At 61.4% G+C, this 230,686-nt stretch carries 194 protein-coding genes, 1 tRNA gene and 2 riboswitches (1 of these 197 cut by a window edge); of the genes, 97 read left to right on the top strand and 98 right to left on the bottom strand.

All coding sequences use genetic code 11. The features are described from left to right. Nucleotides 1–5: 5 nt before the first annotated feature. Nucleotides 6–1,424 carry a serine hydrolase domain-containing protein gene (locus tag BUS06_RS29610; RefSeq protein ID WP_074267913.1) on the bottom strand — a complete coding sequence of 473 codons (1,419 nt, stop codon included), beginning with the start codon at nt 1,422–1,424 and terminating at the stop codon, nt 6–8. A 279-nt stretch (nt 1,425–1,703) separates the two neighbouring features. After that, a complete protein-coding gene (locus BUS06_RS29605) occupies nt 1,704–2,234 on the bottom strand; it encodes a GNAT family N-acetyltransferase (protein ID WP_074267912.1) in 531 nt (176 codons plus the stop codon). A 377-nt stretch (nt 2,235–2,611) separates the two neighbouring features. Between BUS06_RS29605 and BUS06_RS29600 the strand changes: the two genes are divergently transcribed. The 3 genes from BUS06_RS29600 to BUS06_RS29590 are packed head-to-tail and all read left to right on the top strand — an operon-like array spanning nt 2,612 to nt 6,705. Then, complete coding sequence (locus BUS06_RS29600; RefSeq protein ID WP_167379445.1) at nt 2,612–4,315, top strand: OmpA family protein; 1,704 nt, start codon at nt 2,612–2,614, stop codon at nt 4,313–4,315. Between the two features lie 19 nt (nt 4,316–4,334). After that, the gene (locus BUS06_RS29595) at nt 4,335–5,846 is read left to right on the top strand and encodes a hypothetical protein (RefSeq protein WP_074267910.1); all 1,512 of its coding nucleotides are present in this window, start codon (nt 4,335–4,337) and stop codon (nt 5,844–5,846) included. Nucleotides 5,847–5,856: 10 nt separating this feature from the next. Next, complete coding sequence (locus BUS06_RS29590) at nt 5,857–6,705, top strand: hypothetical protein (RefSeq protein WP_074267909.1); 849 nt, start codon at nt 5,857–5,859, stop codon at nt 6,703–6,705. 670 nt (nt 6,706–7,375) lie between these two features. On the opposite strand, the gene BUS06_RS29580 is transcribed toward BUS06_RS29590, so the two are convergent. The 8 genes from BUS06_RS29580 to BUS06_RS29545 all read right to left on the bottom strand — a co-directional run bounded on the left by BUS06_RS29580 (nt 7,376) and on the right by BUS06_RS29545 (nt 17,131). Beyond that, on the bottom strand, nt 7,376–8,737 hold the full coding sequence (locus BUS06_RS29580; protein ID WP_074267907.1) for an MFS transporter: 1,362 nt from the start codon (nt 8,735–8,737) through the stop codon (nt 7,376–7,378). 481 nt (nt 8,738–9,218) lie between these two features. After that, a complete protein-coding gene (locus tag BUS06_RS29575; RefSeq protein WP_254368992.1) occupies nt 9,219–10,058 on the bottom strand; it encodes a bestrophin-like domain in 840 nt (279 codons plus the stop codon). A gap of 244 nt (nt 10,059–10,302) precedes the next feature. Further along, on the bottom strand, nt 10,303–10,944 hold the full coding sequence (locus tag BUS06_RS29570; RefSeq protein WP_074267906.1) for a DsbA family oxidoreductase: 642 nt from the start codon (nt 10,942–10,944) through the stop codon (nt 10,303–10,305). A 213-nt stretch (nt 10,945–11,157) separates the two neighbouring features. Further along, nucleotides 11,158–12,420 carry an MFS transporter gene (locus BUS06_RS29565; RefSeq protein ID WP_217272839.1) on the bottom strand — a complete coding sequence of 421 codons (1,263 nt, stop codon included), beginning with the start codon at nt 12,418–12,420 and terminating at the stop codon, nt 11,158–11,160. 20 nt (nt 12,421–12,440) lie between these two features. Continuing rightward, a complete protein-coding gene (locus BUS06_RS29560) occupies nt 12,441–13,955 on the bottom strand; it encodes an ATP-binding cassette domain-containing protein (RefSeq protein ID WP_074267905.1) in 1,515 nt (504 codons plus the stop codon). Next, nucleotides 13,952–14,878 (bottom strand): branched-chain amino acid ABC transporter permease, encoded by a 927-nt coding sequence (locus tag BUS06_RS29555; RefSeq protein ID WP_083611665.1) that lies wholly within the window; start codon nt 14,876–14,878, stop codon nt 13,952–13,954. The genes BUS06_RS29560 and BUS06_RS29555 overlap by 4 nt, the downstream gene beginning before the upstream one ends. Nucleotides 14,879–14,891: 13 nt before the next feature. Further along, complete coding sequence (locus BUS06_RS29550; protein ID WP_074267903.1) at nt 14,892–15,767, bottom strand: branched-chain amino acid ABC transporter permease; 876 nt, start codon at nt 15,765–15,767, stop codon at nt 14,892–14,894. Between the two features lie 98 nt (nt 15,768–15,865). Further along, nucleotides 15,866–17,131 carry an ABC transporter substrate-binding protein gene (locus tag BUS06_RS29545; protein ID WP_074267902.1) on the bottom strand — a complete coding sequence of 422 codons (1,266 nt, stop codon included), beginning with the start codon at nt 17,129–17,131 and terminating at the stop codon, nt 15,866–15,868. 328 nt (nt 17,132–17,459) lie between these two features. On the opposite strand from BUS06_RS29545, the gene BUS06_RS29540 reads away from it, so the two are divergent. Next, a complete protein-coding gene (locus tag BUS06_RS29540; RefSeq protein WP_217272838.1) occupies nt 17,460–18,128 on the top strand; it encodes a glutathione S-transferase family protein in 669 nt (222 codons plus the stop codon). 27 nt (nt 18,129–18,155) lie between these two features. Here BUS06_RS29540 and BUS06_RS29535 read toward each other — a convergent pair whose 3' ends face one another. Beyond that, the gene (locus tag BUS06_RS29535; RefSeq protein ID WP_074267901.1) at nt 18,156–19,076 is read right to left on the bottom strand and encodes a LysR family transcriptional regulator; all 921 of its coding nucleotides are present in this window, start codon (nt 19,074–19,076) and stop codon (nt 18,156–18,158) included. Nucleotides 19,077–19,219: 143 nt separating this feature from the next. Between BUS06_RS29535 and BUS06_RS29530 the strand changes: the two genes are divergently transcribed. From BUS06_RS29530 to BUS06_RS29515, 4 genes are all read left to right on the top strand, one after another. Continuing rightward, on the top strand, nt 19,220–20,599 hold the full coding sequence (locus BUS06_RS29530) for an MFS transporter (protein ID WP_074267900.1): 1,380 nt from the start codon (nt 19,220–19,222) through the stop codon (nt 20,597–20,599). 54 nt (nt 20,600–20,653) lie between these two features. Further along, the gene (locus BUS06_RS29525) at nt 20,654–22,033 is read left to right on the top strand and encodes an MEDS domain-containing protein (protein WP_074267899.1); all 1,380 of its coding nucleotides are present in this window, start codon (nt 20,654–20,656) and stop codon (nt 22,031–22,033) included. A 122-nt stretch (nt 22,034–22,155) separates the two neighbouring features. Further along, entirely contained in the window at nt 22,156–22,923 is a 768-nt protein-coding gene (locus BUS06_RS29520) for a class II aldolase/adducin family protein (RefSeq protein ID WP_074267898.1), read from the top strand. 370 nt (nt 22,924–23,293) lie between these two features. Continuing rightward, nucleotides 23,294–23,770: a DUF2844 domain-containing protein gene (locus BUS06_RS29515; RefSeq protein ID WP_074267897.1), complete on the top strand. Its 477-nt coding sequence runs from the start codon at nt 23,294–23,296 to the stop codon at nt 23,768–23,770. On the opposite strand, the gene BUS06_RS38400 is transcribed toward BUS06_RS29515, so the two are convergent. Further along, complete coding sequence (locus tag BUS06_RS38400) at nt 23,728–24,105, bottom strand: hypothetical protein (RefSeq protein ID WP_254369112.1); 378 nt, start codon at nt 24,103–24,105, stop codon at nt 23,728–23,730. The two genes, BUS06_RS29515 and BUS06_RS38400, sit on opposite strands and share 43 nt — an antisense overlap. Here BUS06_RS38400 and BUS06_RS29510 point away from each other — a divergent pair. Further along, entirely contained in the window at nt 24,005–25,099 is a 1,095-nt protein-coding gene (locus BUS06_RS29510) for a DUF3443 family protein (RefSeq protein WP_254369088.1), read from the top strand. The genes BUS06_RS38400 and BUS06_RS29510 overlap by 101 nt on opposite strands. Nucleotides 25,100–25,156: 57 nt before the next feature. On the opposite strand, the gene BUS06_RS29505 is transcribed toward BUS06_RS29510, so the two are convergent. The 9 genes from BUS06_RS29505 to BUS06_RS29465 all read right to left on the bottom strand — a co-directional run bounded on the left by BUS06_RS29505 (nt 25,157) and on the right by BUS06_RS29465 (nt 39,690). Continuing rightward, complete coding sequence (locus tag BUS06_RS29505; protein WP_074267895.1) at nt 25,157–26,383, bottom strand: HlyD/EmrA/EmrK family protein; 1,227 nt, start codon at nt 26,381–26,383, stop codon at nt 25,157–25,159. Between the two features lie 5 nt (nt 26,384–26,388). Next, a complete protein-coding gene (locus tag BUS06_RS29500) occupies nt 26,389–27,984 on the bottom strand; it encodes an efflux transporter outer membrane subunit (RefSeq protein WP_074267894.1) in 1,596 nt (531 codons plus the stop codon). Between the two features lie 3 nt (nt 27,985–27,987). Next, complete coding sequence (locus BUS06_RS29495) at nt 27,988–28,968, bottom strand: glycosyltransferase family 2 protein (RefSeq protein WP_074267893.1); 981 nt, start codon at nt 28,966–28,968, stop codon at nt 27,988–27,990. Nucleotides 28,969–28,990: 22 nt separating this feature from the next. Continuing rightward, nucleotides 28,991–30,559, bottom strand: coding sequence for a DHA2 family efflux MFS transporter permease subunit (locus BUS06_RS29490; protein ID WP_074267892.1), 1,569 nt, complete (start codon nt 30,557–30,559; stop codon nt 28,991–28,993). Continuing rightward, nucleotides 30,556–31,860 (bottom strand): glycosyltransferase, encoded by a 1,305-nt coding sequence (locus tag BUS06_RS29485; protein WP_074267891.1) that lies wholly within the window; start codon nt 31,858–31,860, stop codon nt 30,556–30,558. Before BUS06_RS29485 ends, BUS06_RS29490 begins: the two co-directional genes overlap by 4 nt. A 14-nt stretch (nt 31,861–31,874) precedes the next feature. Then, nucleotides 31,875–32,444 (bottom strand): methyltransferase family protein, encoded by a 570-nt coding sequence (locus tag BUS06_RS29480; protein WP_074267890.1) that lies wholly within the window; start codon nt 32,442–32,444, stop codon nt 31,875–31,877. Between the two features lie 2 nt (nt 32,445–32,446). After that, a complete protein-coding gene (locus tag BUS06_RS29475) occupies nt 32,447–33,367 on the bottom strand; it encodes an alpha/beta fold hydrolase (protein WP_074267889.1) in 921 nt (306 codons plus the stop codon). A gap of 493 nt (nt 33,368–33,860) precedes the next feature. Then, nucleotides 33,861–36,533, bottom strand: a complete 2,673-nt coding sequence (locus BUS06_RS29470; RefSeq protein ID WP_083611664.1) for a sensor domain-containing protein — start codon at nt 36,531–36,533, stop codon at nt 33,861–33,863. Between the two features lie 49 nt (nt 36,534–36,582). After that, nucleotides 36,583–39,690 carry a ligand-binding sensor domain-containing diguanylate cyclase gene (locus BUS06_RS29465; RefSeq protein WP_074267888.1) on the bottom strand — a complete coding sequence of 1,036 codons (3,108 nt, stop codon included), beginning with the start codon at nt 39,688–39,690 and terminating at the stop codon, nt 36,583–36,585. A 417-nt stretch (nt 39,691–40,107) separates the two neighbouring features. Here BUS06_RS29465 and BUS06_RS29460 point away from each other — a divergent pair, with 417 nt between their 5' ends. Next, a complete protein-coding gene (locus BUS06_RS29460) occupies nt 40,108–40,953 on the top strand; it encodes a TraB/GumN family protein (protein ID WP_074267887.1) in 846 nt (281 codons plus the stop codon). On the opposite strand, the gene BUS06_RS29455 is transcribed toward BUS06_RS29460, so the two are convergent. Further along, the gene (locus tag BUS06_RS29455; RefSeq protein WP_074267886.1) at nt 40,950–46,400 is read right to left on the bottom strand and encodes an AAA family ATPase; all 5,451 of its coding nucleotides are present in this window, start codon (nt 46,398–46,400) and stop codon (nt 40,950–40,952) included. The genes BUS06_RS29460 and BUS06_RS29455 overlap by 4 nt on opposite strands. A gap of 415 nt (nt 46,401–46,815) precedes the next feature. On the opposite strand from BUS06_RS29455, the gene BUS06_RS29450 reads away from it, so the two are divergent. Next, entirely contained in the window at nt 46,816–47,640 is an 825-nt protein-coding gene (locus BUS06_RS29450) for an isocitrate lyase/PEP mutase family protein (protein ID WP_074267885.1), read from the top strand. 83 nt (nt 47,641–47,723) lie between these two features. Here the strand turns inward: BUS06_RS29450 and BUS06_RS29445 are convergent, their stop codons facing one another. Further along, nucleotides 47,724–48,653, bottom strand: coding sequence for a LysR family transcriptional regulator (locus tag BUS06_RS29445; RefSeq protein ID WP_074267884.1), 930 nt, complete (start codon nt 48,651–48,653; stop codon nt 47,724–47,726). Nucleotides 48,654–48,825: 172 nt separating this feature from the next. Here BUS06_RS29445 and BUS06_RS29440 point away from each other — a divergent pair, with 172 nt between their 5' ends. Further along, nucleotides 48,826–49,533, top strand: a complete 708-nt coding sequence (locus BUS06_RS29440) for an SDR family NAD(P)-dependent oxidoreductase (RefSeq protein WP_074267883.1) — start codon at nt 48,826–48,828, stop codon at nt 49,531–49,533. 28 nt (nt 49,534–49,561) lie between these two features. Here BUS06_RS29440 and BUS06_RS29435 read toward each other — a convergent pair whose 3' ends face one another. Genes BUS06_RS29435 through BUS06_RS29425 form a run of 3 tightly spaced genes read right to left on the bottom strand, consistent with a single transcriptional unit; the run spans nt 49,562 to nt 51,993 of the window. Continuing rightward, entirely contained in the window at nt 49,562–50,242 is a 681-nt protein-coding gene (locus BUS06_RS29435) for a DUF1028 domain-containing protein (protein ID WP_074267882.1), read from the bottom strand. Nucleotides 50,243–50,254: 12 nt separating this feature from the next. Then, complete coding sequence (locus BUS06_RS29430) at nt 50,255–50,692, bottom strand: RidA family protein (RefSeq protein WP_074267881.1); 438 nt, start codon at nt 50,690–50,692, stop codon at nt 50,255–50,257. Then, nucleotides 50,692–51,993: a flavin-containing monooxygenase gene (locus BUS06_RS29425; protein WP_074267880.1), complete on the bottom strand. Its 1,302-nt coding sequence runs from the start codon at nt 51,991–51,993 to the stop codon at nt 50,692–50,694. Before BUS06_RS29425 ends, BUS06_RS29430 begins: the two co-directional genes overlap by 1 nt. A 208-nt stretch (nt 51,994–52,201) precedes the next feature. Here BUS06_RS29425 and BUS06_RS29420 point away from each other — a divergent pair, with 208 nt between their 5' ends. From BUS06_RS29420 to BUS06_RS29395, 6 genes are all read left to right on the top strand, one after another. Continuing rightward, nucleotides 52,202–53,128: a LysR family transcriptional regulator gene (locus BUS06_RS29420; protein ID WP_074267879.1), complete on the top strand. Its 927-nt coding sequence runs from the start codon at nt 52,202–52,204 to the stop codon at nt 53,126–53,128. A gap of 123 nt (nt 53,129–53,251) precedes the next feature. Continuing rightward, nucleotides 53,252–54,403 (top strand): aromatic ring-hydroxylating oxygenase subunit alpha, encoded by a 1,152-nt coding sequence (locus BUS06_RS29415; protein WP_074267878.1) that lies wholly within the window; start codon nt 53,252–53,254, stop codon nt 54,401–54,403. A gap of 35 nt (nt 54,404–54,438) precedes the next feature. Beyond that, nucleotides 54,439–55,638, top strand: coding sequence for an ABC transporter ATP-binding protein (locus tag BUS06_RS29410; protein ID WP_074269353.1), 1,200 nt, complete (start codon nt 54,439–54,441; stop codon nt 55,636–55,638). Nucleotides 55,639–55,714: 76 nt separating this feature from the next. Further along, complete coding sequence (locus BUS06_RS29405; RefSeq protein ID WP_143787747.1) at nt 55,715–56,701, top strand: ABC transporter substrate-binding protein; 987 nt, start codon at nt 55,715–55,717, stop codon at nt 56,699–56,701. A 17-nt stretch (nt 56,702–56,718) separates the two neighbouring features. Beyond that, nucleotides 56,719–57,975 carry an ABC transporter permease gene (locus BUS06_RS29400; protein ID WP_074267876.1) on the top strand — a complete coding sequence of 419 codons (1,257 nt, stop codon included), beginning with the start codon at nt 56,719–56,721 and terminating at the stop codon, nt 57,973–57,975. 13 nt (nt 57,976–57,988) lie between these two features. Next, on the top strand, nt 57,989–58,810 hold the full coding sequence (locus tag BUS06_RS29395; RefSeq protein ID WP_074267875.1) for an ABC transporter permease: 822 nt from the start codon (nt 57,989–57,991) through the stop codon (nt 58,808–58,810). 24 nt (nt 58,811–58,834) lie between these two features. On the opposite strand, the gene BUS06_RS29390 is transcribed toward BUS06_RS29395, so the two are convergent. Continuing rightward, nucleotides 58,835–59,962, bottom strand: coding sequence for a PDDEXK nuclease domain-containing protein (locus tag BUS06_RS29390; RefSeq protein WP_074267874.1), 1,128 nt, complete (start codon nt 59,960–59,962; stop codon nt 58,835–58,837). Nucleotides 59,963–60,404: 442 nt separating this feature from the next. Here BUS06_RS29390 and BUS06_RS29385 point away from each other — a divergent pair, with 442 nt between their 5' ends. The 6 genes from BUS06_RS29385 (at nt 60,405) to BUS06_RS29360 (ending at nt 67,674) form a co-directional block, all read left to right on the top strand. Then, the gene (locus BUS06_RS29385) at nt 60,405–61,454 is read left to right on the top strand and encodes a BMP family protein (protein WP_074267873.1); all 1,050 of its coding nucleotides are present in this window, start codon (nt 60,405–60,407) and stop codon (nt 61,452–61,454) included. A gap of 88 nt (nt 61,455–61,542) precedes the next feature. Then, on the top strand, nt 61,543–63,087 hold the full coding sequence (locus tag BUS06_RS29380; RefSeq protein WP_074267872.1) for an ABC transporter ATP-binding protein: 1,545 nt from the start codon (nt 61,543–61,545) through the stop codon (nt 63,085–63,087). Then, on the top strand, nt 63,084–64,172 hold the full coding sequence (locus BUS06_RS29375) for an ABC transporter permease (protein WP_083611660.1): 1,089 nt from the start codon (nt 63,084–63,086) through the stop codon (nt 64,170–64,172). The genes BUS06_RS29380 and BUS06_RS29375 overlap by 4 nt, the downstream gene beginning before the upstream one ends. Then, the gene (locus BUS06_RS29370; protein ID WP_074267871.1) at nt 64,169–65,104 is read left to right on the top strand and encodes an ABC transporter permease; all 936 of its coding nucleotides are present in this window, start codon (nt 64,169–64,171) and stop codon (nt 65,102–65,104) included. The genes BUS06_RS29375 and BUS06_RS29370 overlap by 4 nt, the downstream gene beginning before the upstream one ends. A 51-nt stretch (nt 65,105–65,155) precedes the next feature. Then, nucleotides 65,156–66,247 carry a cyanuric acid amidohydrolase gene (locus BUS06_RS29365; RefSeq protein WP_074267870.1) on the top strand — a complete coding sequence of 364 codons (1,092 nt, stop codon included), beginning with the start codon at nt 65,156–65,158 and terminating at the stop codon, nt 66,245–66,247. Nucleotides 66,248–66,264: 17 nt separating this feature from the next. Continuing rightward, nucleotides 66,265–67,674, top strand: coding sequence for an amidase (locus BUS06_RS29360; protein WP_074269351.1), 1,410 nt, complete (start codon nt 66,265–66,267; stop codon nt 67,672–67,674). Between the two features lie 53 nt (nt 67,675–67,727). Here the strand turns inward: BUS06_RS29360 and BUS06_RS29355 are convergent, their stop codons facing one another. After that, nucleotides 67,728–68,606, bottom strand: a complete 879-nt coding sequence (locus BUS06_RS29355) for an IclR family transcriptional regulator (RefSeq protein WP_074267869.1) — start codon at nt 68,604–68,606, stop codon at nt 67,728–67,730. A 421-nt stretch (nt 68,607–69,027) separates the two neighbouring features. On the opposite strand from BUS06_RS29355, the gene BUS06_RS29350 reads away from it, so the two are divergent. After that, complete coding sequence (locus BUS06_RS29350; protein WP_074267868.1) at nt 69,028–70,338, top strand: hypothetical protein; 1,311 nt, start codon at nt 69,028–69,030, stop codon at nt 70,336–70,338. A gap of 52 nt (nt 70,339–70,390) precedes the next feature. Here the strand turns inward: BUS06_RS29350 and BUS06_RS29345 are convergent, their stop codons facing one another. Then, the gene (locus tag BUS06_RS29345; protein WP_074267867.1) at nt 70,391–71,467 is read right to left on the bottom strand and encodes a LacI family DNA-binding transcriptional regulator; all 1,077 of its coding nucleotides are present in this window, start codon (nt 71,465–71,467) and stop codon (nt 70,391–70,393) included. Between the two features lie 125 nt (nt 71,468–71,592). Here BUS06_RS29345 and BUS06_RS29340 point away from each other — a divergent pair, with 125 nt between their 5' ends. Both BUS06_RS29340 and BUS06_RS29335 read left to right on the top strand, forming a co-directional pair. Continuing rightward, nucleotides 71,593–72,786: a phytanoyl-CoA dioxygenase family protein gene (locus BUS06_RS29340; RefSeq protein ID WP_074267866.1), complete on the top strand. Its 1,194-nt coding sequence runs from the start codon at nt 71,593–71,595 to the stop codon at nt 72,784–72,786. 221 nt (nt 72,787–73,007) lie between these two features. Continuing rightward, nucleotides 73,008–73,310, top strand: coding sequence for a DUF4148 domain-containing protein (locus tag BUS06_RS29335; RefSeq protein ID WP_074267865.1), 303 nt, complete (start codon nt 73,008–73,010; stop codon nt 73,308–73,310). A gap of 141 nt (nt 73,311–73,451) precedes the next feature. Here BUS06_RS29335 and BUS06_RS29330 read toward each other — a convergent pair whose 3' ends face one another. From BUS06_RS29330 to BUS06_RS29320, 3 genes are read right to left on the bottom strand one after another with little or no spacing between them, the layout of a single operon-like run. Further along, nucleotides 73,452–74,657, bottom strand: coding sequence for a porin (locus BUS06_RS29330; RefSeq protein ID WP_074267864.1), 1,206 nt, complete (start codon nt 74,655–74,657; stop codon nt 73,452–73,454). Nucleotides 74,658–74,699: 42 nt separating this feature from the next. Then, nucleotides 74,700–76,193: a sodium:solute symporter family protein gene (locus BUS06_RS29325; RefSeq protein WP_074267863.1), complete on the bottom strand. Its 1,494-nt coding sequence runs from the start codon at nt 76,191–76,193 to the stop codon at nt 74,700–74,702. Next, complete coding sequence (locus BUS06_RS29320; RefSeq protein WP_074267862.1) at nt 76,190–76,468, bottom strand: DUF3311 domain-containing protein; 279 nt, start codon at nt 76,466–76,468, stop codon at nt 76,190–76,192. Before BUS06_RS29320 ends, BUS06_RS29325 begins: the two co-directional genes overlap by 4 nt. Before the next feature lie 257 nt (nt 76,469–76,725). Here BUS06_RS29320 and BUS06_RS29315 point away from each other — a divergent pair, with 257 nt between their 5' ends. The 4 genes from BUS06_RS29315 to BUS06_RS29300 all read left to right on the top strand — a co-directional run bounded on the left by BUS06_RS29315 (nt 76,726) and on the right by BUS06_RS29300 (nt 79,979). Next, nucleotides 76,726–77,262, top strand: coding sequence for a cupin domain-containing protein (locus BUS06_RS29315; protein WP_074267861.1), 537 nt, complete (start codon nt 76,726–76,728; stop codon nt 77,260–77,262). 3 nt (nt 77,263–77,265) lie between these two features. Continuing rightward, nucleotides 77,266–77,643: a TIGR04076 family protein gene (locus tag BUS06_RS29310; protein WP_074267860.1), complete on the top strand. Its 378-nt coding sequence runs from the start codon at nt 77,266–77,268 to the stop codon at nt 77,641–77,643. Beyond that, entirely contained in the window at nt 77,640–78,695 is a 1,056-nt protein-coding gene (locus BUS06_RS29305) for an aldo/keto reductase (RefSeq protein ID WP_217272837.1), read from the top strand. The genes BUS06_RS29310 and BUS06_RS29305 overlap by 4 nt, the downstream gene beginning before the upstream one ends. Nucleotides 78,696–78,860: 165 nt before the next feature. Next, nucleotides 78,861–79,979: an FUSC family protein gene (locus BUS06_RS29300; RefSeq protein WP_074267859.1), complete on the top strand. Its 1,119-nt coding sequence runs from the start codon at nt 78,861–78,863 to the stop codon at nt 79,977–79,979. A gap of 77 nt (nt 79,980–80,056) precedes the next feature. Here the strand turns inward: BUS06_RS29300 and BUS06_RS29295 are convergent, their stop codons facing one another. Then, on the bottom strand, nt 80,057–80,566 hold the full coding sequence (locus BUS06_RS29295; RefSeq protein ID WP_074267858.1) for a cytochrome P460 family protein: 510 nt from the start codon (nt 80,564–80,566) through the stop codon (nt 80,057–80,059). A gap of 109 nt (nt 80,567–80,675) precedes the next feature. Further along, a complete protein-coding gene (locus BUS06_RS29290; RefSeq protein ID WP_074267857.1) occupies nt 80,676–80,993 on the bottom strand; it encodes a DUF4148 domain-containing protein in 318 nt (105 codons plus the stop codon). A 995-nt stretch (nt 80,994–81,988) separates the two neighbouring features. On the opposite strand from BUS06_RS29290, the gene BUS06_RS29285 reads away from it, so the two are divergent. Further along, complete coding sequence (locus BUS06_RS29285; protein ID WP_143787676.1) at nt 81,989–82,573, top strand: hypothetical protein; 585 nt, start codon at nt 81,989–81,991, stop codon at nt 82,571–82,573. 92 nt (nt 82,574–82,665) lie between these two features. Here BUS06_RS29285 and BUS06_RS29280 read toward each other — a convergent pair whose 3' ends face one another. The 6 genes from BUS06_RS29280 to BUS06_RS29255 all read right to left on the bottom strand — a co-directional run bounded on the left by BUS06_RS29280 (nt 82,666) and on the right by BUS06_RS29255 (nt 89,937). Beyond that, entirely contained in the window at nt 82,666–84,366 is a 1,701-nt protein-coding gene (locus BUS06_RS29280) for a PQQ-dependent sugar dehydrogenase (RefSeq protein WP_302050891.1), read from the bottom strand. Nucleotides 84,367–84,634: 268 nt separating this feature from the next. After that, nucleotides 84,635–85,177 carry a glycoside hydrolase family 19 protein gene (locus tag BUS06_RS29275; RefSeq protein ID WP_074267854.1) on the bottom strand — a complete coding sequence of 181 codons (543 nt, stop codon included), beginning with the start codon at nt 85,175–85,177 and terminating at the stop codon, nt 84,635–84,637. 38 nt (nt 85,178–85,215) lie between these two features. Continuing rightward, nucleotides 85,216–86,019: a bestrophin-like domain gene (locus tag BUS06_RS29270; protein ID WP_074267853.1), complete on the bottom strand. Its 804-nt coding sequence runs from the start codon at nt 86,017–86,019 to the stop codon at nt 85,216–85,218. Between the two features lie 4 nt (nt 86,020–86,023). Continuing rightward, a complete protein-coding gene (locus BUS06_RS29265) occupies nt 86,024–87,121 on the bottom strand; it encodes a hypothetical protein (protein WP_074267852.1) in 1,098 nt (365 codons plus the stop codon). Between the two features lie 97 nt (nt 87,122–87,218). Continuing rightward, entirely contained in the window at nt 87,219–88,856 is a 1,638-nt protein-coding gene (locus tag BUS06_RS29260; protein WP_074267851.1) for a S8 family peptidase, read from the bottom strand. A gap of 190 nt (nt 88,857–89,046) precedes the next feature. Then, entirely contained in the window at nt 89,047–89,937 is an 891-nt protein-coding gene (locus tag BUS06_RS29255; protein ID WP_074267850.1) for a hypothetical protein, read from the bottom strand. A 620-nt stretch (nt 89,938–90,557) separates the two neighbouring features. On the opposite strand from BUS06_RS29255, the gene BUS06_RS29250 reads away from it, so the two are divergent. From BUS06_RS29250 to BUS06_RS29220, 7 genes are all read left to right on the top strand, one after another. Further along, nucleotides 90,558–90,764, top strand: coding sequence for a response regulator transcription factor (locus BUS06_RS29250; protein WP_074267849.1), 207 nt, complete (start codon nt 90,558–90,560; stop codon nt 90,762–90,764). Further along, nucleotides 90,764–90,991, top strand: coding sequence for a response regulator transcription factor (locus BUS06_RS38730; RefSeq protein WP_083611656.1), 228 nt, complete (start codon nt 90,764–90,766; stop codon nt 90,989–90,991). Before BUS06_RS29250 ends, BUS06_RS38730 begins: the two co-directional genes overlap by 1 nt. 181 nt (nt 90,992–91,172) lie before the next feature. Beyond that, entirely contained in the window at nt 91,173–91,451 is a 279-nt protein-coding gene (locus BUS06_RS29240; protein WP_074267847.1) for a hypothetical protein, read from the top strand. 48 nt (nt 91,452–91,499) lie between these two features. Beyond that, entirely contained in the window at nt 91,500–92,561 is a 1,062-nt protein-coding gene (locus tag BUS06_RS29235) for an extracellular catalytic domain type 2 short-chain-length polyhydroxyalkanoate depolymerase (RefSeq protein WP_074267846.1), read from the top strand. A 26-nt stretch (nt 92,562–92,587) separates the two neighbouring features. After that, entirely contained in the window at nt 92,588–93,163 is a 576-nt protein-coding gene (locus BUS06_RS29230) for a hypothetical protein (RefSeq protein ID WP_074267845.1), read from the top strand. Between the two features lie 54 nt (nt 93,164–93,217). Beyond that, entirely contained in the window at nt 93,218–93,595 is a 378-nt protein-coding gene (locus tag BUS06_RS29225) for a hypothetical protein (protein ID WP_143787674.1), read from the top strand. Between the two features lie 233 nt (nt 93,596–93,828). After that, a complete protein-coding gene (locus BUS06_RS29220; protein WP_254368989.1) occupies nt 93,829–94,899 on the top strand; it encodes an Ldh family oxidoreductase in 1,071 nt (356 codons plus the stop codon). 100 nt (nt 94,900–94,999) lie between these two features. Here BUS06_RS29220 and BUS06_RS29215 read toward each other — a convergent pair whose 3' ends face one another. Together BUS06_RS29215 and acnA are read right to left on the bottom strand one after the other, a co-directional pair. Beyond that, nucleotides 95,000–95,896 carry a GntR family transcriptional regulator gene (locus BUS06_RS29215; RefSeq protein ID WP_074267843.1) on the bottom strand — a complete coding sequence of 299 codons (897 nt, stop codon included), beginning with the start codon at nt 95,894–95,896 and terminating at the stop codon, nt 95,000–95,002. Between the two features lie 42 nt (nt 95,897–95,938). Further along, on the bottom strand, nt 95,939–98,563 hold the full coding sequence (gene acnA / locus BUS06_RS29210; protein WP_074267842.1) for an aconitate hydratase AcnA: 2,625 nt from the start codon (nt 98,561–98,563) through the stop codon (nt 95,939–95,941). Between the two features lie 387 nt (nt 98,564–98,950). On the opposite strand from acnA, the gene BUS06_RS29205 reads away from it, so the two are divergent. The 7 genes from BUS06_RS29205 to BUS06_RS29175 all read left to right on the top strand — a co-directional run bounded on the left by BUS06_RS29205 (nt 98,951) and on the right by BUS06_RS29175 (nt 106,495). Further along, nucleotides 98,951–100,147 carry a GGDEF domain-containing protein gene (locus BUS06_RS29205; RefSeq protein ID WP_074267841.1) on the top strand — a complete coding sequence of 399 codons (1,197 nt, stop codon included), beginning with the start codon at nt 98,951–98,953 and terminating at the stop codon, nt 100,145–100,147. Nucleotides 100,148–100,484: 337 nt separating this feature from the next. Next, nucleotides 100,485–101,273: an enoyl-CoA hydratase/isomerase family protein gene (locus BUS06_RS29200; RefSeq protein ID WP_074267840.1), complete on the top strand. Its 789-nt coding sequence runs from the start codon at nt 100,485–100,487 to the stop codon at nt 101,271–101,273. Between the two features lie 34 nt (nt 101,274–101,307). After that, nucleotides 101,308–102,969, top strand: coding sequence for an AMP-binding protein (locus BUS06_RS29195; RefSeq protein ID WP_074267839.1), 1,662 nt, complete (start codon nt 101,308–101,310; stop codon nt 102,967–102,969). A 58-nt stretch (nt 102,970–103,027) separates the two neighbouring features. Next, entirely contained in the window at nt 103,028–103,393 is a 366-nt protein-coding gene (locus BUS06_RS29190; protein ID WP_074267838.1) for a VOC family protein, read from the top strand. A 39-nt stretch (nt 103,394–103,432) separates the two neighbouring features. Next, a complete protein-coding gene (locus tag BUS06_RS29185) occupies nt 103,433–104,455 on the top strand; it encodes an LLM class flavin-dependent oxidoreductase (RefSeq protein WP_074267837.1) in 1,023 nt (340 codons plus the stop codon). Then, on the top strand, nt 104,452–105,561 hold the full coding sequence (locus BUS06_RS29180; protein WP_083611655.1) for a flavin reductase: 1,110 nt from the start codon (nt 104,452–104,454) through the stop codon (nt 105,559–105,561). The genes BUS06_RS29185 and BUS06_RS29180 overlap by 4 nt, the downstream gene beginning before the upstream one ends. A 52-nt stretch (nt 105,562–105,613) precedes the next feature. Then, nucleotides 105,614–106,495: an alpha/beta fold hydrolase gene (locus tag BUS06_RS29175; RefSeq protein ID WP_083611654.1), complete on the top strand. Its 882-nt coding sequence runs from the start codon at nt 105,614–105,616 to the stop codon at nt 106,493–106,495. Nucleotides 106,496–106,506: 11 nt separating this feature from the next. Here BUS06_RS29175 and BUS06_RS29170 read toward each other — a convergent pair whose 3' ends face one another. Next, the gene (locus BUS06_RS29170; RefSeq protein WP_074267834.1) at nt 106,507–107,283 is read right to left on the bottom strand and encodes an IclR family transcriptional regulator; all 777 of its coding nucleotides are present in this window, start codon (nt 107,281–107,283) and stop codon (nt 106,507–106,509) included. A gap of 285 nt (nt 107,284–107,568) precedes the next feature. Between BUS06_RS29170 and BUS06_RS29165 the strand changes: the two genes are divergently transcribed. Next, nucleotides 107,569–108,660, top strand: a complete 1,092-nt coding sequence (locus BUS06_RS29165; protein WP_074267833.1) for a porin — start codon at nt 107,569–107,571, stop codon at nt 108,658–108,660. Between the two features lie 68 nt (nt 108,661–108,728). Here the strand turns inward: BUS06_RS29165 and BUS06_RS29160 are convergent, their stop codons facing one another. Beyond that, nucleotides 108,729–109,655: a LysR family transcriptional regulator gene (locus BUS06_RS29160; RefSeq protein WP_074267832.1), complete on the bottom strand. Its 927-nt coding sequence runs from the start codon at nt 109,653–109,655 to the stop codon at nt 108,729–108,731. 186 nt (nt 109,656–109,841) lie between these two features. Here BUS06_RS29160 and BUS06_RS29155 point away from each other — a divergent pair, with 186 nt between their 5' ends. From BUS06_RS29155 to BUS06_RS29130, 6 genes are all read left to right on the top strand, one after another. Next, on the top strand, nt 109,842–111,194 hold the full coding sequence (locus BUS06_RS29155) for an amidohydrolase family protein (protein WP_074267831.1): 1,353 nt from the start codon (nt 109,842–109,844) through the stop codon (nt 111,192–111,194). Between the two features lie 61 nt (nt 111,195–111,255). Further along, complete coding sequence (locus tag BUS06_RS29150) at nt 111,256–112,455, top strand: arabinose transporter (RefSeq protein ID WP_074267830.1); 1,200 nt, start codon at nt 111,256–111,258, stop codon at nt 112,453–112,455. A gap of 66 nt (nt 112,456–112,521) precedes the next feature. Beyond that, the gene (locus BUS06_RS29145; protein ID WP_074267829.1) at nt 112,522–113,292 is read left to right on the top strand and encodes an SDR family NAD(P)-dependent oxidoreductase; all 771 of its coding nucleotides are present in this window, start codon (nt 112,522–112,524) and stop codon (nt 113,290–113,292) included. A 237-nt stretch (nt 113,293–113,529) separates the two neighbouring features. Further along, nucleotides 113,530–113,976 (top strand): Ohr family peroxiredoxin, encoded by a 447-nt coding sequence (locus tag BUS06_RS29140; RefSeq protein ID WP_074267828.1) that lies wholly within the window; start codon nt 113,530–113,532, stop codon nt 113,974–113,976. Nucleotides 113,977–114,086: 110 nt separating this feature from the next. Continuing rightward, nucleotides 114,087–114,533: an OsmC family protein gene (locus BUS06_RS29135; protein ID WP_074267827.1), complete on the top strand. Its 447-nt coding sequence runs from the start codon at nt 114,087–114,089 to the stop codon at nt 114,531–114,533. 137 nt (nt 114,534–114,670) lie between these two features. After that, entirely contained in the window at nt 114,671–115,129 is a 459-nt protein-coding gene (locus tag BUS06_RS29130) for a MarR family winged helix-turn-helix transcriptional regulator (RefSeq protein WP_074267826.1), read from the top strand. 168 nt (nt 115,130–115,297) lie between these two features. Here the strand turns inward: BUS06_RS29130 and BUS06_RS29125 are convergent, their stop codons facing one another. Continuing rightward, entirely contained in the window at nt 115,298–115,690 is a 393-nt protein-coding gene (locus tag BUS06_RS29125) for a tautomerase family protein (protein ID WP_074267825.1), read from the bottom strand. Between the two features lie 146 nt (nt 115,691–115,836). Here BUS06_RS29125 and BUS06_RS29120 point away from each other — a divergent pair, with 146 nt between their 5' ends. Further along, nucleotides 115,837–116,742 carry a LysR family transcriptional regulator gene (locus BUS06_RS29120; RefSeq protein WP_083611653.1) on the top strand — a complete coding sequence of 302 codons (906 nt, stop codon included), beginning with the start codon at nt 115,837–115,839 and terminating at the stop codon, nt 116,740–116,742. 75 nt (nt 116,743–116,817) lie between these two features. Here BUS06_RS29120 and BUS06_RS29115 read toward each other — a convergent pair whose 3' ends face one another. Together BUS06_RS29115 and BUS06_RS29110 are read right to left on the bottom strand one after the other, a co-directional pair. After that, entirely contained in the window at nt 116,818–117,957 is a 1,140-nt protein-coding gene (locus BUS06_RS29115) for a Gfo/Idh/MocA family protein (RefSeq protein WP_074267823.1), read from the bottom strand. A 5-nt stretch (nt 117,958–117,962) separates the two neighbouring features. Then, a complete protein-coding gene (locus BUS06_RS29110; RefSeq protein ID WP_074267822.1) occupies nt 117,963–118,724 on the bottom strand; it encodes a sugar phosphate isomerase/epimerase family protein in 762 nt (253 codons plus the stop codon). A 274-nt stretch (nt 118,725–118,998) separates the two neighbouring features. Here BUS06_RS29110 and BUS06_RS29105 point away from each other — a divergent pair, with 274 nt between their 5' ends. After that, nucleotides 118,999–120,057, top strand: coding sequence for a LacI family DNA-binding transcriptional regulator (locus BUS06_RS29105; RefSeq protein WP_074267821.1), 1,059 nt, complete (start codon nt 118,999–119,001; stop codon nt 120,055–120,057). A 193-nt stretch (nt 120,058–120,250) separates the two neighbouring features. On the opposite strand, the gene BUS06_RS29100 is transcribed toward BUS06_RS29105, so the two are convergent. Together BUS06_RS29100 and BUS06_RS29095 are read right to left on the bottom strand one after the other, a co-directional pair. After that, nucleotides 120,251–122,344 (bottom strand): phosphocholine-specific phospholipase C, encoded by a 2,094-nt coding sequence (locus tag BUS06_RS29100; RefSeq protein WP_074267820.1) that lies wholly within the window; start codon nt 122,342–122,344, stop codon nt 120,251–120,253. A gap of 278 nt (nt 122,345–122,622) precedes the next feature. Further along, a complete protein-coding gene (locus tag BUS06_RS29095; RefSeq protein WP_074267819.1) occupies nt 122,623–122,877 on the bottom strand; it encodes a hypothetical protein in 255 nt (84 codons plus the stop codon). A gap of 941 nt (nt 122,878–123,818) precedes the next feature. On the opposite strand from BUS06_RS29095, the gene bamA reads away from it, so the two are divergent. After that, nucleotides 123,819–126,134: an outer membrane protein assembly factor BamA gene (gene bamA / locus BUS06_RS29090; protein WP_083611651.1), complete on the top strand. Its 2,316-nt coding sequence runs from the start codon at nt 123,819–123,821 to the stop codon at nt 126,132–126,134. 327 nt (nt 126,135–126,461) lie between these two features. Here the strand turns inward: bamA and BUS06_RS29085 are convergent, their stop codons facing one another. Next, entirely contained in the window at nt 126,462–128,123 is a 1,662-nt protein-coding gene (locus BUS06_RS29085; RefSeq protein WP_074267818.1) for a tannase/feruloyl esterase family alpha/beta hydrolase, read from the bottom strand. 393 nt (nt 128,124–128,516) lie between these two features. Between BUS06_RS29085 and cobU the strand changes: the two genes are divergently transcribed. From cobU to BUS06_RS29070, 3 genes are read left to right on the top strand one after another with little or no spacing between them, the layout of a single operon-like run. Beyond that, a complete protein-coding gene (gene cobU, locus BUS06_RS29080) occupies nt 128,517–129,065 on the top strand; it encodes a bifunctional adenosylcobinamide kinase/adenosylcobinamide-phosphate guanylyltransferase (RefSeq protein WP_074269347.1) in 549 nt (182 codons plus the stop codon). A 2-nt stretch (nt 129,066–129,067) separates the two neighbouring features. After that, nucleotides 129,068–130,003 carry an adenosylcobinamide-phosphate synthase CbiB gene (gene cbiB / locus BUS06_RS29075; RefSeq protein ID WP_074267817.1) on the top strand — a complete coding sequence of 312 codons (936 nt, stop codon included), beginning with the start codon at nt 129,068–129,070 and terminating at the stop codon, nt 130,001–130,003. Next, a complete protein-coding gene (locus BUS06_RS29070) occupies nt 129,996–130,919 on the top strand; it encodes a cobalamin-binding protein (protein WP_074267816.1) in 924 nt (307 codons plus the stop codon). The genes cbiB and BUS06_RS29070 overlap by 8 nt, the downstream gene beginning before the upstream one ends. A 57-nt stretch (nt 130,920–130,976) precedes the next feature. Here BUS06_RS29070 and cobC read toward each other — a convergent pair whose 3' ends face one another. Genes cobC through cobT form a run of 3 tightly spaced genes read right to left on the bottom strand, consistent with a single transcriptional unit; the run spans nt 130,977 to nt 133,399 of the window. Then, the gene (gene cobC, locus BUS06_RS29065) at nt 130,977–131,567 is read right to left on the bottom strand and encodes an alpha-ribazole phosphatase (protein ID WP_074267815.1); all 591 of its coding nucleotides are present in this window, start codon (nt 131,565–131,567) and stop codon (nt 130,977–130,979) included. After that, on the bottom strand, nt 131,552–132,322 hold the full coding sequence (locus BUS06_RS29060) for an adenosylcobinamide-GDP ribazoletransferase (protein WP_074267814.1): 771 nt from the start codon (nt 132,320–132,322) through the stop codon (nt 131,552–131,554). Before BUS06_RS29060 ends, cobC begins: the two co-directional genes overlap by 16 nt. Nucleotides 132,323–132,346: 24 nt before the next feature. After that, complete coding sequence (gene cobT, locus BUS06_RS29055; protein WP_074267813.1) at nt 132,347–133,399, bottom strand: nicotinate-nucleotide--dimethylbenzimidazole phosphoribosyltransferase; 1,053 nt, start codon at nt 133,397–133,399, stop codon at nt 132,347–132,349. A gap of 256 nt (nt 133,400–133,655) precedes the next feature. Between cobT and bluB the strand changes: the two genes are divergently transcribed. Then, nucleotides 133,656–134,390, top strand: coding sequence for a 5,6-dimethylbenzimidazole synthase (gene bluB / locus BUS06_RS29050; RefSeq protein ID WP_074267812.1), 735 nt, complete (start codon nt 133,656–133,658; stop codon nt 134,388–134,390). On the opposite strand, the gene cobM is transcribed toward bluB, so the two are convergent. Genes cobM through BUS06_RS29030 form a run of 4 tightly spaced genes read right to left on the bottom strand, consistent with a single transcriptional unit; the run spans nt 134,318 to nt 138,173 of the window. After that, entirely contained in the window at nt 134,318–135,061 is a 744-nt protein-coding gene (gene cobM / locus BUS06_RS29045; protein WP_074267811.1) for a precorrin-4 C(11)-methyltransferase, read from the bottom strand. The genes bluB and cobM overlap by 73 nt on opposite strands. 40 nt (nt 135,062–135,101) lie before the next feature. Further along, nucleotides 135,102–135,839, bottom strand: a complete 738-nt coding sequence (locus BUS06_RS29040) for a cobalt-precorrin-6A reductase (RefSeq protein WP_074267810.1) — start codon at nt 135,837–135,839, stop codon at nt 135,102–135,104. Next, the gene (locus BUS06_RS29035; RefSeq protein ID WP_074267809.1) at nt 135,836–136,936 is read right to left on the bottom strand and encodes a cobalt-precorrin-5B (C(1))-methyltransferase; all 1,101 of its coding nucleotides are present in this window, start codon (nt 136,934–136,936) and stop codon (nt 135,836–135,838) included. The genes BUS06_RS29040 and BUS06_RS29035 overlap by 4 nt, the downstream gene beginning before the upstream one ends. After that, on the bottom strand, nt 136,929–138,173 hold the full coding sequence (locus BUS06_RS29030; protein WP_074267808.1) for a bifunctional cobalt-precorrin-7 (C(5))-methyltransferase/cobalt-precorrin-6B (C(15))-methyltransferase: 1,245 nt from the start codon (nt 138,171–138,173) through the stop codon (nt 136,929–136,931). The genes BUS06_RS29035 and BUS06_RS29030 overlap by 8 nt, the downstream gene beginning before the upstream one ends. Before the next feature lie 182 nt (nt 138,174–138,355). On the opposite strand from BUS06_RS29030, the gene cobG reads away from it, so the two are divergent. Genes cobG through cobJ form a run of 4 tightly spaced genes read left to right on the top strand, consistent with a single transcriptional unit; the run spans nt 138,356 to nt 142,900 of the window. Continuing rightward, nucleotides 138,356–139,807, top strand: coding sequence for a precorrin-3B synthase (gene cobG / locus BUS06_RS29025; RefSeq protein WP_254368987.1), 1,452 nt, complete (start codon nt 138,356–138,358; stop codon nt 139,805–139,807). Next, nucleotides 139,800–140,426 (top strand): precorrin-8X methylmutase, encoded by a 627-nt coding sequence (locus tag BUS06_RS29020; RefSeq protein WP_074267806.1) that lies wholly within the window; start codon nt 139,800–139,802, stop codon nt 140,424–140,426. Before cobG ends, BUS06_RS29020 begins: the two co-directional genes overlap by 8 nt. After that, nucleotides 140,427–141,158: a precorrin-2 C(20)-methyltransferase gene (locus tag BUS06_RS29015; protein ID WP_074267805.1), complete on the top strand. Its 732-nt coding sequence runs from the start codon at nt 140,427–140,429 to the stop codon at nt 141,156–141,158. Beyond that, complete coding sequence (cobJ, locus tag BUS06_RS29010) at nt 141,146–142,900, top strand: precorrin-3B C(17)-methyltransferase (protein ID WP_074267804.1); 1,755 nt, start codon at nt 141,146–141,148, stop codon at nt 142,898–142,900. The genes BUS06_RS29015 and cobJ overlap by 13 nt, the downstream gene beginning before the upstream one ends. A gap of 30 nt (nt 142,901–142,930) precedes the next feature. On the opposite strand, the gene BUS06_RS29005 is transcribed toward cobJ, so the two are convergent. From BUS06_RS29005 to cobW, 4 genes are all read right to left on the bottom strand, one after another. Then, nucleotides 142,931–143,521 carry a vWA domain-containing protein gene (locus BUS06_RS29005; protein ID WP_074267803.1) on the bottom strand — a complete coding sequence of 197 codons (591 nt, stop codon included), beginning with the start codon at nt 143,519–143,521 and terminating at the stop codon, nt 142,931–142,933. Nucleotides 143,522–143,601: 80 nt separating this feature from the next. Continuing rightward, on the bottom strand, nt 143,602–144,723 hold the full coding sequence (locus tag BUS06_RS29000) for a magnesium chelatase ATPase subunit I (protein WP_074267802.1): 1,122 nt from the start codon (nt 144,721–144,723) through the stop codon (nt 143,602–143,604). Next, a complete protein-coding gene (gene cobN, locus BUS06_RS28995) occupies nt 144,720–148,541 on the bottom strand; it encodes a cobaltochelatase subunit CobN (RefSeq protein ID WP_074267801.1) in 3,822 nt (1,273 codons plus the stop codon). The genes BUS06_RS29000 and cobN overlap by 4 nt, the downstream gene beginning before the upstream one ends. Nucleotides 148,542–148,547: 6 nt before the next feature. Beyond that, the gene (cobW, locus tag BUS06_RS28990) at nt 148,548–149,627 is read right to left on the bottom strand and encodes a cobalamin biosynthesis protein CobW (protein ID WP_074269346.1); all 1,080 of its coding nucleotides are present in this window, start codon (nt 149,625–149,627) and stop codon (nt 148,548–148,550) included. 177 nt (nt 149,628–149,804) lie between these two features. Further along, a riboswitch (cobalamin riboswitch) is annotated at nt 149,805–150,067 on the bottom strand. A 130-nt stretch (nt 150,068–150,197) separates the two neighbouring features. Here cobW and BUS06_RS28985 point away from each other — a divergent pair. The 4 genes from BUS06_RS28985 (at nt 150,198) to BUS06_RS28970 (ending at nt 153,987) form a co-directional block, all read left to right on the top strand. Then, nucleotides 150,198–150,650, top strand: a complete 453-nt coding sequence (locus BUS06_RS28985; RefSeq protein WP_074267800.1) for a cobalamin biosynthesis protein — start codon at nt 150,198–150,200, stop codon at nt 150,648–150,650. A gap of 4 nt (nt 150,651–150,654) precedes the next feature. After that, nucleotides 150,655–151,257 (top strand): cob(I)yrinic acid a,c-diamide adenosyltransferase, encoded by a 603-nt coding sequence (gene cobO / locus BUS06_RS28980; protein ID WP_074267799.1) that lies wholly within the window; start codon nt 150,655–150,657, stop codon nt 151,255–151,257. A 3-nt stretch (nt 151,258–151,260) separates the two neighbouring features. Further along, nucleotides 151,261–152,559: a cobyrinic acid a,c-diamide synthase CobB gene (locus BUS06_RS28975; RefSeq protein WP_074267798.1), complete on the top strand. Its 1,299-nt coding sequence runs from the start codon at nt 151,261–151,263 to the stop codon at nt 152,557–152,559. A gap of 80 nt (nt 152,560–152,639) precedes the next feature. Continuing rightward, nucleotides 152,640–152,834, top strand: a riboswitch (cobalamin riboswitch). Nucleotides 152,835–152,928: 94 nt separating this feature from the next. Then, nucleotides 152,929–153,987, top strand: a complete 1,059-nt coding sequence (locus BUS06_RS28970; protein WP_074267797.1) for a HoxN/HupN/NixA family nickel/cobalt transporter — start codon at nt 152,929–152,931, stop codon at nt 153,985–153,987. Between the two features lie 28 nt (nt 153,988–154,015). Here the strand turns inward: BUS06_RS28970 and BUS06_RS28965 are convergent, their stop codons facing one another. Beyond that, entirely contained in the window at nt 154,016–155,554 is a 1,539-nt protein-coding gene (locus tag BUS06_RS28965; RefSeq protein ID WP_074267796.1) for a cobyric acid synthase, read from the bottom strand. A 134-nt stretch (nt 155,555–155,688) separates the two neighbouring features. On the opposite strand from BUS06_RS28965, the gene cobD reads away from it, so the two are divergent. From cobD to BUS06_RS28950, 3 genes are all read left to right on the top strand, one after another. After that, nucleotides 155,689–156,777, top strand: a complete 1,089-nt coding sequence (gene cobD, locus BUS06_RS28960) for a threonine-phosphate decarboxylase CobD (protein ID WP_074267795.1) — start codon at nt 155,689–155,691, stop codon at nt 156,775–156,777. Continuing rightward, complete coding sequence (locus tag BUS06_RS37610) at nt 156,753–156,944, top strand: BON domain-containing protein (RefSeq protein WP_254368986.1); 192 nt, start codon at nt 156,753–156,755, stop codon at nt 156,942–156,944. Before cobD ends, BUS06_RS37610 begins: the two co-directional genes overlap by 25 nt. 202 nt (nt 156,945–157,146) lie before the next feature. Further along, complete coding sequence (locus tag BUS06_RS28950; RefSeq protein WP_074267793.1) at nt 157,147–158,058, top strand: LysR family transcriptional regulator; 912 nt, start codon at nt 157,147–157,149, stop codon at nt 158,056–158,058. A gap of 39 nt (nt 158,059–158,097) precedes the next feature. Here the strand turns inward: BUS06_RS28950 and BUS06_RS28945 are convergent, their stop codons facing one another. The 9 genes from BUS06_RS28945 to BUS06_RS28905 form a co-directional block, all read right to left on the bottom strand. Continuing rightward, on the bottom strand, nt 158,098–159,489 hold the full coding sequence (locus tag BUS06_RS28945) for an MFS transporter (protein WP_074267792.1): 1,392 nt from the start codon (nt 159,487–159,489) through the stop codon (nt 158,098–158,100). A 93-nt stretch (nt 159,490–159,582) separates the two neighbouring features. Beyond that, entirely contained in the window at nt 159,583–161,316 is a 1,734-nt protein-coding gene (locus BUS06_RS28940) for a GMC family oxidoreductase (RefSeq protein WP_074267791.1), read from the bottom strand. A gap of 39 nt (nt 161,317–161,355) precedes the next feature. Continuing rightward, complete coding sequence (locus BUS06_RS28935; RefSeq protein ID WP_074267790.1) at nt 161,356–162,162, bottom strand: enoyl-CoA hydratase/isomerase family protein; 807 nt, start codon at nt 162,160–162,162, stop codon at nt 161,356–161,358. Beyond that, the gene (locus BUS06_RS28930; RefSeq protein WP_074267789.1) at nt 162,159–163,733 is read right to left on the bottom strand and encodes an AMP-binding protein; all 1,575 of its coding nucleotides are present in this window, start codon (nt 163,731–163,733) and stop codon (nt 162,159–162,161) included. The genes BUS06_RS28935 and BUS06_RS28930 overlap by 4 nt, the downstream gene beginning before the upstream one ends. Continuing rightward, on the bottom strand, nt 163,726–164,262 hold the full coding sequence (locus tag BUS06_RS28925; protein ID WP_074267788.1) for a (2Fe-2S)-binding protein: 537 nt from the start codon (nt 164,260–164,262) through the stop codon (nt 163,726–163,728). Before BUS06_RS28925 ends, BUS06_RS28930 begins: the two co-directional genes overlap by 8 nt. Then, a complete protein-coding gene (locus BUS06_RS28920) occupies nt 164,259–165,080 on the bottom strand; it encodes an FAD binding domain-containing protein (protein ID WP_074267787.1) in 822 nt (273 codons plus the stop codon). The genes BUS06_RS28925 and BUS06_RS28920 overlap by 4 nt, the downstream gene beginning before the upstream one ends. After that, a complete protein-coding gene (locus tag BUS06_RS28915) occupies nt 165,077–168,124 on the bottom strand; it encodes a xanthine dehydrogenase family protein molybdopterin-binding subunit (RefSeq protein WP_074267786.1) in 3,048 nt (1,015 codons plus the stop codon). The genes BUS06_RS28920 and BUS06_RS28915 overlap by 4 nt, the downstream gene beginning before the upstream one ends. Further along, a complete protein-coding gene (locus BUS06_RS28910) occupies nt 168,121–168,741 on the bottom strand; it encodes a UbiX family flavin prenyltransferase (RefSeq protein ID WP_074267785.1) in 621 nt (206 codons plus the stop codon). Before BUS06_RS28910 ends, BUS06_RS28915 begins: the two co-directional genes overlap by 4 nt. Then, nucleotides 168,734–170,230, bottom strand: coding sequence for a UbiD family decarboxylase (locus tag BUS06_RS28905; RefSeq protein WP_074267784.1), 1,497 nt, complete (start codon nt 170,228–170,230; stop codon nt 168,734–168,736). The genes BUS06_RS28910 and BUS06_RS28905 overlap by 8 nt, the downstream gene beginning before the upstream one ends. A gap of 326 nt (nt 170,231–170,556) precedes the next feature. On the opposite strand from BUS06_RS28905, the gene BUS06_RS28900 reads away from it, so the two are divergent. Next, entirely contained in the window at nt 170,557–171,483 is a 927-nt protein-coding gene (locus BUS06_RS28900; protein ID WP_074267783.1) for a LysR family transcriptional regulator, read from the top strand. 35 nt (nt 171,484–171,518) lie between these two features. On the opposite strand, the gene BUS06_RS28895 is transcribed toward BUS06_RS28900, so the two are convergent. Together BUS06_RS28895 and BUS06_RS28890 are read right to left on the bottom strand one after the other, a co-directional pair. Then, entirely contained in the window at nt 171,519–171,896 is a 378-nt protein-coding gene (locus tag BUS06_RS28895; protein ID WP_367946981.1) for an EAL domain-containing protein, read from the bottom strand. 239 nt (nt 171,897–172,135) lie between these two features. Continuing rightward, nucleotides 172,136–173,107, bottom strand: a complete 972-nt coding sequence (locus BUS06_RS28890) for a LysR family transcriptional regulator (protein WP_074267782.1) — start codon at nt 173,105–173,107, stop codon at nt 172,136–172,138. A 169-nt stretch (nt 173,108–173,276) separates the two neighbouring features. Between BUS06_RS28890 and BUS06_RS28885 the strand changes: the two genes are divergently transcribed. From BUS06_RS28885 to BUS06_RS28865, 5 genes are all read left to right on the top strand, one after another. Beyond that, complete coding sequence (locus BUS06_RS28885; protein WP_074267781.1) at nt 173,277–174,260, top strand: aldo/keto reductase; 984 nt, start codon at nt 173,277–173,279, stop codon at nt 174,258–174,260. A gap of 352 nt (nt 174,261–174,612) precedes the next feature. Beyond that, a complete protein-coding gene (locus tag BUS06_RS28880) occupies nt 174,613–175,287 on the top strand; it encodes a peroxiredoxin-like family protein (RefSeq protein WP_074267780.1) in 675 nt (224 codons plus the stop codon). A 79-nt stretch (nt 175,288–175,366) separates the two neighbouring features. Continuing rightward, nucleotides 175,367–176,089: an SDR family oxidoreductase gene (locus BUS06_RS28875; protein WP_074267779.1), complete on the top strand. Its 723-nt coding sequence runs from the start codon at nt 175,367–175,369 to the stop codon at nt 176,087–176,089. Between the two features lie 219 nt (nt 176,090–176,308). Next, entirely contained in the window at nt 176,309–177,412 is a 1,104-nt protein-coding gene (locus BUS06_RS28870; RefSeq protein WP_074267778.1) for an alkene reductase, read from the top strand. A 170-nt stretch (nt 177,413–177,582) separates the two neighbouring features. After that, entirely contained in the window at nt 177,583–178,416 is an 834-nt protein-coding gene (locus BUS06_RS28865; protein WP_074267777.1) for an NHL repeat-containing protein, read from the top strand. A 343-nt stretch (nt 178,417–178,759) separates the two neighbouring features. Here BUS06_RS28865 and BUS06_RS28860 read toward each other — a convergent pair whose 3' ends face one another. Next, nucleotides 178,760–179,299 carry a cytochrome b gene (locus BUS06_RS28860; RefSeq protein WP_074267776.1) on the bottom strand — a complete coding sequence of 180 codons (540 nt, stop codon included), beginning with the start codon at nt 179,297–179,299 and terminating at the stop codon, nt 178,760–178,762. Nucleotides 179,300–179,941: 642 nt separating this feature from the next. On the opposite strand from BUS06_RS28860, the gene BUS06_RS28855 reads away from it, so the two are divergent. Genes BUS06_RS28855 through chrA form a run of 3 tightly spaced genes read left to right on the top strand, consistent with a single transcriptional unit; the run spans nt 179,942 to nt 183,279 of the window. Then, a complete protein-coding gene (locus BUS06_RS28855; RefSeq protein WP_074267775.1) occupies nt 179,942–180,601 on the top strand; it encodes a response regulator transcription factor in 660 nt (219 codons plus the stop codon). Then, nucleotides 180,598–182,016, top strand: coding sequence for an ATP-binding protein (locus BUS06_RS28850; protein WP_074267774.1), 1,419 nt, complete (start codon nt 180,598–180,600; stop codon nt 182,014–182,016). The genes BUS06_RS28855 and BUS06_RS28850 overlap by 4 nt, the downstream gene beginning before the upstream one ends. Nucleotides 182,017–182,043: 27 nt before the next feature. Then, nucleotides 182,044–183,279, top strand: a complete 1,236-nt coding sequence (chrA, locus tag BUS06_RS28845; protein WP_074267773.1) for a chromate efflux transporter — start codon at nt 182,044–182,046, stop codon at nt 183,277–183,279. Nucleotides 183,280–183,416: 137 nt separating this feature from the next. On the opposite strand, the gene BUS06_RS28840 is transcribed toward chrA, so the two are convergent. Next, nucleotides 183,417–184,151: an SDR family NAD(P)-dependent oxidoreductase gene (locus BUS06_RS28840; RefSeq protein ID WP_074269345.1), complete on the bottom strand. Its 735-nt coding sequence runs from the start codon at nt 184,149–184,151 to the stop codon at nt 183,417–183,419. 109 nt (nt 184,152–184,260) lie between these two features. Between BUS06_RS28840 and BUS06_RS28835 the strand changes: the two genes are divergently transcribed. The 3 genes from BUS06_RS28835 (at nt 184,261) to BUS06_RS28825 (ending at nt 187,879) form a co-directional block, all read left to right on the top strand. Beyond that, nucleotides 184,261–184,629 carry a winged helix-turn-helix transcriptional regulator gene (locus BUS06_RS28835; RefSeq protein ID WP_074267772.1) on the top strand — a complete coding sequence of 123 codons (369 nt, stop codon included), beginning with the start codon at nt 184,261–184,263 and terminating at the stop codon, nt 184,627–184,629. Between the two features lie 507 nt (nt 184,630–185,136). Further along, on the top strand, nt 185,137–186,003 hold the full coding sequence (locus BUS06_RS28830; protein WP_074269344.1) for a glucose 1-dehydrogenase: 867 nt from the start codon (nt 185,137–185,139) through the stop codon (nt 186,001–186,003). Between the two features lie 79 nt (nt 186,004–186,082). Beyond that, a complete protein-coding gene (locus BUS06_RS28825) occupies nt 186,083–187,879 on the top strand; it encodes a thiamine pyrophosphate-requiring protein (RefSeq protein WP_074267771.1) in 1,797 nt (598 codons plus the stop codon). 748 nt (nt 187,880–188,627) lie between these two features. On the opposite strand, the gene BUS06_RS28820 is transcribed toward BUS06_RS28825, so the two are convergent. From BUS06_RS28820 to BUS06_RS28810, 3 genes are read right to left on the bottom strand one after another with little or no spacing between them, the layout of a single operon-like run. Continuing rightward, on the bottom strand, nt 188,628–190,862 hold the full coding sequence (locus BUS06_RS28820) for a xanthine dehydrogenase family protein molybdopterin-binding subunit (protein WP_074267770.1): 2,235 nt from the start codon (nt 190,860–190,862) through the stop codon (nt 188,628–188,630). 30 nt (nt 190,863–190,892) lie between these two features. Continuing rightward, the gene (locus BUS06_RS28815; protein ID WP_074267769.1) at nt 190,893–191,897 is read right to left on the bottom strand and encodes an FAD binding domain-containing protein; all 1,005 of its coding nucleotides are present in this window, start codon (nt 191,895–191,897) and stop codon (nt 190,893–190,895) included. Nucleotides 191,898–191,907: 10 nt separating this feature from the next. After that, the gene (locus BUS06_RS28810; RefSeq protein ID WP_074267768.1) at nt 191,908–192,471 is read right to left on the bottom strand and encodes a (2Fe-2S)-binding protein; all 564 of its coding nucleotides are present in this window, start codon (nt 192,469–192,471) and stop codon (nt 191,908–191,910) included. A 903-nt stretch (nt 192,472–193,374) separates the two neighbouring features. Here BUS06_RS28810 and BUS06_RS28805 point away from each other — a divergent pair. The 3 genes from BUS06_RS28805 (at nt 193,375) to BUS06_RS28795 (ending at nt 195,246) form a co-directional block, all read left to right on the top strand. Next, complete coding sequence (locus tag BUS06_RS28805; protein ID WP_074269343.1) at nt 193,375–193,626, top strand: pentapeptide MXKDX repeat protein; 252 nt, start codon at nt 193,375–193,377, stop codon at nt 193,624–193,626. A 201-nt stretch (nt 193,627–193,827) separates the two neighbouring features. Then, on the top strand, nt 193,828–194,454 hold the full coding sequence (locus BUS06_RS28800; protein ID WP_074267767.1) for a cytochrome b/b6 domain-containing protein: 627 nt from the start codon (nt 193,828–193,830) through the stop codon (nt 194,452–194,454). A 15-nt stretch (nt 194,455–194,469) separates the two neighbouring features. Then, nucleotides 194,470–195,246, top strand: coding sequence for a molybdopterin-dependent oxidoreductase (locus tag BUS06_RS28795; RefSeq protein ID WP_074267766.1), 777 nt, complete (start codon nt 194,470–194,472; stop codon nt 195,244–195,246). A 165-nt stretch (nt 195,247–195,411) separates the two neighbouring features. Here BUS06_RS28795 and BUS06_RS28790 read toward each other — a convergent pair whose 3' ends face one another. Beyond that, nucleotides 195,412–196,140, bottom strand: coding sequence for a cytochrome c biogenesis CcdA family protein (locus BUS06_RS28790; protein WP_074267765.1), 729 nt, complete (start codon nt 196,138–196,140; stop codon nt 195,412–195,414). Next, entirely contained in the window at nt 196,140–196,529 is a 390-nt protein-coding gene (locus tag BUS06_RS28785) for a thioredoxin family protein (protein ID WP_074269342.1), read from the bottom strand. Before BUS06_RS28785 ends, BUS06_RS28790 begins: the two co-directional genes overlap by 1 nt. A gap of 288 nt (nt 196,530–196,817) precedes the next feature. On the opposite strand from BUS06_RS28785, the gene BUS06_RS28780 reads away from it, so the two are divergent. From BUS06_RS28780 to BUS06_RS28770, 4 genes are all read left to right on the top strand, one after another. Next, entirely contained in the window at nt 196,818–197,588 is a 771-nt protein-coding gene (locus BUS06_RS28780; RefSeq protein WP_074267764.1) for a YkgJ family cysteine cluster protein, read from the top strand. A 373-nt stretch (nt 197,589–197,961) separates the two neighbouring features. Next, nucleotides 197,962–198,264 carry a putative quinol monooxygenase gene (locus BUS06_RS28775; RefSeq protein WP_074267763.1) on the top strand — a complete coding sequence of 101 codons (303 nt, stop codon included), beginning with the start codon at nt 197,962–197,964 and terminating at the stop codon, nt 198,262–198,264. A gap of 208 nt (nt 198,265–198,472) precedes the next feature. After that, nucleotides 198,473–198,679 carry an NrsF family protein gene (locus BUS06_RS37965; RefSeq protein WP_167379444.1) on the top strand — a complete coding sequence of 69 codons (207 nt, stop codon included), beginning with the start codon at nt 198,473–198,475 and terminating at the stop codon, nt 198,677–198,679. Between the two features lie 132 nt (nt 198,680–198,811). Then, nucleotides 198,812–199,243, top strand: coding sequence for a MarR family winged helix-turn-helix transcriptional regulator (locus tag BUS06_RS28770; protein ID WP_074267762.1), 432 nt, complete (start codon nt 198,812–198,814; stop codon nt 199,241–199,243). 36 nt (nt 199,244–199,279) lie between these two features. Here the strand turns inward: BUS06_RS28770 and BUS06_RS28765 are convergent, their stop codons facing one another. Next, a complete protein-coding gene (locus BUS06_RS28765) occupies nt 199,280–199,495 on the bottom strand; it encodes a hypothetical protein (protein WP_074267761.1) in 216 nt (71 codons plus the stop codon). Nucleotides 199,496–200,066: 571 nt separating this feature from the next. Here BUS06_RS28765 and BUS06_RS28760 point away from each other — a divergent pair. Together BUS06_RS28760 and BUS06_RS28755 are read left to right on the top strand one after the other, a co-directional pair. Beyond that, nucleotides 200,067–200,252: a hypothetical protein gene (locus tag BUS06_RS28760; protein WP_074267760.1), complete on the top strand. Its 186-nt coding sequence runs from the start codon at nt 200,067–200,069 to the stop codon at nt 200,250–200,252. A gap of 112 nt (nt 200,253–200,364) precedes the next feature. After that, nucleotides 200,365–200,799 (top strand): universal stress protein, encoded by a 435-nt coding sequence (locus tag BUS06_RS28755; protein WP_074267759.1) that lies wholly within the window; start codon nt 200,365–200,367, stop codon nt 200,797–200,799. A 167-nt stretch (nt 200,800–200,966) separates the two neighbouring features. On the opposite strand, the gene BUS06_RS28750 is transcribed toward BUS06_RS28755, so the two are convergent. The 3 genes from BUS06_RS28750 to BUS06_RS28740 form a co-directional block, all read right to left on the bottom strand. Then, on the bottom strand, nt 200,967–202,124 hold the full coding sequence (locus BUS06_RS28750) for a sensor histidine kinase (RefSeq protein WP_074267758.1): 1,158 nt from the start codon (nt 202,122–202,124) through the stop codon (nt 200,967–200,969). Nucleotides 202,125–202,576: 452 nt separating this feature from the next. After that, nucleotides 202,577–203,080: a peptidoglycan-associated lipoprotein Pal gene (pal, locus tag BUS06_RS28745; protein ID WP_074267757.1), complete on the bottom strand. Its 504-nt coding sequence runs from the start codon at nt 203,078–203,080 to the stop codon at nt 202,577–202,579. 197 nt (nt 203,081–203,277) lie between these two features. Next, nucleotides 203,278–204,687: a chloride channel protein gene (locus BUS06_RS28740; RefSeq protein ID WP_083611649.1), complete on the bottom strand. Its 1,410-nt coding sequence runs from the start codon at nt 204,685–204,687 to the stop codon at nt 203,278–203,280. Between the two features lie 341 nt (nt 204,688–205,028). Between BUS06_RS28740 and BUS06_RS28735 the strand changes: the two genes are divergently transcribed. Beyond that, on the top strand, nt 205,029–205,685 hold the full coding sequence (locus BUS06_RS28735) for a TetR family transcriptional regulator (RefSeq protein WP_074267756.1): 657 nt from the start codon (nt 205,029–205,031) through the stop codon (nt 205,683–205,685). A gap of 119 nt (nt 205,686–205,804) precedes the next feature. On the opposite strand, the gene BUS06_RS28730 is transcribed toward BUS06_RS28735, so the two are convergent. From BUS06_RS28730 to BUS06_RS28720, 3 genes are read right to left on the bottom strand one after another with little or no spacing between them, the layout of a single operon-like run. Further along, nucleotides 205,805–207,223 carry an efflux transporter outer membrane subunit gene (locus BUS06_RS28730; RefSeq protein WP_143787672.1) on the bottom strand — a complete coding sequence of 473 codons (1,419 nt, stop codon included), beginning with the start codon at nt 207,221–207,223 and terminating at the stop codon, nt 205,805–205,807. Next, entirely contained in the window at nt 207,220–210,426 is a 3,207-nt protein-coding gene (locus BUS06_RS28725) for an efflux RND transporter permease subunit (protein WP_074267755.1), read from the bottom strand. The genes BUS06_RS28730 and BUS06_RS28725 overlap by 4 nt, the downstream gene beginning before the upstream one ends. Nucleotides 210,427–210,438: 12 nt before the next feature. Beyond that, nucleotides 210,439–211,689, bottom strand: coding sequence for an efflux RND transporter periplasmic adaptor subunit (locus BUS06_RS28720; protein ID WP_074267754.1), 1,251 nt, complete (start codon nt 211,687–211,689; stop codon nt 210,439–210,441). Nucleotides 211,690–212,158: 469 nt separating this feature from the next. Between BUS06_RS28720 and BUS06_RS28710 the strand changes: the two genes are divergently transcribed. Both BUS06_RS28710 and BUS06_RS28705 read left to right on the top strand, forming a co-directional pair. Next, a complete protein-coding gene (locus tag BUS06_RS28710; RefSeq protein ID WP_074267752.1) occupies nt 212,159–212,893 on the top strand; it encodes a response regulator in 735 nt (244 codons plus the stop codon). After that, nucleotides 212,877–214,151, top strand: coding sequence for an ATP-binding protein (locus BUS06_RS28705; protein ID WP_074267751.1), 1,275 nt, complete (start codon nt 212,877–212,879; stop codon nt 214,149–214,151). Before BUS06_RS28710 ends, BUS06_RS28705 begins: the two co-directional genes overlap by 17 nt. A 515-nt stretch (nt 214,152–214,666) precedes the next feature. Here BUS06_RS28705 and BUS06_RS28700 read toward each other — a convergent pair. From BUS06_RS28700 to fdnG, 7 genes are all read right to left on the bottom strand, one after another. Continuing rightward, nucleotides 214,667–214,759, bottom strand: a tRNA-Sec gene (locus tag BUS06_RS28700). A gap of 47 nt (nt 214,760–214,806) precedes the next feature. Next, nucleotides 214,807–216,729, bottom strand: a complete 1,923-nt coding sequence (gene selB, locus BUS06_RS28695; RefSeq protein WP_074267750.1) for a selenocysteine-specific translation elongation factor — start codon at nt 216,727–216,729, stop codon at nt 214,807–214,809. Beyond that, nucleotides 216,726–218,243 (bottom strand): L-seryl-tRNA(Sec) selenium transferase, encoded by a 1,518-nt coding sequence (gene selA / locus BUS06_RS28690; RefSeq protein ID WP_074267749.1) that lies wholly within the window; start codon nt 218,241–218,243, stop codon nt 216,726–216,728. The genes selB and selA overlap by 4 nt, the downstream gene beginning before the upstream one ends. 16 nt (nt 218,244–218,259) lie before the next feature. Further along, nucleotides 218,260–219,192 carry a formate dehydrogenase accessory protein FdhE gene (gene fdhE / locus BUS06_RS28685; RefSeq protein WP_074267748.1) on the bottom strand — a complete coding sequence of 311 codons (933 nt, stop codon included), beginning with the start codon at nt 219,190–219,192 and terminating at the stop codon, nt 218,260–218,262. A gap of 76 nt (nt 219,193–219,268) precedes the next feature. Beyond that, on the bottom strand, nt 219,269–219,895 hold the full coding sequence (locus tag BUS06_RS28680; RefSeq protein ID WP_074267747.1) for a formate dehydrogenase subunit gamma: 627 nt from the start codon (nt 219,893–219,895) through the stop codon (nt 219,269–219,271). After that, entirely contained in the window at nt 219,882–220,817 is a 936-nt protein-coding gene (gene fdxH / locus BUS06_RS28675; protein ID WP_074267746.1) for a formate dehydrogenase subunit beta, read from the bottom strand. Before fdxH ends, BUS06_RS28680 begins: the two co-directional genes overlap by 14 nt. A 15-nt stretch (nt 220,818–220,832) precedes the next feature. Next, nucleotides 220,833–223,904, bottom strand: coding sequence for a formate dehydrogenase-N subunit alpha (gene fdnG / locus BUS06_RS28670; protein ID WP_143787671.1), 3,072 nt, complete (start codon nt 223,902–223,904; stop codon nt 220,833–220,835). A gap of 220 nt (nt 223,905–224,124) precedes the next feature. Here fdnG and BUS06_RS28660 point away from each other — a divergent pair, with 220 nt between their 5' ends. Beyond that, a complete protein-coding gene (locus tag BUS06_RS28660; RefSeq protein ID WP_074267743.1) occupies nt 224,125–225,498 on the top strand; it encodes a YhjD/YihY/BrkB family envelope integrity protein in 1,374 nt (457 codons plus the stop codon). 383 nt (nt 225,499–225,881) lie between these two features. Then, nucleotides 225,882–227,027, top strand: coding sequence for a porin (locus BUS06_RS28655; protein ID WP_074267742.1), 1,146 nt, complete (start codon nt 225,882–225,884; stop codon nt 227,025–227,027). A 138-nt stretch (nt 227,028–227,165) separates the two neighbouring features. Here BUS06_RS28655 and BUS06_RS28650 read toward each other — a convergent pair whose 3' ends face one another. The 4 genes from BUS06_RS28650 to BUS06_RS28635 all read right to left on the bottom strand — a co-directional run. Next, complete coding sequence (locus BUS06_RS28650) at nt 227,166–228,044, bottom strand: proteasome-type protease (RefSeq protein ID WP_074267741.1); 879 nt, start codon at nt 228,042–228,044, stop codon at nt 227,166–227,168. Between the two features lie 73 nt (nt 228,045–228,117). Then, entirely contained in the window at nt 228,118–228,915 is a 798-nt protein-coding gene (locus tag BUS06_RS28645; protein ID WP_074267740.1) for a transglutaminase family protein, read from the bottom strand. A gap of 13 nt (nt 228,916–228,928) precedes the next feature. Beyond that, nucleotides 228,929–229,879, bottom strand: coding sequence for an alpha-E domain-containing protein (locus BUS06_RS28640; protein ID WP_074267739.1), 951 nt, complete (start codon nt 229,877–229,879; stop codon nt 228,929–228,931). Between the two features lie 163 nt (nt 229,880–230,042). After that, nucleotides 230,043–230,686: the end of a circularly permuted type 2 ATP-grasp protein gene (locus BUS06_RS28635; RefSeq protein ID WP_074269340.1), read on the bottom strand. It continues 766 nt past the right edge of the window; the window shows 644 of its 1,410 coding nt (coding positions 767–1,410); its start codon lies beyond the right edge, outside the window; the stop codon is at nt 230,043–230,045.

The following is a 230,686-nucleotide window of genomic DNA, read 5'->3' as shown; positions in this document are numbered from 1 at the left end:
GCGGTTCACTGCTGTATCTGATCAACAGCGTGCTCGATACAACGGGCAAGCCCGAACGTACCCATGTCGTAGTTGGACAGGACAATCACTACGTATCCAGTGCCCAGGGCTACCCTGAAACTCGCGCTGATTCCAGGGAACCCGCCGCCGTGACCGATCATCGTGCCCGATGCCGTCTTTTCGACATTGAAACCGTAGCCATAGCCCACGCCAGCGTAATCGGTCCAGAGAGCTTGACGCATTTCTGGGCCCACGAGGGCGCCCGAAATAAGCGAGTTGGCGAACCGGTGTAGATCGCGCACGGTCGAGTAGCCACCGCCGGCTGGCCCACCTTTGGCGACATGCTCGAAAATATTCTCGCGCCAACCAGATGCGCTCCGACGATCCGGCGGATCGACAAGCGGGATGTAGCCCATCGCGAGATTCGGAACCGGGGCGTCGATGTCGTAGCAATCCGTGTCGAGCATACCGCTGGGTGCGTAGATCGCTTCGCGAACATAGTCGTAGTAGCTCATGCCCGTCACCCGCTCGATGATCACTCCGGCTAGCAGCATTCCACTATTGCTGTATTCGAATCGTTCACCCGGCGTAAAGGCGGGAAGGTCATCGCGCACGAGTGGCTTGAAGTCGTCGATGGCACGAAACCGGGCACGTGAGCCGCTGAAGAATGTCTCGTTGAAATAGTTACCCAACCCCGAGGTATGCGAGAGCAAATGATGAATCGTGATGCGGCCGGTCACCGATGCCGGTAGCCAAGTGTCGTCAATGTACTGGTCGACGGTATCCGTGAAGCTAAGAAGGCCGCGTTCCACCAGTTGGGCCACCGCCACTGCAGTAAACATTTTGTTAGCCGAACCAAGGTTGAATTTAGTGTCCGGATTGTTGGGCACGTCATACCGCTTGTTTGCGGCTCCGCATGCATATTCAAACAGCACTTCAGATCCGCGTGCGATAAGCACGGTTCCCGAGAACACTCCTGCGCGAGCGCCTCGATCGCATAGATCCTGGACTTGTCCCAAACAATCGGCCTGCGACCTGGCGATGCACTGCATCTCACTCGGGCCGACCTCAATCTCCAGAATCTTGCCGTCCTCAAACGGCTCAAAGCGCAAATGGAATTCATGTGTAGCGGAGTAAATGCGGTCCTCTACAACTACCGTCTGAGTGAAATCGCTCGTCTCTACCGGCTTGATCTCACGCAGCACGATGCCTTGCGATAAACGAGAGAAAGAGACAAACCAGTCAGCATATTCGTCCATAGTCGTCGGACTGGAGGACGGCAGAGCCACATGGACGCGCAAAAAATCCATCAAGGACTGACGACTGTTGGAGTTGATCGCCACCAACAGCCCCTCAATGCGTGCGTCGCCATCTAGCTGCGGTGCGGTACCACGGTTATGCATCGGGGAGCCGGTATTGGGCATAACAATCCTGTGCGTTGTTCGAACCGCGACGAATGGTTGCGTCGGCGCGTCAATGAGCCTCGCCTCAGCGTCAGAGGCGATACTCCCATACTGTACTGGCTATCCATCGAGGCGGAAAGCATGCGGCGGCGCGCGATGCTGACCGAATTGCAATGGAGGGCGTTGTAACCAAGGTCCGAAATTGGCCGAGCACTGCTTAACGCAGTACGCCTACGCGGCGGTGGGTCGAAACGCAGCGGGTAACAGCACGCGACCGTGTGAGAACCCTGACGACATTTCTCAGGGGACCAAACTCGCAACGTCGTCCCACGCAAATACGACGTTTTTTGATCTCCAGACTGGTCCCGGATCTATGTACTCGCCTGCCTGCCGACCATTTAGCGCCTCGTAAAAGGCGATCGCGAGGTCGTTTCCCTTGACAACGCTTAAAGCGGCCCCCTGATAGTTCATTTCCCTCAAATGGCTCGCGAGTCGTGCAAGCAACTGACGGCCGATGCCCCGGCGCTTGAAGTCGGGATCAACATAAAGGAATTTAATCTCGCCGCGATCGCCGAATATCGACTCTGAGGGTCCACCGGCGGCTCCGATCCCAACCATTCTACGGCCAATCTCAGCAATGAGCACAATCTGACTGGCGTCGTTCGAAGACAGCTTTTCCTTCCATTTTTCGCCACGATATTTCTCGTTGAGGACGGCGAATGCTTCCGCAGGCGCGAGATCCTGGTAAGTGTGCCGCCAGACCCTCACATGAAAATCAGCGATCTTTTGCGCATCGTCAATATTTGCGGACCTGATGGATATTCCAGTCATTTAAGGCTCGTTCGAATACAGAATTGCGCCGCCAGGCGCGGGTGTGCACAAGGGATTGCTAACGATCTGAGCAGCGATGTCGACTGACCGGTTGAATCCGCCGCCGGCTGTTGCCAGATGGCGATCAACGGCACTCAATCCACACTCGACATTTATCACATCGTAAATCCATTGTCGGAAACTAGGGTTATCTACAATGCTGCCGCCCAAGTCGCCCTTGAACCGTGACCGAGGTCAACTAGTCGGAAATATTCCTAAAGTTCGCCAAGCCTCTGCCGTTATCGTTATTGAGCGCATGTTTCGGTTGCGTCTCGATAGCGTTTTGTCGGTGCACGCGTTAGCGCAGCTAAAAAATATATCTTCCGAGGGGTTTCTCAGTGAGAGAAATAGCAAAAGCGAGGCCGCTTTGGCTCGCCACGATCACCGTTTTCGCATTGTCCGGGTGTGCCAGTCCTGGCGAGTTCCAGCAGACAAGCGGTGCGCCTACGGATCCGGACAAAGCCGCGGACTTGAATGTGTTCGAGAGCACATTCGCAAACCCCGACCCATGCGCGAATAGCAACCGGAACATTGGTATCGCAGTCGGCGTGGGGCTTGGCGTTGTTCTAGGCGCAGTGATCGCCAACAAGAACAAGGTTGCAGCGGCGGCGATTGGCGGCGCGGCAGGCGGTCTGGCCGGAGGCCTTATTGGACATGCGGTCGATAGTCGGCGCTGCGCATTGTCGAAAATCGCCGCCAGGCACGACCTCACCTACTCGGCGATCGCGCTCGAAGAGCGTGCTCCCGACACAGGCAAAGCCGAGCAAGTCGGTAGTTCTTTCACGATCGTCGACACTGCGCGACACACCCAATTCGAAACAGGGTCGGCCGAGTTGACGCCGGAGGCGGCGACCTACTTCGCCGAGATTGCCGAACAATATCGCACTTCCACTCGCGTGGCTGAGGCGTCGAGCGCGGCCGACAAAGCAGCTGCAGCTCAAACAAAAATTCTTCTGATCGGCCATACGGACGACACCGGCAGTTCGGAACTTAACGCAGACCTGTCGGAGCGACGCGCTCGAGCCGTAGCACGCCTATTCGCGAGCCACGGTATTGCGCCGGAGAATGTGTTCTACCAAGGCGCGGGCGAGACATTGCCGATTGCCGATAATCACACGGCGGAGGGGCGCGCCGCTAACCGTCGGGTCGAGATCGTCGATCTCAGCGGTGCTAGGCCTGACATTTTGCAAAGCTACGCAAGCAGCCGTCTACCTAAATACCAGTACTACCGGGCAGTAACCGATCAGTCCGATCAGACGGCTGCGGCGGCTGTACCTGCAGCATCTGGTAGTCCGACGACCAAAGCGGCGCATCGCGCGGGTAGCAAGAATCGCGCGGCGACGGATACCGCGGCAGCCGGAGCCCCGGCCGCGCACGCTGCGTCAGAATCTGGATCGACGAACAAGGGAGCCGCATCGAACGCGTTGCCCGCTACGCCTATTACGTCCGCTCGCGCCGCGCCGTCCGACGACATCGATTTCGGCTGGCATGAGGCACTCCCCGCAACCCTTGGCCTTCAGTTCTCAGCTTTGCCGGCGTCGACTTCGACGGTCTCACTCCTCTCATCGGCGGTAGCCGATGAGGCGCCGGTGGCGAAGAGCTGTGTGAACGACCGGCCGCGCGTTTCGCGAGCGATGAAGTCCGTTTCCGATGACCGGGCAGTGCCCGTGCGCGACCATTTGCCGAATCTATATGGGAGCAGTTGGGGCGCTGCGCTGAACGGACAGTATCTCGCGCTCAAGGATGTCTCGGTTCTTCGCAACGGCGACACTGCGGGTGCAAAGCCGACGCTGCTCGTGTGGAAAGACTACGACCGCAACGCCGGGCTGAACGGCTCGCCACAAGTGACGTTGTCTCCCGACGTGGATGCCTACGCGGTGAAGGGCGGTGTCTTGTATAGAGTCTTCGTGAATAACAGCGGCGTGTTCGACTGCGCTGACATCATCTTCTCCAACGGCAAGGCGACATCCGGCGAACTCGTTCGGCGCAGGAGCAGTCAGTATTTCACGGTGAACTACGTGCCAGTCATTGCACGCACCTAACAAGAGGGTAATAACAATCATGATGGATTTTATTCAGGCCAATCTGGGCCCCGCAGTCTGGTGCGTTGTCGTGATACTACTTGCGATTGGTGCATTTTCTTTCCGCTCGACGCTCGAGTTCTGGCTGAATCATTGGAAGTACACGTTCCCCGTTCTCGGGAAAACGGCGCGCTTGTCGCGCCACGGCGTTCACGGCAAGGATGGTTGGACCGATTCCGAACGCACGCTGTGCGGCGACTACAACAAGTTCATCTCATATCTGACGAAGGCTGAGTTCAGCAAACGCAATGAATATCTCGCGAAGTCAGACGATAGCGGACGCTCGCCGACGCCGTTGTGGCTTCTCACGCTGCTGACCATCCTGGTGATCGCAGAGGGTCTCGGGTTTTCTTATTTGCTCGGAAGCTGGATGGCTCGCGATGGGAGCGCGAATACGCACACCTTGTTGATGGTCGCCATCGTGTTCGTACTGTGCGTGATCATGGTTTTTCTGACACACGTCGCGGGGCATCAGCTCTATCGTTCGAATCTTGTTGCACGATGCCGGAAGCAATGGAAGCAGGACAAGTCACAAGAGCGATTTTCGAGCCGCAAGGTCAAACTCGATGACGATCAGTCTGTCGATGACGGAGAACCCGACTACGCGCAGGTCGCAAATCGCGTTGGCACGAGCCACAGCTATTTCATGGTGGGGTTGACGATCGCGGTCATTATTGTGATCGCGGGTACATCGACGTGGATGCGCTGGAGCAACCTCAACGCGGAGCAGACGCGTGAAGCGATGGGCATGAGCCAAGGCGCCGACGCGGGCAATCCGTTCGCGGCGGCCAATGCGATGCCGGCGGAATTGGTCGCCAGCCAGAAAGCTGCAGACGACCGCGCTAAAGCGGAAGAGTCGTCGTCGACCCGAAGCGAAGGCGCTGCAGCCTTTATCACGCTGGCCGTGATTTTTGTGGTCACGCAGATAGTTGGTATTTTTGGCGGCTTCGCGTGGGGTTTCGGCGGCCGGGAAAGTCTCGCGGCGTGGAAGACGACGAAGGGTTTCAATACGTTCGAGGACTACAACAACTACTACGCGCCGTTTCGGGCCATCGCGCAGTCGCAGCTCGAGAACCTTCAGAAGCGGATGGCCGAGGACGCGGATATCTCGGGCAAGACTTTTTCGAAGACCTTCAGGGACTACGTGCTCGAGCATCGAAATTTCACGGACCTGGAAAGCGGGCTGGTTCGCTCGACTGCCGGAGCGACGGCTCAGCAACCCACACCTGGACACGTCGCGTCCGATAAGCCCGCGAAAGTTATCGCGGCGCCGGTAGCAGCCTCTGAGGAAGTGTCGACGACAGCGACCATCGACGCGCTCGTCGCTAAGGTCGAGGCTGAGTCTGACGTGGCGCGCAAGAAGGAACTGATTTATGGCTTCGATGAAGCCGTTCGGGTTGACGTGGTCAATGCGATCAAACTTCGGAAAGAGCGTGCAGAGAAAGCAAAGCTTGCGCTCGACTCTGAGCTCGACGACCTTTTCAAAGCCTGATTCGACGTAAATGAATAAACATCTCACCCACATGGTCGCGGCAACATGTCTAACCGTGAGTGCCTTGCCGATACAAGCCGGCGTCACTAACGATATTCCGAGCTGCTACGCAGCCAACCACATAAACCAGGTTGCTGGCGGCGCCGATCATGAGCTTTTCATCGCTATTGACCAGACGACTGTCTTCGATGAGAAGTTGCAGGCACAAATTGCCGAGATGGCCGGGAAGGCCATAAGACCCGCAGGCGCTTATACGTTGTTCGACTTTTCGGCTTTCTCGCAAGGGCATTACACGGAGGTCGTGACGCGGGGTGTCATCGAGTCACCGATCCCTGAGAAGTTACGGGACGATATCAGTGAACGCGCGTTGCGTAACTTCGACGCGTGTATGACCGGGCAGTCCGCTTACGCGAAGAAGGCGTTGCTTACGTCGATCGCGCGTGTCGAATCGGTGGCCACGAATGATCTCGCAAAGTCGGACATTATGGCGGCGTTGAAGGATATTAGCGACAAGGTCCGGGCTTCGCCTTCGTCCGATAGGGTCGTGTTAATCGCGTCGGACATGCTTGAGAATAGTTCGGTATCGAGCTTCTATTCCCACAATGCCGTTCGTCGTATTGATCCTCGGACGGAGATAAAGAAGGCGACAGCTGCGGGCTTGATTGGCGATTTCGGCGGAGCGCGCGTTTATGTAATTGGTGCAGGCTTGCTGGCTGAGGACGCGAAGTTTAAGAATGCTTATCGTGATCCGCAGACGATGAGCGCATTAAAGGAGTTCTGGACCCTTTACTTCCAGAAATCGAACGCGTCGATCGGCGAATTTGGCGAGCCAGCGTTGTTGGGGGCGATGGTGTATTGAGAGAGAGCGGACGCGGGTGTGGCGCTTCTATTTGTCAGGCACTTGCGCCTTTGGACTGTGTCGACCGGATTCAGTCATCCATGGTCACGCATAACAGACGTTCAAACACGCAATTCTGCCGTGGATGCAGTTGCATGTGATGTGACCCAGTCTGCGCGATTTGCACGACACGCGGCACAAAAGCTCGCGATTGACGTACGAAGCTTTTTGCCGCAAGCAGTGCATGGGGGACCATATAGCTTGATTCGGTGATGCATCAATGCGTTTGCATGACTCTCGCGGAATCCCGTAATGCGTTCGTAGGCCACTAGAGCGGGAAGGTCCGTATTGTTCCGATTGGCTTCCGCTAAAGATGCCCCTGTCTCTTTTCGATATTGCTTTATCTGTTCGAGCAAAGTTTCGGGATTGACTAATTGCCACTCGTCTTCGGTAAGCATCGGGACATCTATCTTGCAGCGCCAACAGTAGATCGTTTGTGGCATCTTTTTCGTCGCTCCTTGGACCGTCGCTGTTTGCCCGCGCGATCAAAACCTGCCGGACATTGTCGCCGATTTGGCCTAACGTGTCGAAGGGCCGATATTAGCCAGATACTGCATATGGTCAATGGCATTCTTCAGTGCTCCGCTCATCGCACCGTGAATCATCACGTCCGCGCTGCGGCAGCTGGCGCTCAGTGTCCGAGCGACTCACCCTTCAATGGTTTCGATGTCCCGTGACCCGGATGAGCCGCCTGCTTGACCAGCAACGCGACGCACGAAATCAGAGCGGCCACCGCGACAACCGCGAAGATGCCTTCGAACGAGAAGTGTTCACGCGTCAGTTCCGCGACCAGAAAAGAGCCGGCAATGCCGCCGAACCGGCCAATGCCGAGCATCCATGCAACACCCGTTCCGCGACCTTGCGTCGGATAGAACGCAGCCGCGAGCGCCGGCAGCGACGACTGCGCCGTATTCATCAACACTCCGGCGACGAACACCACCAGCACGAGCAACCCGACATTGCCCACCGCCTGACCGATGCAGTACACGCTGATCGCCGTCAGTGCATAGCAGACCGCGATCACACGATTCGCGTTGAAGCGGTCCATCAGGACACCGCACAGCACGGCACCCACGCCACCAAGCGGGAACAGCGCCGAGATCAGGGTGGCGCGTTGCGGCGGGAGTCCCGCCTCTTTCAGCAGAACCGGCATCCAGTTGATGGACGCATAGAAAATCACCAGACCCATGAAATAGGCAAGCCACAGCATGACGGAGCCGATTATGTACTGACGCGACAGCACCACCCGCAGGCCCTGCTTACCCGCCACTGCTGGCGCCAACTCCGTCATCACGAACGAACCGGCCTCGTGGGCCGCGCTGGAGATCCGGCCCAGCGTCGCACGGATCCGTTCGACCGCGTGTTGCTTCGCCACCAGATAGCGCACCGACTCGGGCATCGCGATCAGCAGCAACACAGCCAACAGCAGCGGCGTGGTGCCGCCGAGCAGCAGCACGCTGCGCCAGCCGAAGTGCGGAATCAGCCAGGCCGCAAGAAAGCCGCCAAACGCCGCGCCAAGAGGGAAACCGCAGAACATCAGATTGATGAGTGTCGCCCGGCGGCGGTCGGGACAGAATTCACTCATCAGCGTGACCGCATTCGGCATGGCGGCGCCAAGTCCGATACCGGTGACAAAGCGCAGGACGGTCAAATGCCCGATGTCGCCGGAAAACGCCGAGGCGAAACACGCCACGCCGAACAGCGTGACGGAGCCAAGCAGTAATACACGTCGTCCGATCCGGTCGGAAAGCGGACCCGATACCAGCGCACCACAAGCGAGGCCGAACAGCGCCGCGCTCAAAACGGGCGCGAGATCCGGCTTGCTGATGCCCCACTCGGTCACCAGCGACGGCGCAATGAAGCCAATCGCCGCAGTATCGAAGCCGTCGAGCAGGACGATAACGAAACACATCGCGAAGACGAGCCACTGGAACCCCGAAAACGGGTGTTCATTGATAAATGTCTGTACGTTGACGGCCTCACTCTGACGCACGCTTTGTCTCCTTGTGATGAGCTTGTGCACTCCGCGCGGCCCATGGGCTACCGGGTCCGGTCAGAACCTGTGAACGATCCCAACACCCGAAGCGCCGACCACGCGAGGACGACGGCGCAGTCTGGAATCCGGTCGCCGATAGCAGGTGTCGCGTTGAAGATGTTGCCCGATCCGCATTCGAGCAGGTGCAACGAGCGCCTCGGGTGAGATCGATTCGCCGGTCTGGGATCGGCGTGCACCGTACACAGCGGCGCCTATGGTTTCTCACTCGAAGAGTTCGATTGACGAACATCCATTCTTGAAACGAACAGCCTGTGAACTGTAATGAATTTGCACAATGGGGATCTATGGGGACTAACCCGGCTGGGCGTAACGTGACGCTCAACGGCGCGGCAGGCACAGCGCCGATACGCTCAACGGACTTCCGATCGTCGACAACGTGGGCGACTGAGTTAAGCGGCCGTTTCTGGGCCGACAACGATCATTGACTCTCAGGCATCACCTGCAACAACGGCTCCGGCGTCAGCGCGATTTCTCCTGTAAAGGGCCGATCGTGGGAGAGGATGAGTAAAAAGGTTGTGGCGAGTGCTACGGAAAACAGTCCGATTGCCACGGCAGATGTCAGCCGGTTGTCGCAATGAACGAATGCGATGGCGAACAGCAGGCACACCGCCAGAATCGCCAGACATAACCATTTGACACCATTCACTTCGCTGCGACTGATCAGGATACGCTCGCGACGCACTTCAAGAGCCTGCTGCAGGGACGCCGCGACCTCGCGCTGCGCCGTCTGCTGTCCGGGCGTAACGACTGGCAGGGATAGCGTGAACTTCAGTGCGTTGTTCAGCGTGGGGGGACTAACGATAAGTGTAACGGCTCCCTTCGCCAGGAGCGGCCATTCAGTTGTCGCGGTGTACTGAATGTAGTCTCGGACCATCCTTCGCAGTTCGGTCTGGGCTTCGTTTGGCAAAACGGCAGACATGACAACAACCGATCGCAGCGCACTCGCTTCAGTGGCTACCGCGACGTTGGCGCGCGCTGTATCGTTCCAGACTTGCGAGGCCGTGAAGGCGATAAACAAGCCGAATATGATGCCAAGTGGAGAAAGCAGACCGGGCGAAATCGCCTTGAACGATCGCGCATATCGACCGGCAGCAAGCCATCCGGTGACGAAATGGACGACCGCGCCCGCAAGAAATATCGCACCGAAAGTGACAAATGCCATCAACCATAACGGCAGTTCATGTACCCATGTACTCATCATTGTGGTTGCGCGGTGCGCGGTCTGAACCGGATATTGGCGGTGGGTCGAGGAGTCCAAACCCCTCAACCAGAACACGAAGCTCCATTAGCAGTCTGTACGCTCGACCACGTTGCGCGGTGATGACCGAACAGCAAATCCGTCGGCATTGGATAGTCGTCAGCGCGCGATTTGGCGCATCTGAAATCTAAACCCATATATCAGTCGCTCTCGATCAACCGGGGAGCCTCGATGATATACGAGACAAACGATGCCGCTCACCTCCGATCGCCCCCTTCAATCAAGATTTCGGTTCAACCAGACACTACCCCTCGGCCAGAACCTGCTGAATGGTTTTCTCGAACACGTCAGCGGGTTGTGCGCCCGTCAGCAGGTATCGATTGTTGAAAATGATCGACGGCACAGAATGAATGCCCATTGCCTGGTACTGCTCTTCTTCTACACGAACCTCATTGGCATAGTCGCCGCCATCCAGAACAGCACGCGCCTCGGCGCCATCAAGTCCCACGGATTCCGCCGCCTCCACCAGAACGTCATGGTCACTCGTGGGCCTGCCCTCGCCGTGATAAGCCTGCAGTAGCGCCTGTTTAAGCTGTACCTGTTTGCCTTTGATGCCGGCCCAATGGATCAGACGGTGTGCATCGAAGGTGTTGTAGATGCGCGTACGCGTTCCGAAGGTAAAGCCGACATCCGCGCCACGCTGGCGAAGCGCGGCCTGCGCCTCGCTCACCTGTTGCGGAGTGCGCCCATATTTCTTTGCGATATGTTCGACGAGGTCTTCACCCTCCTCGACCATCTGCGGATTCAGCTCGAAGGGGTGCATGACTATTTCGGCGTCGACCGTATCACCAAGTCGCGACAACGCGAGTTGCAGCGAGGATAAACCGACGGCACACCAGGGGCACGCTACGTCGGAGACAAAATCGATTCTGATTGGCTGTTTCATTGCTTTCGCACCCAGAAGTTTCGGTCGTGATCGAGATAACCCCTATTCTGGACGAGTTTCGACACGAAATCATCATGGTCCGCGGTAATTCAGTTATTACCTGAAGTAACGTCGAACCGTGCAAACGCTGCCTGTTCATGGCAATCGATCTGCCAACGTCAATTGGCCGCCGTCGTCACATGGACTTCGCGCAGGCCATGATTGGACCGCGGTTCAATACTGAAGCGATACGGAACTGCCCGGCTTGCGGTGCGTAACAATCCAACCGGACGCCAACAGCGCAATACCGCCGAAAATCACGATGCCGCCGAGCACAGTGAAGCCCAGCATATAGCTGCCGCTCGCGCGATACAGCAGCCCGACCATGAAACCGGCTATCGTACCGCCGCCCCCCGCCCCGACGCCGTTCATGATTCCGGATGCCGAGCCGATCGCCGACGGCCGCGCGGTCAGTTGCAAGATCGACCAGATATTGGGTGTATAGCTACTGGCGTATAGCCCGAGTGCAAGCGTGATAAGGCCAAGCTTCGCATAGCCGCTATGCAATTCGGGTAGCAGCAGCAACATCGCACCCGGGATCATTAGCCCAAGTCCGGCGATCAACACGCGCTTGTTGGTGCGGTCGCTGATCATCGACATCGGAATGGCAAACAGGATGGCGGCCACGAACGGGACAGAACTGGCCAGCGCTTGAGCGACGCCGCTAAAACCGATCGACTTGACCGCCATCGGCACCCACAACGTGATACCCCAGAACAGCATGCCCTGAGTGATATAGCTGATAACGAGCAACACGAATGCCCAACCGCCAACCGCATTGAACGTCAGTGGCACGACGGCGGCGACGTTTTCCGGCTCGGCAAATGGCGCTTCGCTTCGAGGCCGCAGACATTTTGCATACATCGGCACGATCAACACCAGACCGATAGCGCCGGTCAGGAAGAACAGCGTACGCCAGCCGAACGCATCGTAAATCGGCGTAAGCAACAGAAATCCCGTCGCGAGCGCAAGGTATTGACCGTAGTACTGAATGATCGAATTTGCCTTGCTGAGTTCGTCAGGCGCGAACCAGTCACGCACGAAACGCGACATCTGTGGCCAATAGACGCCTTCAGCGATCCCCAGGATCAGGCGGCATATCAACATCACCGCAACGCCATTCGCAAAGCCGGCGAACAAAGTCGCCGTGGACCATATCGCAAAGCTGGCCATCACCACTGTCTTCGGTTCGAGCTTGCGCGTGGCCACACCTCCGACGACGTTGGCCAATGCATAGCCGATCAAAAAGATGGTCAACACCCAGCTGGACATCAACGGAAACCGTGCGCCAGAAAAACCAAGGTCCTGTGCGACCGATGGCAAAGCGACCGACAGATTCGTGCGATCCAGATAGGCGACAAACAAACCAGTCAGCAATGCCCCGCCAATACGCCACCACCGCGAACCCGTCGCCTGCCTCATCGCTGCCTGCTGCATGTGCGCCTATCCTCCCGCATCTACGCCTGCGCCGGAAACCCCGGAGGATCGCCCACCGGCACAATTTCCAGGTACCCCCGCCCCATCTCGCGCTCGAAGCTGGACGGATCACCTTCCCACACAATCCGGCCATGCTCCAGAACATACACCCGATCGGCATGCGGCAACGCGAAGGTGACATTCTGCTCGCCCAGCAACACCGTAATCGGCGTGGTCCGCTGCAGTAACTCCAGCGCCTTCGACAATTGCTCGAGAATCACCGGTGCGAGCCCCAGGGTCGGCTCATCGAGAATCAACAGTTTCGGTTGCATCATCAGCGCGCGGGCAATGGCCAGCATCTGCTGTTCACCACCCGACAACGTGCGCGCCGTCTGACGTTGCCGCGACTTCAGGATCGGGAACAGTTCGAAGAGCCACGCCAACTGCTCAGAGCGCGCAGTTTCGGCAAGATGGTATCCACCGAGGTCCAGGTTCTCACGCACAGTCATGTCGCTAAAGAGTTCACGAGTCTCCGGACATTGCACCACGCCCGCCCGCGCGATCGCTGCACCGCTCATGCCGCGCAAATCCTGTCCGCCGAAACGGATCGTGCCCTGGTACGGCACAAAACCCGAAATGGCGTTGAACAGCGTCGTCTTGCCGGCGCCATTCAGTCCTACCACCGAGACGAATTCCCCTTCGCGCACATGAAGACTCGCGCCATCGAGCGCCCTCGCCTTGCCGTACAGTACGCCAAGATCTTCCACGTCGAGCAGCGTCGGCTTGCTGACCACCTCGTCGCGCGTCCGCTCTCTCGTCTCGATCTTGCCGCCCAGATACACGCGCCGCACGGTCTCGTTCTGCATCACCTGTTCGGCCGTGCCTTCCGCGATCTGCTCGCCCAGATACATCGCAAGTGCGCGGTCGACCAGCGCAGCGAGACTCTTGACGTTGTGGTCCACCAGCAGCACAGCGCGACCCTCGGCGCGAAAACTGCGAATCAGCGCCGCGAACGACTCCGATTCCGCCATCGTCAGTCCTGCGAACGGTTCATCGACCAATACGACCTTCGGATCGCGCGCAATCGCCTTCGCCATCTCCATGCGGCGCAGATCGGCGAACGGCAAGGTCGCGGGATGCCGGTGCATCACGGCACCGAGCTCGACACGCTCGGCGATTTCGCGGGCACGGCGGTTGACATGCGGATCGGCGACGAGCTTGATCAACGAGTCAGGCAAGAGCGCCAGCTTGATGTGCTCGAGCACCGTCTGCCGATGCAGCGGCCGCGAGTGCTGAAAGACGATGCCCACGCCGGCGCGGGCAATGCGGTGCGGCGCCCAGCCCGCCATCTCCGTGCCGTCCATCTTGACCGACCCGGCATTGGGCCGCTCGATGCCCATGATCAGCTTCATCACGGTCGACTTGCCGGATCCATTCGGACCGATAAGCCCGAGGATCTCGCCAGCCTCGATGTCAAAGCCGATGTCCTTCACCGCGACCAGGCCGCCGAAGCGCTTGGTCAGGCCACGTACCGAGAGGCGAGAGGCTTCGCTCATTCTCGCTCTCTCACGCGCAGCAGGTTGCCGAGCAGGCCGTCCGGAAAGAACAGGATGACCGCGAGCGCCAGCGCTGCGACTACGAAGGTATTGATCTGGCCCAACGGCCTGAGAAACTCACCAGCCACGATCAGGAACACCGCGCCGAGTACCGCGCCCAGGATAGTTCGGCGCCCGCCCAGCACAGCGGCAATGATGATCTGCACGCCCACCCCCAGATCCACTACCGTGCTGACGGAAGCGGTGCCCTGGTAGAACACGAGCATCGCACCAGCCACGCCGGAGAACACCGCGCTGATGCAAAAGGCCGCGAGCTTGTGCTTGGTTACGTTGAAGCCGAGCGCCTGCGCGCCGATGGCGTCCTGACCGCTCGCCTGCAGGATGAGGCCCATCGCTGAGCGCGACAGGCCGAACAGGATGATCGCGCACACCACGAGAAACGCGAGCGCATACCAGTAGTTTTGCTCCGCACTGACGGACATGACATCGGGCACGGTCATGCCGATCTCGCCGCCGGTGATACCCGCGAAGATCACGATCGAGTTTTGCAGCAATAGCACGGCAACCAGCGTGATCAGACCGAAATACGGGCCGCGCAAACGCAACGCAGGCACCGCCAATAACAGCCCGCCAATCAGCGCGACAAGACCGCCTGCAACGATGCACACGGGAATCGGCAGCCCCCACCGCGCATCGAGTATCGCGGCCGAGTAGGCGCCGAGACCAATCAAAAACGTGGGACCGAAGTTGACCTCGCCGGCGAAGCCGAACAGCAGGTCCCAGGCCATCGAAAACACACTGAAATAATAGGCGACGGTGAGGATGCCGAGAATATAGCCGGACACCCACCAGGGCAGCGTGCCCGCCGCGACCGCCAGCACGACGGCGGACCACAGCATCCGCGAGCGAACAAGATTGGTCACGTACCCTCCTTGGCTAGCGCCGCCCCAGAAAACCCTGCGGCCGCAGGTACACCACCAGCACCAGCAGCACGAGCGCGGGCATGGGGCGCAGCGTCGGTGCGATCAGGTAGGCGGTGATGGTCTCGAGATAGCCGACCACATACGCGGCCATCAGCGAACCCGACACGCTGCCAAGACCGCCTAGCACCACGATCGAAAAAGCGCTGGCCGTCAGTTGACCCGTGTTGTTGGAACTGACACCAAGGAACGACGCCAGCAGCACGCCTGCAACGCCGGCGAGCACGCCGTAAAGGGTCCACGCGAGCAGATAAACACGGGACAGTTCGAAGCCGAGCAACGTCAGCCCACGCGGGTTCATCGAGGCTGCGAGCAGCGCTTTGCCGGCCCGCGTGCGATTGACAAAGAACCACAGCAGCCCGATGACGACCCAGCAAACGACCGCGATCATCACCTCGTTGATCGGCGTGCGCACGCCCGCGATGACCACGACGCCGGGAAACAGCGGGCGCATCGTCACCGGGTTGTCAGTGAACAGATAGGCCATGCCCTGCTGGATCATGATGCCCCACAGCAAGGTGCCGGTCAGCACGAAAATCTCTTTCTCCTCGTGCGGAATCGCGGCGGAGCGTTGAATCGGCCGCACCACCATCAGATAGGTGATGTACGCCGCAACGAGGCCGGAGAGCACGCCGAGCAGCGTGCCAAGCCAGGTGCCGAGGCCGGCCTCGCCGGCCAGCATCCAGCCCATCAACGCGGCAACCAGCATCACGCCGCCATGAGCGAGATTGAGAACGCCGGACACGCCGAAAATCAGCGTAAAGCCGATCGCGCCCAATGCGTAAAGCGAACTGATAGCAAAACCGTCGATGAGAATTTGCAGCCAGACCATACGCTACCCTCTGGTTCGGCCAACGGCGGAATCCGTCGCCTGCGATGACGCCGGATTGCCGGATAACCCCGGCGCCCGGCCACCTCCGCGTTGCGCGACTAGTTGGCGTTTGCCTGCTGCAGCTTGATGAAGGACGGGAACTTCACGGTTCCATTGGCGAGCGCTTTCGGCCAGATCGCGACCTGCTTGCCGTCCTGCCATTGCAGGTTGATACCCGTGATGTAACCCGGACCGTATTTCAGCGCATGGGTGAACTGGTCGTTGCGGCCATAGAACTGCCAGCGGCCGATCGTCCCGACGTAGTCCGTCTTCTCGAGCGCATCGACCATCTTGTCGGGATCTGTTGCGCCGTTATTGCGCTTGATCGCGTCCGCGAGGATATAAACGAGGTCGTAGCTCGTGAAGCCGCAATAGGCTGGCGATACGCCAAACTGTTTGGTGTACGCATCGACGAAGGGCACGGTCTTTGGCGTGATCGCCACGCCTGGCGCGGCGGCAGACGCCGTGATGACGCCTTCGGTCGCGCCGTTGGTGTCCTTCCAGAAGCTGGTGGTCGTAGCCTGCGAACTCTGCCCGGTCAGCGGAATGGGCACCTGCTGGTCATGCCACTGCACCGTGGGTTGCACCCCAACATGGCTGATGCCAGTGGTGATCGTATCGGGATGCTTGCTTTCGATCTGGTTGTAGATCGGCGTGAAGTCCGTCGTATCCGGATTGAAGCGGATGTGATCGAGCACCTTGAGCCCGGCCTTCGGCAGACACTCGAGATAACGTTCGTCCAGCGGCTTGGTCCAGGCGGCATCCTCGCTCATCACGACCGTCGTCTTCATCTTGAACTGGCCGACCAGGATGTCATGCGAGAAGTCGCAGATCGACTGGGCAATGAAGGCCGAGGTCATCCAGCCGTGGAAGGTGTATTTGTAGTGATCGTAGTCGTCGTGGACCTGCTTCGAGATGTCGTTGCTCGCCGCGCCTGGCGTGATAAACGGCATCTTGAGGCGTGCTGACCAGGGCTCCATCGCAAGCGCCACCTCGCTGATATAGCTGCCGATCACGGCCACGACCTTGTCCTGGCTGGCGGCGCGCTGGAATGCGCGCACGCCTTCGGAGGCCGACGAGTGGTCGTCGTAAGCAATGATCTGGATCTGCCGGCCGTCGACGCCACCGTGCGCGTTGATCTCGTCCGCTGCGAGCTGGGCGGCCTTTGTGATAGACGCGCCGGCTACCGCCGACTCCTCGCCGATCACCCCGATCTTGATGGGGTCGCCCGCCGCGTAGGCTGAAACTGCGAGCCCGAGCGCCGCGATTGTCATACCGGTGCGGATGACGCGGTACAGGCTCCGCCGCGTATTGCTGTTGGACATTGTCTGTTCTCCGATGCGTGGTGCGATCGTGGAGCAACATTTGCCAGCTACAGTGCATCTATTAAGAATGCGCAGGGAACAATAGCATCCGTTCGGGGCGACCTATATCGGTAGTAACGATGACGAGACCGTTGGTATCCTGCATCGCTATTGGATTCGCCGGCGGGCAGACATGAAGCCCACCCGTGGCCGTTTTTGTGCGGCGCGAAAATACCAGGAGGAGTTTGCGGATGCGATGTCGATTTAGCCCTATCTCCAACGTCTAGCAGGTAAGCACCCGGATTGCGTGTCGCCCACTCAACGAGACATCCAGCAAAGGAGAAACACCATGCCCCCTTCACTGCCCCCCGTTATCACGTGTTTTGAACAATCACCCGATCGCGGCAGGGGACTGGCGCGTGACATGCGTGTTCGCTGGGCGTTTGAAGAAGTAGGCCAACCCTACGAGGTTCGTCTTGTCTCGTTCGGTGCAATGAAGGAACCGGCGCATCGGGCGCTGCATCCTTTTGGTCAGATTCCGACCTATGAGGAAGGCCCTCTTGCCCTGTTCGAGTCAGGCGCAATTGTGTTCCATCTCGCACAGCACCATGCAGGCCTGCTACCTGAGGATCCGGATGCGCGGGCTCGTGCGATCACATGGATGTTCGCCGCACTCAACACGGTTGAGCCGCCGATCCTCGATCTTCAGACCATCAGGTTTCAGGAGCGCGACAAGTCCTGGTACGAGGAACGCCTGCCTCTCGTCGAGGATCGCATCCGTGACCGGCTGGGCGACCTTTCCGATCGCCTTGGCAACGCCGAATGGCTCGACGGTGCGTTCAGCGCGGGCGACCTTATGATGGTGGCGGTGCTACTCAGGTTGAGAGCATCGGGTCTGCTGGACGAATATCCGAACCTTGCCGCCTATGTCGCCCGCGGCGAAGCGCGGCCCGCATACCAGCGGGCCTTCGCCGCTCAATTGGCGGTCTTCGTCGCTAGCCAGGCAACGGCCAGCTGATGACGGTCGGCTCCGGGTTCCACGCCGTCAACCCTGTGAATCGGAGCCGGCCCCAAACCGCTCCACCACAAACTCGACGAAACTACGAAGCTTCGGCGACATCTGCCGGTCGCGCAAATAGAGCAGGTTGATCTGCCGCATGGGCGCGGCATAGTCAGGCAACACTTCGATCAACCTGCCCGCCTCGATATCCGCGTCGACCAGAATGCCCGGCAACATCGCGATCCCCATGCCGGCCAGCAAGGCTCTGCGGAGCGCTTCTGAATTGTCGATTCTCAAGCGGCCTCTGACCGGAACGCTCACCGTTCCATTCGTGCCGGACAGCGTCCACTCCGGTTGCGCCGCGTGCATTTCGGAGCGCAGCGGATAGGCGTAGGTCAGACATTGGTGCGCACGAAGATCCTCCGGCGTCGCCGGTACGCCGCTCGCATCCAGATACGCGGATGACGCACAGAGCACGAGGCGATACGCCCGCAACGGACGCGCAACGAGGTCAGGGTTGCCCGGCGTACCGATACGAATAGCCGCTTCGAAACCGTCCTCAATCAGATCCGACAAGCCATCGGTGGCGACGACATCCAACTGCACCTCGGGGTAGCGCTGGCAATAATCCGCGATGGCTGGAACCAGGCACTCGTTGCTGAAAATCACGGGGGCGGTAATCCGCAGGCGTCCACGCGGCGTCCCGAGATGATCGAGCGCCAATCGCTCGGTATCGCTGACGAGACCGAGAATCTCGACGCAGCGCTCGTAATAGGCCTGCCCGAACGCGCTGATCTGCTGCTTGCGCGTGGTGCGGTGGATAACCCGCGTGCCGAGTCTGTCCTCCAGCGCCTGGAGGTGATTGCCGACCATGGTGGGCGACAGATCGCAGGCGAAACCGGCCGCCGTCAAGCTGCCGGTCTCGACTACGCGCACAAACACCGTCATCGCTTTGAGAAGATCCATTCCCCAATATTAGTGGGTTCTGTGCCAATTTGCAGGCGGTTTATCAAGCCTGACTGGGGGATTAGAGTGGGGCATGGATATCGGTCAGGCGAACCCGCCTGATCCGCTTGAGTCCCTAACCGCGCTCTACCCGACCGACCATCATGCACAGACAATCGACCCGATCTCCGCGTCTCGCCCTGCTCGCCGCCAGTCTTGGCTTCGTCATCATCTGCCTCGACGTGACGGTCGTGAACGTCGCACTCGGGCGGATTCAGGAAACGTTATCCGTCAGCTCCACGGAGCTCGAATGGGTGCTCAACGCCTATACGCTCGCCTTCGCCGCCCTGCTGCTCAGCGCCGGCGCACTCGGCGACCGGTTGGGCGCGCGGCGCGTTTTCGTCGGCGGCTTTGCGATCTTCACATTGGCGTCGGTAGCATGCGGCTTCGCATCCGGAGCGCTCACGCTTGTCGCGGCGCGTACGGTACAAGGCGTCGGGGCGGCGCTGTGTGTGCCGTCGTCGCTATCGCTGCTGAGCGCGGCCTTTCCCGACCCGCGGGCGCGCGCCAAAGCCGTGAGTATCTGGGCCGGAACCGCCGCGCTAGCGCTGGGTGCAGGCCCGCTCGTGGGCGGCTTGCTGATCGACCGTTTCGGTTGGCCAAGCATCTTTCTGATCAACGTGCCGTTCGGCGTTGCCGGCATCTGGCTCACGCTCGCCCATGCGCCCGATACCCTCCGTCACGCGGCACGCCGAATCGATCTGGCCGGCCAGATGCTAGCGGTGGTTGCGCTGGTGGCGTTGATGTTCGCTGTCGTCGAAAGTGGCAGGTTGGGCTGGGGTAGCCCGGCTGTGATGACGGGTATCGTTTGTTTCGTCGTGTTCGGCGCGTTGTTCGTGCTGGCGGAAGCGCGGCAAAAGGAACCGATGCTGCCGCTGTCGCTGTTCCATATACCCGCGGTCAGCGTAAGTTCGTTGATCGGACTGTCGCTCAACTTTGGCTATTACGGGCTGATGTTCGCCATGAGCCTCTTCTTCCAGCATGTCCGGCACTACACGCCGCTCGAGACTGGTCTGGCTTTCCTGCCGATGACCGCCGTTGTCACCGTAGCGAACCTCGCATCCGGCGCGCTCACCTCACGATTCGGCTACCGTCTTCCGATGGTCGTCGGGCAGGCCGTGGCGGGGCTCGGTTTTCTGTCGCTGGCGCTGCTCGAGGTCAACAGCAGTGACCTGATAATCACCGCTCCGTTGCTGGCAATCGGCGTTGGCGTCGCGCTGGCCGTACCGTCGATCAACACCGCCCTCCTCGCGCATGTGGAGCCCCGTTCCGTCGGTATCGCTTCAGGTTTGCTGAACACGGCGCGTCAAATTGGAGGCGCACTCGGCGCGGGTATCTTCGGTTCGCTCATCGCCAGAACGGCAGGCAATCCCGTCACCGGACTGCACACCGCCGTGGTACTGGCAGGTGTATTGATGATGGCAGGCGCGGTGATCGCGATTGCGGGGTTGAAGACATCCGGCGGGGTGCCAGCCGCAGCATAGCGGCATTAGCGGACGCATCATTCCAAATGAATGCGCATCTGCTAAATTACACGGATGCAAGAAGATTCCGCGGACTACCACGCGCCATCCGGCATCGCGGCGCTGCCTTCCCTCGCCTGGGGAAGCCATATCGGTCAACTTTACGGTTCGGCCGCAAATTTGCGCGACCTTATTATTCCCTTCTTTCGGGCGGGTCTTGAGAACAACGAGCGTTGCCTGTGGGTAACCGGTACACCGCTCGACGCAGACGAGGCGCGCTCCGCACTGCGCGCGGTCGTCCCCGACCTCGACGCACGCGAGCAAAGCGGTCAGATCGAGATCCAGGACACGAGTGCCTTCTACAAGCAGGGCGAACCGCTGCGGCCACAGGCGCTCGTTGCAGGTCTCGTGCAACGCGAGCAGGAGGCACTTGCCGCCGGCTACCGCGGTCTGCGCACCAACGGCAATTGCGCGTGGGTCGACAAAGCGAACTGGAGTGGCTTTCTCGATTATGAATCCGGCGTTGACGAGGCGGTCCATGGGCGGCGTCTCATCTGCATGTGCAGTTACCAGCATGACCGCATCGAAGCGGGGCAAGTCAGAGACGTCCTCGAAAGACACGGCCTCGTGCTGCATAGCCCGCGCCCGAACAGCACGGAACCGGGCCAACTCGATGGCGGTGCGGCGTGCACATTGCCAGGCACGGCCGCCATGCACGACGCCCCGCACGATGCCGAGGAAGCTGGCATGCGGCTCGCGGAAACCGAAGCACGACTTTCCGACGCCCTTGCGCTGAACGCGCTGCACCATCAGTCGATCGCGGTGCTTGGTCACGATCTTCGCAATCCGCTCGTCGCCATCAGCGCGGGTGCAACATTCTTGCTCCGCAGCAAGCTGGACGACAAGGCACGCGCAATTTCGGAAGCCATCGCCAGAAGCGCGGATCATATGGCCGCCCTGATTGACGATCTCTCGGACATGTCGCGCGGCCGGCTCGGCAACGGCATCTCCCTGCGCCTTAGCCGCGAAGGGCTGGAGCCCGCCTTGCGTCACGCCGTCGAAGAGTTGCGCCTCGCTCATCCGGGGCGCCAGATCGAAGTCACCCTGTCACTGCGGCACCCGGTCGAAACGGACCCGGTCTACATGGCGCGGCTCCTGTCCAATCTCCTCAAGAATGCGCTGATTTACGGTTCGCAAACAGATCCGGTCGAGGTCAACGTATCCGCGGATACCGACTTCATCCTCTCGGTCAGCAACAAGGGGCCGCAAATTCCGCACGAAAGCCAAAAACTGCTGTTCGCGCCGTTCACGCGCGGCGCGCTCGCCGCCGATCAGCAAGGACTGGGACTCGGGCTCTACATCGTCGCCGAGATCGCGCGCGCCCACGGCGGCACGATCGAAGTCGCTTCGACGGAAGACGAAACGCGCTTCAGCTTTCGCATGCCGATCAGATAAAAAGAAGGCTCGGACAAACACGTCCAGGGGCCGCCGGCGCCGACACGTCTCGTCAAAAAGTGCTACGTTGCAAGGGTTCCCGCCGCTCAAGCGGCCAACGTTAAACCTGCAACGGAGAAACGATGAACAACCCTTCCCGACGTGTACAAGATATTGTTTCTGAAGCCGAGTGGAATACGCGCATCAACCTTGCTGCGTCGTACCGGCTCATTGCCCATTTCGGCATGTCAGATCTCATCTATAACCACATCACCGCGAGAGTGCCGGGCAGCCATACAGAATTCCTCATCAACCCTTACGGGATGATGTACGAAGAAATTACGGCGTCGAGCCTCGTCAAAGTCGATCTCGACGGCAATGTCCTCTTCAATGTCGACGACAACTTCAGCGTCAATCGCGCCGGCTACGTGATCCATAGCGCGATACACGCCGCTCGCCACGACGTGGAATGTGTCATTCACACGCATACACGCGCGGGCATGGCCGTCTCCGTGCTGGAGTGCGGTCTCCTGCCGCTTACCCAGATGGCGATGCGCTTCGATTCCATTGCCTATCACGAGTACGAAGGTGTCGCGGTGGATCTGGACGAGCAGAGCCGGCTGGTAAACGACCTCGGCGAGCGCGACGTGATGATCTTGCGCAACCACGGACTATTGTCGGTAGGGAAAAGTATCGCCGAGGCCTTTAACGCGATGTATTGGCTCGAGATGGCGTGTCGCGCTCAGGTCGACGCAATGGCATGCAATACGCCGCTGCATGTGCCGCCGCAAGCGGTGGTTGAAAAAACGAACCATCTATATCGACCGCAGGTTCGGCGGCCGTTTGGCGTGATGGAATGGCCGGCGATGTTGCGTCTTCTTGATCGGCGCGACGAGTCTTACAAGAGCTGACAAATCCGCTAGCCACATTCAAGTATCCGCACAACCTCCCGGGGCCGGCGCTCGCCGTTCCCGTCGACGGCGTCACGAAATAGCCAATGATCTATCGGCGAGCATTGGCACGCCATTTTCGATTCAGGCTTGTCTGAATGGCGCGTAGGGAAATACCGAACAACGCGTTTAAAACCCTGAATTATTTATCCGAATTTATCTTTCGTAAGAAAGTATAAAGTTATCGGATTATTTTCCGATATTCAGTCAGCTTCGACTCGATATGAGCGCGACGCGGGATTCGTCGTGTGTCTTCGTCTTTCACCTTCTACTCGCTGTGCATAAACCCAATAAGGACGCCCGGGCCGTCCTCAAAAAACAAAGGAAACCAATGCGTACCAGTCAGCTCTGCGTCGCAATAGCTATTGCAATGGCGACGTTTGAAACCGCGACACCCGCATACGCGGAACTCGGGGGGCCGCCGACCTGGTCGTCGAGCGGCACCAACAACGTGACGATCCTCGCGCAACGCCAGAGCACCGCCTCGGTCACGTACAGCGTGAACCAAACCACCCTTACGTCCGGCACGGTCGTCAGTGAGTACGTGGCGCAAAGCGGCACCGTCTTTGCCATCACATGGCACGGTCCAAAGATCGCGCCGCTCAATACCTTGCTAGGCACTTACTTCTCCGCTTATCTGCAGGGCTTGTCCACCGCACGCGCGACGATGGGTGGAGGCTCCGGCCCGCTGTCGGTTCAGCAGTCCGGGCTCGTGGTCCAGACGGGTGGCCACATGGGGGCCTACACCGGTCGTGCGTACCTGCCTCAGGCATTCCCGCAAGGGTTCAGTGCCGACGACATCCAATAAACGGGAAACAGAACAATGCGAGCAATTTTCGGGGTTATGGTCGCGGCATTGACGATTGGCCTCGCCGCATGCGGCGGCGGAGGCAGTTCGAATTCAACGACCTCCAGCACAACGAGTTCCGGTACTTCCAGTAGTACGAGCAGCAGCACCACCAGTTCGTCGACAAGCACGTCGACGCTCGCCACCGATGCGTCGGCCACGCCGACGTCCAGCAGCGCGACCAACACGGTTCCCATCACGATTTCGTCTGCACCGTACGGCAACAAAAACCGCCCGATGGTAAGCGTGACGGTCTGTACGCCGGGAAGCAATGCTGCGTCGAACTGTTCGACCATCGACAACGTCCTTCTCGATACCGGTTCGTACGGACTGCGTTTGTATGCGTCCGTCGTACCTAGCACGACGCTCTCGACGCTGACGACGCAAACGCAATCCTCAACCAGCGACACGATCGCCGAATGCGCGATCTTTGGTAGCGGCTACACGTGGGGCACAGTTCGCAGCGCAGACATCAAGATGTCCAGCGAGATTGCGGAAAACGTGCCGATCCACATCATGACCGACTCGACGCTCGCAGAGTCGGCGCCGTCGGATTGCCAGGTCAGTACTGCGCTCAGCACGCCGGCGCTGCTCGGCGCGAACGGTATCCTCGGCGTAGGCGTGCGGCCCCAGGACTGTGGCTCGAGTTGCGTGAGCGGCTCACAAAGCGCCGCCTACTATGCTTGCGGCAGCTCGACGTGCACGGCCACCACAGAGGCTCTCGCATCGCAGGTGGGCAACCCGGTCCAGTATTTCACGACCGACAACAACGGCGTGATCGTCGAGATCTCACAGGTCTCCGATAGCGGAGGCAGCACGGCGTCCGGAACACTGGTGTTCGGCATCGATACCGAGACCAACAATGTGCTATCCGGCACGAGCGCGACCGTCTTCACCACAGACGAGTATGGCGACGTAACGGCAACGTTTAACGGCACCACCTATACGGACAACGCGTTCTTCGACACAGGCTCAAACGGTCTGTTCTTCGCGGACTCGAGTATTTCCCAGAGCAGCAGCACGTGGTACACACCGTCGAGCACGTTGGGTCTGTCGGCTACGGTCACGGGTTCCAATTCATCGAGCGCGAGCATTGGTTTCAACATTGCCAACGCAACTACGCTGTTTGCGACGGGCAACTACGCATTCAACGATCTCGGTGCGTATCTGTCCGGCAGCTTTGACTTCGGGTTGCCGTTCTTCTACGGGCGGCATGTGTACTTCGGCATTACCGGTACATCGTCGGCCGGCGGCGGAAGCGGGCCATACGTGTCGTACGTATCGAGCTGATCGTCGGTTGTGACACTAAAGGCCGGCGCCTTCAAGGCGTGGGCCGTTTGCATGAAATTAACGGCTGGCGCCTCCGGGGCGCTGGCCGTTTGCATCATGGGAACCGGAAACATCGTTTTCCTCAATAAGTTTCCGCGCCAGGGCGTCGGCCTGTTCTGTCTCATCGTTGGCGACAGGCGCAATGCTTGCCCCTGCGGGATCGGTGGCACTGGCCAACGCTCCGTCACGTTGATGCGTGTCGACCGACACGACCATCGACAACCCAACCCGCAGCGGATGCGCAACCAGTTCCGCCGGGTCGAGAGAAACGATCACCGGTACGCGCTGCACGACCTTGATCCAGTTGCCGGCCGCGTTTTGCGGCGGCAACATCGAAAACGCACTGCCCGTTCCGGGCGACAGTCCACCGATGCGGCCATGGAATACCATCCCCGAACCATACAGGTCGGAGACTGCGGAAACCGGCTGGCCGATGCGCAGGTTGCGGACTTGCCCTTCCTTGAAGTTCGCCTCGATCCAGAGTTGCCTGACCGGCACCACCGTCATCAGCTGGGCGCCGGGCGCAACGGGTTGACCAATCTGCACGGCGCGCTGAGCCACGGCGCCTTCGACGGGCGCCACGAGCGTCGTGCGCGCGAGCCTGACATACGCAAGCTCCAGTTGCTGCACCGCCAGCGACACGGCTGGATCGTCCTCCACGTTCCCCGAACCACTCGCCGCGAGTCCGCTGGCAAGCTGGCTGCGCGCCGCGGCCAGATTGGCCTGCGCAACGGCAACGGCCTCTCGCGCGCGCTCGTACTCGTCGCCGGACACCACCTGCACGGTGGCACCCGAGCGCGCCTTCAGCGCCTGCTCGGCCTGTGCGAGTTCCGCCGCACGAGCGTCGACCGCAGCGCGGTACATTGCATTGGCGAACTGGGCGCTGCGCGTCTGCCGCACTGCGCGTATGAGATCCCCCTCGGCCTGCCCAAGCGCAATACGCGCTTCTGTATCGTCGAGCCGCACCAGCGGCTGTCCGGCCTTGACGTACTGCGTATTGCCCACCAGCACCTCCCGCGCGGTGCCCGCCACCTGCGCGGCGATCGGCACCACGTTGCCGGCGACATATGCGTTATCCGTTTCCTCGAAGAAACGGCCGGAGACAAACCAGTTCACACCTACCGCGGCGGCCGCAACCGCCGCTACGCCGAACAGCAGCATAAACAGGCGGTTTCGGCGCGAAATCTTCCTTGGATCGCGATGCGCAAATGCCATGCGTTCGCCGGGCAGGTTTTCTGTACTCATGCGATTCAGCTAGAGGAAGGATTGTTGGATGAGCGATTATCACTCTGGCTTGCGGGCGAGTCCTGCATCGCGGGCTGGCGGGTCGCGGCGGGTGAAGCCGCGGCGGTACCCGTCCGGCTTGCCTCGTCGAAACCGCCGCCCAGCGCGCGGATCAACGCAATGTCCGCATCGCGCCGTTGTGCCTCGAGTTCGAGAAGCCGCTGTTGCTCGTCGAGTTTCATATCGTGTTGCGCGAGAACATCCGCCTGTGGAATCAGACCGCGGCGCTGCCGTTCAGTCGCGACCGCGATCATCTGTTCACGCGCGGCGAGGACGCGCTGCTGCTCGTCGATGAGTGTCGTAAGGCTGCGCATCGTCGCAATCGATCTGGACACCTCGGCAAGGGCCTCATCGAGTGTCTTGTTGTACAGCGCGATCGTCTCGTCAGCTTGTGCAAAGTCGCCATGCAGTTGCGAGCGCAACTGGCCGCGTTCGAAAATCGGCAGGGACACGGCAGGACCGATGGCAAAGAATGCCGACGCGCTCGAGAACAGCGAGCCGAGACTCAACGACGACAGGCCACCCCCAGCAGACAGATTGATGTTCGGGTAGAACTCCGCGCGGGTAGCATCGATCTTTGCGGTTGCGGCCTGCACACGCAGCCTGGCCGCGACAATATCGGGGCGCCGGCCGAGCAGTTCGAGCGGCAGGTTCGCGGGCACGGACAAGGCGTCGCTATCGGTGAGCGTCGGCCGTTGCAACGAGAGCCCGCGTTCCGGTCCCGCGCCGGTCAGCGCTCCAATCTGCAACTGCGTCTGCGTGATCGAATCGTCGATCGTCTGCAACTGCATGCGAAGCGCCGCCTGCTCGATCTGTTCCTGCTGCGCGCTGTAAGTGTTGTCGATGCCCCTCGCCTCGCGCGTGCGCCGGATCGCATCGAGTTGCTCGGCGTCATGGCGGCGCGCCTCCATCAGGTCGCGCCTCGCATACGCGTAGGCCAGTTGGCCGTAGAGGGTGACAAGCGAAGTGGTGAGGGTCAGGCGAGCCTGCTGCGCATCGACTCGCGCAGCATCGCGTGCCGACACCAGCGCCTGGGTGAGCGCGCGGTTCTTGCCCCACAGATCCAGTTCGTAGTTGGCGCCGACGATCACGCTCCCCGGCGACACCCACGGGTCGCTAAAGAGATCGATCGGTACCGTGGTGCCATCGAAATTCACGCTCGCCGCCCCGTCGACGGCAGGAAAGCGCGCCTTGTAGGCTGCCGCCGTCGCCGTCCCCGTCAGACCCGTGCCCGAGGCGAACCGTTCGAGTTGCGACTGCGCCTCGGCGATCCGCGCGCCGGCAATCTGAATGTCCGGATTGCCAGCAAGCGCTTCTGCGACCAGCGCGTCGAGTTGCCGGTCATGAAACGATGCGAACCATTGCGCCTCCGGCCACGCGCCGCCTGCATCTTTCGTGGTCTGCGCCAGTTCCTGCGGACCCGGCGAGCGCATGGCAAGCGGTTGATAGGGGGTGTGGTCCGCGCAACCGCTCAGTACACACAAGCCGCTCAGCAAGGTAGCCGATGTTAAAGCCCATAAGCGCTTTAACGCGTGCTGGACATGGCAGAGTTCGATCGCCATCGCTCAGCCGCGCGCCAGACGGGCGGCGAGCCGCGGGCGCGCGGTTTCGAGCGGACCCAGCCTGCCAAACATGCCGTCGACAATCCCGCAGGCGATGCCGGAAAGCTTCGCCAGCTTGCCGGACTCGAAGAGCAATACCTGCCACACCTGCATGAGTGTGATGAAGTTAGGGATAAGCGCGACCGGAAGCGATAGCGTGTATTGCAGACACAGATGCATGCCGTTGCGTGCCATGTAATAGCGGCGAAACGCCGGATGGTTCATCGAAGTGAGGCGTATCGGACCGAACCGGTGCTGCCGTTTTTCGCCGATGCGATGTGACAGGATGAGCCGTGGTTCCACATAAAAAGGTACGCCACGCTGCAACGCGCGCAATGAATATTCCGTGTCGACGTGGTCGATAAACAACGGTTCATCGAACGCACCCAGCCGCTCATAAGCGAGGCGCGAAATGACGCATCCGGAAGACAGGAGAAAGGAGCACGGCTGCAACGATGCTCCCGCTTCGAAAGCCAGCGTGCGGATCGAAAAGCCGTTGCTGTACATCTGCGGAAGGAAGCGGCCGATGTTCTCGTCATAGATACGCGGCCCGATAGCGAAGGCTCGTGCGCCGAGCGCCGCGCAGGACTCGCGCATCACGCGAAAGTAGTCGGCACTCGCCAGCGAATCCTGATCGAACAGCGCCACCGCACCGATACCGCGTTCGAACAGGTGCGCAAGGCCCCGGTTGTAGGCGCCGGCAATCCCGCCACGATTAGCATTACGAAGATATGCGATGCCGTGCGCGGCCAGTCCATCGGCAATCGAGGTGGCAGGCACCGGCGAATTGTCGACGACCAGCACCGGCACGCTAGGTTCGCACAGTTCGAGAAGATGCGTAAGCTGCTCGGGCGTCGGCCGATACAACACCACCAGCGCGCCGAGCAACGGCGCGGCGCTCTCGGTGGCGCCCGCGCTGCCCGAAGAGGTGATCGTTTCGCTCATGATCGTTATCTCCCCATACGCGTCAATGTCCGGCGCGCGCCGCGGAGATGCCGCGCCACGGCCTGGTGGCCCACATCAGCAAGGCAAGCGCGAGGCACACGAGGCTCGCCATATAGAACAGGTCGTTGGTCGCCATCATGTAGGCTTGTTGCTCGACCACACTGCGCACGGCGGCCAGCTGATTGGGGCCTAGTCCAAGCGTTTGCAGCGATCGCATGAACAGGCTCGTGCCGGTGGACGCATGCGTCACCGACTGCGCGAGATTGCCATAGTGATGCGCGGCGCGGTTGTCCCACCAGGTAACACTGAGCGCGGTGCCGAAAGCGGCCGAAAGCGTGCGCAAAAAATTCGACAGACCCGAGGCCGCCGCCAGTTTTTCGTTGGGGATACGCGACAGGATGGCCGCGCTCAACGGGATAAAAAAGCACGGCAGGCCGATGCCTTGAATGAAGGTCGGCGTGACGATCTGCCAGAACGACATCGTCAGGGTGAAGTGCGCGTCCCACGACAGCACGGCAAAAAACACCAGAAAACCAAACGACGTGACGACGCGCGCATCGAAGCGGTCCAGAAACATGCCGACCAGCATGGAAAAAACCAGCGCAAGGATGCCGAGCGGCGCAACCGTCAATCCCGCCTGGAATGCGGTGTACCCCATCACGGTTTGCAGCCAGAGCGGAAAGATGACACCGATCACCGAGAAGCTCACCATTCCGAGCGAAATGATCGTCACGCCGAACGAAAACGTGCGGTCGCGAAACAGGCTGAGGTCGATCACCGGATAGGGCTCGGCCGATTCCCAGATCAGCAGCGAGACCAAGGCGAGCGCGGCGATCAGCGAAAGCCCGACGATCAGGGACGAGTCGAACCAGCCGTGATCGCGCCCGAGGTCGAGCACGCCCTGCAGCGCCCCCACACCGACTACGAGCAGCACGATACCCATCACGTCCATCGGCGGCTGATGCGGATCGGGTGGCTCGCGCCGCAGCAGCGCGGCGCATGCCGCGAAGGCAAACAAACCGATTGGCAGATTGATAAAGAAAATCCACGGCCAGGAAAACTGGTCGATGATCCAGCCACCCAGCACCGGCCCGAAGATCGGCGCGAGCAGAACCGTCATGGCCCACAACGCCAGCGCCAGCACACGCCTTTCCGGTGGAAACGCGCGCAGCAGGATGGCCTGTGAAAGCGGCACCATTGGGCCTGAACAGAGCCCCTGCATCGCACGGCATACCACCAGCAGTTCCAGGTTGCCAGCCATCCCGCATAGCAGCGAAGTCAGCGTGAATAGCAGCACGGACCAGACGAACAGGCGCGCCTCGCCGATCCGTTGCGACAGCCAGCCGGTCAGCGGCACGGCAATCGCCGCCGCCACCGAATACGAACTGATGACCCAGGTCGCCTGTGAATTCGACACAGCGAGACTGCCCGCGATGGACGGCACGGCGACGTTCGTCACGGTCGAATCGAGCAACTCGATGAAGGTGGCGAGTGAAAGCGCAAACGTCAGCAAGGCGAGCATCGCGCCGCGCAAAGGCGGCGCCTCGCGAGCGCTGAGATCCGGTATGACTACGTCGCTTGAAGTACTCATATGGACCGTGCTGTTCCCAGGGTCTTGCGGTCTGCGGGACGCGTGCCGGCAGCGGCACGTCGCTCGGCCAGACGCTCAATGTATTGCGCGGCGGCTTCGCAGGCGTCGGGGGCGGTGCCAATCCGTTGTCTGGCGATCGTGCAGCGCGCCGCGACCCATGGGTCCGTGGCGATGCGCGAGAGTGCGGACGCCAGCGCCTTACCGCTCGCCGGGCTGTCGATCCGGATGCCGCAACCGCTCTGCGCGACGCGCTGCGCGTTGTCGAACTGATCGTGCGCAAACGGCGTGACCACCTGCGCAACGCCTGCTTCGAATGCCAATGCAGCCGTGCCGATCCCGCCGTGATGAACCAGCGCCGCGCAGTGAGGCAGAAGCTTGCGCATCGGCACAAAGTCGCGCACCAGCACGTCGGCGCGCGCATGCCACCGGTCTCCCACGTTGCGGGCGAGGACGATAGCGCGTGCGCCGGTACGGCGCAGCGCTTCGTCGACGGCGCCGAAATACGCCCGCTCGTCGATCAGCGTGGAGCCCGGTGTGAAGACCACCGGCCGTTTGCCCGACGAAAGGAAAGCACTCAGCTCATCGTCGAACGCGCCGGGCGACACATCGTTGAAAAGCGGGAAACCCGCCATGAAATGGTTGCGCGGCCAGTCTGGCTGCGCGGCCGCAAACCAGTCCGGAAACAGACACAACACGCCGTCTGGCGAGTGCAGCCAGCGGCCGAGGATGCGGCTCGCCGGTGGCAGGCCCAGGCCCTGCCGGACGTCGTTCAGCGCGGGGCCGCAAGCCCTGTCGATAATGCCTGTCTCGATCATCTCCATGCACTTTGCCCTGAGCGGAAGCGGCAGCCACATGGGCACGGTCATACGCTTGTGGGTCGGCGGCGCGCTGGCGGACAGCAGCGTCGAAGGCGACACCTGAACAGATAGGTATGGCGTGCCGTGAACTTCCTGCATCAGGCGGGCGGCGAACGCCCACAGCGAGCCGACCAGTACCGTGTCGGAGGTCGTGAGCGCGGCAAGCTCATCGAAGTGCGGCCGGATCGACGGCGCGACGATGCTCCACAGCGTGCGAAACGACGTCCGCGGGTTCCAGAGCGCGGGGCAGGCCATCGCCCGCGCATACTCGTCCCACGTGCCGATCGGCACGAACGCAAAACCGTGCCGCTCGGCCAGCGGCGCGAATTGCGGATGCGTGCAAAGCACGATCCGGTGCCGCCGTTGCGCCAAAGCCCGGCCAATCCCGATGAATGGATGAACGTCGCCGGCCGAACCGATCGCGGTAATTACGATGTGAGCCATGGGTCGTGCGCCGCTCAATAGACCCAGGGCACAAGCGCCCTCACTTCGCGGCGATAGGTGCGGTAGGGGTCGCCGAAATGCTCCGACAACCACTGCTCCTCGACGCGAACCTTATAGGCCAGCGAAGCAAAGATCAGCGCGAAGCCGGCCACTCCGCGCCACTCCTCCGTAACCAGAGCGGCGCCGGCGATGGCGAACAGACAGCCGGTGTAGATCGGATGACGCACGAGCGCATAAGGTCCGCTGCGGACCAGCTCGTGATCCGCCTTCAAGGTGACCGATACGCTCCAGTTCGAGCCGAGATGGCGCCGCCCCCAGACCGAGAAACTCAGCCCGGCCACGATAATCGCCACCCCGATCCATTGTTGCGAATCGAAGTGCGCGTCCGCAAGACTCCAGGCGCCGGCCAGCCGGTCCGGTAATACCACCAGCGCACAGCCCACGATCAACGGAATCGACTGGATCGTGCGCGACAAACGATCCTCGCGCCTGACGGTTTTCTTCGCCCACGAGGAGGCCTTCATCCAGTAGGCGAGCCACACGGCCCACGGGCCGAGAACGGCAATCGAGTGATAGATCGTCATTTTCAACCTCCGAAATCCACGTTCATTCCGGGGGTCGCAAACGTTTGCGCGACGGACAGAGAAGACGGCACCTCAGGTCGTGAACGACCGAACTCTTGAGCTACACCGAAGAAACCGAGGATTTCCTCACGGATGGCGGCCGCCTGGGTTCGCCCTTCCAGTTCGAGGAAATGCCCCGTGTTCGGCACCGCAGCGAACTGCGCGTGCATGACGTAGCGGGCGAGGACACGAATGTCCTCCGCGGTGGTGTATTCGTCGAGCTCGCCGTTGAGGAACTTGAGCCGGCAGCGAATCTCGGCCAGCTTGCCGAGGTAGCTTTCCGGCTTCAGCGCCAGAATCTGTTCGGCATGGAACGAGACGCGGCGCTGATCTTCCTTCGGCAGGCCGGTGAGATAACGGTAGTTCAGCAGCTTCAGGATACGCGGCAGGTGCTTGCCTACGGTGTCGTTCAATAGCTGGGCGGCCTGCAGGTGCTCGCCGGCCTCGAGCATGTCCCGCGCCTGACTGACATAGGCGATCATCGCATCGTTGAGAAACGGCGAGAACGAGCCGATTACCGCGCCTTCGATACTGGCGGGCCGCCGCGCCAGGGCCAGCAGCGCCGCAAGGCCGCCCCAGGACACGGAATACAGGTAGCTCGGCTCGAAGTGATTGATCAGATGCAGCAGAATCTCCGCCTCGTCGTCCTTGGTCAGCAGGAACTCGCTGCGGTTGTGCTGCCGGGATTCGCCGGCATAAGGCAGGTCGAAACAGATAACGTTATATCGTTCGCCAAGGTATTTGATTGTTTGCCCAAATGAAGCTGATGTTGCGAGGGCCCCATTCACGAGAATTACGCTTTTCCGGTCAGCCTCGAAGATATGCCGCTCAGCCTGTACGCAAAGAGAATTGGGTAGACGAACGATTGTTTTTTCAACCGGCATAGAACCCCCTTCATTCTTAATTGAATGAAAAATTGATTTGCACTTTATCGAATGCAGTGCAACAGGCAGCGCATTGACATACAGCCACATCCATATAGGACAATGGCTTCCAGGATTTTGCGATGCAGTGATACTGCGAACAAATATTGTCTGAACAATTGTGAAAAATCAAGCACGTCTATATTTTATTTTTGGAATGAAAATTACTTATGTAAGGTTGGATAATATGCTTATTGAATTGCATATTAGAGAAATAATTCCCGAATGATATTTGTGTTGATTTTATGTCGGTAAATTATTCATCACCCGATTTATATTGTTATAACTCACGCAAAACCGGACAGCCGCATATCACGCTTCGTCCGAAGCCCCGCTCTCCCCCCACGGGGATATGAAGTTGTACCGACGTGCCGTGGCCACGCTTGCTGAAAACGACCGGTTGCGCCAACGGGCAGCGCCCGTTCCCGGATGCCCAGCAAGCCTGCTGACGGGTTCAAGGCTCCGTGGCCGCGTCCAGTTCAAGCAGCCGTGGCAGCGTGGCCATATCGGACTTCGCCAGCGGCTTGCTATACCGAAACCCCTGCGCGACCTGACACCCGTTCGCCAGCAGGAAGTCTGCCTGTTCCGCCGTTTCGACGCCTTCCGCAACGACTTGCTGGCCGAGACACCGTGCGATAGACAGGATCGCCTTGACGAGCTCCGCGTGGCGCCGGTCCGTGGTCACCTTCTGGACAAACGACCGGTCGATCTTCAGCGTATCGATCGGAAACCGTGCGAGATAGCTCAACGCCGAATAGCCGGTGCCGAAATCGTCGATGGCGATCGAGAGCCCCATGGCCTTGAGCGCCGAAAGCGTATCCAGGATCGTGTCGTCTTCCTCGAGCAGCAGACTCTCCGTAATCTCGAGCTCCAGCCATTCAGGACGACAGCCGGTCTCTTCGAGCAACTCGCCGACCATCGGGACGAGATCGCGAAACTGAAACTGCCTCGCCGACAGATTGACCGCGACCGTGTGGCACGCCGTGCAACCGGCGTTCCATTCCGCTGCGGCGAGGCAAGCCTCGCGCAGGACCCACTTACCCAGATCGGCGATCAGGCCCGTCTCCTCGGCAAGGGGAATGAACTGGTTGGGAGGGACGAGCCCGACGCCCGGGCGCCGCCACCGCAGCAAGGCTTCTGAACCGATCACCTGATTGCCGTCGAGCAGTACCTTCGGCTGATAGTGCAACTCCAGTTCGTCACGCTCGACGGCGCGGCGCAGCTCCGATTCCAGTAGCAGGTACGCGGTCGCATCGACCGTCAGTTCTTTCGAGTAGAAGCGAAAGCTCCGGCCGCCGGCACGCTTGGCCGCGTACATGGCCAGATCCGCGTATTTCACGAGGTCGTCCGCTACGACGCTATCGGGCGGATACAGGGCAAGTCCAACGCTGCAGGAAACGTACACCTCTCTCCCGTTCAGGTAGAAAGGCTCGCCGAACTTGCCGAGAATCATCGCCGAGATGTCCTCCAGAACGGCACGATCGCAAATGTCCGGAAGAAGAATCGCAAATTCATCGCCCCCGAAGCGGGCCACGGTATCGCAAGGACGCACGCAGAGGTTCAGACGCGCAGCCGCGTCGCGCAGCAACTGGTCGCCCACGGCATGCCCCATGGTGTCGTTGATACCCTTGAAGCGATCCATGTCGATCATCATCACGCTGGCAAACTTGCGCTGCCCGCCAGCCTCGCTGGTAATCCGCACCAAACGCTCATTGAACTCGGTACGGTTCGGCAATCCGGTGAGCGGATCGTAGAAGGCCATCTGGTGAATTTTCTGGCGTGAAACCTGCAATTCGGAAATGTCGCGGCCCACGGTCAGGACATGTTCAACCGTACCGTGCACGCCGAATTCCGGAGCCAGCTTGATCAGATGGCAACACTGCGCGCCATCCTTTTCTGTCCAGCTCAACTCGAATTCGGCGGCTTTGCCGCTAACGAATACTTCCGTCAGCTTCTCCTCGTAAATCAGGGCATTGGGGCCACCGGGACATTCGGACGGTTTCTTGCCCATCAGCGCGGCTAAACCGCCCTCGACGAGCGCGGCGGAAATCGGATTGACATAGACACGTCTAAGCTCTTTGTCATAGCGCACGATCGTGTCTGGCGAGTTTTCCACCAGCGTCCGGAATTCCCGCTCGCGGCCGGCGAGCACCTCTTCGATACGTTTGCGCTCCGTAACATCGCGGGACAAGATGAGGAACGTGTCGGTCGCGGGCGTTTCGCCCAGCTTCTTCGCCAGCGAATACTCGAACCACCGGCGGCTGCCATCCGGCAGGTCGATCATAAGCGTCTCGCCAACGGTCACCCCTTGCCTGTCGGCCATCCCGATGGAGCGCATCGCGGCGCTCGCCTGCTGCGCGGGCAACACTTCGTCGAGCGTTTTGCCGAGCAGCTCTTCCTTGGGCATGGCGAGCAATTCCGGATTCTTGGTCCAGACGTTCAGATACCTGCCATCACGGTCCAGTTCGAACAGAATATCGGGGATCGCGGCGATGACCCCTTCGGCGAAATCGAGCGCATGCTTGAGATCCTGCTCTGCCCGGCGCCGCTCGGTAATGTCGCCTCCAATAACCAGTACGGAGACGATGACGTCCGTTTCATCGCGTTCCGGGACCAACTGGACGTGGTGGATGCGGGGCTCTCCCTCCTGCGTCGTGAAGCGCAATTCCAGTTGCCCTTCTTCTCCTGTGCGGGCTGCCTCAAGAATGGCGCTTTCGTAACCTTCGAACCGCCCGTCGGGAAAAAGCTGGCTTGGCGCCTTCCCGACAACCTCGTCGATCCCGAGACCGAAGATGGCTTCGAGCCGCGGATTCAGATAGACGATCTCAGCGCCGGTGGCATGACGCGCAAGGTAGTTCGGCAGATTTTCGGCCAGGGTCCGGAACTGACGCTCGCTGGCTGCAAGCGTCTCGCGCATCCGGCTGTGCCCGTCGTTCTGGACAGCGATGTCTGCGGCAAGCTGCGCGCCCAGTGCCCGCAGACACTGCGAAAGTGTCTGCAGGCGCCTTGCCATGCGGCGGTTGCGAACCTCGCCCTCCCCGGGCGTCCGGAGCTCCATCACAACCGCGTCGATACCTCTGACGATGTTCAGAAACTGTTCAGTCCGCTGCGTGACGTCGAATCTCACCGAAGCCTCCAGAAGTCAGCTCTCACCGGGCAAGAGGACAGGTTGATTGTCATTGTGGGGTTGCCTCGTCTGTGTGCGATGTCTCGGCCCAGCGCAAGGCGCCGCGGCCGGCTTCTTTTGCCGCGTAGAGCGCCATGTCGGCGGACTTGTAGAGCGTCTGGGCATCGAGTGCGTCCTGCGGACACCGCGCGACACCGATGCTCGCGCCGACCGCTAACGAAAGGTGGTGGTACGGAACTGGCTGGGCGAACGTGGCCATGATGCGTTCGCACACGGCGGCCACGGCCTCGCGCTCGCCTGGCTGCCTGAGCAGCACGGCGAACTCGTCGCCGCCAAGGCGCGCGACGAGATCGACCTCGCGCGTCGCCTGGCGCAGGCGCGCGCCAACGGCCTTCAACACCTCGTCGCCAGCATCGTGGCCGTAAGTGTCGTTGATCGGCTTGAAGCGGTCGAGATCGACCAGCACCAGCGCGAATTCGGCGCCCCGGCGTGCCTGCCCCACGAGGAGATGCAGGTCGTCGTTGAAATGCCGCCGGTTCGCAAGGCCGGTCAAACCGTCGAAGTAGGCCAGCTGTTCGAGCCGCTGTTCACTGGCCTGCAATTCCGCCGTACGGCGCACGAGTTCGTCGGAGCGTTGCTGGAGCTCATTGGTGCGTTGCTGAAGTTCCTGCGTGCGTTGCGCGACCAGCGCCTCCAGCGCCCCAGCACGCCGGCGTAGCAGGCGCGTGCGTACCTGTATCAGTACACCGAAGAGCACCAGCAAGAACAGCACCGCGAACAGACGAAAGGAAATCGTCTCGTACCACGCTGGCACAACGCGCACCGGCAAGCTCGCCCACTCCGTCCACTCGCCGCCGGCACGATTCGACGCGCGCACTTGCAGCACGTAGTTTCCAGGCGGCACGTTCGTATAGTGAGCGATCCGAAGGTTGGCAGGCGAGTCGGTCCATGCGTCCTCGAGACCCGCCAGGCGGTAGGCGTATCGCGTGCGCTCGGGGGCCGAGTAATCGAGCAGCGCGAAGGTGATCTGTATTGCGCGTTGCGAAGGGCCGAGCGTGATTCCGGACGACGGTATCGATCGGCCATCGGCATCCGTGAGCCTGATAGGAGCCTTGAAACGCGAGGGTTGAAACTCGCCGGGATGCACGATCGTCAAGCCATTGCCGCCGAACAGCAGATCTCCCTGCAGCGTGGTACCGGCCGAAGAGGCCCAATAGGGCAGCAGGCCAACCCCGTCGGCCTGTTGCAGCCGTGTCGTGGCCAGCGTGTCGTGGTCGATGTGCACGATGCCGCTATCGGTGCTCACCCAGACATTGTCCTTCGCATCGAGCAGCAGCGCGTTCGCGGCGTTGTTCTCCACACCATCCTCGTGACCGATACGGTGCACGTGCAAGACCGCACCTCGCGGACCGGGCTCAAGCGCACGCACGCCGCCGCCGTAGAACGCGATCCATAGCCAGCCGCGCCTGTCGCGCACGATGGAAGTCACGCAGCTACTGGGCAAACCGATCCGCTCCGGCGTCTCCGGCCAGGGCCGGTCAGTGTGGCCGGTTGCCGGCCAGTAGCGCGCGAGTCCCGTCTGCGTACCGACCCACAGCGCCTCGTTGTCTCGGCAGTTAAGGCTCGTAATGTCTGCGCCCCGCAGACTCGGGACGCTTTGCGCCGCCGCACCCTGGACCGACAGGTCGACCTGCGCCAGTCCACTCGGGCCGCCGATCCAGAGCCTGTTGCCGTCGACGCACAGCGCCCTGACCAGTGCCGTGGGCGGCAAACCTGGGAACGCGGCCCGCTCGACGCTGCGGCCGCCATCGCGGGTGCGGTACAGCCCCTTGGCGGTACCGATGTAGACGCTGCCGTCCGGCGCATCGACCATCGAAAGTGCGGAGCTCCTCGGGAGCGCGGTGTCCGGTCGACCGTCCTCGGGCGCGAGGCGCCGGCTGTGTCCGTGTTCCGCTGAGACGATGTCGATGCCGCCGTTGTCGCTGCCGAGCCAGACGCTGCCGTCGGGCCGTGCGAACACCGAGGTGACCTGCGCGTGCTTGCCGCCGAGCAGGTGGCCATCGCTGCCATACCACGTTGTAATCGCCCGCTGCGCCGGATCGATCGAATCGAACAGACTCGGCCCACCGGCCCAGATAAGTCCGCTGTGATCGCGCAGCAGCGCGACCACGTCATCCTCGGCGAGGCTGCCGGGCAGCCCTGCATCGTGGCGCAGGCGCCGGGTCGTCCAGTTCCGCGTGTCGACCTGGACGATGCCCTGAGACCATGTACCGAGCCACACCCGGCCGTCGCCGACATCGACGATCGCGACAACCCAGTCCGTCTCGACACCCTTTCCGCCACCGCGTTCACTATCGTGCAACTGCCGGGCCATCGTGGCGCCAGGTTCGATTACGAAGGCGCCGTCCGCACGCGTGCCGACCCAGACACGTCCGTCCTTGTCCTCCGCCAGTTGCCAGACCTCGATAGCAGCGCGGGTCATGCTTTCGGTCGGCACCGGCACGAAAGCCGGGGTGCCCGCGCGCAGGACGAACAGGCCGTCGTGCGTGCCGGCCCACAGGTTGCCGCTGCGATCAGCGAGCAAAGCGCTGATCCGGCGAGCCGGCAGGCCGGGCGGGTTGCCTCCCTCGGCCGCCCGCCGCACCTTGCCGGTGCTCAGATCCAGCCGGTCCAGTCCGGCTTCCGTACCCACCCACAACCCATCCGGGCCGTCAGCGGCAAGCGCGAAGACGCGTGCGCTGCTCAGGCCCTGGGGGCCCGCACCCAGCGTCCAGAAGGTACCGGTCGAGTTGTCGAAACGTGCAAGCCCGCCGCTATCCGTGCCTACCCAGAGGCGCCCCTGGCGGTCCTCATGCAGGGCATTGATGTAAGAGGAAGGCAAGCTGCCGGGCTTGCCGGCATCGCCAATGTAAACGCGAAAGCGGTACCCGTCCCAGCTGGCAAGGCCTGTCTGCGAAGCGATCCAGATCAGACCGTCCCGGTCCTGCAGCATCGCGGTGGGCGTGATGCTGCTAGGTGCTTCGACATGGCGAAAAACCGGCGTCGAGCCGTCGTACCAGGCACCCGCCGCGGCGGCGGGTGAAACAGTCGCAAGCACCATCAAAGGTGCGAAAAAGCAGCACAGCATCTGCGACCAAAGAAACTTCCATTTCTGCATCGAACTCTGGTCCCCGGTAAGTCGTTCGGCGCGATCGCCAGTCCGATGCACAGAAGGGCTGCATACAGTCATCCGAACGGGTCACGCCAACGCGATGGATCGGCCACTTCTAAGGCGGCCACGTCACCCGCCGCGGATCCGCCCAAAAGGCACCCACGTCTCTTTAAGTTACGGCAGACGGGCGCGACTTCTGAAGCAGTTCCTCAGTAGGGATTGGCTGAATTTTTTGTAGGTCTCGCGAACCGGAAACCTGAGAAAATACGCTGCGCCGGGTATTCGCCAGGCGCCGTCGAGTGTCCCGCAGCGGCCAGTTACGAGCGGCGGCCAGGCGACTTGTTTCGCATTAGAATCTGAGCATCAGAATGAGAATCGCCGGGTTTCATGGAAGCCCGGCCGCCCGCCGTAAGGGATATCGCAATGCTATGGAAGATTGAAGGCTCCGAGACTCATATTCTGGGTTCGGTTCACGTCACCAACCTCGAGCCGTTTCGCTTGCCGCGCCATGTTCTGGAGGTGTTTAGCACCGCCAGTCACCTCGTGCTGGAAGCAGACCTGTCGGAACCGCCCGACTCGGCGCCCCTATTGCTGCCGCCCGGCACCACGCTCAAGGATTGCGTGACACCGCTTACGTATGCGAAAGCGCATTCGCACTGGTTGCGGCTCGGACTTCCCGGGCAGAATCTGCCGCGCTTCAAACCCGGCGCCGCGGCGCTGATCCTTCACCTGAACGAGGCGGCCAGGAGCGGCTATGTGATGGAGCGCGGCGTCGACCGGCTTCTCTGGGATCGCGCCGTCCACGATGCAAAACACCGTGGGGCGCTCGAAACGGTCGAGGCCCAAACCATCGCCCTGACGTCGGCGCCGATTGCCGAGCAGACCTCCATGCTGGAATATTTCGTGAACGGCGATCTCGGTGTTGCAGAGCTGTCCACGATGGTGCGCGCCTGGACTCACGGAAATACCATCCGTTTCGATGCTGCGCTCACGGAACGCCGCCGGCGCTGGCCGGCCATGTTCGATATCCTGATCAATCAACGCAACAGGAACTGGGTGCCCTCGATTGTCCGGATGGCGGCGGATCGCAGGTCGCGACTGATCGTCGTGGGCGCCATGCATACGGTCGGCCCGGCGGGACTTCCGCGTCTGCTGTCGATGCACGGGCTGCGTTTGCGCAGCCAAAGCTGGTGCCTGCCGGCCACTCCTTTGACGCGATACCGGCATCACGCACGCCGTGAAGCGCACGGCCGGGTCCAGCCCGACTAGTCCGGCGCCGCCTGACGATCAGGAAGACGAACCTTGATCGCAGTGCCGGCGCCCGGCGCACTGAGCACTTCGATCTCCCCGCCCAGCATCAGGACACGCTCTTCCATCCCGGCCAGACCGAACGAAGTTTTTCTGATCGCCTGCGCATCGAACCCTTGGCCGTCGTCGCGAACTTCGAGCACGTAGGCGCCAGGCGTTCGTTCGAGCGTGATGATCACTTCGGTGGCCGCTGAATGCCGGGCGACATTCGTCAACGCCTCCTGGACAAGGCGAAACAGCACCACGGCGTGGTCTTCGCTCATGACGATGTTCTCGTCCTGCACGCGAAGCTGACATACCGTGCGGCCATTGCGGTCGAACTCGGCAGCCAGCCACTCGAGCGCCGCCACGATACCGGCATCGAGAGCCGGCGGACGCAGCGACGTGATGACGCCCCGCACCACCTCCATGGTGTTGTCCACCAGCGCAATCAGTGCCCGGGTTTCGTCGAACAGCTCCGGGTGGTCATTGCCGAACTGCATGCGCAACGTCGACGCGCGCATGCGCAGCGCGGTGAGATATTGCCCGAGCTCGTCGTGCATTTCCCGTGCGATATGTTTGCGCTCTTCTTCACGTGCCGTTTCACGGCGCGAGGTGAGTTCGCGCAACATCTCGTAAGACTCCCGCAAGCGGTGCTCTGCTTCCTTGCGCTCGGTCAGATCGACCACGAAGGCGACACCTTCCTTCCCACTAGCTTCGAAAGCGACCCTGCCGATCATGACGGGCACACGGCTGCCGTCCTTCCTGAGGTACTCCTTCTCCGTTGGCTGTGAGCGCCCCACTGTCCTTAGCTCTTCCAAAGCCAGTGCGGCGCTTTCGCGCCATTCCGGCGGCGTCAGGTCCGTCCAGCGCACGCGCCCCGAGACGAGGTCGTCGCGCTCGTATCCCACCATGCGCAGAAACGCGTCGTTCGCCTCGAGGATGTCACCATCCTCTCTCCAGACGATGATGCCGATGATGTTGGCATCGACGAGCCGCCGAATCCTCGATTCGCGCTCCGCAAGGTCACGGTACAGGCGGGTATTTTCGAGCGACGTCGCGGCCTGCGAGGCAAGCAGCCTCAGCGCGGCAATCCGTGCAGGCGCGAATACGCGGGTAAGCAGATCGTTTTCGAGGTACAGCGCGCCGATGAGTTTGGCCCGGTTCATCAAGGGCATGCAGAGCATCGAACGGGTGCGGTGCTGAACAATGTACGGGTCCGTGGCAAATGTGGGATCGCTCGCGGCATTGTCGAGAATCACGCTCTCGCGCGTACGCAGGACGTGGTACAGAACCGACTCGGGCAGCATCGCCGCGCTCACCGGCACATCGCGCAGCTCGACAAGCGGCATATCGCCGTCGGTCGTGACCTCTGCGGCGATCCGTTGCTCATTGCCGTCCGGAAGAATCAGCAAGCCGCGTCCGGCGCCGGCCTGTTCGATCGCCGTACGCATCACCGTATCGATCAGCTTGTCGAGAACGATCTCTCCCGAGACCGCTTGCGACACCTTGATCACCGTCGCGAGATCGAGGTGTTCGACCGGCGCCCCGATCGTGCTGGTGGGTCTGAGCGCCTGGTCACCTTCTCTGAGGTATGGGTGCATTTCGTCGAGCTGCCGCACCTTGCCATCTGCGCCCCAGCGCCGATACCCTTGCCGGGCGTCCTGCAGATACATGCGGGCTATCTTGTCGAATCCGCGCGCCGCATAGAAGCGCGACGCGAGTTCGCCGGCAAGCGCTTCGTTTTGCACGAAGCCGTTTGCGCGTGCCGAGCGGATCGCCGTTTCGTAGAGGCGCATCGCCTCGGCGTCGCGCCCTTCCAGGCGAGCGATCTCGGCGCCGACCAGCGCCGCGCGATCCTCGAAGTTTTCGGGGCAACTCTGCGCCCGCAATTGCAATTGCCTTTCGTGAATAGCTATCGCTTCGAGAGACTCCCGCGCTTCAGGGCCGGGGCTGGCAACAGGACCGCAGCAGGCAGCCAGCGAGAGCGCGCTGTAGAAATGATATTCCGCCTCTTCCAGGTACGATGCCGCGGTCCACAAAAGACGTTGCGCCCGCATCGAAGCATCTGCCGCCGCCGCGTAGTCGCCGGCAAAAAAGCGCGCCTGCAACTTGCGGATCCAGTACCAGCTGTGCGCAATCACGAGGTCCGGATTTTCGAGGAAGTGACGCTCGATCCGCATCTCGTCGAACTGCCCATCGTTGAAAGAGCCAAAGGCCAGCGTCAGGCCTCGCAGCGTTCGTACCAGTCCAAGCTGCGTCGCGCTAACGTCGGTGGCGAAACCGAAATGCGCTTTTTGCGCGAACATCAGGCTCGCTTCAGCTTCGCGCTGCACGTCGGCGAGTGGATCTCCCGCGATGAGCAGATTGGTGATCATATGGGTGTAGCAATACCCTTCGCAAACGAGGTCACCCGTATTCCTTGCAGCCTCGAACGCGCGGTTCATCAGTTCGCGGCCAGCCCGCAAATGTTTGGCCATCGGCAGGATGACGTTGCCGAAATGCATGTAGGTTCTTGCACGGAAACGCATCAGGCGGCGCCGTTCGACAAGGTCGTAACCCAGCTGACCGAATTGAAATCCGACCTCGTAGTGGCCAAAACGCGCTCCGGCCATCATGCCGAGCCGGACATAGGCGGAGCTGGATCCGTCGCAATTGCCGCGCTCAAGGCTCAGATTGACGGCCCTGGAGACGACCAGCGACCATAGATTCGTATCGGTAAACAGTGCGGCGGGCATGACCTTGACGAGGACGTCCATGGTCGCGAGCGATTCCGGGTCGGTCATCAGCCGCAGATCGATGAGCTCCTCGATCTTGCGGTCTCCAAGCTGGGACCAGATTCGTTCGTATTCCTCACGCGCTTTCTCTTCCGCGGTATGCGGCGACCAGTCGATGCCCAGATGTTCCAGGTAGTCCAGAGCAACCGCAACGGCGCGGCTCGCCTGATCGAGCGTCATGTACAGATCGACGCGCAAACATGTCACGTTGGCACGCTCGGGCACAGTCGCGGCACGCTGAATAAGCACACTCAAACGCTCTTCCGCGGCCGACAGGCGGCCCGTCAAAAACTCGCATTCGGCCCGCTCCAGCTCCAGCGCGAAGATCAGGTCGTGCCGGCGCACCCAGCAATCGTCCCTCAGGAATTCGGCGCCGGCGCTCAGGTAGGTGAGCGCCGACTCATAGGCTGACGACGCCTTCGCACGCTGGCCGGCAATCAGGTTGAGCCCGGCCAGTTGCTCGCGCTCTTCCTGCAGCGTGACGAGGGCTGCACCACGGTTGAGCTGGTTGACGATTTCGAAGACCGCCTCTTGCCGTTTCTCCGGTAGCGTCTGCGCAGCAAGCAAACGTCCGACGCGCAAATGGGCCTGCGCACGCAACGCCTCGGGGATCATCGAGTAGGCCGCCTCCTGCACCCGGTCGTGGACAAACCGGCAGGATTCCTCAAGTTGCTCGATGAGCTCCTGTTCGACCGCCGGCAGCAGCAGTGCCCGGATCTCGTCCCTCGAACGCTCAAGAACGTTCGCGAGCATCGCCGTCGTGGCGGTGTTGCCGAGACAGGCAAACTGTTGCAGCGCCTGCTGCGTTTCGACGGGCAAGCGGGCCAGCTTCGCGACCATCAGGTCGGCGACATTGTCGGTATAGCCCTTGCCATGAATGTTCGGCAGATCCCAGTGCCAGCAGGCTGCGTCGTGATCGAAACCGAGCAGGCCCTCGTCGACGAGTGCGTGCAGAAACTGGATGACAAAGAACGGATTGCCGGCGGTCCTTTCGTGGACGAGCTGCGCGAGCGGTGCCGCGTGTTCCGGCACGTCGCGAAGCGCCTCTGCGATCAACTGTTCGACGTGCCCGCGCGCAAGCGGCACCAACGCCACTTCATCGAACGTTGCGCCCGCGTTGCGCACGGCCTGCAGCTTGCGCATCAGCGGATGCGAGGCGTCCACCTCATTGTTGCGATACGCGCCGATCAACATCAGATGGCGCAGATCCGGACCGGTAAGCAGGTCTTCCAGCAGATCGAGCGTCGCGGCGTCGAGCCATTGCAGATCGTCGAGAAACAGCGCCAGCGGATGTTCCTGCGTGGCGAACACGCCGATGAAGCGCCGGAAAACGAGCTGAAAGCGGCGTTGCGCCTGATGTGGATCGAGCTCAGGAACCGGCGGCGGATCGCCGATGATCAGCGTCAGTTCGGGGATCAGCTCGGTCATGAGCCGGGCGTTCGGCCCAAGGGCTTCGATCAATGCGTCACGCCAGCTTGCGAGTTCCGCCTCGCGTTTGCCGAGCAGCGGTCGCACGAGGCCCCTGAAGGCTTGCACCAGGGTCGAATAGGGTATGTCGCGCTTGTACTGGTCGAACTTGCCCGAGGCAAAGAGCCCGCGCGGGGGCACCAGCACCTTGTGCAACTCGTTGACGACCGCGGATTTGCCGATGCCCGAGTAGCCGGAAACCAGCACCAGTTCCGGCGCGCCGCTGCTGATGACGCGGTAGAAGGCGGCCACCAGCGTGCCGACCTCGCGCTCCCGCCCGTAGAGTTTCTCGGGGATCAGCAGCCGGTCGGGCGTGTCGTGCGCGCCCAGCCGGAAGACATCGACGCGACGCTGGCGCGTCCATTCGGCCAGACAGTACCGCAAATCCCACTCGACGCCGGCCGCGGTCTGATAACGCTCTTCGGGTGTCTTCGCGAGCAGCTTCATCACGACCGCCGAGACGCCAGGCGGAACCGCCCCCACCCGCGCGCTGGGCGGCAGCGGCTTGCGGGCGACGTGACAGTGCACCCATTCCATCGGATCGAGAGCCGTGAACGGCAATGTGCCCGTGAGCATCTGGTAGATCGCGACGCCGAATGCGTAGAGGTCGCTGCGCGAGTCGATCGAACGGTTCATCCGTCCGGTCTGCTCGGGTGCCATGTAGGCGAGCGTGCCGGCAATGGTCTCCGGCGGCTCGGGACGTTGCCGCTCACGCGGCAGCCGCGAGGCAATGCCGAATCCGGTGAGCCGCACGTGCCCGTCCACACAGTTCACGAGGATATGGGCTGGCTTGAGATCCTTGTGGACGAGGCCGCACTGGTGGAGCTTACCCAGCGCCACCGCGACTCCCGTAGCGAGGCGCAGGACACTTTCCATTTCCATGGGTGCGCCGGTCAACCGCTCGAGCGGCTCGCCGCCTGGATCCTCGAGCACCAGCACGGCGCGGCCTTCTGCCTGCAGCAGTTCCCTGGGTCGCACTGCCCATGCGCTGCCGAGTTGACCCCGCAGCGCAAATTCATGAGCAATACGCGCGAGGCTGGCCGGCGATGGATGCTCGCTGGCCGTGCGCGCCACCAGCACGCTCTCGCTACCGTCCTGAGACCGCTCCCGGCAGAACACGCGCTCGCCATCCTCCCAGAGAAGCTGGGGGCTGCTGCCCGCATCGAATCCGTGTGTGGCGTCCATCTGCACTGGCTGGCTGGTGTGCGGGCTTTGCCCGTCGTGTCTCTAGAGGGCGCACGCCCTGTTTATCTGTTTCATCGGCGTCCTGTGCATGTGAATGCATGACACAAAGCGGCGTATTGTGACCGGCAATTCTTACGCCTTACGATCAGGAACGTTTACAAATGACCGCATCACGCCACGATACACCTTGACGACCGCCGCAACATATTCGCGTCGACCCTTGACGTGCCTGGACGATGGCTTCGCTTGCACCACGCCGGGCGCGAGCCACCCGCCTATTGTCTGATGAAAAGATTGGAATCACGCACGGCGGGACGTCTAATAAGAAGAGTAAGGTTGCAGGCTTCTCAAGATTAAAAAGCGTCTGGTGGTATCCGTGGTTGCGCTGCCACATCCCACACAAAGGAGAATGATCATGACCCGCACCATTTCCGAAAAACGCCAGGCATTCCGCGCGTTGCACGAAGACGGATGTTTCGTGTTGCCGAATCCGTGGGACGTAGGCAGCGCCCGTTACCTGGCATCCATGGGCTTCAAGGCACTCGCGACCACCAGTTCGGGCTTCGCGTGGTCGATCGGCCGGCCCGACAACGGAGTCTCGCGCGACGCGGTCATCGCTCACCTGCGCGAGATGGTCCAAGCGACGGATCTGCCGGTGAACGCCGACTTCGAAAGCGGCTTTGGCAGCGATCCCGCCGAAGTGGCGCAAAGCGTCCGGATGGCGGTGGACGCAGGCGTCGCCGGCCTGTCTGTCGAGGACTCGACGGGCGATGCGAAGTCGCCGTTACTTCCGGTCAACGTGGCCGTGGAACGGCTCGCTGCGGCACGACGCGCGATCGACGAAACAGGCGGCGATACGCTGCTCGTCGGACGTGCGGAGAATTTCGTTGCCGGCGTGCCCGATCTCGAAGACGCGATTACGCGTTTGCGCGCGTATGCGCAAGCCGGAGCCGATTGTCTGTACGCACCCGGCATCCAGACGCGCGAGCAGATCGAAGCGGTGGTCGCCGCGGTCAGGCCGAAGCCGGTCAATCTGCTGATCGGCGGACCCTCTGCGTTCACGCTCGACGAACTGGCGAAGCTCGGCGTACGGCGTGTGAGTGTGGGGGGTGCACTGGCCCGTGCGGCGTGGGGCGGCCTCGTGGCCAGCGTTCAGTCGCTTGCGGAGGGTCGCTTCGACGGCTTGTCGAAGGAGCCCTCAGGTGGATGGTTGAACAGTGTGTTTAAGGATCCGGCATAGCGTCCTGATCGATCGTCAAGCACCTTTTGCACTGAGCGACCCACGCAATGAATGGAGCCTCGCGTCCGCGCGAGGCTCCCGTTTCACTGACCCAGCCGTTCCCGACACACCGTTAGCGTCAGTTGACGGAGCCAGCGGTGAACAGGATCCACCTCCAGGCGCGGATGCCACATCTGCGACACGGTAATCTCGCCGGTTGTCACGGGAAGCTCAAAGGCGTGAGTGCCGGCGGATGCGGGCAATTCCTGCTGTGCGGACTGATTGTCCAGAACGGAAGCAGGCACCAGCGCGACCAGGTCGGAGGCTCGCGCCACCGCGAGCGCGGCGGGAAAACTCGGAACGACGGCGACAATCGTTCGTTCCAGTCCTAAAGCGGCCAGCGCCTCATCAACCGGTCCGATGGTGCGGCCGTGACGGGAGGCGACGACATGGCCGAAGGCGGTGTACCGTTGCGTCGTCACCTCAGGCTCCATCGCGAGCGGATGGCCTTGCCTGACAACGCCTATAAAGCGGTCGCGGAACAATGCCTGCACGCGGACTTCCGGTCCCATTTCGCTCAACACACCGATCTCGAGATCTGCCGAACCGTCTCGCAAGTACGCTGCCGTCTTCTCAAGCTTGGGTGCAAAACGCAAACACACACGCGGCGCAACCGCTGTCGCCGCGGCGATCAGCGAAGCACCAAAGGCTTCGACGAAACCATCGTTGGAACGAATGGTAAAGGTGCGCTGCAACGTCGAGAAATCAAGCTCCGTCGTTGCGGGACCCAGTACAGCACGTGCCTCGTGAACCGCATTCTGTGTGCGTTGACGCAGTGCCTCTGCATGGGGTGTCAAAACCATCTGGCGCCCGGCCCGAACCAGCAGCGGGTCACCGGTCGCCTCTCGAAGCCGGGTCAGGGTTCGGCTCATTGCCGAAGCGCTCAATCCCAGCCGACGCGCAGCACCGGCCACGCTGCCATCGGCAAGCAATGCGTCGAGCGCAATGAGCAAATTCAGGTCGGCTTCTGGCATGCCTGATCCTAGCACGCGCCGTTCAGACATGGCGTTTGATGCAGGTTATAAGTGCAACGGCTGCGCCTTCCGCCATGTCTCGTGGATCGATATATTCGTTGTACCGACTTATGACCCAAACACGTGGCACCTCAAAGCATGTTGTATCGGGTCTCGCTCATAGGAGTTACCAATGCAAGACACCTCTGCGCAGAAAACCGTCCTTCTCATCGGTGCATCCCGCGGCCTCGGATTCGCAATGGTCGAGGAATATCTCAAGCGTGGCTGGCAAGTGATTGCCACCGGGAGGGAGGGCTCAATACAACACCTGCACCGACTCGCGCAAAGCACTCAGGGTGCGCTGCTCGAAGTTGAAGCCGTCGATATCACGATCCCCGATCAGGTCGCCGCGTTACACGATCGCCTCAAGAATCGACGGCTGGATGTACTTTTCGTGAACGCTGGCGTCAAAAACGACGATCGCGAAACGATCGCCGACGTCTCGACCGAGGAATTCGTGCGCGTCATGGTGACGAACTCGTTGAGTCCGATGAGGGTAATCGAGGCGTTTCAGGATCTTGTGCGGCCGGCTGGAACGATCGGTGTCATGTCGTCCGGGCAAGGCAGCCTCACCAACAACACGAACGGCAATTACGAGGTCTACCGTGGCAGCAAGGCTGCCCTCAACATGTTCATGCGCAGCTTTGCCGCGCGTCACCAGAACGACCCGAAAACCTTGCTATTGATGGCGCCTGGATGGGTAAAGACGGACATGGGCGGCCCCGACGCGCGTCTGACTATCGAAGAAAGCATCCCGAACCTGGTGAACACGATCGAGGCTTACGAAGGGCGCTCCGGTTTGCATTATCTGGACTACCAGGGAAAAGTCGTTCCCTGGTGAGCGGCGACGAAAGCTTCAAGCAAACATTTCACTCGTCGCCCGGCACGCCGTAGCTCGGCGCTGCGGTCGGGTTCAACGCGCGCGTCAGATAGTCCTGCATTTGCGGTCGATAGGCGTGCCATAGCGCGTCCAGTTGTCCGATCGGATCGACCTCCGCCCAGTCGACCCGCAGATCGACGATCGGCCAGATCACGTCGCCCATCACCTTGAGCGCCGCCGAATGCACGGGCCCCGCTTCACCACCCGCCGCTATCGCGGCACGCATCGACGACAGCAAGCGCTCGGCCAACAGGCCGGGCGTTGTCTCGAACGCCTGAACCATCGCCTCGATGACCTGCACGTCCGCCAGCATGTTGCCGGCGGCGACGCATTGCTCACCCGCCACGGCGTGGTGCAGGCCCAGCGCTTCCTTGCCTGTGAAAAACGCCGTACGGCCCTGGCCGTCGATCACCGTCACCTGTCGATACTGGCTCCATCCGTCGCCGGCGAGCGCACGGTCGAGCGCTGCGGAAGGGTCGAGATGCCCTGCGTCTTCGAGGAGATCCAGAATCCGCGGCCCGAGGGCTGGCAGCGTAACATTCTGGGTCGCTACCGCGCCCACGCCCGCGCGCACCCACGGGCATCGGGCTCCCACCGAAATGCTGGACGAACTGATGGCGATCCCAAGCTGGCCCGTTTTCGCACAACGCCCAACGATGGAGAATGTCATGTGCCGCTCCTTTTAATCCTGATTCGGCTTCCAGTTATCGGGAATCACCGCGATCACGTCGATCTCCATCAGCCATTGAGGCTGACCCAGGGCGCTGACCACGAGGCCGGTGGAAATCGGATAGACCCCCTTCAACCATTTACCGACTTCCTGATACACCGGCTCGCGATAACGCGGGTCGATCAGGTACGTGGTGGTCTTGACGATATGCGACAGGTCGCTGCCCGCTTCCTCGAGCAGCTGCTTGACGTTCTTCATCGCCTGCTCGGCCTGAGCCTGCGGATCGCCGAGCCCGATCAGATTGCCATCGAAATCCGTGCCCACCTGCCCGCGCACATAAACGGTGTTGCCAGCCCGCACGGCCTGGCAGAGGTCGTTATCCAGCGCCTGGTTGGGGTAAGTATCCTTCGTGTTGAACATGCGGATGCGGGTGTGCGTAGGTTGGTTCATCATGCGCCTTCAGCGTAGTGAAAAAAATCCTGTGTTTGACGTTGCGACGCATCGCGATACGAGAGATACCCGCGCTGCGTGGCGATATGGTCGGCAATGTGCATGGCGTCGTGCCACACACCCCAGATGAAACTGGAGCCACGCCGCGACAACCACGGTAGGCCCAGAAAATAAACGCCGGGCTCGGACGACACGCCTCGTTGATGTTGCGGCTTTCCGTTCGCGGCGAAGGCGCTGACATGCAGCCAGCTGTAGTCGGCCGTATAGCCAGTCGCCCAGACAATGGAAGTCACGCCAGCCTCCGCGAGATCGAGCTCGAGAAGCGGATGGGTCACGCATTCGGGATCGGCCAGCATTTTGCGCGCCTCCGGTTCTTCCGGAAGGTCCAGGCCATTTCGAGCGATATACGCGTCCGCCGTGTCGAGCAGCGCCAGATAGTTTTCGTCACCGCGGGTGAGGTTGGCTGCAAGATCCGGCTGGAAGGCGACGACGCCGCGCTCGAACGATTTCGTCAGACCGGCGAGTACGATGCCTTGCTGGGCAAGCGCCCGGAAGTCGACGGTATGGCCGCCACGGGCACCGCTCACCGCAATGGTGACGTGCTCCCTGCCCGGTGTCGCGACCTCCTTGTCCCACTCGCCCAGCACGCCTAACCACCAGCAGTAATCGCGGTTGCGATAGGCGCGCGGCGGACGATCATGCGGCCCCACCGAGAGATATACCTGCCTGCCCGAGCGCTGCAGTTCATCGGCAATCTGCACCCCTGACGACCCGGCTCCCACTACCAGAACGGCGCCCAGGGGCAACTGGCCTGGATTGCGGTAGTCGGCGGAATGAATCTGCGTGAGCCGCTCGTCGTGCGGCGCAACAGGCGGAATCAGGGGACGCTGGAACGCGCCGGTCGCGACCACCACACGATTGGCCTCGACAATGCCCTCCGACGTCTCAATCGTGAAACCAGGCCGGCCCGCGCTACGCTCCACTTTCGTCACCTCGACGCCGGTGCGGATAGGCGCATTGAACTGCCTCGCATACGCTTCGAAATAATCCGCCACCCGGTCTTTGGACGGAAAGGCGTCGGGATCGAGATCGTCGAATTCCAGACCCGGAAACCGGTCATGCCATGCCGGGCCGTTGGCCACCAGAGAGTCCCAACGTCCCGTGCGCCAGCGCTCGGCAATGCGGCTGCGTTCCAGCACGAGATGCGGCACCCCTTGCCTGCTCAGATGTTCGCTCATGGCCACCCCGGCCTGACCGGCGCCCACCACAAGCGTATCGATTGACGTTTTTTCAGCTGTCATGGCTGTTCCCTTCCGAAAGGCAGCTTGAGTGCGGACATGGTCCGTGGCAGCGCTGCAGGCACGCCGCGCCGGATTCGATGAATGCAATCTACGCCCGCCTCAAGCATCCGAAAAACATATTTCAAAAATGCAATACATCGCTTTTCCCTATGCAAACGGATTTCTTTCGACGCACAATCGCGACAGATAAAACGTCGAGGAGCAGGCGATGGAAGTGGGTCAATTGCACTATTCGCTGCGGCAGTTGCGGTATTTCGTGGTCACCGCGGAAGCGCTGTCATTCACCGCGGCGGCGAAGAAACTGCATATCTCGCAGCCGTCGATCTCGACGGCGCTTGCCGACCTGGAAGCGTCGTTCGGCGTGCAGCTGTTCATCCGCCATCATGCGAGCGGCCTGTCGCTGACGCAGGCCGGGCGCGACATGCTCGGACAGGCGCGCAATCTTCTGAAGAACGCGGAGGAGCTGCAGTCCGCTGCACGCGAGATGGACGGCGGCATGTCAGGCGTAATCGCACTCGGCTGCATGGTCTCGCTCGCGCCGCCGGTCATGCCGGCGCTCATCAGCCGCTTCATTGCTAGCCACTCGGGCGTCACCTTCCGCACCGAGGAAGCCCATCAGGACGACCTGCTGCACGGCCTGCGCGACGGCACGCTCGATCTCGCGCTCACCTACAGCCTCGACCTCACCGACGAGGTCGCCTTCACGCCCCTCGTTTCGCTGCCGCCCTACGTGATTCTGCCCAAGCTGCACCGGCTCGCCCGCGCACGCGCCGTCTCGCTTACGGATCTGCTCAACGTGCCGTATGTGATGCTCGACCTGCCGCACAGCCGCGAATACTTCGCAGGACTGTTCGAAGCGGTCGGCACGCGGCCTGTGCCTGCGTTCCGTTCGTCGCAGCCGGAAGTGGTGCGCGGGATGGTCGCAAACGGCCTCGGCTACAGCCTCCTTAACTTCCCGCTGAAGTCGCTGAGAACCGTGGACGGCGCGGACTTCGTCATCAAGCAGTTCAAGGACGACGTGACGGCGACCACGCTTGGCATCGCACAATCGCGCGAACTGAAACCACGCCAGTTAGTGAAGCGATTCGCGGACTTCTGCGAGACGCACATCCGCGAACTGCATCGCAGTGACTGAGCCGGCCGGCCCGATGCCTGCATAGGAAAAAACTGGCTTTTACATCCGAAAACAATATTTTGGCTGGCAATTTGACTTGGTAGATTGGTGTCCATCGCAACGCAATGCCGAACCGGAGGCCATATGGCTGCCCTTGCAACGTCGCCGGATGCCGGACCCGAGATCGCCCGCGAATTGCTGGCGAACTGCGAGCGCCCGTTCGACGATGCGCGCGCCATGCCGCCACGAGTCTATACGTCTGACGCATTTCTCGCGCTCGAACAACGCGAGATCTTTCACAAGCAATGGCTTTGCGTAGGGCGCGCCAGCACGCTCAGCAATCCTGGTGATTACCTGAGCGCGCAGATCGACGGCCAGCCCATCGTGGTACTGCGTAACGAACAGGGCGAGCTGCGCGGCCTGTCGAACGTGTGCCTGCATCGCATGTCGGTGCTGCTCGAAGGACGCGGCAACGTCAGACGTATCGTGTGCCCGTATCACGCATGGAACTACACGCTCGATGGCGCCCTTGCCGGCGCACCGATGATGGAGCGGCAGGCAAGCTTCTGCAAGGAAAGCTACCGGCTGCCGTCGATCCGCTGCGAAACCTGGCAAGGCTGGATCTACGTCACGCTTGATCCTGACCTGCCGTCCGTCGCAACCCAGCTCGAAGAACTCACGCAACTGATCGAGCCGTACGGCATGTCCGACTACGTCGAGACGTTCTACGAAGAACACGTGTGGGACACTAACTGGAAGATCCTCGCGGAAAACTTCATGGAGAGCTACCACCTGCCCATGCTGCATCGTGCCACGGTGGGCCCGCATTCACGGCTCGAAGAGATGGAGTGCCCGCCCGGACGCGCGGCCTTCAACTATCATTGGATTACGAAGGAAGCGTCGCTGCCGATCGGCAATGCGCACCCCGGCAATACGCGTCTGCAGGGACACTGGCGCCGCACGACCGCGCTCCTCGCGATCTACCCGACGCATCTCGTCACGCTCACGCCGGGGTACTTCTGGTACCTCGTGCTGCAGCCGCGCGGTGTGGGCAAGGTGCACATCCAGTTTGGCGGCGGACTCTCGCCCGAGTTTATCGACGATCCCAAAGCGGCCGACTACATGGCCACGCTGAAGACCCTGCTCGACGAGGTCAATGCGGAAGACCGGCGCGGTGTCGAAGCCGTGTTTCGCGGCGTGCATGCCCCGCTCGCGAGGCCAGGCAACCTGAGCCACCTCGAGCGGCCGAACTACGACTTCGCGCGCTATCTCGCGCAGCGAACCGCTTCGTCATGACGCGCGTGAGCCGCGCACCGGATGATCACACGACCATGTCCAGCCAATCGTTCATTTCATTCGCAGGGGTCAGCAAATCGTACGACGGCGTGCATAGCGTCGTCGAAGGTCTCGATCTCGATGTCGCGCGCGGCGAATTCGTCTCACTGCTCGGCCCGTCCGGTTCAGGCAAGACCACGACACTCATGATGCTGGCAGGATTCGAGTCGCCGACGCACGGCGAGATTCGCCTGAACGGCAAGCGGCTCGACGACAAGCCGGCGCACCAGCGCGATATCGGCATGGTGTTCCAGAACTACGCACTGTTCCCGCACATGACGATCGCGCAGAACGTCGCGTTTCCGCTGTCGGTCCGCAAGATTGGTCGTAACGAACAGAAGGCGCGCGTGGCGCGCGCGCTTGAGATGGTCGAGCTGCCCCACCTCGCGGCACGCCGGCCGGCGCAGCTTTCCGGCGGCCAGCAGCAGCGCGTCGCGCTGGCACGCGCATTGGTATTCGAGCCGAGCGTGGTGCTGATGGACGAGCCGCTTGGTGCGCTCGACAAACGCCTGCGCGAAAGCATGCAATACGAAATCATGCGCCTGCATCGCGAGTTGTCGCTGACCGTCGTCTACGTGACGCACGACCAGAACGAAGCGCTGACGATGTCGGACCGCGTCGCCGTGTTTTCCGACGGCCGTATCCAGCAGGCCGCGACACCGACCGAACTCTATGAAAATGCGGCGAATGCGTTTGTGGCGAACTTCGTCGGCGAGAACAACGGCTTGACTGGCCGCGTCGTCGCGAGCGAGGGCGAGTGGGCCACGCTGCAGCTCGCCGACGGCACCACCATCAGCGGCCGCGCCGGAGCCGAACTGCGCACCGGCGGCGAAGCAATGCTGGCCTTGCGGCCCGAGCGCGCGCACATCGCGGCAGCGGCGGCTGCGACGGCCGATGCCGCGCGCGGCGAAGGCGATTCGAATGTCGTGCATGCGCTCGTGCAGGAACTCGTCTATTGCGGCGACCATCACCGCGTGCATCTGAAACTGGCACACGGCGAGAGCGTCGTCGTGAAAGTGCCCAACACACAGCATCGCGATCTGCCTGCACTTGGCCATACCGTGGCCGTGACGTGGCGACGCGACGACTGCAAGGTACTGGCCGCCGTTTCGCCGCGCGTCGCGGTTACCGCCGACGGCCCCACCCAGGTTTCGCCCTCATCGTCCGCATCGCCACTCATCGCAGGAGTTAACTAAAATGCACGCTACTCGCTCTCCCATCCGGCACGGCGCTATTTTTACCGCCGTCACGGTCCTCTCTGTCCTGTCTTCGATGGCGCACGCCGCCGACACGTTGTCCGTCGTCACGTTCGGCGGCGCTTACGAATCGGCAGCAAAACAGGCCTGGTTCGAGCCGTTCACCGCAAAGACCGGGATCGGCTTTTCGACGGAATCGTACGACGGCGGCCTCGCGAAACTGTCCGCGATGGAACAGGCGAAGAACCCCACGTGGGATCTGATCGACCTCGAAACCAACGACGCCATCACGGCATGCGACGAAGGTCTGCTGCAGAAGTTCGACCGCAAGCAGCTCGGCAATACCGCTGACTTTCTGCCTGGCTCGATCAGCGATTGCGCCGTCTCGGCGATGGTGTGGTCGACCGTGTATGCGTACGACACGACAAAGCTGAAGACGCCGCCCACCTCCATCAACGATTTCTTCGATCTGAAGAAATATCCGGGTAAGCGCGGCATGCGCAAATCGCCGAAGGTGGCGATGGAATGGGCGCTGATCGCCGATGGCGTTGCGCCGAAGGACGTCTATAAGGTGCTCGGCACGCCCGCAGGCGTCGACCGCGCATTCAAGAAGCTCGACACGATCAAGTCGAGCATCGTCTGGTGGGACGCGGGTGCGCAGGCACCGCAGCTGCTCGCGGACGGCGCGGTCGTGATGACGCAGGCTTATAACGGCCGCATCGACGATGCCACGCACAAGGATGGCAAGCCCTTCAAGGTCGTCTGGGATGCGCAGGTCTACGACTACGAATGGTGGGGCATTCCGATGGGCGCCAAGCACGCGGCCGACGCGGAGAAGTTCATCGTCTCGGCATCGACTCCGCAGGCCTATGCGGACCTCTCGAAGTACATCGCGTATGCGCCGCCGCGCAAGGAAGCGATTCCGCTGATCGACAAGGCACGCCTCGCCGATCTGCCGACTGCGCCGGCCAACTTCAAGCGTCCGCTGCAGATCGATGCGACGTTCTGGGCCGACAACGCGGATGCGATCAGCAAGCGCTTCCAGGTGTGGCTCACGCAGTAACGAGAACGGGCGAGACGATGAACACGCCAATGCAGCCCACATCAACGATCGGCGCCGGCAACCCCGGCGGCGTTCGTCACGCCTGGCAGCGCGCCCGTCGCAAGGCCGCCCTGCAGGCGTTACTGCTGGCGTTACCGTTGCTCGTGTTCCTGCTCGCCACCTTCATCGCGCCCATCGCCAGTCTGCTGGCGCGCAGTGTGCAGAATCCCGAAGTGCGCGGCAGCATGCCGCAACTGACGGTGGCGCTACGGGCGTGGGATGGCAACGGCGTGCCTGGCGAACCGGTTTTTGCCGCACTCGGGCAAGACTTGCGGCAATCGGCCGAAGCCGGCGAACTCGGTAACATCGCACGCCGAATGAATTTCTATCAGCCGGAGTTCCGCAGCCTGCTGATGAAGACGGCACGCGAAACGCGCTCGCAGACACCCGACGCGTGGAAGCCTGCGCTGATCCAGATGGACCCGCGCTGGGGCGAGAACGAAACATGGCGGCTGCTAAAACGCGCCGCCACGTCGCCGACGCCGGACTACCTTCTCAACGCGATCGATGCACAGATCGCGCCGGACGGTTCCGTGACACCGGTGCCCGCGGACAGCGCCGTCTATCGCGCCGCCTTCGTGCGCACCATCCAGATCAGCGCGACCGTCACGCTCTTGTGTCTGCTGCTCGGCTACCCCGTTGCCTATCTGCTCGCGACGCTACCGCCAAAACAGGGCAACCGGCTCATGCTGTTCGTCATCGTGCCGTTCTGGACATCGCTGCTGGTGCGCACGACCGCGTGGTACGTCCTGCTACAGCCGAGCGGCGTCATCAACACAGCCTTGATGCGCTTCGGCATCGTCCATCATCCCGTGCCGCTGGTCTTCAATCGCACCGGTGTGCTGATCGGCATGACGCACATTCTGCTGCCGTACATGATCCTCGCGATCTATTCGGTGATGAAGGGCGTTTCGCCGGTGTACGTACGGGCCGCGCAATCGCTGGGGGCGCATCCGGTCACGGCATTCATCCGCGTCTATATTCCGCAGACGCTGCCAGGCGTCGGCGCCGGCTGCTTTCTCGTCTTCGTGCTTGCGCTCGGCTACTACATCACGCCTGCGTTACTGGGCGGCGCGGGGGACGAGATGATCAGCCAGCTGATCGCATCGCAGACCAACGAGCAGCTCAACTGGGGACTCGCGGGCGCCCTGTCGTGCTATCTGGTGGTCTTCACGGCCCTCTTCTATTTCGTCTTCAACCGGCTTGTCGGTATCGACCGGCTGCGCTTCGGCTAGCGGAGAGACCAGCATGCAACCCCAACGTCACCAAACGCTGTCCGAACGTATCGCCGGCGCCGGGCTGCGCGTGCATTGCGCGTTGATCTTCCTGTTTCTCGTCGCGCCGATTCTCGCGATCGTGCCGTTGTCGTTCAACGCAGGCTCGTTCTTCTCCTATCCGATGGAAGGCATTTCGCTGCGCTGGTACGCGCAAGCGTTCGGCTCGCACGACTGGCAGCTCGCGTTCGCGAATAGCATCGGCATCGGCGAGGTCGCGACATTGATCGCAACCTGCCTTGGGACACTCGCCGCGCTCGGGCTGAGCCGTCCGGTGTTCCCATTTCGCACGATCATCATGCCGCTGCTGATTTCGCCGATGATCATCCCAATCGTGGTGGTCGCCGCCGGCTTTTACCTGATCTTCGCGCCGCTCGGACTCGTGAACTCGTACATGGGCGTAGTGCTCGCGCATGCGGCGCTTGGCACGCCGTTCGTCGTGATCACGGTGACCGCCTCGCTGCTGTCGTTCGACCAGAGCCTGCTGCGCGCCGCCTCCGGTCTCGGCGCGCGGCCGTGGACCACCTTCCGCCGCGTCACGCTGCCGCTGATCGCACCGGCTGTGGCGACGGGCAGCGTGTTCGCGTTCGCCACGTCGTTCGACGAGGTGATCGTTATTCTCTTCATTGGCGGTCCTGAGCAGCGCACCGTGCCGCGTCAGATGTGGAGCGGCATCCGCGACCAGATCGATCCTTCGATTCTTGCGGTGGCGACGGTGTTGATTGTGTTTGCAACGTTGTTGTTCACTGCGATGAACTGGTTGCGTGGGCGGGCGGCGGCTGCGTCATCGGTTTGATGGGGTGACGGATCGTATAGCCAGTCAAGACTCTCTCTCTGCGCCGCCTCGTAGACGTCGCCGATCCTCAAGTTCTTGCCGCGAACGCTGCAGCGCATCGGCGATCAGTTGTTCGTCGGGCAACACCGTTTGGTACTCCGCCGCCAAAACTTTATTTGGCAGATTGTCGAGGGCGTAGTGTGCCTCGGCCGCACCCTTCTCGGCGCAGAGGATCAGACCCACAGGTGGATTCTCGCCCGGCATCGTCCAATGCTCCTTGGCGTAATTGAGGTAGAGATGCATTTGCCCGGCATCGGCGTAACTGAAGCGCCCAGCCTTCAGATCGATAATGATTAAGCAACGAAGACGGCGATGGAAGAAGACGAGGTCCACACGAAACCATGTGTCATCGATACGCAATCGCCGCTGACGACCAATGAACGCAAACTCGTCACCCAGTTCCAGAAGAAAGTCTGCCAGGCGCTGGATCAGCGCGTCTTCCAGGTCGCTCTCGGAGTATTCGTCTTTGAGTGCTAGAAACTCGAGAACGAAGGGATCTTTGATCGCCGCCTCCGGCGTCGCCAGGTCAGAAGCTTCCGCTGACTCTGCCGTCTTTAGCATTGCCGCCTTGTTCTTTGACACAGCAATCCGCTCGTAGAACTGGCTTTCGACCTGGCGGTCGAGTTGTCGCACGGACCAGCCACACCGCAAAGCTTCGGTCTGGTAGAAGGCTCGGGCGCCCGGATTCCTCACAGATAACAGCCGCACATAAGCTGACCACGGAAGTGGAAAGCATACGGCGAGCTTCGCGAGGTCCAAGGTTTGAACGTGACCCGTCTGCATCGGTGATTTTTCAGACGGCGTCTGAAAAATCACCTCAGGAGGCCATGTGAGATAAAAGCGCCGCATCTGACTGAGATTGACCGCCCCAAAACCTCTACCAAACCGTCGGCTCAGATCGACGGCCAAGCGCTTGATCAGCGCTTCTCCATACTCAGCCCGCCCCTCGCCAGCCTGTTCAAACTCGACGATACGTCGGCCCACAAGCCAGTATGCAGCGGTCATAACGGCGTTGACGTGGCGCGCGGCGGCTTGGCGTGCAGATTCAACAACACCAACAATATCGGCTTGAATCCCGGCATAGGTCGCTGGCGCGATGTCGGAGTTCTTCATGGAATGCTCACCTCTTCATCTTCATTAACTGCTTGCCGGCGGTGTGTCCCACCAGCGCAACTCCGGTCTGCGGCGCCTCGCCCATATTGCCTGCGGAAATTCTGCGAGCCGGAGCCAGCATCGGCCCGTCTTCGCTCTCTTCCTGGCAGCTTGAGCCTACGCATAATCCTATCCATGTTATGAAAATGCAAGGCCCGTTGCGAGAGCAGCCCGAGCCTCCCTTTCCCCAAGCCGTCTCAGTGCCCTCGTTTCACTCGAATATCCCATTAACACTTTGTTTTTAAAGTGAAATGCCCCGTTTTTTCCAACATGCGGAATGATCGGACGGGGCTATTTTTCGCGAGCTATCTTTACCCTTGACACAAGTATCGGACGAGCGCGAATCGTACAGATCGCGGCGCGGCCGGATTTCCATTCATCGAATTTCTTACGGTAGATCGTCATGTTCAAAGCGCTGAAGAGTGGCCGACGCGGGTGGGCTGTGCGTGGCCGTACCGGGCAAGTCATGTTGTTGCTGGCGACAGCAGCGATGGTTGCAACCTCGTCATATGCAATCGCGGCTGAAAAGGCTGCCGTGCTCTTGCCAGGCAGCATCAACGACCAGAGCTGGAACGCCCAGGGCTACGAAGGGGTCAAGCGTCTGAAGGCCATGGGCTGGGATGTCGCCTACTCCGAGAACGTCCAGCCCGCCGATATGGCGCAGGCGATGCGCGACTACGCGCAACGCGGCTATAGCGTGGTGATCGGTCATACAGGCCGTTTCCAGTCCGCGGCCGAGGCTGTCGCCCCGCGCTTTCCCAAAACGATCTTCGTGGTGGGTTCCGGGGCGTCGGGAGAAGGCAAGAACGTCACGTCGGTCGATTTCGACAACACCCAGTTCGGCTTTCTCGAAGGCGTGCTGGCGGCGCGCATGAGCAAGACCGGCAAGATCGGCTCGGTCAACGGACTCGAGGGCCTGCCCAACGTCGTAGCCCAGGTGGGCGCGTTCCGCAAGGGAGCGCTGAGCGTTAGACCTGACATCCAGGTCAAGGTCATTTACGTGCAGGACATGGAGGACGCGGCGGGCGCCAAGGAAGCGGCGCTGTCACTGGCCGCGTGGGGCGCGGATTTCATCACCGGCAAGCTCAATGCAGGGCAATCCGGAATCATCGAGGCAGCCAAGGAGAAAAATATCTACGCGACAGGCCGCTCGGTCGGCGACACGGCGATCGCGCCGAACAACGTCTTGACCAATATCGTCGAACAATGGGGCGACATGTATGCGGCGATTGCGGCTGCGGCCGCCAAGGGCTCGGGCGGCGGCCAATATCAGCTGTACGGCTTGAATAGCAAGGGCAGCACCGGTGCCCAACTGCAATACCTGCAGGGCCAGCCGTTCAATCCCGCGGTGCCTGCGGCGGTGGTCCAGGAACTCAATGCGGATGAGCAGAAATTCGCCTCGGGCACCCTGAAAGTATCCGTCACGGCGAAGGACGCGCGAGGCGGACTCTGACGCCTGCCCGCTAACGAGATGAACAGGCGCCGTAACACGGTTGCGCCGCAACACCGCAGCAATGGCACCAGGCACCACAGGACATTCGATGACAGCAATGCTCGAGATGCGCGCGATCAGCAAGCGCTTCGGCAACGTACAAGCCAATCACGCAGTCGATCTTACGGTGCAGACCGGGCGTATCGTCGCGTTGCTGGGCGAGAACGGCTCGGGCAAAAGCACGTTGATGAAGTTGCTGTTCGGCATCGTGAAGCCCGATAGCGGCACGATCGTTTTCAAGGGACAAGAACTGGCAGCGCAAAGTCCCAAGGAAGCGATTGCGGCAGGTATCGGCATGATCCATCAGCACTTCATGTTGGTGGAGTCGATGTCGGTGGTCGACAACGTGATGCTCGGCTGGCCGGCGGCCGGCCGCTGGCTGCGCCGCGCAGAAATGGCTGAAAAGATTCGCGAGGCCAGCACGCGCTATGGACTGGAACTCGAACCTCAGCAACTGATACGGGATCTGCCATTCGGCGCACGCCAGCGCGTCGAGATCATCAAGGCGATCATGCGCGGTGCAGATCTGCTGATTCTCGATGAGCCCACCTCCAATCTGAGCGCCCCTGAGGTTGCGAGCCTGATGGCAGTGATGCGCCGTCTCAAGGATGAGGGTCGCTCGGTCATCTTCATCTCGCACAAGCTCGGTGAAGTGATGGAAGTCTGTGACGAGGGTATCGTGCTGCGCAACGGCCGGGTTGTCAGCACGTTCGAAGTGGGCTCCGTCACGCGTGCGCAGCTTGCACGCATGATGGTGGACCGCGATCTGGAGAGCGCCGCAGCACGCGACGAACGTCCGGCGGGGAGCCACGTGCTGAAGGTTGAGCACCTGAGTCTGTCCGACGGGCGGGGCCGTGCGTTGCTGAACGACGTTTGTTTCAGCTTGCGCGAAGGAGAGATCCTCGCGCTGGCCGGCGTGGACGGCAACGGCCAGACCGAACTGGTCGAGACCCTGGCTGGCCTGCGCGAGTGCTCGAGCGGCACGATCGAGCTGGCGGGTGTCGACATCACCGCGGCCAACACCAAGGCGCGGCTCGCCGCGGGGCTCGCCTACATCCCGGTGGACCGTGCCAGTACCAGTATCGTGCCGGCCATGACGATCGAGGATAACCTCGCGATGCGCGACTACACGTCAAGACCGTGGCGTCGCGGCATGCTGCTTGACCGCCGTGCGTTCCGCCAACAGGCGCTCACCCATATCGCCGGATTCGGCATTGCATGCGCCGGGCCGGCCACTACAGCGGACGCGCTATCGGGAGGCAACCAGCAGAAGATCGTGCTGGCGCGCGAACTGGGCAGGCGTCCGCGCGTGTTGCTCGCTGCGCAGCCCACCTGGGGTCTCGACCCAGGTGCCACTCGCTTCGTGATCGACCAGATCCTCGCCTTGCGCAACAGCGGCGCGGCAGTGCTGTATATCTCGGCGGAACTCGAAGAAGTCCTGATGATTGGCGACCGCATCGGCGTGCTGAGCGCGGGCCGTCTCCAGGGCGTCGTGCCGCGTAGTGAAGTGGACCTCACGGCGATCGGCATGATGATGGCCGGCGCGGTACGCGAGCGCATGCCGGTAAGCGATCAACAGGATGCGGTGCGATGACGGGGCTAGAAAAACAGATGCAGGCACACGACACACTGCCTTGGGCCGACCGCTGGGTGCGCGCCGCTGGCGCCGGCCGCAGGCTGCAATATTCACTGCTCGCGGTGCTGCTCGCCTTCGGCGTGGCGGCGTTTTTCATCATGCTGTCCGGCAAGAATCCGTTGCTTGCGTATCGGGTCATGGCGCGCGGCGCATTCGGCTCGGTCGACGCGATCTCATTTGCCTTGAACAAAAGCGCGCCGTACATCCTCGCAGGCGTCGGCGTGGCGTTGTGCTTCCGGGCCCGCATTATCAACATCGGCGGAGAAGGACAGATTGCCGTCGGCGGCATCTGTACGACATGGGCAGCCTTGCATTGCGGCGCCGCGCCAGGACCGCTGCCGATCATCATCTCGCTCGCAGCTGGCGCCCTCGGCGGTGCCCTGTGGAGTGGCATCGCTGCCCTGCTACGCATCTGGCGCGGCGTCAACGAGGTGATCGCCACGCTGATGCTGAACTTCGTCGGTCTGCTGATGGTCGGCGAGGTCCTCAATGGACCGATGGGCGAAGTCGGCGCGGGATTTCCGCAATCGCCCGTGGTGCCGGATAGCGCCTTTTTGCCGATCATCTGGCCTGGCAGCGATCTGCACATGGGCATTCTGCTAGCGCTCTTTCTGTGCGCCGTCTGCGCCGTGCTGCTGTGGCGCACGCCGTTCGGCTTCGGCTTGCGACTGATCGGCGCCAGTCAGCCGGCAGCGCGTTACGCGGGTGTCTCGTTCGCGCGCAGCATGCTGCTCGTGATGCTGCTCGCCGGTGCGTTGGCCGGCAGCGCAGGCGGCGTCGAGGTGCTGGGCGTCCAGTACCGCCTGATCGATGGATTCTCGGTTGGCTTTGGCTTCAAGGCGGTCGCAGTGGCACTGCTTGGCCGGCTTGATCCGCTTGCGGTGGTGCCAGCGGGACTTTTCTTCGGCTTCGTCGAAGCCGGAGCGCTGGCGATGCAGCGTGAGATCGGCGTCCCGTCATCGCTTGTCGACGTGATTCAGGGGCTGGCGATGGTGTTTGTACTGTGTTCGATCGGACTCGACAAAAGGCGGCAACGCGTATGAGTTTCACATTGAATTCGGCTGAAGTGGGCGGCTTGCTCGCCTCCACGGTCAGGGTCGCCTCCCCGCTGCTGTTTGCCGCGCTGGGTGGCGTGCTGTGCGAAAGCGCCGGCACCTTTGCAGTTTGTATCGAAGGCATGATGCTGATGGGCGCGTTCGCGGGGGCCGTGGTGGCGTACCTGACCGGCAGCGTGGCGTTCGGGCTGGCGGCCAGTGCGTTGGGCGGCGCGTGCGTCGGCCTGCTGGTCGCCGTGTGCACTGGACGCTTTCGCACCGATCACATGGTGACGGGGCTGGCCATCAACATCCTCGTGCTGGGCTTGACCAGTTTCCTGTTGCGCGGGCTATTCGGTGGACGGGCGCCGAACATCCAGATGCAGACGCTCGCACCATTTACCGTGCCGTTGTTGTCGCGCATCCCGCTGATCGGACCCGCGCTGTTCCAGCAACCGTTGTTGACCTACGCCGCGTTCCTGACGGTGCTGCCATTGCAGCTGCTGCTCAAGCGCACTCAACCTGGTCTGATGCTGCGCTCGGCCGGTGAGAACCCCGCCGCGGTGTTTGCGACCGGCGCCAACCCGGCCGCCATCCGCGCGTGGGCGGTGATTGCCGGCGGCGTGTTTGCGGGTCTCGGCGGCGCCGTCCTGTCCTTGCAGGAACTGGGGACATTCACCGACGGCATGACCAACGGCCGCGGCTTTATCTCGCTCGCTGCGGTGCTGATTGGCCGCTGGTTGCCGGTGCGCACGATGCTGGCTTGCCTGTTGTTCGGCGCGACCAATGCGATCGGGCTGAACATGCAAGGCTGGAACCTGCCCGTGAGCTCCTATGTGATTCAGATGATGCCTTACCTGATCGCGCTAGGCGTGTTGTGCTGTTTCGGACGCTCGACTCGCATGCCCGCGGCGCTCGGCGCCCCGGTTTCTACCCATTGATGCCGGTCTTTGCGCCGCCAGAGAACACTTCCGATAGTCCTGGAGAACCAAATGAAAGTAGGTGTGCACAAGATTGCAATGGCGTCACCCGCCGATACGTCCCAACTGGCTGCGTTGATCGATGCAGGCACGCTCGATCCGCGCGAGATTGTTGCCGTGATCGGCAAGACTGAAGGCAATGGAGGCGCAAACGATTTCACGCGCGGCTTCGCGACGCAATCGTTTCAACTGTTGCTGGCGGAGCGGCTCGGTGTCCCATTGGCGGAGATCGCGCAACGCGTGTGCTTCGTCTGGTCCGGCGGCACCGAAGGCGTGTTGTCGCCGCATGCAACAGTGTTCACACGCGAGGAGACGCAGCCCGCGGCTTCCAGTAGCGAACCTCGTCTCGCGCTGGGTGTGACGACCACGCGCGACCTGCTGCCGGAAGAAGTCGGCACGGCTACCCAGGTTGAACTGGTGGCAGCGGCAGTTCGCGAAGCGATGGCGCAGGCCGGGATCACGAAAGCGGGCGATGTTCACTACGTCCAGGTCAAAGGCCCGCTGTTGACTCCGGCCTTGATTGCCGACGCGGACAAGCGTGGCAAGACACTCGTCACTCGCGATGCGAACGGCTCCAAACCTTACGCACGCGGTGCTACCGCCCTCGGCGTGGCGGTAGCGCTTGACGAAGTCAGCAATGACCAGATCGACGATGCGGTTATCGCACGGCGCATGGATCTGTTCTCGTCGGTGGCGTCGACATCGGCGGGTGGGGAGCTCAAAAATTGCGAGGTGCTGTTGTTCGGCAACTCGCCGGCGGCCACCAGCGATTTCACGATCCGTCACGGCATCCTGCATGACGTGGTGGATGCGGATGCGATCCGCGCATTGCTCGGCGATACGGCAACGGCTGCGGGGTCGTCCGGCAGCGAAGCGGTGGCGGCCGTGTTCGCCAAGGCCGACGCGAGCCCCAACGGCCGCATTCGCGGCTGGCGTACCACGATGTTGTCGGACGCGGATATCAATTACGAGCGCCACGCCCGCGCGGCGCTGGGAGCGGTGATTACGTCGATAGTCGGGAATCCTGCCATTTTTGTTTCGGGTGGAACCGAGCACCAATGCGCGCCGGGAGAAATGCCGATCGCCGCGATCATGCATGTTTGACGAACGGGGCGCAAACCTTGACGAATCAAAATGGACTGTGGGCCTGCTCGGCCGCCGATCTTTCAGAAGCGTATGCCGCCGGCACCTGCTCGCCGGTCGATGTATTCAATAGCGTGGTGGCCCGAACCGAGGCGGTCAATGCGCAAATCAACGCCGTCGTGACACTTGACCCCGCCGGCGCACTGCAGGCCGCACACGAGAGCGAAGCGCGCTGGCGTGCGGGCACGCCGCTCAGTCAGCTCGACGGCGTGCCGATCACGGTCAAGGACAACATGGTGGTGCGCGGCATGCGCTCGACATGGGGGAGTGCCCTGTACTCGGAATTCATGCCTGACGCCGATGAACTGCCAGTGGCACGTCTGAGGGCCGCGGGCGCGGTGATCTTCGGCAAGACCAACTGCCCCGAGTTCACGGTGCAAGGCTATACGGACAACCTCCTGTTCGGGCCAACGCGCAATCCGTGGAACCTCGCCCTGACGCCAGGTGGCTCCAGCGGCGGCGCGGTCGCGGCGGTCAGCGCGGGCCTGTGCCCGATCGCGCTGGCTACCGATGGCGGCGGCTCCATCAGGCGCCCAGCGTCTTACACCGGCCTCGTTGGCCTCAAGCCGTCACGTGGACGCGTAGCACGCGCCGAAGGCTTCGCGACCGTGCTGCACGATTGCGAGGTGGTTGGTCCGATCGCCCGCACGATCGAAGACGTGCGGCTCGTGATGCGGATCATCGGGCTGCCCGATAGCCGGGACCCGCTGTCGACACAGTTGCAGGAAGATGCGTTCGAAGCTCAGACGCCTCCGCCCTGCCGCATTCTCTATGTGCCGAGCTTCGGCGGATCGCCAGTCGACCCTGCGATTGCTCACAGCGTCGCGCAGGCGGCTCGGGCGCTCGAGTCGCTTGGCCATGAGATCCACGTCGGCAGCGAGCCGTTCGATATCGACGCGCTGGGGCAATCGTGGTCCGTCGTGAGCCAGACGGGCTTGTCATGGCTAATGGGCTATCACGATGGATGGGAGGCGCAGGTCGGCGAGGAGATTCGCAAGCTCATCACAAGCGGGTCCGCCTTGTCCGCTTCGCAGTACTACGAAGCGCTCGTTCAGTTTGCCAAACTGAAACGCGAGCTGGAGCAGGTGTTCGACAGCTACGACATGATCATGACGCCGTCCGCCGCGGCGATGCCGTGGCCAGCGGCCGAGGCGTTTCCCAACATCATCGACAACCGCACGGTCGGACCGCGCGGCCACGCCGTCTTCACCGCGTTCGTCAATATGGCCGGCAGTGCCGCGCTTAATCTGCCGGCCGCGCCTGCGCCGGACGGCATGCCGATCGGTTTCCAGCTGGTCGGGCCAATCTGCAGCGATGCGCTGCTCTGCAATGTCGGCGCGCAGTACCAGCGGGAGTACGTCGCAGACATGCCGTGGCCGGCGCTCTGAGCGAGACCCGGTAGTGGGGTCGTCCGGCGGCGCTTCGTCGCCGGACGTGTCGCTCAGTGGGGCTGGGATGCCCTGATGCGCAGTATCTCTTCCATTTCCTTCGGCACGCGGCCGCCCATGGCCGAAGTGATTTCGCGGGCCGCCAGCATGACATGCCAGCTCAGGTTGTCGAGCCGTTCATGGGTGATGCGCAGCGTCGGGCCGACCACCGAGATCGCCGCGAAGGCAACGCCAAATTCGTTGAATACCGCAGCCGCGACGCAGCGCAAGCCGACCGCCGTCTCTTCGTTGTCGATCGCATAGCCGGCGCGGCGGATCTCCGTCAGCGCGTCGTGTAGCGCTGTACCTCTCACGATCGACTGCGGCGTGCGCCGCTGCAAACCGCCATTCTGGATGATCTGCGTGGCCCGCGCGGGCGGCAGCCACGCCAGGATGGTCTTGCCCATTGCTGTATTCGCGAGCGGCGAGCGACTGCCCGGGCGCGAGATCGCCCGCATCATCTGCTTGCTTTCAACCTGGTGGATCAACAGGATTTCATCCTGGTCGAGCCCGCCAATGTTGACGGTCTCGCCTGCCAGATCGCGCAGCCTGCGCACGATTGGCGTGGCCAGTTCCACCATGTTGCGGCGTGGACCGAAGGCCGAACCGACCGAGAAGCATTGCGCACCGATTCGCCAAAGGTTCTTGTCGGCTTCGAACGAAACAAAGCGACGCTGCTGCATGGTGGTCAACAGGCGGTGGATGGTGGGCGCGGGCAAGCCGCTGCGCTCCGCGAGATCGACCAGCCTGTAGCCATCGTCGTCTTCCGCGAGGATCTCCAGCAACGAAAGCGCTCGCGACAATGCCTGCACCGAAGTCCGGTCTTCGCGAATGATGGGTTGAACATTGCCACGCGTTCTGGCGCGGGCCGTCTTGAGGGATTCGCTTGTCATGGCTGCTGGCACCTTGTCGTTTCGCGACAGCGTTACTGTCGAACTGTACTTTTAATTTCTGACACAGTTAAGCAAGTCCCATGCCGTTCCTGGACTCGTATTTCTTCGCGTTTGCACCATAGAAGCGATACGCGCTCAACGTAATTGTGCATGCAGCCGCAACCATGCACCACTAGGGTTCAACGGCGGCGCTGCGCGCGCCTTGCGGCGAACCACTGGCTGCCCGTACGCTTCCCCTCCGCTTCATTCAAAAGAAAAAGTCGCCAAGCATTTGAAAATAAAGCTCTTTTCTTCACGCTTTCATCCTGCGAAATCGTCGCTCAAGGGGGATTCTGGCTCGTTACTTTGCCGACAGTTCCCATGACTGCCATGCAGGCTGTTCACGGGCCACTCATCCTTCAATCGCTGTGCGGATAAAAACATGAAAATCAGACCCAGGCCTCTGGCACTTCGCGTGCTGAGCCACGAAATGCTCAAGCTGCTTATGTTAGTTATGCCAATTTACGCGTCGGCGCAGACGGTAGATGCAACACAGCCGCCCGTGGTGAACGACCTTGTCGACATGTTCACGCAAGGGCAATTCTCCGGCGATTTCAGGACGTTTTACTTTGCCGCTCATAACGCGTTCTTCAACAAAGGTCTTAACCAGAACACCATCAACTATGGCGGTGGGCTCGCCTACCAGACCGCAACGCTCTACGGATTTTCTCTCGGCGTGAGCGGGTATATCTCGCGCCCGCTGTTTCACCCCTCCGACCCGTCGCGGATCGACGGCAGCCTGGGTCCGACGTTCACCGAGCTCGGCGAAGCTTATGTGAAGTATCAGCACCAGCTCTTTAGCGTGACGGCAGGCAACCAGGAATTCGATGTTCCGTTCATTTCGCCGTACGACTACCGGATCGCGCCGCAACTGTTCCAGGGCGTGTCGACTACCTACGGTACGAAAGACAACTATATTCAGGCCTTCCGCATGTTCCGCTGGGAGTCGTGGATCAGTGGCTCTTTCACCAACCAGACGACCTACAACGCAAGCTTCGATTCCGCATCGAAAATCGGCAACGAGAGCACGAGCGGGTTCTATGGTGTGGGCGGCGCTGGCACCCTGAATGTCGGCCAGCTTAACCTCAAGGGACAGGCGTGGTACGTCAACTATATGGACTACACGCAAATGGGCTATGCGGATGGCCGGATCAGCGCAAACGAGGGCAGCTTCAGGCCGTACGTGGGCGCACAGGTTGCGATCGAGGGTGGTTCCGCAGGCTTGCTCGGGGACGTGCATAGCCAGGTGTACGGGCTGCAGCTCGGCGTAAAGCACAACTCCATCGATGCCAACCTCGACTACGACTACACCCGGCCCGACTCGCACTCCTACCTGAACGGTGCGCTGGTGACACCTTACGCGCACAACATCGCTTCAGGTCCGCTGTTCGCCCAGCCGTTCATCACGAGCACGCAGGATCTGGGATCGGGTGCCGCTTATGGCGTCGAGGTCAGTGGAAATCCGACCCAGGGCCTCACGCTGGGCGCTGGTTATTCGTTCATGCACCTGATTAGCACGCCAGGCACGCCGTATCTCGACCAGTCGGAATACCTCGTGTACGCCATGTACAACTTCTCAGGACGCCTGAAGGGATGGAACGTGACAGACTTCTTTGCATACCAGACGTCGCCGGCCAAATCGTCGCAGTTCTTCCAGAACCGGCTGCAGATCCAGTACGCGTGGGGCCAGTAGTCCCGTGTCGCAGTGCTCCGCACGAGCGCTGCGAGGCATCGTCCCGAGCCGGTCATCTCCAGTGGTCATTAGCGGATTCCAGCGGCGCACTGCCGAAACGGCGACTAATGTACTGTGGGATGTTTGCCGGAGTCACCACGACCACGGACGATGAATCGCCAATAGCCGACGCCGGCAGCAGCTTGTGGAAATGCATGATCTGGTGGCACGCGTTGCGCAGATCCAGACGCAGGTCATGATGCAAAACCGCGCTAATGCTTCCATCGCGCAACAGTCGAATGTTGTCCCTGTCGAGATCATGCGCAATGAAGCACTGTGGCGCTTTTCCCATGCCATGCAGGGCGCGGAGTATCGCGACATTGCCACCGCCCATCGAGTACACCGCTGCGATGGCCTTTTTTCTGCCGACGGCTTTTCGCACGCGCTCCTCGGTCAGGGCGTCGAGCCCATGGCCGCCACTGGCGTCTACCAGGGCCAGTTTCGGATAGCGCGCGCGCAGTTCATCGCGAAAGCTGAGCTTACGATCTTCCTCGCCCCGGAAGCTGTCGTCGCTCATCGCCACAAGGACGTTTCCGTGTGACTGCGCAAGCCACTGACCGATCAGAAAGGCGGCGGTCGCACCCGCCATCCGGTTATCCAGACCCGCGTATGCAATCCGAGCCGATCGCGGTATATCGGTGAAAATCGTCACGACCGGAATGCCGCGTTGACGCAGTGCGGCAATTGCGTCCGTCACCTCAGGGACGTCACGCGCCTTGAGCAGCACACCATGTGTGCCTCTGCGGCCCATCGCCTCCAGTGCGTCCACCACCTGCGCGGTCGTCATGGTGTCCTGCATCGTGAAGCGTGGCCTGAATACGGCTGGGCGTAGAGTGGGAAGCTCCGATTCGAATGCTTCGCGTATTTCGTCGCAGAACCGGCTCGGCGCTTCCACCAGGACGTCGACGACAAGTTTTCTCCCGGTGACTGCCAATTGAAACTGCTGCCGCTCCAGTTCCTTGATCGCGTGTTGAACCCGCTGACGGCTGCGCTCGTGCACGTTTGGGCGGCCATTCAGCACGCGGTCGACCGTGGCGAGGCCAACGCCAGCCTGCAGCGCAATTTCCTTCATCAGAAAGCGACGGGCCATGGATTCCACTTGAGGTGTTTTTGATGTGTTTATGGTACCGCAGACCCGTACAACGGCAGTATCGTTAGGGAAACCAATTAGCAACCCTCACATGAGAGTGCACTTTCATGGGATCGGAGACAGACATGGACACGCAACGCTCACGCCCGGATGCCGGGCGCCGGAATCCGTACCGCGAACAGGATTGTTCGCTTCGCGACTTTCTTACCGTATCGCACGATGGTCGCGATGCCGTTCGAGCCGAATACGCAGACGAAACGCGTGAGAACGTGCCGTTCTACGATTGCAACCGGTTAAGCGGGATGCTTGAGGATGCGACACGGCGCACGGAGCTGCAACTCGAGTGGGCGGACGTTCTGGAACATGGCGCAGGCGTGCTTGTATTGAAGCGCGCGTTTCCCGACACGACGCCGATCGACGATGCAACGGCAGTCTTCGATGCGATCATCCGGGACGAGCGGGAAGCAGGCAGCGCGGCAGCCGATCATTTTGCCAAGGCGGGAGCCAACGACAGAATATGGAACGCTCAGCAAAAGCTTTGCATGCGCGCCCCGTCCGCGTTTGCCCGTTACTACGCTAACCCCGTGCTGGTTGCCGCGGCGCAAGCATGGCTGGGCCCCTGCTTTCAGGTGACGTCGCAGGTGAACGTCGTGCGTCCCGGCGGCGACGCGCAACAGGCGCATCGTGACTACCACCTCGGGTTCCAGACCGTAGCGGAGGCCGAGCGCTATCCGGCACATGTGCATACGATGTCGCCCTTCCTGACACTGCAAGGTGCGGTCGCACACAGCGACATGCCGGTGGAAAGCGGACCCACCAAGCTGCTGCCGTTCTCGCAGCGCTACGCGCCAGGCTATCTTGCGTGGCGGCGTCCGGACTTTCGTGAGTACTTCGAGGCGAACTACGTCCAGTTGCCTCTCGAGAAAGGCGATGTGATCTTCTTTAGTCCTGCGCTTTTTCACGCAGCGGGGGCGAACCGCACGGCAAGCGTTCAACGTATGGCGAATCTTTTGCAGATTTCCTCGGCTTATGGGCGTGCAATGGAATCGCTGGATCGCACGAGAATGTGTGAGGTGCTGTATCCCGTTCTGCTCGATCAAGTCATGACCCACAGGTTGAGCGCAGCTGAAGCCGAGGCGGTCATTGCGTCAAGTGCTGAGGGGTATCCATTTCCTACCAATCTGGATAGTGATCCACCGATAGGCGGTCTCGCGCCGGAGAGCCAGCAAATGTTGTTCGCGCGGGCACTAAGGGAGTCATGGAAGGTTGATGCGTTCGTTGCGGCGCTACGTCGGCAAGCGGGGCAACGGGAGGCGTAAAGCGGTGCCGCAGCTGATGCGTTGGGGCCACAAAGTCAGCTCCTCGCGATCCCACGACTGTTGTAAAGGCAAGAAAACAGTTTTGCGCTCAGCGGAGTGGTAGTGCGTGCTGACTGGTGGTCTACTAAATACACGCTATAGAAATAGAAACCCCTACGAAGCATGCCGGCTTGCGCTATCCGCGCAAATGCTGGGATACATAAAAGTGGAGACGCTTCATCATGATCCATCCTTTCAGATTAGCAATTCCGATTACGCTAATGGCCGCCAGCGCATGTGCCATGGCGGGCACCCAGCTTACGCCGGAACAATGCAGCAGCTATCCTTTCGCACCGACGCATGGACAGGTGACCAGGGCCGACCTGTCGCGTGAACTGGCTGAGCTCGAGTCAGTAGGGTATTGGCCTGGGACAGGCAACTACTCCCCGGGCATTCCTGTGATGCGAGCTCGCCTGAATGAGAAATACGCCCGGGACTGCGGGTCGCAGCACACTTCGACTGACGTTCAAACGCCGGGTGGCTGAGCGGGCTCAGGCAGGTGAACGGCGGGAAATATGTCGCAGTACGGAATGATCGTCTGGACACGACTGACGAGACAACCGGAGCTGAAATCCACCAGGGAGTGAATGCTTGATACCCCCTGATGGGTTTGCTGCTTGCATAGCTTAAAACGCGTGGTACATCCCCACCGACATCAGCAGTTGCCTGGAGGTGCTGGAGTCATAACCGGCGCCAGGAATTTCAGCAATTGCTGTACGCCCTACTACTGCACCATCGGCATCGAACACAGGAGCTATGCCATCGCCGCCTGCCTTCTGAACAATCGCAATGGCATAGAGGCTGGTGCGCTTCGAAAGCGCGTACGTCACACCAAGGTTCACCTGCTGGAAGTCCGGCTTAAGGTTCTGGTAGTCGGCCTTCCCCGCGTTATAGATGTAGGCCGCGCCTAACAGCAATGCAGGCGTGACTCTGTAGGTCGCGCTGGCTTCGTAGGCATCCATCTTGAAGTCGTTGCCGCCTCCCGCACCCGCAAATCCGTTGATGACGAAGTACTGGCTGTTTTCCAGGTCGGTGTGCGAGTAGTTCAATGCCAGCGTTGCCTGGCCGATCGAGTACGAACCGCCAATCGTGAGCACCTTCATCGAACTGGCGTCCTGCAATCCGACGTAATCGTTCAATGAGCCCACATAGTTGCCATTGGATGCGTACACGCCGCCGGTACCGCCCGCGTTCGTCGCAGGATTCTGAATGTCCAGATAGCCCGCGGCAACCGCGAACGGTCCGCGGTTATACGCGGCGGCCAACGACCAGACGCGATTCGTCGAGAAATTACCTGCTACGCCGCCCAGGCTGAACATTCCTTCCACATGCAAGCCACCCCATGTCGGGCTCACGTACTTGACGGCGTTGTTGAAGCGGATCGACTGGTTCAGGTTGTCGAGATCGCCGAAGTGCGACCCGTAGCCGGTGGCGAAATTATTGCTGGACGGAAAGTAGCCGACCGTCAACGACGGCGGATCGTACTGACGCCCAAGCGTCACCGTGCCCCATTGATCGTTGGCGAGCCCCACGAATGCCTGCCGCCCGAATTCCGTGCCGCCCTGTCCGAGTTTGCCGTTCTGGATGTTAAAGCCGTTCTCGAGCGTGAAGATCGCAGATGTGCCGCCGCCCAGGTCTTCCTTGCCCTTCAGCCCCCAGAGGTTGCAACTCGGCGGACCGCAGGTGTCCGCCTCGACGACGTGCCCCTTGCCGGTATTGTTGACGAACGTCAGGCCCGAATCGACCAGCCCGTACAGCGTCACGCTGCTCTGGGCCGAGGCCAGCGCCGGTAGCGCCATCAGCACGGCAAGACAGATACTGCTCTTTTTCATCAGGATCTCCAGGTAAAGGGGCTGTCGTTCGAAGAGGCTTATTCAGACGGTCGATTGCTCGCTCGCGGCACGCTCAAGCGCAACGCCGAGCGACACCGCATGCCGCCCAGGCAACGGCGTGGCCAGACTGACGAGCACAACCGTCGCTGCATTGATCGCCATCGCGATCAGACCAGGTTCGCATTCGGGGGCGACGGCATCCCAGTAGTGCGCCGCAAACGGTGCAAGCAGCGCAATAAAGCCGGCCACGAGACCCGCAAGTACACCTGTCGCAGTGGTCCTCTTCCAAATGAAACCAAGGAAGACACCGGGCGCAAGCATCCCGATTGCCGAATACGCGTCGAGCAGAATCTTGACGAGCGAGCCTTTCTGGCTGATCGACAACCACACGGCGATCGCAGCAAATACCGTGAGCGCACCGCGGGAAATCACCAGGAACGTGGCGTCCTTAAGACCCGGCAGGATCGGCGCGACCACGTTGCGGCTGAAGATCGATCCCGCGGTTAGCAGAAGCAGCGCGCCAGGCGCGAGTGCCAGCAGGAATCCGGTGCCGGCCACGAGGCCCACGATGGGCGCGGAATAGCGCTGCGAGATGAACTGCAGCAAGGCCGCGTTAAGGTTGTTGCCAGGCGGATGCGTGCCGGCCAGCAACGCAGCGAAGCCAAGCAGAATAATGAAGAAGTAGGCGAGCGAATAAAGCGGTTGCCAGATCGCGTTGCGGCGGATGGCGGTAGCGCTTTGCGCTGTGTACGACATCTGGAACAGATGAGGAAAGACCCAGTTGCCGAGCGCGATGTTGATCGACGATGTCATCAACCAGATCGCCGTAGTGGGTGACGTAGGATCCAGACCGGGGAATCTGCCAATACCTGGATGCTGAACCTCAGCCATCCGAAAGATATCCAGCATCGATGCGGCACCGACCTTACCCGCTACCGTCGCGCTCAACAGCACGACCACCACGATCATCAACACATCCTTGACGCCGGCCGCGAATGCTGCGGAGCGTATCCCCGCGACGAACACGAACGTGATCATCAACAGCCCGGCAATCAGCGTGGCCGTCTGGGTGGAGATCAGGTCATCCAGCGTCAACTGGACGATCAGTCCCAGGCTGACCAGCTGGATTTGCACATAGACGATCAGCGAAGCGATGCCGATCACGCCCGTCAGGACGCCGAGCCACGTAGCGTCGTAGCGGGCAGCGAAGAAGTCGGCCTGGGTAACGAGTTGCCGGGTGCGTCCGGCGCGCCAGATCTTCGGCATCAGCCAGTAGCCAATGGCATAGCTCATCGACACCGAACAGAAGGCAAGATACGCAGGCGCGCCTAGCGCCCATGCATAGCCGGAGATGCCGAGCACAGCAAATGTCGTGTACACCTCCCCTGCGTTCATGAACCAGAAGATGATCGCGCCCAGACTGCGGCCGCCCACCGCCCAGTCCGACAACGTATGCCCTTTCCGGGTGCGACGGCCATAGCCCACCGCACCAGTCAGCGTGGCAAGCAGAATCGCCACAACGATGGCGAGCTTCATCGTGGATCTCCCGCTGAACCCGACGTCGCCGCAATCAACGCCGCTTCCTCAAGTTCGACGCCATGGGCGCGATCGAGCCGGAACACAATCGCGATCAGCACGCTCGTCAGCACGATTCCCGCCAGTTGCCACAGCATGGGAAAGGGCAGCCCGAATGGCGCCCACATCACCCCGTTGACGACAGGCGCAAGTCCTGCCTGCCATACGAAAGGAACCGCCAATAACCATCGATACGTATGACGGGGCGAGCCGCCCGTCCCGGGACCTTGTGCCATGACCGATGCTCCACGTAAAGTTACACTGCACTACCGCAGGCGAAGTGTGCATCCACAGTGCACAACATTTCAAGTGAGTCAAAAACAATTTCTCGTCTAAACAGATCAGGTAAGCCCTTGGTTAAACGCAAATTTCTACGGAATTCAGATTTTTTTGGGGGCGGTCGCAAACGGCGTCGAGGAAATTGACGATCCAATTTTGTGCACCTATACTCCACACTAATGTACGACTCAGTTGCACGACGTGAGGCCTCAAATTGATTGGTGAACGGCTCAAGGAATTGCGGACCGCGCGCGGCATGTCGCTGCGTCAGCTGGCGAGTCTCGCGGATGTCTCACCCACCCTGCTCAGCCAGATCGAGCGGTCGGTGACTGATCCAAGCCTCGAAACGATGCGACGTCTGGCCGGGGTATTTGGAGAATCGGTCGCCTCGCTGTTCGCTCAAACAGTTGCCCCCGCTGTGTGGATCAGCCGCCCGGGTAACCGCTCGAGGCTGATTGCCCCCAAGGGTCGGGTCGGCTACGAACGCCTGACTGCCGGCAACGGACAGCTCGAAGTGCTGCGCGCCGTGCTGCAACCAGGCGAAATCTCCGCGGATGAGCCGCGCGGCCATCCGTCCTCGGAATGCGTCTACGTCATCGCGGGCGAGCTCATCGCGCAGATCGACGGCATCGAGTACCAGGTGGCGGCCGGCGAAAGCATTTCGTTCGACTCACGGCTGCCGCACCGGTATCGCAACGGATCCACTACTCCCACCGAAATCATTCTCTCGGTCACACCACCGAACCCTTGAGCCATGACCTCTCACACTCCTGACGAGCGCGCGGGTCTGCCCTCGTTCGAACTCTACGATCTGCGTGTTGAAGTCGTTGCCCCCGAAGGGGCAAAACTCTACTGCGGCGCGCGCGTCGGCGACTACTTTGAACTGCATGGGGAAATGCTGCACCTGCCGCCGGGGCAAGCATTTTCCATTTATTCGCTTGCGGCACTGCTGCCGCTGCTGCCGGCCAAGCAACGCGCCACCGACCCGCATGACTGGATGTCGACCGATGCCGAAGTAGCCTGTCCCGATCCCAATTGCCCGTCGCGCTTTCGCATTTCGCGGCTCGGCAAACGCACGTTCCGTCACGTGGATACGACAGCGGTCAAACTGATTGATAAGGACTCTGAATGACACAGATGCAGCGCATCGAGCTGGCGCCAGGCTACTCGATCCCACGTATTCTCAAAGGAGGTTGGCAACTCGCCGGTGACCATGGCAGCGTGGACCGCGCCGCCGCGATTGCCGACATGGGCGCCTATTACGACGCAGGCATTACCGCATTCGACTGTGCAGACATCTACACCGGCGTCGAAGAAATGATTGGCGAGTTCCGCGACGACTACCGGCAACGGCGTGGCGCCGACAGCCTCGACCAGTTGAAGATCCATACGAAGTTCGTACCCGATCTGTCTCTGCTGCAGACGATCGACCGCAGGCTCGTCGAGCAAACTATCGACCGGTCTCTATCGCGCTTGCGCGTCGAACGGCTCGATCTGGTCCAGTTTCACTGGTGGGACTATTCCATGGCGCGTTACCTCGAAGTCGCGCACTGGCTGCGTGAACTGCAGCAAGCCGGCAAGATCGACCGGCTAAGCGGGACGAACTTCGATACCCAACGCACCATGGAGCTGGTGGAGTCGGGCATCGAACTGACGAGCATGCAGGTGCAGTACTCCCTGCTGGACCGGCGTCCGGCGCGCCAGCTGGGCGCTTACGCTCGCGAGCATGGCATTCACCTGTTCTGCTATGGCACGGTGGCGGGCGGCTTCCTTTCCGGACGGTGGCTCGGTGCTACGGAACCGGGACAAGACATCGCAAACCGCTCGCTCATCAAATACAAACTGATCATTGACGATTTCGGCGGGTGGGATATTTTCCAGGCGCTGCTGCAAGCGCTGGACCGTATCGCGGCTAAACACAACGTCTCGATTGCGACCATCGCGACGCGCTGGGTACTCGATCAGGAGCAGGTGGCGGGCGCGATCGTGGGCGTGCGCCGCGGCGATCATCTGCCGGAGCATCTGAAGGTCATGTCGGTCACGCTGGATGCCGAGGACCGTTCAGCAATCGAGCAGGTGCTCGCCCAGAGTGCGACGATCGAGGGAGACGTATATAGCGTCGAACGCGACATTCATGGACGGCACGGCAACATCATGAAGTATGAGTTGAACAGCGCTTCGTGACAGTGGACGGACCGATCGTTAATACGCGTTGTTAGCCTTTATATTTATCGGTTGACCTGAGTTGCCTGGATTATCCTAGTCATATCCCGCGTCCCGCAGACTTTGCGCCGAGCCTCAAACAGATCAGCGGGCTGATGTTCCCCGGAGGAGACGACGGATAACCCCATGGACGACAACCCGCAGCGCTCGCCCGATCAAGGCGCACAACCCCGGCAGGCCGCGCAGCGTCCCGTAGCGGCACTTGGTCAATGGCTGGACCGGATCGATCCCGGCACGCACCGCCGCATCAAAGGCTTGCGGCTCGTGACGGCGTACGGCATCGCGGCGGCGCTCGGAACGTTGCAGGATATCGCCCATAGTGTGCCGAGCACCGTCTCGCTGGGTTACCTTGCCGGGAGCTTCGCTCTGTGGGCGAGCGTGTCCGAGGGCAAAGCGACGCGGGCCGAATCGAGCCGCGACCTCGTCCTGTTGAGTTTTGCCGCCGCGCTGGGCGCAGTCCTGTTCGTGGTGTTATCCAGGCCATTGCAACTCGCGGGTCGGGCGGGACCGGAACTGGTTCTCGTGACTGGCGCGTTTCTGGTCGGATATCTGAAACGATTCGGTGTACTGGGGGCGGGCATCGGTTCGCAAATCTACATTGGAGAATTGCTCGCGTACGGCACCCATCTGACGATTGCCGATCTGTGGGCGGTTGGAATTGCGGCGCTGATTGCCGCCCTGGCGTCGGTCGTGCCGCGCATGCTCAGTGGACCCGCGGAGCGGCCGGTCACGCCTGCGGTGCTCGCAGCCGGGCCGCAACCGTTGCCCGGGAGATGCTCGCCGGAATTCCTCATGGGATTGCAGGCGGCCATCGCCGCGTTGATTATCTGCCTGCTCAACGGCCTGATTAGCCTCGAGGAGTCCGCCTGGGCGATCACTGCGTCCACGTACGTCGTCGCGGGTTCGGCAAGCGGCACGATACAGCGGGTGCGGCGACGGATCATCGGCACACTGATTGGCGTTCCGATAGGCCTCGCCTGTCTGCCGGTCGCAGAGCACGCGCCGTTGCTGATCTGGGCCGCAGCCGCCATCGCGATGATCATCTATGCGATGGCCTTGCCGGAACGCTACGACGTCGCCTGCGGTGCGTTCGCTTTCACGTTGATCGTCACGCTCGCGGCAAGTGGGGTGCACTCGATCCCCTTGCTCGCCGCTCGCGCCTGGGAGACGCTCCTTGGTGGAGCACTCGGCCTCGCTGCCGCGATATTCATCTTTCCACTTCGGTCTTCGAATCCCGAGCGGTGACCAGCACTCGGACCGCATCCCGGCTCGAAAACGCGCGTTAGTCGTGCTCATACGCGGCAGGCATTGTCATCGCAGCGTTACGGCGCAAAACGCGTGAAGACGTAATCGCGGTCCTTCACGCGAGCTGCGTGACAGGCAAAACACGTCTGGTGTTGCGCTGCGTCGACCGGTTGCCCGTTGATGAAGCGACCGAAACCCCATCCACCCGTCGACGCATATCGGCGTGAATCCTTGACCATCACCTGAACCGTCGTAGGTGTACCGGGGATCGTTGCCGATCCAATGTCAGGAGACTGCTTTCGCTTGTACGCGAGCTTCACGAGGATGGTTCCGTCGGGATAAGGCAGCGTCGAACTCTCGATGGCCTTGATAGCGGCGGGGTTACCAAGTACCAGACGCAATTCGTCGAGCGGTGCCGCTTCTTCGGCCGGGGCAATCGCTTGCCACTGGCGGTAACCGTCGGGAATCGTGACACCATAAATCGGTGACGGGGCCGATTTCGCGGGCTCCGCCACGGCGTCGTGCGCCACTGCGGCTAGTAGCAACACCGCACCAAGGGCGAGACCTGCAGTCGGGATTCTTCGCATTTTCCTGGTTCTCGTTGGCCCGGCTAGAAATGGGCTATATCGATGACGGCGTCGGTAAGTGCCTTCTGTGCTTCCTCAGGCAATTGACGTCCGATGCCGCCGTCCAGGCTCACGGCTTGGTATAGAGCGAACCGAGGCCGATCACATCCGCGGTAACGGCGTGTGAACCCGAAGCCGACGTGCCGGCCGCCGACGAACCATATGACGATGCCGCAACGCCGTTTTGCGCGCTCAGGCGTGCCTCGGCTGCCTGAATGTTCTGCGGGTATTGCGTTTGATCGGTGGCCGGGTTGTAGCCGACCTTTTGCAGTTCGACGAGTTGCGCACGCACTTCGGCGCGGGTGAGCGGCTGATTCGACGATTGGGCGAACGACAGCGCAGGCAGAGCGACAACAGCAGCGACCAGAAGAGATTGGATGACTTTCATGATTTGCACCTGGAGATTGGGTTGTTCGCGCAGACACCCGTCGGGGGCGTCTGCTTTGCGAAGCCAGAACGTCTGGCGTGGAAGTATTAGAAGCCCCGGACGTATCTGGCTTGTGTCCGCGAGAGGCGCCAGTGCAAGGTTTTGTATTTATCGTGGGCGCAGATACATTGCGATACAAAGGCGATGACCCGCGACTCGTGCTACTCCATTCCACTAACCGAAAAAAGTATGAAAACGCGCCACGCTGGATCGTCTATCGGTTGTAACCATGGTGATTGCGTGAGCCAGGGGAAGGAGTAAGACCGTGCGGCGCTTTGCTCTTGTCTTTCTGTCATGCATGACGCTAGCGATCACGTGTGCCGCCCAGAAGCCTCCAAGGTGCGACAGTGACGCAGAGATTGCGCGTTCAGACGGTGCCTGCAAATCAACGGCCGCTGGTCAGGGCAGCAAAGCCGGGGCGCTGTCAGCCTCCCGTTCAGGCATGTCCCCAGGCGAAGCGGCTTCGGCGACCGGCGCGTTTGCGACCATCCGCGGCCTGAACAAAGGCGCGACCGTTCCCCATTACCCGGCGACGAATGTGCCCACGTCTGACGAGTCGTCGCCCTCTGATGCGCCGAGCGACGTCAGTCCAACGAAAAAACCGCCGTCGTCGGTGAAGAAGCCATCTGCGCGCCGGCCCGATCCGATGGAACCCATACCGGACAACAATAGATTGCGACCGGTAACGCCCCCTCGGAAGCCTATATGGCCCATCGTCGTAAGAATCCTTGCTGCCCTCCTTTCACTGGCTGTTCTCGCCCATGTCATCCGAAAGTGGCTGCGACGCCCGATGTCCACCAGGTGTTACGTCCGCATGCGCAGCGACCCCGGTAACCAGTCGTGCCGGCTGCCGAGCCACCACATGGTGTATCCCTCAGTCGAAGTGAGACTCGGGTCGACGTCGTGGGAAGCGCACATAGGTACGATGTCCGGCAGAGTCATCTCGTAGGAAAATCATGTCCGATATACCCGTTACGCTAGGTACGCTTTTGTGGAGCGACTCGCCCAGGACGTGCGCTAGCGCGTTGATCGACGCAGTCAAGCGCAACGCGCCGCATAACGTCGCGAAGCTGCCGCTCATGCAATGGAAGGAAATTGCGCAAGCGACGGAAGATCAGGTGTCGGCAGGCTTCGACACCAGCCTCGGCTCAATTCTGGTGCGTTCGTGGTGCGATCTGAAAGAGGTCCGCGAGGCGGCGGACCCTACACACACCCCTCCAGGAACAACCCGTTGTGTGCAGCTCGTCGATCATTCGATCGAGTCCGTGCATCATCCAAAACTGGAAATCACGATCGAAGGACTCGCCAGCTTCGAGATCCTGTTTGAGCTGAAACTCGCACTCGACATTCGCGGCGCAATACTCAGCATCCGCGACGCTCGGCTTCGAGAGATTTCGCTCGTCGAATGCCGCGGCGACGCCACCTTGTCATCGTACGGACAAACGCTGCAGCACTATGAATTGGGAACGGTCAGGTTTCCTGCGCAGATCCGCTTCGCCGGCGAAGGCGTGCCGCTCACATCTCCGCTAACGTCTCATTAGCAAGCCCACTCGTTTGCAACGTGGCAAGTCATGCCATCGGCCCCTCGCCGATATTCAGGTCTTAAAGCAGATGAGGCGCTTTCAGCTCCGCATCACGGCGCGCCCGCATACGAGACGCGCCATACGGTGCCGTTGCCGTCTTCGGTCACGAGCAGAGCGCCGTCGTGGGCAACCGCCACACCTACAGGTCTGCCCCATACGCTGCGGTTGTTCACCACGAATCCGGTGAGAAAGTCCTCGTACGTACCGGTCGGAACGCCGTGCTCGAGACGCACCCGCATCACCTTATAGCCGGTGCGCGAACTGCGATTCCACGAACCGTGAGAGGCCACGAAAACATCGCCGCGATACTCGGCGGGGAACGCTGCCGCGCCCGTTTTCGCCGTATAGAAGCACATCTCCAACGGAGCCGAATGCGACTGCAGCAGGACGTCGGGGGTGATCGTCTTGCCGGCGAGATCGGGGCGCTCACCAGCGTGGCGAGGATCTTCGTGGTTACCCATGTAGTACCACGGCCAACCGTAGAATCCACCCGCCTTCACCCGGGTGACGTAGTCGGGCACGAGATCGTCGCCAAGGCCATCGCGCTCGTTCGTCGCAGTCCACAACTCGCCCGTATCCGGATCCACCGCGATCCCCACGCCGTTGCGAATGCCCGTCGCGAAGGTGTGGAGCGCTTCATGACCTTCGGGATCGGTGACGAGAATATCGGCACGATTGGTTTCAGCATCCCACCCAGCGCCCTGCCCGTGTTGCGAGTCCCAACGAGCGATTTCCTCAGGACTCTTCTTGCTCATACCCTCAGCAACGTTCGACCCGGACCCGACCGTGATGAACATGCGCTTGCCATCCAGCGAAAAAGCCACATCGCGCGTGCTATGACCGCCGTGACTCTCCGTCAGACGTGGCACGATCACCTGCGCCGCACCGCTCACCTTGAGATCGCCGCTACGATAGGGGAAACGGACAACCGAGTTGTTGTTCGCCACGTAGATCCATTGCGGATGATTCCCCGGTGGATAAAATGCGATCCCGAAGGGCTGGTCCAGGCCATCCGCAAAGATCTGATTGTCGGACGGCGCCTGGGCTCCGTCGGCGGCGCGCAATACCCTGATGCGATTCTCGGCGGTCTCCGCCACAAAAATATCCCCATTGGGTGCGACGCGCACGATGCGGGGATCGGACAGGCCTGTCGCAAACAACTGAACCTTGAATCCCGCTGGCACGGACAACGAGGCATTGGCGGGTTGCGCTACCACTCGCGGACTGTTGCCGGACGAAGTCGTCTTGTAGGGTGCCGGCAAATCCGCCACCGTGAAGTGATGCTCGACACCTGGAGCGGCGTGACGCCAGTCGCCTGGGTCGGTTTCAGGCGAAGCGCCTGATCCGGTGTTCGCGGTCGACGAAACCTGGGCCGGCTGCTTCAAGGTGGAGAGGTAGGCGATCACGTTGCTGCGATCGCTGGAATCGTCGACCGATATAGGCATGGTGGTGCCAGGGACTGCCGCCGCTGGATTGAGCAGGAAGTGCTCCAGGGTCGCTGAATCCCATGTGAGACCTGACCCGCTCAAGGCATTGGTGAAGCTGAAGTTTGGGACAGAGCCCGCGCGCCGGCCGAAAACGCCTACGAGGCTTGGGCCTTGCCCCATGATGGGTAAATTGCCAGGCCCAAGGGTGTCGGCGTGGCACATGGCGCAATTTTGCTGAAAGAAGACTTTACCTTGTGAGGCATTACCTGCAGGCGGGACCTGCGCTGCGGCTTCTCCAGCAACACCAAGACCGGCAAAGACCATGCTCACAAGGAGCGCCCGGGGGAGTGGCCGCATGGACAGCATCCCATGCCCGGCTGTGTTCGACCTGCGATGCGGCATAGATAACATGACCCACCTTCCGCGGATTGAGTTATCAATACTCTACGGTGGAATCGAGGCGATGTAGACCCTGCTGAAGCAATGAATGCCTTTTCTGGCAGAGATGCCATCCCCCCGCCACTCAATTGTCATTCTGCGGGGCGATGTTGTGCCGTGATGTATTGCAGCGACCGACGCTCTACCGCCCCACTTAAACTGCCAAAGCGGCCTTCGCTATTTCCCAGCGCCGGATCCGGTCGTCGAGTCCGTTGGTGCCACCGTTGATCCGCCGCGTAAGCGCCACGAAGTCTCCGCTATCGGCGAGCGCGTTGCAGCCGTGCTCCTTCCACCACCATGCGGCGGAACGTGCCGCCCAATCGTCGTGCTCCAGTAATTCCGGCGTGGCCGTCAGATCCACGCCGAGCGCCACGCCACATGACGCGTAGTTCGCGCGGCCCGTTATCTGGATCAGGCCGCGTCCGCGGTAACGATATCCGTCTCCTGCCCGAAGATTTCCCAGACTACGAGCTTTCTCTGAGGGCGGTTCATACAGTTTTTGCGCCGGTGTTGGCCCCCACAGTTCGTGTGTCAACTGGAAGCCAAGCGTTTCGTGCCCGGTTTGCGCGATGAAGGCAACGAGACGAACCCGGCTCGTGATGTCGAATCCGTCGAGCGCGGCGCTTACACAGGTATGCCAACGAGTCGCCAGCGCTGCCGGAAGGTCGGCGGCTTTTTGAAATTCTTCGAGTGTCATTTCACTATCCCCACGCCAGGATCAGGCGTCGCATCCAGTTAGTGGATCGGAGCGGCTGGCCACGTGCCGCGCGCTATCAACGCGTCGATGGTCTGCCGGAAAGGGGCCGAACTCACGCTGACGTCGCCGGCAAATGGGCGATCGACTGCCAGCACGAAGAAAAATGCGAGTCCAAGCGTGACAGCCCATGCCGATGTGAGTGCGACGTGGAAGCGCGTCGCAGGCAGCGCATACAGCAACAGGAAGGACAACAGACTAACCACGATCATCACGGCCCACAGCGTGACAGGCATCGCCACATCGAGTGTAGCGATGCGTTGCTCGCGGTACTTCACCATCTCGTTGGCGCGAGCCAGCACTTCAGCGAGCAAGGTGGTCTGCCGCGGACCGGTGGGTTGGATAAGGTTGGCCGAGTCGAACATCGCATCGAAGCGGGCCTCCGCCTCCGGGTCGAATCTCGCCTGTTGCTGCATCAGCGGCCACTCATTTTCTACGACGCGCTCCAGATAGCCGCGCAGCGCCCGTCCGGTCGCATCCGCGTTTGGACTGCTAAACGCTGCCAGATCACGCGCGAGTTCGCCGGCACAGGCGGCTTCGGCCGCCACCGTGCGATTCGCGTCGTTGTACGCATCCCATACGCTAATTGCTGCGAATGCCACCAGCAGCGAGTTGATCGTCGTGATGACGGAGACCATCGAGATGGTCATCGCCCGCTGTTCCGCATCGAGCTCAATTGGCGCGCAGCGCCGGAATATGACGTACCCCAGCAGCGCAGCCGCAAGTGTGGCGCCTACGACGAGCGCGGCCATGCAGAAGGTGGGCAGGTTGTAGAGAAGCAGCATGGTCCTACTCCTGCCCGGTGGATGCGGCACCATCGACCGCGGTGCTGGCGGAGGGCGCCGATTCGGGCGATAGCATCGCCCGCGTGAAATCGCCGAGTCGTTGCCTGATTTCCACGGGCGTGGTGCCCGCATCAAGTGCCTGCTGAAGCTCCAGCAAGCGCGCAGCGAGATCGCTTTGCGACTGAATCCGTTCGGTGGCGGCGTGGGCGCGCTGCGCATCGAGCGTCGCGTTCACCTGGGTGGACCCGTCGCCGCGCACGAGCGTCTCCACGGTGTCGACGAGACGTTGCAGAAGCCGGTGCACCGCAGTCGCGGAGAAGCCACCGAGCATCGCGAGCGACGGTTTTCCGAAGCTGTTCATCGGGCCCGATCTGAACAGATCCGCGGGCAGCATCTCCACCAGGATTAGCCCTGCAATCACGCCAAGGATCAGGCGCGCACCGTAGGAGGCGTCGAATTTCGGATCGTAGGTCGAGTTCGCCACGTAGCGGTGGGCGTGAAAGAGCGTCGCGAACGATGCACCCAGCCCCGCGCAAAAGAGCAGAAACAGCGTATTCCACAGCAGTGTCGAGCCCGATGACGCGAGGAAGCCGCGTTGCATGTTCGCAGACGACACTTCCGCCGGCAGTCCGGTAACGACCACCGCCAGCAGAAACAACACCGATGCCACGGTCAGCACGCGGATCAATGGAACAGGGCCCAACCATGCGAAGCGCTGGCCGCGGCGCCGTTCCGTGTCCAGCAACGTGATGCCCTGAGGCGTCGCGGGCGCTACGGCGTGAGCCAGTTTGCGATGCATTGCCGCAAGCTCGCGGGCACGGGCGCCAGGGGTCTCCGGCGAGCGGCGTGGAGCCGCGGCCATGGTGGCATCCACATCTGCTCCATCGGCCGAATCGATGAGCGCGGAAAGCTGCGCAATCAGTTCTGCCGGCACGGCGAGGCCGTGCTGCAATGCGTGGCGTGCCATTGCTTCGCACTCCAGCTGAAGCTGGCCCACCAGCGATTTGGCGCGCTCCCCGGTCACGGCCGGCGCCAAGGTGGCACTCGACCGCCCGCTTAACGCGCGGGGTAAAGGCGTCGGCCCCAGTTCCAACGTACGCATATGCCCTCTCCTTTTATCTTGTGTGCCTGCCGTCCGGGAGGGAGAACCGTGTCATGACGCCTCTCCCTCCCGGCTGCAAAAATGCGGTTCCCTCGAACTACATGCCGCGAGTGAACAGACGGGTCAGGTTCTGCAACCGGGGTAATCCGGCGCCAAAACGGTTCTCAGGATCTCTCGCCAGGATCGGCGAGCTGATCATGCGGATCAGCCGGAACAGGCACGCCACCCGGTTCAGTCCGCGCGGCCCCAGATACTGCGAAAGCTGCGGATCGGCTAGCAGCATTGCGGCGAGCCCGGCGATATGCGGCGCCGCCATCGACGTGCCCGAATCGGGCATGAAGGTCGCGCCGGGGACTGTCGATACGATGCCGACTCCAGGTCCGCATACGGCCACTTGCGGGCCGAAACACGAGAACGTCGGCGCAAACAGCCCTTCGCGCGTGAGCGCCTGTTTGAGGATCTGCGTCTGCTCCCACACCGTAGGGGGCAATTCGCTTTGCAGTCCCAGGGCAGATACGGCAAGCACATAAGGCGAGGCCGCCGGGTATTGCACCGGGCCGCCGGAGTTGCCCGCAGCGACGATGCAGGCGACGCCACTCTGGGCCGCCTCGATCAGCTTGTGTTCGACGACCTCGGAGGTCTGCGGTGCGCCGAGGCTGAGATTCACGACATCGATGTCATGGTCGATGCAGTAGTCCAGTGCCTTGAGCAGGGTGCTGAACTGGCCGCCCGGGAAAATCTTCAGGGCGTGAATCTCGGCGTCGGGTACAAAGCCACGCATCGATAGCCGTTGTTTGTCTGCCTCCGCACTGGCCTTCGCGCCGATCACACCCGCGCAATGCGAACCGTGACCGATCGTGTCGCGCTTCCACGTCTGGACGTCGTCGCTATTGGTGAAATCCACGCCTTCGCGGATGTGGCTGAGCAACGGATGGCTGGCATCCGCGCCGGAGTCGACGATCGCCACGCGAACGCCAAGTCCACGCGGCTCGCGGCCGTTGTCTTCGAGTCCCATCAACCGTTGTCCCCATCCGAGGGACGCAGCCGGCGGCACCTGGGGATTCGGCTGTGATAACGGTACGACCTGGACCACGTTGACCTGCTCCGACGACAAGGTCGGCGTCAGCATGTATTTGTTCCAGTAGCGGTTCAACGGCCGCACAAACAGCGAGCGCGCCGGTCCCGGCTGCGACTGGACAAGTGCCAACGCGACTTCTCCGCTCGCGTCGGTCGTGCCGCTCGCCGGATTTCCGTCACCCGTCAGCGCAATGGCCACGCCTGCAACGGGCTGCCCCTCTTCCCCGATCACGCGGATCACCACCTGGCGCGTCAAGGGACCGTCGAAGGCGGATTGCGGATGCAGCAACTCAGTGCTTTCGCTCTCCGGCTTTCTCCCGTATCCCAGCGGGTGATCTTCCTCGACGATCATGTGCGGCGGCGCAACGTTCTGCAGCGCCTGCGCGTGATTCGCGTCGAGTTTGACCACGTAGGTGTGCGTAGCTTCGTCGGCGCGGACCGAATTCTGGTGCGAATTCTTATGACCGGTGACCACATGCACGATCTCCACGCCTGGCAGATTCGTCACCGCACTGTGCAATTCCGTGGCCGACATCGGCTGGACTGACGCTTGCTGCGCAAGCACGCCACGGCGCGATCCAATCAGGTATTGACGTTTGTTGTTTTCCACCGTGACTGGCTCTGCGCTGGGCGCACCAGAGTGTTTGTCCTGTTCCATGGGTGTCTCTCCATTCAGGCGCCGCGCCGAAGGCGACACCTCAGAATAATTTGCATGACTAAGTTAATAGAGGAATGATCCCGGTAATCGAATCGCCCTTTGAAAACAAGAGCCGCTACCGGCCTCTTGTCCCGTCTCTAACCGGACCCGGTGGCCTTTAACGGCGCGCACCGGATCCGGGACGCCGCGATCAGTGGTAAATGACCATCGGTTGCGCCGAGAACGGCAACAGACTGCCGATATGTCCCGCGACCGTGCCGATCTGCTGACCGGCGTTCGGATGACCGACGAGGCCACCCACGACGTTCCCGACCGTGGGCGCCAATGCGCCGATCAGGTCACCGAATACGCCTTGCGGAGCGAGCGTCACTTGCGGCTGGGCAGAGAACGGCAGCAGGCTGGCCACATGCCCCGCGACCGTGCCGATCTGCTGACCGGCGTTCGGATGACCGACGAGGCCACCCACCACCTGACCGACCGTCGGCGCAAGCGTACCGATCAGACTGCCGAGAATCCCTTGCGGAGCGAGCGTCACCTGCGGTTGGGCAGAGAACGGCAACAGACTGGCCACATTCCCCGCGACCGAGCCGATCTGCTGACCCGCATTGGGGTGACCGACGAGTCCACCCACCAGATGGCCAACCGTCGGTGCAAGCGTGCCGATCAGACTTCCAAGAATGCCTTGCGGCGCCAGCACGATTTGCGGTTGCGCTGAGAAAGGCGAATACCGCGCAGCCTCACTGACGATGTTGCCGAGATGCTGACCCGCGTTCGGATAGCCCACTGCAGCGCCGATCGTCGAGAAAACGGGAGGCGCCACGGTATGAACGACCGCGCCGATCGGGCCCGGATGTGCAGGCGGCTGCGGAAACGGAATGTGACGTACTGCGCCGGCAAGCGCATGCCCCGCCACGAGTCCCGTGGTGGGATAGCCGAAGTGAGTGCCGACAGCGTGCAGGGCGTCAGGCGCTGCCGCCGCCAACGCGTCGGGCAGTCCGCTTTGCGGATGCAGAAGCCATTGCGGATGCACTGAAAGCGGCAGCACATTTCCATAAGCGTGAAACGCAGGTTGATAGCTCATTTCATATCCTTGGTTATCCATATTCCCAATGCGCGGCGGAGCCGATGCATGTCTCCTTCAGCGCTCTCATACCGGGCCTTTTTAAATCGGCCCGCGTCTCGAGGATCGAATTCGCGAAGCCTTGCGTGCACCGGTCAGGCCATTCTGCGATGGCACTTCTGACACAACCATTCGGCAAATGCGGTATGGGATGGATAAGGCAGAAAACGGAGTGTCTGGCGAATTCACTGTCTTTTTTACTTAAATTTCATTTTCATTACTTTAATTTTTCGTTTTGTAATTTTGCAAAACTGCATGGAATTGAACCGTCAAAAAAGGCAATGGACGTTCACGTATTCGTCATATCATATGAATATAGATCTATACGCAGAGCGCCAGCCTCCGGCGCCTGTACTGGGATTCCCCGTTCGCCTACGTCCGACCGTCAACGAACGGCTGCAGCCTCGAATAGCAAAGCAATCGAATTTACACGCTGTGATCTGAAAAGCCTTACCCGGCATATCCAGTTTCCGCTTGTGGGTCCGATAAAACGCGTTGTTACGGGGGCATTCCCGACGCGGTAAACATGCGGCTGCCACTCCTGCACCGGAACTGAAATTCCGGGTCGCCAGGAGACCTCCATGGGACTTACCCTTCGGGAAAAGGACGTGCTCGCGCTTATTGCACAGGGATTCACTGATCGGCAGATTGCTATGCAATTAGCATTCGCCGTTTCTACCGCACGCAAACATCGCGAAAATCTGCTTCTGAAATTTTCAGTAACCAAATCTGTTCATCTGGTCGCGCAATATTTATCAGATCAACCTGATTTGCTTAAAAAAACTTAATAATCCCTATTCCCTCCCCCTGCTCACCGCGTGAACGGGACGTTTTGCAGCAACTGGCCAGGGGCTTAAGCGACAAAGAGGTCGCAAGGTCTCTCGACATTAGCGATCAAACCGCCCGCAAACACCGCACCAATCTGCTCCGGAAGACCGGTACGCACAACGTCTGCGCGCTTGTCTTCAAGGCAGCCACATCGCACTGGATCGATCTTGCGGGACCGCTGGAATGAAATCCCGAACCGCGACATCAGCGCTCTCAAACATGAACGACTACCGCATTTGCCGTATGGCGCCGGTTAGGTTCAGTTGCGCAGAATGATTCACAACCGGTTGGGCCTTCGCAGTCGGGAGGTCCGCTCCGGTCAATCGACGTTTCGAGCGCGGCAACCACTCAACGCGACGGGGGGCGGGATGACTTGCTATCTGGTGCAGACGATGTCGAGCGGAGACCTGAGCCGCATCACCTATTTCAGGCGGCATCCGGAAAGCCATCCCTATCCGGATGAGAAGCACCGCTTCACGGAAGACGCAACGCTGGACTACGCCAGACTGCGCGGCATTGCGCCGTCGGAGGTGGTGGCGGGCAAATTGATCCTGCAGCAAAACGCACTACGGGGCGTATCTGCCCGAGAGCTCGACGTCACGCACGGCATACCGCTCGAGTGTGACGGCCACATCCAACCGGCTTGAAACGCCGTACTGACAAGCCACCACTACCAGAAACTACAAGGAGTAGCGATGAAACGCCTATTACCACGATCCGCCTCGCGTCTGGCGTGGCTAAGTGCCGTCCTCATACCGCTAGCGTCAATTGGGTATGCCGCGGATTCGACTGCGCCGCTGCCCAGCTACGGAGCGGATCTTACCCAGACCTCGGTGTCCGGACTTTCATCGGGCGCATTCATGGCCGTCCAGTTCGACGTGGCATTTTCGAACGAAATCGTCGGTGCAGGCATCGTTGCAGGAGGCCCGTACTATTGTGCGGGGCTCTTTGCGCCGACCTCCCCCTTTCTCGCGGCACAGACGCAATGTATGGAGCCGCTTGGCGATTCCGGTCCGCAGGCGAGCGACGCGTTGCAAGCCGCGCGAACGTTTGCCCGCGATGGCCTCATCGACGATCCGCACGGGCTCGCGCGTCAGCGCATCTACGTCTTTAGCGGATCCATGGACAAGACCGTGGATCGCCGCGTCGTCGATCAAACCGCGGCGTTCTTCGCGCTGGCGCAGGTTCCGCCAGAAAATATCCAGTATCAGCATGACATTCCCGCCGGGCACGCGTTCATTACAGACAGGAGCACGGACGCGAATTGCGGCGTCTCTGCCGGTCCGTACATCAACAATTGCGGTTTCGAACAATCGCATCAGATCCTGCGCTGGATCTACGGGAACCTGAATCCGCCATCCGCAGGGGCCACCGGCCGTCTGCTTCCGTTCGATCAGGCGGATTTCGATCCTGGCCACCGTGCAACGCTTAGCCAGACTGGCTACGTGTACATACCTTCAGCTTGCGATACGGACACATGCCGGGTCCATGTCGTCTTCCACGGCTGCCTGCAGGACGCGCAAGCCATTGGTGACCGGTACGTGCGTGGCACGGGCTACAACGAGATGGCGGATACGAACCACATCATCGTGCTGTATCCGCAAGTCGATACGTCTTCGCGCAATCCACAGGGGTGCTGGGACTTCTGGGGATACACCGGCGAAAGCACGCGTAAGCCCGACTTCTATTCACGCGAGGCACCACAGATCGCGGCCGTCATGCGGATGGTTCAACACCTCGGCGCGCCGCGTCAATAACACTTACCGAAAACAAAGGAGCCCTTATGTATTCCGCCCTGTTTGCACCTTGGAGCAACACGAACCGCATGCAATTAGACCTGCTGGCCCAAACCTACGCGCTCTTTGCCGAAGCGTCCAGGTCCTGGCCTACGAGCAGTGACCCCGCACAGTGGCGAACGCTTGCCAGTCATTCGCTGAAGACGTTCTCGCAACTCTCGGATGAACGCGATGCAAAGGCCGAAGATCTCTGGCATGGGCTGCGCGACAAGCTCGATCTCGCGCGCACAGCACAGTCGTTGCGCAGTCTGCATGGAATCGACGCCGATATCGTGGGGCGTACAGGACAGGCCAATAGCCGGTGCATCGCGGCCTTTATCGAAAGCATGGCCTCATACATGCAGGCCGCGAGCTCGGCACGCGACGCGAACGATATCAGTCTTGCCACGGTGGAAATGGGCAGTGCTCTGCAGAACGCGCTGAAAGACTACGTTACCGATCTCGCGAGAACCGGTAGCGGAGTACTCCCGGCGTGGGTTCAGTGGTTGCGCACGAGTGTGGGCGATGCCCCCGGCGGCTCGGCGCAACCGGAAGCCAAGGCGCCGCGCGGCAAGACGCCGTGAATGGCACTACGGCTTGTATCACTCCCCCCGTATCAACCAACCAGTGAGGATTTTATGGAACACAAACTTTTGATGGCAGTGCCTCAGTCACAACCGGAACTTCGGCATATGGTGGCCGAGGCAAAGAGGATCGCTGATCTGCATGGAGGTGCACCGGCGAATTTTGTAATCGATCTTGCCTCGATCAACACAAGATTGACTACGGCGAAAATCGACCTGGGCGTTTTAGGGGCACGCCAACAGCAACGGAGTGCAATCGTTTCCCTACTGGAACGGCTGATGATCGAAGCTGCAACTTTGGACTACGACGTATCGAATGACGACGTCTTTCGGGCCCTCTATGCGGTTGCCTGCAGCGAGCACAGTGCCGATTATGTGCCCATGCGTGTACTGGGAAATACCGCTGAGGCCATGGTGCCGAAGAAGAAATGATTGGGACTTCGGCAGGATGGACGTGTGAACCATGTACGAGAAGCCGAAGCTGTGCGCGAGCGGGCACAGCTTCGGCTTCTGCATTGAGGGCAAGGATGTTGGTCCCCCGATGGAGATAAAATTTCACGAGCTACCAACTAATTGCCAGGTTGCCGAGACGAAAGTTTGCGCCAAGACTTGCCTGGTCGGCCACCCACCCGCGCCATGAAGTTTGACCAAAGGAGATTTGTCAAGTGAGCATCACCGACACCCACGAGTTCCAGCGCGTCGATCCCGATACATTGCGGGACTTCGTCTGCGCCGTCTACGAAACCACCGGCGCCACCGACGAAGACGCCTACGTCGCCGCCGATGCGATGGTCCAGGCCGACCTCTGGGGCCACCAGTCGCATGGCGTGCTGCGTCTCGGCTGGTACTACGCACGCCTGCGCTCGGGCGCGATGCGCTCGCAGACCAACCTGAGCTTCCCGGTAGACGCCGGTGCGATCGCCGTGATGGATGGCGGCGACAGCATCGGACCGGTGGTCGCGAAACACGCGGCGCTAGACGCAATCAGGCGTGCCAAAGCGCACGGTATTGGCGCGGTGTCGGTGCGCAACTCGAACCACTTCGGTACCTGCATGTACTTCACTCGCATGGCCGCCGAACAGGGTTGCATCATGCTCGCCACGACCAACGGCGGCCCGAACATGGCGCCCTGGGGTGGCCTGAAAAAGATGATCGGCACCAACCCGTGGTCGGTGGCCGTGCCGGCCGGCCGTCACGCGCCGCTGATCATGGATGTCGCCAACTCGGGCGTCGCGCGCGGCAAGATCTTTCTCGCGCAAACCCGTCACGAAGAGATTCCGCTCGGCTGGGCTATCGACTCCAGGGGCCGTCCGACCACGGATCCGGAAGAGGCGCTCAAGGGCTTTATCCTGCCGATGGCGGGCCATAAGGGCTATGCGATCGGCACCATCGTCGATGTGCTGTCGGGTGTGCTGTCGGGCAGCGGCTTCCTGGACGAAGTGCACGGCCCCTACGATCCGGTCAATCGCAGCCGCGCCGGGCATCTGATGATCGCGCTCAATGTGGCTGCGTTCCAGCCGCTCGAGGAATTCAATGCGCGCATGGAGCGCTACATTGAAATGCTGAAATCGGTGCCGCTTGCCGAAGGTGTCGATGAGGTGTTCTATCCCGGCGAGAAGGAGGCACGCGCTCACGAACAGCAGAGCAAGGAAGGCATCGTGTTGCCTGCGGATACCGTCGCGGGACTCGACAAGGTGGCGGCCGAAGCCGGCGTACCGCTGATCGCGCGCGGGTGAGGTCTAGCTAAGGCCGGTCCGCGATGTCCGGGGCGGCTTTACAAGGTGGGGACCAGGAAAGGCACGATCAATTGATAGATGTGTACACCGAACGTCTCGCTTATGGCTCAAGAACGCTGCTGATTCTGGACAACGCCTCGAGCGTATGACGAAGATGCTCCCGCAATGCCTCCGACGCCTCGTCGTTTCGCTCCTGCTCCAGCAACGCGAGGATGTGAAGATGCTGCTTGCAATGCTCGACATATCGGGCGCGGTTCTGCGTCGAGCGGTAAGAGAGAAGACGGCGCACACGATTGACGCGCCTGATCGTGTCGATGAAGAACGAGTTGCCTGACGCTTCCACGAGCGACTCGTGGAAGCGCACGCCACGATCGTGAATCTGGTCGGCGGTGTCGGTCTCGATTCCGCCAGCCAACAAATGGTGTTCCGCAACGCGGCAGCGTTCGATGATTTTCGGATCCAGCCAGTAGCCTGGTTCGAGCAACGCGGCAGGCTCCAGTGCGATGCGCAAGCGATAAGATTGCAGCAGGCTGTCCGGCGTGGTCAGCATGCTCGAAAATTGCCAGCCGTAGCCGGGTTTGCGTTCGGCCCACCCTTCCCGTGCGATCCGGCCCAGCACCGCGTTGAGTCGTGCGTTGGTCAGCTCGTAACGGTTCTTGATCAACAGTTCCGTGAAGTCATCGGGTAGCAAACCTTTGAGGCGGTCATCGGCGATACGGAAGTACGTGCTCGTCACCACATCGGACTCGGACAATCCCAACTGGCCAACAACGTCCGCGAGCGACCCGGTAACCGCTTGCGCGACGAAAAACCCGCGATTGCGCTCGCGTCTGACGATCCCTTTCTCATGCAGCAGCGCCAAGGCCTCGTTCACTGGCGAACGTGACACACGCAGGCGGTCGGCGAGCATCTGCGCAGGCAAATGGCTGCCTGTTTCGAGGCCTTCCGTCTGGATCAGCTCGACTATCTGACTTGCAATGGACCTGTCGGTGTTCATGAGCGTTCTGATTTCCGTTGCCGCCAACATCCCGCGTATGTGTCAGGCGCTTTGCGACGAAATGACCTTCTTCAGGATTAAGGGAATCACGCCACCGGAACGCAACAACTCAATTTCCAGCTTTGTTTCGACGGCGGCGGTCGCAAAGATGGTCTCGCTGCTGTCGTCGAAACGAACGATACGGACCGTCACGGGACCTCGCGGAGCCAGCAGTTCGGCGGCAGCGTCGACCTCGATTCTATCGCCGGGCTGTATCTCCAGCGTCACCGGATTCGTTCCGGCCGGCAGGCGTAGCGGCAGAATGCCCATGCCAATGAGATTGGAACGATGGATCCGCTCGAAGCTTACCGCCAGTACCGCGCGGATTCCCAGCAGCCGTTGACCTTTGGCGGCCCAGTCACGCGAAGACCCCGTTCCGTATCGCTCTCCAGCAATCAGGACTACTGAGTCGCCAGCGTCGCGATATCGTTGAGCGGCTTCGAAGATCGGCACGACCTCTTGTGTCGGCACGTGCAGCGTGTGGGCGACAGGGGCACCCGGCTTCAGCAGGTTGACAAGCGTCCGGTTAAAAAACGCCGCACGCACCATGACTTCCCAGTTGCCGCGCCGGGACGCGAAGACGTTCAGATCGTTGCGGTCGTCGCCACGTTCGACCAGGTAGTCCGCCACGAAGCTATCCGGCGGGATGGCACTCGCCGGAGAGATATGGTCCGTCGTCACATCGTCGCCGAGCACGAGCAGCGGATACGCCTGGTAGCGTCCGAGCTGGCTGCCTTCGCTGGTCGAGGCGAACGGCGGCCGGCGCAGCGCCGTCGATTTCGGGTCCCATGGATAACGGGCCGAGGCCGGCGATTGCAACGCATGCCATTGCGGATTGGCGCTTGCCGCAGAAAACGCCTCCGGATAGTCCGTGGATTCAGATGCGGCGGCTACGTGCGCCGCGATTTCCTCGCGCGTTGGCCATAGATCCGCGAGAAAGATCGGCGCACCCTGCGCCGTCACGTGCAACGGTTCACGGCTCAGGTCCCGCTCGGCATCGCCAGCCAGCGCGAAGCCGATCACGAGCAGCGGCGACATGATGAACGCGAGGTCAAGTTCGGCGTGAATCCGGCCCGGAAAATTGCGGTTACCCGAAAGCATCGCGACCGGGTAGATGGCCTTGCTCGCCATGCCGTCGCGAATGGGCTTGGTTAGCGGTCCAGAGTTTCCGATGCACGTGGTACAGCCATAGCCGACGATATCGAACCCCAGCGCGGAAAGATCGTCCAGCACGCCGGCCCGCTGCAGATAGGAAGCCGCAGCAGGCGAGCCCGGCCCCAACGATGTCTTGACCCAGGCTGGAACCGTCAGCCCGAACGCGCGCGCCTTGCGTGCAACGAGGCCTGCCGCGATCAGCAACGCCGGATCAGAGGTGTTGGTACAACTCGTGATCGCGGCAATCGCGACTGGATGCTTCGGCAACGGCGGATTCGCCGTAGCGGGCTCGAAGCCCAGCTTCGCGAGTACGGCGGGCATTTGCGAATAATCGAGCAGGTCTTGCGGGCGACGCGGACCGGCAATGTGCATGCCGATCGAACCGAGATCGATTTCGATGGTGCGTGTGTACTTTGGTTCGGCCGACGGGTCGAACCACAGCCCCACACGTTTCGTGAATGCTTCGACAAGTTCGACCGCTGCCGGCGAACGATGTGTGGTGCGCAGGTAATCGAGGGTCGCTGCGTCGACCGGGAAAAAGCCTGTCGATGCGCCATACTCCGGCGCCATGTTGGCGACGAGCGAGCGTTCGCCCGCGCTGAGCGTCGCGACGCCCGCGCCGAAAAACTCGACGAACTCGCCCGATACGCCAATCTGCCGCAGCCGCTGCGTCACGGTCAGCGCCAGATCCGTCGCAAATATGCCCGGCCTTAACGCGCCCGTGAGCCGAACGCCAATCACATCTGGAATGCGCTGCATAACCGGCATGCCGAACATCACGGTCTGTGCCTCGAGTCCTCCCACTCCCCACCCAAGCACGCCGATGCCGTTGATCATCGGCGTATGGCTGTCGGTTCCGATGAGCGTGTCGGGCACCGCCCATTGCTCGCCATCGCGCTCCTGCACCGTTACCACTGTCGCCAGTTGTTCCAGGTTGATCGTGTGCATGATGCCCGTGCCGGGCGGGTGAATCGTTACGCCGCGCAGCGCCCTTGAGGCCCAGCGGAGGAATCCGTACCGCTCCCGGTTACGGCGAAGTTCAAGCTTCAGGTTCTGTCCGGCCGCATCGGGAACGGCGAAAAATTCGACCGCGAGCGAGTGGTCGACCGATGAATCGACCGGCAGGACCGGGTTCAATGCCGTCGGGTCCGCTCCAGCTTCTGCCACGGCATCGCGCATGGCGGCAATGTCCACGAGCGCCGGCGTGCTGGTGGTGTCGTGCATCAGTACCCGGTTCGGCTGAAAAGCGATTTCCACCTCACTCGTGCCGCGCGCGAGCCACGCAAGAATGCCTTCGACCGCCGCGCGACGCTCCTCGCCGACGGCGTTGCGCACCACATTTTCGAGGAGTACGCGCAGCACGACTGGCAGGCGCCAGAGGGTATCGCCGAATAGTCCGTGAAGATCGACGAAACGAAAGGAGGACTGCGAGGTGAGCAACCTGGCTGTGGTGGGGGCGTGGGGGGTTTCCATGACAGCATTTTTGCACTTTTTCTCGTATAAATGCAATAACGCAAAATTCCTCCCGCTTGTATATGCCTTGCCGCGTGCGATCGGTCTGTGGATGTCAGCGGGTCGGCACCCGCAAGTGTTCGCGGTATGTGGAGAACTGCGGGATTCAGGGAAGTTTACGGCCGGCTTCGTCAGCGGTCTTAGGACGCTCTGATAGACTGCCTTGTGGAACGACACGACCCAAGGCCTTTCCTGTCAGCACATGACCAGGCGCCCGGATAAAGATGAGCCAGCGCGTTCGGGGAAACATCGTCTTTAACCAATGCGTCTGGTTACCGGCACCTATAGCCCCTTGAGATCGTCATCCGCAAACGGGGGCGGGCATTGGCCCGCATAAAGGTGCTGCCAATGAAAAACACTCAACAAATCTATTCATTGCCGCGCGGTCGGCTGGCAAAGTGGCTCGTAGCGCCCGGTCAGGACACACCACACGAGATACGCGTCGCACTGGTCGGCACGCTGTTCGGAACACTCCCCATCTTCTTCGGCGGCGTTTCCAACACGATCGCGGTCGCATGGGCTCTTGCCTATCGACACCCAACGTTGCCCTTCCAGTTGTGGCTCGCGGCGGAAATACTGGTCTGCGCAACCCGCCTGTGTGTACTTTTCTTTTCGCGGCGGCGGGCCGCGCAGGCCAAGGAAACGCCCACCGACCTCTACATCCTGCTGGCGCCGCTGTGGGGCGCCACGGTCGGCTATGGCGCGTTTGTCAGCGCGATCAGCGGCGACTGGGTTGCCGCGACGCTGTCATTCCTTTCCGCAGCTGCGATGGTCGGCGGGATCTGTTTCCGTAATTTCGCCGCACCGCGGCTCGTTGCGGTGATGATCTTCTGTTCGCTCGGACCGTGCTGCATCGGCGCGCTACTCGCTCGCGAACCGGTCCTTCTTCTGACGCTGCTGCAGATCCCCTTCTACATGTTTGCGATGAGTGTTGCCGCGCAGCGGCTGAACGGCATGCTCATTTCGACGATGAAAGCCGAACGCGAGAACAGTCACCGTGCGCGTCACGATGGACTCACCGGACTACTGAACCGCGAAGGTCTCTTCAAGGCTGTCGGGCCGCGTGGCACACCGCCCGTCACGGCCGGCATGACGCTCCTTTATCTCGACCTCGATGGCTTCAAGCCGGTCAACGATGCCTACGGCCACGAGGCTGGCGACATGCTGCTGATTCAGGTTGCGACGCGCCTGCGCGCACTCGGAAGTCCGCATGCGCTGGTTGCGCGTATGGGCGGCGACGAATTTGTCATCGTTGACAGGATCGTGGACGGCCATGCATCGCAAGAAATGGCAGCAGCTGTTGCACGCGCAATCGAGCAGCCGTTCGAGATCGCGCCGGGTCTCGCGATTACCGTAGGGGCAAGCGTTGGCATGGCGACTGTAACGACAGAGGACACCGATATCGACGCAGTACTCCGTCTGGCGGATAACGCGATGTACGACGCCAAGCGTAGAAAGAAAGGTGGGCTGGGGCTTGAACACCAGGCCCCGGAAGCCGCGGGTATTGCGGTCGAAGCGTTCGTTGTCGAAGGCCCGACTGATTGAACATCGCGCGTCGCACCTGAGCGGTACCACGGCCAGGTGCTCAATCGAGGTCTGACGAAAGCTCTCAACGTCTTTCCCGCCAGCCTCATCTCCTGTTCTCCATTTCGTCCAGTTTGCAGCGCTCAAGCAAATATCGCTGCATGACTGGCTTCTGCACGCCTCAGCGGTACTCCACCCCCACGTAAACCATCCTCGGCAAATGGGTTGACACGCCTCCGCCATCGACCTACTATACAACAATGATGCATGCGTTCACTATTGTTGAATACATGCACCTGATCTAGCAGGAGACATCAAGGCTTTCACGATCGCCATCATTTATTAAGGATTCCTTTCAATGAAAAGCATCTACTTTGAACGTCGTCAGAACGTAGGCCATATCGTATTGGCCAACCCTCCCTCGAATCTCATCGCGGCTGATTTCGCAGACTCCCTCGAAACCTCCGTGCGCGAAGCCAGCAAGGCCGATATCCGTGCGCTCCTGATCCGTGCAGATGGCCCAGATTTCAGCAAGGGTGGCGACGTCCTCGATTTCATCGACAAAGGTTTCGATGACTGGCGGACCTTCATAGCGCAGATTCACCATACGTATCGATCCATTGAAGGCCTCCAGATTCCGACGATTGCCGCCGTGCGCGGCGCGGCATTCGGTGGCGCATTCGAACTGGCGCTTGCTTGCGACTTCATCGTCGCCGCGGGGAACGCCACCTTCCGCTGCATTGAAGCATCGGTGGGCTCGGCCCCTGTCGCGGGCGGCGTACAGCGTCTGGCGGAAAGAGTGGGCCGCGCGTATGCAGCGCGCTACGCGATGCTGAGCGAATCCATGTCCGGTACGACCGCCGGTCAGCTCGGTGTTGCCGCTTTCGTGGTCGACGAAGATCAGGTCGAGCGTGTTGCCGGGGATCTCGCCACCCGGCTTGCCAACGGGCCCACGCGCTCGTACGGCGCCATTCGCGCCCTCCTCAAGGCATGGTCGGGCGGCGGCGTGCCTGGTGCCGACGTGCTGACCCTCGACCTCACCATGGGGCTGCACACAACGGAAGACGCCAGGAAAGGGCGTACCGCCCGTGCGGAAGCCGTCGCTCGTGGCGAGGAACCGGCTCCGGTCGTGTTTCTCGGCAAATGAGCCATCAGGCAAGCCCATTGCACGGAAGACACCGATGAACACGCTTTCACATGAGCGCGGAACACGTTTCCCTGAACTGATCGACAAGACCATTGGCGATGCATTCGACGAGGTCGCCGGCAATATGGGCGACCGCATTGCGGTAGTCAGCCGGCATGAAGGAGTCCGACTCACCTACGGCGAGCTTCGTGAAAGATCGGACCGGCTTGCGGCCGCACTTCTCGATTCAGGGCTCGTGCCCGGCGACCGGATCGGAATCTGGTCTCACACGAATGTCGCGTGGCTGCTGTTGCAGTTAGCCACCGCCAAGGCCGGACTGATACTCGTCAACATCAACCCGGCCTATCGGACTTCGGAGCTGGAGCATGCACTCAACCTGGTGGGATGCAAGGCCATCGTGACGATGGTCCGCTACCGGTCGAGCGAGTATCTGAACATGCTGCGGGAACTGGGAAAAACGCGGCTGCCGACCCTCGAGACGATATGGTGGATAGACGACGCCGACTGCCCCGACGAAGCCGGCGCACAACGCTTCTCCGAGCTGCTCAGCTGCGCCCCTGCAGACAGCGCATCGCTTCGCGACGCACGCCGTGAAGTGCGCCCGGACGATGCCGTCAACATCCAGTTCACGAGCGGAACGACGGGCCTTCCCAAAGCCGCCACGCTGAGTCATCGCAACATCCTGAACAACGGTTTCTTCGTAGGCGAGTGCATGAAGCTCAGCCACGAGGATCGCGTATGCGTTCCGGTTCCGATGTACCACTGCTTCGGTATGGTCATGGGCAACCTCGCGTGCCTGACCCATGGCTCGACGATCGTCTACCCCGCCGAGCGCTTCGACGCAGAAGCCGTTCTGGAGACCGTCCAGGCAGAAAAATGCACTGCCCTGTACGGGGTGCCGACCATGTTCATCGCTGCGCTCAATCATCCGCGCTTTGCGCAGTTCGATATGAGCAGCTTGCGTACCGGCATCATGGCCGGTTCGCCTTGCCCGATCGAAATCATGAGGCGGGTTGTCGGCGACATGCATCTGTCTGAGATCACCATCGCTTACGGCATGACGGAAACGAGTCCGGTGAGTTGCCAAAGCACGACGGATACCCCGGTGGAGAAACGGGTGTCCACGGTCGGCCAGGTGTTGCCTCACCTCGAAGTAAAGATTGTCGATCCGCTGACCGGCCAGACCGTGGAGCGCGGTCAGCCCGGTGAGCTCTGCACACGTGGTTACTCCGTCATGCTCGGTTACTGGAACCAGCCCGAGCGCACGCGCGAGGCCATCGACGCGGACGGCTTTATGCACACGGGCGATCTCGCCACGATAGATGCGCACGGCTACGTAAATATCGTCGGGCGCATCAAGGACATGGTCATTCGCGGCGGCGAAAACCTTTATCCCCGGGAAATTGAAGAGTTTCTGTACACGTGCCCAAACGTTCTCGACGTGCAGGTGGTCGGCGTACCGGACAAACAATTCGGCGAAGAACTATGCGCGTGGATCGTCGTCCGACCGGGCGCGGCTCTCGACGACGACGCTGTCCGCGCCTTTTGTCAGGGCCGGATAGCGCACTACAAGGTTCCCAAATACATCCGCTTTGTCGACTCGTTTCCGACCACCGTGACGGGAAAAATTCAGAAGTACCTGATCCGGCAAATCATGAGCAAAGAGCTTGGCCTGCATGAGCAACACACCGCGTGACGCTCCCCGGTCAGGAGCCCACATCAATTCCGTTACCACCATTTGCCGGAGTGCTGCCATGGCAGAAGTTGATATACAAACCGTCTATTTCATCGCGAAGGATATGGACCAGCTGGAAGATTTCTACGTATCGGCGCTGGGGATGCCTGTCCAGTTCCGCGACGAGAACAAATGGACTCAATTCCGCCTGCAACGCGGTGCATTTGCCCTGAGTTCGCCAGAGGAAGCAGCTGAAGGAACCGTCGGAGCCGTCCCCGTCTTTCAGATCGCCAGCGCGGACCAAGACGAAGTCAGGCAGAAAATCGTGTCTGCGGGTGGCCAGCTACTCGCGCAGCGCGACATGGGCACGCACGGCGTCGTTACCACCTACAAGGATCCGGAAGAGAATATCTTCCAGGTATTCAGCAAGTCTTCGACCCGCTAAGTCAGAAGATCACTCATTTCTCACCTTACTGGAAAATCGATGAAATTCGGCATCTTTGATCAAAATGATCGCAATGGTCTGCCAATTCATAAGCAGTACGAAGATAGAATGCAGATTATCGAGCTTTATGACAGGCTTGGCTTCCATTGCTATCACATGTCGGAACACCATGCGACCACGCTGAGTGCCTGCCCGTCGCAAAGCGTGTTTCTCGCCGCTGCCGCGCAGCGCACGGAAAGACTGCGCCTGTCTCCGCTGGTCTACATTCTTCCGATCCATCACCCCGTGCGTCTCGCGGAAGAAATCTGCATGCTCGACAATCTGAGCGGCGGCCGCCTGGAGTATGGCGTAGGCCGAGGCGCCTCGCCCCACGAGATCGAGGCGCTCGGGATCGATCCAGCCACAGCGCAAGCCAGATACGTCGAGTCGTATGAAATCATCAAGCGCTATCTCAGCTCGGACACCCTCAACTACGAAGGGACGTTCTGGCAATTCAACGACATGCCGGTCGAACTCAAGCCGCTGCAGACGCCCCCTCCGACCTGGTACGCGCTGGCATCGCCGGAATCGACGGTATGGCCGGCCCAGGAGAAGATGAACATCGTATGCGGCGGTCCGATCCAGCGGGTCCGAGCCATCACCGACCGATATCACGAAGAATTTGCAAAACGGCACCCGTCTGTCGCTGAGCCGCTCATCGGCGTGAATCGCTATATCGTCGTCGCGGAAACGGATCAGGAGGCTATGGAAATTGCCTCGCGGGCATGGTCGGTGTTCTATCCGAACTTTTTCAAACTCTGGAAGAAGCACGGGACGGAACCGGTCAACCAGAAGCTTCCGCCGACAATAGAGCCGCTCGTGGAATCGGGCCTCGCCGTCGTGGGCCGGCCGGAAGCCGTCCGTGAAAAACTGCTGGCGCAGGCGCACGACGGGGGGTTCAACTACCTCATCGGCACATTCATGTTCGGGGACATGTCGGTATCCGAAGCAAAGACGTCTATCGGCCTGTTCCACGAGTCTGTCATGCCGGCGTTCGGCGAGTCGCAAAAGGTTCTGTCATGACTGGAGGTACTTCGTCAGACAAGGAACGTCCTGCAGTCAGGACGTTCGACAAACGTCAGTTGAGAGACGTACTGGGCTCTTTCGTAACCGGTGTCACGGTGGTCACCACCGTCGACGCCGAGGGACGCATGCACGGCCTCACTGCCAATTCGTTTTCCTCGGTATCGCTGGATCCGCCTCTCGTTTTATGGAGTCAGGCGACATCTGCGGGAAGCCATTCGGCGTTCAAAGATGCCCAGAGATTCACCATCAACATCCTGGCTGAGCACCAATACGACCTTGCCAATCACTTTGCGACCCGGTCACCGGACAAATTCTCCGGCATCGACCATGACCTTGGCGTCGACGGGCTGCCGCTGCTGCGTGATTGCAGCGCATGGCTGGAGTGCGAGGTGGTCTCCCGCTATCCCGGCGGAGATCATGTGATTTATGTGGGCTCGGTGGATAGCATCCGCCAGAGTACGAGACGGCCACTGGTATTCGGTGGCGGGCAGTATCTGGTCGCCGACCCGCACGACCTTGGCGTGGCGCCAGTCGGCACGAAAGGCGCGATGAAATCGCAGCCCCATGCTGTCCGGCTGGCGAGCCGCGCCATGTTGCGGCTCGCGCAGACACTCGACAAGACCCTTGCGCTGGTAGCGTGGGGCAATCACGGTCCCACGGTGATCGCGTGGCAGGCCGCCACCACGCCCGTGGCCGCCGATCTGCCGCTGGGACTTGTGCTACCGGTGACATCCTCCGCTTCGGGGTTGGCTCTCGCGGCCTTCCTTCCGCCCGAGGCGGTCGATCGATTCGTGACCGCAGAACTGCGTGATAACGCGCGACAAGCCTCTGGCGAACCGCCCCTCACCGCGGAGTCACTTGCACGCGAACTGGAATCCGTCAGGGCCTCACATGTTGCGACGAGGCGCCCCGCGCCGTTTTATGACGACCGGACACTCGCTAACGCCATCAGCGTGCCGATTCTTTCTCCAGGCGGACTGGCCGTGCTGGCACTGACGGCGATCGGCCCAGCCGAGCAGTTCGATGCTGCGGCCGACAGTCCTTGTGCAGAAGCCCTCGGGGCCGCCGCGCGCGAGATCTCCGCTGCGTTGAAAGAGGCGTGAACCGGCTTTTGCCCTGATTAAAGCGACTGATATATCGGCTGGACTCCTAATCATGACTGAAACAGACACCCATCTTCTTGAATCCCCGCTGCCCGCCATCGAGGAAGCCACATTGAACCTCCCAACACTCGGGGACAAACGAGTGATCACATATCGGGCTACCGGCGACGCGAACGCGCCCGCCATCATGCTGCTGCATGGCATTGGTTCGAGCTCGGCGGGATATCGCGCGCAGCTCGCGGCACTGAGCAAGAACTATCGGGTGATTGCCTGGGATGCCCCCGGCTACGGGCAAAGCAGTCCCTTCGCGGTCAGCACGCCGGCCGCAACAGACTATGCGGATGCGCTCGCGGGCATGTTGTCCGCGCTAGGCGTCACGCGTGCAACCGTCGTAGGCAGTTCATGGGGGAGCGTCATCGCCGCGACGTTTGCGGCGCGTTACCCGGCGGCTACGCATGCCGTCGTCCTGAGCGCTCCCAATGTCGCACGAGGACACCTGTCCGGTGCCGAGCGCGACGCGGCGCGAGAAGCTCTGATGCGAAGTGCAACGGCACAATCGCCCGAAGCGCGCGCCGCTGTAGTCGACGCTCTGCTCGCGCCAAACGCCGCCCCCCTGGTTCGCGCGGTCGTATCCCGGCTGCGAGACGCGGTGACCCCTACAGGTTGGGCGCAAGCCGTGGATATGCTCTTCTCGACGTATACGCCATCCGTAATCCGTTCGATCCAGGCGCCGATCTCCGTCGTGGTCGGCAACCTGGACCGCCTCGCTCCGGTTGAAGCGCATGCCCGGCCGATTCATGAGGCCGCTCGCCATTCGACACTCCATGTGCTCGATGCGATCGGCCACATGCCGAAACTCGAAGCGCCAGAGGCGTTCAATGCCATCGTGCTGGCAGCGGCGGGCGCTGGGACAGACGGCGCGCACCGGCTTTGAGCGCCCAGCTTCTACCCGATCTTGCGGGGGACCTTTCCGCCGAGCGCAACCGTAGCTCGAACCGCGCTATCGAGCAGCGCCTTGATCTCTTTACCTTCAATTTCCGTGTTCAGTGTTGCAGGCGATCCGATGAGACTGATGGCGAATCGGAGATCACCGTCCCTGTCCCAGATAGGGGCCGCGACAGACACGTAACCCATGTCCCCGCGATGAACCGCTGTGAAGCCGCAAGTGCGCAATTCAGTGATCGCTTCGTCACGGAAGGAAGCGGGGCTCCATTCCTGTCCCGCGGACAGTTCGCGGCTGATGAGATCGTCGGTGCGCTCGGGTTGGAGACAGGCGACGAACAGCTTTCCCGCGGCAGTCGTGACGAGCGGAATCAGGCCCGTTCTCAGCTCAAGAATGCTGCGGGTCTGCCCCTCCTGCTTGAAGAGACTAACTGGTCCATCTTCGGTCCACGCGGTCACGGCCGCACCACTCAGGGTGGCTTCCCGCAGGGCGATCACCTCCCGGCGCACGATATCGAATCCGTCCAGCTGGTTGATCGCGCTCATACCCAGTGCGAGCGACGCTGGCCCGAGCTTGTAGCAGCCCGGTTTTTCGTCCGCCGATACAAGCCCGGTTCGCACCAGACTGATCATGTAGTTGCTTGTCGCGCTCGGCGACAGTTCGGACAACGCAGCAATTTCCCTGAGAGGGAGTGCTCGCACACTCGTCTGCAACGCCGACAGGATCCGGAACGCAATCTCGACAGACTGAATGCCGCGTCTCGCAGTCACATTGGTCATTTTTCAGCCGCAGTAGAAGTCATAAGAAAACGCCGCCCGGGTTTCCACGGACGTTCATCGTGTTGACACGTCCCGGGGCGGCCCCTATATTGTTCAACATACATTGTGTCATTCATTACTGTTGAATGCAACACCGGCGAGCTGAGGCGATTACGCACGAGCGAGCAGCTGGGACAAACGATTGAATTTTTATCCGCTCATTTCATTAGTAGTACAAATATTTTTTGGATTTCCCTTAAATCAATAACTTGTTCGGAAGAGCAACAACCGGATTGGAGACAGGGCATGGCAATCTTTGGACGTACTGTGGCAGGCGCGATCGTGGCACTTTCCGTGACCAGTTCCGCCAACGCGCAATCCAGCGTGACCTTATATGGCATTGCGGACACCGCAGTCCAGTACATCAGCAATGTCGGAGGACATGCCCTGTTTCAGGAGGAAAACACGCACTCCCCCGACATTTTCGGCATCAAGGGAGTTGAAGACCTAGGCGGCGGGCTACGCACCGTCTTCGATCTGCAGAACGAGTACACGCTGAACAATGGCGAGGCGCTGGTTCCCGGCACGCTATTCAACAGAAAGGCATACGTCGGACTGCAGTCGGACACCTATGGAACGTTGACGCTCGGTCACCAACCCAGCTTCATGTATGACGTTCTGTCCAGCTATCAAACGCCCTTTATACTGGGGAACATTCTCTCGCTTCACCAAGGCAACCTCGATGAGATTGCCAACTTCTTCCAGTTCAACAATGCGGTGAAGTATGTGAGCCCGACCATCGGCGGGTTCTCCTCGGGCGCCGAATTTGCATTCGGAAATGTGGCCGGCAATTTCAGCGAGAGCAGGGACTACTCGTTCTTTGTCCAGTACAAGGGCGGACCTCTGAGTCTGGCCGCCACGTACGCGAACGAGAACAATCGCTTTCTGGAGCTCTCCAGCGCTATTGGGCTTCCTTCGCTGTTTGGCACCTCGCTTCCTCAGGCCGAGGGCGTTGTTGCCAACAAGCTTGTCAATTGGGGACTCGGAGCGTCGTATCAGTTTAAGAATGTGCTTCTGCACACCACGTTTACGCAGTCGCGCATCACCTTGGCAACGGGCCAGGGTAACGCCAACACCGTGGACGCTGGTGTGAACTGGACGATCGTACCCGACGATGTCATCGCGATTGGCGGATGGGTGGAAAATCTCGACGGCGGTGACTGGAAGACCATTACCCTTTCAAACTCGTACCTGTTCTCGAAGCGAACGACGGTCTACCAGCAAGTGACCTATCAGCATGCCTCGGGCACCAACGGCATCGCTTCGCTCACGGGAGCTGGCGTGGCATCCGGCCGGTCAGTGACCGCCATCTCGGTTGGTATTCAGCATTTCTTTTAGGAGTGCAATATTTATGTTTCGCACATTCCCCCGCGCAACGCGCTCCGCTGGGCAGCCGTCGATCATACTCAGGAGGACACCGGCGCCGTGCGCGGCCCATGGCAGAGCTCCCAGCAAAACTCGAGAAATGCCTCGACCGCTGCGGGAGGTAAACGCCGCGATGGCCGGATAGCATAAAGCGGAAAGGTCTCGCCCGGCCAATCCGGGAACAGTTCAACCAAGGCGCCGCTTGCAAGAAGATGCTGCACGCCAAGGGCCAGGACCTGCGCCACCCCTGCGCCGGCCACACATGCTCCGACCATCGTATCGACGTCCGTTAGCGTCAGCCTGCCTGTCGTCTCGACAGGCAGGATCTCCTTGCCACGGTGAAATTCCCAGTGAAACGGTTTGCCGTGCTGTGGATCGATGTACTGGATACAGTCGTGCCCGACGAGTTTCCCAGGCGTCGCGGGGCGCCCATATTTCTTGATATACGACGGCGACGCCACCGTCAGCACACGGGTTTCGAGCAACAGCCGGGAGGACATGCTCGACGCCGGCTGCGGCCCGAACCGCACCGCGGCGTCGATGCCTTCCGTCACCAGATCGCCCGCATCCGGTAGCTGCACCACCGTCAGGGCGAGGTCAGGATAGCGCTCGGTGAATTCCGGCAATCTCGGCGCCAGAACGTTGCGGGCAAACACGGGATTCAGGCTGACCCTTAGTGTCCCGCGAACCGTCACCGCCGCGCCTGACACCACATTCGCGGCGTCCTCGATGCCGGAAAGATGGGGCGCCGCCAGTTCGTAGAGCCGGGCGCCCTCGCCGGTCAGGTGCAGCGCCCGCGTCGTACGGTCCAGCAACCGTACCCCCATGCGCGCTTCGAGCCGCGAAATCGACCGGCTCACGCCTGAAGCCGACAGCCCAAGCACCTCGCCCGCCCGCGTAAAGCTACCGGTCTCGACGACGGCCGCCAGCACGCTCATCCCTGCAAGCAATCTTCCGTCAAAGCTCATTTGCGTCTCGCCTTTGATTCATCTTTGACTTTTAGCATAAATCATTTGAACGACCCTATCTTAATCAAAAGTCGCGGGGCGCCTATCTTCCCATCACCGACGCGTCACAGTGGCCGCCGCCACCCGGAAGTACGGCTCCGCACCGCCCTTCCGCCGTCGTCGATAACCCACCTGGAGGAGTTCACCATGTCTGGCACTGCACGCACCATCCTTTTTAAGGGCGGCACCATCGTCACGATGGACCGCAATGTTCCCAATCTCGCCACCGGCGACGTCCTGGTCGAGGGCGACCGCATCGTGGCCGTCGGTCCCAGTCTGAAGGCCGATGACGCCGAAGTCATCGATGCCGCCGGCAGCATCGTCCTGCCCGGCCTGATCGATGCGCACCACCATGCATGGCTCGGCGTCATGCGCCGGATGATGCCCGACGTCGACGATCTATTCGCCTACATCGATGTCGTCGCCGAGACACTGGGCTCGCAATATCGTCCGCTCGACATGTATCTGAGTACGCGCCTCACGGCGGTCGCGTCGCTCGACGCCGGCATTACGACCATCATCGACGCCTGCCACAGCTCGCGCAGCCCCGAGCACACCGATGCAGCGCTCGAAGCACTCGACTCGGCCGGCATCCGGGCGCTGCATATGGTCGGTGCGGCAATGGACAAGAAAGCGTCCAATGCCCATCTGCCGCAAGATCTCGAACGCCTCGCACTTAACTGGAACGCTGGGGCGGGCCGGGTGCGGGTTGGCCTCTTCGGTCAGCTCAATCTCGACTGGTGGAAAGTCGCACGCCGGCTCGACATGCAGATCCTGACCGAGTTCATCGGCGATCTCGCCAAACTCGGCCCTGAATTCGCCGAGCCTGGGGTGCTGGGCGCGCACAACATCTTCAATCACTGCACACGTGTCCCGCAAGAAACGTGGAAGCTGTTCGCGGATGCGGGCGTGAACGTCACCGTCAATCCCCGTTCGGATGCGCTATTCGGTTTCGACGACGATAGCTTCGCGTATCAACAGGCGATCGATCACGGCCTCACGCCGGCGCTCGGCATCGACCTCGACACCGCCTTCGGCAGCGATCTGTTTGGTGAGATGCACGCCCTGTTCGGGCAGCAGCGCGCAGCCATGCGGTATCGCCGATTCCGTGGCGAGGCCGACGCTCCCGCGCCGATCTCGGTAGAGGCGGTGCTGCAAGCCGCGACGATCAATGGCGCCCGCGCCGCCGGCCTGGAACGTTCGATCGGCTCGCTGACTCCGGGCAAGCAGGCCGACATCATCATGGTGCGCACCAACGGCGCGAGCGTCTTCCCGGTGAACAACGCCATCGGCACAGTCGTCCAGGCTGTCGAGCGGTCAGATGTCGACACCGTGATGGTTGCCGGCCAGTTGCGCAAGCAAGGCGGCAAGCTGATCGACGTCGATCTGGCAAAACTGTCGGCCGAGGTGACCGCGTCGCGTGACTACCTGCTCGACGCGAGCGGCTACCGGACCGAACTCTTCGGGACGTCCGCTTCCTCTTCTGGCACTACTGCCTGAGCGTGTTCGGCCGCTCTTCGCGGAGCGGCCTTCTCCCACGATTGCCAATCTGGAGTTAATCATGCCATCGCTTACCGTGAAGACGATAGGCCAGGCCGACGCCCCACCGGCTCATCTGGCTCGTCCCTCCCTCGCCGTCATCGCAATGCTGTTCTGCGGTTACCTCGCAGTCGGTTTGCCGCTTCCCGTCATTCCGCTCTTCGTCCATGACAAGCTGGGTTTTAGCAACCTCGTCGTCGGACTCGTGATCGGGATTCAGTTCCTTGCCACCGTACTGACCCGTGGCTACGCCGGTCACGTGACCGACCATCACGGCGGCAAGCGGTCGGCGTTGCAGGGCGCTGCCTTCTGCGCCCTGGGTGGCCTGCTCTATCTGGTCTCGGCCACCAAAGGTCTCTCGCCGGCGGTCAGCCTTGCCATCGTGATTGCAGGGCGTCTGGTGGCCGGGCTCGGAGAAAGCCAGTTCGTCACCGGCTGCGTGTCCTGGTCGATCGCCTCGGTAGGCCCGCAACGCGCGGGAATGTCGATGTCCTGGACTGGCATCGCGATGTTCGCAGCACTGGCGATCGGTGCGCCCGTCGGCATGAGCCTCTATCAGCAATTAGGCCTTCAGGCCGCGATGGCGGCCTGCATCGCCGCACCGCTGCTCGCTGCCTGTATCGCCTTCGGTGCAACCTCGTACGTTTCGCCGGCCGGCCAGCGACTGCCGTTCTATCGCGTGATCAGCCAGATCTGGCGAGAAGGCTTGGGCTTGATGCTGCAAGGCGTGGGGCTGTCCGGGCTGACGGCATTTGCTTCGCTCTACTTCGCGATGCGTGGCTGGGGCCATGCCGGGCTCGTCATGACTGCGTTCGGCGTTGGCTTTATCCTGATGCGGATGGTGTTCGGCCATCTGCCCGATCGCATCGGCGGCTACCGTGTGGCTCTCTGGTCACTTGGCATCGAAGCCATCGGCCAGGCGGTACTGTGGGCAGCGCCGTACGAGATCGTCGCGCTCGCAGGTGCGTTTGTCACCGGTCTTGGCTGCGCGCTGGTGTTTCCGGCCCTTGGTGTCGAGGCGCTCAAGCGCGTGTTGCCCGCGAATCGCGGCAGTGCGATGGGCGCTTTCGTCGCCTTCCTCGACATTGCCTACGGCATTGCCGGGCCAGCGGCGGGTCTCGTCGCCGGTCACTTCGGATATGCCGCGGTCTATCTGCTCGGCGCGGCAAGCGCGATTCTTGGAGCGGTCCTCGTTCTGATCAGCCGCCGCTCCGCACGTTGAGCATCCCATCCCCGGAACCGGCGACGACCATGTCGCCGGTTCGCCATCCAGTACAGGAGAATTCACATGACACGCATATTCATTTCCGGTTCGTCCACGGGCCTCGGCTTCATGGCGGCCCAACTGCTTGTGGCGCAAGGACACCAGGTTGTCCTGCATGCCAGAAACGCCGCCCGCGCAGAAGTTGCCCGGCGCGCGCTACCTGAGGCCGAGGCCGTAGTCGTGGGCGACCTTGAAACGATTGCTGGCGCCAAGGCGCTTGCTGCACGCGTCAACGAACTTGGCCGCTTCGATGCGGTGATCCACAATGCCGCGGTCGGCTATCGCGAAGGCCAGCGCCTCACTACCGATGGTCTGCCGCACGTCTTCGCGATCAACACACTATCCGCGTATATCCTGACGGCCCTGATCGAGAAGCCGGAGCGGCTCGTCTATCTGAGCTCGGGAATGCACCACCACGCTGACGCCAATCTCGACGACATCCTCTGGCGCAAGCGTCGCTGGAACGGATCCGCGGCCTATGCCGAGAGCAAGCTGCATGATGCCATGTTGGCATTCGCGATCGCCCGTCGCTGGCCCGATGTTTTTTCCACCGCGCTGGAGCCCGGCTGGGTGCCTACCCGGATGGGTGGCCCCGGTGCGCCCGACGACATGGATCAGGCACACCGCACCCAGGCCTGGCTCGCCGCCAGCGACGATCCGCAAGCCAAGGTGACCGGGCAGTACTTTTACCACCTGCACCCACTCGCTCCCAACCCGCAGGCGGATGATCCCGTTCTCCAGAAGCGGCTCATTGCACTCTGTGAAGATCTGTCCGACGTCCGTTTGCCGGCATAAGCACTCGCTTGTGCGGCCGTGTTTTTGCATGACCACCCCTCAGACCTGCCGCTCACGCCGAGCGGCAGGTCTGACTGCTTCCGGGACGAAGGTTCTCATCGCTGCCTATCAAAAATCGTATGCGATTAAATCTTATACGCTTGACAACGAAAACGCTCTCGCCCATCATGCGGCTCATGCGATTACATCGCATGCGATCAAAACTACCTAACCCCCGTATTCACGAAGGAATCCGTCATGAACAAGATCGAACAAGTCCTCCACTCCGGCAACAGCCACGCTACGATCAATCGCGCCCCTAATGCCCGGCGCGGTGAGCACGGCGCGCTGGATCTCAAACTTTCAGCTCCCGGCGCTGAAAACCGCGAATTCATCGCTACCGGACTGCACCCGAGAGCCGAGCAGCTGTTTTCAGGCGCGTGGTCGGCCTGTTACATCAGCGCGTTCGAGATCGCGGCCAAAATGAAGAAGGTCACGCTGCCGTCCGACTATTCCGTGGACATTCAGGTCAGCATTGGGTCGGTCGGTACCGGGCATTGCCTCGGCGCCCAGTTCACCATCCGCGCGCCGGATCTGGCAGCCGACGTTGTCGAGTCGATCGCGCACCTGGCTCATCAGATCTGCCCGTACTCTAAGGCTGTGCATGGCAACATCGAGGTCGGCCTGAACGTCGTCACGCAGTGACCGGATAAGGCTTGCGGATCTCGCCAGGTATCTCCCCTTATATATCGCACGCGATACAATCGCCTGCGCTTTAAATTAACGTAACACCCTTATTCCCCAAGGAATCCATCATGGAAAAGATCGAAAAAGTCCTCGCCTCAGGTAACACTCACGCCACGGTCAATCGCGACCCCAGTGTCCAGCGCGGCGAGTTTGGTGTCTTCGACCTCAAGCTGTCTGCGCCCGGCGTTGAAAGCCTCGATTTCATCGCCACCGAGCCGCACCCGCAAGCCGAGCAGCTGTTTGCGGGCGCGTGGTCGGCCTGTTACACGACCGTGTTCGGAATTGCAGCCTCGATGAAGAAGGTCACGCTGCCGTCCGACTATTCCGTGGACATCCAGGTGAACATCGGACAGACCCGTGCAGCGTGGTTCCTCGGCGCCGAGTTCACCGTCCGCGTGCCGGGTCTGGCACCGGAAGTCGTCGAGGAAATCGCGCACCTGGCCCATCAGATCTGCCCGTACTCGAAATCCGTGCGCGGCAACATCGAGGTCGGCACGACCATCGTCACGGTGTAATCCGCCAAGGCACGTGCATCTCGCTGAGGCACGTGCCTTCATTTTGGGGTATTCACCATATTGCGATATAATCGCATGCGATGTATATTTGTTCGTATGTCTTGTGAAACATCAGGCTCCAGCCAAAGAGGATGCAGATGAAAACTACCAATCCGGCGCTCGCTGCAGCTGCACCGCTGTCAGACTACCTCTGCTTTGCGATCTACTCCGCGAACCTGGCGTTCGGCAAGGCATACAAGCCGATGCTCGAGGAGCTTGGGCTCACCTATACGCAATACATCGCGATCGTTGCGCTTTGGGAGGAAGACAACCCAACCGTCAGCGGTCTGGGCGAGAAGCTGTTTCTCGAATCCAACACGCTCACGCCGATGCTGAAGAAGCTCGAGGTGATGGGCTATCTGGAAAGGCAGCGCGATCCTGAAGACGAGCGTCAGGTGCGGGTCAGGCTCACTAAAAACGGTCGGCGGCTGCGCGAAAGAGCCCTGACCATGAGTCTCAATGGGGCGACTGGCCTCGCGCCAGATGAATTCGCCAAAGTGCAGAAGGCGATCGTGGCGCTGCGGAACAATCTTATCGATTCAGTTCAGGCAATTTAGTACCCTTTGAAATCAGGTTTGCGCCCCTGTTCGTCGGCTTGTTTGCCCTCCTTGAAGCCTCTGGTATGAAATGGGTGTGCGAATACTGTCGATCCGCCGCCAGGAAATGACCGATCCGGTGTTCTGGGCATCGCTTTAATCGGGGTCAAGGTCGTGTCGATCCCCCAATCACTCCTTCGGCGCGTATTGCATTTCGCCGTTGCCGAAGGACCAGTCTTCCCGGGCGACGTCTACGAGGTTTATCACGATGTCCTCCTTTCGAACGCCCGTTTTCGCGTGAATACCGTCCGCGATCGCCCTGTAGAACGCCTTCTTGACCTCCGTCGTGCGGCCCGCATTCCACGTCACCTGAATGAATATGATGGAAGCCGAATAAGTCATACCCAGATAGCCTTCGGCCGGATAGATCAGTTCGTCTTCAGCGTGGCGCGTGACAATCTGAAACTTGTCGTTTCGCGGCACGTTGGCGATCTCCACCATCGCCTGATAGACCGTCTCGCTCACTGCCTGTACAACTTGTGGCGTGGCATTTCTTGAGAGATTGATGCGTACGAGAGGCATTCGATTGCTCCTGCAAATGACGGCATGGCGTCGTTGGTCAGTGCTCACCAGTCATTGAACTGGCGCGCGAAGTGAGATCAGGTTAAGCTTGCTCATAACTTTCCTCAAGAGAATAAATGTCATGTTAAACATGACACATTGGAATTATGATCGACGACCTGAAAACGTTCGTGACGGTGATCGATGAGGCGTCTTTGACGCGCGCGGCAGACATCCTCTGCGTGTCGCAGTCGGCCATTTCGAAACGCGTCCAGCGGCTCGAACAATTGCTTGGGGTCGAACTGTTCGACCGCGACTCGAAGCCACCCCGGCCCACTGCGCTCGCAAATCGCGTGTACGAACAGGCCGTGACGTTGCTTGGCGCCTGGTCGCATCTGCTCGATGTTGCTCACGAGGGCGCTGCGCCGTCTGGCACCTTCCGCTTCGGCCTGCCGCACGCGGTGGCCGATGCCACGCTGTTTGACGCGGTGTTAAAAATGAACGAACTGTTCCCCGCGCTGGAGATCAGGTTGCACACGGAATGGAGCCCCGCCTTACAGCAGGCGACGGAACAGGGTCAACTGGATGCTGCGGTATTGATGCTTCCCGAGGGCACGGGGCTACCCCACGGACTGACGGGACGCCAGATCGTTACGTTCGAGGTGAAAGTCATCCAGAGCGCGGATAAGCCGCTGGTCAAGCGTAAGAGTTCAATACGGTCGTTAGTCGGGCATGGCTGGATTCTCAACCCGGACGGCTGCGGATATAGGGCGGCCCTTGAACGCTCGATGGAAGCCGCTGGCCAGCGGCTCAGGATTAGCGTCGACACTCAAGCAACGAACACACAGTTGCGGCTGGTCGGTGCTGGCCTGGGGCTCGGCCTCGTGCCGCTCGACGTGTTGCGCACGAGTCCGTATCGCGACCAGCTAGAGATCCTGGACGTCAGCGATTTCAAGCTGAGCCTGGGCGTCTGGCTGGTTTATCCACGTCAGACGGGTAACCTGAAACCTGCTATAGACGCATTGACGGAATCGCTTTGTGCGTCGTTCGAGCGGCAGGCGGCAAAAGTTTAGTAGTCCATTCGCTAACCTCTATCACTCCCTTCACGATACAAACCGAACCGATTGTCATTGGTGCCGTTGACTTCTTCAGGCCATCAGCCGCATCGCATCCTCCCCGGTGAGCCGAGGCGAGCGGCTGCAAGAGCTCCTCAGATTGACGGTGCCGTTGCTAGCCGCGGCATCTTCGATGGCCAGCATCGTTTCAAGGACGTGGAATGCGAATTCGCCGTTGCACCGGTGAACCACACCGGCCTGGATCGCCGAAGCCATGTCAGCCAGCCCGAGTCCCCGATAACAGCTGGAACGGCATACGCCATCGCCAACCCAGTCACGGTTGAAAGCGCCGAAGGGCATCGTGTTCGTGTGGATACTACGGAAGCTTTTGGCGCCCACTGACACGGCGACCTCGCCGCTGAACGAATTCGGATCAGCCAGCCGCAGCGTACCCTCCGTTCCGTGAAGCTCAATCGGACGAAGATCGCTATTCCAGACGTCCCAGCTAGCGAGCAGTGTGACGTGAGCGCCGCTGGCGAACGAGAGCAAGGCATGCAGGGTGGTGTACGTCTCCACTTTGATCACGTCACCCTTCGTTGGCCCTTCCGTCGTCACGACTCGCTCCGGGTAGCCGATCGTGCCCGACGCCTTCACGCTTGTGACCGGCCCTAACAGGTTGACCAGCGTGCTCACATAGTACGGCCCCACATCGAGCACCGGTCCGCCGCCCTTCTTGTAGAAGAAGCTGGGGTTCGGATGCCAATGCTCCATGCCGTGGCTCTGCACCGTGGCGAGGCCCGACACAACTTTGCCAATTTCCTGAGAGTCGACGATCGCTCGCGCCGACTGGACCGCCGGCCCGAGAATCGTATCGGGCGCGGATCCCACCCTGACACCACGCTGCCGCGCAGCATCCAGAATCGCAGCCCCTTCTGCCAACGTTACCGCCAGCGGCTTCTCGGTATAGATGTGCTTGCCTGCGGCAATCGCCATGAGGGAGACCTCGGCGTGCGCGTTGGGCACGGTGAGATTCAGGACCACGTCGATATCGTCGCGGCCCAGCATCGAGTCAATCGACATCGCCTCGAGGCCGTAGAGCGCAGCCTTACGCTGCGCAAGTTCCGTATTGAGGTCCGCGCATGCGACATAGCTCAGGTCGCGAAAGTGCACCGCATTCCTGATATACGCATCAAAGATGTTTCCGCAACCAATCACGCCAATGTTGATTTTCATGTCGTTCACTCGCTGACAAGAGCCCGGAAAGCTGCCGCGCTGTTCTTTGCAAACCTGATCCAGTCGCCAGGACGGTCGTGTTCGAGAACAGCCACGCGCGGCTCCGCGCGGTTGACCACGGGCCAGATACGCTTCCAGTCCACCACACCCACTCCGAGGTCAGCCCATCCATCCTGTTCAAGGTTCTGGCCCTGCGGCGCGATGTCTTTCACATGCACCGCCACCAGACGGTCCGAGTACTTCTCGAGCCATACCAGCGGGTCGGCAGCTGCCCGGATAACCCACGCCACATCAAGCTCCAGGCCGACGCTGTTGCCTTCAAAGATGTGCTCAACCGGAAACGAACCATCCGGTAGCCGGATGAACTCAAAGTCATGGGTGTGCCAGGCAAACGTCAGACCGGCCTTGGCGAACTTCTTTTGAAGGACGGCCAGCCGTGCTCCCAAAGCCTTCCATCCGTTCGCATCCGTTGGGCGCAATGACGGGTCGAGCCATGGCGCAATCACAATCTCGATACCAAGAGTATTGGCAATGTGAATCGCTTTCTCTGTATCGGCTTCGAGCATCGACAGATCAAAGTGACCACTGAGCGCCGACAAGCCGTTGGCGTCCAGTTCCTTGCGAAACTCAATGGGGTCGGCGTATAGGGCACCAAATGGCTCTACGTTCTCGTAGCCCAGCTTCGCAAGCTCAGCAAGCTGAGTCTTTAGCGGAACGGTATCGCGCGCTGAAAACATCTGAAAAGACAGTGGATAGGATTTTTTCATTGCTATCTCCCGACTTTAGAACCTGGGTTCATTTCCGAGCGAGGACGCTGTGGTGACGTCACCATATCGGGATCGAAGAAAAGCTGCAAGGCCTTTTTTGACGGCGATGGTGACGTCACCACCCCATTTCTGTTCATGGCAAAATTCGGTCGAGCTGCGAAGTCCACCGGAAGGCCGTCCGGCGGGTTCGATAGACTATGCTGCACAGCAGCGACACAGCGCGACCGCGCGTAAGACGGATAGCGAGGTCCAATTTGTTTGTAAAGGCAAAATCATGAACGCACGAGCCAGTCGCGCAACGATGACGGACGTCGCCCGGGAGGCCGGCGTCTCCGCTTCGACCGCGTCACGAGTCGTTTACAACAACGGGTATGTTTCCGAAGAGAACCGGGCGCGGGTGCTGGCAGCCGTCGAAAAGGTCGGCTACAGACCCAACATTCAGGCTAGAAGCCTTCGGAACCAGCGTAGTTACACCCTCGGCCTTGTGATCGACTCCGCGACCAACAACGCGCACTTCGCACACATCTCACACGCGATGCGCATGGAGGCCGCCGCCGCAGGTTATTCGCTGTTGACTGTCGATCATGAATATAACGTTGACCTCGAACGGGACGGGCTCAAACATCTGCTCGACCACAATGTCGAAGCAATTGTCGTGTGCCACCCATTCATTTTGGAGAACTACGATATCGTCCGCGACGCAGGGATTCCACTCATCCAGATTGAGCGCGACAACCTTGGCGAAGTGCATCGGGTCGGCATTGACCCCACACCTGGAATTGAAGAGGCGGTCAGGCATCTGGTCAGGTTCGGTCACCGGTCCATCGGGTATATAAGCGGCACCAGCACGAGAGAGGCGGGTCCCCACAGAAACTCAAGCGTCGAAGAATGCCGCATTGCTTCGTTTACCAAGGCACTGCTGCAACATGATGTAGACCATAAGCACTGCACAATCAGAACTGTGCCTTATGACCTTGTGATTCCGAACGCACCGCTTCATGGATACACGCTTGGCATCGAACTACTGTCGCGCCCACACTATCCCACGGCGCTAATCGTCGGCGCCGATGTTCTTGCCGCCGGCATTCTTCAGGCAGCGCAGGAGTTGAACATTGCAGTGCCGCAACGGCTGTCGCTCATTGGCTTCGACGACAGCATTGCGAGATTCCTCGCCCCTCCGCTTGCGACCATTGTGCAACCGTACACTGACATCGCTCGCCACGTCCTCGATATAACGTCCGGTCTCGGCACGCCCACTCCAGGCTCTCTCCAGCAGCGAATCGCCAAAACTCACTTTCTGCCGAGACGGTCTACTGGAACCGTAGCCCTATAACCTGCAGAAGACATCGGAATGCCCGAGAGGCATTGACTGGCGGTTTCGAAGTCGTTTCCCAGAAGCATTGTCATTAAACATGCCCTGCAATCTTGCCGATGTAGAGCGGAAAAATAAAACCATGAGCGGCCGTACCGGCCCGCTCATGGTTCATGTGGCAGAGTCATAGACCGCTGCCATCAGCGACTCAACATCACCCTCCAAGCGCTGGATCCGATACGCTGTCACGCCCGGTTTCTACGTGACCGGCAATGCGCCACAGGGCATTCGCATCCGCGTTGATCGTCACTGTCAGGTCGTACCAGCCGAATGAATTTCGCAGATCAATCATCAGAACGCTGACATCGCCGCCACGCACGCTGAGATCGCCGCTCATCGGCGAGTTGTAGGCACTCTCGACCTTGAAAACGGACCGCTCTTTACCCGGGTTTGTCAGACGCAGTTGCAGATTGCCGTTTGCGACATCGTAGCCGTCGGCAATCTGAAACGCTGTTTGTTGCTCCCCTGTAGAGTTTGCTTTGCCCACAAAGCGGCGCAGATAGCCGTTGGGTCCGAACACGGAAAAGTCGTAGCTTCCTCCCGGAGCGAGCATCAACTCGTCCGAAAGATCCTTACCTGCTTCAACCGTATAGCTGCGCGGCAGATCCGTCGCATTACCCGAATAGACCTGGAAGTTGACACCCGCGCGCCCCGTGTTCGTCATGTGCAAACGGAACGCGTTGCCTTGCCCGCTCACGCCGCCGCGAACGAAAAACTCGTACGGCAGTGCGCGTGCCGGCCGTACACCAGATTCCTGTTTCGGCAGCGACTGACTGCTCGGCACGACAGGTACCACATCCGGATGACGGTTCTTGTCCGCTGGAAACGAGGTGGGTGGCAGTTGCGGGAAGCCGTCGTTAGGGTTCCTGAAGTTGAAAATCGATGTCAGGTCTCCGCAGACCGTGCGGCGCCATGCCGTGATGTTCGGCTCCTCCAGGCTGTTACCGTGCCCAAAACGCTTCTGGATAAACCGGATGATCGATGTGTGATCGAAGACTTCCGAGCACACGTAACCACCCTTTGACCATGGCGAGATGGCAATCATCGGTACGCGTGGCCCAAGACCGTAGGGACCAGGTTGATTGCCGCTCGAACCCGCGAAAAACTCGTTCGCTGTGGAGACGGTAGAAAGGCCTGTTGCAGGCGTGGACGACGCATACGGCGGCGGCATATGATCGAACAGGCCGTCGTTCTCGTCGTAGGTCAAAAGCAGTACCGTCTTGCTCCATACTTCCGGATTGGACGTAAGTGCCTGAAGGACCTGGTCGACATACCATGCGCCGTAGTTCGGTGGCCAGTTGCCGTGTTCCGAAAACGCTTCCGGGGCCACGATGTACGAAACCTGAGGCAACGTATTGTTTTGCACGTCCTTTCTGAGGATATCGAAGTAGGTCCCGCTCACTTCGACCTGTGTACCCGTGCGTGCCTTTTCGAACAACGGACTGCCAGGTTGTGCGTTCTGATACTGCTTGAAGAACAGAAGCGAGGTATCTCCGAAGTTGCCGATGAAGGGGTTCTCGTCGTCGCCCCAGCCGGTCGACGGATTCAGACCGGAACCCATGTCCTGGTATACCTTCCACGATATGCCGGCAGCCTCAAGCTTTTCCGGGAACGTGCTCCATGAGTAACCAGCCTCGGCGTTATCGATCACGGGGCCGCCGCCGGTTCCGTCGTTGCCTACCCAGCCCGTCCACATGTAGTAGCGGTTCGGGTCGGTCGGCGTCATGGCCGCGCAATGATAGGCGTCACAAATCGTAAATGAGTCAGCTAGCTGATAGTGAAACGGGATGTCCTCGCGCGTCAGATGGAACATCGTCGTCGTGCCCTTGACCGGCACCCACTGGTCGTAGCGGCCGCTGTTCCATGCCGCATGCGTGCCAGGCCAGCTATGGTCCAGATCCTGCACGAACTGCAGACCGAGGTTCGGAAGATTGGGGCGGAAAGGCAAGACATAACCATCCGCGTTGTTGGCGGGCTGGAAGAATACAGACTTGCCGGTAGTCAGTGGAATCGGACGTGTGTCGCCGAAGCCGCGCACGCCGCGCAGTGACCCGAAGTAGTTATCGAAAGAACGATTTTCTTGCATGAAGACAACGATGTGCTGTACGTCTTCGATCGTGCCGGTCGCATTGTGCGCAGGTATCGCCAGTGCACTGCGGATACCCATAGGTACTGCACCCAGTGCGGTGGCCGCACCGGCCGCTTGCGCAGCGGCTCGCAGGAAATCACGTCGACTGTTTGATGTCATGTTCGCTGTTTATCTGCCGTTTATTGAGGGAGACGACGTCCAGTGCAACCAGAAGATAAGGACTCCTGGATTCACGGCACGCGCTACAGGGAGACAACTGTTAACTCACAACCGGGGAAGGCACCCGCAAGAATGAGCTTCGAACATGACCGAGATGTGGCAATTGCTTTGAGAATGAGGCGATATGTGGCAACGTGACGGCAGCCATGATCGTCAACGATCATGGCTGCCGTGTTCAAACTCTCAAGAGTAGCCGGCGACGCTGTACAAGGCGCGCTTCAAGAACCTATGAAGTAGGTCCGCACATTGTGCTCTTCGACCCAGATCTGGAGGTCGAACATAGTGCGAAAATCAATGGGCACTCCGCGGTAAATGCAACAGAAACCATGCGCCGTCCGGTACGCAATCACCCACTCGCATTCCACTTCCGGCATGGACTGCGCTCCGGCTCCGGATGAACGTTTCAGTGCATTCACGTGAAAGAGCTTGCTCATGCGCTTGCGGACAACATCCACCCCACGTGCCAGTTTCAATTGACGCTCCTTCCCCTCTCCTGCCAATGCACTGCATCGAAAACGTGCGGCACAGCTGGTCGCACCAACCTCTATTTCCCGTGGCCGCCACCCGCGCCACTTCCGGCGCCTCCGCCGTGCCCCATGCCTGCGCTGTGAGCTCCGTCGCCGTTAAAAGTGGCGGCTCCGCCAGTACTGTGGACGCTCGGGGTACCGTGAATGCCATTGTTCCCGTGGGAATCGTTGTCGCCGTGAGGCAACCGGTCGGGTCGGTGGTCTACGTGACCGCCGCCGCCCATCGGAGGACATTGGTTAAGAGAACCATCTGCGAGAGTGGGGGTGCAATTCTGGGCAAACACGACACCCGGGGAAACGAGAGGCGCAGCCAGACCGGCCCAAAGCGTCAACATCACGATTGATTTGGACATCATGTCTCCATTCCTTATCGGCACAACGATCTCTGTATAACGAACGGCGACCCTCAAATATTCCATGAAAATTTCGCACCTCGGGTGCTTCCTGTCATTGACCTGTTCGCTTTCGAGGTGGAGCGTTTGTAAGGTATGACTTTATTTTTCACGCGCTGGAATATTCGCGATCCTGGTTCCGTTTCTCCACCCATGACGCCGCCCCGGTTCGCGTCACTCATTGGATCAATGCTCTTGCCGTCCTTTTGATGAGGGCAAGCGACTGGTGACGTTCTTCGTCGAGCACATTGCGATCGTCATGCTCGTGCCGTGTTCGGCTCTTGTGATGTCTCGTGGACGATAGACATGGACATTCGTGAATGGACAGGAGGTGCTTGCACAAGTCAAAGATCTCGTCCAGGGCAACGACGTCTCGGACTTCAGATTGAAATAGAACAACGGGTCGCTCTTCCCTCCGCACCTCGCGAGTCGTCCATTGGACTTCACGTGGCAGCGGTTTTCGTGTCTGCGTGGATTTCTTTTCGCTCACTCTGTATGAAAGTAAAAATCTTGTTGTCCCGCTGCGTGAGGGCATTGACCCTCGTTGGTTTAAGCGCGTCAACAATGTCGGCAAATGCCGCTGACTCATTCGTGGTTCGCGACATCCGGCTCGAAGGCTTGCAACGTGTCGAGCCAAACACAGTCTTCTCCTATCTGCCCATCAAACGGGGCGACATCTTCACTGGCGACAAGGCGTCCGCCGCGATCCGCGCGCTGTACGCAACGGGCTTCTTCAACGACGTCAGGATTTCTGCCGAAGGCGATGTCGTCGTCGTGCAGGTCGAGGAACGTCCCGCCATCGGCACGATCGATTTCTCGGGCCTGCACGAATTCGACAAGGACAACCTGAACAAGGCGCTGAACTCGGTCGGTTTGTCGCTCGGCCGCTATTACGACAAGTCGCTCGTCGACCGCGCCGAGCAGGAGCTCAAGCGCCAGTACCTGACCCGCGGCTTCTATGCCGCCGAAGTCACGACCACGGTCACGCCGATCGACCGCGACCGCGTCGGCCTGCTGTTCTCGGTGATCGAAGGTCCGAGCGCGAAGATTCGCCAGGTCAACTTCATCGGCAACAAGGTGTTCAGCGACGGCACGCTGCACGACGAAATGCAGCAGTCCACGCCAAACTGGTTCTCGTGGTACTCCAAGAACGACCTGTACTCGAAAGACAAGCTGACCACCGACCTCGAAAACCTGCGCTCGTATTACCTCGACCGCGGCTACCTCGAGTTCAACATCGATTCGACCCAGGTCTCGCTGTCGCCGGACAAGAAGGACATGTACCTCACGCTCACGCTGCATGAGGGCGAGCCGTACACAATTTCGGGCATCCGTCTGTCCGGCAACCTGCTCGATCGCCAGGCAGAGCTGACGAAACTCGTCAAGATCAAACCGGGCGACCGATTTTCCGCTGCCAAGCTGAAGGCTGCCACGAAGGCCGTGGTCGACAAGCTCGGTGAATACGGTTATGCGTTCGCAACCGTGAACGCGGAGCCGCAGATCGACCAGCAACACCATACAGTCGACCTGACGCTGCAGGTGGATCCGAGCCGCCGCGTGTACGTGCGGAACATCAACATCGTGGGCAACACCCGCACGCGCGACGAAGTGATCCGCCGCGAAATGCGTCAGCTCGAAAGCTCGTGGTTCGATTCGAGTCGCCTTGCGCTGTCGAAAGACCGGATCAACCGTCTCGGCTACTTCACGGATGTCGACGTCACCACCGTGCCAGTCGAAGGCACCGCCGACGAAGTCGATATTGCCGTCAAGGTGACGGAAAAGCCGACCGGTTCCGTTACTCTCGGTCTTGGCTACGGTTCCGGCGAAGGCCCGATCATCTCAGCGGGCGTGTCGCAGGACAACGTGTTCGGTTCGGGCACGAGCCTCGCGGTGAACGTGAATACCGCAACGACGTTCCGTACGCTGACGGTCACACAGGTCGACCCGTACTTCACAGTGGACGGCATCAAGCGTATTACCGACGTCTACTACCGCACCAGCGAACCACTCGTTTTCTCCAGCGTTAACGACACAAGCTTTCGCATCATTACGGTCGGCGCCGACCTGAAGTTCGGCATCCCGTTCTCCGAAGCCGACATGGTGTACTTCGGTCTCGGCATCGAGCAGAACCGTCTCGACGTCGACTCGACCACACCGCAAAGCTACATTGACTACGTCAACTCCTTCGGGCGCGTGTCGAACAACGTGCCGCTGACGATCGGGTGGTCGCGTGACAATCGCGACAGCGCACTGGTGCCGAGCCGCGGTTACTTCACGCAGGCCAACGCAGAATACGGCTCGCCTCTGGGCAGTACACCTTACTATAAGGCCGACCTTCAGGCGCAGTACTACTACTCGTTTTCGAAAGGCTTCGTGCTGGGCCTGAACTTCCAGGGTGGTTACGGTAACGGTCTCGACGGCAAGCCGTTCCCGATCTTCAAGAACTACTACGCCGGCGGTATCGGTTCGGTGCGCGGCTACGAGCCGAGCTCGCTGGGTCCGCGCGATGCGACCACCGGCGATCCGATCGGCGGTTCGAAGCTGCTGGTCGGCAACATCGAACTGACCTTCCCGCTGCCGGGTACTGGCTACGATCGCACGCTGCGCGTATTCTCATTCTTCGACGGCGGCAACGTCTGGGGCAACGAAGGCAACAGTACCGGCGCGAACGGTCTGCGTTATGCGTACGGTGCGGGTCTCGCGTGGATCTCGCCGATCGGGCCGCTCAAGCTCAGCCTTGGTTTCCCGCTCGTCAAGCACGCCGGCGACCAGTACCAGAAATTCCAGTTCCAGATTGGGACGGCATTCTAGGCTGGCTGCGGTCGTTACTCATAGATCGCTTTAAGATCGGGGGCGCACGGGACCACTACGGAAGATATCGGAATGCCCGGAAGCCTTGATTGGCGGAAGGCGGCCGATTTCAACGGTTGCCCGCGAAGCGCCGCAAGGTTTGACTCCCGCTCTGCGTTGCCTTAACACGGTCTACCCATCATCCTACCCAAACGGGTTTGGCTCTGCTCATGGCAGGAGTGCCCGCTTCGGATGCATAGGTCGCAATGCGGCAGTGTGAAGGATCACGGCACGATACACGCCATGTCTTGCCATTCGCGGTTCGCCCAGCGCCGCCTTCACGCCCTTTCATTCAACGCACTTGAACGAAGCGGCGAGATTGACGTCGCCGCTCCGGTACCGCGGCCATTTGGGGAAATCACACAGCGGTCGCGTGCGCCCGGGAACGCCCGCGGTATCGGTCGTTACCTGGTCCACCGGCGCCCTGCCTTTTTCCACCCATTGCTCAAGTGCCGACAACGAATCCCACGTTGCATTGAAAGTACTGCTTACCGCGTGGCCCAGGCCGGGAATCTCATAGAAACGCACGAACGAATCGACCTGATCGATGCCGAACTGCGCCTGAAGCCGCCGATAGTATTCCTCAGTGGCGCGCGTACTGACCAGGACGTCAGCTATGCCATGCACGAGCAGAAGCTTCCCGCCACGTGCCCGGAAAGCGGAAATATCGGTGCTCGCATCGAGCTCTTCACTCAGCTGATTGATACGGTTGGCCCACACACCCGGCTGCTCCGGATCGAGTGCCAGCGAGTCGAAGCTGGGGTCGCGCGTAACGGAGTATTTGAACCACTGGTCGGTCAGGACGCTGACGTACGGTGCTGTCAGGGGCATCGGATTCGCCGGCTGGGAGGTTCCGAATGCGAGGAACGTGACCTCGGGCTCTATGGGTGAAGTACGGGTCGTTATGCCAAGATCGGCGCCCCAGACGTTGTAGCCGGGGTACTCTGTCTCACCATCGGCGAGCTGGAAACGCAAGTAGGTTGGCGTATTGATTGTCTTCAAGGCCTCGATCTGCGCGTCCGACAGGCAATTGTCGCCGGTGTCCGCCCCTTTCGGGCAGCGCAACGGAGCACCGTGAAGGGTAGCGGTTGATGGATCGAAGCGCGCGTTGCATTCCTGCTGATTGCTGATCAGGCCATCGACAACGCCATCAAGCGCATCGCAGGCCTCCATCGCAGCGTCGTACACGGCCTCCCTTTTCCCCGTGGAAAGGTAGGCATCAGGTTTCGCCAGCGCGCGATTCATACGCTGACCTGCTAGCAGTGCTGCTGCGTCGTTCCATGCCGGGTACCATGCAATCGCGCCGTCCCAGTCCGAGGGCCAGCGCTGGATTGCCGTCACGGCTTCCCTTCCGCCAGTCGAATCGCCTGCGAAATAGGCTTCGCGAGGAGCATGCGCGTAGCGAGCCTTGATAATCGCAAACGCCGCATCGCGCGTCTTCTTGATCGCGTCGCCGCCGAAATTCCTCACTGCCTCGTCGCTCAAGCCGAAACTCCCGTCCTGGGAAGCCAGCGCATTCGCCTGATGGCCGGAGTCGCTCGCGAACGTCGCGTAGCCACGACCGAGCGGCACGAGTTTGTCGACAGGGCCGTTGGGCACATTGCCTGTGACATCAGGGATGGTCCCGTCAAAGCCTCCACCGCCGAACATGACGACCTTGTCGTTCCATTGCGCAGGCAATGCAACCGCGAAGTCGATATCGGGAGCCGACCTGTCGACAGGCGAGATCTTGCCCGTCACCTCACAGTAGTCGGGCAACGCCGCTGAACCGCTGCCACTGGCGGCGACCTCTTTGACCGCAGTTACGCTCGCGCCAGACGTTGGCAAGCCGATCTCGGAGGCAGGCACAACAAAACCCTGGAGGCGTTCGCACGCACCTGAGCGGGCTGCAGGCAAGGTCGCGCCAATGCCGCAGGTCGAGGCCGCCGAGGCGACGACGAGCGTGATCATGCGCGCGACGCTCGAGCTACGAGAATGAATGTGCACGGTGATGTCTCCGTCAGATTTGATGTTCTATGTCGCGCGAGCAGATCCACGATCACCAATCGCAGATGACGTCCTCGATCTACCGATTTGATGTTAGCCACTGGACGGGGGTGAAGCGAGGTCAGTTTCGGACAAAAAAGTGTTCCCTGAGGACATCGGTACCGTCGACTGGCAATAGCACGTTGGCGTTTCGTCAGGCGTCCATGGCTTACGGCAGACCGCACTGTCCTGTTCTGTCCGTTGGCCCGACGAAAGGTGGCCCGCCCGTCTCGCCAGGATAACGATCGTCATCGCAATAGCAGACCAGGCCGGTTGTTCAAAGTGACCTTTGTCCCGTCGAAACGCTACAATCAGGCAATGATTCCTCACGATCTAACATTCGTTCTCGGCGGTGCCCGCTCGGGCAAGAGCGTGCACGCCGAGCAACTCGCAATCAACAGCTTGCGGCCCGTCACGTACATCGCAACCGCGCAACGCGTAGGCGACGTGGAATTCGCCGCCCGCATCGCCCATCATCGCGCGCGGCGTCCGGCGCACTGGCAGTTGCTCGAGGCCTCGGTGGACCTCGCCGGCGCCGTCGCGCAAACTGACGCGCCCGGCCACTGCATCCTGATCGACTGCCTGACCCTGTGGCTCGTCAATCTGCTGTGCCCGCCGGATGGCACCGAACCCCGCGACGATTACCTCGCACGTGTCGCCGCGTTCGAGGCCGTGCTCGGCTCGGCCAAAGGCACGATCATCGTCGTCAGCAACGAGATCGGGCTGGGCGTCGTGCCGCTGGGCGCGGCGACGCGTCTCTACGTCGATGAACTCGGACGTCTCAACCAGCGCGTCGCTGCCTTGAGCACCCAGGTCACGATGATGGTCGCGGGCCTGCCGCTCGCACTCAAGACCGCGGCCCGCTAACGATGCTGTCGCTCCCCCTGATCGCCACGCTGGCCACCGCCGGCGTCTGCGTAGATCGCTGGCTCGGCGAACCCGGCACCGCACATCCGCTGGTAGGCTTTGGCAAGTTCGCCATGGGTATCGAAGCGCGCCTGAACACCGGGCGGCACGGGCGGCTCTTCGGCATTCTCGCCTGGGCGCTTGCAGTGCTGCCTCCGGTGCTGATCGCCGTATGGCTGGTCACCGTGCTGCCGTTCATGCTGACTTGCGCGGTGCACGTCCTGCTGCTGTGGTTCGCGCTCGGCGCCCGGAGCCTCAACGATCACATTGCGCCGATTGCCCGTGCGCTCGCTCAGCACGACCTCGCCGAAGCGCGACGCCTGACCGCGCGCATCGTCTCACGCGAAACCGCGCATGCGGACGAGTCGGCACTTGCGCGTGCCGCCGTCGAATCAGCCCTCGAAAACGGCAACGACGCAATCTTCGGCGCACTGTTCTGGTTCGCCGTCGGCGGCGGTCCGGGCGCGCTCGCATTTCGCCTGGCCAATACGCTCGACGCCATGTGGGGTTACCGCACGCCGCGTTATCTGCGTTTCGGCTGGGCCGCCGCGCGCATCGACGACGTGCTGAACTGGATTCCTGCGCGCCTGACTGCCGCAAGCTATGCGCTGCTCGGCGACACGCGCACCGCGTGGCGCTGCTGGCGCGAGCAGGCGCCGCGCTGGGACAGTCCCAATGCGGGACCGGTCATGGCGTCGGGGGCAGGCAGCCTCAACGTGCTGCTCGGCGGAGCCGCCGTGTATCACGGCACCATCGAAGCACGCCCGACGCTCGGCGCGGGGCAAGCCGCCGGCACTGCGCATATCGGCGCTGCGCTGCGACTGGTCGAACGCACGGTGATACTGTGGCTCGCGCTGCTGATCGTACTCGCCTTGATGAGCGTGCCGTTTCATGGCTAATTCACGCTCTGCCTCGCTTGCCTGCGCAGTTCTTGCCGCCTGCGCTTTCGCATCACGCGCGCACGCAACCGTCAGCGCAACCGACGACACCGGCGCCACCGTCTCGCTTGCCGCTCCGGCCCAACGCGTGATCAGCCTCGCACCGCACGTGACCGAACTGATCTACGCAGCGGGCGGCGGCGCGAAACTGGTGGGCACGGTGTCGTACAGCGACTACCCGCCCTCAGCGCAAAAGGTGCCGCGTGTCGGCGACAACAAGGCGCTCGACCTCGAACGCATCGTCGCGCTGAAACCCGATCTGATCGTCGTCTGGCGGCACGGCAACGCGCAGGCCCAGCTCGAGCGCCTGCGCGAACTGCATATACCGCTTTTCTTCAGCGAACCGCATCAACTCGATGACGTCGCGGTGACCCTCACCCGGCTCGGCAGCTTGCTGGGCACATCGGGCACTGCAGATGCAGCAGCAAGCGCGTACCGCGCGGACATCGAACGCCTACGCGCCCGCTATGCGAACCGTCCGCCCGTCAGCGTGTTCTATGAGGTCTGGGATCAACCGCTAATGACGCTCAACGGCACGCATATGATCAGCGACGTAATTACGCTATGCGGTGGCCGCAATGTGTTTGCGCAACTCGCGCCGCTGGTGCCGACGGTGTCGACCGAGGCGGTGATCGCGGCCAACCCGGAGGCGATTGTGACTGCCTCGGCAGGCGCAACGAAGCCCGACGCCCCGTTGGCAAAACTGGACTCATGGCACACCTGGCCGAGCCTCACAGCGGTGGCGCGCAACAACCTGTTCGCGATCGACGGCGATCTGATCGATCGTCCTGCGCCTCGCATTGCACAAGGCGCCGAGCAGCTTTGCGAGGATCTGGAGGTAGCGCGCTCACGCAGGCCAGCAGCGGGCAAACAGTGAGATGGGTGCGGCGCAATAGCCTCAGGAGCGGCCCGACAAGGCGACAACGCTAACCACTCAAGCATTCCACCGCACCAGCGACCAAAGCAGCCGCTCGTCGTCACGCCGCAGCCAGACTACCCCGGACGTAGCGAGTGACCATTGAGTGGAACGCTCCACCGGCACACCGAGCACCAGCGAGGCGATCGCCCGTATCACGCCGGCATGCGTGACGACATAGGCCGGCGAACATTCGCGGGTCTGTCCGAACGCATCGAGCCACGCCTGCACCCGCGCGACAAACTGCGCGACGCTCTCGCCCCCGTGAGCACGGGCGTGCTCGAAGTTAGCCGCCCAGTCATCGAGCGCTGCCCTGTCGATTGCATCCCAGCGTTGTTGCTCCCACGCACCGAAATTCATTTCCTTCAGGCGTTCGTCGACACTGTGCGCGCAACCGAAATCCCCCGCCAACGCCGCGGCAACCGACGCACACCGTAGCAGCGGACTGGACAGCAATACCCGCGGCGGGGGCACCTGCAAGGTGGCAAGATGCACCGCCAGCGCAGCGGCAGATGCCGTCGGATCGTCGGCAAGCGCGACGTCGCTATGGCCGTAACACACGCCTGCATCGACGGCGACGGCCGGGTGACGAATCAGGACGATATCCATGCCGATGTCCAGGCGATTGCCGCCAGATAGATAGCCAGTTCGAAAATCTGCTGCGCAAAGCCGAGGCAATCCCCGGTATAGCCGCCAATGCGTCTGACGAAATAACGACCCATGGCCACACGCAGCACCGCCAGCATCACAAGCGCCATACAACCGAAGCGCCAATCCGGCCAGAACAGCGCCGGCAAGCCAAACAGCGCCGCTACGGCGAGCGCTACGCCGCTCAGGCGCTGCGCAACCGGCTTCGCCTTGCCTTCCGCGCGCACGTAATCGAGTGTCGCCAGATAGCTGATCGCACAGGTACGGCTCGCGGCGTGCGCTGCAACCATCAGACCTGCGACACGCAGCGGCGGCACCGCCGCGAGGGTTTGCCACTTCAAGGCGAGTGCAATCATCAGCGCAATCGCGCCGAACGCGCCTATCCTCGAATCATGCATGATGCGCAGCACATCCTCTCGAGTATAGCCGCCGCCGAACGCATCGCAGCAGTCCGCCAAGCCGTCCTCGTGGAAAGCGCCAGTGACGAGCAAGGTCGATGCCATCGACAGCAGCACGGCCACACCGGGCGGAAACACATGCAACGCCACTAGATAGACAAGCGCACCGAGCCCGCCCACCAGCACGCCGACAAGCGGGAAATAACGCGCAGCTGCATTGAGATAGTGCGGCTCATAGCCGACCCAGCGCGGCACCGGCACGCGCGTGAAGTAGCCTAGCGCCGTAAAGAAGTAGCGCAACTCCATGAGCGGCTTCATCAGCGTGCGGAGCCGGCTAACCGCTCAGGCATCGCGGTCCGCGACACCGGCCGACTCGAAACTCGCCATTTCATTGAGAAACGCCACTGCGGCGCGCAGCAAGGGCACGGCGAGTGCCGCGCCGGTGCCTTCGCCGAGCCGCATGTCCAGCGCAAGCAACGGGATGCCGCCAAAGTGGTCGAGCATGCGCCGATGCCCGGCTTCGTTCGAGGCATGCGCAAACACGCAGTAGTCGCGTACGTTGGGCTCCAACGCGTCGGCCACCAGCAGCGCGGAGGTCGCGATGAAGCCGTCGACGAGAATCGTCATACGCGCTTCGGCCGCGGCGAGATAGGCGCCGGCCATCATCGCGATTTCGAAGCCGCCGAAGGTTGCGAGCACAACCAGCGGATCTTCACTCGGCGCATGATGCGCCAGCGCCGAGGTCAGCACATTGCGCTTTTTCGCGAGGCCCGCGTTGTCGAGCCCGGTACCGCGACCGACGCACTCGTCGATCGGCACGCCGCACAGGCGGCTCATCAGACAGGCTGCCGCCGAGGTATTGGCAATCCCCATCTCGCCGAAACCGATCACGTTGGTGCCGAGCGACGCGTGGTGACGGACGCGTTCTGCTCCGGCACGCATCGCTGCGAGCGCCTGATCGCGCGTCATCGCAGGTTCATGGGCGAAGTTGCGTGTGCCCGCGCCAACCGGAATATCGACAAGACCCTCGGTAGTCGGCAACGGCGTCGCGACACCTGCATTGACCACTTCGAGCGCAATGCCGGCCACGCGGCTGAGCGCGTTAATCGCAGCGCCGCCTGCCAGGAAGTTCGCCACCATCTGCGCGGTCACGGCTTGCGGATAAGGGCTCACCCCTTCCTGTGCGATGCCATGGTCGCCGGCAAACACGATCATGGCCGGGCGCTGTACCGTGGAATGCGTCGTTTTCTGGATCAGGCCCATCTGCCGAGCCAGCGTTTCGAGCCGCCCCAGGCTGCCGGGCGGCTTGGTCTTCGTGTCGATCAGGTGTTGCAGCGTGCCGAGCAGCGTCTGGTCAAGCGGTTCGACCACAGGTAAGGCGAGTGACGACATCATAGACGTTCGTAATAGATAAGGTTCTGTTCGTTATTTCTTTTTCTTTCTTCTAGCGGACGCACTGAGACAGAAATTCATCGCTTCAGTGACTGTGGACGTTCTGCTGTCCCCGGGGCCGACGAGACAGTTGATTCCCGCGGAAAGGTTACCACGCCAGGTGTTTGATACCCCGGAAGTTTGTGGTTTCGACGATGCCTGGAGGGTCACCATGCCCAACCGGGCGCTAAAATGGCGTATTGCTCCAGGCGCCCAGGTTATGCATCAGTCCCCTCCTCCACCCCCCTCGGAAAACGTGCAGCGTGATGGCCACGCATTCAGCGACGCCGAGCGTGCCGCCGTCTATCGGGCAATCTACGAGCGACGTGACATGCGCCACTTCGTGTCCACGCCTGTCGACCCGGAGGTGCTGCAACGCCTGATCGAAGCGGCCCACCACGCGCCGAGCGTCGGCTATATGCAGCCTTGGCGCATCATTCGCATTAGCGATACCGGGCTACGATCCGAACTGCACGCGATTGTCGAACACGAGCGCCTGCGCACCGCCGACGCGCTCGACCAGCGCCGCGACGAATTCATGCAACTCAAGGTCGAGGGCATGCGCGAATGCGGCGAACTGCTGGTCGTCGCCCTGATGGATGGCCGGGAAAAGCATGTGTTCGGGCGTCGCACGCTGCCCGAAATGGACCTCGCCTCGGTGGCCTGTGCGATTCAGAACATGTGGCTGGCCGCACGCGCCGAAGGATTGGGCATGGGATGGGTCTCGCTGTTCGACACGGATGAAGTGCGCCGCGTACTCGGCATTCCGGCGGGCGCGAAGCCGGTCGCGATACTTTGCCTGGGCCACGTGCGGCAGTTCTATGCCGAACCCATGCTGGAAACTGAACGCTGGGCCCAACGGAAACCTCTCGCCGAGTGCGTCTACGAAAACGGTTGGCCGGAGGCCGCGCCATACAGCGTCGAGTCCAGAAAATCCTGCGATTCGAGCACCTGACCCACGAGAATCAGGGCAGTGCGCGACGCATCGGTAGGTTGCACCTTGCCCACTATGTCGCCCAACGTTCCGCGAATGATTTCCTGATCTGGCCAGCTCGCCCTGTACACCACGGCGATCGCACCGGCCGGACCGTAGAACGGCAGCAGTTCCTCAACGATACGCGCGAGATGCCGGACCCCAAGATGAATCGCGAGCGTCGCGCGGTGCCGTGCCAGATCGGCAAGCTGTTCGCCATCGGGCATTGCGGTCTTGCTGGCGTAGCGCGTCAGGATCAGCGTCTGCGAAACGCCGGGCAGCGTCAGCTCACAACCCAGCGCTGCGCTGCAGGCCGCCGTCGCCGTGACACCGGGGACGATTTCATAGGGAATATCGAGTGCGCGGAGCCGGCGGATCTGCTCGCCAATCGCACCGTACAAGGACGGATCGCCGGAATGCACACGCGCAACGTCGAGCCCGCGGCGATGTGCCTGCTCGAGCAAAGCTACGATGGCATCGAGGTCGAGCTCGGCGGTATTCACGACCTGCCCGGCGCGATGGCCTGCGATAACCGCCTCGGGCACCAGTGATCCCGCATAGAGAATCACCGGGCAAGTGCGCACCAGACGCTGCCCCTTGACCGTGATGAGTTCAGGGTCGCCGGGACCGGCACCGATAAAAAACACCGTCATAAACCGCTCCAAAAATTTTCTTGCCCGCTCGCGCCGTCGGTCAGGGTGCCAGTGCGTCAGGCCAATCTTCCAAAGCACCGAGCAATGCGGCGCCACTATCGAATACGCGTGTCGCCGCCGGCAGCTCCGGGCGCCTTAGCATCAGAACCGGCAAGCCACGCTCGCGAGCCACGTCGAGTTTGGCCTCGGTCGCGCGTCCGCCGCTATTCTTGCTGATCACCACGTCAATCGCCGCCTCTGCAAACAGCGCGCGTTCGCCTTCATGCGTAAAGGGACCGCGTGCATCGATCACGCGCGCACGCGCGTTGCCTGCATGCGCATCGAGACAGCGCACGGTCCAGAATTGTTGCGGCGGAATCTCGTCGAGATGCGCGAGCGGCTCACGCCCGAGCGTGAACAGAGGTCGGCGGAAGGCAGCGAGTAACTTGACCAAGCCCGCCCAGTCGTCGGCCTCGCGCCAATCGTCGCCAGGCTGCGCAATCCAGCCTGGGCGACGCAGCGCCCAGCACGGTACGCCGGCCTCCCGGCTTGCCGCCGCGGCGTTCGCGCTGATCCGCGCAGCGTATGGATGGGTGGCGTCGATCAAAAGCGAAACATGCTCGTCAACCAGATAGCGCGCCAGACCTTCACTGCCTCCGAAACCTCCAACGCGGACCCGGCAGTGCAAATCCTCCGGCACCCGGCCGAGGCCTGCCAGACTGTAGATATGCCCGCCCGCGAGCCGGCGCGCCAGTTGCAGCGCGTCGCCTGTACCGCCGAGGACAAGGATGCGCATCATAAGGCAGACCCGACCAGATTCCCGCCCCGATCGATCGCGAACATTTCGAGCGCCACGCCGGCCGGCGCAATCCCAACGGCCACATCGAGCGCACGCCGGCATACCGCATCGCCGAGCGGCACCGCCCGAGCGTGCGCCAGCGCTAGCGCCTCCTGACTCGTATTGGCGGCCCGCATGGACGCCTGCAGACTCGAATCGGCGCCCCACTCGCCGGCCCATTCGGCCAGCTGCGCGAGATCGATACTGGATACGCGGCTATGCAGATCCAGATGGCCGGCAGCGAGCTTGCTGATCTTGCCGAAACCGCCGCACACGCTCAGTCGCTCGACCGGAGCGCGCCGCAGATGCTTGAGCACTGCTCCGACAAAGTCCCCCATCTCGATCAACGCGATCTCGGGCAGGCCGTAACGCTGCCGCATCGCCTCCTCGCTTGCGTTACCCGTGCAGGCCGCCAGATGCCGATACCCGTTCGCACGAGCTACGTCGATACCTTGATGAATCGAGGCGATATAAGCCGAGCAGGAAAACGGCCGCACGATTCCCGTGGTGCCGAGAATCGACAGGCCGCCCACGATGCCGAGCCGCGGATTCATCGTCTTGAGCGCGAGCGCCTCGCCCCCCTCCACGCCGATCGTCACTTCGAAGCCACCGCTATAGCCGCAGGCAACAGCAAGTTCCGTCAGATGTTCGGTCATCATGCGGCGCGGCACCGGGTTGATTGCCGGCTCACCGACCAGCAGCGTCAACCCCGCTCGCGTGACCGTGCCCACACCAGGGCCGGCATGAAAACCCACCCCAGGTTCGGCCCTCAGACGCACGCGGGCGAACACCAGCGCGCCGTGCGTCACGTCGGGATCGTCGCCCGCGTCCTTGATCGTGCCAGCTTCAGCTTGCGTACCCGACTCGCCCCCAGCGAGCCGGCAAAAGGTCAGCCGCAAGGAGACGCGCTGCCCTTTGGGCAGCACGATTTCCGCCGCGTCACTCGTTTCCCCTGTCAACAGCAGCCGCGCCGCCGCCAGCGAAGTCGCGGTCGCGCAGCTGCCCGTGGTATATCCGGAGCGCAGGGGCGCAGACTGCTCGGGGGTTTCGTCACGCATACCGGTCTTCCCGCTTGCATACCTCAAGCAGCGTGACCGGCAGAGCCGGACGCCAGGTATCGAAGCGCCCAAGAGGCTCGGTTTCCGACAGGGCAATGCGCGTTAGCGTGCCCCCATGTTGCGCGTGCCAGGCCGACAGCGCCGCCTCGCCTTGCACCGTGACCGCATTCGCGACCAGACGTCCGCCCTCGCGCAAACGCGCCCAGCAGGTATCCAGCACACCCGGCCCGGTCACACCGCCGCCGATAAAAACCGCGTCGGGAGTATCCAGACCCTCGAGTGCTGCGGGCGCCCGCCCGGCAACCAGTTGCAGCGTCGGCACACCGAGCGCTTCACGGTTGTACTCGATAAAAGCCTGCCGCTCAGGGTGGCTTTCGATCGCGATCGCGCGGCAATCCGGATGCGTACGCATCCATTCGATACCGATCGAACCGCTGCCCGCGCCGACATCCCAGAGTAGTTCGCCGGGCGCCGGCGCCAGACGTGCGAGCGTGATCGCGCGTATGTCACGCTTGGTCAACTGGCCATCGTTGCGATATGCCTCGTCGGGCAAGCCGGGGGTCAGCGGCAAACGCAGGGCTTGCCCATCCGCACGGCATTCGACGGCGATCAGGTTAAGTGCAGCGACCGTGCCGACCGACCAGGCATCGGCACGCCCGTCGATACGCCGTTCGTGCACGCCGCCGCCCAGATGTTCGAAGACGGTCATCCTGCTCGCGCCGTAACCGCGCGCCATCAACAGAGTGGTCAAGGCTGCCGGGGTGTTGCCATCTGCGCTCAGCACGAGCAGACATGCGCCGTCATGCATCACCGTATTGAGCGCGGCCAGCGGACGGCCGACCAGCGAAACCGTCTTGACCTGTTGCAAGGCCCAGCCCATACGCGCTGCGGCCAGAGACACAGATGAAGGCGCCGGCAGAACATGCAATTCCTCCGCCGGTAACTGGCGCGCCAGCACCGCGCCGACACCAAACAGCATCGGGTCCCCGCTCGCCAGCACGCAAACCGGTGTGCCACGCCGCGCGAGCACCGCCGAAAGATCGAACGGTTGAGGCCACGCTTCGCGCTGCGCCCGCAGACGTGGCGGCAGCATCGCCAGATGACGCGCACCGCCGTAGACAATGTGTGCGTCGAGCAGCGCACGGCGTGCCGGCCGGCCGAGTCCGGCGAAACCGTCTTCGCCAATCCCGACCACGGTCAACCAGGCTGGCCTTGGCCCAAATTCTTTTGCATGCATCGAGAGGTTCTGCGAACGCCTGAGCCGCTCGGCCGCAGCGTCGTTTCAGATATCGAAAACAGGCATAATACAGCGCTTAGGCAGCCTTCCTTGCGGCCTTCTTTGCCCTGACACTGAGCGAACGCTGAGGCCCGCCCGCACAACACGCGGGCAGCGCCGCTCGCGCACGCGTGAAGTGATCCATGCATTTCCGGCCCTACGTGAACCGCCCTCCACTCCCCGCCAGCAGCAACGTTGCTCCGTACTCATCGGCCTGTCCCGGGTTGCTGCATATCGTCGCTGCGCGAGATGGCGGGCTGTGCCGTATCCGGCTGCCTGGCGGCACGATCGGGGCCGCTCAACTGCACGCCCTGGCTAGCGCGGCAGAACGCCATGCGGGCGGCCCTGTCGAACTGACGAACCGCGCGAATCTGCAATTGCGGGGCATTCGTGCCGGTCACGAAACGGCGCTGAGCCAGGCGCTGCTTGAGGCAGGGTTCGGCCCCCGTGGGCACCACGAAACTAGCCGTGCCGATGCACAAGCGGCGGACGCCCGTCGCAACCTGATGCTCAGCCCCGCAGCCGGTCGCGATCCTGACGCGCTAATCGATACGCGAGCGCTTGCGGCAAGCCTGCTCGACACTTTGCAGAACGAACCGCGCTTCGCTGCGCTCTCGCCCAAATTCTCCGTGCAGCTTGATGGCGGCGAGCGGCTCGCCATGCTCGAACATCCGCACGATATCTGGTTTGCGGCACAACCGGACGGGACCGGTGTGGGTTTCGCGTTCGGCCTCGCAGGCTGCCCATCGCCCGGTATCTATAAGGCGGGCGGCAACATGCTGAACCCAGCGCTGGAAGCGAGCGCCGATATACCGGCGCTCGGCATCGTCGGTCCGGAACAGGTCCCAGCGTTGCTCAATGCCCTGCTGCGGGCGTTCCTCGATCTCGCCACGCCGCAGCAGCCGCGCATGCGCGATCTGTTACGGACACACGCGGCCAGCTCAATCCTGCAGCGTGCGCAAACGTATCTCGACTTCCAGCCTCGGACAGTACGCGCATGGACTCGCCGTATCGCCGATCCAGCCCTGCGCTTTGGACCCCAACCGCAAGCTACAGCCGGTTTGTGGTGGGTCGGCGGCCAGCCGCCGCTAGGCCGGCTCGACACGCGTACCCTGCATGCACTGGCCGAACTCGCGCACGCGGCAAACACACAGGCCACGGTGATAGTAACGCCCTGGCAAAGCATCCTGATCCCGGATCTCGCCAAAACGGCAGTGGCGCCAACTGTCGCCGCCATGGAGCGACTCGGTTTTATATGCGATCCCCAGGCAGCGTATGCTGGCCTGATTGCCTGCGCGGGTTCAAGCGGCTGTGCGAAAGCGCGAGCTGATACCAAGGCCGACGCGCAATACCTCGCAGAACATCTGCCCCAACTTCGCCCCGCAGCGCTCGAGTTGCACCTGAGCGGCTGCGAGCGCTCATGCGCGGCGGCTCATTGCGCGGCTCACACGCTGCTCGCCGTGGCCCCCGGACACTACGACCTTTACGAACGCGATGGCGGCCCCGGCTTCGGCCGCCTCGTTGCGCACGATCTGAACCTTGAACAGATCAAGACTGTACTTACAACAACCGCCCGGAGCCCTATCGATGTCTGAGTACATCCGTGACGGACAGGAAATCTATCGCCAGTCCTTCGCCACGATTCGCGCCGAAGCGGATCTGTCACGCATCCCGCCCGATCTGGAAAAACTCGCCGTTCGCGTGATTCACGCCTGCGGCATGGTCGAAATCGTCGAAGCGCTGGAATTCTCCGCAGACGCCGGGCACTCTGGCCGTGAAGCACTGATGGGCGGTGCGCCGATTCTCTGCGATGCGCGCATGGTTGCCGAAGGCATTACGCGCGCGCGCCTGCCCGCGGCAAATCAGGTCATCTGCACGCTCGGCGAGCCGCGTGTACCCGCACTGGCCGAATCGCTTGGCAATACCCGCTCGGCTGCCGCCGTGGAATTGTGGCGGCCGAATCTGGCCGGCAGCGTGGTGGTCATCGGCAACGCACCCACCGCCCTGTTCCATTTGCTGGACATGATCGCGGCCGGCGCACCCAGACCCGCGCTCATCCTCGGTTTTCCAGTGGGATTTATCGGTGCTGCCGAATCGAAAGCCCTGTTGGCCGCCAATACGCTCGGCCTGCCCTATGTCTGCGTCGCGGGCCGCCGCGGCGGCAGCGCGATGGCCGCAGCAGCGGTCAATGCGCTCGCCTCGGAGATCGAATAAGTGAAACCAGCTGGACGTTTATACGGTCTTGGCGTCGGCCCAGGCGACCCCGAACTGCTGACGCTGAAAGCACTGCGCCGCCTCACAAGCGCCGACGTGGTGGCCTATTTCGTGGCCAAAGGCAAGAAAGGCAACGCCTACAGCATCATCGAGGCACATCTGCGACCAGCCCAGACGCAGTTGCCACTCGTCTATCCGGTCACGACCGAAGCACTTGAACCGCCGCTGTGTTACGAAACGATCATCGCCGGGTTCTACGACGAAGCGGCCGAAACGGTCGCAGAGCATCTCAATGCCGGACGCGACGTCGCCGTCATCTGCGAAGGCGATCCGTTCTTCTACGGCTCGTACATGTATCTGCACGACCGGCTCGCCGCGCGCTTCGAGACCGAGGTCGTGCCTGGTGTCTGCTCGATGCTCGGCGGTGCGGCCGTGCTCGGCTCGCCACTCGTGTACCGGAATCAGAGCCTGTCGGTACTGTCCGGCGTGTTGCCCGAAACAGAGCTGCGCGAGCGGCTCGCCACGGCGGACGCAGCCGTCATCATGAAACTCGGCCGCAACTTCGAAAAGGTCAGGCGCGTGCTGACCGAGCTTGGGCTGGCGCAGCGCGCGCTCTATGTCGAACGCGCAACCATGGCCAATCAACGCATCGTGGCGCTCGACGAGGTCGATCCGATGGCCTCGCCATATTTTTCACTACTGATCGTGCCGGGTAAAAATTGGCAAGCCTGATCCCACCCGCCATCGTGATTCTGGGGCCGTCCGCGCTGGCAACGGCGCGCAAGATCCAGGCCTGTTACGCCGGCTCACGGGTGCACGGTCTGCAGGCGCGAGTCGCCGCCGACGAAGCTTATGCCTCGCTCGGCGAACATTTACGCGCACTCTATGCGCAAGGCACACCGCTGATTGTGCTGTGCGCCGCGGGCATCGTGATCCGCTGCCTCGCCCCGGCACTCGCCAGCAAGGGGGCCGAGCCGCCCGTGCTCGCCGTCGCCGAGGACGGCAGCGCGGTCGTGCCGCTGCTTGGCGGCCTGGCTGGTGTCAACGACATGGCACGCGAGATCGCCGCAGCACTCGAAGTATCCGCCGCAATTACCACCAGTGGCGAATTGCGTTTCGGCACCTGCCTGCTCGATCCGCCTGACGGTTATGTGCTCGCCAGCCTGGAGCACGGCAAACACTTTGTCTCGGACCTGCTCGCCGGCGAGAGCACGCGCATCGAAGGGCATGCCCCCTGGCTCGAGCAGGCGAACCTGCCGCAGGCGCCCGGAGCGAGGCTGTCGATCCGCATCAGCGAACAACTGGGCACCGGGACGGCGGATGAACTTCTGATCCATCCGCGCTGTGTGGTAGCGGCGGTGCTAGAAGGCGACGAACAGACAGCCGCACGGGTCCAACAGGCCTTGCAGGACGCGCGCATCGCGCCGCTCTCGCTCGCGGCCCTGGTCGCACCGCATCGGACCATGAACGATGCGGCACTCAGACAGGCAGCGGACACGCTCGGCGTCCCGTTGCGATTTGTCGAAACAGGCGTCGAGGCGAGCGACTCGCATGCTCTCTTGAACGCGGCGCTTCGGTTACCGTGGCGGAGGCTCGACGGCAGCGAACCCGGGCTCGCTTTGGCGTCCTGCGCGGCGCCCGTCGATCCTGCGCAGATCGGCCATGGCCGCGGCTCGCTTAGCGTGGTCGGCCTCGGCCCCGGCAGCGCGGACCTGATGGTTCCAGCCGCGCGCCGCGCACTCGACGCGGCCACCGATATCCTCGGCTACGCCACCTATGTGAACATGGCCGGCCCGTTCCGCGTCGGCCAGCAACTGCATACCAGCGATAACCGCGAGGAGTTGCAGCGCGCGCGTCATGCGTTCGAGCTCGCAAGCCTGGGGCGCTCGGTCGCCATCGTCTCCTCCGGCGACCCGGGCGTGTTCGCGATGGCCGCGGCCGTACTGGAAGCGCTCGATAATTCCGATGATGCCGCCTGGGCCGGCGTCGAACTGAATATCGTGCCCGGCGTCTCGGCCGCGTTTGCTACCGCAGCTCAGGCGGGTGCGCCGCTCGGCCACGATTTCTGCCTGCTCTCGCTGTCCGATAACCTGAAGCCGTGGAGTGTGATCGAAACGCGGCTGCGACATGCGGCCGAGGCTGATCTCGTGATGGCCTTTTATAACCCCATCTCGCGTGCACGGCCCTGGCAGCTCGACCGCGCCCTGGAGATTCTGCGCGCCTTGCGCACACCCGATACCGTGGTGGTGCTGGGCCGCGATATCGGCCGGCCAGGCGCGACCCTCAATTCAACCACGCTCGGTATGCTGCGCTCGGAACAGGTCGATATGCGCACGATGGTGATCGTCGGCTCGTCGACGACGCGCCGTATTCCGGGTGGCCCGCATGGTGAGTGGATCTATACGCCGCGCTGGTATCCGGATGCGAAAGACGCAGTGTCCCAGACCGGGATTGAACCTGCTAAAGACGCCTGAAACTGTTTCCCGTCGTGCATTAAACTCAGATCAATCCTGGCCTAGCAGATCCTCGGGTCTGAGATACAGGGCGCCCCAACTCTCCGCCAGCGCTTTGCAACGTGCAAGCCTGAGCGGGCCGGTTTCGAAGTCGACCAACACGATACTGTCGGCCTCGGCCGGAAAAGGCGGCTGATCCACGCTACGGCCGTCCGTCAGAATCCATAGGCAACGCTGTCGCGTTACCTGACCGGTTGCAGCGCTCGCCAGCAACTGGCGGGCGCTGCGCACTCCGCTACTCAAGGGCGTGCCGCCACCCCCGCCAAGCGGGCGCAGCCAGCGCTCGTTCCACCAGCGCGGCACCGCCGGCCCGAAGCGACGCTCAGCGCGTGTGCCGGAAAAACAGATCAGCGCCGCCTCATCGCGTGCCTGTCCGATACGATCGAACAGGCTGGCGAGCACGCCCTTCGCAAGCGCGAGACGCCGTCCGCCCAGCATTGAACCCGAGCAGTCGAGCAGGAAGCAATGCAACGCCTTCTGACCGCTCCTCTCCGGCCGGAAACGCAGATGTTGCGTTTGCAGGCGCGCCGCCCCCTTGCTGGCGAATGTCGCCGGCCAGGCGATGCGCCGCACGCCCCGCATCCCGCTGCGGCTTGCAGTGCCCGCGCCTTCCAGCCATCGAAACCCGGCGGGCAAACCCGCGGGGGCGCGCTCCCGATGGCTCAGTGTTTTTTTGCGTCTAGCGGCCGGACCGCCTTGACCGGTTCGATTCCCGCAGCCACCGGCGGCAGGTAACCCCAGTCTGTATCGGTGGTCCGACCTGCGGGTGTTGCGGTGGCCGAGGCAGGAGGCGATGCAGCGTTTGACGTATCGGTCTGCCGCGTATCGGATTCGGCTGGCGGCGGTGCAGCTTGTGCCGGGTCTGCGTCATCCGGTTGCGTCCCAGCTTCTGCGTGCCGCCGATGACGTAGCGTCGCTTCGGCCACACGGTCGACGTGCTCGACCGCAATCGCTTCAGCCTGCTCGAGCGCCGCGAGTGCGCGAGCCGCGCGCAGCATCACCAGATCGGCGCGCATTCCGTCGACGGCCGCGGCGATACAGAGCTCGCTCACACGCGCATGGACCGTTTCGCTGAATTCGAGCGACGGCAGACGCATGCGCGCAGCGCGAATCCGCCGTGCGTAGTCGTCCTGCTGCACGTCGAAACCACGCCGGAAACCCTGTGGATCGAGTTCGAATGCGAGGCGAGCCTTTACGATCCGTTCGCGCAGCGCCGGCTCAAAGCAGTTTTCTAGCTCAACCATCAAACCAAACCGGTCGAGCAATTGCGGCCGCAACTCCCCTTCTTCGGGATTCATCGTGCCCAGCAGGACGAAACGCGCCTCATGGCTGTGCGAAATGCCATCGCGCTCGACCGTATTGACGCTGCTCGCTGCCACGTCGAGCAGCAGATCGACCAGCGAATCGGGCAGCAGGTTGATTTCATCCACATACAGTACGCCGCCATGCGCCTTTGCCAGCAGTCCGGGAGAAAAGCGCACGGCGTTGTCGCGCAACACCGTTTCGAGATCGAGCGTGCCGACGAGGTGCTCTTCGCTTGCGCCGAGCGGCAACGTCACCAGCTGACCATCTGGCAGCAGGTCGGCAAGCGCACGCGCAGCCGTCGATTTGGCTGTGCCGCGCGGGCCACTGATGAGTACACCGCCAATGCCCGGATCGATCGCAGCGAGCAGCAGCGCCTGTTGCAAGGGCGCCTGCCCAAGCAGCGCCGCAAACGGGAAAACCGTACGCGTGGCGCCGGGCGTACCGAAGACGAGCGTCCTGGGCGAGTCGATGTTTGTCATGAACGTCCTTCGAGATGCTGTTCCACCGCCAGCAGTTGCTGTTCGACCTGGCTTCGGTACGTGCCGGGATGCTGCCACAAGCCGCGCTGCATGGCCTCTAGCAGCCGCTCGCAGATGCCGTGCAACGCATGCGGGTTATAGCGCTGCAAAAACGCCCGCGTATCCGCGTCGTTCAGGTACGCGTCCGTGACCAGCGCGTATTGATGGTCGGCAACCACGCGTGCGGTGGCGTCGTAGCCATAGAGATAATCGACCGTCGCAGCGATTTCGGCAGCGCCTTTATAGCCGTGCCGCTTGATGCCTTCGAGCCATTTCGGATTCACCACGCGCGAGCGGATCACCCGTGCGATCTCCTCGCGTAACGGCCGGATGCGCGGCGTCTCCGGGTTGCTGTGGTCGGCATGGTAAAGCTGCGGTTGCGCGCCGCTCAGGTGCCGCACGGCTGCGGCCATGCCGCCCTGGAACTGGTAGTAGTCGTTCGAATCGAGCAGATCGTGTTCGCGGCTGTCCTGGTTCTGCAGCACCACGTCGATCGCAGCGAGGCGCATGCCGAAAGCATCGTGGGCGGCCTCGCCCGAACATTGTTGGGTGTAGGCGTAACCGCCCCACTGCTGATACGCGTGCGCAAGATCGGCGTCGCTTTGCCACTGGCTGGTGTCGATCAATTCCTGCAAGCCTGCGCCATAGGAACCAGGGCGTGCGCCGAAGATACGCCAGCCCGCGCGGCGGCGAGCCTCGCCAGCCTCCAGACCGCCGGCGATCAGCTGATCGCGCTCGCGCAGCACGCGCGCCCGGACCGGATTCAGCTCAACAGGTTCGTCGTCGAGCTCGGCCACCGCCTGCACCGCCGCGTCGAACAGGTGCATGAGGTTCGGGAACGCATCGCGGAAAAATCCCGACACGCGCAGCGTGACGTCGATGCGCGGCCGGTCGAACGTTGCGATCGGTAGAATCTCGAAATCGGTCACGCGATGACTGCCGGCTGCCCATTTTGGCCGTACGCCGAGCAGCGCAAGTGCCTGCGCGATATCATCGCCGCCCGTGCGCATGGTCGCCGTGCCCCACACCGACAGTCCGACTGCGCGCGGGTAATCGCCCTGCTCCTGCAAATGTCGCTCGATCAGTTGCTGTGCCGATTTGAGTCCGAGCGCCCAGGCGGCCTGGGTGGGCAGTGCGCGCGTGTCGACCGAATAGAAGTTGCGCCCCGTCGGCAGCACATCGGGGCGCCCCCGCGAGGGCGAGCCGCTCGGCCCCGGCGGCACGAAACAACCGGCCAGGCCTCGCCGCAACTGCCGCAGTTCTTCGCCACCGCATGCGTCGAGGCGCGGCAGCACGTCATTGCGCAAACGCTCGAGCACCTGCTCGGCATGCGGCAGACTGCCCGGCGCCGGCAGGCCGTGTGCAGGCCCAGATTCAGTATTGGCACTGGACAAACCGCACAGGTCAGCAAGCAATTCCGCTGCGAGCAGTTCGAGCCGCTCGCGCGTATCGCCCTTATGCCGCCAGGGCGCATCGCTCACCTGCTGCAATAGTGCCGGGCGAGGACCGTCCCATGGCGCCGACCAGTCGGGCGCCAGCGGATCGAACAGGCGGGCAATGTCGAGATCCCGTGCAAGCGCATCGATCAGCCCCGCGTTCGCCTCCCGCCCGTTGCCCACCGGGAAACGCGCCAGCGCCTGCAAGGTGTCGCGCCGCTGCACGCCCTGCGGCGAATGCCCGAAGATATGCAGACCATCGCGAATCTGCGCCTCTTTCAACTCGCATAGCCATGCATCGACCTGGGTCAGCAGCGCATCCTCGGCATCGGGACTGCTGGGTGCGGCCAGACTCAGTTCCTCATGCAGCCGATGCTCGACGATCGTCTTCAGGATCGTGCCGCGCAGCAACCTGGCACGCCGCGAATCGACCATCAAGGCGTCGTAGTATTCGTCGACCTGGCGTTCGAGATCCTGCAGCGGACCGTAATTCTCAGCACGCGTGAGCGGCGGCATCAGATGATCGATGATCACGGCCTGCGCGCGCCGCTTGGCCTGGCTGCCCTCGCCCGGGTCGTTCACAATGAACGGATAAAGATGCGGCAGCGGCCCAAGAATCAGATCGGGCCAGCACTGGCCGCTCAATGCGACGCTCTTGCCCGGCAGCCATTCGAGATTGCCGTGTTTGCCGACGTGCACCACGGCATCGATTTCGAAGCGGTGCCGCAGCCAGAAATAGAACGCCAGATAGGCATGCGGCGGCACCAGTTCGGCATCGTGATAACTCGCGTAGTCGCTGGCGTCACGGGAACGCGCGGGCTGAATCCCGACGAACACCTGGCCGCAGCGCCAGCCGGCGATCATGAAGCGCCCCTGGCGGACCGTCGGATCGAGTTCCGGCGCACCCCAACGCGCATTGAGCGCGGCTTGCACCTCGGCAGGCAGACGCTCGAAATAGCGGCGATAGTCGGCCAACGCCAGGCTTTGCAAGGCAGGACGCAAGTCGCGCACAACCGGGTCGTTGGTGACACCCTGAGTCAGCGTGCGCAGCAGGGCGTCGCCATCGGCCGGCAATGGGTCGAGCCGGTAACCCTCGTCACGCAACATGGCGAGGATCGTAAGGACAGAGGCCGGCGTATCGAGTCCGACACCGTTGCCGATCCGCCCTTCGCTGACGGGGTAATTCGCGAGGATCAGCGCGAGCCGCTTGTCGGCATTCTCAAGCGTGCGCAACCGGCACCAGCGCCGGCTCAGCTCGGCCACGAACGCGATGCGCTCGAGATCGGGCTGATAGCGCACCACGTCGACCTCGGTATGCGGGCAGCGGTAGTCGAGTCCCTTGAAACTGATCGCTCGCGTAATCACGCGGCCGTCGACCTCGGGCAGCACCACATGCATCGCGATATCGCGCGCATTGAGGCCATGATTGTCCTTGAGCCACGTCTCGCGGTTCCCGCCGCTCAGGATCACCTGCAGCACCGGTGCATCGCCCGCGAGAGCAAAGGCATCCGGGGCATCGATCGAAGAGACGGCAAACGCGGTGGTATTCAGCACCAGCGCGACCCGATGCTCGACGCTCAACTGCCGCAATACAGCGAGGCTCACTCGATCCTTCAGCGAAGTCACGGCGAGCGGCAAGGGGTTCACGCCTTGCGCCTCGAGCGCCTCGATCAGCGCATCGAACACGCGCGTATTGGCCGCCTGCAAATGCGCCTTGTAGAACAGGATCAGTGCCACCGGCGCACCGGGGCGCCAGCGCGCCTGCCAGTCGGCGATGCTCGGCGTATCGTGCTCAGGATGATAAAGCGCGGCAGCGGGCAACACGCGCGGCGCGGCCGGTTCGCTGCCCCAGCCGAGCGCGCGATAAGCGATGCAGCGCAAGAAGGCTTCGGCATTGAGCGGGCCGCCCTCGCGCAGATAGCGCCAGAGCTGATGGCACAAGGCGGGATCGGCGGTACTGCGCGCGAGCAGGTGCGGGTCTTCCTGAAGGTCGCCCGAGAACATCACCAGCACCTGCTTCCTGCGTTCGGCCAGTTCGACCAGCTGCTCGATACCGTAAGGCCAGTAGGCTTCGCCGCCCAGATGGTCGACGACCACCACACGCGCATGCTGGAGCACATCGTCGACGTAAAAATCGACCGATGCAGGCTGCCGCAAAAAGCTGACATTGGTGAGCCGGATCTCCGGGAAGCCGGCGCCGAGCCTCGGCACCACGCTCGCCAACAGCGCCAGCGTCGTGTCGGCCGAACTCAGCACCACGATCTCAGCCGGTCGCTGATCGATCCGGATGACGCCTTCGGTATCGTCGACAAAACCGCCCGGAACGGTGCGTAGCAGATGCATAACGGATCAGGACTGCTGGGCCTGGGTAGCCAACGCGGTGCTCAGCGCGCGCTGCAGCACAGGTTGATCGAGATCTTCGCCGATCAGCACGAACCGGTTGGCCCGTGCTTCGTCTTCGCGCCAGCGCCGGTCGAAATAGCTGTCGAAGCGCCGGCCCACGCCCTGGATCACGAGGCGCATTGGTGTGCCCGGCAGCGCTGCAAAACCCTTGACGCGGTAGATCGTGTGCTGCTCCGTCAAACCCTGCAGCGCCGCGATGATCGTTTCGCGCGATGCAGCGGGCGCTTCAACGATCACAGAATCGAATTCGTCGTGGTGATGATCGGGATCGTCGGCCGAGCCATGATGATCGTGGCGCAGATGAATCGTGGTTTCGGACGCCGCCTGCAAACCCAGCAGACCGTGCAGATCCAGCTGCCCTCGCTGGGCGCGCACGATCTTGACCTGGGGCGGCAACTCCTCGCGCATCTCCGCTTCCACGGCAGCCTGCTGTGCCTCGTCGAGCAGGTCGGTCTTGTTCAGGATCACGAGATCGGCCGAGCCGAGCTGGTCTTCGAACAGCTCGTGCAACGGCGATTCGTGATCGAGATTGGGATCGGCTCGGCGCTGCTCGTCCACGGCCTGCGGGTCGTCGGCGAACTGTCCGCTTGCTGCGGCAGGGCCGTCCACCACGGTCACCACCGCGTCGACGGTGAAGCTGTTACGGATCGAAGGCCAGTTGAACGCCTGGACCAGCGGCTTCGGCAACGCCAGCCCCGAGGTTTCGATCAGAACGTGGTCAATTTCGCCACGGCGTTCGACCAGTTGCTCCATCACAGGGAAAAACTCTTCCTGCACGGTGCAGCACAGACAGCCGTTGGCGAGCTCATAGAGCTGGCCGGCCTGTTCGCGGCCTTCTTCGTCGCAGCCGATTCCGCAACCACGCAGAATTTCGCCGTCGATGCCGAGCTCGCCGAACTCATTGACGATGACAGCAATCCGCAAATTGTTCGCGTTTTGAAGAATATGGCGCAGCAAGGTGGTTTTGCCACTCCCAAGAAAGCCCGTGACGACAGTCACAGGGATCTTGCGCATGGGGTTCTGCATGATCACTCCGTTATTAAACAAGCAAACGAGCCAGCTCGTCGGGCACTCGCTCCAGAACAGACGCGAGCGGTAGCGTCTGGCGCAGGACGTAAACAGGACGTGGGGACGATACGGAACGTTGCGGTCGCAACAGAGGAACGCGATGAAGGCGTGGATGGCCAGCTGCATCCCCGCAGCGCCAACACCTCTTCTCTGGCCGGTATCCGGGCTGGCGAACGCACCGCTCCACCTTCCCACGCGAATCTTTCGCGCAGTGGTTGATTGCCCGCGATCCTGGTCGCGGACATGGAGCCGGCTTCGCATCGCCTGAGCGACGCTTTCGCTGAACCGTTGCGGGGGCAGCACAGGTTGGGCTCGCGCTAGTGCGGCAAGCCTCCTGTTTCCCGTTTAACTGCCGGCGCGATAACGCGTCGGCGGGCACCAGAGTGGAACGAGTTTAGGCTGGGCCGCGAGGCAGCGTCAAGAAGCGACGCTGGCGAGCGGCCGCCAACGCGTGTATTGTAGCGCGCCAGATATCTGCAAACCGACACGCCATATGCTTACGGCCCGAGCGGACGGTTACGACACAACATGAAGCAATTCAGCATCGGCATTGGCTGTCGGCAGCAAGTTTCGGCCGAGGCGATCGAGGCCGCCGTGCTCGCGACGCTTGGCAAACTGGGCGTGCAAGGGGCCAACGCCTTTGAATCGATCGCCTCGATCTCGACCATCGATTCAAAGGCGCGAGAACCCGGCCTCCTGACATTCTGTGCCCGTCACGCGCTAATGTTGCATAGCTTCAGCCGTGAAGCGATCGCCGCCTGCCCGGGCGGCATGCTTCGCGCAACGGCATCGAAAGCGGTACAGGCCCGCTTTGGCGTCGACGGCATCTGCGAACCTTGCGCACTGCTGGGGGCGCCCGGCGGCAGCCTTGTTGCCGGCAAAACGGCTTCGCCTGGCGTCACCGTGGCAATTGCCTGCCTGGCCGAATTCTGTACGCAGGCGCCCGGGGCGCGCCGACTGAACCCAACCACCAGGACCTGACTGCATGAAAACCGATACGGAATCGCATCTGCGCATGACCCAACGCCGCCGCGAAGGACATGAAAAGAAACAGGCGCAGGCCACCATCGAAAAAGGACTGTTGATCGTCAATACGGGCACGGGCAAGGGCAAAAGCACAGCGGCTTTCGGCATGGCCGTGCGCGTGCTCGGACACGGCATGCGCCTCGGTGTCGTGCAATTCATCAAGGGGGCACTGCATACCTCGGAGCGCGATTTCCTGGGCAGTCTGCCAAACTGCGATTTCGTCACGATGGGCGACGGCTATACCTGGAACACGCAGGATCGGGAAGCCGACATTGCGACGGCACGCAAAGGCTGGAGCGAAGCCTGCCGGATGATCGAAAGCGGCGAGTATCAGATGGTGATTCTCGACGAACTCAATACCGTACTCAAGTACGAGTATCTGCCGCTCGATGAAGTGCTAGACGTCTTTAGCAAGCGTCCGGACATGCTCCATGTGGTGGTCACCGGACGGCATGCGCCTGAAGGACTGATCGAGGCCGCAGACCTCGTCACCGAAATGCGCATCGTCAAACACCCATACCGCGAACAACACGTCAAAGCGCAGCGCGGCGTCGAGTTCTAAGCCATGGCCGCCTGTCCAGCGCTGTTCATCAGCGCCCCGGCTTCGGGTCAGGGCAAGACCACCGTCACGGCAGGGTTGGCCCGCTACCACAGCCGCCTCGGGCGGCGTGTGCGCGTGTTCAAGACCGGTCCGGACTTTATCGACCCGACTATCCTCGCGCACGCGAGCGGTGCCGCCGTGTTTTCGCTCGACCTCTGGATGGTCGGCGAAGCCGGCTGCCGTACACTGCTGGCCGAAGCGGCAGGCGACGCCGATCTGATCCTGGTCGAAGGGGTCATGGGGCTGTACGACGGCCAGCCGAGCAGTGCCGATCTGGCCAGCGCCTTCGGCATACCGGTATTGGCGGTGATCGCAGCGAAATCCATGGCCCAGACCTTCGGCGCATTGGCCTTCGGTCTCGCTCAATTCCAGCCGCGGGTGCCTTTTTACGGTGTGCTCGCGAACCGGGTCGGCTCGCCCTATCATGCGAAACTGCTTGAAGAGGCATTACCGGCCTCGCTGCGCTGGTGCGGACATCTGAACAGCAACGACTCGATCGAATTGCCGGACCGGCACCTCGGCTTGCACCAGGCCGCAGAAATCGCGGATCTCGATGCACGCCTCAACCAGGTTGCCGATGCGCTCGCCACAACGCCGCTGGCCGAACTGCCGCCGGCCATCGACTTCGAGGCGCCACCGCGTAACAGCCTGCCACGCCTGCTCGACGGCAGGCTGATCGCAATTGCAAAGGACGCGGCCTTTTCCTTTATCTACCCAGCCAATCTCGCACTGCTCGAAGCACTCGGCGCGAGACTCGCGTATTTCTCGCCGCTCGCCAATGAACCGCTACCTCAGGCTGCCGATGCCCTCTATCTTCCCGGCGGTTACCCGGAACTCCATGCCCGGACCTTGGTGGACCGGAAATGCAGTGCCGGCTCGATTCACGCACACGCCGCAGCCGGCAAGCCGTTGATCGCCGAATGTGGCGGCATGCTCTATCTGCTAGACCGACTGATCGACGTGCACGGTGCCTCTACCCCGATGCTCGGCCTGCTGCCCGGCGAGGCCAGCATGCAGACCCGCTTCGCGGCACTGGCCATGCAACAGATCGAAGGACGACACGGCGTCATGACCGGACACACGTTCCACTATTCGAAGCTGAACACGCCGCTCGCACCGGTTACGACCGCGGTTCGGCCGCAAGGCGCAACCAGCGGGGAAGCCCTCTATCGGCACGGTGCAATCGTCGCAACCTACATGCACGCTTACTGGCCGTCGAATCCGGTATTCGCCGCCGCCTTGTTCCGCGGCGAGGCGTTCTGAACAAAAATCGTTGGAAAGGGAAAGATCCCTCCGTCCGAACCGCGATTCAAGCGGAGATTGACGCCCTCCGGCAGCCTTCTGTACTCTTGCGCCTTGATGGTTCCCCTCACCGGGATTAAACGGGAACGCAGTGAGAGCGCTCTGCTCAAGTCTGCGACTGCCCCCGCAACTGTAAGCGCCGAGTCCACACCATGCTTGACCACTGGGTAACCGGGAAGGTCGGTGCCGGATCGTGACGTGCTAGTCAGGAGACCTGCCATCGACCGAGGTCTGCTCAGCCGGATCGGACGGGGATGTCCGAGTCGCCAAGTATCCGTTTGCGCGAATGGATACCTGCTGTAAGGACAGCCCGAACCTCAGGATTCTTGCATGTCCATCACGTACTCAAGGTCAGTTCCAACTGACGCATTGCGCTATCGGCTGATTGCCATCTACAGCGTCCTCGCTTTATTCAACGTCGGTAGCTGGATCTGGGCCTTCATAGCCTTCCACGGTCACCCGCTGTTGCTGGGCACCGGCCTGGTCGCCTACGGCTTCGGTCTGCGCCATGCAGTCGATGCCGATCACATCGCCGCCATCGATAACGTCACACGCAAACTGATGCAGGATGGCCGGCGCCCCGTCACGGTCGGTTTCTTCTTTGCCATCGGTCACTCGGCCGTGGTTTTGCTGGTAGCGGCAGCGGTTGCTGCTACAGCCTCTGCGCTCGAAAGCCGGTTCGAATCTTGGCAAAACGTCGGCGGCATAGTCTCGACCAGCGTCTCAGCGATCTTCCTGTTTTTGATCGCGGCCATGAACCTGATCATCCTACGCGGCGTATGGCGGGCGTTCAAGAAAGTAAAGCGTGGTGAGCCATACGATCAGGAAGATCTCGACCTCCTGCTCAACAGTCGCGGCTTGCTCGCACGGATGTTCCGGCCGCTGTTCAAGCTTGTATCGAACTCATTGTGGATGTTGCCGCTCGGCTTTCTGTTCGGCCTGGGTTTCGATACCGCGACCGAAGTCAGCCTGCTCGGCATCTCGGCACACCAGGCATCTCAAGGGTTGTCGATCTGGATCGTGCTGGTGTTTCCGGTACTCTTCGCCGCAGGCATGACACTGATCGACACCACCGACGGGATCCTGATGCTTGGTGCCTATGAATGGGCGTTCGTGCGACCGATCCGCAAGCTTTACTACAACCTCACGATCACGCTGGTCTCTGTGCTCGTCGCGGTCGTGATAGGCGGTATCGAGGCGCTGGGGATGATTGCCGACCAGATCAGGCAAAAGGGCCTGTTCTGGCAGACCGTCGATACGCTGAACGAGAATTTCAACAACCTCGGCTTCGTCATCATTGGCATCTTCATCGTCTCCTGGGTCCTGTCGTTCCTGATTTACCGAATCAAGGGCTACGACAAACTCGAAGCGCATCTGCATGCGCAATAAGCGCTCAGTCGAGCTGGCTCGGCTGGAGTCAGCGTGACGCGTCCGCACGCTTGCCGATAGCGGCGAACACCCGAGCCAGGTCGAGGTGCTCCTCGAGCGTATCGGCGAGCCGGTCGAGCGACGCGTCCCGCAACGCCGGATAGTCGAGTGCTTGCGAACCGGCCAGCCCCGCCCACGCGAGCAAGGCACTGCAGGAGGCCGGCGTGTCGAACAGCCCGTGCACATAAGTGGCGAGAATCTGTCCGTCAGCCGACATTGCACCATCGGGACGTGTACCGTCCCCGTCCGACTGATCCGCTACGAGGTACAACGCCGGCGCATCAAGCGCGGGGCCGTGGGTTTCGCCCATGTGAATCTCGTAGCCGCAAACGTCCGGCGAACCGTTCAGCGTCAGGGCGCCCGTGACGTTCCTGAGCATCTTCTCGCGTGTGATGACGGTCTCGTAATCGAGCCAGCCGAGACCCTTCGTGGTACCCGGCTGGCCCTCCACGCCGTGCGGGTCGTTCACCGATTGGCCGAGCATCTGCATGCCTCCGCAGATACCGATCACCCGGCCGCCATAACGCAAATGCCGACGCAGCACTTCTTCCCAACCGTTGTCGCGCAGCCAGGCCAGATCTCCACGCACATTCTTGGAGCCGGGCAAAATCACCAGGTCCGCGGGCGGCGGCGGAATACCCGCAAGCGCATAGCTGAAATCGACCTGCGGGTGCGCGCGGAGCGCATCGAAATCCGTGTGATTGCTGATATGCGGCAATGCCGGCACGACCACCCGCAGAGACTGCACGGCATCGGCCGCACCGCTATGCGCCACACGCGGCAGCATGTCTTCGGCGTCGAGCGCCAATCCGTGCAGATACGGCACCACCCCCAGTACCGGCTTGCCGGTACGTGCCTCCAGCCAGTCAAGCCCAGGCTGCAGCAGACCTGGATCGCCTCGAAACCGGTTGATGACGAAACCGCAGACCCTTGCGCGTTCGGATTCGGACAGGCATTCGAGCGTACCGAGCAAATGCGCAAACACACCGCCGCGATCGATATCGGCCACCAACAGCACCGGGCAATCGACCGCTTCAGCAAAGCCCATATTGGCGATATCGTTCGCACGCAGATTGATCTCCGCCGGGCTGCCCGCCCCTTCCACCAGAATCGTGTCGTACTGCTGCTGCAGGCGCGCGTAAGATTCGAGCACGGCCTTGAAGGCCAGCGGTTTATAGTCGTGATAGGCGCGCGCATCAAGATTCATTCGTGCTTTGCCATGCACGATCACCTGCGCACCACGATCGCTGGTCGGCTTGAGGAGCACCGGGTTCAGGTCAGTATGCGCGGGAATGCCGGCCGCAATCGCCTGCAGCGCCTGTGCGCGGCCAATCTCGCCCCCATCGATCGTGACTGCGCTGTTGAGCGCCATGTTCTGTGGCTTGAACGGCGCTACCCGTCCGCCGCGGCGCGACACCAACCGGCACAAACCGGCGACCAGCGTGCTCTTGCCTGCATCGGAGGTTGTACCCTGGATCATCAGGGTGCCGCCAGGCACAGCCGGTGCGAAATCGTTCGGAACAGTCATCAGGAAACTGAGGCTCGATCAAAAATGGATGAGTTGGTGCACACAACGCAATTTGCAGAGGTGCGAGAGGCATCACACGGTTTACGATTATCCCATTGCCACCGGTGCGTCACCCCTGTCGATACAATCACGACATGATTTCACCCAACCCTACACTCGTCCCTGGCGCAATCGTGCATGGTGGCAATCTGCGCGAAGCCGTCCGGCGCTACGGTATCAGTTTTGATGCGTGGCTCGATCTGTCGACCGGTATCAATCCGCACGCCTATCCGGTCCCGCCCATTCCTGCCGAGATATGGCGCCGCCTGCCCGACGATGGCGATGGCCTGCTCGCCGATGCCGCGCGGTACTATGGCGCGCCGAGTTCCGACCATATAACGTCAGTGGCGGGTAGCCAGGCAGCCATCCGGGCGCTGCCCGAACTGCTTCGGCGCGGAGTCGCCGCGGTTGCTCCGCTAACCTATGGCGAATATGCCCCTGCGTTCGAGCGCGCGGGCCACACCGTCGTGCCACTCGACGTCGACGACGATGTGTTGCCCTGCGGCGTCAACCACGCGGTCGTCGTCACGCCAAACAATCCGACAACGAAGCAAGTGGACCCGCACCGTCTGTTGCAGTGGCATGCGCAACTTTCGGCGGTCGGCGGCACGCTGATCGTGGATGAAACGTTCGGCGACGCACTGCCTGCGGAGACATGCTCATCGATGGCAGCGTATGTCGACCGCGAGGGACTCGTGGTCCTGCGCTCACCGGGAAAATTCTTCGGACTCGCCGGAGCGCGTTGCGGCTTCGCGCTGGGCCGGCCCGAGTTACTTGCAGCGCTAAGCCTCCATCTCGGCGCCTGGACCGTCAACGGACCCGCCCGCCATGCAGTGGCACACGCGTTCCGCGACCATGCGTGGCAACATCAGATGCGTGTGCTACTTGCGTCTGAAAGCGCACGGCTTGTAGCCTTGCTGCAGGCTCACGGCCTGGTCGCACTGAGCACTCCCCTGTTTGCCTGGTTCCCGGATCCACGTGCAGAGGCACTGCACCAGGGGCTCGCCCGGCAAGGGATCTGGACACGCTATTTTTCGGCTATCCCCAGCGTGCGCTTCGGGCTACCCGGGTTGGAGCAAGAGTGGGCACGGCTCGAGCTGGCTCTTGCCCGGACCATGGACGAACTCTCGAAGTCAACAAACGGCCCGATCCGGAAATCGTGCGCGAGATCATTGCCGGACTGAAGGCCGAGCTGCCTTATGCGGCGGACGACATCAAGGCGGTCGTCAGGGACGGACACGTGACGCTGAAGGGTGAAGTCGAATGGGACTACCAGCGCCGCCGAGCGGCCGACCACACCGAGGGATTCACGTTTGCTGTCGCGCTGATACAGCCTGCTCCACCAGTTTGAGCGCTTCAGGAAGAAAAGTTTCGCTTGCCGGGCAAACGTCGAAATTGTTGTCGCTGCATGTCGTGAGCACTGCCCAGTGGACACATCCTGCGCCGTTTGCTCGAGACACCCTGTACGCTCAATGCATCGCCTGCCACGTATCTGCGGGCACGCAAGCGATTACACTCAAAGCTTCAACCCTACACGCTGCGCTTCCTGGCTTATGGATCTCAAGCAAATCCAATATTTCATCGCCCTTTTCGAGGACGGCTCGGTCACGCGCGCGGCAAAGCGGCTGAACATGGTGCAGCCCGCGCTCAGCATGCAGATCTCGAAGATTGAAGCGGAACTGAACCAGAAGCTCTTCGAACGCGGCCCGCACGGCATGACGCCCACTGACGCGGCGCGTCTCATGTATCGCCTGTATACGCCGATCATGCGCGACATCGACCATGCACGCGAGCAATTGAGCCAGCGCGATGTGATCGTCACCGGCCGGGTCTCGCTTGGCATGGTCGCGTCCGAGGCGCAAAGCGTTTTGCCTGAATCGCTCGCGAAGTTCAACGCGCTGTTTCCGCAAGTGGAAGTCTCGGTGGCTGACGGGTTCAGCGCGCAGTTGATCGACGCCGTTGAAGCGGGCCGGCTGGATGCGGCCATCATCAACAAACCGCGCGGGCGCCTCTCACTCGATGTGGTGCCGCTGCTCGACGAAGAGATGGTGTTCGTGACGAGTGCCGCACACGGCGTCGAATTGCCCGCGGAAATCGACCTCGCTCATCTACCTGCCGTCGAACTGGTGTTGCCGACGCGGCGCAACGGCCTGCGCGGCGTGCTCGATGCGGAATTGATGGCGGCCGATATCGTCATCAAGCCGACGTTCGAAATCGACCTGCTGAGCACGATTGTGCAGTTCGTCGAACAGAGTCAGGTGGCGACGATCCTGCCGCGTGTCGTCGTGCAGCGCGAGGTCGACGAAGGCCTGCTGCGCGCCTATCCCATCGCCTCGCCGCCGATCGTGCGGCACATCATTCGCGTGAGCCATCCGAAGCGGCCTATCGGTCCGGCAGCGCACGCGCTGATCGAAATCATCACGGACGAGATTCGCCGGGTGACGACCGGTGTGTCTGCGCGCTGACGCACTTCACGGGCGCTCGCCCAACGCCCTCAGCATGCCTTAAGCCGCTTCGCGGGAAGCATTTTTGTCGAGCTTGCCGAGCGTCTCAGGCACGACAAACGCGCCGGCGAGGAAGATCACGCTGATCACGCCCACGAAGATCGCCAGCGTCAGCGGCAGCTCGCTTGCGTCTTTGGCGACAAGCGACACGGCGGTCGGCATCATGCCGCCAATGGCAAAGCCAATGTTCCAGGAGAGGCCTGTGCCGGTCGCGCGAATCGCCGTCGGAAACCGTTCGTTGAGGAAGATCAGGATCGGCGCATAGCCCGCGCTACCGAGCGCGCTCAACACTACCGCATAGACGCCGATCACCGTAATGCTCTGCGCGGTAGGCAGCAGCAGGCACAGTGCGGGCAACGCAAACAGCCGGATCAGGCCAATCCATATGAATGTGCTCTTGCGGCCGATGAAGGTGCTGAGATGGCCAGCCGCGACTGACGCAATCACGACGCCGATGCTGGAGATCATCAGGATCGCAGCCGCCGAGCCATTCGGCACGTGGCTGACCACCTTCAGCACGGTCGGCAGATAGCCTGAGGTCAAATAGTAGCCGCTGCCACCGCCGATGGTCAGCAACAGGTTCACGAACAGGATCGAGCGGTAGTCCCTGGAAAATAGCGTGCGCAGCGGCGAGCGCACAACCTCGGCGGGCGCGTTGCTGATGCCGTCGCGTGAAGCAATCGCAGCCGCTTTGGCGGCCTTCTCGGCCGCGAGCTTTTTCCACAGCGGCGACTCTTCGAGACTGTTGAAGACAAAGAGTCCGAGCATCGAACTGATGATGCCGGTGAAAAACATGCAGCGCCAGCCCCACACATCGAACTGCTCACCCGGGAACAACGCCGACATCGCAAGGAAGGTGAGCGAAGCCAGCAACGCGCCTAGTCCCGCTCCGCCACCGCCAATCAGACCCGACACCGCGCCGCGATACCTCGGCGCCACGGACTCAGTGCCGATGGTATGCGTCGAGGCGACCACGCCGCCCACGAACACACCCTGCACGAGACGCAGGACGACAAACAGCAGTGGCGCAATCATCCCCACCTGGGCGACGGTCGGCAGCAGGCCGAAGGCTGCGGTCGACAGCCCGACGCCGACGACAGCAAAGATCATTGCCCCTTTACGACCATGCCGGTCAGCGTACGAGCCGAACCACGCCGAGCCGAGCGGCCGCATGAACAGCGTCACCGCGAACGACGCATAGACCGCGGCAAGCGACAACATTGCGTGTTCGGACGGAAAGAACAGTCGCCCCACGACCGGGGCCACATAGAGCAGCACGAACAGGTCGAACAAGTCGAGCGCCCATCCCAGACACGAGGCAAACACTGCGCCCATCACCTGTTTCTGGTCAACTGCGGGCAAGGCGGCTCCATTTTGTGCGGCTACGGACATCTCCATCTCCTTGAAGGTTACCGGCTTCTCTTTTGAGCGGACCGGTGTCAGGCACGCTTGATATGCGTGCTCTTGTTGCGTGAAAGAAATCAGTCAGCAAGGCGACGCCGCAGTCGGGACCGTATCCCGCTCTCCGCGCTGGCATCGCTTCATGACCATCGCGTCGGCAATCTTCTCGGCGATCATGATGGTCGGAATGTTCGTATTGGCCGACGGCAGGCGCGGCATCAGCGACGCATCGACGACGCGCAATCGTTGCGCGCCGTGTACACGGCCTTCGGTGTCGGTGACGGCGCTCCGTTCGCCGGCCTCGCCCATGCGGCAGGTGCCGCTCGCGTGCCACACGCCGAACACGTTGGCGCGAATGAAATCGTGCAGAATGTGCTCGTCGACTAGCAGCGCGGCCATCTGCTGGCCACGGGAAAAGAAGCGTTCAATCAGCACACGGCGGATCGGTGCAGGTGTGTCGAGCAACAGGCTCGCGAGCGAGGTCAGCATGGCGTTGCTTTTGCCGACGCGGCTCAATGCCTTCACACGCGGCGAAAAAGTGGCGGGGAAAAAGTCGCGCTGATCCTGACTCAGTCCCGACGCTGCGACCACTTTCGCCAGCATGCGCACTCCCGCGGCGAGCCGTGCGAGATCGCGCTCGTCATCGAGCAGATTGAGCTCGACGTGCGGCGCGACTGCCGGATCGGGCGACACCAGTTGAACATGACCGCGCGAATACGGACGATTGCACCACAGGAAAAACAGGCCGAGCCGGTTACCCAATGCATGCCAAGCGGCACGCGTCGCGCTCGACAGATACAGGTCGGAGGCCTCGCAATCCACCACGCCCGAGGTAAAGCGGGCCGCCGTCATACTCGCCCGGCGTCTCGCGAGCGGCATGCGGAAGCCGCGCTCGAGAAAATGGCAAAAGGTCAACGACGGATGATCCTGCAGATTGCGGCCGACGCCAAGCAGATTGACCACGCATTCAATGCCGAGCGAAGCAAGCGCGCCCTGCTCGCCGATTCCGGCACGCATCAACAGCGCGGGCGATTGCAATGCCCCGGCGCACAACACAACCTCACCGGCATCGAAGCGCAGGCGTTCGCCGTTCTCTGCCACCGCGATCACTCCTTGCGCCGCTGCCCCATCCATCACGATGCGCTCGACGCGTAACTGGGCATAGATGCTCAGATTGGACCGCTTGCGCGTTGGCGCGTCGAGATAGCCCGCCGCCGCAGACACGCGCTTGTCGTGCCGGTTCGAAAAGGCGCCCGGAAACAGTCCATCGCCGAACTCGCCGTTCTGATCCTGCAAGGTGGGGAAGCCATTGGCACGCAGGCCATCGGCAAACGCATGACAGAACGGCGGCCAATCCTCCGGCATGATGCGGCGAATCGCTATCGGACCCTCGCTGCCGTGCAAGGCACTTTGCGGAAAATTCTCGTCGCATTCGAGCTTGCAGAAATACGGCAGGACGTCCCGCCAAGCCCAGCCCGGCGCACCGTTCGCAGCCCAGTCGTCGTAATCGCGCGGCAGGCCGCGGTTGGCCGATTGCACATTGATGCTCGATCCGCCGCCCATTACGCGGCCCTGTTCATAGACGCGCGGCGCGGCTTGCCGGGTGGCACGCGCTTTCAGATCGGGCCAGATATACGTATCGCCGCAGAAAACCGGCATCGGATAACTGTCGAGAATCTCCGCGGGCTCGGCGCCCGGCGGCGTATCCACGCCCGCCTCGATCAACGCGACCCGAACCGACGACACGGCCGAGAGCCGATGCGCGAGCACGCATCCGGCGGAGCCGCCGCCGACGATCACGTAATCGAAACGCTCCATGCCTCGCTCCTCCGCTATGTCTTTTTTTGATCGCGGTCCTTAGCTTCCGCGAAACACCGGCTTGCGCTTGCCATGAAACGCTTCAACGCCCTCGCGGAAATCGTCGGAGGTGCGCAGACGGCTATAGCAATGCCCTTCCAGTTCGATTGCGATGGACAGCGGCGCGTCTTCGGTGTCGTTCAGGAGCTTCTTCGCGGTACGTTGTGCCAGCGGCGAGAAAGCGCGCAACTCATCGACGAGTGCGTCGGTTGCCGCTTCGAGTTGTGCATCGGGCACGCACTCCACGGCGATACCCCACTCGTAAGCTTGCTTGCCGGGAATGCGACGCGAGCGCATCACGATGTCTTTGGTGCGGCCAATGCCGACCATCTGCTGCAGACGCGCGGAGCCGCCCGAGCCCGGAATCTGGCCGAGCTTCTGCTCCGGCAACGCGTAGAACGTCGTATCCGTGGCGATACGGAAATCGCACGCCAGCGACAATTCGAAGCCCACACCAAAGCAGAAACCGCGGTTCGCTGCGATCACAGGTTTCGAGCACCGGGAAGGCGCTGCGATATTCCATGCCAATTTCGACACATGTTCCGGCGATGCTTCGAGAAAGCCCTTGATATCGCCGCCACTAGAGAAGTGTTCGCCAATGGCGCGTACGACGATCACCCGCACGCGCTCGTCTTCATCGAGCGCTTCGAACGCGGCGCGCAACTGGTCGCGGGCATGCATTGAAATGACGTTGAACGGCGGGCGATGCAGGATGATGTCGGCGCGCTCACGTGCGGCATCGATCTCGATCGAGAAGCCATCGAGCTCCTGAAGCAGCGTCTGGCCGCGATGGGTCAAGTCAGTCATTTCGGATACTCCTTGGTGGTATGAACAGGTTGTGCAACGGGCTCGCGGTCGTCGAGCACGTACTCGCCGGCAGAGAGCTTGCGGCGCAGAATCTTGCCTACCGGCGACTTCGGAATGTCGTCGACAAACACGTAGTCGCGCGGCCGTTTGAAATTGACCAGATCAGAGGTTCGGCAGTAGGCGTCGAGCGTTTGGGCGTCGACGTATTCGCGGCGCTTGATGAAAGCCACCACACGCTGACCCCAGCGTTCGTCCTTGATGCCGGTCACGGCGACTTCGTCGACGGCCGGATGCAGCGACAGCACTGACTCGATATCGACCGGCGAAATGTTTTCGCCGCCGCTGATGATCATGTCGTCGACGCGGCCCGTGACGAACAGCTCGCCGTCGGCGTCGAAATAGCCGGTGTCACCGGTGAAATACCAACCGTCGTGGAGCGACTTCGCGTTGGCGTCGGGGCGGTTCCAATAGCCCTCAAAGGCTTCGTCGCCGAGCAGGTCCGCGACGATCTGGCCTTCTTCGTGGACTCGCGCGAGCTGGTCCGGCGAGCGTGCGTCGAGTTTCACGACCCGCAAGCGCGTGTTGATACCGGCGCGTCCTGCGCAGCCCGGTTTCCTGGTGGCGTCCTGTTCGATGCTGAACGTGTACACCTCCGACGAGCCGTAGTGATTGACGAACAGCTCGGGCTTGAACGCCTGCTGCAGACGCTTGAGCAGGCCGTCGCTCATCGGCGCGCCAGCGAAGCCGAGCTTGGTCACCGTGGATGTTCCGGTGCTGGCGAAGCCTGGATCGGCAAGCAGATCGTGATAAAGCGTCGGCACGAGATACAGACACGAGAGCTGGTAAGCGGCGATCGAATCGAGCGCGAGACGCGCGTTCCAGCGGCGCACGCAGACGAACAGGCCGTCGACCAGCGCCATCGCCAGCAGCGAGCGCACGCCCATCGTGTGGTAAAGCGGCATCACGCCGAGCGTGCGTTCGCCATGCCGGTAGAGGTTCTGCGCAACGTGCGCAAGCGCCGCGGCACGCTCATGCCGGTGGCGGCGCGGCACGCCTTTTGCCTTGCCGGTCGTGCCGGAGGTATAGAGGATCAGCGAGTAGTCGTCGGCGGTGGCATGGACCGCTTCGCCGGTATGTGCGCGCTCGACGAGCAGCGCGTCGAATGTGGCCGTGCAGCCGGGCACCTCGTCGAGTCCGATTCGCGGCAGCCTCTGCGCGGCGGGACTCTGGCTCACCGCATCGGCGCATACCGGCTCGTAGACGATAGCCTTGACGCCCGCGTCGGTCACGCAGTAATCAAGTTCTTCGGGCTTGGCGCGCCAGTTCAGCGGCACGATGACGATGCCCGCGAACTGGCAGGCCCAGTGCAGCGTCGCCATTTCCCAGCGGTTTTGCAGCACCGCCAGCAAACGATCACCGCGTGCGAGACCGAACTCGCGCAGACCGTCGGCCACGTTGAGAATGACGCGATGCCACGCTGCGTACGTTAGCTCCAGTTCGCCATCCACGAGCGCCAGCGCATTCGGACTGCGTTCAACGCATTGCAGAAACGTGCGGCCGAGATCAAGCATGGACGGCCTCCGGACTTTCGTTGCGCTGCTTGCGGCGCGCAGCTACGTCCAGCACGGCCGCGATGATCGGCGTATAGCCCGTACAGCGGCACAGATGGCCTGAGAGCATCTCGCGCACCTGTTCCTCAGTCGGATCCGGCACACGTTGCAGATAGTCCGCGCACGACATCAGAATGCCCGCCGTGCAAAACCCGCACTGTAACGCGTGATGCCGCTGGAAGGCCTGCTGCAGATCGCCGAGCGTCTGGTCGGGCGCGAGGCCCTCCACGGTATCGACACGCCGCCCTTGCACCTGCACGGCCAGCATCAGGCACGAACGCGCCGCGACGCCATCGATATGTACCGTACACGCCCCGCACACCCCATGTTCGCAGCCGACGTGGGTGCCGGTCGCACCCAGTTCGTGGCGGATGAAATCCGACAGCAGGTCGCGCGTCTCGCACAGACCGCTGCGTACGCGGCCATTGAGCGTCAGCGCGACGCGCTGCGTTTCGCCCTGCCGCAGGGTATTGCTTGATGCCTTGCTCACTTCGCCTCCTCGATCACGCGCCATCCGAGTTGCCGGACCAGATGCCGCCGGTATTTCGCGCTGATATGCGCGTCGTCCTGCGCGCCCAGCTTCCAGCTCAAATCGTTCAATGCGCCGCGCAGATCATCGCCCTTCAGATACGGCCAGCGTTCGACGACCGGCCGGTCCGCCACGCCGCCCACCGCGAGGCTGATGGAGTCAGGCGTCACGACTGCTGCGCAGGCCACCATGGCGAAGTCACCGTGCCGTGCCGAGAACTCCGTAAAGCCATAGCGTTCGCCCGTTTTTTTAAGCGGGAAGCGGACCGCTTCAACCAGTTCGTCCGGCGCGCGTGCCGTCATCAACATGCCCTGAAAGAAATCCGCGGCGGCCAGCACGCGCTTTTTCTTCTTCGAGCGCAGCACCACCTCGCCACCCAGCGCAGTGAGCACCAGCGGCAATTCCGCGCTCGGATCGGCGTGCGCAATCGAGCCGCAGACCGTGCCGCGGTTGCGAATCTGAAAATGCGAGATATACGGGAAGGCCATCATCAGCAAGGGCGTTTCGTTCACCAGCCACTCGCGCCACTCGACGCTGCCCTGTGTCGCCGCCGCCCCCACCACCAGATAGCCCGCCTCGTTGTCGACGCGTACCGTGTTCAGTTCCTCGGTGCGCGAAATGTCGATCAGGAGACGCGGTTGCGCGAGCCGCATGTTGAGCACGGCCATCAGCGACTGGCCGCCTGCGAGGACGCGCGCGTCCTCGCCGGTCTCGGCCAGCGCATCGAGCGCATCCTGCGTCGTCATGGCGCGCAGATAATCGAATGGCGCCGGTTTCATGTCGTTCTCCTGAAGATCGCCAACAGGCGCGACAGCCACGATCCGCTCATTTTCAGAGGCTTTCCCGACGCCTGACGTCCAAGCGATTCGAACAATTGGCGCAACACGACCTTCGCCGCGCCCTCGAGCATGCGGCCGCCGACCGCTGCGACTTTGCCCGACACCTGCGCTTCGTAGTCGTACGAAAGCCGCGTGCCTTGCGCGGTCGCCGTCAGTTCGATCAGGCCGTTGCCGCGTGCGCTGCCTAGCGGCGAGATTCCCGCGCCGGCCAGTGTCAGCCGATGCGGCGGATCGAGATCCGATAGCCCGATTTGCGCCTCGAAGCGTGCCTTGATCATGCCCACCCCAACAGTGACATCCGCGCGGTACTGGTTGGTGCCCGTCGACTCCAGCGCATGACAGCCCGGGATCACTTTGGCGAGCGCATTCGGATCCATCAGCACCGCGAAGATTGCCTCGGGCGTAGCGGGTAGATCTACCGTGCCCTGCGCGGTCAGTGCCTTGCCGCCACCCGGCACGGCCGGTTTCGTGGCAGGCGCCTCGCGGAGCTCCGGTCGCGATGGTTCGGGATCGTCGATGCCGATCAACGCCATCACTTTCGATGGCGTGAGCGGCAAACGGATGTCCTCCACACCGAGCGCATCGGCTACCGCGTTGGCAATGCACGGCGGCGTGCTCATGTTGTTGCCTTCGCCGAGCCCTTTCGCGCCAAGCGGCGTGAACGGCGACGGCGTTTCCAGATGCACGATGACCAGATCTGGCACCTCGCAGGTGGTGGGCATCAGATAATCGGCGAGCGTGCCTGACTGGAAGCTGCCGTCTGCTCCATAACGAAACTCCTCCATCAGCGCCGCGCCCAGCCCTTGAGCGAACGCGCCGCGAATCTGGCCGTCGGCGAGCGCGGGGTTGAGCAGCTTGCCGGCGTCGTGCGCCGTCACGTAACGGTCGATGCGGATCCGGCCGGTGGCGCTATCGATTTCGACGCCGCACAAATCAAAGGCAAAACCATAGGCTGCCGAAGTATTGATGCGATCGTTTTCGTCGGGCGCGTCCATGTTTTCCGGCGTCCAGAACACGGTTTCGCGCAGTCCCGGCTCCTCGCCTTCCGGCAATAGAGCGGGCGCCCAATGCGGCGCATTGCTGGCGACACGGCCGAACGGCATCGCCTTGTCTTCGGCGCCTTTCACATAGATACGTCTGCCTTCGAAACACACCTCATCGGTCGTGCAGCCGTACTGGTTAGCGACGATCCGCGCCAGCTTGTCGCGCACCCTCACGGCAGCGAGATGAACCGTACCGGCCACCGCGCCCGCAAAACGGCTCGAATAATTGCCCGCTGCAACCGACCAGGCATCCTTGTACGTATCGAACTCGACGTTGACAACGATGTCTTGCGGCTCGATGCCGAGCACGTCCGCGACAACCTGCGCGCAGACCGTCATATGCCCTTGCCCGGCCGGCGTGGACGCCACGGTGACCACCACACCGCCAAGCAGATCGACGCTCACCGTCGCGCTCGCAATCGCGCCGCTCTTCGGCCCCGCCTTCTTGCGGGCCTCGGCGGGCATCACTGTAGTGATGTATCCCATGTTCGATACTGACGGCTCGACGATCGCCGCAAAACCGATGCCGTAGAGGCGACCCTCCTTGCGGGCTGCTTCACGGCGCGCGACGAGCTCGTCGTAGCCGCCCTCCGACAACGCGCGACGTAGCGCCTCCTGATAGTTGCCCGAGTCGAGCAACGCACCGGCCGCAGCGCGATAAGGGAACGCATCCGCCGCGACAAAATTGCGCCGGTAGACCTCCAGCACATCGAGTTTCAACGTGAGCGCAATCCGTTGTATCAACCGCTCCAGCGCAAAATACACCTGCGGGCCGCCGAAGCCGCGCACGAGCCCCGTAGGTGTCTTGTTGGTTAGCACGACACGATTGCGCACCAGCAGGTTCGGGATCGCGTAGGCGCCGGTCAGGCAACCGTGCATCCGGTAGAACGTCGCGGGTTCCGGCGCGCGCAGATAGGCGCCGCAGTCTTCAAGCTGGTCGTAGGAGAGCGCGATGATCCTGCCGTCGTTTTCCACGGCAGCTTCGAGTGTCGAAAAGCGCGCCGTCGCCGAGGTGGCCGCGCTCAGATGTTCGAGCCGGTCCTCGACCCACTTCACCGGCGCGCCGGCCTTGCGCGAGGCGAGGCACATCAGGACTACATAGGGAAACACCGCCTGCTTCACGCCGAAGCTGCCGCCCGAGTCGCGCGGCGCCTTGTGACGCAGCCGGTTCGCCGGTACATTCAGCGCCATCGCCATGACCGCGTGCAGTGAGAACGGTCCCATGAAATTCGATGTGACGTCGTAGCCTTCGTTGCCTGACAGGAACTCGGCAATCACCACACCGCACTCAATCGGCGCACAACTGTTGCGTGGATAATGCGCCTCCAGCTTCACCCGGTGCGGCGCCTTCTCGAACGCGGCCTCCGGGTCGCCATAGCGGAAGTGGCGATCGCTGATCACATTGGTACCGACGCGCTCGTGCAGAATGGGAGCGCCGTCGCTGGCCGCCTGTTCGATTGACGTCACCGGATCGAGCAGCGTGTAGTCGACCCTGATCAGGTCGAGTGCGTCTTCCGCCAGCGCACGCGATTCCGCCAGCACGACGGCCACCGGTTCGCCGACGTAACGCACGCGGTCCATCGCCAGCGACCATTGCTCCATGGGCGACTTCACGCCGACGACGAACGGCCGCGACCATGCGCGCAGATCATCGCGGGTCAGCACAGCTCGCACGCCCGGGTGCTTCAATGCGTCTTCGGTGCGGATTGCAGCAAGTTCGGCATGCGCATGCGGTGAACGCAAGATCGCGGCGTGCAGGGTGCCAGGCTTCACGCCGATGTCGTCGCCATAACGGCCGCGGCCTGTCAGGATCGCGGGGTCCTCGAGGCGCTGCATCGGGCGGCCGACGTGCCGCCGTGGTGCTGCGCCCGGAGCCGCTTCTTTCGCTTCGGCCGGCGTCCGCGGCTTGATTTCGGCGAACGCCGTATCGCGCTGGTTCATCGGTCTGTGCCCTCATCGCGGCCTGCAAATTCGTCGGCGAGACCGCTCCAGCGGTGCGCGATCTCACGATGCTCGATGCCGAACAGATCCAGAATCCGCCCCACCGTGTGATCGACCACATCATCGATAGTCTGCGGGTGCGCGTAGAACGCCGGGACCGGCGGCATCACGATCGCGCCCATCTCGGTGGCGAGTGTCATGTTGCGCAGATGGGCGAGGTTCAACGGCGTTTCCCGCGCCACCAGCACGAGGCGGCGGCGTTCCTTGAGCATGACATCGGCGGCACGCGTCAGCAGGTTGTCGGCGAAACCGTTCGCGACGCTCGCGAGCGTTTTCATCGAACACGGTGCAATCACCATGCCGGAGGTGAGGAACGAGCCGCTCGCAACCGAGGCGCCAATATCGCGCACGTTATGGACCACGTCGGCCATGCCGTCGAGGTCGCTACGGCTGAGACCTAACTCCTGCGCGGCCGTCACCGCGCCCGAGGCCGACACGATCAGATGGGTCTCATGCGTGCCAAGCCGGCGCAGCGCGGCGAGCAAGCGCACGCCGATGACCGCGCCGCTGGCCCCGGAGAGGCCAACGACAATGCGCTCGCGCTGACGCTCAGTCATGGCGCTTGCCCACGTCAGCACCCAGATAAGCAGCGAAGCTGGCGTTGTCCGCCGCAACCAGCGCGTCGAGATCGACCTTGTCCTCGCCGGGAATCCGCACGCGGGTGAACACGTGCGCCGGATACACGACCGGCCGCGTGGCGTCGAGCCCCATCTTCGCGCTCACGCCTTGCAGATGAAGCGGCGCATCCTCGGGCTGGCCGACCGTGGTGGACGGATCGAGCGGCGAGCCTTGTGCACCCTCGATCACCACCAGATCGCGATCCGCCTGAAAACGCGTCGCCACCGCCCATTCGATTTCCGCCGGATCGTGCAGGTCCACATCGGTATCGACGACCACCACCTGCTTGATGTCGTAATGCGCACCGAACGCGCAGAGGATCACATTCTTCGCCTCGCCTTCCCGCTTCTTGTCGAACTGGATCCACAGGTGATAGCGGCACACGCCGCCTACCGAAAGGTGCACGTCCTTCACACCCGGATGGCTGCGCTGCAGGTGAGCGAGCAGCGTCGCCTCACGCGGAATCGCGCCGAGCAGCAGATGCTCCATTTCCGCCGGCACAATCGTATGAAAAATCGGCTTCTCGCGGTGCGTGAGCGCAGTGACTTCGATCACTTCACGCGCTTCCCGTGCGCTGTAGTACTTAGGAAATTCGCCAAACGGACCTTCCGGCTCACGCACGTTGGGCAGGATACGGCCCTCGATCACGATCTCTGCAAACGCGGGCACACGCACGCCGTTCGTCACGCATTGGACGACCGGCAGCGGCATGCCGTGCAGCGCGCCGGCGATTTCCAGCTCGTCGTGATCGATCGGAGTAATTGCTTGCGAAGCGAGCATAGTCAGCGGGTCGACGCCAATGGCGACTGCCACGTCGAGCGCATCGCCCGCCTCTTCCGCCGCCTTTTGAAACGCGTACAAATGACGCGGCAGCAGCAGGATCGCCATGCGGTCCGGGCCATGCACCTGGATGCGGTTGATCGACACGTTCTGCACGCCGGTGCGCGGATTGCGCGCGATCACGAGACCTGCCGTGATATACGGGCCGTTGTCATGTTCGCTGTGCGTGGGGATGGGGAGCAACGCGCGCAGATCGATGTCCTTCGTCAGCACCACCTGCTGGCACGGCGCAGCGTCGCGCGGCAAGACTTGCGACGCAATCGGCTGCCCGGCCGCTTCGCGAAATCGCGTCAGCAGTTGAGACTCAGCCACGCCCATAGCTTCAGCAATCCAGGCGCGCTTTGACATGAAGCCGCTCACGACCGGAATGTCATGGCCAGCCGGCTTCGTGAAAAACGCGGCCTGCTCGCCGTCGAGACGTTTGGCAATGGCGGCGAGTTCATGTTCGAGCGCGACGGGCTTGTCGATCGTCGCCAGACGATCCGTTCTTGCGAGATGCGCGAGCCAGTCGCGCAACGTCAGCACGCCGGATTGCGGGGCCCACGGCAAGGAAGAGGTGCCGTTCGTGACGGCATCGCGTGTATTCATCTACGTCTCCATCAATGCCTCGCTTTGCGCCGGGGAACGGTCGCTGCGAGATATGCAATGAAGCGTAGCGAGATCGCTGTATAAGTTCTAATACTGTTTTTTGATGTTTTTAATCACCAATGCTGATATCCGTGTTAGCCCCAATGACACCCGGCCTACAAAACGATATCCATAGAACTTCCGTGTCAGGCAGGCTGGAGCGGCACCATCCGGAACATCCATTGGTGCGCTTTTCGGCGCAGACCTGATAATGTGGACGGAGCTCATTAGCTACGTTGATGGTCGCCGGATTGACGCACCCGGGTTGATGTCCCATTCAGATCGCTATGGACCTCAAGCAAATCCAGTATTTCATCGCGCTGTTCGAAGACGGTTCCGTCACGCGTGCCGCAAAGCGCCTGAACATCGTGCAGCCCGCATTGAGCATGCAGATTGCCAGGCTCGAAGACGAACTGCACCAGCAACTCTTCGAACGCGGTGCGCACGGCATGGCCCCGACCGCGGCGGGGCGGCTGATGTACCGCCTGTTCCTGCCGATCGTGCGCGATCTCGCCCATGCCCGGCAGCAACTCGTGCAGCGCGACGAAGTTGTGACCGGTCACGTTGCGATTGGGCTGATCGCCTCGGTGACGGAGAGCGTCCTCGCGGATTCGCTGTCGCGCTTTCATACGCGTTATCCGCACGTCGAAGTGACCGTGGCGGACGGTTATAGCGCCACTTTCATCGATTGGGTGGCGGGCGGCCAGCTCGACGCTGCGCTGATCAACAAGCCCCGCTCGCGGCTGTCGCTCGACGCGCAGCCGCTTCTCGATGAGGAGATGGTGCTGGTCACCAGCGCCACCCACGGCCCCGATCTGCCGCACGCGATCGAACTGGCGCAGTTGCCCGAACTGGAGCTCGTGTTGCCGACCAAACGTCATGGCCTGCGCGGCGTGCTCGATACAGCCGCGCAGCATGAAGACATCCTGCTTGCGCCGCGCTTCGAAATCGATGTGCTCTCCACCATCGTCAAGCTCGTGGAGAGCACGCGTTTTGCCACGATCCTGCCGCGCATCGCCGTTGAACGTGCCGTGCGGCAAGGCACGTTGCGCGCCTATCCGATCCTCGCGCCGCGCATCGTGCGCCATATCGTCTGTGTGAGCCACCCGCGCCGGCCGCTGAGTGCGGCGGCTGACGCGTTGATCTCGATCATCGCTGACGAACTGCGTCAAGTGTCGATTGGGCCGGATATGAACGCCTCCGCTGCCACATGAGCGGACCTCGATGGTTCGCCGCCCATCGTCCTGATTCAAGTGGTCGTCGCGCCAGTGGGCTGATGTAGCGTCGTCATAAACCAGCAAACCTGTACCGGATACTGCCGCAACGCCTCCGCTAACGCGCCGAGCACGGTTGCAACTCCCGCCGGCTTTGAGGAAGGGGCATTGGCGGTCTGGAGAAATGCTTTCAGCTGGCTGGCACCGAGTGCACGGCTATAGAAGAAACCTTGACCGAATTCGGCCCGGCTTGCCCGCGCGACGTTGTGATGCGCCGCGTTCTCAATTCCTTCGACCACGACCACGGCGCCCATCTCATGGCCCATGCTTGTCAACGCACTGATCGTTCTGGAGCGCTCATCGGGATCCATTCCCAGCACGTCCCTGTCGATCTTCACCATCTCAAAGGTCATGTCTGCCGGCAGTTCAAATCCGACGTCAGTGGGACGCACGCCAACGACAGGTTGATACTCAACATGGAACCGGCGCCCACTCGAACAACTGCAGATGGCCGAGACCGGGCCGATGGCGAACACACCAAGTCGACCCATTGCTGACCTTCGCTCGACGCCGGCGGATGACCGCTTCGCAGCCGAATTCGGTCGATCAGTCGGTAGGTGAACGATCCGAACCGAACCGCGTGCTGGGTGCGCTACCGCGCCCGGATGGCTCGCCGCAATCGCGAATTGAACTGCGCTAGCTCTTTGTCAGCGAGCACGTAGTCGCCGCAATCGTGCAGGCGGGCAATGGCGAGATCCAGGAACGCTCGGACTCTCTTGGGTTGAGCAGTTCGGCTTCCGTAGTAAACGTGCAAACTAAAGTACGTGCTCATATGCGGCAAGAGAACGGGAACCAGTCGTCCCGCGCGGATATGGCACGCAGCCGAGAGACTCGAGAGCTGCCCCATGACTTGCCCCGCGAGCACTGCTTGCACTTCCAGCTCTGAATCGTCCGTCGCGAACGCAGGGGACACCTGCCGATGTTCGAGCTTGCCATCCACGGTCAAGTACCAGGGCGCTACCTTGCCGGTGTCCGGATGCCGGAATACGCTGCAGCGGTGCGCCGCCAGGTCATCGACTGTCGATGGCGTTCCGTGCGCCTTGAGATAGTCGGGCGCCGCGCATACGATCATCTGGATCGGGAAAAGCGGCCGACCGATCACGCCCTCACCGGCCGACGCCCCAATCCTGAAACCGACATCGACGCGATCCAGTACCCAATTGCCGATACCGTCATCGAGCTGGACGTCCGGCTGGATACCGGGGTGCGCGCGGCAGAACTCGTCGAGCAGTGGCATGAGGAGCGCGGCGAACGACGATTTCGGTCCAACGATGCGCAGCGGGCCCGCGATTTCATCCTTGGACTCCCGTGCTTGGGCCACGGCCCTGTCCAATGCCGCCAGAGCGGGCTGGGTATTTTCCAGAAATCGTTGGCCCTCCTCGGTCAGAGCGAGGCTACGCGTCGTCCGATGCAACAGACGAACTCCCAGATGCAGTTCCAGTTGTGCGATGGTCTGACTGGCTGCCTGGGGTGTGACGCCTTGAGCCAGTGCAGCCTGCCGGATGCTGCCGAGTTCCACGGCTTTGGCGAACATCGCGATGGCCTTAAAGTCATTGACAGACATGGTCAATTCTTCTGATGGGGGGCGAATAGAATGGTCTGACACAGCGCCCAGTATCAAGCTGAAGTTGATACTGATACAAGATTTATTCTACTAGTCACTTGAAACCGAGACTTCTAAAGTTGAGGACATCGGGCCACTTGCCCACGTCGTCAACTGCAAGGAGCGCATCATGGATAAGCGGCAACTCGGCCGTTCTGGACTTGAGGTTTCAGCGCTTGGCCTTGGGTGCATGGGGTTGAGCTTCGGTTTCGGCCCGGCCATCAGTCGATCAAAGGCTGTGGAGTTAATCCGGGCCGCCTTCGATCGGGGCGTGACCTTTTTCGATACCGCCGAGGTCTATGGGCCGTATCTCAACGAAGAGGTCGTTGGCGAAGCACTGGCGCCCGTCCGCGATCACGTAGTCATCGCGACCAAGTTCGGCTTCACCTTCGGCGATGACGGAAAACAGCAAGTTTTGAGCAGCCGGCCGGACCATATCCGGTCGGCGGTCGAAGGGATGCTCAAGCGTCTCAAAACCGACGTCATCGACCTGCTTTACCAGCACCGCGTGGATCCACAGGTGCCTATCGAGGACGTCGCCGGCACGGTGAAGGAACTCATCCAGGCAGGCAAGGTAAAGCACTTCGGCCTCTCAGAGGCTGGAGAGCAGACCATCCGGCGCGCGCATGCTGTGCAGCCCCTGGCGGCGCTTCAGAGTGAGTATTCAATGTGGTGGCGCGAGCCCGAGGAAAGGATCCTGCCTACGCTGGAGGAACTCGGCATCGGCTTCGTGCCGTTCAGCCCCCTCGGCAAGGGTTTCCTCACGGGCGCAATCGCCCAAAACGCGGTCTTTGGCAGCGACGACTTTCGAAGCAAGGTACCGCGCTTCACGCCCGAGGCACTTCAGGCAAATCAGCCACTTGTTGACGCGCTCGGGGCCATAGCCAGGAGCAAAGGTGCGACGCTAGCTCAGGTTGCACTCGCATGGCTGCTCGCCCAGAAGCCCTGGATCGTACCGATTCCCGGCACGACGAAGTTGCATCGTCTGGAGGAAAACCTTGGGTCGGCTGAAGTGGAACTGACCGGGACCGAGCTTCAGCACATCGACCAGGCGCTCGCGAACGTCGAGATTCACGGCGATCGTTACCCGGCCGCCCTGAAGGCTACCGCCTGATTCGACGAGCTGTCTGATGATGACATGATGGTCGTCGCAACGCTGGAGACGGGCACCAGCAGCTGCTTCTCGCATCGCGATCCGGGCGATCGTAAAGTGGATGAGCGAACGAAAGCCTGGCCTCTAACATGCAATCGGGATGGTTACCCGCAGATCGGACGTCGCCCAGGTCACGCGCGTTGACGAGCGCCGCGCGGCCACTTGCCCACGCCGCCGCTCTGTTCTTTTGGTCATCCCCCATGCCCAGCAGGAATGACAGTTATGCATGCATGCTGTCTTCTCCGCGGGTTTGCATTGACTGACTATTCCTACCACGCAATGTGCGTTAAACCTCATCAGGAAAGGAATTGACATGTCACTTCAAGCCAGGCTCGACGCATTCAAGACCGATTTCAAAGGCGGAAAGGCCCCGTACTTTGCACCGCCGGAAATCCATCCGATCATGGAACGTGCGACAGCCGAACTCGCGGCGTCCGGTCAGGCTGCACGCGCTCTGAAAGCAGGCGACGTCGCGCCGGAATTTACCCTCAATGATCCGGATGGCAAACCCGTGTCGTCTGTCGAACTGCTGAAGCAGGGACCGATCGTGATCAGTTTCTACCGTGGCGTATGGTGCCCGTATTGCAATCTTGAACTGACGGCCCTTGAAGAAGCGCTACCATCGTTCAAGGCCGAAGGTGCCAGCCTGATCGCGATCTCGCCGCAGAATGCCGTGAACAGCCGCAAGTCCGTCCGTACCAACAAGCTGAGCTTCCCGATCCTGAGCGACACGCACAACGATGTGGCAGCCGCATTCGGCATCCGCTTTGCTTTGCCCGACTATCTCGTGGATCTGTACAAGAACCTCAAGAACGATCTACCGGCGTTCAACGGCGACGATAGTTGGACGTTGCCAATGCCGGCGCGCTACGTGGTCGGGCAAGACGGAACGATCGTGTACTCGGAGGTCAACCCGGACTATACGCGCCGTCCGGAGCCTCAGGATATGTTGCCGGTTCTCCGCAAGAAGCTTGATTCGGTATCCTGAATCGGTCTTGCTTCGTTCCCGGCCGTAAGCCGCCGGGAACGATTGAACAGGCAAACCGTTACATCAACATCGAGGCAAGATGAAATCACGCACTTTTCTTGTAACCGGTGCCAGCAAAGGCATCGGCAGAGCCGTCGCGGCGCGGCTGAACGCAGACGGGCACCGGGTAGTGGGACTGGCGCGTCAGGCAGACGACCCTGGCTTCCCAGGAACACTCGTGTCTGTCGACCTCTCCGACCGCGTGAAAACGCAGGCTGTGCTCGATAGTCTTGTGGCGAAATACAAGTTCGACGGCCTGGTCAATAACGTTGGCCTCGTCAAACCGCAGAGGCTGGGCGCCATCGATCTGCACACGCTTGACTCCGTCATGTCGCTCAATCTGCATCCAGCTATACAGGCGGCGCAAGCTCTGCTGCCCCATATGAGCGCCCAAGGCTGGGGCCGAATCGTCAACATAACGAGCCTCACTGTCCTTGGCATCGTGGAACGTACGGCTTATGCGGCCGCCAAGTCCGCCCTGGTGAGTTTTGCGCGCTCCTGGGCGCTTGAGCTGGCGACCACCGGCATCACGGTCAATTCCGTCGCACCCGGCCCCACGGAAACCGAACTGTTTAGAGCCAACAACGCGCCAGGAAGCGAAGGAGAGCAGCGGTATCTTGCTGCCGTCCCAATGAAACGCTTCGGCAAGCCAGACGAGATTGCCGCAGCCATCACTTTTTTGCTGTCCGACGATGCTGCTTTCATTACGGGTCAAACGTTGTTTGTCGACGGCGGCGCCTCGATCGGCAAGGCCTCAATCTGAGGGCCGAATATCTCCTCGGTCCAGGCGACGAAAGCGCGCACCTTTGCACTGACCATGCACCCACTGGGCAAAACCGCTGTCTGGCGAACCGCTACCAGGAGAGGTCTGACCGACAGCAAATCGCCGTTGTGGCTCGCTGCCGCAGTTGCAACAGCCATCGAACGTGTTACCGCACTCGTGCCGCAAGCCGGTGCTAACTGATCCGCAAGGAGTAACTTCATGAGCAAGTTGTTTTCAGCCGTCAAAGTAGGTCCTTACACGCTTTCCCATCGCGTCGCGATGGCGCCATTGACACGCATGCGTTCGGAGCCCGGCGATGTGCCGGGCGATCTGATGGTTGAGTACTACACGCAGCGCGCAACCGAAGGTGGTCTCATCGTCACGGAGGCAACCCCCGTTTCGGTTCAAGGCTACGGCTACGCAATGGCCCCGGGAATCTACTCCGACGATCAGATTGCAGGGTGGCGCCGCATCACGGATGCCGTGCACGCCAAAGGCGCGCGCATCTTCCTCCAGTTGTGGCACGTAGGCCGTCAGTCTCACCCCGATCTTCAGCCAGGTGGCGCGCCGCCCGTTGCTCCGTCCGCGCTGAAAGCCGAAGGCCATGCGTATTCGGTGAACGGCGAAGTCGAATTCGCGATGCCCCGCGCGCTTGAATTGAACGAAATCCCCGCCATTGTCGAGGACTTCCGCAGGGGTGCCGAGCGGGCACTGCGCGCGGGCTTCGACGGTGTGGAACTGCACGGCGCAAACGGCTACCTGCCGGACCAGTTTCTCCAGGACGGTTCGAATACACGCACCGACGAGTACGGTGGACCGATTGAAAATCGCGCCCGTTTTCTGCTCGAAGTGACGGACGCACTGATTTCGGTGTGGGGAGCGGATCGGGTTGGCGTGCGCATTGCACCAAGTGGCACCTATGGCTCGATGCATGACAGCGACCCAGAAACCACCTTCGGTTACGTGACGGAGCAGTTGGACAAGCGCGGCATCGGCTATCTCCACGTGGTCGAGCCACGTATCAAGGGCACGGAAACGATCGGCGAAGTTCACGATCCGGTCGCGGCGCGCCATCTGCGCCCGAAGTTCACCGGCACGCTAATCGCTGCAGGCGGCTTCACGAAAGAGACTGCGGACGCGATCATCGAAGCGGGCCACGCGGACATCGTCGCGTTTGGCCGCCAATTCATCGCCAATCCCGATCTGCCCGAGCGCCTGCGGTTGAATCTGCCGCTCAACCGGTACGACCGGAGTACTTTTTATGGCGGAAACGCACGCGGTTACACCGACTACCCATTCCATGCTGAAACGCAGGCGGCGTAATTCTGCACCCCACCATCCAGACCCGGAAGAGCGGATTCCGGTGCTTGACTCCCTTCACATAAGCACGCCCTGAACGACGCAGCGACCTGCGCTAACGTAGCGCCGGTCGTTGCGTTGGCCACTAAGGCACGGCAGGGCGAGAGTTTCCAACCTATCTCGCAGGACTCGATATGAGCATTCTGGTTACCAGCGCTTCTGGTTCGAACGGCGATGGATACGGGGTGCTCCTGTCATTCCGACTCGACGGTACTTTCATTGGTTCGTTCAGCGACGACCCTCGCATCGTCGATCCTCGCGGCATGAGCGTCAGTCCGGATCGGCAGCATCTTTATGTCAATAGCGGAAACGACCGCATCCTTACACTCGACACCAAAGGGACGGTGGTACGCGACACAGGTGCCGTTCCAGGACTGAATGCCGGAGGTGGCCACCTGGGACCCGATGGCCGCTATTACGTTGGACTGCGTAGCGCGCGGACAATTGCCGCGTTTCCCCCCTATCTCGACGGCGCCGCGCAATCCGTACTGCCCGCCGGTGTGGTTCCGTACCCTCGCGGATTCGCCTTCGGCACGGATGGCAAGCTTTTCCTCGCGTCCGGCATCGGTCCGGACGGTGAGGGTGAAAACAACATCGTCGTGTTTGATCAGGACGGTGAACTGCATGCTTCTCGCTTCATTACGGACGACGCAGTGAGTCCACTGGATCTCACGATCGGGCCGAACGGGAACGTGCTTGTGTCCAGCGAGTTTCCCTTCGGAAAACCGGACGCGGTATGTACCGTCCGCGAGTACGACAGTTCAACCGGTAGCCTTGTCCGCGTGTTCCGGGTGGATCGGAAGACGAACTTTCATCGTCCTCGGGGTCTGCGCTTCGACTCCGAGGGATATTTGTTTTGCGTCGCTCAGAACACCGTCATTGCGTTCGACTTCGCCGACGGGCGCTGCCTGGGCCCGATTGTCGATAAGCCAAAGTTGAACGGCCAGGCGATCGCTTTCTTTGCTTGACACACCGATTCGACACGGACGCTATTCATATTCACCGATGTGGCTTTTCGATCACGAACTGGCGAGCGGCGAGGTTCAGTAACTCCTGCCGGACTGGACGCCGCCCGCTATCCCCATCGTTCTCTCCCTCGCTGGCTTGGACGGTTTGTGGCCGCAATGAGCCCGGCGGTGGTCGACTCAGAACGACCCACAGGGGATGGTTGACCGAAATTCACGAGTCGCGATCGCGGCGGCCGGATTCGGAGTTATGTATTCGGGCCTGTACGATGTATCGGCTGCATCGGGGCAAGCGCTGAGCCCAATTGGCCAGGGCATTTTTCCGATTGCGCCGGAATTGCTAACATTACGGCAACATCCGATGCATGACCTGATCGCGAAGCACAAAGCGGTGAAACAACGCCGCAGCAACATGTACCGCGATCAGTGCAAACAGCACCCACGCCAGGACTCCATGGACGTCCCCCATCGCGTGTCCGAATGCGGAACCTGCCGGGGTCAAGCCGGGGAATGGCACGACGCCTAAAAAATTTACGGTCCAGCCACGTGAAGATGCGTTGATCCATCCCAACACCGGCACGATAACCAGCGCGGCGTAGAGAAGCAGATGGGTGATCCGGGAAGCGGCACTCAATATTGGCGACAATGCGTCGGGCGGAGGCCGATGCGTGAGTCGCCAGATGATTCTTAGCGCCATAGCGGCAACCAGCGTCGCACCGACGCCGAGATGCCACGCGATCAGTCCAACCGGCTTTGTATCGTGATGAACATCAGGCATCGTCCAGCCAATCACGAACTGAATCGTGATCAACACTACGATTGACCAGTGAAGGAGACGCGCTACGCCGTCATAACGTGCTTCAGCCGATCGTCGAAAATCCGCCATGGAGTGGTCGCCTGGTTTTGATTGCGTTCATTGCTCGCCCGTGGATTCAACGGAACCCGCGAACATCGGTTTCGAAGATGCTACCGCTAACACCTGGCCCACTCGAAAGCCTTGCGATTGAACCGGAGATGAAGAACCACAGGCATCCGGACAGAACCGAAGCAATCGCGGGCACGCAAGTCGTCTTGTGACCAGCGGCATGCACGCAATCGCCACCTCCGTTGCTGCGCGAAAGATCATCGATGTAAGCACGTCTTCGGAAACACGGAACGGGCCGATAGCCAGAAGTGCCGCGGCTTCTATCGCGGTGGCAGCAGTTAACGCTGTCAGGAGACAGGCTCGTAGCATGTCGATCGTGGATGGTGTCATGGCGCAACTCGCCGATGCGGACGAACGTAGATATCGAAGGCACTTTCATTTTCCTTGTAGCGATCGATCAACCGATGGACCTCGGCTGGTTCCAGGTGACAACTGTGCATCCATGCGCGGTTAGCTGATACTAATGGCCGAACCTGAAGGAAATCTTAAGCAGGTCGGCATCATGCGCTTTCATTGCCCCAACGTGGTTACACTGGCAAATATGGCCAGGCGCGTTGCCGCGTCGATGACAGTTTTGCCGGATGCTTCTCTGGGCGCACCTGTATGCGAATACTTCTTGTCGAAGATGACGATCTGATTGGTAGTGGTGTCGAAGCAGGACTTCGTCACGCAAATTTTGCGGTCGACTGGACGCAGGACGGTCGCAACGCGCAACTGGCTCTCGAAACCACCGACTATGCGCTGGTCGTGCTCGATCTCGGACTGCCCCGAATGTCGGGCCTCGAACTCCTGGGATGGTTGCGGGGCTGTGGGAAGAATGTGCCAGTGCTTGTGCTCACCGCAAAAGGGACGGTTGCCGACAAGGTGGGCGGCCTCGAGGCGGGTGCGGACGACTACCTAGGCAAGCCTTTTGACCTGACGGAACTCATTGCACGCTGTCGTGCGCTTTTAAGGCGCTCGCAGGGGCGCGGCGTCGAAGTCCTCCGATATCGCGCTCTGACTGTCGATCCGGCCGCCAAGACCGTATTGCGCGACGATGTCCGCATTCCGCTGACTGCTCGCGAATGGGCCGTGCTGCATCAGTTGCTGACGCACCAGGGTGTGCCGCAATCCAAATCTCGTCTTGAAGAAAGCTTGTACGGATGGCACGAAGAAGTCGAAAGCAACACGATTGAAGTACATATATCCAACTTGCGTAAAAAGCTTGGGGCGGATTTGATCAAAACCGTCCGGGGTATCGGGTACGTGATGGAGCAGGCATGATGCCAGGATCGATACGCGGTCGACTCGCGCTGCTAGTGCTCGCGAGCATTATCCTGGTGTGGGCTATCGCCCTCGGCTGGAGTTACCGTGAGGCGACGCGCGAGGTTGGAGAATGGGACGACGCGCGCCTTGTTCAACTCGCGCAGTTCATCGTTCTGCTCGATCAGAACGACCTCTCGGTCCTGTCCAGGACGCGTATCGACGCGCGTACCGAATACGGCCGCGGTCCCGGCCACACAAACGGCAACGATGGCGACAAGTCGCCGCGCGAAGCGCTCTTCCAGGTGCGCGATGCACAGGGACGCGTCCTGGCCAGCAGCGCGCAGCTCGAGTCCCTGGATGCGTTCGAGGTACCAGCCGACGCCACAGCAAGCGCGCGAAGGGTAACACTTGGCGGCCAGCCGTGGCATACCTATGTGCTTCACGATGGTGTGTCAGGTCGTACGGTACGAGTGCTAGAGTCAACCAATCAGCGCAGTGACCTGACCACCGGGGTAGCACTTCGTATTGCGAAGCCGATCGCTCTGGCGTTGCCAGTTCTCGCATTGCTGGTCTGGATCAGTATTGGTCACAGTCTGGCGCCTCTTGAGGCGCTCTCGAAGGCGATCCGGACAAGAGATGCCAGCAAACTCGAGCCGATCAGGATCGGGCCGACGCCGGTCGAAGTCCGTCCACTTGTCGATGCAATCAATCAACTGTTGTCACGACTAGGACTTTCAATCAACCGCGAGCGAGCATTCACCGCTGACGCTGCGCACGAGCTGAAGACACCGCTGGCCGCGATCAAGGTTCAGGCACAAGTTGCGCTCGCGGCTCAGGACGCCGCCCAGCAACAACTTGCCATGCAGCGGGTCGTACAGGGCGTGGATCGCAGCGCCCATCTTGCCGAACAGTTGCTTCTGCTGGCCCGGCTCGACGAACATCGCAAGGTACCTGCGCAACCTGTTGCACTTGCTGCGCTCGTCAAGGATGCCATTGCCACCAACGAGCCAGACGCTCGACGAAAAGGCATGACCGTCGCTCTGGTCGGCGACACTAACTACATGGTCATGGCGGAGCCGGTTTTGATGGACATTGTGCTCGACAACCTGATTGACAATGCGATCAAGTATTGCGATGAGGGCGGCCGAGTCGAGGTCTCTATCAGGCGCGACGCCGATGCGGTCGTGCTGACAGTCGGAGATAACGGCCCCGGCGTGGATACGGAGGACATCACGCGTCTGACCGATCGCTTCTTTCGCGTGACTGGCAATGGTGCGAACGGCAGCGGACTCGGCCTGTCAATCGTCGCCCGCATCGCGGAGTACTTTGGAGCAAGGTTGGACTTTGATACTGGCATCGGCGGCCAGGGACTCGCAGTCCATGTTTCATTTCCCGGCGCCGATGCCAATCGCAATCTCAACGAGCCACGATGACGGCGCGGTGGCACTTCACACCCACGTATGAAAACTGATATCGCATCACCGCACTCGAGTCGAAGAGGTGCCGTCCTGGAAGTTCTCGCGGTCTTCCTCAAACTTGGACTGACGTGCTTCGGCGGTCCGATTGCTCATCTGGGCTATTTTCGCCGCGAATTCGTCGAGCGGCTTCGCTGGCTTGATGACGAAACGTTCACAGATCTGGTCGGACTTTGTCAGTTCCTTCCAGGACCGTCCAGTAGCCAGGTGGGATTTTCGATCGGCCTTCTGCGAGCAGGGTGGCTCGGAGGACTCGCTGCCTGGTGTGGCTTCACGCTACCCTCGGTCCTGCTGTTACTCTGCTTCGCTGCCATCGCCCCGAACCTGGGTGGCCCGGTCGGTAGCGGCTTGATACACGGTCTGAAGCTTGTCGCTGTCGCCGTCGTCGCTCAGGCAGTTTGGGACATGGCGCGTCGCCTTTGTCCCGATCACCGCAGAGCGGCCATCGCGCTCATCGCTATAGCGGTACTCAGCATTCTGACGACCGCTTATGCGCAACTCATCGTTATCGGCCTCGGTGCTGTGCTCGGATCTGCGTTGTGCCACACGACGGCATCGTCAGACGGCGGCCATGTACCACGACACACACACGAATTCCCTGTTTCCCGCACGGTGGGCGCCGCCGCGCTGATCCTGTTCTGTATCTTGCTGTTCGGGCTTCCTGTCCTTGACGGACTTCGCGCGGGTCAGGCATTCAAGGTCTTCGAGGCATTCTATCGTTCCGGTGCCCTGGTGTTTGGCGGCGGTCACGTCGTGCTGCCGCTTCTGCAACAGCAAACTGTCGCAACCGGCTGGGTCACTTCGAACGATTTTCTGGCAGGCTACGGCGCCGCGCAGGCCGTCCCGGGCCCCTTGTTTACATTCGCGGCATTTCTTGGATGGATGATGGTCAAAGCGCCGAATCACTGGACCGGCGCGTTGCTCGCTACAGCGGGAATATTTCTGCCAGGCCTTCTACTTGTGCTTGCAGCGCTACCTTATTGGCGAGCGCTGCGCGCTCGCCAATCGATGGCGGCAGTGCTTGCAGGAGTGAATGCTGCAGTCGTTGGACTCCTGGCCACCGCGCTGTACTCGCCGATCTGGACCAGTGCGATTCGCTCGGAACTCGACTTTGCCGTCGCGGCCATCGGCTTTTTCCTGCTGACGCGCTGGAAGATTCCACCGCTCGCCGTCGTTGTGGTCTGCGCGCTGGCCGGCATTGCCGAGGCGACCCTGCACTGAATCGACGATGCCCGCAGAAGCCCAGAGAGCATCCAGGGAGGAACTCGACGCTCACAGTGGACTACATCGATGCATGTCGCCTTGACTGCGATGGATAGCTCACGGCGCATTGAGTTGCTATCCGTATATGCCTGGTGTCAGAGTTGCGCCAGACCACCGTCGACGGCGACCTCGCTAGCGGTCATGAAACTGCTGTCCTGCGACGCAAGAAAGGCCGCCACCGCTCCGATCTCCGCCGGATCGGCCATGCGCTCGAGTGGCGTCATCGAGGCATAGGCCTTCTGACCTTCCTCGCCCAGCGCCTCCTTCGCGAGTTCCGTGGCCGTCGCGCCTGGCGACAGCACATTTACCCGGATGCCAGTGCCCTTGAGATCTTGCGCCCAGGTCCGCGCGAGGTTGCGCACGGCTGCCTTGCTCGCGCTGTATGCGCTCATTCCCGGCGCACCCGTGGTGCCCGCGCTCGATCCGGTCAGGATGATCGAACCGCCCTCGCTCATCAGCGGCAGCGCCCTCTGGATTGTGAAGATCGTACCCTTCACATTGGTGTCGAAGGTTTCGTCGATGTGCTCGGCGGTGATCTTGCCAAGCGGAAGCATGCTTCCCGCCCCGGCATTGGCAAAGACGATGTCGAGTGTTCCGCGCTCGGCTTGCACCGCCGCGTAGAGTCGGTCGAGGTCGGCCTCATCGGAGACCGAGCCTTTCACCGCGCGGACATTGGGCCCAAGTTCGGCGACAGTGGCGTCGAGCGCCTCCTGCCGGCGGCCGAAGATGAAAACGAAGGCACCTTCCTCGATGAAGCGTTTTGCTGCGGCCCGGCCGATGCCGGTAGCCCCACCGGTGATCACAGCGGTCTTTCCATTCAGTCTGGTCATCATGTGCATCCTTCCTTGGCGTGGTTGGGAAGCAGCGAACTGCTTACTTGAGACCAGTATGCAGTTCTGATAACCTCAGGACAAGTATGCACCTTTTGGTAACTGTCAAATGAATGACTGCTCTGAAAAATGCGGTGGCCGGTACTCCTACGGGCTCGCCGCCACCCTCAGCATCATCGCGGGCAAGTGGAAGCCGTTGATCCTTTACTTCCTGCTCGACGGCCCGAAGCGCTACGGCGAACTCAAACGCAATGTCCACGGTGTCAGCGCCAAAGTGCTGATCCAGCAATTGAAGGAACTGGAGGCCGATCGTGTGCTGGCGCGGACCGACTATAAGGAGGTGCCGCCACGCGTGGACTACGCGTTAACTCCGCTCGGTCGTAGTCTGGCCGATAAGATCGTCCCGCTATGCACTTGGGGAACCGAGAACATGGCAGAGATGGTGAACACTCTTGCCGAGCGCGACCGTTCGCTTTAGCAGAATATTCTGGAGAACCGCATGCGACCCTTCGCGTTCCTGGGAGGGCGCCTGCGCGTCGGCGCCGCGAACGGACTCCAGATAGAGGTCGAAGCCGTGAGTTGTGATGCCATTCAAAGAGGACACATTCAGCTCGCCTAGAGAGAGATTCAGTTATCAAGGAGTGCTGCAACCTGGCTCGCCGTCGCCTTGGCCGATTGCGGATTCTGACCGGTCACGGGGACCGGAATATCGGGCGTAATGCACTCTTTTCAATCCGGTCGCAGAATTTTCATACGCGACATAGCGGTCGCCACTGGTTGATCGCTTCACTATCTATGCGGTGTGACGGTCATCTTTAGTACAACACGGGACACCGCCGCGGTTGCCGCAAAATTCTCTCCTCGACGTACCGCATCGAATCGTTCTGGTTGCATGCACTAGCGGGATCGCCTCTTGCTGCGACCGATTGAGGACGCAGCACGTGACTTCACGTGGCTCGCGATGTTGAATTCGACGGAGAATGTCATGTCCCACGCCAATCGTCCCGCCCCTCCCTTTCCGGCACAGCAGCAAAGCGACGTGCCAGGACATACCGCTTCAATGGATCCCGTGCCGGATCACGGTGAGGAATCGTACAAAGGCTCAGGACGGCTCGCCGGCAAGGCGGCGATCGTGACCGGCGGCGACAGCGGCATTGGCCGGGCCGTCGCGATTGCCTTCGCGCGCGAGGGTGCCGATGTGCTGATCGCCTATCTCGACGAAGACGACGATGCCCACGAAACCGCGCACTGGATCGAAAAAGCTGGCCGGCGGGCCGTATTGTCACGTGGCGATGTGACGGACGCTCACCATTGCAACGCCATCGTGCAGCAGGCGGTCGATGCCTTCGGCAAGCTCGACGTACTGGTCAACAATGCCGCATACCAGATGACGCATGCCTCGCTTGACGAGATCACCGACGAAGAGTGGCATCGTACCGTCGATACCAATATCGGCGCCATGTTCAGGATCACACGGGCTGCGGTACGGCATATGAAACCGGGCGCGTCGATCGTCAACACGGCGTCGATTAACGCCGATCATCCGAATCCGGCCTTGCTCGTCTACGCGACAACCAAAGGTGCGATCCAGAACTTCACGGGGGGACTTGCACAACTGCTTGCCGGAAGAGGCATCCGTGCGAACTGCGTCGCGCCGGGACCGATCTGGACACCGCTGATTCCGGCAACGATGCCACCGGATAAGGTCGAAAAATTTGGCGCGCAGGTACCGATGAAGCGCCCGGGCCAGCCCGCCGAACTGGCACCCGCATATGTCATGCTGGCTTCTGACGAAGCGAGCTACATCTCCGGCGCGACCATCGCCGTCACCGGCGGTGCACCCATTCTCTAGGATTTCAGAAATCGGGGGCGCGCCGTCCAGGAATGTTCCTGTTGCCGAACCGTCCTCATCTCTTCATCGGGAGATCGCAATGAGCCAGACCGTTGGTGACTTCATCGTCGATCGACTCCATGCCTGGGGCGTACGGCGCATCTACGGCTACCCGGGAGACGGCATCAACGGCGTGTTTGGTGGACTGAACCAGGCAAAGGGAAAGATCGAATTTGTGCAGGTGCGCCATGAGGAAATGGCGGCTTTCATGGCATCGGCCCATGCGAAGTTCACCGGCGAGCTGGGTGTGTGCATCGCCACCTCGGGACCGGGTGCGTCGCACCTGGTCACGGGTCTGTACGACGCCCGCATGGATCACATGCCTGTGCTGGCCATCGCCGGCCAACAAGCTCGGGCAGCAATGGGCGGCCACTATCAGCAGGAGCTCGATCTGGTCTCGATGTTCAAGGACGTCGCCGGCGCCTTCGTCGAACAGGCGAGCGTGCCTTCGCAGGTACGCCATCTCGTCGACCGCGCGGTGCGAACCGCACTCTCCGAGCGTAAAGTCACGGCGATCGTGCTTCCAAACGACCTGCAGGACCTGCCCTACGAAGCGCCGGGCCGCAAACACGGCACACTGCATTCGGGTATCGGTTACCGCGCCCCGCGGGTCACGCCCTACCCGGATGACCTGCAACAGGCAGCGGACGTGCTCAATGCCGGCAAAAAAGTGGCCATCCTGGTCGGTGCCGGCGCACTGCACGCGACGGACGAAGTGATTGCTGTTGCAGAAAAACTCGGCGCGGGTGTCGCCAAGGCCCTGCTCGGTAAAGCGGTCTTGCCTGACGATCTCCCGTGGGTCACCGGGTCGATCGGCCTGCTCGGCACCAGGCCAAGCTACGACCTGATGACCGGGTGTGACACGCTGCTGATGATCGGCTCAGGCTTTCCGTATGCGGAGTTTTTACCGAAAGAAGGGGCTGCACGCGGTGTGCAGATCGATACGAAGGCCGACATGCTGAGCCTGCGCTATCCGATGGAAGTCAATCTCGTCGGCGACAGCGCGGAGACGCTGCGCGCGTTGCTGCCCTTGCTCGAACAGAAAGAGGACCGCGCGTGGCGCAAGAAAATCGAAGGCTGGACTGCTGACTGGTGGAATACGCTCGACAAACGCGCTCATGAACCCGGCAAAGACGGCATCAATCCACAGCGCAGCGTCTGGGAGCTGTCCCCGCGCGTGCCTTCCAATGCCATCGTCACGAGCGACTCTGGTTCGTGCGCGAACTGGTATGCGCGTGACCTCAAAGTGCAGCGCGGCATGATGTGCTCCCTGTCTGGCGGACTCGCGTCGATGGGTGCCGCCGTGCCCTATGCAATCGCGGCCAAATTCGCCTATCCGGAGCGTCCCGTGATTGCACTGGTCGGCGACGGCGCGATGCAGATGAATAACATGGCAGAACTGATTACCGTCGCAAAGTACTGGAAACAGTGGGCCAATCCACGCTGGATCTGCATGGTACTGAACAATAGCGACCTGAATCAGGTGACATGGGAACAACGCGCAATGGAGGGCGACCCGAAGTTCGAGGCATCACAGGATATCCCGTCGGTACCCTACCACCGCTTTGCTGAACTGATCGGGCTGCGAGGTATTTACGTGGACGACGCCGAGCGCATGGGCGCCGCCTGGGACGAGGCGCTCGCCGCCGACCGTCCAGTCGTGCTCGAAGTGAAAGCCGATCCGAACATCCCGCCGCTACCGCCGCACATCACGCCGGCGCAGGCCAAGGCTTTTGCGTCCACATTGATCCGGCGCGATCCGAACGAGGGCAACGTGATCGTCGAGACAGCGAAGCAGGTACTGGATGCGGTGATTCCCGGTCATCGCGACAAATGACGGCAACCGCGTTAGCCAGCAGATATCTTGCGCAAAAGTCAGATACTCTCCATTCAATCCATTCCTCGTGGCCGCTGCGGCATCATCGTAGTTCTGGGCAAGGTTTGCGTAATTGAGGGCGTCGTAGGTATTCAGGTTCACCGAGCCCGCGTACAGCTCTGGTGGAATGCTCTCCTTTGGAGAGCTTGCGCCGCTTTGGACAAAAGTGATGTTAAAGACCGTTAGCTTGCCCCGCCCGTTGCCGTCCTCAACAATCCGAAGGCTCGCATCGAAAGCGACCATCCCTCTGTAAAACCATGACGTATCCGGGCGTATCGGGACGCTCGAACGGCTCACTACGCAACATTTAGTTATACCGAACAAATAGATATTTATAAAAGTATCGACATTTCGATGCGGATAAAAATGGAGATGCCGCATGAAAAGGTTGATTACTTTCGCATCCGGCGTAGTCTTGTCCTACGTGTCCACCGCCGCCGGCTTTATCCAGAACAGGAATCGGGCGGCCTACACGCTGGCCGGCACGGCATATTCGGGCCTGGCGATCACTCCCGGCACTGACACGCGCGGCATCGGGGTCGGCCTCGTACACAAATTCCGAGACCACAGCAGAATTCCCGCCCGGCCCACTCGCAGCCGTTTAAAAAAATGCTTTAAGCGACAACCAATCGGGGCCGAAGCTGAAGCACGACCTCGACCTTGATCTGCAAGAGGTCCCAGCGCGGCGCCCGTTCGGGATGCGACACTCTCATCTCGCCGCAAGCAGATCCTCGATCATCACCGGCAGCTTGCGCACCCGCACGCCCGTTGCGTGGTACACCGCGCTTGTGATTGCTGGTGCGATCCCGGCGAGCCCGATTTCCGCGATACCCCGGGCGCCAAGCTCATTGAAGATCGTGTCGGGGTGGTGGAGGAAAGTGACGTCGAGTTCAGGCGTGTCGGCGTTCGTCGCGATGATGTAGTCGGCCAGATTACTGTTGATCGGCGCGCCTGACTGCGAGTCGTAGCTCGTGTGCTCGAAGAGCGCCATGCCTACGCCCATCACCACGGCACCCTCGATCTGGTTGCGCCCCGCCTTCAAGTTAAGGATGCGGCCGGCATCGATCACGGTCACCACACGCGACACGCGCAGTTGCGCGATCTCCGGCCGCCACGTCACTTCGGCAAAGTGCGCACCATACGAGTGGAGCGAATATTTCTTCTTGAGCGGGTCGTCGAAACCGCCTTTCGCGCTGCCGCTACCGGAGGCCGAGCGCATCTTCGCCGCGCACAGGATCTGCTGGTACGGCACGCCTTTCTCCGCCGGCTCGTGCTTGCGGTGTACCCGGCCATCGCTCATGCGCAGTTCGTCGGGGTTCATACCGGCAAAGGGAGAGTCGCTTAGCGTTCCGGCGCGCGTCAGCAAAACCTTTACCGCGGCGCGCGCTGCATCCGACACCGCCGGCACGAGTGACGCCGTTGCGGCCGAGCCTCCCGAGATCGGGCCAAGCGGCAATGCCGTATCGCCGAGACCGACTTCGATCCGGTCGAGCGGCAGGCCCGTCTGGGCAGCGACCAGCTGCGCGAGAATGGTATACGTGCCCGTGCCAATGTCTTGTGTACCCGAGACCACGCGAGCCGTGCCATCGTCGCGCAAATCCACAGTCGCCTCCGCCGAAAAGCGCAGGGCGGGCCAGCTGCACGCGCCCACGCCCCAGCCAATTACGACTCCGTCGTCGCGTTTCATCGAGCCGACGCCGGGCGTGCGTTGAGCCCAGCCGAACTTCTCGGCGCCGGTCCGAAGGCATTCGACTAGGTGCCGGGACGAAAAGGGCAAGCCGCTTGATTCATCCACCTCCGGCTCGTTGCGGATGCGCAGCTCAACTGGATCGATGCCGAGCTTGACCGCCAGTTCGTCCATGGCTGATTCAATGGCGAACAATCCTGGCACTGCGCCGGGCCCGCGCATGGCGGTGGGCGAGCCCACATTGCGCTTCACTGTCGTCGACGCAACGCGCAGGTTCGGTACGCTATAGAGGCCGGGAGTGAGTTCACCGCAGGTTTCGGCGTAGACATCGGCGATTGCTGTGTGATTCAGGTACTCATGCGCGAGCGAGCTGAGCTTCCCATCCTGGGACGCCGATAGCCGCACGCGCTGCTGCGTGAGCGGCCGGTGACCGACGTTCTGAAACATCATCTTGCGGCTGACAACGAGCTTCACGGGGCGGCCCGTATGGCGTGCCGCAGCCGCGGCCAGCAGCGAATGTGGCCACATCCAGAGTTTGCCGCCAAAGCCGGAGCCGAGATAGCGCGACACTACGCGCACTTTTTCCTTCGGAAGGCCTAGCATTTGCATGAGCGTCCCTTGATGATTCGAGACCGCCTGCGACGTCTCATAGAAGGTGTACGCGTCTCCGTCCAGGCGCGCGACGGTTGCGTGCAGCTCGATCGGGTTGTGCGTCTCGACGGGCGTCACGTAGGTTTCGTCGAGGGTAACCAGCGCGCTGGCAAAGGCCGCGTCCGCGTCCCCGCGCTCGCTTTCCACCGTCAGTTCCTCGTCGGTGGAGAGCGCCGTGCTCACGTCGTGCGGCGCCGTTTCATAACTCACATGGACGGCCGCCGCGGCTGCGCTGGCCGCCTCGAAGGTCTCGGCGATAACGAGCGCCACGTACTGGCCGTAGTAGCGGATCACGTCGTCCTCAAACGGCGGCCGCGCTTCGTCGACAAAGCCCGTATCCATGGAGTTGCCGGAAATGCGATAGAACTGGCCGATGTTGCCGCGATGCAGCACCGCATGCACCCCAGGCATCGCTTCGGCGGCGGCGAAATCGAGCGAGACGATTTTGCCCGCGGCTATCGCGCTGCAGACCGGCACGGCATGCAGCATGTCGGGGAAATGGATGTCGGAGGTATAGGTGGCTTCGCCGCTTACCTTCACGGGACCGTCGATGCGCGAATGCGCGCGGCCGATGACTTCGTGTACGGAATGGAGAACGTCGGACATGGTTGCTTCCTGTTTGGGGGACGTGCGGGATCAGGCCGGCGTCGTGACGAGCGTCAGCGCGTGCACGAGGCAGCGTTGCGCAAGCTCGACCTTGAAGCCGTTCTCCGATTGCGGCTGCGCATCAGCGAGGGCATCGGCTGCGGCGCGCTGGAACGCCTCCGCGCCCGGAGCGGCCCCTGTGAGCGCGGCTTCCGCCTCTCGTGAGCGCCATGGCTTCGTGCCCACGCCGCCCAGCGCCACACGCGCATGGCTTACCTTCCCGTCTACGACGGTGACAATTACCGCGGCGGAGGCGAGCGCGAACTCGTAAGACGCCCTGTCGCGCAGCTTGAGGTACAAGGAACGGCCGCCCGGCGCTGGCGGCGGCAGCGTTACGTGGGTGATCAGGTCACCGGGTTCGAGCACCGTCTCGCGTTCGGGGGTATCGCCCGGCAGCAGAAAAAACTCGTCAATGGGCACGCTGCGTTCGCCGCGCGCACCGTGGATGTGCACGGACGCCTCGAGAGCCATCAGCGCTACGTTCATATCCGATGGATTCGACGCAATGCAAGCATCGCTCACGCCGAGGATGGCCTGTGTACGGTTAAAGCCCGTCTTCGCGGCGCAACCCGAACCGGGGTTACGCTTGTTGCACGGCATGGCCGTATCGCGGAAATAGACGCAGCGCGTGCGCTGCAGGAGATTGCCGCCGGTCGTCGCCATGTTGCGCAACTGCGCGGAGGCACCCGAAAGCAGCGCTTGGGAGAGCACCGGATAGGCTCCACGGATCAGCGGATGATTGGCGAGATCGGCATTGCGCACGGTTGCGCCAATCTCCACGCCTCCAGCGGCCGTCGCTTCGATGGCGCCCAGCGGGAGGCGGCTGATGTCGACCACGCGGCCAGGCTTTTCGACATTGAGCTTCATCAGGTCGAGCAGCGTCGTGCCGCCCGCGAGGAAGCGCACTTCGGCACCCTGTTGTGCGGTATGGGAGGTCGCGCCAACGCGGATGGCATCTTCGACATTGGAGGCGCGGGACAGTTGAAAGAGTTCCATGGCACGCTCCTCAGGCCTTGCCGCGCACGATCTGGATCGCGGCGACGATGTTCTGGTAGGCGCCGCAGCGGCACAGATTGCCACTCATGGCCTCGCGTACGTCGGCATTGCTCGGGCCAACGGGCTCATCGAGCAACGCGACCGCCGACATGATCTGGCCCGAAGTGCAATATCCGCACTGATAGCCGTCGCATTCGACGAACGCGGCCTGCATGGCATGTAGCGACTGCGAATTGCCGATGCCTTCGATCGTCGTAATCTCGTCGCCTTCGTGATTTGCCGCGAAACACAGGCACGCGTTCACGCGTCGCCCATTGACGTGCACGGTGCATGCACCGCACTGGCCGTGGTCGCAGCCTTTCTTCGTGCCGGTAAGTAGCACGTGCTCGCGCAGCGCATCGAGCAGCGTGGTGCGCGGGTCGAGCGCGAGCTGGTACTGCTTGCCGTTTATCTTCAATTCAACGGGCATGGTCACCGGCTGGGTGGCACTCGTATGGCTTTGCGCCTGCGGGACCTCGGCCTTCGGCCCAACGGTCGGGTCGACAATACGGATGGGAGCGGACTGCTCGGTCATGACGGAACTCCTGACGGTTGGGACAAATCGCCCTGCTCGACGGCTGCCTCGAGGTAAGAACTTTGAGGTTTCTGCAAGCCAGTTGCCAAGCAAACCTCATTCCCGTGAGCGCTAATATTGGCGTGCACGGCTGGAATCCGCCAAGGGGTGCGCGCAAGGCGCAGAAACTTACGCCTGTTCCCGCCCGAAAAACGTGCAAATTCGCTTCTGATTGCTCCTGACGTGCCGGCGCCGCGTCGCGGCGCTTTCATTCTGCCCGTTGTCGCAAACGGGACAGGCGTTCTGATTGGTGTCACGGGCACTCCCGAATAGTTGAAACTGCGACCTTGGCGGAGGCGGTGGAGATGGTAGCGAACACGCCTTGGGCTGTCGCACACGACGTTGTCGAGGTGTTGCCGGTCAAGCCGACACAATAGGTCCACTCACACACGGGCCACGTTCTCGCGCGTTATTGGCCCGCGCGTGTCGAATAAGAGGCTAATGGCCTATCGGCGTTGCGGGACGGGAAACATGATCCGGACGTCAGGCGGAAGAGCAAGCACGTCGTTACCCACAAAGCGCTTTGAAATCAGCGACCTGGATGACGTCTACCGAAGATATTGGAATGCACGGAAAGCCCGAACTGGCGGAAGGCAGCCGATTCCAACGGTTGCCCGCAAAGCGCCGCCAGGTTTGACTCCCGCTCTGCCTTAACACGGACGCGCCGCGCGTCCCATTTTGATCCGCGTAAGAAAAAATTTTTTGCCTGCTGTAACCGTATCGGGCCACGTGACGAACTACCTTACAGATGCGCGAGGATAACGCATCGGTAGTTGCTGGACAGCAGGTTCACCCGATACACACATGGGCCGCATACGCCGCATTGGCCGCACCGGCCCGGTCAACAATATCCAAGGAGTCGTCATGAAAAGTATTGCAATCGCAGCATTCGCCGCAGCGTTGCTCGTCAGCGGTGGTTCGGCGTTCGCACAGGCGAGCGGCGCCATGTCCAATGATTCGATCTCGAAAGACGCGATGAGCAAAGACTCGATGGCCAAAGGTTCGATGTCCAAAGACTCAATGGGCAAGGACGCAATGGCCAAAGATTCGATGAGCAAGGACGGCAGCACGATGAAACCCGACGCGATGAAGAAAGACGACGCGATGAGCAAATAAGTGCTCAAGGTGCGTTCCCGGCATGCCGGGAACGCACCGCCGGATCGTCATGCCGCTTCGCTTATCCAGCGGGAGTCAGTCATGCGGGTAACATCATTTCTGTCTGTCGCCGCGGCGTTGATTTCAGGGAACTCCCAGCGTGCACCATCATGAAGCAAACGAAGTTTTCTCCCGCGTCGACGCCAATCCCGGAGATTCGACATGAATGCAATCCTTAAGCCCCGTGCATCGCACGACGCGGCGCGCACGATTCAACCCGCGTGGGTACGGATCACGCACTGGCTCAACGCGCTGGCTGCGGTGCTAATGATGCTGTCGGGCTGGCGAATCTACGACGCGTCGCCGGTGTTTCAGAACTTTATGATTCCGCCCGGCATCACGCTCGGCGGCTGGCTTGGAGGTGCGCTGCAATGGCACTTCGCGGCGATGTGGCTGCTGTTCTTCAATGCCCTCTTCTATCTGGCCATGAACCTCGTCACCGGACGGTTCATGTCGAAGTTTTTCCCGCTTTCGCCTCGCGCGATCTTGCACGACCTCGGCGAAGCGCTGAAAGGTCGTTTGTCGCACGCGGACCCGAGCCATTACAACGCGGTGCAGAAGTTCGCGTACCTGTTCGTGATGCTCGACATCGCCGTCTTGATCGTATCCGGTCTCGCGATCTGGAAATCGGTGCAGTTTCCGTTGCTGCGCGAATTGATGGGCGGATATGACCGCGCGCGCGTCGTTCACTTCTGCGCGATGTCACTGCTGGCCGGTTTTATCGTCGTCCATCTGACAATGGTCGCTCTTGTGCCGCGTTCGCTGCTTACGATGATTCGTGGCCACTAGCCGAGGTATTCCATTATGAAGCTATTCAAACCTTCCTCCTGGAGCGTCGATCACGAGTCGCTCAGTATCGACGTGCGTCGTAACCTCGATATGCCGTCACGGCGACTGTTCGGCAAGCGCATTATCACGCTCGGCGGCCTTGCGATGCTGACCGGATGCAGCCTGTCGGACGACAAGTCGGTTGAGACGTTTTTATCGCGCGTGTCGAGAATGAACGATAGCGTGCAGGGCTGGCTGTTTGATCCGAGCCGTCTCGCGCCGACCTACACCGAAGCACAGATCACACGCCCGTTCCCGTTCAATGCGTTCTATGGCATCGACGATGTGCCGCAGGTCGATGGCAGCGATTTCCGCCTGAAAGTGAGCGGTCTCGTGCAGGACAGGCGGGACTGGACTCTTGCCGATCTTTACGCACTTCCGAAGGCCGAACAGATTACGCGGCATATCTGCGTCGAAGGGTGGAGCGCCATCGGCCGATGGGGCGGCACACCGTTCTCGGAATTTCTCAAGCGCGTCGGTGCGGACACATCGGCGAAATACATCGGCTTCAAATGCGCTGACGATTACTACGAAAGCATCGATATGCCAACGGCGCTTCATCCGCAGACGCTGTTGACCTTTACGTATGACGGTCAGCAATTGCCTGCAAAATACGGTTATCCGATGAAACTCAGAATGCCCACGAAACTCGGCTACAAGAATCCCAAGCACATCATGGAGATCTTCGTAACCAACACGTTTCCGGGCGGCTATTGGGTCGATCAAGGCTATAACTGGTTTGGTGGATCGTGAGCCTCGCAAGCCCGAACGAAGACGGCCGTCCGCGCCGACCTGTCTTAGCAGCACGCGGCGGTGTTTCACCTGCAATGGCAACCCGACTGCCAGCGTCAGATGCCATGACACCCCTAAGCGCCAGTTGAGTCTGCGTCCGCCTGCCCCCGATGCTGCCAACCCCGATCATATCGATGTTGTCAGCGCGGTTAGCCACGCCGGACTGGCGGACAGGAGAAGGGTTTCCAGTTGACGGTCGAAGCCAGTGATGACGATCATCCCCATCACCACGAAGAGCGTACCGAGCGTCCAGCGGACCGTACTACCCCACGTGGCGAGTGTGCCCCGCATCTTCATGAGCGAAACTCTCGAGATCGTTCCGAGCAAAACCAGCGGCAATGCCGCACCCAAGCCAAACAGCGCCATCAGGATGGCGATGTGTCCGAGGTCCTGACCTTGTGCCGCCAGCGAAGTCGCCGCACCCAAAGTTGGCCCGACACAGGGGGTCCAAACGACTCCGAGCAGCAATCCCACCATCATCTGCCCGAGCAGTCCGTTTCCTTTCACATCGTCGAGCGCCTGCTGGCCCTTCACACCGATGACGGCGCTCAGCCGGGAGAAAGCCCTTTGAAGGGTGCCCGATAACATGACGAGGCCGAAAAACACCATCACGCCCGCTGCGCCGCGTCGAAGAACCTCAGGGTCCAGCCCAGCTGACGCTCCTAGAGTGGCGAGAAATATGCCAACACCCGCAAACGAAATAGCCAGCCCCCCTGCCAACGCGACGATGCCGAAGCGATGTTTAGCCAACGCTGACGTCGCGAGTATTGGCAGTAGCGGGAGCACACAGGGGGACAGTACCGATGCCGCCCCCGCGACGAAACCCAATCCGTACGTTGCGACGGCGAATTGCATCACAGCGCCTTTTCAAACACGGCCCGGATTGCAGCCTCCTGGGTTTGCCCTGTCGAACGCGCCACTTCGTGGCCGTTCTTGAAGACGACGAAGGTCGACTGCTGAGTCACCTTCAGTACTCTTTTCAGTTTAGTTTCCGAATCGAAGTCAGCTATGAAAACCGTCACCGCCTTCAGCTTGGGGTCGACAGAAAGACGGTCGACGATCGGCTGTTGAACCCGGCACGTGGGACACCAACTTGCATGCAGGTACACGACGGCAGGCAGGCCCGCTGAGACTGTCTGATCGAAGCTTGCCTGAGTAAAGGCCACCTCGCCCGCGAATGCAGTGGCTGATACGGCCAGGAGCGCTGCGCCCACGATATGTTTAACGAATGGCAACCGGTTCATGATTAGGCCCCTTTGGTGGTTGGGAGAGAGAGAAAAAAGTCGGTACCCCATCCTAGTTCGGATATTTGGCCAAATCGGTTACAGCGCGGCTCAAAATCTGGTGCCCCTGTTCGTAGCTCTCGACCGGCCCAGAAGCGTCTGGTGAAGCGGAGGCTATTTTCACGTTCGGATGTAACCGAAACGGGTTTCAGATCGAACTAGCAAAGGATCGATTGCAACCGCGGTTGGGCTGTCTTTCGTTTCCCTTTGTATGTACCTGTATTTCGCTTTCTGAACCCCGAGATCGATATGGCCATGGATATAAATTTCGCATGCACGATGTGCGGCGATTGTTGTCATAACCTTCGTCTGCCCCTCAGCGTTCACGAAGCCATACGCTGGCTAGAACGAGGGGGAGACGTCCAGGTGTTTTGCGAAGCGATGCCTTGGCCCGTTGAGCCATCGACGGATGACGGCCAGGTGAAACACAGGCGAATCCGCTCTTTTGCCGCCGAAAGCGGTGAACTTGCAATCCGCGTGCTGGTGACAGTCGTGGCCGCCTTCGATGGCGCCTGCCCGCACCTGCAACCGGATATGCGATGCGGCGGATACGAAGCAAGGCCAAACGTGTGCAGAATTTATCCGGCTGAAATCAATCCTTTCATTGAACTGATGCCAACACACAAGGCTTGCCCGCCGGAGGCCTGGGCCGCCGACAAGCCCTCATTTATCAAAGGCGGTCAAATCGTGGATTCCGTCACGGCGGACCTGATCCGGAACTCGCGTGACGTCGCCATCCACGATGTTCCTGTGAAAGAGCGTCTGTGTGGCAACGCTGGTTTTCATACCGCATCTTTGGCCAATGAGGGATTTGTGTCGTACACGCTCCCTCCTCGTGCAATGCTCGGCGAGTTATACAGAGCGCTGGATCCCGCCTCACCTACACCAGCGGTGCCATGGCGCATCCTGTCAAATCGACGCTCGACAGTCGACACCCTCAATTCGGTGGGCGCTCATTCGGAAATGCACACTGCTCTATTACCGACTGAGGGTTACATTCCGCTCCTTGAAGCGAACTAGCATGTCAGTTCCGGGCTCGGGCCACGGTCTTTGACGGCCACGACGATGAACCAAATCCGGCGGTGTGCGCCCAGACGCTGAGCCGGAAACGTTGGCGACTTGCTTCTTGCTGCAACATCACATGGATCGCATTGTTCGGAAGTCTTTGTACCGTCAGACTCCAGGTGCCCGGACGGGGAGGCCCCGAAACTATTAACGCCTGAAGCATGACCGAAGAGAATATTTTCCCATCGACGTAATCCGCTGCAGCCGCCCACCGAATTCACGTATAGACTGCCTCGTATGCTGGGGCATTGACCGATACCACATTACGCAGACGTATCGGATTCCATCGCCGCACCGACGGCGCAAACGATTGATCAGGAGCATAGCTATGACAAATGTTGCGTTATTCGTTGAAATAAAAGCCAAGCCGGGCAAAGAGGACGTAGTGGCAGCTTTTCTCGCCAGTGCGCAGGCTCTGGTGCTACAGGAGCCGGCAACAACGGCATGGTTCGCCGTGCGGTTCGATACAGATACTTTTGGAATATTCGATGCCTTCGGCGACGAGGCCGGTCGGGAAGCGCATCTTAACGGTCGTGTTGCTGAGGCGTTGTTAGGACGCGCAGACGAACTGCTGACCAATCCTCCGTCGATACGGCGAGCCGACGTGCTGGCCGACAAGCTGCCAGGGTAAGCCTTAGAAATTCTAATGTGCTAAGGGTTTGAGAGTCGAAACGAACGGTGTAGCCAGCGACCTGTCTGAACGCTGGCATACCGGTATCTGTTAAATACAGAGAGTGCAAACGCACCGTTCAAAGGAATGGCCGGGTAGCGCACTGCCCTGTCCATTTGACGGCGACTCCTTCGCCTGAGGGCTCGCCGATCCATTTGACCTGAGTGGGATGGCCGCGCCCGCCGCACCCATCAGACTGGCGTGGTTCGCACTCACACTACCATTCATTACCATACTGCTCGTCGCCACGTTCATGGTGCTCGCGACCCCAAGACGCTATCGCCTGAAACTGATGCTAAGTACAACGTATAGAGTCACCACAACGAATATAATTCTGCTCGGTGATTCACGATCTATATCTGTAAAAATACGCTGATGCCGCCGTATTGTTAGCAGCCATTTCGGCGCCCAGATCGAGGGGCGGTTGAAACGCGTGTGTGCATGCGCGGGGAGATCGTGGGTATGATGTCGGATCAACCAGCCCATTCCGATTACGGGAACCTACAGAATGGCGACACACAGGAAACCAGTAGATCCACAGAGTATGCCGGATAAGGAAGACCTCGAAGCGATGTCACTTTTCCGCTATCGATTGCGTCGATTTCTTCGCTTCTCGGAGGAGGTGACACATGCCGAAGGTGTCACGCCTCTGCAGTATCAACTGATGCTGCATGTCCGCGGTTTCCCGGGACGTGACTGGGCCACGGTCGGAGAACTGGCGGAGCGGCTTCAGGCAGCGCCGAATGGTACCGTCGCGCTCGTGTCGCGCTGCGAGGCCAACGGACTTGTATTGCGTCGTGCCAGCAGGGCAGACGGGCGTCAGGTTGAAGTGCACCTGACGGCCAAAGGGGCACAATGTCTCGCTCGGCTCGCGTCTAAGCACAAACCGGAGATCGAAGCATTCGGTTGGGCGTTCAACCAGACGACTGGAGAAGACTGAAGATCCGCGGATCCGCACGCCGTCAATGTTGCCAGGCTAGCCATCGTCCCTCATCGATCCAAACCGCCTGATCAGTTCCGCGCCTTCCGACGTCAGCTTGAACTCGGCGGCATCAATCGTTGTTGTGACGAGTTCGACCAGACGTTCCCGCTGAAGGCCTGCCACGTCGGGGTCCGAAAGTTCGACCGCGGTTGGCGAAGTGAGTAACACAAACAGCATCGCAATCTCGTGCGGACTGAGCAGTCTCTTCATTCCATACCTCGACAACTATCGTATAGACGGAGTTTGTTCGCATCGCTGCGGGGAAGGAGGAAGTCCGATGTCGAACACTCGTAAAACTCGGAATGGACGAACGGGACGGTGACGTGGAGGTGTGATTGTCGCGACGCGTCAGGCACCGTGTCACCCAGCATAAAAAAAACGGATCCGGCCTTACGTCCGGATCCTCAAAGTCAGCCCCGGTACAGGGAATAGGGCTGTCTGGCCACCACTAGCAGTCCAGTTGCAACGAGCACGCGAGGCCGTGCTCTCGAGGTTCAGTTCCCGCCCGCAAGCATATTCGGACTTGCCGCATTCGAATATCAAGGCACATAGGCTACTTCGGACATACTGCCAGACGACGATGCCATGAGCCGCTACCACCTGCTCGAATCTAGAGTGAAGGGCTTAAGCGAAACTTAAAGATGACATAGGGACAAACCCGCGAGGTTGAGGCGGTGTGAAAAATGGGACTCGCCCTCTGAATTTGCGCCAGATCGCTCATAGAATCTTGCATGTATCACGGCGTGACATAGAATTGAAGGGTGGATTTCGGGAGGACATCGTGTTCATTAACAGCGACTTCGGGATCAGCTATCTGATCGTGACTTTTGCACTTCTCGGAATCATTTTCACCGACAGCCTGCTTACAGCGCTGCGTATCGAACGATGGCATCCGAAGCTGCGGAGTGCGGCGCTAGGCACGCTATTAGGCCTGGCGCTGATCGAGGCGGTTACGGTCTTCGTTTAGCTCGCCCGTCGTGGGTAGGTGGTGGTCGCGAACGTACCGGCAATACCTGTGCGGTGACAACGGATCCGCATGGGTGACGATCTCCGGCGGGTCGTTGGAGGTGATCTGGATAATGGCTCCGTTTAACCGGATTCTTCTTTGTTATGACGGCACCCCCGAAGGGAGGCTGGCGCTACGCTGCGGCTCGGCACTTGCGCGGCAACTGCAGGCCGAAACCCATTTGCTCGCGATTCTAAGTTTCTCGTGGTGTTCAGGTGGTTATGATTTCTTTTCTACGGTGAAGCCCGACATTGACGAAGGCACGGCAAAAGAGATACTCCAGGAAGGAATCGAGAAGCTTCATGCCTGGGGTGTCACGGCGACAGGGCATTTTGCTGTTGGGAGCGTCGTTGAAGAAATCGCACGTCTCGCGAACTCACTGAAAGTTGATCTGATCGTTATTGGCCACCATCCCGAAGGCTTCTTCGCACGCTGGTGGACCGGGGAGAACCATACTTCGTTGCTCAATCGTGTGTCCTGCGGCGTTCTGTTCGAAGTGTGCGATTAGCCGGAGGCATCCATCTACTCGTTCAAGGCTAGTCCAGAACCTCGCCATGGCAAAAGCCGGAGCCTCTTTCTGAAGAGGCCTCTTGAACCGGTATGGTTCTGTTTGTTCACTGCACGCTGAAGCACAATGAAAAAACCCGCTTGCGTCACGTTCAGTCCTGGCGCGCTCTACACGTTGTCCTGATTTTCGCGGTCAGGTATTGCGGGAATTTCAATTCGTACTATCATGCCAGTCGCCCGGGGCGAACGGTTCTCCAGTTCGACTGTTCCACCATAGCGCGTGGCCAGGGCCCGCGCGATTGGAAGACCAAGTCCGCTCCCGTTGCCTCGGTGCGTTTCATCGCGCTGAAATCTTTCAAACACCTGATCAATGTGCTGCGCAGTCATGCCGTGCCCGTCGTCGATGACCAGAATGACCGCAACGTTGTCTATGCACGATACTGTGATATCGACGTGTGCGCCTGCACCGCTGTAACGGATCGCGTTGTCGACGACGTTTCTCAGCAGGATCCTGAGATCTGCCTCTGACGCACGAACGTTCACTTCCTGTATTCGACCCGCGCCGAGGTCCACGTCACGTTGAATGGCGAACGGGAAAAGGTTCGCGACGACGTCATGGACAACCCGGCTCAGCGCAACGTTGGTAACAATATCGCGGGGCGCTTCCCCATCCGCGTTCGCGAGATCGAGGAGTTGTGAGGCAAGTGACGTCAATCGCTCGACGCCTTGCTGCAACTCGGCCAGGCGCTCTTCATGCTGCCCGGTCGGCGCGTTGTTCAGATTGGCAACCTGAACGCTGACGGCCGCAATCGGAGTACGCAGCAGGTGGGCCGCATTTCGCGTAAATCGCCTGTCCACTTCGCTGCGCGATGAAAGCCGCATAGCCAAACCATTGATGGTATCGACGATGGGCTTTAACTCGAGCGGCACATCTCCCGCCTCAACCGGTTTTGGCCTTTCAGGATCAAGCGAAGCGACAAGGTGCTGCAACTGATCCAGCGGGCGCAGACATCGGCACACTATCAGGACATTTGCGAGCGCCAGGAGCAGCAGGGACATGGCAATTGGTGCGACGCAGTCCAGCGGCAGTCCACCGCCCTTCTCATTGTTTCCACTGCTTGCGATATCTGACCCGCGTGCTGTATCTACGACCTCTCCCGCGTTCTGCGGCGCAGCAGCCCCGGCGGATTGGCTGACGTTAGTTTCGAACTTGCGAGCAACCAGGACGGTTCCGGCTATTCCCGCACAACCGACGGTGAGCAATGTGCAGAGTAGCCAAAAGCAAAGACGCCGGCTCAGAGAATTCGCAGCGAATCTTCCATACATAGCGAACTCCTGTACCGGCGGTTCCGATCTGTCTCCATCGCGTTTTGCGACTACGGTTGCGACGCCTGGGCTGCAACCGTCATCTGAGCCTGGACCATAAAACTTAGAACAGAATTAGCAGTTGCAAAGGCGCTGAATGGTGCGAGACAGCGGTGACAGGTAGTTCGACAGCAAACGTGGACGTCTCTGCGGCAGATCGACGATGCGTAACAATCAAGCTGGGGACGGGGTTGATCCATCTGCGGCTGGCCGGGTTTAAACGGAGCTGGGCGGAACGGACCTGGCGAGTTGCAGGTCGCCTGTTCGTTCAATGAACATCAACCGTTGCGTGCAGCAGGGTCTCGTGTCCTCACCGAGAACAAAGTCACGCTGCCGGTCACATTGGACGGTCACTTCGAATTCGCTAGCGGCGTTGACAACGGGACATCCAGCTTTCTTCGGGCCACGCGGTCTCACCGGTAGACGAGGTCTGCGCGCCGGTTCTGTGCCCACGATGCCTCATCGTGGCCCAAAGCGAGCGGCTTTTCTTTCCCCAGGCTAACCGCTTCCAGCTGTGAGTCGGGTACGCCAAGGGTCTCCAGATCATGGAGTACTGCTTCCGAGCGTTTTTCACCCAGCGCGAGATTGTATTCGCTCGTTCCGCGCTCATCGGTGTTGCCCTGAATCAGAACATGCCGGTTCGGGTGAGTCATCAGATATTTCGCGTGGGCCTCAAGCAGCGGTTGATAGTCGCTTTTGACGATATAGCTGTCGAAGTCGAAATAGATGCTTCGCTTCGCGAGTGGGCTATTAGGATTGTTGAGTTCATCGGCCGTTATGGGCGCCACGTTTGCCGGCTGGTTGGCGGTGGAGTTGCCCTGGGTGGCACCGCTTTGCGGTTCCACCCTCACACCCGAATGACACGCGGCGAGCATGCTCGTAATGAGCGTGGTAGCGAAAAATCCAGTCCTGGTCATGGTAGGTCTCCTCTGACCGAAGGCGCGATCGCGCCTCCTTATGATTGCCGTGATCGCTCCAGAGCGGAGGGTGGTTAACCTCGCGAACAGCGATGGGCGATTAATACAAATGACGGAGAGTCATGTTTTCAAATCCATTAGGGTGGCCGCACGGAGAGCTGGGCGCGCATTTCCGTCCTCCCAACCTCGGTGACCTGTCACAGGCGTTCCGCGGCTTGTGCCGTGCGCGGATCGTCAGTCGGATCCCCCTGCGATGAACTTTCCCCGGTAGCGCTGGGTGGTACGACATCCGGCGCTACATCGAGCCTGCTGTAACGTTCAGACAACGCTTCGTAAAGTGCAGGCGCAAACAGTTTCGATATCTGGCTGGCGATCAACGCCGTGGCCATGAGGGAGATGACAAGCGCATGGCCGTTGATCATCTCGATCACGATCACGAAAGCGGTAATGGGGCTTTGGGTAACCGCTGCCAGATAGCCCACCATGCCAAGGGCGATCAGCATGGGCAACTGCATCTGGCCAAACAGCAGGTGTAACGCATTGCCGATACCAGCGCCAATTGCGAGCGACGGCGCAAACAGGCCGCCGGGCGCGCCTGGCAGATACGATCCGACCATCGAAACCATTTTGACGACCGGATAAGCAGCGCTTAGTTGCGCACGTCCTTCCAGCATCGCGCGCGCTTCGGCGTAGCCGCTGCCGAACGTGTGGCCGCCAGATGCGACACCGATCACCGCGACCACGAGGCCGCATGCCGCTCCGAATGCCACCGGCCGGTTCGCGCGCCAGGTGACCACCGACGCAGGCATCCAGCGATTGGTATTCAGTAGTAGCCAGCAAAAGATGCCACCGGCAACGCCCGATACGGCGCCAATCAATACAACCGCCACTGCCAGCAGATCGGGGAAGCGACTGCCGATGTCGATCGTTCCGAAATACGTGTAGTTGCCCTGCAGGCCCAGCGAGACGACCCCAGCAAAGATGATCGCAGTAATCAGCACGCCACTCGTGCGCTGCTCAAAGCTGCGGGTCAACTCTTCGATGGCAAACACGACTCCCGCGAGCGGCGCATTGAACGCCGCCGACAGACCTGCGGCGGCACCGGCGAGAGCCAGACGCCGCTCCAGTTCGATGCCCCGGATGGCCCGGAATCGCTGCGGATAAAAGCGTCTCAGGTTGAACATGAGCGCGGCACCGACATGGATCGTCGGCCCTTCGCGGCCGATCGTGAATCCCCCGAGTATCGAGAGGAACGACACCAGGATCTTGCCGATCAGGATCCTGATGCTCAGCAGACGCGGCGCAAGATCGCCGCTGTCATGGAGTGTGGCCATAACCTGAGGGATGCCGCTGCCTTCGGCGCCAGCAAAGTAGCGTCTGGTGAGCCACACACCCAGAGCGCCGATTGCCGGGGTGACGGGAAGCGGTAGCCACCAGTACCGCGTCGCGTAGCGAAGGAAGGTGTCGTAGCCAATGTCGATCAGCTTCGCGTAGAAAACGGCGACCAGCCCGGTAGCGATGGCGCCCAACCAGAAGACACCGTAGTGCAGCCATAGTCGCCGGGCGTGTTGTAGCGCACGTTTGTCGATAAATTCTGGAATATGCATGCGGCCACCGGAAACGCTTCAGCGTGTGCAATATAGCACAGTGTGCCATATTTGCCCGCAGACGACATTTTGCAAGGCAGTTGACCATGGTCCGCGCAAACGACACCTATGGCAGCTGAGTGCCTTGGCGGAAGCAGCAAGCACGCAGTTACCCACAAACCGCTTTAAAGTCAGCGGCCTGGAGGACGTCTGCGGAAGAAAAGGAATTGGAATGGCCGGGTTAGTAAGACTCACTAATCAAACGCGCGCGGCATCGACGTAAGATTGACCGGTGATTAAATCAGCCGCATCACGGGTGCGTCTTTTCGAGCGACGATGTACTGAACGAATGAGCAAAAGGTATGAGCAGGGCTAGGCAACGCGCGTTCGATACGCGGGCGAAGATCATCGACGCAGCGGAACGTATCTTTCTTCTGCGAGGCGCGACACGCACGTCGCTCGACGACATCGCGAAGGAGGCCGGCATGACGCGCGGCACGATGCACGGCCACTTCAAGAACAAACAGTCGGTGCTTCATGCGATGCTCGAAAGCTCCAGCCTGCCGCTCGACCCGTTCTCGATCGAACCATGCAGCAGCGACGGCGATCCGCTTGGATTGTTGCGCACCGATCTGCATCGGTGTCTGCGCGACGTGTTGCAGAACGCGCGGACGCGGAGTCTGTATGGCATTGTGTTCACCGCATGCGAGAACGCATCGGAGACAGCGCAGTTGTGCGAACGCATTCACATGGCGGGTATCCACGCCCAAGCACAGATCGAGGCTGCGTTGAGCTGTGCGGTGGCGCTCGGCCAACTGTCCGCGGATTTCGACACGAGGCAGGCGGCCGCCTTCATCCATGGGACGTTGAGCGGGTCTCTTCGCAAGTGCCTGACGATGTCCCCGCGAACGAACACCGACGCGGAAATCGATCAGATCGCGGAGGCCGCGTTCCTGTGCATTGACGTGATAGACAACCACATCAGCAAGTCAATCAGTAGTGGACATGCAGCCGGATGAGTCAATGCTGGTCGTCTACTGACGCGTGAGCGCAGAATATCCGATCTGGCGGATGAGGCCAGTCGGAATTGCCGCAACGGAATCGCGCAAATCCGAACTAATGGTCGCAGCACCATTCACTACCACCCGCCTCCGAGCACTTTGTATAACGTGACGAGATTGGACTGGCGCGACAAGCTATCCGACGCCAGTTGCTGCTGCGCGGTGTAAAGCGTGCGTTGCGCGTCGAGGAACGTGAGGAAGCTATCCGTACCCGCCTTGTAACGCCCTTGAGCCAGCGTGTAGTAGCTCTCGGATGACGCCACATACTCGCGGTCCGCCTGCAACTGATCGACATACGTGGCCCGCGCCGCAAGCGCATTCGCCACTTCCTTGAACGCCGTCTGGATAGTGCTTTCGTAATCAGCGACGTCGATATTCTTTTCGATCTTGTCGACATCGAGCGTTGCCTTGTTGCTGCCGTAGTCGAAGATCGGCACGGAGATGCTCGGCGAGAATACCCACGCGCCACTGCCTGCCTTGAACAGACTGGAAAGCGTCGAACTCGACGCCCCGGCAGTAGCTGTCAGTTCGATCTTCGGAAAGAATGCCGCGCGGGCGGCGCCGATGTTCGCGTTTGCCGCCTTCAACGTATGCTCGGCTTCCACGATGTCCGGACGACGCGTGAGCAGCATCGACGGCACACCTGCGCCGATGTCGGCGAACATCGAACCGTCGTCGAACGCATCGTCCAGTTTGGGCTCGGGCGGCAGATCGTCCGGAAGCGGCGCGCCGAGCACCGCAACCAGGTTGTTGCGATCCTGCTCCACCGCACGCCGGTAAGACGCAAGGCTTGCCTTCGCGCTCGCCAGCGTGTTCTCCGCCTGCCGCACATCCAGCAGCGAAGAATTACCCAGTTGCTGGATGCGCTTCGTCACGTCGTACGTGGCCTGATCCGCTTTGACCGTGTCCCCGGTCACTTTCAGGAGCCGCTCGTCGGACAACCACGTCAGGTAGTCGGTTGCCACTGTTGCGATCAGGCTGATCCGTGTGCTCTCGCGCGATGCGTCGGTGGCGAGATAGTTCTCCAGTGCCTGGCGCTTGAGGCTCCTCAGGCGGCCAAAGAAATCGATCTCCCACGACGTCGTGCCGACATTCAGTTCATTGTCACCCGTCGTGACGCCTTCGACGCGCTCACGCGTCAAGCTGCTGCTCGCGCTAATGGTCGGCGCGAGCGCAGCGCGGGTGATCCGGTATTGCGCCTCATACTCGGCCACGTTCAGCGCGGCTACGCGCAGGTCACGGTTATTGTCGAGGGCGATCTGGATCAGCCGCTGCAGACGGGGGTCGCGAAAAAACTGATGCCAATCGGTATCGGTTGCAAGCGGCGCGCCGGCGATCGTCTTTTGCGCCGCGGTCGTACTCTGGTAGGCGTCGCCTTGCGGATAGGCGGCCGGAACCGGAGCAGCGGGCCGTTCGTAATGCGGATCGAGTGTGCAGCCCGTAAGCGCGGCAACCGCCAGTGCCACACTGCAGGCGGCCAGTTTGAGTTTCATCATTCATTACCTTCGTTTTTCGGGGTATGGCCGTGCTCGCCGAACAGCCGCCGTACGACGACGAAGAACACCGGCACGAAGAAGATCGCGAGCAAGGTCGCGGCGATCATGCCGCCCATCACGCCGGTGCCGATCGCATGCCGGCTAGCCGATCCCGCCCCCGTACTGATGACGAGCGGCAGCACGCCGAACACGAAGGCAAGCGAGGTCATCAGGATCGGTCGCAGGCGCAGGCGCGCGGCTTCGAGCGTGGCGTCGATCAGGCTGTGGCCCTGCGCCTGCAGGTCCTTGGCGAATTCGACGATCAGGATCGCGTTCTTGGTTGAGAGTCCAATGGTCGCGAGCAGGCCGACCTTGAAATAGATATCGTCCGAGAGGCCGCGGATATGCGCGCCGAGCACCGCCCCCAGCACGCCGAGCGGCACGACCAGAATCACGGCGATCGGGATGGACCAGCTTTCGTACAGGCCCGCGAGGCACAGGAACACCACGATCACCGAAATCGCGTACAGATAGATTGCCTGTGAGCCAGCCATACGCTCCTGATACGACTGCCCGGTCCAGTCGATGCCAAAGCCGGCCGGCAGCTTCTTCACGAGCGCGTCGACGGCGGCCATAGCCTGGCCGGTGCTCGCGTGCGGGCCGGTCTGCGCGGTGATCTCCATGGCCAGCGTGCGGTTAAAGCGCTCGATCTGCGGCGGCCCGAAGGTCCACTTGCCGGTGGCGAAAGCAGAAAACGGCACCATCTCACCGTCGTAGCTGGTCGTGGTCGTGCTGCTGGAATCGCCCGAGCTGCTGGAGCTGCTCGAACTACCGGAACTGGTCGTCGTGCTGGAACTGCTCGACCTCACGTACCAGCGCCCAATGTCCGACGGCATCATCCGGTACGGCGCGTCAGCCTGAACGTAGACCTTCTGGATACGTCCCGTATCGACGTAGTTGTTGACGTACGTGGAGCCGAACGCCGTTTGCAACGTGTCATTTACATCGGCGATCGAAAGGCCGAGTGCACTCGCTTTCTCGCGGTCGATATTCACGTTGAACTGCGGCGTATCGTCAAGACCGCCCGGGCGCATACCGGACAACGCGCTGTCGTTAGCGGCCAGGGCAATCAGTTGCTGGCGCGCTGCCATCAGCTTGTCGTGACCTTGCCCTGCTCGATCTTCCAGTTCGAAGTCGAGCCCGCTCTGCGTACCGAGCTCCTGAATGGCCGGCGGATTGAGCGCGAAAATCTGCGCGTTGCGGGTGGCCGCGAAATGCATGTTGGCGCGCTGGATAATCGCCGCCGCTGAATTCATTTCACCACGCCGTACACTCCAGTCCTTCAGTCTGACGAAGGCGAGCGCGTTGTTCTGCCCCGAACCGTTGAAGCTGAAGCCCGTGATCGAGATGATCTTGTCCACCTGCGGCAGCCCGAGGTAATACGCTTCCACCTGCTTGATAGTGTCTAGCGTGACCGAAGCCGGCGTGCCGACGGGCGCCGAGATCGACGTGATAACGATGCCCTGATCCTCATCCGGCAAATATGAGGAAGGCAGTTTCATGAAGAGCAATGCCACCACACCCGCAATCAGCGCGTAAATCACCATATAGCGCAGAGGTCTGCCGATCACGCGTGCCACCGCCGCGTCGTACCGGTGAGTGCCGCGCGTCAGCACGCGGTTGAACCACCCCAAGAGACCGCGCTTCTCGTGATGCTCGACATCCGAACGTTTGAGCAAGGTCGCGCACAGCGCCGGCGTAAGCGTCAGCGCAAGGAAGACGGATAGCAGCATGGCCGCGACAATCGTGATCGAGAACTGCCGGTAAATCGCGCCAGTCGAACCCGAGAAAAACGCCATCGGAATAAATACCGCAATCAGCACGGTAGTAATGCCCACCAGCGCGCCGGTGATCTGTTTCATCGCCTTGCGCGTCGCTTCAACTGGCGAAAGCCCCTCCTCTGCGATGAGCCGCTCCACGTTTTCCACGACCACGATGGCATCGTCCACCAGCAGCCCGATGGCCAGCACCAGCCCGAACATCGACAGCACGTTGATCGAAAAGCCGACCAACGACATGACACCAAAAGTGCCGAGTAACGCAACCGGTACGACGATGGTCGGAATCAGCGTGGCACGCAGATTTTGCAGGAACACGTACATCACGACGAACACCAGCATCACCGCTTCGATCAAGGTCTTGAAGACCTCTTCGATGGAGATGCGCACAAAGGGCGTCGTGTCGTACGGGTAATCGACCACCACGTTCTGTGGCAGTTGCGCGCCCAGTTCGGTTAGTTTCGCGCGCACCGCCTTGGCGACATTCATCGCGTTGGCGCCGCTCGCGAGCTTGATGGCGAGCGACGCCGCCGGCTTGCCGTTCAGACGCGAATCCGTGCTGTAGTCGTCGCCGCCCACTTCGACGCGCGCCACGTCCTTGAGCTGCACTTTCGAGCCGTCGCTATTCACCCGCAACAGGATGGCGCCGAACTGTGCGGGCGTCGTGAGGAGGCTCGAGGACGAGATGGTCGCGTTGATCGCCTGAGCCGTGGTGGACGGCTTGCCGCCGATTTCCCCGACCGAGAGTTGGACGTTCTGATTGGTGATGGCTGTCGTGACGTCGCTGGTCGTCAAGCCGACGGCCTGCAACTTCACCGGGTCGAGCCAGATGCGCATGGCGTGCTGCGCGCCGAAAAGCGTCACGTCGCCGACGCCGTTGATCTGCGTAAGCGGGTCCTCGATCTGCGTGGCGATGATGTTGCCAAGGTCGATCGAGTTCACACTGCCGTCGCTCGAAGACAGCGAAACGATCATCAGAAACGCGTTGGCCGCCTTCGCGACCTGCACGCCTTGATCCTGTACCGTCTGGGGTAGCGACGAGGTTGCCTGCTCCACCTTGTTCTGCACCTGCACCTGGGCGATGTCCGCGTTGGTGCCTTGCTGGAACGTCAGCGTGATGGTGGCCTGTCCGGCTGAACTGCTGGTGGACGACATATACAGCAGATGATCGATACCGCTCAGCTTCTGTTCAATCACCTGCGTGACAGTGGTCGCGACGGTTTCAGCGGAGGCACCCGGATAGGTCGCCGTGATCTGCACGGAGACAGGCGCCACGCTCGGATACTGCTCGACCGGCAGTGTCGTCATGGCAGCCCCGCCTATCATCATGATGACGATGGCGATGACCCACGCGAGGATCGGTCGATTGATAAAAAATCCAGCCATGAGAGTCTCGCTTTAGCTACCGGTTGTCGGAAGTGCGGCCAACGCTCCGGTGGCCGGCGCGCGGGTCGCTGCAGCGGCAGCGGTGTCCGCCGTGGCGGGACTCTCCACCGGCTTGACAAGAGCGCCCGCACGCGCCTTCTGCGAACCCGCGACGATCACCCGGTCGCCGGTTTTCAGCCCGCGGGTGACGATCCAGTCGGCGCCGTTGGCGGTATCTGCGGTGACGTGTCTCTGCTCCACCTTGTTGGCGGCATCGACCGTCAGCACGCTGGCCGAGCCATCGGAGGCGCGCGAGACCGCAAGTTGCGGCACGGTGATCGCCTGCTGGTTTACGCCCTCTTCAAGCCGCGCACGCACGAACATGCCGGGCAGCAATACGCCAACGGGATTCGGGAACACGCAACGCAAGGTGACCGAACCGGTGGTCGAATCGACGGTGATATCGGAGAACAGCAGCGTGCCGGCCTGCGCATAGGGAGAGCCGTCTTCCATCACCAGATGAACCACCGCGCCATCCTTGCCGGCCTGCTGCAACTGACCGCTGGCGAACTCTTTCTGCAACCGCAGCCAGTCCGCCGACGAGCGGGTCACATCGAGATACATCTGGTCCGTGGCCTGAACCGTGGCCAGTGCAGTGGTCTGTTCCGCCGTGACGAGCGCACCTTCTGTCACGCTGGATTTACCGATGCGTCCGGCAATCGGCGCGACCACCTTCGTGTAGCCAAGATTGATGGCTGCCGTCTTCAACGCGGCGCGGTCGGCGACCGCATCCGCTTGCGCTTCCTGCAACGACGAGATCGCGTCGTCATAGTCCTGCTGGCTGACGCCCTGGACCTTCCACAGCGCCGTGTAGCGCGTGGCTTTGGTTTGCGCCGCGGCGGCCGTGGCCACCGCTTTCGCGAGCGTGCCAACGGCCTGATCGTAAGCGGCCTGGTAACTATCGGGATCGATCTGATAAAGCACGCTGCCCGCCGCGACCACCGCGCCTTCCGTGAAGAGGCGCTTTCTCACGATGCCCTCTACCTGCGGCCTGACTTCGGCCACACGTATGGCGGAGAGCCTGCCGGACAGTTCCGTGCTGGCAACCACAGGGTGCGGCGCGATGGTTACCACGCCGACTTCGGGGACCATTTGGGGTGGCATCTGCGGCGCCTGTTGACCGCAGCCCGCGAGGGCGAAGGCGGCGATCGCCGCCACGACGGCAAGCGGGCTTACTACCGTTGCACGCGGCGAACGTGCCGGCAAAATATGAACTCGTGTCATGCTCAGGGCATCCTTCGACTGGGTTCGACAAAGGGCCGCCTGGCATGCAATGACGCATGCGTCCTTCAAACGCGTAAGGAGAACGAGGATATGTCGCCTGCGAATGCGCCTGATTTCGCGCACAACGGAGCGCGGCGCCAGAAGCGGCGCCAGGCTCGAGGGAAACCGCGCAATGCCATGCCAGCGGCTATGGATGACCCAGATTAGCGGCCAGTCGATTACGGTGGCTTAGGGGTTGATTACAACGTGTAACCCAATGCCCACCCTCTACTTTGCCGCCGCGTAATAAACTGTAAGCGCCGCTAAGAACCAGCAACCGGCGCGGCCCTGTATTTCGCTATATTTCGGTGTGCGACCGGCCAGCAACCGGCGCGGCGGAATCTTCGCCCTCGTGCGCCTCGCCATGCTCTTGTGCGGATACACACCGCCGCTTCCAGCGTCAACAGCGCTCACCTCGTCAGGCTCAACCATGTCCGACACGCCAATCCAGGTCCTGCTGGTCGACGACGACGCCGATCTGCGCGATCTGCTGAGAACGTTTTTTCAGCAACGCGGCATCGAATTTTCGGTGCTGCACGATGCGAACCAACTGATGCGCCGCCTCGAACGCGAGCGCCCCTCCATCGTCGTGCTTGACCTGATGATGCCGGGCATCGACGGACTTACCGCGCTCAGACAACTCCGCACGAGCGGCAACACCATTCCTGTGATCATGCTGACGGCGCGCGCCGACGGCGTGGACCGCGTGATCGGTCTCGAACTCGGCGCCGACGACTATCTCGGCAAGCCGTTCATGCCGCAAGAACTGCTCGCGCGCATTCACGCCGTACTGCGCCGCCACGCGCAAGCTCCGTTAGCGGTCCAGGCGGAACGGCGGGAAGCGTTTCGCTTTGGGTGCTTTCGTCTCGACTTCGCGACGCGCACCCTGTATCGCGATGACGAGCCACTCAAACTCACTGGTAGCGAATACGCGCTGCTCGAAGTGTTCGCGCTGCATCCCATGGAGGCGCTCTCGCGCACGAAGCTGGTTGACCTGCTGCACGGCCCCTACGCGGAAGTGACCGAACGCGGCATCGACGTACCTGTGTGGCGCCTGCGCCGCCTGCTCGAGGACGACCCCGCCAATCCACGCCGGATCCAGACATTGCGCGGCATCGGCTACATGTTCGTACCAGGCAACAGCGACGATGAAAAACCCGCTTAACACGCTGTTCGGCCGCCTCGCGCTGATGACGGTAGGGCTGATCGTGCTGGTTCACGTCACCTTGCTGATCATCGTCGACTCGGAGCGTGGTCAGCTCGATGCGACTCATATGCAGCACGCGGTACAGCTTGCCATGCAGGCTGAGCACGACGGCTCGCTCGCCGCCTCGAGCATCGCTGCGACGCTCGGCGTGACCTACGTGCCGGCGGACAAGGCGATCCAGTACGGCTGCCCCGCGCCTTGCACGAACACGAACACGCCGTTCGACCGCGACCTGCGCAGCAAGCTGCCACCGGGCAGTCAGGTCATATTCGATCCCGACAACGGCGCCGTGTGGGTGCGTTATGCCGGCAATGCGGACTGGGCGAAACTGCAAAACGCGGCGTTGCCCGGGCGGCGTTTCCTGAGCGCATCTTTATTGATGCTCGCGCTAGCCGTGATCATCGCGCTGCTCGGCGCATGGTATTTGCAGCGGCCGCTGCACAGGCTTGCGCGAGCCTCGCGCGAATTCCGTGTCGGCCACCGCGCGCCCGTGGTGCAGCCAGGTGGTCCGCGTGAAGTGAAAGAGTTGATCGGTGACTTCAATCAGATGGTGCATGAACTCGCGCAAGCCGAACAGGAGCGCGCAGTGATGCTGGCGGGCGTTGCGCATGACCTGCGTGCCCCGATCACGCGAATGCAGGTGCGCGCCGATCTCCTCCCCGACGAAGCGAACCGCAGCGGCTTTCTGCGTGACGCCGAATCGCTGTCGCGCATCGTGACGCAGTTCCTCGACTTCGCGCGTGAGACGGCCGATACGTCCCCGCACGCGGGCGTCGACGCACATTGCCACCGTCACTACGGCGACAGTCTCGCAGACGATGCGCTGGTGCGGCTTAACCTGCACGCCGGTGATGGTTTCAATTTGCCGCTGGTCGACCTCGACCGGATTCTCGCCAACCTGATCGAAAACGCGTTGACGTACGGAGAACCGCCAGTGGACATCTCAACCTTCAGGCGCAACGGCCAGTACGTGTTGAGCGTGCGCGATCATGGCGGCGGCATCCCTGCCGGGCAACTCGAGCGTGCCTTGCAACCCTTCGTGCGGCTCGACGAAGCTCGTGGAGGTAACGCCCATTGCGGACTGGGACTTGCAATCGTCCGACGCCTCGTGCGGTATAACGGCGGGGCATTTAGCGCGGAGAATGCGCCCGATGGGGGATTTGCAGTGTCGTTGACGTTTCCTGCTGCACACGGCGGCAATCGCGGCGGCGCGTGACACCACACGCTGGCAATAGAAAACGCCCTTCGCGCGATAGAAGCCTGCCCCCTCCGGACCAATCACGGTTGTTCGCCGCAAACTTGAGGATGTCAACGGATGGCACACGAGCTTCCGGGAAGCGAGGAGGCATTGAAACGCGTGCGCGGCAAGAGTGGGAAAGATTTGGACGGAACGTCCGGGACCTGCTGGAACAACGAATGGTGGGCCGGGTGGGAGTCGAACCCGCGGCGTCCTTTCGGGGAGGATTATGAGTCCGCAGCGCGAGCGGACTCGCGTGCGGAAAAGTACGAGTCATGCGTTGAACTGTGCGTATCGACCCGATCACGACTGGATCCTGGAATTCCGCTCCATTCCTGCCCACCAAACCCATATCGCTACCCATACTTCTTGTGGAAATTGTGCGGGACCTTGGCGGAAGCGGCAAGTACGTCGTTACCCACAAACCGCTTTAAAATCAGCGACCTGGAGGACGTCTTCGGAAGATGTTGGAATAGCCGGGAAGCCTTGCTGGGCGGAAGGCAGCCGGAGTCGAACCGACCAGGGAGTGTCTGACACCCCCTACTGGATTTGAAGTCCAGCCGCACCACCAGATGCGAATGCCTTCCTTCTCGGGAAGATGAATACACCGGACACGGCGACGGCACGGACACGCTCAAAGCGTCTCGAGCAAACGACTGTCGCCGCGCACGAGTCGAAGATCGCGCTGGAAACGAGTATATCCAACGCGATCGAAGAACTCCAAAATCTGGATCGCGCGCTTGCGTCCCAAACCGCTCGCATCGCGAAATGCGGACGCGCCCAGCCCACCGCCGTGCTCCTGCGCGAGCGAACCCACCAGGCGCGCCAGTTCATACACCACGTCCGGGTGATAGAAAAGATCCCGCACCACCTGGTACACCCCACCCTGCCGCGAAAGCTTGCGCAACAGTTGCCGCACCTTCTCTTCCGGCTCATGAATCTCACTTGCCAGATCGCGCACCCAGGGCGGATCGAAACGGCCTTGCGCGATCAAGGGCAACAGCTTCGCGGCCAAAGCTTCCTCGCTCGCGTCGAGCGCGACACGATGCTCCGGCAGATGCAGCCTGGCACCGCTTCTCACCACTGTCCCTTGCATTTCCAGCGCGTCAACCAGCGCGCGCCACAACCCATCCGGCAACAGCGGCGCCGCGATACGGCGCAAGCGCGCGGCGTCCGGGCCCTGCTCGTCGGGCATGCGCAGATGAAACTGCTCCAATGCACTCACGACCTGCACGCCCAACTGCTCCCAATGACGACGCTGCACAACCACCGCATCGTCCGCGGTCTTTCCGTGCAAGGGAATAGTCAGTGCGGTCTCCGGCACGCTCAGCAGGTTTGCCGGCAACCCCGTTACATGCATGAGAGTCGAACGCAGCATGCCGTGCGGAGCCTGCTCGAGCAGCGGCTCGATCGTGCGCGCGTCGATCCATGCTCGCAGCGCATCGAGCCACGCGTGACGTTCAGGAGTGCGACGCTTGCGCGCGGGACCAAACGGATCGAGCACGCGGCCGCCGCCAACGGTCTTGGTAGCCTGCGCATTACGCACGATAAAGCGATCGCCGGCCAACGCACACACGGGCAAATCAAAAACGAGTTGCGCTCGCGCCGATTCGCCAGCATGCAAGGTATCGCCATCCAGCAACGCCACGTGCGCGACCCGATGCGTCGTGCCGATATGCACATGCAGCGGCGTCCAGTGCTGCAATGCAATGCCGGCATCGGCTAACAGCGTCAGTTCGACATCGAGCCGTTCCGACGGCTCGGCCAATCGCGCATCGACGATCCAGTCGCCGCGCGCGATCGCTTCCTTTTCGATACCGGCGAGATTGAGCGCGCAGCGCTGTCCGGCATGGCCCACCTCCGCTGCGCGATTCTGCGCATGAATGCTGCGTACGCGCACCGTCGTCGCGGCCGGCGCGAGCATTACCGTATCGCCGGTGGTCACGCGTCCGGCGAAAACGGTGCCCGTCACGATCGTGCCTTGCCCGGTCAAGGTGAACACCCGATCGATCGCCAAGCGGAATAGCCCGTCATCGCGACGCGCTCGCCATGCGACCGCGGTTTCGTGCAGATAGGCTTTGAGTTGTGCTACCCCGGCGTCGTCTGACTGCGTCGCGTTGGTTTCGAACACCGGCGCTCCAGCAAACGACGACGCAGCGAGCCACACATCAATTTCTGCACGCACTTGCGCAAGACGCGCCGCGTCGACACGGTCGGTCTTCGTCAGCGCCACTGCGCCGTGCGATACACCGAGCAGTTGCAGGATCGCCAGATGTTCCCGCGTTTGCGGCATCACGCCGTCATCCGCGGCGATCACCAGCAATGCAAAGTCAATGCCGCATGCACCCGCCGCCATCGTGTGAACGAGCTTCTCGTGGCCGGGCACATCGATCAAGCCCAATACGTCGCCGTTTTCTAGCGGCGTATAGGCATAACCGAGTTCGATCGAGATGCCACGCGCCTTTTCTTCCTTGAGTCTATCCGTATCGACGCCCGTCAGCGCGCGCACCAGCGTCGTCTTGCCGTGATCGATATGTCCAGCAGTCCCGACGATCATGCGTGCAACGCCTCGCACTGCGAGAGGAACGTGGCTTCATCGACGGCTTCGAGGCAGCGCAGATCGAGCCGCAATGCATCGTCGGCAATGCGGCCAATGACCGGTCGCGGCAATGCGTGAAGCGCTTTCTCGAGTTTCATCAATGCTCGGCCGCTACGCTTGCCGGTTGCAAGGCGCACCACCAGTCCGTAGCTAGGCAGCTGCTCGATGGGCAACGCGCCACTACCGATCTGGCTGAACATGGGCTCGGCGCTCACGATAAAACTCTCCCCGAGTGCGTGCTGCAAAAGCGGTAACGCGCGCTCGGCAAACGCCTGCATTTCCGCGGCTGGACGTGTCAGCAGACGCAGCGTTGTCAGGCGTTCACGCAGAAATTCAGGCGCCTGATAAAGGCGCAGGACAGGCTCGAGCGCCGCAAGCGTGAGCTTGCCCACACGCAGCGCACGTTTGAGCGGATGCTTTTTGATCTTGTGGATCAGATCGGCACGTCCGACGATTAGGCCCGCTTGCGGACCGCCAAGCAGCTTGTCGCCACTGAACGTCACGAGGTCGGCCCCCGCGACAATGTTCTCGCGCACGGTTGGCTCATTCGGCAATCCCCACTGCGCGAGATCGACGAGCGTGCCGCTGCCCAGATCGACTGCAACCGGCAAACCATGCCGGCGTGCAAGGGGCGCGAGTTCATCGAGCTCGACGCTTTTCGTAAAGCCGCTGATCGCATAGTTGCTGCAATGGACTTTCATCAGCATCGCAGTGCGCGGACCGATAGCCTCTTCGTAGTCCTTCAGATGCGTGCGGTTGGTCGCCCCCACCTCGCGCAGCCTTGCGCCCGCGCGCGACATGATGTCGGGAATACGGAACGCACCGCCAATCTCGACGAGTTCGCCACGCGACACGATCACTTCCTTCTTCGCCGCAAGCGCCGATAGCGTCAAAAGCACGGCCGCAGCGTTGTTGTTCACTACCGTGGCCGCTTCAGCGCCGGTCAACTCGCAGATAATGTCGTCGATCAGATCGTCGCGATCGCCCCGGCTGCCGGTTGCGAGATCGAACTCGAGATTCATCGGACGCGTGAGCGCTTCAACAACGGCGCGCACGGCCTCGTCGGGCAGCAGCGCACGGCCGAGATTGGTGTGCAGCACCGTACCGGTAAGATTGAAAACGGCGCGCAGACGGTTCTGCGCGCGCTGCGCCAGCAGAATGGCGACCTGACTGACGACGTGAGATTCGTTGCACGCGGCGTCAAGTGACATGCCGCCCTGCAGAACGTCCGGACCGCCGTGAGACATCGCAGACGCTGTGGCGGGTCCATCATCCTGCCGCTCGGCGGCACGCCCGGCGCCGGCCTGCAGATTCTGCCGCAGCCTGTCGAGCGCTGCACGCACGGCGGCGAGCACCTGGGTGCGGCCGTATTCGGCGAGCAAAGGCTGCACGGCTAAGGACGACATGACTCGCTCCACGGCGGGCACACGTGCCAGCAGCGCGTTTAACGGGTTTCCCTGCACTTCGCTCACGCGACGTTTCTCCTGCTTAGGCATCCGATGGCACTTCAGGCCACAGCAACGGATTGGGGCTACTGCGCCGATAGCCTGCTTCGTTCATCAACAGATCGAGCGTGAGGCTCGCGAGGTCGTCTGCGAGCGGCTCGAACTCGAAGTCTTTCTCCTGATAGCCGATCTTGCGATACGTATGGCATTCATCGCAGGATTCCGCCTTGAGGGCCTCGTTACCGCCCGCGATGCCATGATAGGCGATCCCTTTGGTCGAATCGCAATTCGAGCATTTGGTGCGGACCACATGCCATTCACTGGAGCATAGACCGCATTGCAGATAACGGTAGCCCTGATACTGACCGCCGACGCGCACGATGCTGGCAACTGGCAGAGCGCCGCAGACGGGACAGACGCCTGGCGTGTCGAGATAGGGAATATCGCGCGGATCGAGACGGCTCGCAAGATCGGTCCAGACCACCTGGAGGGCCGCCATGATAAACGGGGCGGAGGCGGGATCGATTTCGTTATAGCGATGGGCCAGGACCGCGTCGGCCTGGGTATCGAGTTCTTCGAGGGTCTTTAGACGCAGGGCGTCGAGAACGTTGCCGAGTGCGGGGGTGATGGCGCCGGCGGCTTCGACTTTGTCCAGCAAGCGGTGGACGACGGCGCGCCACTGCGGGTCCCGGTCCGGCGAGAGGGCCGGGATTAGAGGCATGGAGTGGTGTTGGGCCTGGGTGATCGCTTCCCGCGATGGGAGGTTTGAGATGATGGTTGTTAGCTGCAGGTGCTGGGCTGCGGCTACTGTTGACATCAGTCTGATGTAAGCGGAGATCGGATTGCCAGCGGCGAGGTTTTTTAGTCTCGCTGCGCGGGTTTCAAATACTGTCGCCCGCTCCGGCAGGCGGATGCGCGGGATCGCTGAGGGGTCCTGGGATGCTATCTGTGATGGGTCTAGGATTTTTTGGGGCATATCAACTGCGGCTCTTTCTTTGTTTGCTGCGCACGCTTTGGGGCGGGGTGTTCTGTTGCCTTGGCTGGTGGCCTTCCTATTTAACACTCTCCCGAAACCACTTAGGATGATGCTTCCTCGCCCACCCTAGCGTGACGGTACCACGCACCATAGCGCCGACGGACCCCTTGATCCAGATGGCAGCATAGATATGCACCACAATCCCAACAATGAGAACAAACGCGGCAAAAGCATGGACAAGGGCAGCAAGCCGAATCACCTCAACCGGGAAGTAAACTGAAAAATACCGCCGCCAGATAACAACCCCACTGCAAAGCAGTAACACCAGACACCCCACCATAGTAAAAAACAAAAGCTTCTGCCCAGCGTTATACCGCCCAATCTCCGGCAAATTCTCCTCGCGATTCGCGAGTACATCATCAATCTGCCTTAACCACTGTACATCGTCACGGTCCAGATAGTTGTGATGCCAAAATCGCACCGCGAGAATCAGGAACGACACAAACATCACCAGACCCACAAACGGATGCAGGATCCGCGTCCACTGCCCTCCGCCAAACAACGCCGTTAGCCAGAACATCGACGGATGAAACAACGCTAACCCAGACAACGCCAGCATCACAAACGAAATCGCCGTGATCCAGTGATTCGTCCGCTCGTTCGCCGTGTAACGCACAATCAGATTCGGGTCATTTGACTTCATCGTTCTGCTCCTCGCGCTCGCCACGAATGCGCCTGGCCTCATCCCGCGCCGCCAGTTCGTCGTCTTCCGTCACCTCGTTCGGGCCAATCCGCGTGTAATGGAAGAAGCCGGACAGCGCCGCCAAAGCAATCCCCGCCACCGCCAGCGGCTTCGCAATGCCCTTCCACAAACGCACCATCGGACTGATCCGCGGATGATCCGGCAAGCCGTGGTACAGCGAAGGCTGGTCCGCGTGGTGCAGCACATACATCACGTGCGTCCCGCTCACGCCCGGTGGGTCGTACAGTCCCGCGTGCTCGAAGCCGCGCTCCTTGAGATCTTCGATGCGCTCCGCCGCGTGCTGCTTCATGTCCTCCTTGGTGCCGAACACAATCGCACCGGTCGGACACGTCTTCACGCACGCCGGCTCCTGACCAGCCGCGACGCGGTCGGAACATAGCGTGCATTTGTATGCCCGATGGTCCGTCTTCGAAATGCGCGGAATGTTGAACGGACAGCCCGTCACGCAATAGCCGCAGCCAATGCAGTTCTCCTCATGAAAATCGACGATGCCGTTCGTGTACTGCACAATCGCGCCCGGCGACGGACACGCCTTCAGGCAGCCCGGATCCTCGCAGTGCATGCAGCCGTCCTTGCGGATCAGCCATTCGAGGTTCCCGTCCGGATTCTCGTACTCGGAGAAACGCATCACCGTCCACGAATGCTCGGTGAGATCCAGCGGGTTGTCGTACACGCCGTGGTTGATTCCCACCTCGTCGCGCAGGTCGTTCCACTCCATGCACGCCGTCTGACACGCCTTGCAGCCAATGCATTTGCTAACGTCGATCAGCTTCGCCACGGTGCCGGTCACCGGCTCCCGTACCCCCGGGGGAGGAGTCGTGGTGGCGGACAGGCGCTTGATATCCAATGATTGCAGTGCCATTTTTTATCTTGCCCCCTATGCCTTCTCGACCTTCACGAGGAACGACTTGAATTCCGGTGTCTGCGAATTCGCGTCGCCTACCACCGGCGTCAACGTGTTGGTGATGTACCCCGGCTTCGTCTGCCCCTTGAAGCCCCAATGCAGCGGGACGCCAACGGTCTGCACCTTCTTGCCGTCGATCATCAGCGGCTTGATCCGCTTGGTCACCACCGCTACGGCAATCAGATAGCCGCGATTCGACGATACTTTCACGCGGTCGCCCGCCACCACGCCCACCTCTTTCGCCAGGTCTTCGCCAATTTCGACGAACTGCTGCGGCTGAATGATCGAATTCAGCCGCGCATGCTTGGTCCAGAAATGGAAATGCTCGGTCAGCCGATAGGTGGTCGCCGTATGCGGGAAGTCCGCTGCCTTGCCGAAGGCCGCCCGGTCCTCCGGGAACACGCGCGCGGCCGGGTTGTTAGTGGCCTGCGCGTTCTGCGGATGCAGCGGGTTATAGCCAAGCGGCGTTTCAAACGGCTCGTAGTGCTCGGGGAACGGTCCTTCGTTCATCGCGTCGCGCGCGAAGAAACGCGCTACGCCTTCAGGGTTCATGATGAACGGTCCCATGCCGTTTTCCGGGGGCTCGTCCACCTTGAAGTCGGGGATGTCCGCCCCGGTCCATGCGGAACCGTTCCAGCCAATCAGCTTGCGGGTGGGGTCGAACGGCTTGCCGTTCAGATCGCACGATGCCCGGTTGTAGAGAATCCGCCGGTTCACCGGCCACGCCCACGCCCAGTTGAGGGTCTGGCCGATACCGGTCGGGTCGTCGTTGTCGCGCCGCCCCATCTGGTTGCCGGCCTGGGTCCATGAGCCGCAAAAAATCCAGCAGCCGCTTGCGGTCGAACCGTCGTCCTTCAATTGCGCAAAGCCCGATAGTTGCTCGCCCTTCTTCACCAGCACCTTGGTCGGGTCCTTCGCGTCGGTCAGATCGGTGACCGCGCGACCGCTGTACTCCATCGCCAGCTCTTCCGGCGTCGGGCTTTCCGGGTTCGCGTACGGCCATGCGAGCTTGACGATTGGATCCGGGAATTTGCCACCCTGCTCCTGATACGCCTTGCGCATGCGCAGGAAAATCCCCGACATGATCTCCAGATCGCTCTTCGATTCGCCTGGACCCTCCACGCCCTTCCAGTGCCACTGCAGAACACGGCTCGAACTCACCAGCGAACCGCGTTCCTCCGCGAACAGTGTTGTCGGCAAGCGGAAGACTTCGGTCTGGATCTTCGACGCGTCGACGTCGTTGTAGTCGCCATAATTCTTCCAGAACTCGGCGGTTTCGATGGCGAGCGGGTCCATCACCACCAGCCATTTCAGCTTGCCCAGCGCGGAAGCGGTTTTGGCCTTGTTCGGCGAGGATGCGAGCACATTGAAGCCTTGCGCGATATAGCCGTTCATCTTGCCCTGATCCATCAGTTCGATGGCTTGCAGCAAGTCGTATAGCTTGTCGAGCTTGGGCAGATAGTCGTAGCCCCAGTTGTTATCGGCTGTAGCCGCGTCGCCCCACCACGACTTCATGAAGCTCACAAAAAACGCGCCGTAGTTCTTCCAGTAGCTAAGCTGATTGGGCCGTAACTGCTGCGTAGCGCGCTTCTTGATGTAGTCGGCGTAGTTCTGCTCGCCTTCCGTCGGCAGCGTCATATAGCCCGGCAGCATGTTCGACATCAACCCAAGGTCCGTCAACCCCTGGATGTTCGAGTGACCGCGCAGCGCGTTCATGCCGCCGCCGGCGATGCCGATATTGCCGAGCAGCAGTTGCACCATCGCGCCGGTGCGGATCATCTGCGCACCGACAGAGTGATGGGTCCAGCCAAGCGCATACAGGATCGTCCCCGCACGCCCGGGCACGGCCGTCGTGGAAAGCATTTCGCAGACCTTCAGGAATTTTTCCTTCGGTGTGCCACAGGTCTTTTCGACCATCTCGGGCGTGTAGCGCGAGTAATGCTGTTTGAGCAGGTTATAGACGCAGCGCGGATCCTGCAGCGTCATGTCGACCTTCACAAAGCCGTCGTCGCCACGCTCGTAATCCCACGAATCCTTGTCCGGATACGCGTGCTTGTCGGCGTCGTAGCCGGAATAGATGCCGTCTTTGAAGGCAAAATCCTGGCGCACGATGAACGCAAAGTCCGTGTAATTCTTTACGTACTCGTGCTGGATCTTGTCGTGTGTCAGCAGATAGTTGATCACCCCACCAAGGAACACAATGTCCGTGCCGGTACGAATCGGCGCGTAATAGTCCGCCACCGATGCGGTTCGCGTAAAGCGAGGGTCGACCACGATCAGGCGTGCCTTGCGGTTCGCCTTGGCTTCCGCTACCCACTTGAAGCCACACGGGTGCGCCTCGGCCGCATTGCCGCCCATCACCAGGATCACGTCCGCGTTCTTGATGTCGACCCAATGGTTCGTCATCGCTCCACGGCCAAACGTCGGGGCAAGACCTGCCACCGTCGGGCCGTGTCAGACACGCGCCTGGTTGTCGAACGCCAACATCCCCATGCTGCGCACGGCCTTGTGCGTCAGATACCCTACTTCGTTGCTTGCGGCCGATGCAGCGAGCATCCCCGTGGTCAGCCAGCGGTTGACCTTCTTGCCATCCTCGGTGGTTTCGACGAAGTTGGCGTCGCGGTCGGCCTTCATCAGTTTCGCGATGCGGTCGAGCGCGTCATCCCACGAAATGCGCTGCCACTGATCGGAGCCGGCCGCCCGGTACTCGGGATACAGCAGGCGGCTCGGGCTATGGATGAAGTCGATCAGGCTCGCGCCCTTCGGACACAGCGTGCCGCGATTGACGGGATGATCCGGGTCGCCTTCTATATGGATGATGCTGGCCGTGGCGTTCTTCGCGCCGTCACCGAGGCCATACATGAGGATCCCGCAGCCCACCGAGCAATACGGGCAGGTGTTCCGGGTTTCAGTGGTGCGCGACAGTTTGTACTGACGGACTTCGGCGAGCGCGGGGTCCGGGGAGAAGCCCATCAGGGCCAAGCTCGATCCGGCCAGCGTGGATGCCGTCACCTTCAGGAACTGACGCCGGGACATTTGCAGCATGGTCGCCCTCGGCATGGATGTTGTGTGGGTAGTAAAAAGTATAAGACGTTTACTTATATGTGTACGTGTGACTGTGCATGACCCCAGCCGGCCATACCCTGCCGCGGGATCGTCCTTGTTATAGTGACAGGCATAGTGCTTGCAATACGTAAGGTCATACCCGCCGTGCCGCATCTGCACGTGAGCAACTTCCGGCGCCACGATCCCGTCAAGAGGCCGTATGGACATCGACACGCTATCCGCCGACAAATTGCAAAGCGCAGCGCGCCAGCAAGCCTCATGGGCAATCGGTGCGTTCAGGCAGTTCGCTGAAGACCGCTGTGCTGCGATGGCGGCAGCCATTGCGTTTTATGCCGCGTTCTCGCTGGCGCCCACGCTTGTCATGGTGATCGCCGTGGCAGGATGGTTCTTCGGCGCCCAGGCCGTGCGCGGCGAACTGTTCGCTCATATCCATGGGCTGCTCGGCGACGAAGCCGCCACCGGCGTGCAAACAATTGTCCAGAATGCCCGCCACGCGGGTAGCGCAGGTGGGATCGCGGCGATCATTTCGTTCGCGCTCCTCGCGATCGGCGCGTCGGCCACGTTCTCGTCGCTCAATAGCGCGCTCAACATCGTCTGGCCGCTCTCGGGACCGCGCTCGTCGAGCGTCATCGCGTTGGTGCGGGTCCGGCTCATTTCGTTTGGACTCGTGCTCGGCGTGGCGTTTCTGTTGATCGTCTCGCTGGTGCTCGATACAGCCATTACGTTTATCGGTCAGTGGCTGTGGGGCAACTCGCCCTACGTCGTAATCGGCAACCTGATGCAGTTGGCAGTCGGCCTGCTGGTGCTGGCCTTCGCCTTCGCCGCCCTGCTGAAATTCCTGCCCGACGCCGTGGTCCGCTGGCGCGACGCCCTTGTGGGCGGTGCGGTGGCAGCCGTGCTGTTCTCGGCAGGCAAGAAACTCTTCGCTCTCTATCTGGCCCATGCGGGCATGGCCAATTCGTTCGGCGCGGCGGGTTCGCTGGCGGTGCTGTTGATGTGGCTGTACTTCTCGGCCGCCGTGCTGCTGCTCGGCGCGGAGTTCTCGGCGGCGCGCGGACGTCTGCACGATCCGCGTGGCGCATGGGGGCAACTGGACCAGGCCCCGCCGGGCAGCCGCGCGAAGATGGCCTCGGTGTTCGCCGCTTCGACGATGTCCGGACGTACCGCAGGTCTCTCGCCCGCCGCCACGCTCGCGCAGGCGATGGCGCCGACAGAACGGCCAGACAGTTCGGACGCGCAGAGCACCGCTGCTAATGGGGCTCCGGCAGGCTCCGCGGCAAGCGAGCCGGAAACACAGGCGCAGCAGATTCAGCGGAGTCAACGCGGTCAGCAATCTCCAGCCCCGCGGGCCATGGACGTCCGCGCGGCCGCCAGCATTGGGCGCAAAGTCTTTCGGGCGGAGGGCCAGGCAACTCGCGCTGCCGCCTCGACTCTGCTGGAGGCTGGGCGCAAAGCTGCGGCGGCGGACCGCTATGTCAAACGGTATCCGTGGAGATCGATACTGCTGGCCGCCGGCGCCGGGTTCCTCGTGACCGCGGTGACCGGCCGCCGCCGCGACGATAACGCCGGCTGAGACCTTTTTCGCGTCCCATACCAGGGAGAACACTCACATTCGGGCGCAACTGTCTAGCACGCAAATCAATCCAGCGTTGATTTCAATGGAATTTGACGATCTCGCGTCACCCCACCCAGAGATACAAAAAGTTACATCCGTCCCGCCACGGACGCTTCTGTGACACATGCCAACGCCCTGACTATGAACGAAACAACAATAATGCGGATTTCGACATTCGGTGTTGCTGTATTAGCAACAATGTTCACTTTCCTTGATATATAAGCGTTTTCGGCCGGTGTCACGTTTACGAGACACTCATTTTTTTTCAGTATTACCCTTCAGACGGCCTGCGCTATTCTCCATCCCGCAACAACTAAACCAATCATCGCGTGGAGAAATGGATGAAAAAGTTCGCACTGTCTAGCCTCTCGCTGGCACTCTTGGGCGCAGCAGGCGCCGCTCATGCTCAAAGCAGCGTGACCCTGTACGGCGTGCTCGACGATTCGATCCAGTACGTTAATAACGTTAACGTTTCGGGCAGCAACAAGAGTTCCGTCGGCCTCGCCGCCGGCAACCTGCAGGGCAACCGCTGGGGCCTGAAGGGTACGGAAGATCTGGGCGGTGGCCTGAAGGCTGTGTTCCAGTTGGAAAACGGTTTCAGCCCGAACAGCGGCGCCATGGGTTCGTACAACGGCTCGAGCAAGCTGTTCGGCCGTCAGGCATTTGTTGGCCTGTCGAGCGACCAGTTCGGTACGGTCACGATCGGCCGCCAGTATGACCCGGTCGTCGACCTGGTCCAGGCAGTCACGGCTGACAACTACTGGGGCTCCACGTTCACGACGCCGAGCGACGTTGACAACAACGACAACAGCTCGCGTACGAACAACGCAATCAAGTACACGTCGCAAACGTACGCTGGCTTCCAGTTCGAAGCGATGTACGCATTCGGCGGCGTCGCAGGTTCGACTGGCTCGGGTCAAACCTGGTCGGGCGCAGCTACGTACGCAAACGGTCCGTTCAGCGTTGCAGCCGGCTACATCCGCATGGATAACGCCGACACGCTGGCAGGTCGCAACGGCGGCTGGGCTGGTACGTCGGACGGCACGTTCAACTCGATCAACACGCCGTACGTGACGGCGAAGTCGATCGGTATCGCTTCGATCGGCGCACAGTACGTCATCGGACCGGTTACGGCTGGTCTGCGTTACAGCAACGCCCAGTACAAGGCGGACGCGTTCTCGGCGTTCACCTCGACGGAACGTTACAACGTCGGCGCAGGTTTCGTGAACTACCAACTGACGCCGGCAGCATTGCTGGGTCTGGGCTACACGTTCACGCACGGTTCGGGCAACGGCGACTCGGCATCGTACAACCAGATCTCGCTGGGCGGCGACTACAACCTGTCGAAGCGCACGGACCTCTACCTGGTTGGCGCCTATCAACGCGCAACGGGCACGGGCGCAGTGGCATCGGTTGCTGACTACGACGAATTCTCGGCTTCGAACTCGCAAGCAATCGTCAGCCTCGGTATCCGTCACAAGTTCTAATCGACTTGACGGACAGCTGAAGCAGGACGCTGTCAAAAGCCAGCCACAGGCGATAAGCCGGTGGCTGGCTTTTTTCATTGCTGCGGGAATTGTTTGCGCGACCTTTGGCAAGCGCCGCGCACCCGTTCTACGGGTCTACTAGCGTTGCGCCTTGTGCTTCTCGGCCTGCGCCAGCGTCTGAGCAGGCTTCGCTTCGACCGCCTCGTCGCCACCTACCGGCGCGCGATGCATCACCAGGGCGCGCTCGGGGCGCTGCGTCGGCACGTTGGCCGACGCCTGCCAGTCGGGATCGGGAATCTCGGAGAACACCTGACGCAGGCGCTCGCCCCACGTGCGGTGGATCATTTCAAAGTACGTGTTGTCATGATCGACCGAGACGAAGCGCGTCACGCGCAGCGCGTCCTTTTCGTACACCAGCAGATCGAGCGGCAGGCCCACGGACAGATTCGAGCGTAGCGTCGAGTCCATCGAGATCAGCGCGCACTTGGCGGCCTCGTCGAGCGGGGTGGTCGGGGTCAGCACGCGGTCGATGATCGGCTTGCCGTATTTCGACTCGCCAATCTGGAAATAGGGGTTCACCGCCGACGATTCGATGAAGTTGCCCGCGGCGTAAATCATGAACAGATGCGGCCGGCTCGCACGCGCCTTGCCGCTGGCGGCAATCTGGCCACCCAGAATAAAGCTGCAATTGAAGTCGACGCCGAATTCCTGCAGCGCCTGGGCTTCACGCTGATGCACGTCGCGCACTGCCTGGCCGATGACGCGTGCCGCGTCCGCCATGGTCGGCGCGCTCCACAGCGTAGGGCGCTCGGGGTCGGATGGCTCGCTCAGCTCCTGCAACACCGCCTGGGTCAGCGACAGGTTGCCGGCGCCCAGCAGCACCAGCACACGCTCGCCGGGCTGCTCGAACACCGTCATCTTGCGCGCGGTGCTGATGTGATCGACGCCGGCGTTGGTGCGAGTATCGGACAAAAAGATGAGTCCGTCGTCCACGCACATCGCCACACAGTAAGTCATAGAAAATATCCAGAAGACCAGCAGACGCCGCTATTGTAATGCGACGCCGCCGCAGCCTTTGGTGCGATCCACCTTACTGTGGTAACTGTGCACTAACCGTCACCGAGACGTTCAGCTTTTCCTCGAGTCCGCCGATGCGCCGTCCGCGGATCGGCGCGGCCGCTTCGTAATCGCGCGCCGCTGCCAGCCGGCAGTAGATTTCGCTTGCAAACGCCGCGTTTGTTACGTCGACTGAAATCCATCCAGTGCCGAGCCAGACGTCAACCCAGGCGTGGCTCGCGCCATTCGGCACGTCGCCCGGCTCGATATAGCCACTCACGTAACGCGCCGGGATGCCGCGCAACCGACAGCAGGCCAGCATCAGGTGCGCATGGTCCTGACACACGCCGTTGCCGAGCGCGAGCGCCTCGGAGGCCGTACTGGTCACTTCCGTGGTGCCGGGCCGGTATTTCACACGCTGTGCGATCTCCTCGGCCAGCTTGATCAGGCCGCGCGGCGAATCGAGCACTGCCACCGACTGCGCCAGTTCGCGCACTGCCCCGTCGGCTTCGGTCAGCCGCGTGGCGCAGGTGTAGTGCTCGAGCGGAATGGGGCCAACCGCATCGCGCAGCTGGCCGTCGACCAGCGCAATCGTGTCGACCTCCCCCGAAACATGCAGGCGGATCTCGCTATGCGGCTTGTTCAGCACCAGCGTATGCAGCACGTTGCCATAGGCGTCGAAGGTGGAATCGAGTTTGCCGGGGGCGTCGATACTCCAGCGCCGCACCGTCTGCGAGGCGCCGCTGGAAGGCGTGAGACGCAGCTGCTGGATCGAATAATGAACCGTCGATTCGTAGCGATAGGCGGTGTCGTGGCGGATAGTCAGGTACATAAAAATAACTCCGTCAGGCCACTGGCAACATCAGATAGGTACGCGCAACGAGATTGCCCAGTTCGAACACCCGAGCCAGGAATTGCGTCAGATAAGCGTGCAGGCCGGCTTCGAAAATCTGCCGGATGTCGGAGTACACCAACTCGGCGCGCAGCTTGCCGGCAAACCGCTCGCACTGGTTGGAGCCGGTGGTACGCAGCATCGCCAGGTTGTTGCAGACGCCATCCACGGAGGCGAGCAGCGAACGCGGCATCTGCTGGTTCAGGATCATCAGCTCGACCACGCGCGCCGGCGTGACGACATCGCGATACACCTTGCGATAGATCTCCAGCGCCGACACCGAACTGAGAATCGAAGTCCAGTAGTAGAAATCTTCGAGCTGGCGCGCGGCATCGCGCGAATTCGGCTCCACGTCGGCAAAGCGCACGTCGAGAATCCGCGCGGTGTTGTCGGCCCGCTCCAGATACGTACCCAGCTGCGTGAAGAAGAACGCATCGTCCTGCAGCGCGGTGCCGATCGTCACGCCGCGCGACAGGTGCGAGCGGAACTTGACCCATTCGAACAGACCATCCGGGCTCGTGGCGAGCTGCCCCGCCGCGATCCGCTCGGTGAACTGAAGCCAGGTGTCGTTGATCGTCTCCCACCATTCGGTGGTCAACGTGCCGCGCACGGCGCGAGCGTTTTCACGCGCGGCCTGCAGGCACGAATAAATGCTGGACGGGTTGGCAGCGTCCGCCACCATGAAATCCAGCACCTTTTCGCGCGTCGGTTCGTCGTAGCGTTGCGTGAAGGCCGACTCGAGTTCGGAGATGCGCAGCACCGAACGCTGTGCGCGGGCCTCCTGCTCCGGCGTCTGCGGCAGCAGCAGCGCCTTCAGATTGATATCCAGCATGCGCGCGGTATTCTCGGCGCGCTCCATGTAACGGGCCATCCAGAAGAGGTGGTCGGCAGTGCGGCTTAGCATGACGGCTTTCCATGATTGATGACGCTGGGCATTCCTGGCCCGCGCTGGTTACCCGTTCGCGCCGGCGCTTATACGATCTGATGCGAGCATCGCGCCGGCTTTCCTTGTCAGCGGGTGTGGCTGCCGCCGCTTTACGACGGCGGCGGCGAGACCCGCGACCCCTTCAGTCGACCATCCAGGTATCCTTGGTCCCGCCTCCCTGCGATGAATTGACCACCAGCGACCCTTCCTGCAGCGCCACACGGGTCAGCCCGCCTGCGCACATCGTCACGGTCTTGCCCGACAGCACAAACGGCCGCAGGTCGATATGGCGCGGCGCGATGCCCGCCTCCACGAAGGTCGGACACGCGGACAACGCGAGCGTCGGCTGCGCGATATAGCCGGCCGGGCGCGCGATCAGACGTTTGCGAAAGTCTTCGATCTCGGCCGTGGTCGAAGCCGGTCCCACCAGCATTCCATAGCCGCCTGCGCCGTGCACTTCCTTCACCACCAGCTCAGGCAGATGCGCAAGCGTATAGGCGAGATCGTCCGGCTTGCGGCACTGGAACGTCGGCACGTTGTTGAGAATCGGCTTCTCGCCGAGATAGAACTCGATCATTTCCGGCACGTACGGATAGATCGATTTGTCGTCGGCAATGCCGGTGCCCATCGCGTTGGCGAGCGCCACGCGCCCAGCCCGATAAGCGGTCAGCAGACCCGGCACGCCGAGCGCCGAATCGGTACGGAACGCAAGCGGATCGAGAAAGTCGTCGTCCACCCGGCGATAGATCACGTCGACCCGCTTGGGTCCCTGGGTGGTGCGCATGA

This window comes from Paraburkholderia phenazinium (assembly GCF_900141745.1).
Classification (GTDB): Bacteria; Pseudomonadota; Gammaproteobacteria; order Burkholderiales; family Burkholderiaceae; genus Paraburkholderia; species Paraburkholderia phenazinium_B.
Note: the sequence above shows the minus strand (reverse complement) of the source record. Positions and strands in the feature narration are given on the sequence as shown.

Coding starts and splice junctions, on each gene's coding strand:
- BUS06_RS29450 (WP_074267885.1), top strand. CDS start 46,816: ATGACCCGCACCATTTCCGAAAAACGCCAGGCATTCCGCGCGTTGCAC.
- BUS06_RS28835 (WP_074267772.1), top strand. CDS start 184,261: ATGAATGACTGCTCTGAAAAATGCGGTGGCCGGTACTCCTACGGGCTC.
- cobD (WP_074267795.1), top strand. CDS start 155,689: ATGATTTCACCCAACCCTACACTCGTCCCTGGCGCAATCGTGCATGGT.
- BUS06_RS29215 (WP_074267843.1), bottom strand. CDS start 95,896: ATGAACACCGACAGGTCCATTGCAAGTCAGATAGTCGAGCTGATCCAG.
- BUS06_RS38400 (WP_254369112.1), bottom strand. CDS start 24,105: ATGGTCGAACAGTTCGACGCAGCATTGCTTCCCGGCGTACAGACCGTC.
- BUS06_RS29500 (WP_074267894.1), bottom strand. CDS start 27,984: ATGGCGATCGAACTCTGCCATGTCCAGCACGCGTTAAAGCGCTTATGG.
- BUS06_RS28830 (WP_074269344.1), top strand. CDS start 185,137: ATGTCCCACGCCAATCGTCCCGCCCCTCCCTTTCCGGCACAGCAGCAA.
- BUS06_RS29480 (WP_074267890.1), bottom strand. CDS start 32,444: ATGACGATCTATCACTCGATTGCCGTTCTCGGCCCGTGGGCCGTGTGG.
- BUS06_RS29385 (WP_074267873.1), top strand. CDS start 60,405: ATGTTCAAAGCGCTGAAGAGTGGCCGACGCGGGTGGGCTGTGCGTGGC.
- BUS06_RS28765 (WP_074267761.1), bottom strand. CDS start 199,495: ATGAAGAGACTGCTCAGTCCGCACGAGATTGCGATGCTGTTTGTGTTA.
- BUS06_RS29105 (WP_074267821.1), top strand. CDS start 118,999: ATGAACGCACGAGCCAGTCGCGCAACGATGACGGACGTCGCCCGGGAG.
- BUS06_RS29560 (WP_074267905.1), bottom strand. CDS start 13,955: ATGAGCGAAGCCTCTCGCCTCTCGGTACGTGGCCTGACCAAGCGCTTC.
- BUS06_RS29195 (WP_074267839.1), top strand. CDS start 101,308: ATGAACACGCTTTCACATGAGCGCGGAACACGTTTCCCTGAACTGATC.
- BUS06_RS29290 (WP_074267857.1), bottom strand. CDS start 80,993: ATGAAAGTCATCCAATCTCTTCTGGTCGCTGCTGTTGTCGCTCTGCCT.
- selB (WP_074267750.1), bottom strand. CDS start 216,729: ATGATCGTCGGGACTGCTGGACATATCGATCACGGCAAGACGACGCTG.
- BUS06_RS28940 (WP_074267791.1), bottom strand. CDS start 161,316: ATGGAGCGTTTCGATTACGTGATCGTCGGCGGCGGCTCCGCCGGATGC.
- BUS06_RS29140 (WP_074267828.1), top strand. CDS start 113,530: ATGAACAAGATCGAACAAGTCCTCCACTCCGGCAACAGCCACGCTACG.
- BUS06_RS28660 (WP_074267743.1), top strand. CDS start 224,125: ATGGACATCGACACGCTATCCGCCGACAAATTGCAAAGCGCAGCGCGC.
- BUS06_RS28915 (WP_074267786.1), bottom strand. CDS start 168,124: ATGAACCAGCGCGATACGGCGTTCGCCGAAATCAAGCCGCGGACGCCG.
- BUS06_RS29410 (WP_074269353.1), top strand. CDS start 54,439: ATGTCCAGCCAATCGTTCATTTCATTCGCAGGGGTCAGCAAATCGTAC.
- BUS06_RS29260 (WP_074267851.1), bottom strand. CDS start 88,856: ATGGAACAGGACAAACACTCTGGTGCGCCCAGCGCAGAGCCAGTCACG.
- bamA (WP_083611651.1), top strand. CDS start 123,819: ATGAAAGTAAAAATCTTGTTGTCCCGCTGCGTGAGGGCATTGACCCTC.
- BUS06_RS29000 (WP_074267802.1), bottom strand. CDS start 144,723: ATGACAAACATCGACTCGCCCAGGACGCTCGTCTTCGGTACGCCCGGC.
- BUS06_RS28725 (WP_074267755.1), bottom strand. CDS start 210,426: ATGGCTGGATTTTTTATCAATCGACCGATCCTCGCGTGGGTCATCGCC.
- BUS06_RS29125 (WP_074267825.1), bottom strand. CDS start 115,690: ATGCCTCTCGTACGCATCAATCTCTCAAGAAATGCCACGCCACAAGTT.
- cbiB (WP_074267817.1), top strand. CDS start 129,068: ATGCTGTCGCTCCCCCTGATCGCCACGCTGGCCACCGCCGGCGTCTGC.
- BUS06_RS29455 (WP_074267886.1), bottom strand. CDS start 46,400: ATGGACGCCACACACGGATTCGATGCGGGCAGCAGCCCCCAGCTTCTC.
- BUS06_RS29405 (WP_143787747.1), top strand. CDS start 55,715: ATGGCGCACGCCGCCGACACGTTGTCCGTCGTCACGTTCGGCGGCGCT.
- BUS06_RS29355 (WP_074267869.1), bottom strand. CDS start 68,606: ATGACAAGCGAATCCCTCAAGACGGCCCGCGCCAGAACGCGTGGCAAT.
- BUS06_RS28750 (WP_074267758.1), bottom strand. CDS start 202,124: ATGTATGGAAGATTCGCTGCGAATTCTCTGAGCCGGCGTCTTTGCTTT.
- BUS06_RS29120 (WP_083611653.1), top strand. CDS start 115,837: ATGATCGACGACCTGAAAACGTTCGTGACGGTGATCGATGAGGCGTCT.
- BUS06_RS28880 (WP_074267780.1), top strand. CDS start 174,613: ATGTCACTTCAAGCCAGGCTCGACGCATTCAAGACCGATTTCAAAGGC.
- BUS06_RS28785 (WP_074269342.1), bottom strand. CDS start 196,529: ATGAACCGGTTGCCATTCGTTAAACATATCGTGGGCGCAGCGCTCCTG.
- BUS06_RS29275 (WP_074267854.1), bottom strand. CDS start 85,177: ATGACACTCGAAGAATTTCAAAAAGCCGCCGACCTTCCGGCAGCGCTG.
- BUS06_RS29490 (WP_074267892.1), bottom strand. CDS start 30,559: ATGAGTACTTCAAGCGACGTAGTCATACCGGATCTCAGCGCTCGCGAG.
- BUS06_RS29165 (WP_074267833.1), top strand. CDS start 107,569: ATGGCAATCTTTGGACGTACTGTGGCAGGCGCGATCGTGGCACTTTCC.
- BUS06_RS28865 (WP_074267777.1), top strand. CDS start 177,583: ATGAGCATTCTGGTTACCAGCGCTTCTGGTTCGAACGGCGATGGATAC.
- BUS06_RS29425 (WP_074267880.1), bottom strand. CDS start 51,993: ATGACAGCTGAAAAAACGTCAATCGATACGCTTGTGGTGGGCGCCGGT.
- BUS06_RS29145 (WP_074267829.1), top strand. CDS start 112,522: ATGACACGCATATTCATTTCCGGTTCGTCCACGGGCCTCGGCTTCATG.
- BUS06_RS28890 (WP_074267782.1), bottom strand. CDS start 173,107: ATGTCTGTCAATGACTTTAAGGCCATCGCGATGTTCGCCAAAGCCGTG.
- BUS06_RS28820 (WP_074267770.1), bottom strand. CDS start 190,862: ATGTCCGACGTTCTCCATTCCGTACACGAAGTCATCGGCCGCGCGCAT.
- BUS06_RS29320 (WP_074267862.1), bottom strand. CDS start 76,468: ATGGCACAAGGTCCCGGGACGGGCGGCTCGCCCCGTCATACGTATCGA.
- BUS06_RS29020 (WP_074267806.1), top strand. CDS start 139,800: ATGTCTGAGTACATCCGTGACGGACAGGAAATCTATCGCCAGTCCTTC.
- BUS06_RS29465 (WP_074267888.1), bottom strand. CDS start 39,690: ATGCAGAAATGGAAGTTTCTTTGGTCGCAGATGCTGTGCTGCTTTTTC.
- BUS06_RS29525 (WP_074267899.1), top strand. CDS start 20,654: ATGCAAGAAGATTCCGCGGACTACCACGCGCCATCCGGCATCGCGGCG.
- chrA (WP_074267773.1), top strand. CDS start 182,044: ATGAAAACTGATATCGCATCACCGCACTCGAGTCGAAGAGGTGCCGTC.
- BUS06_RS29415 (WP_074267878.1), top strand. CDS start 53,252: ATGGCTGCCCTTGCAACGTCGCCGGATGCCGGACCCGAGATCGCCCGC.
- BUS06_RS29265 (WP_074267852.1), bottom strand. CDS start 87,121: ATGCGTACGTTGGAACTGGGGCCGACGCCTTTACCCCGCGCGTTAAGC.
- BUS06_RS29270 (WP_074267853.1), bottom strand. CDS start 86,019: ATGCTGCTTCTCTACAACCTGCCCACCTTCTGCATGGCCGCGCTCGTC.
- BUS06_RS29285 (WP_143787676.1), top strand. CDS start 81,989: ATGTCCGATATACCCGTTACGCTAGGTACGCTTTTGTGGAGCGACTCG.
- BUS06_RS29370 (WP_074267871.1), top strand. CDS start 64,169: ATGAGTTTCACATTGAATTCGGCTGAAGTGGGCGGCTTGCTCGCCTCC.
- BUS06_RS28720 (WP_074267754.1), bottom strand. CDS start 211,689: ATGACACGAGTTCATATTTTGCCGGCACGTTCGCCGCGTGCAACGGTA.
- BUS06_RS29175 (WP_083611654.1), top strand. CDS start 105,614: ATGACTGAAACAGACACCCATCTTCTTGAATCCCCGCTGCCCGCCATC.
- cobM (WP_074267811.1), bottom strand. CDS start 135,061: ATGACGGTGTTTTTTATCGGTGCCGGTCCCGGCGACCCTGAACTCATC.
- BUS06_RS29255 (WP_074267850.1), bottom strand. CDS start 89,937: ATGAGCTATCAACCTGCGTTTCACGCTTATGGAAATGTGCTGCCGCTT.
- BUS06_RS28740 (WP_083611649.1), bottom strand. CDS start 204,687: ATGCATATTCCAGAATTTATCGACAAACGTGCGCTACAACACGCCCGG.
- BUS06_RS28905 (WP_074267784.1), bottom strand. CDS start 170,230: ATGAATACACGCGATGCCGTCACGAACGGCACCTCTTCCTTGCCGTGG.
- BUS06_RS28825 (WP_074267771.1), top strand. CDS start 186,083: ATGAGCCAGACCGTTGGTGACTTCATCGTCGATCGACTCCATGCCTGG.
- BUS06_RS29475 (WP_074267889.1), bottom strand. CDS start 33,367: ATGCCGGTTGAAAAAACAATCGTTCGTCTACCCAATTCTCTTTGCGTA.
- BUS06_RS29180 (WP_083611655.1), top strand. CDS start 104,452: ATGACTGGAGGTACTTCGTCAGACAAGGAACGTCCTGCAGTCAGGACG.
- cobO (WP_074267799.1), top strand. CDS start 150,655: ATGAAAACCGATACGGAATCGCATCTGCGCATGACCCAACGCCGCCGC.
- BUS06_RS29135 (WP_074267827.1), top strand. CDS start 114,087: ATGGAAAAGATCGAAAAAGTCCTCGCCTCAGGTAACACTCACGCCACG.
- BUS06_RS28640 (WP_074267739.1), bottom strand. CDS start 229,879: ATGCTAAGCCGCACTGCCGACCACCTCTTCTGGATGGCCCGTTACATG.
- BUS06_RS28875 (WP_074267779.1), top strand. CDS start 175,367: ATGAAATCACGCACTTTTCTTGTAACCGGTGCCAGCAAAGGCATCGGC.
- BUS06_RS28800 (WP_074267767.1), top strand. CDS start 193,828: ATGAATGCAATCCTTAAGCCCCGTGCATCGCACGACGCGGCGCGCACG.
- BUS06_RS29070 (WP_074267816.1), top strand. CDS start 129,996: ATGGCTAATTCACGCTCTGCCTCGCTTGCCTGCGCAGTTCTTGCCGCC.
- BUS06_RS29365 (WP_074267870.1), top strand. CDS start 65,156: ATGAAAGTAGGTGTGCACAAGATTGCAATGGCGTCACCCGCCGATACG.
- BUS06_RS28870 (WP_074267778.1), top strand. CDS start 176,309: ATGAGCAAGTTGTTTTCAGCCGTCAAAGTAGGTCCTTACACGCTTTCC.
- BUS06_RS29170 (WP_074267834.1), bottom strand. CDS start 107,283: ATGACCAATGTGACTGCGAGACGCGGCATTCAGTCTGTCGAGATTGCG.
- BUS06_RS29250 (WP_074267849.1), top strand. CDS start 90,558: ATGGGACTTACCCTTCGGGAAAAGGACGTGCTCGCGCTTATTGCACAG.
- BUS06_RS29030 (WP_074267808.1), bottom strand. CDS start 138,173: ATGCATGCAAAAGAATTTGGGCCAAGGCCAGCCTGGTTGACCGTGGTC.
- pal (WP_074267757.1), bottom strand. CDS start 203,080: ATGACCAGGACTGGATTTTTCGCTACCACGCTCATTACGAGCATGCTC.
- fdxH (WP_074267746.1), bottom strand. CDS start 220,817: ATGGCACTGCAATCATTGGATATCAAGCGCCTGTCCGCCACCACGACT.
- BUS06_RS29310 (WP_074267860.1), top strand. CDS start 77,266: ATGACCTCTCACACTCCTGACGAGCGCGCGGGTCTGCCCTCGTTCGAA.
- BUS06_RS29445 (WP_074267884.1), bottom strand. CDS start 48,653: ATGCCAGAAGCCGACCTGAATTTGCTCATTGCGCTCGACGCATTGCTT.
- BUS06_RS29570 (WP_074267906.1), bottom strand. CDS start 10,944: ATGAAACAGCCAATCAGAATCGATTTTGTCTCCGACGTAGCGTGCCCC.
- BUS06_RS29305 (WP_217272837.1), top strand. CDS start 77,640: ATGACACAGATGCAGCGCATCGAGCTGGCGCCAGGCTACTCGATCCCA.
- BUS06_RS29230 (WP_074267845.1), top strand. CDS start 92,588: ATGTATTCCGCCCTGTTTGCACCTTGGAGCAACACGAACCGCATGCAA.
- BUS06_RS29390 (WP_074267874.1), bottom strand. CDS start 59,962: ATGAAGAACTCCGACATCGCGCCAGCGACCTATGCCGGGATTCAAGCC.
- BUS06_RS29005 (WP_074267803.1), bottom strand. CDS start 143,521: ATGCGGGGCGTGCGGCGCATCGCCTGGCCGGCGACATTCGCCAGCAAG.
- BUS06_RS29235 (WP_074267846.1), top strand. CDS start 91,500: ATGAAACGCCTATTACCACGATCCGCCTCGCGTCTGGCGTGGCTAAGT.
- BUS06_RS29110 (WP_074267822.1), bottom strand. CDS start 118,724: ATGAAAAAATCCTATCCACTGTCTTTTCAGATGTTTTCAGCGCGCGAT.
- BUS06_RS28895 (WP_367946981.1), bottom strand. CDS start 171,896: ATGACCTTTGAGATGGTGAAGATCGACAGGGACGTGCTGGGAATGGAT.
- BUS06_RS29340 (WP_074267866.1), top strand. CDS start 71,593: ATGGACACGCAACGCTCACGCCCGGATGCCGGGCGCCGGAATCCGTAC.
- BUS06_RS29610 (WP_074267913.1), bottom strand. CDS start 1,424: ATGCCCAATACCGGCTCCCCGATGCATAACCGTGGTACCGCACCGCAG.
- BUS06_RS28680 (WP_074267747.1), bottom strand. CDS start 219,895: ATGAAGTCAAATGACCCGAATCTGATTGTGCGTTACACGGCGAACGAG.
- BUS06_RS28780 (WP_074267764.1), top strand. CDS start 196,818: ATGGCCATGGATATAAATTTCGCATGCACGATGTGCGGCGATTGTTGT.
- BUS06_RS29325 (WP_074267863.1), bottom strand. CDS start 76,193: ATGAAGCTCGCCATCGTTGTGGCGATTCTGCTTGCCACGCTGACTGGT.
- BUS06_RS29345 (WP_074267867.1), bottom strand. CDS start 71,467: ATGGCCCGTCGCTTTCTGATGAAGGAAATTGCGCTGCAGGCTGGCGTT.
- BUS06_RS29400 (WP_074267876.1), top strand. CDS start 56,719: ATGAACACGCCAATGCAGCCCACATCAACGATCGGCGCCGGCAACCCC.
- BUS06_RS29115 (WP_074267823.1), bottom strand. CDS start 117,957: ATGAAAATCAACATTGGCGTGATTGGTTGCGGAAACATCTTTGATGCG.
- BUS06_RS28810 (WP_074267768.1), bottom strand. CDS start 192,471: ATGACCGAGCAGTCCGCTCCCATCCGTATTGTCGACCCGACCGTTGGG.
- BUS06_RS29495 (WP_074267893.1), bottom strand. CDS start 28,968: ATGAGCGAAACGATCACCTCTTCGGGCAGCGCGGGCGCCACCGAGAGC.
- BUS06_RS28930 (WP_074267789.1), bottom strand. CDS start 163,733: ATGCTTGATCTCGGCCGCACGTTTCTGCAATGCGTTGAACGCAGTCCG.
- BUS06_RS29485 (WP_074267891.1), bottom strand. CDS start 31,860: ATGGCTCACATCGTAATTACCGCGATCGGTTCGGCCGGCGACGTTCAT.
- BUS06_RS29300 (WP_074267859.1), top strand. CDS start 78,861: ATGGACGACAACCCGCAGCGCTCGCCCGATCAAGGCGCACAACCCCGG.
- BUS06_RS28985 (WP_074267800.1), top strand. CDS start 150,198: ATGAAGCAATTCAGCATCGGCATTGGCTGTCGGCAGCAAGTTTCGGCC.
- BUS06_RS29520 (WP_074267898.1), top strand. CDS start 22,156: ATGAACAACCCTTCCCGACGTGTACAAGATATTGTTTCTGAAGCCGAG.
- BUS06_RS29595 (WP_074267910.1), top strand. CDS start 4,335: ATGATGGATTTTATTCAGGCCAATCTGGGCCCCGCAGTCTGGTGCGTT.
- BUS06_RS29205 (WP_074267841.1), top strand. CDS start 98,951: ATGAAAAACACTCAACAAATCTATTCATTGCCGCGCGGTCGGCTGGCA.
- fdhE (WP_074267748.1), bottom strand. CDS start 219,192: ATGCCCCAAAAAATCCTAGACCCATCACAGATAGCATCCCAGGACCCC.
- BUS06_RS29040 (WP_074267810.1), bottom strand. CDS start 135,839: ATGATGCGCATCCTTGTCCTCGGCGGTACAGGCGACGCGCTGCAACTG.
- BUS06_RS28770 (WP_074267762.1), top strand. CDS start 198,812: ATGGCGACACACAGGAAACCAGTAGATCCACAGAGTATGCCGGATAAG.
- BUS06_RS28735 (WP_074267756.1), top strand. CDS start 205,029: ATGAGCAGGGCTAGGCAACGCGCGTTCGATACGCGGGCGAAGATCATC.
- BUS06_RS29605 (WP_074267912.1), bottom strand. CDS start 2,234: ATGACTGGAATATCCATCAGGTCCGCAAATATTGACGATGCGCAAAAG.
- BUS06_RS28730 (WP_143787672.1), bottom strand. CDS start 207,223: ATGATGAAACTCAAACTGGCCGCCTGCAGTGTGGCACTGGCGGTTGCC.
- BUS06_RS29035 (WP_074267809.1), bottom strand. CDS start 136,936: ATGCGTGACGAAACCCCCGAGCAGTCTGCGCCCCTGCGCTCCGGATAT.
- BUS06_RS28850 (WP_074267774.1), top strand. CDS start 180,598: ATGATGCCAGGATCGATACGCGGTCGACTCGCGCTGCTAGTGCTCGCG.
- BUS06_RS28860 (WP_074267776.1), bottom strand. CDS start 179,299: ATGGCGGATTTTCGACGATCGGCTGAAGCACGTTATGACGGCGTAGCG.
- BUS06_RS29430 (WP_074267881.1), bottom strand. CDS start 50,692: ATGAACCAACCTACGCACACCCGCATCCGCATGTTCAACACGAAGGAT.
- BUS06_RS29130 (WP_074267826.1), top strand. CDS start 114,671: ATGAAAACTACCAATCCGGCGCTCGCTGCAGCTGCACCGCTGTCAGAC.
- BUS06_RS29150 (WP_074267830.1), top strand. CDS start 111,256: ATGCCATCGCTTACCGTGAAGACGATAGGCCAGGCCGACGCCCCACCG.
- BUS06_RS28805 (WP_074269343.1), top strand. CDS start 193,375: ATGAAAAGTATTGCAATCGCAGCATTCGCCGCAGCGTTGCTCGTCAGC.
- BUS06_RS37965 (WP_167379444.1), top strand. CDS start 198,473: ATGGCCGCGCCCGCCGCACCCATCAGACTGGCGTGGTTCGCACTCACA.
- BUS06_RS29200 (WP_074267840.1), top strand. CDS start 100,485: ATGAAAAGCATCTACTTTGAACGTCGTCAGAACGTAGGCCATATCGTA.
- BUS06_RS28795 (WP_074267766.1), top strand. CDS start 194,470: ATGAAGCTATTCAAACCTTCCTCCTGGAGCGTCGATCACGAGTCGCTC.
- BUS06_RS29435 (WP_074267882.1), bottom strand. CDS start 50,242: ATGACATTCTCCATCGTTGGGCGTTGTGCGAAAACGGGCCAGCTTGGG.
- BUS06_RS29335 (WP_074267865.1), top strand. CDS start 73,008: ATGATCCATCCTTTCAGATTAGCAATTCCGATTACGCTAATGGCCGCC.
- BUS06_RS28945 (WP_074267792.1), bottom strand. CDS start 159,489: ATGTCCGTAGCCGCACAAAATGGAGCCGCCTTGCCCGCAGTTGACCAG.
- BUS06_RS29550 (WP_074267903.1), bottom strand. CDS start 15,767: ATGGTCTGGCTGCAAATTCTCATCGACGGTTTTGCTATCAGTTCGCTT.
- BUS06_RS29295 (WP_074267858.1), bottom strand. CDS start 80,566: ATGCGAAGAATCCCGACTGCAGGTCTCGCCCTTGGTGCGGTGTTGCTA.
- BUS06_RS29530 (WP_074267900.1), top strand. CDS start 19,220: ATGCACAGACAATCGACCCGATCTCCGCGTCTCGCCCTGCTCGCCGCC.
- BUS06_RS29545 (WP_074267902.1), bottom strand. CDS start 17,131: ATGTCCAACAGCAATACGCGGCGGAGCCTGTACCGCGTCATCCGCACC.
- BUS06_RS29540 (WP_217272838.1), top strand. CDS start 17,460: ATGCCCCCTTCACTGCCCCCCGTTATCACGTGTTTTGAACAATCACCC.
- BUS06_RS29440 (WP_074267883.1), top strand. CDS start 48,826: ATGCAAGACACCTCTGCGCAGAAAACCGTCCTTCTCATCGGTGCATCC.
- BUS06_RS28755 (WP_074267759.1), top strand. CDS start 200,365: ATGGCTCCGTTTAACCGGATTCTTCTTTGTTATGACGGCACCCCCGAA.
- BUS06_RS28970 (WP_074267797.1), top strand. CDS start 152,929: ATGTCCATCACGTACTCAAGGTCAGTTCCAACTGACGCATTGCGCTAT.
- BUS06_RS28655 (WP_074267742.1), top strand. CDS start 225,882: ATGAAAAAGTTCGCACTGTCTAGCCTCTCGCTGGCACTCTTGGGCGCA.
- BUS06_RS29380 (WP_074267872.1), top strand. CDS start 61,543: ATGACAGCAATGCTCGAGATGCGCGCGATCAGCAAGCGCTTCGGCAAC.
- BUS06_RS29185 (WP_074267837.1), top strand. CDS start 103,433: ATGAAATTCGGCATCTTTGATCAAAATGATCGCAATGGTCTGCCAATT.
- BUS06_RS28900 (WP_074267783.1), top strand. CDS start 170,557: ATGGACCTCAAGCAAATCCAGTATTTCATCGCGCTGTTCGAAGACGGT.
- cobW (WP_074269346.1), bottom strand. CDS start 149,627: ATGCAGAACCCCATGCGCAAGATCCCTGTGACTGTCGTCACGGGCTTT.
- BUS06_RS28815 (WP_074267769.1), bottom strand. CDS start 191,897: ATGGAACTCTTTCAACTGTCCCGCGCCTCCAATGTCGAAGATGCCATC.
- BUS06_RS29100 (WP_074267820.1), bottom strand. CDS start 122,344: ATGACATCAAACAGTCGACGTGATTTCCTGCGAGCCGCTGCGCAAGCG.
- BUS06_RS29590 (WP_074267909.1), top strand. CDS start 5,857: ATGAATAAACATCTCACCCACATGGTCGCGGCAACATGTCTAACCGTG.
- BUS06_RS28965 (WP_074267796.1), bottom strand. CDS start 155,554: ATGACTGTTCCGAACGATTTCGCACCGGCTGTGCCTGGCGGCACCCTG.
- BUS06_RS29395 (WP_074267875.1), top strand. CDS start 57,989: ATGCAACCCCAACGTCACCAAACGCTGTCCGAACGTATCGCCGGCGCC.
- cobG (WP_254368987.1), top strand. CDS start 138,356: ATGCATTTCCGGCCCTACGTGAACCGCCCTCCACTCCCCGCCAGCAGC.
- cobC (WP_074267815.1), bottom strand. CDS start 131,567: ATGGATATCGTCCTGATTCGTCACCCGGCCGTCGCCGTCGATGCAGGC.
- BUS06_RS29060 (WP_074267814.1), bottom strand. CDS start 132,322: ATGAAGCCGCTCATGGAGTTGCGCTACTTCTTTACGGCGCTAGGCTAC.
- BUS06_RS29505 (WP_074267895.1), bottom strand. CDS start 26,383: ATGAGTACAGAAAACCTGCCCGGCGAACGCATGGCATTTGCGCATCGC.
- BUS06_RS29190 (WP_074267838.1), top strand. CDS start 103,028: ATGGCAGAAGTTGATATACAAACCGTCTATTTCATCGCGAAGGATATG.
- BUS06_RS29515 (WP_074267897.1), top strand. CDS start 23,294: ATGCGTACCAGTCAGCTCTGCGTCGCAATAGCTATTGCAATGGCGACG.
- BUS06_RS28855 (WP_074267775.1), top strand. CDS start 179,942: ATGCGAATACTTCTTGTCGAAGATGACGATCTGATTGGTAGTGGTGTC.
- BUS06_RS28885 (WP_074267781.1), top strand. CDS start 173,277: ATGGATAAGCGGCAACTCGGCCGTTCTGGACTTGAGGTTTCAGCGCTT.
- BUS06_RS29535 (WP_074267901.1), bottom strand. CDS start 19,076: ATGGATCTTCTCAAAGCGATGACGGTGTTTGTGCGCGTAGTCGAGACC.
- BUS06_RS28790 (WP_074267765.1), bottom strand. CDS start 196,140: ATGCAATTCGCCGTCGCAACGTACGGATTGGGTTTCGTCGCGGGGGCG.
- BUS06_RS28645 (WP_074267740.1), bottom strand. CDS start 228,915: ATGTACCTGACTATCCGCCACGACACCGCCTATCGCTACGAATCGACG.
- acnA (WP_074267842.1), bottom strand. CDS start 98,563: ATGGAAACCCCCCACGCCCCCACCACAGCCAGGTTGCTCACCTCGCAG.
- BUS06_RS29375 (WP_083611660.1), top strand. CDS start 63,084: ATGACGGGGCTAGAAAAACAGATGCAGGCACACGACACACTGCCTTGG.
- BUS06_RS29330 (WP_074267864.1), bottom strand. CDS start 74,657: ATGAAAAAGAGCAGTATCTGTCTTGCCGTGCTGATGGCGCTACCGGCG.
- BUS06_RS28775 (WP_074267763.1), top strand. CDS start 197,962: ATGACAAATGTTGCGTTATTCGTTGAAATAAAAGCCAAGCCGGGCAAA.
- BUS06_RS28910 (WP_074267785.1), bottom strand. CDS start 168,741: ATGACTGAGCGTCAGCGCGAGCGCATTGTCGTTGGCCTCTCCGGGGCC.
- BUS06_RS28650 (WP_074267741.1), bottom strand. CDS start 228,044: ATGACTTACTGTGTGGCGATGTGCGTGGACGACGGACTCATCTTTTTG.
- BUS06_RS29240 (WP_074267847.1), top strand. CDS start 91,173: ATGACTTGCTATCTGGTGCAGACGATGTCGAGCGGAGACCTGAGCCGC.
- BUS06_RS29280 (WP_302050891.1), bottom strand. CDS start 84,366: ATGGTCTTTGCCGGTCTTGGTGTTGCTGGAGAAGCCGCAGCGCAGGTC.
- BUS06_RS28710 (WP_074267752.1), top strand. CDS start 212,159: ATGTCCGACACGCCAATCCAGGTCCTGCTGGTCGACGACGACGCCGAT.
- cobT (WP_074267813.1), bottom strand. CDS start 133,399: ATGATGTCGTCACTCGCCTTACCTGTGGTCGAACCGCTTGACCAGACG.
- BUS06_RS29420 (WP_074267879.1), top strand. CDS start 52,202: ATGGAAGTGGGTCAATTGCACTATTCGCTGCGGCAGTTGCGGTATTTC.
- BUS06_RS28705 (WP_074267751.1), top strand. CDS start 212,877: ATGAAAAACCCGCTTAACACGCTGTTCGGCCGCCTCGCGCTGATGACG.
- BUS06_RS29160 (WP_074267832.1), bottom strand. CDS start 109,655: ATGAGCTTTGACGGAAGATTGCTTGCAGGGATGAGCGTGCTGGCGGCC.
- BUS06_RS29460 (WP_074267887.1), top strand. CDS start 40,108: ATGCTATGGAAGATTGAAGGCTCCGAGACTCATATTCTGGGTTCGGTT.
- BUS06_RS28935 (WP_074267790.1), bottom strand. CDS start 162,162: ATGACTGACTTGACCCATCGCGGCCAGACGCTGCTTCAGGAGCTCGAT.
- cobN (WP_074267801.1), bottom strand. CDS start 148,541: ATGCATCTGCTACGCACCGTTCCGGGCGGTTTTGTCGACGATACCGAA.
- BUS06_RS29565 (WP_217272839.1), bottom strand. CDS start 12,420: ATGCAGCAGGCAGCGATGAGGCAGGCGACGGGTTCGCGGTGGTGGCGT.
- BUS06_RS29085 (WP_074267818.1), bottom strand. CDS start 128,123: ATGATCACGCTCGTCGTCGCCTCGGCGGCCTCGACCTGCGGCATTGGC.
- BUS06_RS28840 (WP_074269345.1), bottom strand. CDS start 184,151: ATGACCAGACTGAATGGAAAGACCGCTGTGATCACCGGTGGGGCTACC.
- bluB (WP_074267812.1), top strand. CDS start 133,656: ATGCATCAGTCCCCTCCTCCACCCCCCTCGGAAAACGTGCAGCGTGAT.
- BUS06_RS28920 (WP_074267787.1), bottom strand. CDS start 165,080: ATGAAACCGGCGCCATTCGATTATCTGCGCGCCATGACGACGCAGGAT.
- BUS06_RS29350 (WP_074267868.1), top strand. CDS start 69,028: ATGAAAATCAGACCCAGGCCTCTGGCACTTCGCGTGCTGAGCCACGAA.
- BUS06_RS29155 (WP_074267831.1), top strand. CDS start 109,842: ATGTCTGGCACTGCACGCACCATCCTTTTTAAGGGCGGCACCATCGTC.
- BUS06_RS29225 (WP_143787674.1), top strand. CDS start 93,218: ATGGAACACAAACTTTTGATGGCAGTGCCTCAGTCACAACCGGAACTT.
- BUS06_RS28975 (WP_074267798.1), top strand. CDS start 151,261: ATGGCCGCCTGTCCAGCGCTGTTCATCAGCGCCCCGGCTTCGGGTCAG.
- BUS06_RS28950 (WP_074267793.1), top strand. CDS start 157,147: ATGGATCTCAAGCAAATCCAATATTTCATCGCCCTTTTCGAGGACGGC.
- cobU (WP_074269347.1), top strand. CDS start 128,517: ATGATTCCTCACGATCTAACATTCGTTCTCGGCGGTGCCCGCTCGGGC.